Genomic DNA, 228,308 nt, shown 5'->3' on the forward strand with positions numbered 1-228,308 from the left:
AGCCCTCGCCATGCTCGCCGAAGCCGACGCCCGGCGACACCGCCACGCCGGACTTCTCGACCATGAGCGTCGCGAACTGCATGCTGCCGAGGCTCTTGAACTTCTCCGGCAAAGGCGCCCAGGCGAACATCGAGGCCTCAGGCGACGGGATCTCCCAGCCGGCCCGGCCGAACGCCTCGACCAGCGTGTCGCGGCGCTTGCGATAGACGTCGCGCATCTCGCGGATGCAGTCGTCGGGACCGTTCAGGGCAGCCGTGGCCGCGACCTGCACCGGGGTGAACGCGCCGTAGTCGAGATACGATTTCACGCGGGCGAGCGCTGCGATGATGCGCTCGTTGCCGACGGCAAAGCCCATGCGCCAGCCGGCCATCGAATAGGTCTTCGACATCGAGGTGAACTCGACCGCGACATCCATCGCGCCAGGCACCTGCAGCACCGACGGCGGCGGGTTCTTGTCGTCGAAATACACCTCGGCATAAGCGAGATCCGACAGGATCAGGATCTCGTGCTTCTTCGCGAATGCGACGAGGTCGCGATAGAAGTCGAGGCTCGCGACATAGGCAGTCGGGTTGCTCGGATAGCAGACGATCAGCGCGAGCGGCTTCGGAATCGAGTGAATGATCGCACGCTCGGCCGCCTCGAAGAACTGCGGCGTCGGTTCCGACGGCACCGAGCGGATCACGCCGCCCGCCATCAGGAAGCCAAAGGCGTGGATCGGATAGCTCGGATTGGGACAGAGAATGACGTCGCCCGGCGCGGTGATCGCCTGCGCCACGTTGGCAAAGCCTTCCTTGGAGCCGAGCGTCGCCACGATCTGGGTGTCGGGATTGAGCTTCACCCCGAAACGGCGATCGTAATAGGCGGCCTGCGCCCGGCGCAGTCCGACGATGCCGCGCGAGGCCGAATAGCGGTCGGTGCGCGGCTTGCCCAGGGTCTCCTTGAGCTTCTCCAGCACGTGCGGCGGCGCCGGCAGATCCGGATTGCCCATGCCGAGATCGATGATGTCGGCCCCGGCGTTCCGCGCGGCCGCCTTGGCCCGGTTGACCTGCTCGAACACGTAAGGCGGCAGACGGCGGATGCGATAGAAATCTTCCATGGGTCTCTCGGCTCCGGCAACCGGGGGCGGATTCGCCAGCAGAGCTGGCGCTGCGGCGACGCGGGCCATGCATTGAAACCGGTGCTGGATCAGGAGTTTAGCACGGGCTCGCGGCTTGGCTGGCAACGACACGCGGAGGTGTTGATGGCGGTGTTTTATCATGGCCGCCGCGCCACGCCAGACAATTACGCCGCTCAGAGCGGCCGATCTCCCAGCCCTTGGTCACCTGGCCGATCATTTGGGCCTGGTGGTGGTGCCCGCCGAAGCCTGGCGGTCACGCGCCGCGAGCAGCTCCTTTTCGATCTTGGCGCGCTCCTGCGGCGAAATGATCGGCGCATCGCGGTCGCGCGGCACGTCGTTGACGGGCAGATACCCGCCCGGCTCCTTGGGTCGGGCGACCGCATCCGCGTCGAGCGACGGCATGTCCGCGATTGGACTGGAGCACCCGGCAAGCGCGAGCGCGCCGAACACAACGAGCCCCGCAACAAGGGCGCGCCGTCCCGACCTCCAGCCTCGCCCCTGCGTCCCCACGCGCACGTCCCTCGGTCCCCAACTTCCAGTCAACGGTCCCCAGTCCGACCGCGGCGCGGCGCATTTTGCCGCAGTACAACCAATTGTCACTCGAAACGTTACCGGCTTGAACAGGAATTTCATCCAGCTACGTGATCAACATGTCGGAAGCGAGAGATTTTTTCGCAACGCAACAATCAGAAATCGAATTTGTCGCAAACTCGCGGATTATTGATCTCGCGCGGTGACGAGACGGTCCCGACGCGATAGTGTGATTGAGCCATGACCGACGTTCAGAACAGCAGCAATCCAGAAAAAACATTCGATGCGGAAGCGTTCGCGATGAACATCGCGAAAGCCATGGAAAGCAGCGGCAAGGCGCTCTCGGCCTATCTGAAGCCGCGCGAGACAGGCGAAGTTCAGGACCGGCCACCGACCGAATTGACCGAGGTCGTCAAATCCTTCACCGCCGTCGCCGACTACTGGCTGTCGGACAAGGAGCGCGCCAGCGACATCCAGACCAAGATCGCCAAGGGCTATCTCGATTTGTGGGGCTCGGCCTCGCGCCGTCTCGCCGGCGAAGACGCACCCCCGGCCATTTCGCCCTCCCCGCGCGACAAGCGCTTCGCCGATCCGGAATGGAAGTCGAACCAGTTCTTCGATTTCGTGATGCAGGCCTATCTGCTGACGACGCAGTGGGCCCAGGACCTGGTCCACAATGCCGAAGGCCTCGATCCGCACACGCGCAAGAAGGCCGAGTTCTACGTCAACCAGATCACCAATGCGCTGGCGCCCTCGAATTTCGTCCTGACCAATCCGGAGGTGCTGCGGCAGACGGTGACGTCGAGCGGCGACAATCTGGTGCGCGGCATGCAGATGCTCGCAGAGGACATCGAAGCCGGCAAGGGTTCGCTGAAGATCCGCCAGTCCGACCCGGGCAATCTCGAGGTCGGCGTCAACATGGCGACGACGCCGGGCAAGGTGATCTTCCAGAACGAGATGATGCAGCTGATCCAATATGCGCCGTCGACGGAGACCGTGCTGCGCACGCCACTGCTGATCGTGCCGCCCTGGATCAACAAGTTCTACATCCTCGATCTGCGCCCCGAGAAATCCTTCATCAAATGGTGCGTCGATCAGGGCCTCACGGTGTTCGTGGTCTCCTGGGTCAATCCCGACAAAAAGCTCGGGACCAAGACCTGGGATGATTACATGAAGGAAGGCCCGCTCACCGCGATGGACGTCATCGAGAAGGTGACCGGTGAGATGAAGGTGCACACGCTCGGCTATTGCGTCGGCGGCACCATGCTCGCGACCACGCTGGCCTGGCTCGCCGACAAACGCCGCCAGCGCGTGACCTCGGCGACCTTCCTCGCGGCGCAGGTCGACTTCACCCATGCCGGCGATCTGCTGGTGTTCGTCGACGAAACCCAGATCTCGGCGCTGGAGCGCGACATGCAGGCGTCGGGCGTGCTCGAGGGCAGCAAGATGGCGATGGCCTTCAACATGCTGCGCTCGAACGACCTGATCTGGTCCTATGTCATCAACAACTACCTCAAGGGCCAACCGCCGCAGGCGTTCGACCTGCTGCACTGGAACTCGGACGCCACGCGGATGTCGGCGGCGAACCATTCCTACTACCTGCGCAACTGCTACCTCGAGAACCGGCTGACCTCGGGCACCATGGTGCTCGACAATACGCTGCTGGATCTCTCCAAGGTGAAGGTGCCGGTCTACAACCTCGCCACCCGCGAGGACCACATCGCGCCGGCCGACTCCGTGCTGTACGGCTCGCAATTCTTCGGCGGGCCGGTGAAGTACGTGCTGTCGGGCTCCGGCCACATCGCCGGCGTCGTCAACCCGCCCTCCTCCGGCAAGTATCAGTACTGGACCAACGACCAGATCCACGACATCTCGCTGAAGGACTGGATCAAGGGCGCGCAGGAGCACAAGGGCTCCTGGTGGCCGGACTGGCGCGAATGGCTGAGCCAGCTCGATCCGGAAGAGGTTCCCGCGCGCGGCGTCGGCAGCGAGGCCTATCCACCGCTCGAGGATGCGCCGGGCTCCTATGTCCGCGTCCGCGCATAGCGTGATCCGCCGCGATTGACTATAACCGCTCCGTCCCGCCGGGACGAGACGGGAATCAGTTGAGGGGATCTCGATGACGCGCGAACTGTTCTGGCTGACGCTCACGGTCATTCTGACCGGCCTGCTGTGGGTTCCCTACATCCTGAACCGCTGCCAGGTCCGCGGCCTCACGGGCGCGATGGCCAACCCTTCCCGCAACGACAAGCCGCACGCGCCGTGGGCGACCCGGCTGATGTTCGCGCACGACAACGCGGTCGAGAACCTCGTGATCTTCGCGCCGCTGGTGCTGATCCTCAACGCGATCGACTATTCGACCAAATGGACCGTGCTCGCCTGCGCCGTCTATTTCTGGTCGCGCGTCGCCCACGTCATCGTCTACGCGATCGGCCTGCCCGTGTTCCGGACGCTGGCGTTCGTGGTCGGCTTCATCGCCCAGGCCATCCTGGCGCTCGCCATCTTCGGCTGGCTCTAGGCCGATCTGCTAGGGCAGATTGTCCCGCAGAAAAATATCGATGCGGATGCGCTCCTGATCTGGACTGATCGGCTCCCCCGAGCAGTGCGCGAGCAGAATGCGCGCCGCCGAGCGCGCCTCGTGGCCGGGGTCCTGGTTGATGATGGCGTCCAGCGTTCCGCGGACCAGGAACCGCCGCGTGTGCTGGGTCAGCTCATGGGTGATCCAGACCACCTCCCGGGCGCGGCCGGATGCCTCGAGCGCGTCGGCGATGCCACGGTTGCCGGCGCCGCAGCAGTAGATGCCGCGCAGATCCGGATGGCGGGCGAGCAGCGCCGCGGTCAGCTCCCGAGTGCGCTCGCTCTCATCGCGGCCCTCGATGGCCGGAAGCGCGAGCAGGTTCGGGTACTCGCTGGACAGGATCTGGTGAAAGCCGAATTGCCGCTCGGCGTGATCGCGCAGCGACAATGATCCCGCGATCACGGCAACCGTCCCCTCGCGGCCGCCGAGGTAGCGCCCCATCAGCGTGGCCGCCGTCCGTCCCGCGGCAGGGTTGTCGATGCCGACATAGTGCAGGCGGCGCGAGCTCGGGGCATCCGAGACCAGGGTCACCACCGCGACGCCGCGCGCGGTGAGCTCGTCGATCGCGGCGCGCACTCTGGGGTGATCCAGCGCGATGACCGCAACGCCCTGATAGGCCGGCGACAGGTTCTCCAGCGCACCGGCCAGCACGTCAGGATCGAACACGTCGACGTGGAGGATATCGATGAAGCCGCGCTGGCCGGCCAGCCACTCTGCCGTGCGCTGGACCTGCTCGGTCAGGATGGTCATGAAGCTGTTGCCGCCGGTCGGCAGCACGAAGGCAAAGCGGAAGCTCTGCCCGCGCGCGAGCCGTGCCGCTGCGACGTCGGCGCGATAGCCCAGCTTGGCAACAGCGGCCTCCACCCGGGCAACGGTCTTGGCACGCACGCCCTCGCGCCGGTTGATGACGCGGTCGACGGTGGCGAGCGACACGCCCGCCGTCCGCGCGACGTCCTCCAGCGTGGCCCGGACCGGTAACGGGTTCGCGTCAGCCGTCACTCGCGCGCCGCCCATAGCATGCCGCGGGTCATCAACGTCCGGATCTCCGGCACGTCGAGCTCGTAGGCACGGTGGCCGAGCGAGGAATAGAACACCCTGCCCGCGCCGTAACGCTTCTTCCAGACCACCGGCATCACTACCCCCTCGATCCATGGGGCGTGCTCTCCGGTGAAGGTCGTGGTCGCCAACACCTCGTTGGCCGGATCGACATGCATGTAATACTGCTCGGAACGGTGCTCGAAACTTGTCAGGCCCTTCATGATGGGATCGTCCGGCCTGGTCAAGTCGACCCGGTAGTCGATGATGTTGCCGGGATGGGCGACCCATTGCCCGCCGCACAGGAACTGGTAGTCGACCGAATCGCGGAAGGCATCGCACATGCCGCCATGATGGCCGGCGAGCCCGACCCCGCTGCGCACCGCCGCGCAGAGATTGAGCGCTTCCGCCTTCTCGATCTTGGACATCGTGTAGATCGGGATGATTAGCGACAGATCGTGGATCGCAGGATCTGCGAACGCGGCCGTTGTGGTCTCGATCCGCACCTCGAAGCCTTCCGCCTTCAGCCAGCCGCGGATCATCGAGGCGCACAGATCGGGGTCATGTCCTGGCCAGCCGCCCCATACAATCATTGCCTTGCGCATGTCTCTGTCCTCAGTCGATCTGTCCGGTGTCGCGTCCAACAGGCAACATCGCCGGCCGCTCCACGCGGCTCTCGATCCTGACCCGCCGGCCTTCGTTTGCGGAGGTCTGGAACGCCTCCATGACCTCCAGCACGTGGAAGGCGAGCGCACCGCTAGCCCGATGCGGCCGGTCGTTCAGGATCGCGGTCGCCATATCGGCCACGCCGATGGAGCGGAACTCGCCGTCGACGTGACCATGCGTCAACGGCATCGTCTGCCAGTCGCCGCCGGTCTTGGCGACCTGGACCTCTCCACCGAAGCGGTTGGGGTCCGGCACCAGCATGCTACCCTCGGCGCCATAGATCTCGATGGGCGCGTGCCGGTGCTTCGGAACGTCGAAGCTCATCGTGACCGAGACCACCGCCCCGCTCTCGAACTCCAGCGTGCCCGCGACGTGGGTCGCGACCTCGACCGGGATCAGTGTGCCGTTCATCGGTTGGCTGGTGACAAGGCGCTCTGATCGCGGGCGCGCCGTGGAGCCCATGACGCTCGCGACCGGGCCGAGCAGTTGCACGAGATCGGTGATGTAGTACGGGCCCATGTCGAGCATCGGCCCGCCGCCGCGCAGGTAATAGAAGCCCGGCGCCGGATGCCAGCGCTCATGGCCGGGACAGCCGAAGAACGCGCTGCCCGCGACAGGCGTGCCGATCGCGCCGTCGTCGATCAGCTTGCGCGCGGTCTGGTGGCCGCCGCCAAGGAACGTGTCGGGCGCGCAGCCGACCCGCAGATTCTTCTGCGCGGCAAGCTCGATCACCTTGCGGGCTTCCGCGACGTCGATTCCGAGCGGCTTCTCGGAATGCACGTGCTTGCCGGCATTCAGCACGGCGAGACTGACGTCGGTATGGGCGAGCGGCACGGTGAGATTGATGACGATCTCGACGTCATCGCGCTTCAGCAATTGATCGACCCGCATCGCCGGCAGGCCGAAGGCTGCGCCCTGTCGCTCGGCTGCGTCGCTGCGCATGTCGGCGAGCGCCTTGATGTCCAGAACGGGGAAGCGCTCGGCCGCCTTCAGATAGGCGGTGCTGATGTTGCCGCAGCCGATGATGCCGATGCCGACTTTTCTCATTGTGGTCTCCGTGAGGTCCCGTTCATCCCTTGACCGCGCCCGATGTCAGGCCGGCGACGATGTGCTTCTGCGCCAGGAGGAAGAGGATGATCGTCGGCAGGATGGTCAGGGTGATGAAGGCGAGGATCAGGTGCCACTCGGACGAATACTCGCCCTGATAGACCATGATGCCGAGCGGCCATGGATACAGCGCATCGGTGTTGAGCATCACGAGCGGCAGCAGATAGGCGTTCCAGCTGTTGACGAAGGTGATGGTGCCGACCGTCGCCAGGATCGGGCGCGACAATGGCAACGTCACGTAGCGGAAGAATTTGATATAGCTGCAGCCGTCGACCAGCGCGGCCTCGAGCAGCTCGTAGGGGATGTCCTTGAAGAAGCGGCGCAGCAGCAGCACGCTCATGGCGAGGCTGAAGGCGACCTGCGGCAGTGCGACGCCGAAATAGGTGTCGAGCAGCCCGAGATCGCGCACCTTGATGAACAGCGGCAACACCGCGGTCGCCGCCGGAAACAGCAGGCCGAGCGTCAAATAGCTCAGCAGCATCGAGCTGCCGTAGAATCGGACATGGGCAAAGGTGAAGGCCGCCATCGAGGCGACGATAAGAGTCAGGACGACCGTCAACGTCGAGATGATCAGCGAATTGCGCAGCAGCTGCCAGTAGCGCCCGGAGAACAGGATGTCGGCATAGTTCTGCCACTCCCAATGCTGTGGCAGGCCGAACGGGTTGACGCGCAGCTCCCCGAGCGACTTGAAGCCACCGAGCAGCGTCGCAAGCAGCGGCACCAGCACGAAGATGGCGACGATGGCGAGGAACGCTGCCTTGAACAGCACGGCAGGATCGAACGGCGCCCTGGTGGCCTCGGCACTATTCATCGCGCATGAACCATCGTTTGTAGGTGAAGGCAAAGGTCACGCAGATCACGAACAGGATGACGCCGATGGCGCTGCCGTAGCCGACCCGCATGCGGGAGATGCCGTTGTTGTAGAGAAAGCTCACCATCGTATTCGAGGAGTCGGCGGGCCCTCCGCGCGTCAGCGGCATGACCAGGTCGAACAGCTGCAGCGAGCCGACAATGGCGAAGAACACCGAGAGCCGGATCGTCGGATGGAGCAAGGGAATGACGACGTGGCGCAGGCTCTGCGACCGCGTCGCGCCGTCGATCCGGGCGGCCTCGATCAGGCTCTTGTCGATGCTCTGGAGCGCGGCGATGAACAGCATCATGTGGAAGCCGAAATACTTCCAGACGATCACGATCAGCACTGCCAGCATCGCCGTGTCGGTCGAGGCCAGGAGATGCGGCGGGTCGGCGCCAAAGCTGCGCCAGATCGAGGCGACCAGGCCGTAATCGCCGTCATAGACGAAGCTGAAGATCAGCCCGGTCGCGATCTCGGCGAGGATATAGGGCATGAAGAACAGCATCCGCAGCGCCACTGCGCCGCGGAACCGCTCCGCAAGCATCAAGGCCAGCGTCAGCGCAAGCGGTAGCTGGACACAGAGCGAGACCGCGACGATCAGACCATTGTTGCGAAGCGCGAGCCAGAACGCCCGTGTCTCCAGCACGAAACGATAGTTGTCAAAGCCGATCCAATGGGTCGGCCTGCCGAACCCATTCCAGTTGAAGCCCGAGTACCAGGCGGCCTCGCCGATCGGCAGCACCACGAACAGCGTGAACAGCAGCAGCGCCGGCGGCAAGAACAGGATCAGGACGGTGAAGCGGCCGTCCCAGCTCGGGCCACGCACCGCGCGAGACGAGAGCGATGCCGGCGACACATCCATCGCCGGCGAGCCCGCGAATGGCCTTGCCACGTCAGTTGCCCTGCTTCCGCGCCGCCTCGATCGCCTTGGCGGCGTCCTGCGGGCTCATGCTGCCACCCGCGATCTCCGCGGAGACGTCGTTGACGACGCGACCGACCGAGGGGCCGAGGCTCTGGTCATAAAAGTTCTGGTGATAGTTCGACTTCGCCAGATTGGACGCGATCCGCTTCATGAAGGAGTTGTTGAGGCCGGCTTCAGCGCCCTGCACCACCGGGATGATGAAATTCCCTGCCGCCAGCCGTGTCTGCACATCTTTCGAGATGAAGTACTTCAGGAAATCGACCGCTTCCTTCGGCGAGCCCTTGGTGACCAGCCAGCCGGTGATGCCGCCGAGCGTATCCGTCGGCGCCCCCTTGCCGCCTTGCACAACCGGAAAATCGAACCAGCAGATCTTGTCTTCGCTCAAGCCGACCTTGTCGGCGGCGAGCGCCCGCTGGAGATTGTAGACGGAGCTGATCGCGAGCGTCATCGCCGCCTTGCCATCGCCGAAATAACCGACCGCCTGCGGATTCTTGAAGCCAAGAAAGCCGTTCTGGAACGGCTGCAAATCGACGAGCTGCTTGAACAGCTCGCCTGATTTGACGAAGGTGTCGCCGGCAAAGCCGCCATTCTCGCCACGCAGCGCCGCGTCGAATGCCGGCTTACCGCCGATCCGCACCGCAAGATGCGTCCAGTAGAAATGCAGCGGCCATTTGTCGGCGCCGCCGACCACGATCGGGGTCACGCCGGCCGCCTTCAACGTCTTCACGGCGCTCAGCAGATCGTTCCAGCTCTTGATCGCCGTGGGATCGACCTTCGCCTTGGCCATCAGCTCCTTGTTGCAGACGAAGCCGACCTGCGACAGCGAGATCGGCAAGCCGTAGACGTGGCCGCTGTCGGTGAATGCCGCGAGCGCCGCCGGAGTCACGCTGTCGCTGTAGCCTTTCACCTGCTCAGTGATGTCCTCGAGCACGCCAGCCTCGATCTGCGCCTTCAGAACGCCGCCGGCCCAGCTGTAGATGATGTTCGGGCGGTCCTTGGATTGCAGGATAGTCGGCAGCTTGGCCTTGTAGGCCTCGTTCTCGAGGAACTGCATCTCGATCTTGACGCCCGGATGCGACGCCTCATAGGCGCGGGCCACCTCCTCCCAGATCTTCACCTGGGCCGGATTGACCTCGATATGCAGCCATTTCACGGTCGTATCGGCGCTCGCGGCGTTGGCCCAGAGCAGGCATGCGGCAGCGGCGAGTCCCAGCTTCGCGAGCAGTCTCATCAGAAATCCTCCCAACCGTCTTTTTTGTTGCGGTAATCCTGTCCTCATTTTTTGAGGTACGCAACTGAAATTCTGACCGAGCAAACCTCAAACGTGTTCGCATTTGCGAACAGCTTCACGAGCAGACAGAGAGATTGCTAATTGGGCTGAGCAAGAATCGGCGGGCAGCCGCACGCGCCTTTCGCCTGGAAAATGCGGAGCGGACGTCTGCCGCACCGCGAAGGATCTGCTGGAGATCGCCTGACGCTCAGGTGCAGCGCGCCTTGAAATCGGCGGCCACCAGTTTTGCCATCACGTCGTTGAGATGCCCCTGGTCGCGCGTCTCGATCACCAGCTCCAGCAAGGTCGCCTTCGCCGGCAGGTCGGAGAACGTGCGCTGGTGCGACACCTCGATGATGTTGGCGCCTGCGTCCGCCAGCAATGTGGAGACGGCAGCAAGCTGTCCGGGACGATCGACGATGTCGATCGACAGCTGCGTCAGCCGCCCCTCGCGCGCCAGTTCGCGGGTGAGGACCGAGGCGATCAGCCGGGTGTCGATGTTGCCGCCGCTCAGCACAAGCCCGACATTGCATCCGGCAAACTGCGCGGGGTGCGCAAGCACGGCAGCGAGACCGGCCGCGCCGGCGCCTTCGACGACCGTCTTCTCGATCGAGATCAGGGTGGCGAGCGCCCGCTCGATCTGCGGTTCGGTGACGAGCAGGATGTCGTCGACGAGATGGCGGATGATCTCGGTCGTGATCCGGCCCGGCGATTTCACCGCGATGCCCTCGGCGAGCGTGTCGCCGCGCATCGGCAGCTGACTGCCGCGGATGGCGTTGTACATCGACGGATAGAGCTCGGCCTGAACGCCGACGATGCGCAAGCCCGGCTTGATCGCGCGCGCCGCGACTGCCATGCCGGAGATCAGCCCGCCGCCGCCGATCGGCACCACGAGCGTATCGAGCTCGGGGACCACCGCGAGCATCTCCAGCGCCACCGTGCCCTGCCCCGCGATGATCAGCGGATCGTCGTAAGGGTGGATCATGGTCATGCCGTGAGCCGCGCCGTGCTCCCTGGCGAACGCGCCCGCCTCCTCCAAGGTGGCGCCGGAAATCACGACCTCGGCGCCGTGCCGCCTGGTGTTCTCCACCTTCACCATCGGCGTGCCCACCGGCATCACGATGGTCGCGGGAATGCCGAGACGCCGCGCGTTGTAGGCGACGCCCTGCGCGTGGTTGCCGGCCGACATCGCGATCACGCCGCGTTCGCGCTGCTCGGCGGACAGCGCATTCAGCCGGTTCAGCGCGCCGCGCTCCTTGAACGAGGACGTGAACTGCAGGTTCTCGAATTTCAGCCAGATGTTGCATCCGCAGATCTCGCCGAGCGTCCGGCTCTGGTTGCAGGCGGTCGCGAGTACGGCGCCGTGGATGGTCGCCGCGGCGGCTCGCACATCGCTCACGGTGACGGCCAGCGCATTCAGATCGGTGGGGGTCATGGGTCTGCCCATTCCTCAGCGTGCGTCGTTGCACAGCGCGGCCGGCGGAACGCCGGCCGGCGCATGATGTTGCCGATCGTGCCGGGCGCTTCCGCGACCGGATGATCCAGATCGATCTCAGCTGCCGAGATCGGGCAGCCCGAGCATCAGCCGCATGTTCTGCACGGCCGCGCCCGACGCGCCCTTGCCGAGATTGTCGAGCCGCGCCACCAGCACCGCCTGGTGATGCTTGTCGCTGGCGAAGACGTAGAGCTCGAGCTTGTTGGTCTCGTTGAGCGCCTCCGGCTCCAGCCGGCCGCTCTTGGCCGCCGCACCATCAAGCGGCATCACCGAAACGTATTTGCTGCCGGCATAGTGCTTCGCCAGGACGGCCTGCAGGTCTGAGCCAGACGGCTTGCCCGGCAGCGTGTCGAGCTGCAGCGGCACGGAGACCAGCATGCCCTGCCGGTAGTTGCCGACCGAGGGAATGAAGATCGGCCGCCGGGTCAGCCGCGAATAGAGCTGCAGTTCGGGCAGATGCTTGTGCTCGAGGCTGAGGCCGTACAGCTCGAAGTTCGGCGCGGTACCGTTCTCAAAGGCCGCGATCATCGTCTTGCCGCCGCCGGAATAGCCGCTCACCGCGTTCACCGTGACCGGATAGTCCTGCGGCATCAGTCCGGCATCGACCAGCGGCCGCAGCAGCGCGATGCCGCCGGTGGGATAACAGCCGGGATTGGAGACCTTGCGCGCATTCCGGATCTTGTCGGCCTGGTCGGCGGCGAGCTCGGGGAAGCCATAGGCCCAGTCCGGCGCGACCCGATACGCGGTCGACGCGTCCAGCACCTTCGGCGCGGCATTTCCCATGCCGTCGATCAGCGCCACCGTCTCCTTGGCCGCATCATCCGGCAGGCAGAGGATGACGAGATCGACCTCCGCCATCAGCGCCCGCTTGGCCGCTGGATCCTTGCGCTTGTCCTCGGCGATCGTCTTCACGACGATGTCCGGCTGGTGCCGGAGCCGCTCGGCGATTCCCAAGCCGGTCGTGCCCGAGCCGCCGTCGACGAACACGGCGCGCGCCGCAACCCCGGAGGCGGTGTGAGCTTTCGGCAAGTTGCTATCGATCACGGTCATGACACGCTCCTTGAGGGGTGGGTTTCGCCGGCAAAGGCCTGGGGCCGCGCCTGCCGCATGAGAGACGATATCTGTTGCGAGCCGATGTCGGGCCGCTCGCCGAGCCGGGTTGCGACCGCCGCATAGTCGGCTTCGGACTTGTGCTGGTTGAGCTTGAAACTGCCTTCGACCTGGTCGATCGTCATCACGATGCCGATGATCGCCTTGCGCATCGCCTCCAGCCGGCCAGCGCTCATCTTGTCCGAGGTCCACGGCGTTTTCGGCAACAGCCTTTGCTCGAACTTGGCACTGACCGCATCCACCTGCTCTGCGAGCTCCGCCTCCGACAGGATGCGTGCCGGGCCGGTCAGATGCACTGCCTGATAAAGCCAGGTCGGCACCTGATCGGGCGAGACGTACCAGTCGGCCGACACATAGGCATCGGCGCCGTTGACGGCGAGCAGCCACGGCGTCGCGCCGTCGGCGAGCTTCGCCAGCGGATTGCCGCGGGCGACGTGGAAGAACGCCTGCGGCGTGCCGTCGTTGAGCGCCCCGAGATGAAACGGCACGGAGGACGCGATCGGCTTGGTGCCGTCCGACGCGCACACCGTGCCGAAGCCGCGCGCGTCTGCAAAGCCGAGGCTCGCGGCGCGATCGGGCTTGAAGGGTGGTGGCGTGTACATCGGAAACTCCTGCTGGACGAAGGAGCCGCCTGATCAATCGCGCTGCAAGGAGAAAGTCTGCCGCGGGATTCGGATCCGGCGGCAGGGGCTGTGATCTAGACGCAGATCATCGCCCGTACCGCGGGGGTACGACGGCGCATTTCGGCGATCATGTTGGTCGCTGCGTTGATCATGGGGGCAGGCCTATAAGGCCGCCGGGTTCCTGCGTCAAGCTCGCAAGTCGGCCCGGCCCCCGTTTTTGGGGCTGGCATCAGACCGCATGCCACAGCCATTCCATGATGCGCCCGATGATGTCGCCGAACAGCAGCAGCACCGCCGACCACACCAGCGCCGACACGAAGTTGGCGATCTGGAACACCATGTAGGGCATCTCGAAAATGCCCGCCGCCAGCGGCACCGATGCACGCAACGGGCCGAAGAACCGGCCGATGAAGATGCTCGGCACGCCCCAATCGCGCACGAAGGCCTCGCCGCGCGGAAGCATCTCCGGGTAGCGCGACAGTGGCCACATCTGGGCGACACGATCCTTGTAGCGGTAGCCGAACCAATAGGAGAGCCAGTCGCCGAGCGCGGCGCCGATGCCCCCGGCCAGCCATATCGGCCAGAAGCTGATCCCGGTGGCGCCGATCAGGGCGCCGATCGCGACCAGGGCGCCCCAGGCGGGAATCAGGAGTGAGACAAAGGCCAGGGACTCGCCAAAGGCAAGCAGCAGGACGATCGGAGCAGCCCAGGCCTGATGGTCGCGCACGAAGTCGGCAACCGCGCGGCCAAAATCTTCCATCTGCTCGACGCCTTTCTGCTCCGGGGCGCTTAAGTGCTTGAAGGCCTTCGCGGTTCCCTGGCGCAGACTGGTACGCCACCGAACCCGCCCACTTCAAGTCACAACAACCGGCTGAACCGCGTGAACAGCGTCGATCCGGCGATCGGAACCGGCCAAGACGTGGCGGGCCGGTGAACGTCGTTGTTTCCCGGGTCATTGTTTTATGCCGGTCCATGGCATAGTCAGGCCCAACGATTCGTTCCATCTTGCGCACACGCAACATCAGATTCCATGGGTAAGCCGTTGAAATCAGCTGCAAAAGCTAAGGCCAAGGGCGTCACGGACCCGTTGGCGGCGTTCGCCGCCAAGGGCAAGGCTCCGGCCAAGCCAGCCGCCCGCTCGGCGAGTGCCGAGGGCGATTACACTGCCCGTGACATCGAGGTCCTCGAGGGCCTCGAGCCGGTGCGGCGCCGCCCCGGCATGTATATCGGCGGCACCGACGAAAAGGCGCTGCACCACCTGTTCGCCGAGGTCATCGACAACTCGATGGACGAGGCGCTGGCCGGCCACGCCACCTTCATCGAGGTCGAGCTCGATGCGGAGGGTTTCCTGACCGTCACCGACAACGGCCGTGGCATCCCTATCGATCCCCATCCCAAATTTCCGAAGAAGTCGGCGCTCGAAATCATCATGTGCACGCTCCACGCGGGCGGCAAGTTCGATTCCAAGGTCTACGAGACCTCGGGCGGCCTGCACGGCGTCGGCATCTCCGTGGTGAACGCGCTGTCGACCCGGCTCGAGGTCGAGGTCGCCCGCAACCAGAAGCTCTACCGCATGGTGTTCGAACGCGGACATCCCAAGGGCAAGCTCGAGGAGGTCGGCAAGGTCGCCAACCGGCGCGGCACACGGGTGCGTTTCCAACCCGACCCGACCATCTTCGGCGCCAAGGCGACGTTCAAGCCGCAGCGCCTGTTCAAGATGGCGCGCTCGAAAGCCTATCTGTTCGGCGGCGTCGAGATCCGCTGGAAGTGCGATCCGTCGCTGCTGAAGGGCATCGAGGACGTCCAGGCCGAGGCGACGTTCCACTTCCCCGGCGGTCTGAAGGACTACCTGGCCGCAGCGATCCATGCCGACACGCTGGTCCATCCGGATATCTTCGCCGGCAAGTCGGGCCGCACCGGTGGCCATGGCGGCTGCGAATGGGCGGTCGCCTGGACCGCCGATGCCGACGGCTTCCTTTCCTCCTACTGCAACACGATTCCGACGCCGGACGGCGGCACGCACGAATCCGGCATCCGCAGCGCGCTGCTGCGCGGCCTGAAGGACCACGCCGAGCGCGTCGGCCAGGGCAAGCGATCGGCCAACATCACCTCCGAGGACATCATGGCGGGCGCCGCCATCATGCTCTCGGTGTTCGTCCGCGAGCCGGAATTCCAGGGCCAGACCAAGGACCGCCTCGCCACGGCAGAGGCCCAGCGCATCGTCGAGCAGGCCGTCAAGGACCCGTTCGACCACTGGCTGTCCGGCAATCCGGTGCAGGCCAACCGGCTGCTCGACTTCGTCATCGAGCGCGCCGAGGAACGCATCCGCCGCCGGCAGGAGAAGGAGACGGCGCGCAAGACCGCGACCAAGAAGCTGCGCCTGCCCGGCAAGCTCGCCGACTGCACCGACGCCGGCACCGAAGGCTCCGAGCTGTTCATCGTCGAGGGCGATTCGGCCGGCGGCAGCGCCAAGCAGGCGCGCGACCGCAAGAAGCAGGCCGTGCTGCCGCTGCGCGGCAAGATTCTCAACGTCGCCTCGGCGGGCAAGGACAAGCTGACCGCCAACGCCCAGCTCGCCGATCTCGTGATGGCGATCGGCGCCGGCACCGGCACGTCGTATCGCGAAGAGGATCTGCGCTACCAGCGCATCATCATCATGACCGACGCCGACGTCGACGGCGCCCACATCGCCTCGCTGCTGATCACCTTCTTCTACCGGCAGATGCGGCCGCTGATCGACGAGGGGCATCTCTACCTCGCCGTGCCGCCGCTCTACCGGCTCACCCATGGCAGCAAGACGTTCTACGCGCGCGACGATGCCCATCGGGACGAGCTCCTGAAGCGCGAGTTCAATGCCAACGCCAAGGTCGAGATCGGCCGCTTCAAAGGTCTCGGCGAGATGATGCCGGCACAGCTCAAGGAAACCACCATGGATCCGGCCAAGCGCACCCTGCTGCGCGTGGTTCTGCTGGCCGAGGATCGCGACGGCACCGCCGACTCGGTCGAGCGGCTGATGGGGACCAAGGCAGAGGCCCGCTTCGCCTTCATTTCGGAAAAGGCCGAATTCGCCAGCGACGAGCTGCTCGACGTCTAGCTTTTGACCCGATTTCACGCCTCGATTGCAGGTTCCATTCGCTCGCCTGGGCCTGCTTTTCTCTTTCTGTTTCAGTTGTTTACAGAAAGCTAAGGCGTCCCGCACCGCACTTTCCCCTCCGGTGTGGTCAACCGGCAACAGCTTTTGGGCACCAATCGGCTATAGTTCGGGCACATCTGGCGAGGGAATCGCCGCCGCAACCCGGCACCTGCGACATGACGATCTTGGGGAATTGAATATGAAAAAGCTTTTGCTTGCTGCCACTGCGCTGGTTGCGATCACGGGTGCCGCTTCGGCTGCTGATCTGGCGGCTCGCCCCTATGTGAAGGCTCCGATGATGCCGGTGGCGCCGAGCTGGACCGGCTTCTACATCTTCGGTGGTGCCGGCGGCGGCATCTGGGATGCAGACTCGCACACCAACTTCAACGGCGTGCCGGTGACGATCGATCAGCGCGTCGGCGGCGACGGCTGGTTCGGCACCGTCGGCGCCGGCTACGACTGGCAGTTCAATCCGTCCTGGGTCTTCGGCGTGTTCGCCGATGGTCAGTTCGGCAGCATGCGCGGCACCGTGCAGGACCAGATTGCGCCGGCCCTCACTGGCCGCATCAAGATGCAGGATGCCTGGGCCGCGGGCGCTCGCATTGGCTATTTGGTTGCTCCGAATGTCCTGTCATACGTCAATGCCGGTTACTCCGGATCGCATTGGTCGGGCACTGGTCTGACCACCCTCACCGGTGCTGCCTCGGGCTTGCATACCGACTCGTTCAACCGGAACGGCTGGTTCGTCGGCGGCGGCGTCGAGAACAACCTGAACATCTTCGGCATCTCGGCGCCGGGCTGGTTCATGAAGACCGAATATCGCGCGGCCTATTACGACCGCAAGGACATTGCCGTCCGCTTCGATGGCACCAATGCTCTGAGCACGGACTCGGTCAGCTTCAAGCCGTGGGTGCAGACCATCAGCACCTCGCTGGTCTACCGCTTCAACTGGACCGGCCCGGTCGTCAAGTACTGAGCCGAACGCACTCGATCTTTCAATAATTCTGCGAAAAGCCCCGGTTGATCCGGGGCTTTTTGTTTTTGGCTCGGATATTGGCGGCTGGAGCCGCTGGTCATCTGCCGCGCCGGCCGCTAGCCTCCTCGTCACAAAACTTCACAAAAAAGACGGCAGCAGCGTTTCCGATGCTGTGACGCGGTCGATGAGGGAGGAAGTGGCCATGCGGAAATTCCTGATGATCGGCGGCCTGCTTCTGCTCGCCATCGGCCTGCTCTGGGTCGGTCAGGGCACCGGGGTCGTGGCATGGCCGCGGACGAGCTTCATGATCAACCAGCTGCAGTGGGCAGGCTACGGCGTCGGCATGGGTGCGCTCGGCCTGGTGATGATCTGGCAGGGCACCTGCTGATCTCTGACCACAACAATGGAGACACCGCATGGCGGACCGTTTCGACCTGAGGGGCAAGGTTGCGATCGTGACGGGCGGCAACGGCGGAATTGGCCTGGGGATGGCGCGCGGGCTTGCCGATGCCGGCGCTGACATCGCCGTGGTCGGCCGCAACGAAGCCAAGTCGCAGGCGGCAGTTGCCGATCTGGCGGCGCGCGGCGTCAACGCCATCGCTGTCACGGCCGACGTCAGCAACAGGGACGACGTCACCGCCATGGTCGCGCGCGTGACCGGCGAGCTCGGTCGCATCGACATCCTCATCAACAATGCCGGCATGAGCATCCGCAAGCCGCCGCACGTGCTCGAGCTGGAGGAGTGGCAGGAGGTGATCGACACCAATCTCACCAGCGCCTTCCTGTGCTCGAAGGCCGCCTACCCGGCCCTCAAGGCGAACGGCGGCGGCAAGATCATCAACATCGGCTCGATGCTGTCGATCTTCGGCGCCAGCTTCGCGCCGGCTTATGCGGCCAGCAAAGGCGGAATCGTGCAGTACACGCGCGCCTGTGCCTGCGCCTGGGCGCCCGACAACATCCAGGTCAACGCGATATTGCCGGGCTGGATCGACACCGACCTGACGCGCGCGGCGCGCAGCCAGATCGACGGCCTGCACGACCGCGTGCTGGCGCGCACGCCCGCGGCACGGTGGGGTGACATCGACGATTTCGCCGGCATCGCCACGTTTCTGAGCTCATCGGCCTCGGACTTCGTCACCGGCACAGCCATTCCCGTCGACGGCGGCTATTCGATCATGGCGTAGCCGAGGCCTCAGCGACGAAAGCTCTTGATCTCGGAAACGCTGCCGTCACGATAGGTCAACTCCACCGAGACGAACTTCGTCGCCGGCGGCAATTTCAAATAGGGCGTGGCGTTGGATGGAATCGCAATGGGATCGCGCATATCGCAGCCGGGCATGTTCAGGACCTTGTCCGGCACGGCCGTGTCGATACCGATGCGGACCTCGCGGATCGCGCAGCGATACGACATCAGGTGCGTGTAGTAGACTAGGAGACCGTTGAACTCGCGGAACGACAGCCAGCTCGTCGCCGTCATGTCGAGGATCTTGCGCTGGTCACGCACCAGCGCGGCCTCCGGCTCGAAGCGGATCGGGAACGGTCCCTGCATCTCGCCGGATGCATCGACATAGCGGACCTGGATGGTGCCCGCGGGCGCATCCGCCGACAGCTGGATCGAGGGATTGGGCATGCGCTTGCGCGTGCGCGGATCGAGCACGTCCATGAAGCCGGTCTCGCGAAAGTCCCCTGCCTCACCCATGCGCCAGGAAATACCGAGCGTCGGATCGGCGATCGAGAACGTGACGGTCCAGCCGCCATTGTGGCGCGAGAACATCGCGATCGGCGCGTTCAAGCTTTCGCTCGCCGGAGGGATGCGTGGCGCAGAGACGGGAGGCAGCGCCGCGAGCTTCGGCTGCGGCTCGGCCGGCTTGTCGGCCGCGGCCGGGCCCTTCGCCATGCCGTTGAGAAACACATCGTCGACCATCTGGTCGAAATAGACCGGAATCTGCTTGTGCCGCACGGTCTCGGCGAGTTCGCTGACCAGACGGCGGGTGCGCTGTGCGACCTGCACCAGATTGACGCCGGGCTGCGTCAGCTCCTTGGCGAAGGTGCGCGTGAACACCGAGTTCGGATTGGCGTCATCGTTGGAGAGCCGATCGAGCGCGGTCTGGCGCGGACCGGCCGAGAACACCGAGAATACGCCTTCGGGCAACTGCGTCATCGGGGCCAGGCCACCCCCGCCCGCCACCGCGCGGGTGCCCGAGCGCTCGAACGGATTGTTGCGGCAGGCGTCGAACACCAGGATCGAGGTGCGCGCCTTCTTGTTCTGCAGCCGCTCGATGACGCGGTCCGCGAGGATCGAGGCGTCGCGCACCAGCTCCTCCTGCCCTTCGGTCGCCGCCGGCACGTCGGTCGGCAGCAGGAAGTTCTGACCGGCAATCTCGAAGCCGTGGCCGGCATAGAAGAAGAATGCCGTGTCGCCCGGCTCGACGGAATTGTCGAACGCCAGCAGCGTCTGGCTGAACTGCTGGCGACTGAGATTCTCCGCGACCATGACATTGAAGCCGAGCTGCTTCAGCGTGTCGCCCATCGTGCGCGCGTCGTTGACGGCCTTCTGCAGCTTCGGAACGTAGCGGTAGTCGTTGTTGCCGATCACGAGCGCAACGCGCTTCTCGGCATGCGCGGCGGCCGGCGCCAGAACCACCGCCGCCATCGCCAGCCCGCACGCCAGCCACGTCCGCATCGATCTCATCGTCCGTCCCTGCCTTCATTGCGTGGGCTGCCGCCATCGATAGTCGGCGGCACGCCGCCACCGGTTCATCTCCGAGGCGCCCGCGGGCCGCTCCAACTCCCTGCCGAACACACGCCGCAATTCCGTCGACAATTCGACCAGAGCGCTTTCCGCCAGCGGCCGGCCAGAGCTTCGGAGCAGCCGAATACGACAGCTCGACGACAGGTTGCCCGCAAATAATGCAAAAACATTAAGCTTTTTCGGTACTTCGTTCCCCTCTTCCATTGACTTTGCAGGATTCGCCCCTATCTTCCGCAGCAGCGCGGCCGGATCGCATCCGATTCCTGAGAGATTGACCGCGGGTCGGCGTTAGTCAGAAAACCCCCAGCTTCCTTAGAGCATGCCGTTTCGGGGTTGAGCGCGACCACAGCCTTTTACCCCTCGATTCCTAACGGCGGCGTCGAATAGAGGCCCCGTGCCTATCGGCGCGTGACATAGAGGCTCGATGTCTTTTTCCAATCTCGGCTTGTCCGACAAGGTGTTGGCTGCAGTTGCGGCCACCGGTTACACCACCCCCACGCCCATTCAGGAACAAGCGATTCCTCACGTCCTGGCGCGCCGCGATGTGCTCGGCATCGCCCAGACCGGCACCGGCAAGACCGCCGCGTTCGTCCTGCCGATGCTCACGATCCTCGAGAAGGGCCGCGCCCGCGCACGAATGCCGCGCACCCTGATCCTGGAGCCGACCCGCGAGCTGGCCGCCCAGGTCAAGGAGAATTTCGATCGCTATGGCGCCGGGCAGAAGCTCAATGTCGCGCTCCTCATCGGTGGCGTCTCCTTCGGCGACCAGGACACCAAGCTGACCCGCGGGGTCGACGTCCTCATCGCCACGCCGGGCCGCCTCCTCGACCATACCGAGCGCGGCGGATTGCTGCTCACCGGGGTCGAGCTCCTGGTTATCGACGAAGCCGATCGCATGCTCGACATGGGCTTCATCCCGGACATCGAGCGCATCTGCAAGCTCGTCCCCTTCACCCGCCAGACGCTGTTCTTCACAGCAACCATGCCGCCGGAGATCCGGCGCATCACCGAAGCCTTCCTGCACAACCCGCAGAAGGTCGAGGTTTCCAAGCCGGCCACCACCGCCGTCACCGTGACGCAGTTGCAGGTCCCATCCGGACGCGAGGCGCATCAGAAGCGCGAGGTGCTGCGCAGGCTGTTGCGGGACGCCAAGGATCTGAAGAACGCAATCATCTTCTGCAACCGCAAGCGCGACGTCGCCATCGTTCACAAGTCGCTGCAGAAGCATGGCTTCAGCGTCGGCGCCCTGCACGGCGACATGGACCAGTCGGCCCGCACGGCCGCGCTCGATCAATTCCGCAAGGGCGAACTGCCCTTGCTTGTCGCCTCCGACGTCGCCGCACGCGGCCTCGACATTCCGGAAGTCAGCCACGTCTTCAATTTCGACGTGCCGCATCATTCCGACGACTACGTTCACCGCATCGGCCGCACCGGCCGTGCCGGACGGACCGGCACCGCAATCTCGATCGTGGCCCCGGCCGACCAGAAGTCGATGGTCGCCATCGAGAAGCTGATCGGACAGGGCATTCCGACGATCGAGGGCGACTACGAGGTGCAGGAATCCTCGGGCGACGAGGACACGCGTGAGCGCCGTCCGCGTGACGCCGCGCGTCGCGGCAGCCGCGGCAAGGCGCGGGAGCGCGATGCGGCCCCTCGCGAGCGTGATGCAGCCCCGCGCGAGCGTGAGCCGCGGGCGGCAGCGCCGCGCGCCGCACAGGCAAATTCTCCTCGGCCTGCCGCGCCGAGCGCTCGCAAGGAACAGCCTCGTAACGAACAGCCTCGCAATGAAGCGCGGCGGCCGCGGCGCGACCTCGACAACGAGCCCGCTGATCACTCACATCTGCCGGCGTTCCTGCTTCGCCCGGTGAGGGCACCGCTTCCCTGAGCAAGCAAGATTCCGGGCTGTTCCAAATGTGGTCGCCCGGAACGTCGCGTCCGCAAAAAGATCAGCTGCCGCTTCCGTCAGACATGAGACTTAAGTCGACGACAGCGCTGGAGCTATCAGCGAGGCGCACACCCGAGCGAACAGCTCCAGCCCGCTTCAGCAAGTTCCCAGAAGCATCCTATGTAGCTCATTGAACATATGAGGTGCCTTTCCCGTATGCGTGGCTTGGGTGTATCCGGGATACTACGGCCGTATTTACCCCTGGTTCACAAACGTCCTTTAGCTTGGCCGGCATTGTTTATTTCATTGCTGTGACGACGGCGACGCGGGCGATTGGGGAGAACCTGTGGTGGTCAATGCGCTTGACGAACACGAACGCACGATAGGCTTCGCCGAAGTCGCGCTCAGCCAGATCAGAACGCTTCGCCATTCGGCCAATCCGCGCAATTACGAGGTCTGGTACGTCTACGCGACGGGCTACAACGCACCGCTGAACGAGATCATCAACGAGACGCTGTCGCGCAACGGCAAGCTGTCGCAGTCCGATCTCGATCAGCTGTACGACTCCTACCTCGCGCAGCTCAAGACGTCGGATCGCATCGACAAGGTCGGCGCGCGCGTCGTCGGCGAGATCGACGACCTGGTGAACATGCTCACCGATGCTCTCGGCAGAACGGCGAGCTACGATGCGAGCCTCGCGGGCGCCGATCAGCGGCTCGCGTCGGCGACCAGCCGCGAGCAATTGGTGGACATCATCGAGGCGCTCACCGATTCGACCAGGCAGATGCGCGAGACCAACCGGATCCTCGAAGAGCGGTTGACGCTGTCGAAGGACGAGATCAGCGGGCTGCAGCATAGCCTGGAGGTGATCCGGGCCGAGAGCCTGACCGATCCGCTCACCGGCCTCGGCAATCGCAAATATTTCGACCGGATGATCGAAACGACGGTGCAATCGGGGCTCGCGACCCAACAGCCGCTGTCGCTGCTGATGTTCGACATCGACCATTTCAAGTCCTTCAACGATTCCTACGGACATCTCACCGGAGACCAGGTGCTGCGCCTGGTCGGGATGACCCTGAAGCACGCCATCAAGGGGCAGGACATCGCGGCGCGCTACGGCGGCGAGGAATTCGCCGTCGTGCTGCCGAACACCTCGCTGCAGCACGCGCTGACCGTCGCCGATCACATCCGCCGCGCCGTGACGGCGAAGGAGCTGAAGAAGAAGTCGACCGGGGAGATCCTGGGACGTGTGACGATCTCGGTCGGCGTGTCGCTGCTGCGGGCCGGCGACGATACCGATACGCTGATCGAACGCGCCGACGCCTGCCTCTATGCCGCCAAACGCAACGGGCGCAACAAGGTGGTGTGCGAGAACGATCCCGAATACGCGACGACGACGCGAGGTCGGGTGGCCTGACTGGACGGTGCCGGCGTTGCCCCGGCAGCAGCATCAACGCGTCCGCGATGATGGCGTGCGGGATTTCTGTCGGCCCGACGCTGCTGTCGCACTGCGCGTCTTGCGACCTGCCGCGGGCGCTTTGCGGATCGTCTTGGCGACCTTCCGCGTCTTGGCCGGCTTGGCCGTTTTCGCCGCTGGCTTGGTCGCACCGGGCTGCACCCCGCCACGTGCCGGACCCTGCTCGCGCCCGCGGCGAGATGCCGCCCGCTTCCTGGTCTGCTTGCTCAGGGCCGCTCTTTGCGCCGCTGCAAACGCATCTCTGGCCCATATCGCGAACTCGTCGGAGTCGTCGAACAGATGCGCCGGCACTTGCCAATACGAGCGCACCGTCATGGTCCGCGCGCGGGTCTCGTAGGAGAACGGCTTGGATCCGGCCTCCTCGAACCTGGCAAAGCTGGTTTCATCAGCACGGAGATAAAGGCCGCTGCGCAGCGCAAGCGCGAAGTTGATGCCGTCGGCGGAGATGCCGAAGCCGGAGAACATCCGCCGGATCGTGACCGGACCGAAACCGGCGAACAGATCGATCAGGAATTCGCGGTCCATCGCACCAGCTCTCGCCAACGCCCCAGTTGCCCGCCTGGAGTTTTCGGTCGAGAGGGTGGCGCGTGTCAATGTCCGGAACGCGACAGCTCCGGTGCCGCCCTGGCTGAAAGCGGACGATCAGACCTCGGCCGGCTTGAGCTGAACCGACTCGCCGCAGCCGCAGGCGCTGATCTGGTTCGGATTGTTGAACACGAACTGCGCCTGCATCTTGTCGGCCTGATAGTCCATCTCTGTGCCGAGCAGGAACAGCACGGCCTTGGGATCGACCAGGATCTTGACGCCCTTGTCCTCGACGACCTCGTCGGTCGGCCGGATATCATGGGCATATTCGACCGTGTAGGACTGACCGGCGCAGCCGCCATTCTTGACACCGACACGCAATCCGATGATCTCGGACTCGGCGCGATCAGTGAGCTCACGGATGCGCCTGGCCGCCGCATCGGTGAGCCGCATCACCTGCGGACGGGGCCGCGGCTTGGGCTTGGCAACAGGCGCTGTCGAATTCGTCGTGCTGGTCATGGCGTCATCCCGGCGGGGTATGTGATCCGCCCTTACTATTCAAACTTCGTGCCCGCTCGTCTCACCACATGTTCAGGACGAGCCGGGCCTCGTCGCTCATCCGGTCCGGCGTCCATTGCGGCTCCCAGACGATGCTCACATTGACCACGCCGACCCCCGGAACGCTGGCGATCGCGTTTTCCACCATGGTCGGCAACTCGCCGGCCGCCGGGCAGTTCGGCGTCGTCAGCGTCATCAGGACGTCGACGCTGCGATCGTCCTTGATGTCGACCTTGTAGATCAGGCCGAGTTCGTAGATGTCGGCCGGGATCTCCGGATCGAACACCGTCTTCAGCGCCGCGATGATCTCGGTGGAGAGCCGCTCGGTCTCCTCCGGCGGCAGCGCCGAATGGGTTTCGACAGTCTGAGTTTTGACGTCGGCCGTGTCGGTCATGCAAACAATTCCCGCGCCTTGATCAATGCCTGTGCAAGCTGATCGACCTCTTCCCTCGTATTGTACATGCCAAACGAGGCCCTGCAGGTCGCCGTGACGTTGAATCTCTCCAAAAGCGGCATCACGCAGTGCGTGCCCGCGCGCACCGCGACGCCCTGGCGATCGATCACGGTCGCGATGTCGTGCGCGTGCGCGCCCTTCATCTCGAACGAGATGACCGGGCCCTTGCCCTTGGCGGTGCCGATCAGCCGCAGCGAATTGATCTCGCGCAGCCGATCCTGGGCATAGGTGAGCAGGTCGTGCTCGTGCGCGGCGATGCGCTCCTTGCCGACCGAATTGACGTAATCGATCGCGGCGCCCAGCCCGACCGCCTCGACGATCATCGGGGTGCCGGCCTCGAATTTGTGCGGCGGATCGCCATAAGTGACCCAGTCGCGCGCGACCTCGCGGATCATCTCACCGCCGCCATTGTAGGGGCGCATGGCAACGAGGTGGTCGTACTTGGCGTAGAGCACGCCGATGCCGGTCGGCCCGTACAGCTTGTGGCCGGTGAAGACATAGAAGTCGCAATCGATGTCCTGGACATCGATTGCGAGGTGCACGGCGGCCTGGCTGCCGTCGACCAGCACAGGGATGCCGCGCGCATGCGCTGATCGCACGACCTCCTTCACCGGAACCAACGTGCCCAGCATGTTCGACATCTGCGTGATCGCGACCAGCTTGGTCCTGTCCGTCAGCAGCTTCTCGAACTCGTCGATCAGGAAGTTGCCGTCATCGTCGACCGGAGCCCACTTGATCACGGCGCCCTGGCGCTCGCGCAAGAAGTGCCACGGCACGATGTTGGAATGGTGCTCCATGATCGAGAGCACGATCTCGTCGCCTTCACCGATGTTCGGTCCGCCCCAGGAGGATGCGACGAGGTTGATCGCCTCGGTCGCGTTGCGGGTGAAGATGATCTCTTCACTGCGCCGCGCGTTGAGGAAGCGCGTGACACGCTCGCGGCCGCCCTCATAAGCTTCGGTCGCGGCATTGGCGAGATAATGCAGGCCGCGATGCACGTTGGCGTATTCGCTGGTGTAGGCCTGCGTCATGCGGTCGAGCACGGCGCGCGGCTTCTGCGCCGACGCCGCATTGTCGAGATAGACGAGCGGCTTGCCGTAGACCTGCAGCGCCAGCGCCGGAAAATCTTCGCGGATGCGGGCGACGTCGTAGGAGCCGTTTGAGACAGCGGGATGCGTGCTCATGCGCGCGCCTCCATCCAGTCCTGGGCGGCGGCGATGACGCGCTCGCGCAGGCCATCATCCTCGATCGCCTCGATCGCCTCACCGACGAAGGCCTGGATCAGCAGCGCCTGCGCCTGCTTCTCGGGCAGGCCGCGGGCGCGCAGATAGAACAGCAGGCTTTCGTCGAGCGCGCCGGCAGTGGCGCCGTGGCCGCAGGAGACGTCGTCGGCGAAGATCTCGAGCTCCGGCTTGCTGTCGGCCTCGGCCTCGTCGGACAGCAGCAGCGCCCGCGTCATCATCTTGCCGTCGGTCTGCTGCGCGTCGGGGCGCACGATGATCCGGCCCTGGAATACCGAGTGGGCACGATCGTCGAGCACGGCGCGGAAGTTCTCGCGGCTGGTGCAGCCGGGCACCGCGTGGTCGACAACCAGGGTCATGTCGCCATGCTGCTTGTCGCGCAGCAGGTTGACACCGTTGACGATGAGCTCACTCCCCTCGCCGGCGAGCGTGAAGAACGCCTGCAGCCGGCTGATCGCGCCGCCACTGGTCATGTTGAACAGGCTGAGCTTCGACTTGGCACCGACCGTGAACAGCTCGGAGGAGATGTTCACCGCATCAGCGGCGTCGCGCATCAGCCGGACATGAGACAGCGCAGCCTGGTCGCCGACCCAGATCACGGCCGCATCATTCGCCTGATAGGCGGACGCGCCGTCCGCGGCGATGCTGGTCTCCACCAAAGTCGCGCGGGCGCCCTGCCCGATCCGCACATGCGATCGGCTGTAGCGCGCCGCCTTGGGAGCGGTCGCGACGTGAATGAGCTGCAGCGGCGACGACAGCTGCACACCATCGGCCACCGTCACCACGACGCCGTCGGTCGCGAGCGCCGCGTTGAGCGACAGCATCGGGTCGGCCACCGTGGCCAGCAGCAGGTCGCCTCGGAATTCGTTGGACTGCTCGTCCAGCACCGCGCCCAACGTCTTCACCGTGACGCCCGACGGCATTGCCGCGAGGTCCGACAGATCGGCGGCAAATACACCATCGACCAACACGAGCTTGGTCGCACCTTCGATCGCGATTGACGCGATCGCGGCCTTCGCCCGCGCCAAGGCGGCCGCATCTGGCGCGCCCGCGAGCGGCAGCACCTCGCGCACCAGGGCACGCAGGTCGGTGTACTTCCATTCCTCGATGCGCCGGTGCGGCAGGCCCGTGCGCTCGAAAGCCGCGAAGGCTTCGCGCCGGATATCAGCCACCTTGCCGATGCCGGGCAGACGGCCCAAAGCGGCAGAGAGCAAGCTGCTCGCCGCCGGACCGCTGTCGTTCTTGACCAAAGCTACGTTCATCACAGATCCATTCACGCAGCGATCAGGCCGCGTCTTCGAACTGGGCGTAACCGGACGCCTCGAGCTCCAGCGCGAGCTCCTTGCCGCCGCTCTTCACGACGCGGCCCTTCGACATCACGTGAACGACGTCGGGCACGATGTAGTTCAGCAGCCGCTGATAGTGGGTGATCACGATCATCGAGCGCTCCGGCGAGCGCAGCGCGTTGACGCCGTCGGCGGCGATGCGCAGGGCATCGATGTCGAGACCGGAATCCATCTCGTCGAGGATGCAGAGCGACGGCTGGAACAGCGCCATCTGCAGCACCTCGTTGCGCTTCTTCTCGCCGCCGGAAAAGCCGACATTGACGCCGCGCTTGAGCATGTCCTGCGGAATGCTGAGCGATTTCGAGATCTCGCGCACCTTCCTGAGGAAATCCGGCGTCGAATACTCCTCCTCGCCGCGCGCCTTGCGCTGCGCGTTGAGCGCGGTGCGCAGGAACGTCATGGTCGCGACGCCTGGAATCTCGACCGGATACTGGAACGCCAGGAACACGCCCTTGGCGGCGCGCTCGTCCGGCGCCATCGCCAGGAGATCCTCGCCCTTGAACAGGATCTCGCCGCCGGTGACCTCATAGCCCGGCTTGCCGGCGATGACATGGGAGAGCGTCGACTTGCCGGAGCCGTTCGGCCCCATGATGGCGTGCACCTTGCCGGCGTCGATCGAAAGCGTCAGGCCGTGGAGAATCTCGCGCTCCTCGACGCGGACCTGCAGATTGTTGATTTCGAGTAGTGCCATAATCTGTTTCCGCTCAACGCTTGCCCTGGAGCAACCGATCGATCGGGTCCGAGGGCGGATGATGTTGATGTCAGCAAGAGCGGGCCGCGCCGCGGACCCGCTCCCATGTGGTCTTAGCCGACCGATCCTTCGAGGCTGATCGAGATCAGCTTCTGCGCCTCGACCGCGAACTCCATCGGCAGCTGCTGCAGCACGTCCTTGACGAAGCCGTTGACGACGAGGCCGACCGCCTCCTCCTGCGAAAGGCCGCGCTGGACGCAGTAGAACAGCACGTCCTCGGAGATCTTGGACGTCGTCGCCTCGTGCTCGAAAGTGGCCGAGGAATTCTTGGCCTCGATATAGGGCACGGTGTGCGCGCCGCACTTGTCGCCGATCAGCAGCGAATCGCAGGCGGTGAAGTTGCGCGCGTTGGACGCCTTGCGATGCGCCGTCACCAGGCCGCGATAGGTGTTCTGCGAGCGGCCTGCGGCGATGCCCTTGGAGATGATCCGGCTGGTCGTGTTCTTGCCGAGATGGATCATCTTGGTGCCGCTATCGACCTGCTGATAGCCATTCGAGATCGCGATCGAATAGAATTCACCACGGGAATTGTCGCCGCGCAGGATGCAGCTCGGATATTTCCAGGTGATCGCCGATCCCGTCTCGACCTGGGTCCAGGAGATCTTGGAATTGTCGCCGCGGCAGTCGCCACGCTTGGTGACAAAATTATAGATGCCGCCCTTGCCTTCCGAATTGCCCGGATACCAGTTCTGCACCGTCGAGTACTTGATCTCGGCGTCATCGTGCGCGACCAGCTCGACCACGGCCGCGTGCAGCTGGTTCTCGTCGCGCTGCGGCGCGGTGCAGCCCTCGAGATAGGAAACGTAGGCGCCCTTGTCGGCGATGATCAGCGTGCGCTCGAACTGGCCGGTGTTGCGCTCGTTGATGCGGAAGTAGGTCGACAGCTCCATCGGGCAGCGCACGCCCGGCGGCACGTAGACGAACGAACCGTCGGAGAACACCGCCGAATTCAGCGTCGCATAGAAATTGTCCGAGGTCGGCACCACGCTGCCGAGATATTTCTGCACCAGCTCGGGATGCTCGCGGATGGCTTCCGAGATCGGCATGAAGATCACGCCGGCCTTCCTCAGTTCCTCCTTGAACGTGGTCGCGACCGACACCGAATCGAACACGGCATCGACCGCGATCTTGCGCGTCTCGGGGCTGCCAGCGCCGGGCACCGGCTCGACGCCTTCGAGGATCGCAACCTCGCGCAGGGGAATGCCGAGCTTCTCATAGGTCTTCAGGATCTCAGGATCGATCTCGTCGATCGAGGAGAGCTGCTTCTTCGGCTTCGGCGCCGAGTAGTAGTAGAGATCCTGGAAATCGATCTTGGGATAGTCGACGCGCGCCCAGGTCGGCTCGGTCATGGTCAGCCAGCGGCGATAGGCCTCGAGGCGCCATTCGAGCATCCAGGCGGGCTCGTTCTTCTTGCCCGAGATGAAGCGGACGGTGTCTTCGGAAAGCCCCTTCGGAGCCTTCTCGGATTCGATGACAGTCTCGAACCCATAGCGATATTGGTCGACGTCGATCCGCCTGACGCGGTCGACCGTCTCTTGTACGGCTGGCATTCCATCCTCCGCTCGCGGTTTCAAGGACCGCGGTGGACATCTTCTGGAACCGTCTTACGACGTTTCCTCGACGAAATCACGCCCTTAGAATCGCTCAAGCACGGTTTCGTCGCCTCCTTTAAGTAGGGTCAACGACAGCTTTCGCCAAGCCTGGACGCAACGATCGACCTCCGCCTCCGTGGTGGACCAGCCCAGACTGAGGCGCACCGCTCCCTGGGCCGCTGCGGAACTGGCGCCCATCGCTTCCAGCACATGGGACGGCTGGACCTTGCCGGACGAGCACGCCGAGCCGGAAGACACCGCGATCCCTTCGAGATCGAAGCCGATCACGGCCGTCTCGGCCTTGAGCCCCGGTGCGGTGAACAGCGTCGTGTTCGGAAGCCGCGCCGCTTCGGACGAAAATACCGTTACGCCAGCGGTCTGACGAAGGCCCGCTTCCAGCCGGTCGCGCAGCGCCGTGATCCGGGTCAGGTCTACCTCGCGCGAAGCCAGGGCAGCGCCGGCCGCGGCGCCAAATCCGGCAATTCCGGCCACGTTTTCGGTTCCAGCCCGGCGACCGCGCTCCTGGCCACCACCGCGGAGAACCGGAATCGGCTCCTCCACGCCGGCGCCCAGGACCAGAGCGCCGACGCCCTTGGGTCCGCCGATCTTGTGCGCAGAGATGGTCACAAGGTCCGCGCCCATCTGCTTGATATCGAGGGGTATTTTCCCGAATGCCTGGATCGAATCGACGTGCAGCACGCCGCCCGCTTGGTGCACCATCTCGGCGACTTTCGAAACCGGTTGAAGCACCCCGGTCTCGTTGTTGGCGGCCATGACGGACACCAGCGCCGGCGGCCCGCCGGCCAGCAGGGCTTCCAGGCGGCCGAGATCGACCACGCCGGAGGAGTCGACAGGGATCGTCTGCACCGCTGATGGCGCGAACCGGCCGCCGGCCAGCACCGAGGCATGCTCGACCGCAGACACCAGCAGCCGCTCGACCGGGCCGGCCGGCGCGCGCAGGCCTGGGCTCAAGGCGAGCACATTGGCCTCGGTTCCGCCCGAGGTGAACACCACGCGGCGCGCGACGGTGCCGAGCCCCCGGGCGATCACCTCGCGGGCCTCCTCGGTCAGCCGCCGCGCCTTGCGGCCTTCGGCGTGAACCGACGAGGGATTGCCGACCAGATCCATGGCGGCGAGAATCGCCGCGCGCGCTTGCGGTCGCAGCGGGGTCGTCGCATTCCAGTCGAGATAGATCCTGTCGGCCATGGCTCGTTCTTATCAACTCGGGACACGAACGACCATCGCTCGCCCGCGCCATGATGATGCGCGACGGCCAGCGTGATATCGTCGGGCGCGAGATTGAGATAGCGGGTCCGGTGCCATGAACAAGCTTGTCGGCTCGATGCTGCGTCCGAATGATCGTACCTTCTACGCGATCATGGCCGGGCTCTCGCTCGGCATCGGCGTCGTCAACGCCCTTTCCGCCGCCCACGATGCCGTTAGGCGGGGCGCGGCCTATGATCTGGAAAAGCAGTTGCTGTGGGAGATGACGAGCATTGTCGTCCTCATCCTGCTGGCGCCGCTGCTGGTCGCCACCGTTCGTTCCATCCGGCTGGGCCCGGCCGCCATGGCACGTCATATCGCGCTCGCCGTTGCCGCCGTGGTCGCCTTCTCTGCGCTTCACATGATCGGCATGGTGACGCTGCGCAAGCTGCTGATGTGGACCGCGGGCGGCGCGTACGACTTCCAGCTCTCGCTGGCCACCATCGTGTACGAGTTCCGCAAGGACGTCATGACGGCGCTCCTCATCGGTGCCACGCTCTGGCTGTACGACGGCTATCGCGCGAGCGCTGTCCGAGAGCCGACACGGCGATCCGAGCCTCCTGCCACTGCCACGCTCTGGCTGCGCGACGGCCCGAGCCGCATCCGCATCTCGCCGGCCGACATCCTGTGGGTGGCCGCGGCCGGCAACTACGTTGAATATGCCATGGCCGACGGCAGGCGGCATCTCATCCGCGGCACCTTGTCGGCCGTTGAGGTCGAGCTCGCCCGCTTCGCGCTCGTCCGCATCCACCGCGGCCGGCTGGTCAACATGGCCCGGGTCGCCGCGCTTTCGGTCCTGCCAACGGGCGATTTCGGCCTGACCTTCGACAGCGGACAATCCGTGCAGGGCAGCCGCCGCTATCGCAGCGCCGTTGCGCAGCTGGAGCACACGGCGTCGCTGCGCTGAACGGCCGGGCTGCAGACGAAAACGCCAGTATTTTCATCGAATTGCAGGCGCATTCGGATCACGTTCCGCGACCGCTTCGCCCCGCCGCTGTATCGGCGGCCCGGTCTGCATCTCTGCCGCAGCCGCCTTGCCGGGCGTTGAAAATCCTTGCTTTTTGCCCCGCGCTCCATGCTAGAAGGCCAACTTCCAGTCACGCCAGCGCTGCTCCGTCCAAGCGAACGGATGGCGCTCGATCACCACTTCTCCTGCGGAATTCGTCGGCGAGGCGCCAGATGAAGCTCGGACGAAGTCGGTCGACGCTCTGCCAAGGATTCTCTGATGCCTGAAGTCATCTTCAACGGTCCGGCCGGCCGCCTCGAAGGCCGTTACCATCCGGCGAAGCAGAAGAACGCGCCGATCGCGATGATCCTGCATCCGCATCCGCAGTTCCACGGCACGATGAACCATCAGATCGTGTACCAGTGCTACTATGCCTTCGCGCATCGCGGCTTCTCGGTGCTGCGCTTCAATTTCCGCGGCGTCGGCCGCAGCCAGGGCTCGTTCGACCACGGCACCGGCGAGCTGTCCGATGCGGCCTCCGCGCTCGATTGGGCGCAGACCATCAACCCCGAGGCTCGCGCCTGCTGGGTCGCCGGGTTCTCGTTCGGCGCCTGGATCGGCATGCAGCTTTTGATGCGCCGCCCGGAGGTCGAGGGCTTCATCTCGATCGCCCCGCCCGCCAATCTCTACGACTTCTCGTTCCTGGCGCCCTGCCCGTCCTCCGGGCTGATCGTGCATGGCGAGCGCGACGCGGTGGTGCCGCCCAAGGACGTCAACACGCTGGTCGAGAAGCTGAAGACGCAGAAGGGCATCGTGATCGACCAGCAGGTCATCCCCGGCGCCAACCACTTCTTCGACGGCAAGCTCGAGCCGCTGATGGAAACCATCACCGCCTATCTCGACATGCGCCTCGCCAATGTGAGGTGAGGTCGCGTCATCACCCGCGAAAGAAAGCGGATGATCCAGTACGCCGCGGCTTCTCGGCTGATCATCAGCGTCTCGGAATACTGGATCGCCCGGTCAAGCCGGGCGATGGCACTGTGAGCGGCGTGAGTGCTCGGTACGAAAATAACCTCCCTACGCCGCCTGCTTCAACAAATACGCATCGTGCCGCGCGAGGAACGCGCGCAGCATCTGCGGATAGTCGGCGCTGACCGCCGTCCTCACGCTCGGCCGCTGCGCGAGTTGATCGCGCCACGCCCGAACCTTCGGCGTGGACGCAAAGATGCCGAGATCACCGTACGCATCGAACACATCGAAGTAGCGGAAGATCGGCGCGAACACGGCGTCGACCAGGCTGAAACGCGCGCCGGCAAAATACGGCCCCTCGCCCAGCGCATCCTCGACGCGAGCAAACTTCGCCGTCAGCGCCTCGCGCTTGGCGGCGAACAATGCGGCATCCTGCGTCGTCTCCAGGCCCCAGAGATCGCCGAGGATCGCTGAGCCGAACTCCATCCAGGCCCGATGCTGCGCGCGGACCAGCGCGTCCTCGGGATGCAGCCTCACAGCCGGCTGCGTCTCCTCGATGTACTCGCAGATCACGTTGCTCTCGAACAGCGCCACCTCGCCCTGGCCCAAGGGTACCACCAGCACCGGCACCTTGCCGAGCGGCGAGATCTTCAGGAACCAGTCGGGCTTGTTGGCGAGATCGATGTCGATCCGCTCGAATGCGACGCCCTTTTCGTTCAGCGCAATGACGGCGCGTTGCACATAGGGGCAGAGCTTGTGGCTGATCAGCTTCAGGACAGGCGCCATGACATCCTCGGCAGTTTGATGCAGATGCATCAAACTAGATGCATACGCATCGAACTGTCAAGGTTCATGCAATTGCATGAATCAAGGGCGCGCAATGACCCCGCCGGTCATCGGAAACGGCACGCCTGTGGTGGTGGGATAGCTCAGCGGCAGGCCCTTCATGCCGCGTACCGCCAGGAAGCCGAACGCCTGGGCCTCGATCGCGTCCGCCGACCAGCCCAGCGCATCGGCCGATTCGACGCTCGCCGGCGCGACACGCTCGCGCAACATCCGCATCATGGTATGGTTGCGGGCGCCGCCGCCGCAGACGATCCAGCTCGCCGGCGGCTTCGGCAGCAGCGGGATGATGCGGGCAATCGCTGCGGCCGTGAACGCCGTCAGGGTCGCGGCCCCGTCCGCCGGCTTCACATCACCCAGCTTCAGCGCGGCAAAATCGTTGCGGTCGAGAGATTTCGGCGGCGGCAGCGCGAAAAAGGGCATTTCCAGCGCGCTGGTGATCCAGGCCTCGTCCGGGTTGCCCTGCTCCGCCACGCGGCCATCCTGATCGAATGCCTGTCCCGTGGTCCGGTGCATGAAGTCGTCGAGCAGCGCATTACCGGGACCGGTGTCGCAGGCGATCAGCACGTCGTCGCCGTCGATATAGGTGATGTTGGAGACGCCGCCGATATTGACGACGGCGATCGGCCCCGCGCGCGACAGCGATTGCGCCAGGGCGCGGTGATAGACCGGCACGAACGGCGCGCCCTGCCCGCCGAAATCGACGTCGGCAGCGCGGAAATCGTGCATCACCGGGATATGGACGGACTTGGCGAGCGCGGCCGCGTCGCCGATCTGCACGGTCAGGCGGCGTTCGGGGCGGTGCAGCACGGTCTGGCCATGAAAGCCGATGATATCGATGTCCTCGGGCTTGAGCCGGTGCTGCGCCAGGAACGCGGCGACCGCCTCGGCATGCGCCACCGTCACGACGCGCTCGGCGTCGCGCACCCGTCCGGGGCGCGCATCGCGCCGCTCGATCTGCACCGCATCGGCGAGCGCCTCGCGCAGCAGGCTGCGCTCCGCGGCGCTATAGGCCCGGTAGCCCGAGGGACCGAGGCTCTTGATCTGCCGCCCATCGGTCTCGATCAGGGCCACGTCCACCCCGTCGAGCGAGGTGCCACTCATGAGGCCAAGTGCGGTCAGAATCATTGCAGTCGAACCTAAAAACCCTGCCCTGCTTGCCAAGTACGGCCGATTTGAGGTCCCGCCCAGGCCGTGCACATGCTTGTACAAGCCCGGCGCATCTTATAATGCCACAACGCCCGTATCCGTGGCATGTGCCTCCCGCACGTCCCCGCGACAAGCGGTCAATACCGTAAACAAATGCTCAGAGTCGCCGACAATGACTGGCTTCAAGTCTGATTTCCTGAACGTGCTGCAGAGCCGCGGGTTCATTCATCAGTGCTCGGATTTCGAGGGGCTGGATGCCCTCGCCGCCAAGGGCCAGGCGACCGCCTATGTCGGCTACGACTGCACCGCACGCTCGCTGCACATCGGCAACTTCCTGACCATGATGATGCTGTACTGGCTGCAGCAGACCGGGAACAAGCCGATCACCCTGATGGGCGGCGGTACGACGATGGTCGGCGATCCCTCCGGCAAGGACGAGACCCGCGCGATGCGCACGGTCGAGGAGATCGAGGCCAACAAGGCGTCGATCCGCGGCGTGTTTGCCAAGGTGCTGCGCTACGGCGATGGCGCCACCGACGCCATCATGCTCGACAATGCCGAATGGCTGACGCAGCTGAAATGGATCGAGATGCTGCGCGACATCGGCCGGCACTTCTCGGTCAACCGCATGCTGACCATGGACTCGGTCAAGCTGCGGCTCGAGCGCGAGCAGGAGATGAGCTTCATCGAGTTCAACTACATGGTCTGCCAGGCCTACGACTTCGTCGAGCTGGCGCGGCGCACCGGCTGCCGGCTGCAGATGGGGGGCTCCGATCAGTGGGGCAACATCGTCAACGGCGTCGAGCTCGGCCGCCGCATGGGCACCGAGCAGCTGTTCGCGCTGACCACGCCGCTCTTGACCACCGCGTCCGGCGCCAAGATGGGCAAGACCGCGCAGGGCGCGATCTGGCTCAATGCCGACCAGTGCAGCCCGTATGATTTCTGGCAGTACTGGCGCAACACCGAGGACGCCGACGTCGTCAAGTTCCTCAAGCTGTTCACCACGCTGCCGCTGTCCGAAATCGAGAAGCTCGCTGCACTGCAGGGCGCCGAGATCAACGAGGCCAAGAAGGCACTGGCCGATGCGGCCACCACCTTGCTGCATGGCGAAGAGGCGGCGCGCACCGCTGCCGAGACCGCCCGCCGCACCTTCGAGGAAGGCGCCATCGCCGAGAACCTGCCGACGGTCGAGGTGCCGCAGGCCGAGCTCGACGCTGGCTTTGGCGTGCTCAACGCCTTCGTCAAGGCCGGCCTCGTCGGCTCCAACGGCGAGGCGCGGCGGCAGATCAAGGGCGGTGGCCTGCGCGTCAACGACGTTGCGGTCACCGACGAGAAGATGGCGCTGACGCCGGCTGCACTGACCAGCGAGGGCGTGATCAAGCTGTCGCTGGGCAAGAAGCGCCACGTGCTGGTCAAGCCTGCATAGCCGCATTCGTTTTTGCCTGCTTGTCAGGGAAGGCCGAAAGGCGCTCCCTGACGGCATGACGATCAGCGCGCCGCGAGAGCCTGCGCAAGCCGAGGAAACCCCGACAGCTCCACCACGAGTGCGCATGGCGTTCGTGGTGCTGGGTCTCTGCTTTGCGCTGTCGGTGATCGGCCGCGGGCTGGGAGAAAGCTTCACCGTCTTTCTCAAGCCGATCTCCGACAGCTTCGGCTGGGATCGTTCCGAGGTCGTCTCGATCTATTCGCTGACGGCGCTCGCCGGCGGCCTCGCCGCTCCGCTGATCGGGCGGCTGTTCGACCACTCCGGACCACGCGCCGTCTATGCGCTCGGCCTCCTGCTGCTTGGTTCAGCGTTCACGGCCGTCGCGCACGCGCAGGCGCTGTGGCAATTCCAGATCAGCATCGGCCTGTGCGTCGGCATCGGCATCGCGCTGATCGGCAACGTCCCCAACTCGATCCTGCTGGGCCGCTGGTTCGGCAAGAAGCTGCCGACCGCGATGGCGGTGATCTATTCCGCCACCGGCGCCGGCGTGCTGATCCTGCTGCCGGGCTCGCAACTGCTGATCGACGCGATCGGGTGGCGCAGCACATATCAGGCGTTCGGTGCCGCCGCCTTCATTCTGCTGGTGCCGCTGGCGCTGCTGCCCTGGCGGCTGTTTGCCGCCGGCGCGCCCCACATCACCAGGCCCGTCGCCGACGAACTCGCCGACGATGCCTGGACCTTGTCGCGGGCGCTGCGCCATCACGCCTTCTGGGCGTTGTTCTCGACCTTCTTCTTCACCGCCGTTGGCATGTATGCCATCGCACCGCAGGTCGTCGCCTATCTGATCGACACCGGCTTCGCGCCGCTGCAGGCCGCCACCGCCTGGGGCTTCTCGGGCGTGGTGCTGCTGTTCGGCATGCTCGGCGTCTCGGCCCTCGATGGGCTGATCGGCCGACGGCCGTCGGTGCTGTTCTCCTACGCCGTATCGATCGCAGGAATCCTGATGCTGTGGGCGTTGCAATTCTCGCCGAACATCTTCCTGCTCACCGGCTTCGTCGTCTGCTTCGGCAGCATGATCGGCTCGCGCGGACCGCTCCTGTCGGCCACCGCGATGAAGATCTTCCGCGGCAGGCGGCTCGGCACCATCTACGGCACCATCACGATCGGCAGCGGGCTCGGATCCGCGCTGGGATCGTGGAGCGGCGGCGTCATCCACGATCTCACCCACGGCTACGGTGCCGTCATTCTGCTCGCGCTTGTGAGCGTCGTCATCGGCATGATCCCGTTCCTCGTGGTTCCTTCCCTCCGCACGTAGTTGCGGTCGGGCCATCCGCGCACGATGTGCTGGGACGCGCCTGATTGCCGCGTCAGTCCACATAGTGGACTCGGCTCGACAGATCCGCATTCATGATTAGTAAGCAGCTTGATGATAGTTGTTCCGGCAACAACAACGAAGAGGACGCCGTGACACTGCTCAGCCGCATGAAGTTCCGCACCAAGCTTGCAAGCATGGTGATCCTTGCGATCGCAACGGTGATCGCGATCGTGGCCGTCTCCGGTTGGCTCAGCCGCGCGCGCATGCTGGAGGACCGCATCACCCAGATGCATACGGCGGTCGACCTCGTCTACGGCCTCGCGGAGACGCTGCAGACGGAGGTCGCGGCAGGAAAGATGTCGGTGGACGAGGCCAAGAACAAGTTCCGCTATCTTGCGCGTCGGATGACGTTCAACAACGGCCAGGGATATCCGATCGCCTACAACGCGTCCGATTCGGCGCTTCTTCTGAACGCCGCCAACGAGAAGCTGGAAGGCAAGATCCTCGGCACCAAGGACGCCAACGGCGTCATGATCGCCGATGCGCAGATCAAGGCTGCGCAGCAGAAACCCGAAGGCAGCACGACGTCCTATCTCTATCCCCGGCCCGGCCAGACCGAGCCGCTCAGGAAGGTCGTCTTCGTCCGCAGCTTCGCGCCGTGGAACATCGTCATGAGCTACGGGCTCTATGTCGACGACATCGAGGCGGACGTCTATGCACTGCTGATGCGGCTCGCGGGGATCGGCGCGGCGCTGCTCGTGCTGCTCGGCCTCCTGTCCTTCCTGATCTCGCACAACGTGGTCGGCGGGCTGCATCGGCTGAAGGATCGCATGCAGGACATCGCCGGCGGGCGGCTCGAGCAGCCGGTGGCCGAGACCGAGCGTGGCGACGAGATCGGCCGCATGGCCGAGACCCTGGAGGTGCTGCGCAAGACGGCGATCACCGCGCGCATGCTGGAGCAGGAGCAGGCCGCATCCAAGCAGCGCAGCGAAGCGGACAAGCGCGACGCGCTGATTGCGATGGCCGACCGCTTCGATGCCTCCGTCGGCCAGCTCGTCGCCCTGATGGCGTCCGGCGCCGGAGAGCTCGAGGCGACGGCAAAATCGATGACCGGCACGGCAGAGAGCACCAATGCGCGCGCCACCGCCGTCAGCTCCGCGGCGACGGAAGCGAGCTCGCGCGTGCAGACGGTCGCCACCGCCGCGGAGGAGCTGACCTCGTCGATCACCGAGATCAGCCGTCAGGTCGCCCAATCCGCCGAGGTCACCGGACGCGCCGTCGAAAGCGCGCGCCACACCGACGGGATCGTTCGCGCACTGGCCGACGGCGCCAAGCAGATCGAGCACGTTGCCGAGTTGATCTCCAGCATCGCGGGCCAGACCAACCTGCTGGCGCTCAACGCCACGATCGAGGCCGCGCGCGCCGGCGAAGCCGGCCGCGGCTTCGCCGTGGTCGCGGCGGAGGTGAAGAGCCTGGCCAGCCAGACCGCGCAGGCCACGCAGGAGATCGGCGACCGCATCGCCCAGATCCAGAACGCGACCAGGGAAGCGGTCGGCGCGCTCGACGGCATCACCCTGACCATCGAGGAGGTGTCGGCGATCGCCGCGACGATCGGATCGGCGATCGAGGAGCAGGGAACCGCCACGGCGGAGATCGCGCGCAACGTCACCCAGACGGCGCAGGCCACCCGCGAGGTCACCGCCAACATCGGCGGCGTCTCGACGGCGGCCAATGAGACCGGAAGCGCCGCCGGCCACGTGCTGATCGCCGCCGGCAACCTCTCCAAGCAGGCCGAGCAGCTCTCCCGCGAGGTCGACACCTTCCTTGCGGGCGTCAGAGCCGCCTGACCGCTTCGATCCGCCACAATGGCGTCGCCAAACGCTGACGCGGCCAGCAGCGTCAATTGTTCGGCGGCAGCTCCGCCGGCGGGTATTGCTGCCTGCCGGTGTTGAAGTCCATGATCTTGCGCGTGACGCCCGGCAGCATCGCCGAGATCGGATTGATGCGCACCACCGGCTGGCTCGGCGTGCCGACGACCTCGTAGGTCACGCCGAACAGCCCCTCATTGCTGCCGCCGAGGAACAGGCCGACGATCGGGATCTGGTTGAACATGTTGTTCAGCCCGTACAACGGCACGATCGTGCCCGAAGCCCGGACCTGGTTGACGTTGTAGTCGATGCTGCCTTCGATGGTCAGGCCGAGCGTCGGTCCCTTGACCACGCCGTCGCGGATCGAGAGCAGCCCGTTCTGCCGCGTGAACTCCGCGCGCAGCATGGTGAAGGCGATGCCTTGCGAGGCGCCCTGTGCGGCGCCTGAGGCAGCGCGGTCCAGCGCCTGCTCACCCCTGACGGTGAAGTTGCGAACGATCGCCAGGCCCTCCTTGGGGCTGGTGTCGGCCGTCGGCGGCTCCATCGCAAGCTCCAGCTCGCCGCCTGCCATCTTGGAATAGGTGTCGGCGAACCGCAGCAGCGCGCCGGCATCATTGGTCACCAGATAGATCACCTCGCGGCCCTGGCGGCGTGCCCGCGGATCGGCGCTGGGCGCCTCGCGGCCGATGCGCAGGTCGGCCGTCACCGGCGTGTCGCGGCCGACCTTTCCGCTGAGATTGAAGCTCTTGAAGGCACCGCCGCGCCTGGAGAGCTTGACGTCGACGCTGCGCAGCGCCTCGCCGTTGAAGCCGGCGACGGCGCCGAGCTTGACCTCGGCGTCGAAGTCGAGGTTCGAGCGCGCCTTGTTCTTGTCGGCGTCCTTGTTGGTGCCCGAGATCGCCGACTTCAGGAAGCCGCGGCCGTCGAACACGTCGCCACGCATCGACAGCTTCAGCACGCCGTCCTGGCCGCGCTCGGCCTTGAGCTGCGTCTTGTCGCCTTCCGACGGCGAATAGGTCGGAAAGTTGGCGTTCATCAGGTCGCCGTTCTGGTCGACTTCCAGCGAGCCCTTGATGGAGACGCCGCCGCCTTCGATGCTGATGTCCTCGAAGCGTGTTGATTGCTGCTTGGCGACAACGTTGAAGGTAGCCTTCCCCGATTTGCCCGGATTCTTCACCCAGCCCGGCAGCAGGTTGTCGAGCTTGAGCTGGGTCAGATCGGCCTCGACGCCGATGCGGCTGTCGCGATCGCTGGAGCCCGCGATCTTGCCATTGAGCTTGAGCGGCACGTTGCCGGTGATCGCGGTGCCCAGATCCATGCCGAGCCGGGCCCGGCTGGCATCGTCGAGGATCGCCTGCATCTTGATGTCGGCGTCGCCCTCGGTCGGCTTGCGATAGTCGAGCGTGGCCGGCTGGCCGTTGATCTTGACGTCGCCCTTCACCTGATAGCCGGCGGTGTTGGCCACGATCTTGAGCGTGTTGGCCTCGAGCTTCTGGTTCATCACCAGCTTGTCGGCGGCAAAGCCGTTGAGATCGGCCGTGACCGCGTAACTGGTGTCGGCCTTGGTCAGTTCGCCCTTGACCGGCATCGCGAGATTGACGCTGGCCTGGAACGTTCCCTTGGTCTGGTTGGGATCGATCGGCATCGACGACAGATCGTTGAGCCGGTCGGAGGCGAGGATCTCGGCGGCAGCGGCGACCTGACCTTCGACGCGCATGCGTACCCGCGACGGCGACGGCTTCGGCGCCATGTCCGGCACTTCGAACACGACGTCGGAGAAGTTGAGCTTGCGTCCGGCCGGCGTATCCGCGACGCCCTGCCCGATCGTCACCGTCGCGGTGCGGCCGGTGACATGCGCCTTCACGTCGGCATCGCGCACCGACGGCAGGCCGTCGACCGGATGCACGGTGACATTGGTGGCGACGATGTTGACGTCGAGACCATCGTCGGGAATCGGCGGCCCCTTGCGCGGCAGGTTGCGCGTCGGCGAGTTGACCGCGACATCGATCCGCTGCACCGAGCCGCGTTCGATGCGCTCGATGATCCAGGCCCGCACCTCCGGCACGATCAGCGCCGGCCAGATCCGCTTCATCGCCAGCGCGGGCATCGGCGTCGCCGCGAAGCCGAGCTTCAGCCGCGGCTCGCCGGCATATTCGACGCTGCCGGTGCCGGCGACGCCGATCTCGCCGTTGGACACCTCGGCCTGCGTCAGCAGCACGCGCTTGCCCTCGGTGTCGAAGCGGAAGTTGATCGAGATGCGGTTGAAGATCAGCGGCGGCTCGTTTTCGATGGCGCCGAGCAGAATGGTGCCGCCGTTGAGACCCAGCCGCCAGTCGTTTGCGGTGTCGTTCGGCGGCTCGAGATTGGCGTTGAGCGTGACGCGGTTGGCGCCCGAGATCACCTTCAACGGCGCGACCAGCACGCGGCGCCCGGCATCCCATTCCATGCTGATCTCGGCGGAGTCGATCGCCATCGGATAGTCGGGCGTATCGGTGTCGATGATCTTGCCCGCGCCGATGTTGATCTTGCCGCGCAGATAGGTCGGCAGCCCGTCGCGCGCGAGCTCGCCCTTGATCTCGCCGCTCATGGGCAGGTCCGCCATGTAGGTGAGATCCTTGAGGCGCATCGCCAGCAGGATGTTGCTGGTGGAGACCTTGTCAGCCTTGATGTCGACCGTGCGCACGCCGTTGGCCTGCGGCCCGACCAGAATGCGCAGCTGCCACGGCTTGGCGCCCTCTTCGCCGAGGCTCAGCGCCACCCCGCCGCCGGACGGCCGGCGCAGGCTGAGGCTGATGTTCTCGAACGTCCATTTGTTGCCGCGCTGCTGGTCGTCGACGACCAGCACGCCGTTCTTCAACCCGATCTCGTTCAGGTTCTGGCCATCGAGCCCGGTCAGGCTGAGGCTGTCGAGCCAGTCGAGGCCGGCCAGCAGGCCGTTCTGGGGAGCGGCCGGCGCGGCAGTCGCAGGCAAAGTCGAAGTGGTCGGTGCTGACGGCTGCGAGCCGGCCTGCGGTCCCGGCGCATTGGGCGGTGGCGCGGCCTGTCCCGGCCGCGGGAATGTCGGCGGCAGGCCGGCGTCGCGCTTGGAGGCGACGCCCGTCGCCAGCGGCTTGTTGGTCTCACCCGTCGATACGGTGACGGTGCCGTCCGGCGTGATGCGGATCGCGAGCTCGGCGTCGACCAGCTTGAGGCTCTCGGCGCGCAGCTGGCCCATCAGCAGCGCAGCGCCGGACAGCCGCACCTCGGCCTTGGGCGCGCTGGCGACGATGGCGTGATCCTGATCGCGCACGATGATATCGCGGATCCGGACCGCGATCCGGATCCGGCCGGCGCGCTCGATCTGGGTGCCGCCGACCTCGACGGTGTTGCCGTGGCCGATATTGTCCTCGATCGCCGCCGCGAGCCACGGCGTCGCCAGATCGAGGCTGATTGGGCCCGCACCCAGCCGCAGCCACAGGCCGGCGAAGCCGAGCCCCACGAGCAGCATCAGCGATGCCAAGGTGACGACGACCCGCTTGACCATGCGGCCGCCCGGCACACGCGGGCGCGATCCGCCGAATCGACCGGTGCTCTCGCCCGAATCGGACCGCGACAACAGGCGGCGGCCGCGCTGCCCGGCCCTCTCGTCGGGCTCGGCGGCGGCCTCGTACTGGTCGGCCACATCCCAGTCGGCCTCATCCCACTGTTGGCCCTGGGTGTCCGCTTGCAGATGGGGCCGGTGGGGTGATGTCTGTCTTGCCATTGCCTCTCGGTGCCGGCCCCTCGTGTCCGAAATATTTCGTGCCAATCTGGCCTCGGCCAGGTTGGTCGCCGGTGTAGCCCCGCCCGTTCACGCAGCGCGCGTGCTCACTGCCGGCAGGGCCCGATCCCCCAATGATCCCGTCACGCTTCGGCGGGAGCTGTCAACACGCCTGCCGGCGGTACGCCGGCGGCGCGGACGACGCGCGAAATCCCCGTCACCATACCCCACCGCCGTCAGGTTTGCCCACCTGCTCGCGCCAGCGGACCGGCGCCGCTCCACCGCCGGACGAAATTTTTGGTGGAGCGTCTGATCCGGACGGTACGAGAGTCGTCATTGCACTGTGCTCGACTGCGCTGGTGCTCACGCCTGCTGGTAGCCATGATCTTCCCTTCATCGCAAGAGGCGTGATCCCCTGCGCGCCGCGAAGCACGGATGCCAGATCGATCCCGGGACACCGGACAAGAACCGAGATACTTTCATTTTTGAGCCGCCGAAAGCGACGAAAGGAAGGCGTATGTCAAAGGAATCACAAAAGAAATCCTCCAACCCGGCGTCCTACGGGGCGATTGACGGGAACCGGCTTGCCACCGCGGCCAAGAAGGCCACCAAGAAGACGGCCAAACCGACATTGACGAAAGCCGCCAAGACGACCTCCGCCAAGACCGCGACGACCAAAGCCGCGCCCACCAAAACCGGGGCGGCGAAGGCCAAGCCCGCGACGCCGGCTGCGGCCGGAACGGGCCTCGCCGAGGGCGCCAAGGCGCCCGCCTTCAAGCTGCCGCGCGATGGCGGCGGAACCGTCTCGCTGGCCGACTATGCCGGCCGGAAGCTCGTGCTGTTCTTCTATCCCAAGGCCAATACGCCCGGCTGCACCAAGGAGGCGATCGACTTCACCCGCCTGTCGAAGGACTTCGCCGCCGCCGGCGCCGCCGTGCTCGGCGTCTCCGCCGATTCGGTCAAGGCACAGGACAATTTCCGCGACAAGCACGATCTCGCCGTGCCCCTGATCTCGGACGAGACGCACGAGATGCTGGGGGCCTACGGCGCCTGGGGCGAGAAGTCGCTCTATGGCCGCAAGTTCCTCGGCATCATCCGAAGCACCATCCTGATCGGCGCCGACGGCCGCGTCGCCAAAGTGTGGCGCAACGTCAAGGTCGACGGCCACGCCGATGCGGTGCTGGCGGCGACGCGCACGCTCTGAGAATGCGCCTGACGGCGTTGGCGGAAAATTAACCATGCAGAGGTCAAATCGCTCCCGTAAATGACGCCGCTGGAATGACGATCTCCGGCCGGCGCGGGAGTGCCGATGTCGTATCGTTCCGGCCATCACGCCGAATATCCCCAGCACCATCCTCATGATCGCGGGCACGCCCACCACCATCGGCGTGCACCCGTCAGCCATCCGGCGCAGGTCGCGGCCGCATCGCAGAGCGACTACACGCTGGTGCATGCCGGCAAGCAGGTGCGCATCGGCCCCGTGGTGTTCTGGATCGTGGTCGGCACCGTCAGCCTGCTCGGCCTCTGGTCGGCGGCGACCGCGACCTATTTCGCCTTCCGCGACGACGTGCTGACGCGGCTGATCGCGCGCCAGGCCGAGATGCAATACGCCTATGAGGACCGCATCGCCGAGCTGCGCGCCAAGGTCGACCGCGCCACCAGCCGCCAGCTGCTCGACCAGGAACAGTTCGACCAGAAGCTCGACCAGATTCTGAAGCGCCAGACCGCGCTCGAGGGTCGCGCCACCGCGCTGGGTAGCATGCCCGACGTGACCGGCTCGATCCGTCTGCCGGCACGCGGACCCGCGGCAACCGAGTCGGCGTCGTCCGCGCCAAAACCGTCGCCGATCAGCGACACCGTGATCTTCACCGCGCCGCCGGATCGCGAGGCCCGGCTCGAATCGCGCAGCCCCGTGATGGCGAATGCGCAGCCGAACCCATCGACCAAGCTCGCCGGCGTCGACAGCGTGCTGACGCGGCTGACGCGCTCGCTCGACCAGGTCGAGGCGCGGCAGATCGCGATGCTGTCCTCGGCCGAGGAGACGCTGGAATCGAAGCTGCGGCGGATGCGCGGCGTCATCACCGACCTCGGCCTCGACATGGGTCAGATCGAGGCGGCCGCGCCGAAGGGCGGCATGGGCGGCCCGTTCGTGCCGGTCAAGCTCGGCGCCGAATCCGGTCCGTTCGAGCGTCAGCTCTACCGCATCAGCATCACCCGCGCCCAGGTCGAGAAGATGAACCGCGCGCTGTCGCTGGTACCCTATCGCAAGCCGGTCATCGGCGAGGTCGAGTTCACCTCCGGCTTCGGCGTGCGCTCGGATCCGTTCGTCGGCCGCCCCGCGATGCATACCGGTCTCGACTTCCGTGCTGCCACCGGCGATCCGGTTCGCGTGACCGCGAACGGCAAGGTGGTCAATGCCGGCTGGGCCGGCGGCTATGGCCGCATGGTCGAGGTCGATCACGGCAACGGCCTCTCCACCCGCTACGGCCATCTCTCCGAGATCAACGTCAAGATCGGCCAGCAGGTGAAGATCGGCGACATCATCGGCGAGGTCGGCTCGACCGGCCGCTCGACCGGCCCGCATCTGCACTACGAGACCCGCATCGACGGCGAAGCCGTCGACCCGCAGAAATTCTTGCGCGCGGGGATCAGGTTGAGCGCTGGCTGATCAGCCCGCCACCAGCGCATCCAGAAAGCGCGACAGGTCGTCCCACAGTTCGCCCGGCTCCTCGAGTCCGATGCTGAGCCGCACCAATCCTTCCGCGGCATTCCACGGCCGCACCGTGCGGTCGGCGACCACATCCATCGGCGCGATCAGGCTGTGGGTGCCGCCCCAGGAGGCGCCGATCGCGAACAGGCGGACATGGCCGAGCGCCGGATTAATTCGCACCGTGAACTCCGGCTTGATCACCAGGCTGAACACCGTGCTCGCGGCCTTGAAGTCGCGCGCGAAGATCTCGTGGCCGGGACAGGACGGCAGCGCCGGATGCAGCACGCGCGCGACCGCCGGCGCGGCCTGCAGGCGCTCGGCGAACTCGCGCGAGACCCGGCCGGAATGCGCCATGCGCACGCCCATCGTCTCGATGCCGCGCAGCGCCAGCGCCGCCTCGTCCGGCGAGACGCCGATGCCGAGCACGCCGAGCACCTCCTTCAGCGCTTTGCGCAGGCCGAGATCCCCAACCGTGATCGAGCCGAGCAGCAGGTCGGAATGACCGCCGACATATTTGGTCAGCGCCTCCACTGCGAAATCGACGCCATGCGCCAGCGGCTTGAACAGCAGCGGGCTCGCCCAGGTGTTGTCGCAACCGGTGAGCACGCCCCGCGCCCGCGCGGCCCGCGCGATCGCCGGCACGTCCTGCACCTCCATCGTGCCCGAGCCCGGCGACTCCAGCCAGACCAGCTTGGTGCTGGCGTCGATGAGATCGGCGATCCCGGCGCCGATCAGCGGATCATAGACGCGATGCGCGATGCCGCGCGAGGCGAGATAATTGGCGCACAGATGCCGCACCGGCGGATAGACGTGATCGGGGATCAGCACGGTGTCGCCGGGCTTGAGCACGGCGAGCATCGTGATCGCGACCGCGGCCTGTCCGGACGGCACCAGCACCGTGCGCTCGCCGCCATGCAGCGCGGTGATCTGCGCTTCCAGCGTCCGTGTCGTCGGCGTGCCGTGCAGGCCATAGGTGTAGCCGTCGAGGCCGCGCGCGGCGCGCCCGGCAAAGTCCTGCGGATCGTCATAGACGATGGTCGAGGCGCGATAGGTGGGAACGGCCAGCGACGTGAAGCCGTCATGCGACACGGCAGGATGCTGAACGCAGCGGGTGAGATCGTGCATGGACACCTCGTGAGACAATGCGTGCAGCCATCGTAACGCAAATGCGCGAGGTCAGGGGGTCGGTTTCGATAACCGAAACTGGGGAGTGACCGATCCAACTGAGAAGAGGCCCGCCGCTTGGCGAAAGGTCATCTTGGGGCACCGTCATTGCGAGGAGCGAAGCGACGAAGCAATCCAGAGTCGCACTCGCAGCCCTGGATTGCTTCGCTTCGCTCGCAATGACGGCTGATCGACCGCCATAACGGACGCCTATTTCAGCGCCTGTGAGACGCGCCGCAGCGCCTCGTCGAGTTCGGGCAACGCGAGCACGCCAAAGCCGAGACGGAATACCCGCGCCTCGTCGCCGAACCACGATCCCGGACCGACGCGAGTCTCGCGCTCGGCCAGCTCGCGATGAAAGCGCGCCACCGCCGCGTCCTCGAACATCTCGCGCCTGAGCCTGATGCAGCACAGCGCGCCCGCATCCGGCCTGATCCATTCGAGCAGGCGGGCATGGGCGGCAACGAAGCCGGCGGTGCGCGCCAGACCCTCGGCAAGATGACGGCGCCGCTCGCCCATGATCCCGTCGAGATTCCGCAGGATCGATCGCGCGATCGCCTCATCGACGACCGAGTTCGATATCGTGGTGTTGAACTTGCCGAGCACGAGCTGTGCGCGCAGCGCCTCGTCCCGCGTGATCACCCATCCGGTGCGGATGCCCGGCGCGCCATGGCATTTCGAGAACGACGCGCAGCTGATGATGCGCCGATCCAGCGCGACGACGCTCGGACGCGGCTCCGCCTCGCCATGCACGGCCTCGCGATAGGTCTCGTCGACCAGCAGGAACGCATCGGGGCAGATCTCGTCCATCGCCGCGAGCACCTCGCGCAGCTCGGCATCGGACAGCGCCACGCCGGACGGATTCTGCGGCGAGGCCAGGCTGACCAGCCGCGTCCGCGCCGTCAGCAACGAGCGCAGGCGGCCGACATCGAGACGATAGCCGTCATCGAAATGCAGCGGCAGGTCGAGAACGCGCAGGCCCACCGACGCAAGCACGTTGCGCGCGTTGGGAAACGCAGGACGTCCGATCACGACCTCCGCGCCGGGCGCGCTGAGAACGAAGGCCGTCAGGAACAGCGCCTGCATGGCGCCGACGGTGGTGATGACGTCGTCAGCGCCGACACCGTGTCGCGCGGCGATCAGCTCGCGCAGCTCGAGGTGGCCTTCGGTCGGACCATAGCTCAGCACAACATCCGTCAGCGCGTCGCCGAGCCCGTCCGCGAGCAGCTCGTCAAGCCCAAGATCCGGGCCGATGCTCTCGGCGAGATCGTAGCGGACCGGCTGCGAGGTCAAGCTGATGATGTCGTTGTACGGGAAACGGCTGGGCACGTGCGGCATGGCTGAGCTCCGAGTGATGCGCTCAAGCTACCGCCCGGGGGGCTGGGGATGACAGATACAGAGACGCCCGATTGCCACCAGTACAGATTTGCGATTGGATGATCTGTATGGACCAGCGCACCCCGTCTTCGCCGCTCTACGAAGCCCTCGCCGGCCACCTCACGGCGCTGGTCGACGACAACGTCCTGCGTCCGGGCATGCGCGCGCCCTCGGTGCGCGCCTTCGCCGCCCAGCACGGCGTCAGTCTGACCACGGCGGTGCAGGCCTATCGCCTGCTGGAAGATCGCGGCGTGCTCGAAGCCCGGCCGAAATCCGGCTTCTACGTCACGCAGCGGAGCCACCGGCAGCGCGCGCTGCCGACCGCGTCGCAGCCGCCGCAGCGCGCCAACCCGGTGGCCGTCTCCAGTCCCGTCTTCAGCGTGCTCGCCTTTGCCGGCGACCCGACCTATGCGCCGCTGGGCTGCGCCCTCCCGAGCGCCAGCCTGCTCGCCGCCGAGCGGCTCGACCGTCATCTCGCCCGCTGCGCCCGCGTCCATGGCCGCCACTACAACATCTACGCCGATCCGCATGGCGATGCCGAGCTGCGCGCGCAGATCTCCGCGCGCGCACTGCGCCTCGGCCACGCCGTGCCGCCCGATGGCGTCCTCATCACCAACGGCTGCACCGAGGCGCTGAACATCGCCTTGAGCGTCACCACCCGGCCGGGCGACGCGGTCGCGATCGAATCCCCGACCTATTTCGGCCTGCTCCAGGTGCTCGAAGCCCGCGGCCTGCGCGCGCTGGAGCTGCCGACCGATCCGACCCGTGGCGTCGACGTCGCCGCGCTCGACAAGGCGCTCGGCGCGCGCCGCGTCGCCGCCTGCCTGCTCGCCTCGAGCTTCAACAATCCGCTGGGCACGCGCACCGACGATGCCAGCAAGGCCGCCATCATCCGCGTGCTCACGCGCCACGGCGTGCCGCTGATCGAGGACGACATCTACGGCGACATCAGCTTCGGCGACGACCGGCCGCGCCCATTCGCCGCGATCGCCCCGAAGGCCGACATCATCCTGTGCAGCTCGTTCTCGAAGACCATCGCGCCGGGCTATCGCATCGGCTGGCTCGCCTCCAACCGCCGCCACGATCAGATCCTTGCCGCGAAGTTCGCGCTGTCGCTGAGCGGCGCGGCCTTGCCGCAGAAGGCGATGGCGGATTTCCTCGGCTCCGGCGGCTACGACGCCCATCTGCGGCGCATCCGCAAGGTGTTCGCCGCCAACATGGACCGCATGCGCCGCACTGTCGACCGCAGCTTCCCCAAGGAGACGCGGATGACCGACCCCAGAGGCGGCTTCGTGCTCTGGCTGGAGCTGCCCTCGGATTTCAATTCCGACGCACTTTATGACCACGCCATCCGCGAACGCATCTGCTTCGTGCCCGGCAGCCTGTTCACGGCGACATCAGATTATCGCAACTGCCTGCGGCTGAGCTGCAGCCACGACTGGGACGCACGCATCGAGCGCAGCGTCGAACGGCTGGGGGAGCTGGCTCATGAGCCGCTCGCCTAGACACCGTTTCCTGAGAGCCGGCAATTGATGGGCGGTGGAAGTCTGGCCGTCTCCACCCTCGCCATGCTCCGCGAAAGCGGAGCATCCAGTATTCCGCGGCAGAAGATGCGAACCGCGACGTCTCGGCGTACTGGATCGTCCGCCTTCGCGGACGATGACAGCGATGGTTCAACCATGGATCTGCGCGAGCGGTCAGTTCAGCCCCGCCTAGCGCTTGGCCGGCAGCACGAACACTTGGCCGGGATAGATCAGATCGGGCCGGCGGATCTGCTCGCGGTTGGCACGGTAGATGACCGCATAGCGCGTGCCCTCGCCGAGCAGGCGCCGGCTGATGTGCCAAAGACTGTCGCCGCGCGACACGGTGATCGTCCTGGCGCCACCGCCGCGGGCGGGTGATGCCGCCATGTCCTTGAGGTCAGCCGGCGATGCCGCCGCAAGCTGCGTGCGCGCGCCTGGAGCGCTTGCGCTCGCGGGAGCGGCTGCGCTCCCCTGGCCGGCGGCCGCGGGCAGCGAGGCCGTGGTCAGCGTCTCCGGTACGTTCAAAGGCACTTCCGCGCGGGCCTGAACCGTGCCCGACTTGGCATCCACCTCGTCGAGCCGCAACCGGTCCTTGCTGCCCCAGGCGGCGTCCTTGATGGTCGCCGCGAGACGACCGTCAGCACCGGCAATGGCCGAGCTGACCAGGCGATCGTTGAGATAGAGCCGCACCGTCGCGCCGGGCCGGGCCCGTCCACTGACGCGCAGATTTCCGTTCGGCTCGAAGTCCACGGCCTCTATCGCCACGGCCTGAGGCGTCGCCCCCTCAGGCTTCGACAGCACGCGGGTCGGCTGGTCCGGCGCGATCAACGCGACCGTAGGCGGTTGCTTTCGGGCGTCGACCACGACGGCCACGCTCTGCTTGGATGACACCTCGCGGCCGTCGAGCTGCCGTGACCGCAGGGTCAGGTCGAACGCTCCAGCCGGCAAGGGAGGCGGAACCATGGAGAATTGTCCCGATCGATCGGCAACCGTTTGCGCATGCGGCTCGCCGTTGCGCAGCAGTTCGACGGTCGCGCCGGGCGCGGCCCGGCCTGCGACCACGGTCTCCCCCGAGGGCTCCACGCTGACCACGTCGAACGACGGCTCGTCGCTGTCGAGAGCGGCTGGCGCGACCGGCGCCAACAGCGCTGCCAGACCGCTAGCCTGTTGCCGGGCAGTCGCCAGCGCGGCCGCAGCTTGCTTCGCGCCGCCCGGGTCTGCCGGCTCCTGCTCCACCACCGCGCGGCCCGGAGCCGCTGGGGCAGACGCCGCTCGCGGTGCTGCAGCATCCGTCGGGCTTGCGGCCGACAGCTCACGCTTGAAGATCGAAAGGTCGAGATCGATACCAGGCGCCAGCACGATCGCGGCAGCGCCCGTCGCGAGCGCGGCCACGAAACCGCCTGCCCAAAACACACCTCGACTGATTCCGGTGCTCATGCGCAGCTCCGTCCTGTTCGCGGCGAACACGGAGACGACGGCTCCGCCAGCAGGATGCTCGGTTCGCTCTTAGCACCATGTTCGCCGAAACGCCATCATTCGGCTGAACGGGCCCATGCTCGGCATCATCCCTTTAGCCGAATACCCCCACGCCATTTTGCTGTTTCTTTTTTCCAGAAATAATGTATGATCTCCCCATCCCGCCTCGTTGCGAGGGGCGTACGCGTCGTCACGGACGTTGGGGCGGGCTGCGGTGGACGTGGGCTGCGATGCACGACGGGCATGGCCGCTCGCGGACGACGAAGTCGCGTGGTCCTGGCGCCCCGATGCTGGCGCTAAGTTCGTGCCGGTGCCGATAGAGTCACGGCGCGGATGACGGGGGCAAGAAAGCCCGGTCCCCGGGGAGATCGCGTATAAGTTGTTAAAGCCATTGCGCAGGGAATGCCGGCTACGGCTTTGCCTGTGGTACCTGCCGCCTGCATTTTTTTCGCAGGCGGGCCATGGGTGAGGCCTTCACCCGGCATTCCCTGCGCCCTCGTTTCGAGGGCTCGCTGCCCAAAGCTCGGACGCTTATGCGTCACGAGGCATTTCGCATGCGGTATCAATTGCTGGTTGTTTGAGGTGGTGCCCAGCTCCCGCCCCACTGCAATGCACAACGCGTAGTCCTACGGTGCCCATCTTTTACGCAACCTTTAACGGATTGGGGCCTCTTGTTAGTTCCAAGGTTGGCATTCCGACACCGAATACGACTGGGCAGCTGGAGTTCATATCCGTGCGCAAGAATCTACCCGTCACGTCCAACGAATACCCGATCACCGACGAGACGCTGATCGTCTCGCGCACCGATCTCAAGGGCAAGCTGACCTATTTCAACGACCAGTTCGTCGACGCCGCCGGCTTTACGCCGGACGAGCTGATGGGCCAGCCGCACAACATCATCCGTCATCCCGACATGCCGGAGGCCGCATTCGCCAACCTCTGGGACACGCTGAAGCAAGGCAAGCCGTGGGCCGGCGCCGTCAAGAACCGCCGCAAGAACGGTGACTTCTACTGGGTGCAGGCGACCGCGTCGGCGATCCGCGAGAATGGCGAGATCACGGGCTACACCTCCATCCGCACCAAGCTGCCGGCCGAGCAGCGCGCCGAGGCCGAGAAGGTCTACGGGCTGCTGAATCAGAACAAGGCGCAGGGCTACGCGATCAGCGCGGGCGTCATCCGCCGCCGCTCGGTGTTCGACCGCCTGTCGCTGTTCACGGGTACGCTCAGGGCGCGCCTGACGACCTTGGCCGCGGTGCTGGGCGTGTTCATGCTGATCATCGGCGCGGCCGGCCTGCTGTCGACCCGCTCCACCAACGTCGCCATGAAGTCGCTGTACGAGGATCGCACGATTCCACTGGCGCAATTGCTCGAGATCAACGATCGCACCTTGCAGAACATGTCGTCGCAACAGTCCGCGGCGGCGAACGGCAAGGCCGGAAAACCGATCGACGGCATCAGGGCGCTGGTGGACGGAAACAGCGCCAGGATCACCAAGGTGTGGGCCGACTACATGGCGAGCTACCTGACGCCGGAGGAGAAGATCGTCGCCGATGCCTTCGCGATCAGACGCAAGGCCTATCTGGAGGAAGGCATCAGGCCAGGATTGGCTCTGCTCGAGCAGGGCAAGTTCGACGAGGCGAGCCAGCATATCGCCACCAAGGGGCATGATCTGTTCGAGGCCGCCAAGCACGAGCTCGACAAGCTCGTTCAGATCCAGGTGAAGGAAGGCAAGGCGCTCTACGAGGAGGCCGAGAGACAATATCTGGTGGTGCTCGCGATCATTTCTGTGATGATCCTGGCGGGTATCGGAATCGGTGCTACGTTCAGCCTGCAGAGCATCCGCGCGGTGCTGCGGCCGCTCAAGGTGCTCAACGACGCGATGCAGAACATCAGCCAGGGCAAGCTCGACAACCGCATCCCGGTGGAGCGCGACGACGAGCTCGGCGAGGCGCTGCGCAACCTGCAGACCGTGCAGGCGATCGTCCGCTTCAACAGCGAGGAAGTGAAGGCTGTGCAGCACTCGGCCGAGGTCAAGCGCAAGGCCGGAATGAACAAGCTCGCCAGCGAATTCGAAAGCGCGATCGGCGGCATCGTGCAGACGGTATCCTCGGCGTCGTCGCAGCTCGAGACGTCCGCCGGCACGCTGACCTCGAACGCGACGCGCTCGCAGGAGCTCGCCACTACCGTGGCCGCCGCGTCCGAGCAGGCCGCGACGAACGTGCAGTCGGTCGCCTCGGCCACCGAGGAACTGACTTCGTCGGTGACCGAGATCAGCCGCCAGGTGCAGGAATCGGCGCGCATCGCCAACGGCGCCGTCGATCAGGCACGCACCACCAACGACCGCGTCAACGAGCTCTCGAAGGCAGCTGCGAGGATCGGCGACGTGGTCGAGCTGATCAACACCATCGCCGGCCAGACCAACCTGCTGGCGCTGAACGCTACCATCGAGGCGGCGCGCGCCGGCGATGCCGGCCGCGGCTTCGCCGTGGTCGCGTCCGAGGTCAAGGCGCTCGCCGAGCAGACCTCGAAGGCCACCGGTGAGATCGCCCAGCAGATCTCGGGCATCCAGGCGGCGACGCAGGAATCGGTGTCGGCGATCCGGGAGATCAGCACGACGATCGAGCGGCTGTCGGAAATCTCCTCGACCATCGCCGCCGCCGTCGAGCAGCAGGGCGCGGCGACGCAGGAGATCTCGCGCAACATCCAGGAGGCGTCGCGCGGCACCACCGAGGTCAATGCCAACATCGTCGACGTCCAGCGCGGCGCCTCGCAGACCGGCTCTGCCTCGGGCAACGTGCTGTCGGCGGCGCAGTCGCTGTCGCAGGAGAGCGACCGGCTGCGGCAGGAGGTCGACCGATTCCTCGGCAACGTGCGGGCGGCCTGAGCCGCCCCGCGCTCACCGCCCGGTCAGCCGGATCGGGCGGCCCTGACTGATGAAGGCGTAATGGCCGGCGCCGATGCCGCCGACCATCAGCGCCTCGACGACGGGCTCGGCGATCTCACCGGTCGCGGCCCAGTCGATGACGAAATTGGCGCCCGTGCCGCCGCGGGTGTCCTTGATGGGCACGAAGACCTCGACGGTCGCGAACGGCTTCAAGGCGACGGGCTCGCGCAGATGCGCCTCCACCAGCGTGCCGGCCGTATCGTAATAGTTGATGCGCCGGACGATCAGCGGCCGCTGCTCGGAGGCGTTGTGGATGCTCAGCGTCACCGAGAAATCGGCCTGGACCCGGCCCGGGGTCATCGCGACGCTGGAATAGACGGGGACATAGACGGCGCCCGTGACCGTGACGGGCTCCGCCGGAACTGGCGTCAGCGAGCTCGCGAAACCGGCGGTCGCGTCGTCCGCGGCCTGCGCCGGGCCGACCGCAGCAGCTGCGATGAGCAGCAGCGCGAATGCGCCGGTCCGGATGTGACAGATTGCGGGTTTCCTTGCGCGGCGGCACGACATAAGTTGCCGCCTCGGGGGTTGCTTCATGCATGAACTGATCGGCGACATCACGCTCTGCATCCTGTTTGCGTGGGTGCTTGGACTGGCAGCGCATAAATGGCGCCAGCCCTCGATTCTCGCTTATCTGGTCGCGGGCTTCGCCATTGGCCCCTTCGGCACCGGCTGGGTCAAGTCCCAGGAGTCGATTTCCGTGATCTCGGAGCTCGGCCTGATCTTCATGCTGTTCATGATCGGGCTCGAGATCGACCTCAAGAAGATCATCCGCGCCGGCCCGGTGATTCTCATCGCGGGCGGCGTCCAGCTGCTCGGCGGCGCCGCGCTCGGCATCCTGTTCTTCGTCGCGATCGGCATGCGGATGGGCGCCGAAAGCTACGACGCGCTCTATCTCTGCGTCGCCTGCGCGCTGTCCTCGACCGTCATTATCGTCAAGGTGCTGTACGAGAAGCGCGAGCTCGACACCCTGCCCGGCCGCATCACGCTCGGCGTGCTCGTGCTGCAGGATGTGTTCGCGATCCTGTTCCTGGCGGTGCAGCCGAGCCTCGACGACCTCCATGTCAGCGTGATCCTGCTGTCGTTCGCCCGCGCCGGCACGCTGGTCGCGATCGCCCTGCTCCTCAGCCGCTACGTCTTGCCGCCGGTGTTCCATCGCATCGCGCGTACCCCGGAGCTGATCCTGCTCGGCGCGCTGGCCTGGTGCTTCCTGATCGGCGAGATCGCAGAAAGGCTGCACCTGTCACGCGAGATGGGCTCGCTGGTCGCGGGCGTCTCGCTATCGACCTTCCCCTATGCGCTCGACGTCACCGCCAAGGTCACGACGTTGCGCGATTTCTTCATCACGCTGTTCTTCGTCGCGCTCGGCATGACCATCCCGATCCCGACGATGTCCGTTGTCGGGCTGGCGCTGGTGATCGCGCTGTTCACGGTGGCGAGCCGGCTGCTCACCACGTTCACGCCGCTGTACATGATGCGGCAGGGCCTGCGCGCCAGCCTGCTGCCGGCGCTCAACCTGGCCCAGATCAGCGAATTCTCGCTGGTGGTGATCCAGACCGGAGCCGCCGCCGGTCACCTCAAGAACGGCACGTCGAGCGCGGCGTCCTTTGCCTTCGTGCTGCTCGCGGTGCTCTCGACCTTCGTCATCGTCCGCTCCGATCCGATCGCGCGGCGAAGCATCCCGCTGCTCAAGCGGATCGGTCTGCGCGACCTCGATGCAAGCAAGGATGGCGAGGCCGGCCACGAGGGCGGACACGGCGCCGGGCGTCCGATCGTGCTGCTCGGATTCTTCCGCACCGCCAGCGCCCTCCTCAGCGAAATCGAGCGCAGCCAGCCGGCGCTGCTGGAGCAGATCGGCGTGGTCGATTTCAACCCGGTCGTATTCCGAACCTTGTCCGATCGCGGCATCCAGGTGACCTATGGCGACATCAGCAACGTCGACACGCTGATTCATGCGGGGGTCGGCCAGGCCGAACTGATCATCCTGAGCATCCCGGATTCGCTGCTCAAGGGCGCCAATAACGAAAAGCTGGTGCGGCACGTCCGCAGCATCAATGCCACGGCCAAGATCGTCGCCACCGCCGACCTGCTCGCGGACGTCAACGATCTCTACGACGCCGGCGCCGACTATGTGACGGTGCCGCGGCTCAGCGATGCGCAGGTTCTGCTCAACCTGATCCAGGACGCCAGCGCCGGCCTGTTGTCGGAGCGCCGCAACGAGGCCGAGGCCATGCTCGCCGATCGCCGCGAGGTGCTGCCATGAGCCGGGCGCGTATCCATCTCCGACAGACTCTCCGATTCCACTGGACTTGAAGCATGGCAAACACGAACGTTCACGTCGTCGATCACCCGCTGGTCCAGCACAAGCTCTCCTTGATGCGCGAGCGTGACCGCTCGACCAAGGGCTTCCGTGAGCTGTTGAACGAGATCGGCATGCTGCTGGCCTACGAGGTCACGCGCGACCTGCCGCTCGAGCTGGTCGACATCGAAACGCCGATCGCGCCGATGAAGGCGCCGAAGATCGCCGGCAAGAAGCTGACGCTTGCGCCGATCCTGCGCGCCGGCGTCGGCTTCCTCGACGGCATGCTGGCGCTGATGCCGTCCGCGCGCATCGCCCATATCGGCCTGTACCGTGACCCGAAGACGCTGCAGGCCGTCGAGTACTATTTCAAGGCGCCGCAGGACCTGACCGACCGCACGGTGATCCTGATGGACCCGATGCTGGCGACCGGCAATTCGGCCTGCGCGGCGGCCGAACTGCTGAAGGCGCGCGGCGCCCGCGACATCCGCTTCGTCTGCCTGCTGGCGGCACCTGAGGGCATCGCGCAATTCGAGAAGGAGCATCCGGACATTCCGATCTGGACCGCCGCGATCGACGAGAAGCTGAACGACCACGCCTACATCGTGCCCGGTCTGGGCGATGCCGGCGATCGGATGTTCGGCACGAAGTGATCGTGCGCGAGCAGTTCAGCAGGACGGTCGCGGCGAAGGACGAATGACGCTGAAGATGCGACCATCGATCACCAGCAGCGCACTCCCGATCACCAGCGCACCGCCGATCTCCCGCAACGAGATGCTTTCGCCGAGCACCAGCGACCCGAGCAGGATCGTCGTCAACGGGATCAACAACGTCACCAGAGTCACGTTGGTTGCACCGGAGCGGCGCAGGATTTGGAAGAACACGATATAGGCGAAGGCCGTCGACAGCGCCGCAAGCCCGATGACGGCGAGCCAGGTCTGCAGTCCGGGAATTGGAAGACGCCATGGCTGGTCGACGACAGCGGCGATGGCCAGCATCATCACGCTGGAAGCCGAGAGCTGGAAGGTGGCGGTCGCAAGCGGCGGCGAATGGGCGAGATGGCGGCGCACCAGCAGCGCGGCGATACCGTAGCTGAGCGACGCGCCGAGACCGAACAGAAAGCCGTAGCCGCCTCCCGAGCCGTCGAGCCCCGACCCACCTCGCAGGATCACGACGCCGACGAAGCCTACGACCAGACCCGCTGCCCGCCGGGCCGACAGCCTTTCCTCTCCCGCGGCTGCCATCACCACGATCGTGAACAGCGGCGTCGTCGCATTGAGGACGGCGGCAAGGCCGGAGGTGATGAACGTCTGGCCGATCACGATCAGGCAGAACGGCACGACATTGTTGAACAGCGCCACGGCAAAGAACGGTCGCCAGCCGGCAAACCCCTTGGGAAAGCCGAGCCCGCGCAGTCGCAACAGCTGCAGCAGGATCGCGGCCGCCAACACGATGCGCAGCAGCACCAGCGTCAGCGGCGGCAATTCCTTCAAGGCAAGGCCGTTGAAGATGAAAGATCCGCTCCAGAGCAGCGACAGCAGCCCAAGCAGCGACCAATCCCGCGTGTCCATCCTGTCGTTCGGGGATGTCATCACCGCAAACCGCTGTTCAATGTCCGCGTGAACGTTGCAGATGAAGCGGAGCAAGGTCCACCCGCTTTCCGTCGGCGCAGACGTCGCGCTCTACCACGTATCTCTTGGCCGCGAGACCAGCTCGATCATGCGGCCTTCGTCCTCATCCGGCATCGCCGCCTTCGCCCGCGCATAGGCATCGACGGCTGCCTGGGCCATGACGGGACGCTCACCGAGCAGCTCCTCGGCGAGCTGCAGCGCATAGGCTGCATCCTTGTGACGGAGCGCCGCCGTGAAGCTGGCATCGGCAAAGTTGCGCGCGATCATGCGCGGCGCGTGGCGCAGAACCTGCGGGCTCGCCGCGACGCCGCCCTGGATCGCCTCCAGCACGAGCCCCATGTCGAGCCCGGCCTGCTCGGCGATCGCAAGGCCTTCGGCGAGACCTGCGATCTGCATCGCGCCAAGCAGGTTGTTGATCAGCTTGTAGACTGTCCCGGCGCCCACGGGCCCGAAATGGCGAATGGTCGAGCCGATCGGCGCCAGATACGGCCGCGCGCGGTCGAGATCGGCGGCGTCGGCGCCGACCAGCAAGGTCAGCTTGCCGCTCGCGGCCGCGTCGGGCAGCCCGGTCACCGGGCAGTCGAGATAGGTCACGCCGCGCGCATCCAGCTCGCGCGACAGGCGCAGCGCATGGTCGCGCGACACGGTCGAGCATTCGATCGCGATCGTGCCGACCCGCATGGTGGCCGCGGCGCCATCCGGCCCGAGCCACACCGCGCGCGAGGCGTCGTCATCAGCCACCATCGTAACGACCGCATCGGCATCGATTGCCGCATCAGCTGGCGAGGTCGACCAGCGCGCGCCGCGCGCGATCAGATCCTCCGCCTTCGCCCGGCTGCGATTCCAGACTGCGACGGAATAGCCTGCGTCGAGATAACGACCGGCCATGCCATGGCCCATGCGCCCGAGCCCGATGAAGGCAACGCGCGCCACGCTCAATCGACGTCCTCGATCGCAGCGCCTGGCGTCGTGCCGAACGCGCGCTGCGCCAGGGTCGCTGCCATGAACTCGTCGAGATCGCCGTCGAGCACGCCGGCGGTGTCGGACGTCTGCACGCCGGTGCGCAGATCCTTCACCATCTGATACGGCTGCAGCACGTAGGAACGGATCTGGTGACCCCAGCCGATCTCGGTCTTGGCTGCCTGATCGGCTGCCGCCTTCTCCTCGCGCTTCTTGAGCTCGATCTCGTAGAGCCGCGCGCGCAGCATGTCCCAGGCCTGAGCGCGGTTCTTGTGCTGTGAGCGACCGGCCTGACAGACCACGGCAACGCCGGTCGGGATGTGCGTCAGCCGCACCGCCGATTCGGTCTTGTTGACGTGCTGGCCGCCGGCGCCGCCCGACCGCATCGTGTCGACCCGGACATCGGACTCCTTGATGTCGATCTTGATGCTGTCGTCGATGACCGGGAAGATCTGCACCGAAGAGAACGAGGTGTGCCGCCGCGCATTCGAATCGAACGGCGAGATTCGGACCAGGCGATGCACGCCGGCTTCCGTCTTCAGCCAGCCATAGGCGTTATGGCCGGAGATCTGGATGGTCGCGGACTTGATGCCGGCTTCTTCACCCAGCGATTCTTCGAGATACTCGACCTTGAAGCCGTGGGTCTCGGCCCAGCGCGTGTACATGCGCAGCAGCATCTGCGCCCAGTCCTGGCTCTCGGTGCCGCCAGCGCCGGCATGGACCTCGAGATAGGTGTCGAACTTGTCGGCCTCGCCGGACAGCAGCGCCTCGAGCTCGCGCCGCGCGACCTCCCTCTTCAGCTCCTTGAGCGCATTCTCGGCTTCAGTGACGACCCCCGGATCGTTCTCGGCCTCGCCGAGCTCGATCATCTCGATGTTGTCGCTGAGCTCACGCTCGACCTTGCCAATGCCTGTCAGCGAATCCTCCAGCGAGGTCCGCTCCTGCATCAGCCGCTGAGCTTTTTGGGGGTCGTTCCAGAGATTGGGATCTTCGGCGAGCTTGTTCAGCTCAGCGAGCCTTGCCGTCGATGTCTCGACGTCAAAGATGCCTCCTCAGCAGCCCGACCGACTGCTTGATCTCTTCTACGATTTTCTCGATTTCGGCGCGCATGTCGCTCTCTTCAGGCCACGGCTCGAAGCGCCGCAGCATCATCTCTCACAGGGGGATGTAACGGCGCTCGGCGCAAAGCGCAATCGCTCTGCACCGCACCAGCACAGTTTCGCCGGTCTAGTAGAGGCTACCGGTACCCGGACGGATGATGAAGCTGCCCGCATCAGGCTGGCCGCCGCCCTGCGACGGCATCACACGTCCATCGGCGTCGGCGACACCGATGACCGAGTAGTTGTCCGGCGGCGCCGTACCAGGCTTGAACGCCTCCATGATGGTACGGCCGCCGTCGCCCGGGCTCGCCCGCATGCCGGTCTTGGCGTCGACACGCACCAGCTTGATGCCGGCCGGGATCTTGAAGGGCGTGGCCGGCTTGTCGGCCAGCGCGAGCTTCATGAAATCTTTTGCGATCGGCGCGGCCAGATGACCGCCGGTCGCGGCATTACCCTTACCGAGCGGCCGCGGCTTGTCGTAACCCATGTAGATCGCGACGGCGAGGTCCGGCGAGAAGCCGACGAACCATGCGTCCTTGGCCTCGTTGGTGGTGCCGGTCTTGCCGGCGATCGGCTTGCCGACCTCCCTGAGCACGGTTGCCGTACCCGCCTGCACCACACCCTCGAGCATCGAGGTGATCTGATAGGCGGTCATCGAATCCAGCACCTGCTCGCGGCGGTCGACCAGTTGCGGCTCGCTCTGATTCTTCCAGCCGTCCGGCGCGTCGCAGCCGCGGCACTCGCGGGCATCATGCTTGAAGATGGTGTGGCCGTAGCGATCCTGGATCCGGTCGATCAGCGTCGGCTTCACCCGGCGGCCGCCATTGGCCATCATCGAATAGGCCGTGACCATGCGCATGGCCGTGGTTTCACCCGCACCGAGTGCGTAGGACAGGTAATTCGGCAGTTCGTCATAGACTCCGAACCGTTTGGCGTACTCGGAAATCAGCGGCATGCCGACGTCCTGCGCCAGACGCACGGTCACCGTGTTCAGCGACAGGCGCAGCGCGTTGCGCAAGGTCGTGGGCCCGAGATACTTGCCGTTGGTAAAGTTTTCTGGGCGCCAGACCTGGCCACCCTGCCCCTGGTCGATCTCGATCGGTGCGTCGACGACCTGGGTCGACGGCGTATAGCCGTTGTCGAGCGCTGACGAATAGACGATCGGCTTAAATGACGATCCGGGCTGCCGGTAGGCCTGCGTTGCCCGGTTGAACTGGCTCTGGTCGAAGGAGAAGCCGCCGACCATCGCGAGCACACGGCCCGTATTCGGATCCATGGCAACCATCGCGCCGGACACTTCGGGCAGTTGCTCGAGGCGATACTGGCCTTCGACCGGATTGCCTTCCTTGTACAGCGGATCCGCATAGATCACGTCGCCCGGCTGCAGCACCTGGGCGACCGACGTCGGCACCTTGCCACGGCCATTGGCCGTCGCAGCCCGCGCCCATTTCACGCCGTCGAGCGTGATCAGGCCAGTCTGGCGCTCCTTGCTCACGGCGCCGCCGAGCTCGCGCGGCGGCTGGAAGCCGATGCGGGCGGACTGGTCGCTGGTCTCGAGCACCACGGCCATCCGCCACGGTGAGATGTCCGAGAGCGATTTGATGTCCGCGAGCTTCACGCCCCAGTCGCCCGAAGTATCGAGCTTGGAGACAGGCCCGCGATAGCCCTGCTCCTGGTCGTACCTCACGAGTCCGGCGACCATGGCCTTGCGCGCCATGACCTGGATCTTCGGATCGAGCGTCGTCCGGACGGACAGGCCGCCCTCGTAGAGCTTCTTCTCGCCATAACGCTCGAAGATGTCACGGCGCACTTCCTCGGCGAAATATTCACCTGCAAAGATGTGGGCGCCGGTGTTGCGGCTCGCAATCGTCAGCGGGTCCTTGCGCGCCTTGTCGGCGTCGGCCTGCTTGATCCAGCCGTTCTCGAGCAGACGATCGACGACATAGTTGCGGCGCTCGATGGCGCGGTCGCGATTCCGGATCGGATGCAGGCTGCCCGGCATCTTCGGCAGAGCCGCCAGATAGGCGGCCTCGGCCACCGTCAGTTCGTTGACCGACTTGTCGAAATAGACCAGCGACGCCGCGGCGATGCCGTAGGCGCCGGAGCCGAGATAGATCTCGTTGAGATAGAGCTCGAGAATCTTGTCCTTCGAGTAGGTGCGCTCGATGCGCATCGCCAGCAGCGCTTCCTTGATCTTGCGGGCGAACGACACCTCGTTGGTCAGCAGGAAGTTCTTGGCGACCTGCTGCGTGATCGTCGAGGCACCCTGCGGGCGGCGATTCGAGCCGAAGTTCTGGGCGTAGACCACGGCAGCGCGCGCCATGCCGGTGAAGTCGATGCCGCCATGCTCGTAGAAGTTCTTGTCCTCGGCGGCGAGGAAGGCGTTGATGACGAGCTTGGGAACCGCCTGGATCGGCAGGTACAGCCGACGCTCCCGGGCATATTCACCGACCAGCGAGCCGTCGGCCGCGTGCACGCGCGTCATCACCGGCGGCTCATAATCCTGCAGCTGGGAGTAATCAGGCAGGTCCTTGGAAAAATGCCAGATCAGGCCGGCCGCTGCTGCCACACCGACCAGGAACAAGACGGTACCGGCCGCGAACAGGAAGCCCAAAAACCGCACCAGAAAGCGCATCGGCGAATATCCGTTCCAACTCTTGTTTCGTCTCTCGGCTCGGACGCGGCGCACCCGCGGGCGCTACCGCCAAAAATCACACGGTCGGCTGCAATGCCGCGTGACCCATGCCAGAGAAACGCACGGTCAAGCCTATCAGCGGTCAAGCCTATCACAAGTCTGCCGAGAAGGAATCTTCACTGATTCCGGGTGCCTCGCAGCACGTTTATAGGGATGTTGCTGTGGCCAAACTAGGGCTTTGCGCGTACCGGCCCCGGCCTGTCGGGGCCCGCATTGGCGATGCGCTTGGCCAGAAAGGCATCGATCGCCCGCGCCATTGCGTCCGCCGTGCGCGACCGCCATGCGTCGGAGACCAAGTTTCCCATATCGCCCTTATTGGAGACATAGCCGAGTTCGACCAGCACGGATGGCACGTCGGGCGCCTTGAGCACGCGGAAACCGGCCGATTTGAGCGGACGCTTATGCATATGCACCGCCGTCTTCATGTCGTTCATCAGCAGACGGGCGAACCGGTTGGAAAACGTCCGCGTTTCCCGGCGGGCCAGATCGATCAGGATGTCGGCCACGTCAGCCGGCTCCTCCGTCAGATTGACCCCGCCGATCTGGTCGGCGCGGTTCTCGGCCTCGGCCAGCCGTTCCGCCTCGACGTCGGACGCCTTGTCGGACAGCGTGTAGATGGTCGCGCCCTGCGCAGTGCCCTCACCTCGCGGCAGCGCATCGGCGTGGATGGAGACGAACAGCGCCGCCGACTGCTTCTGGGCGATGCGGACCCGGTCTCCGAGCGGGATGAAGGTGTCGTCGTCGCGGGTCATGACCACGCGGAACTTGCCCGACCGCTCCAGCCGGTCGCGCAGCGCCTGGCCGAAGGCGAGCACCAGATTCTTCTCCGGCACCTCCCCGCCCTGTGTGCCGTAGTCGACGCCACCATGACCGGGGTCGATCACGATCACGGGCCGGGTGTCCGGCGGGCCATCCGTCGGAGGGGGGGCGATGGCAACCGTGGTCGGCGGCGGCCGGACTGCCGGCGGCGCAGGGTTTCCTGCGACAGCGACCGACGCCGTCGCCGAACTCGAATCGGCAGGCCTGGCGGCAAGACGACTGTCGCTGCCGATGGCGCGGGCGAAGGTCGCCTCGTCGACCTCCTCCAGTTCGAGCACCAGCCGCGGCGGCTGACCGTTGGCGGCATCAAGCACCGTGGAGTTGGCGATTCGGGCCGGGCCGGTGAGATCGAACACGATGCGGGACCCACCGGGCATCACCATCCCATAGCGGAACGCCTTCACCAAACCCCGGCCGCTGGTCCCGGCTCCGGTGGGCAGATGAAAGCTGACCTGGGGCAGGTCGACGACGACGCGATAGGGTTCGCTGAGCAGGAAGGCTCGAAACGGCACCGTCCGGTCGAGATCGAGCACGAATCGGGTCTGTCGGGAATCGCCGGCGACCCGCGCATCGGTGGCGATCGGGAACCCGGGCCCGACCACAGCAGGCGGCACCTGGCCGACCGGCCCACTCTGGGCGCGGGCCGGAATGACGGCCGCACATAACATTTGCGTGACGCACAGCGACGCGCATCCCAGCAAAGAAAGGTAATTCGCCCGGCCAGCTGCCAAATCGATGCCTCCGCGGGATGGTCTTACCGCAACCAATCCCAGGGGTTAACCGCCAAATTTTGTCATTTTCGTTAAAGGCCACCGATTGTTGCGGTTCCGCGACGCTTCGCTTGCGCGACCTGACCATTCCTCGTATGTACGAAGGGCTGAAGGCTAATCCTTACTGCCGGTTGTGTCGCGTTCAACCTCCCGGTGAAACGCCGGAAGCTTCGTGATCGGGGTGCTCGGTATCGGGTCCTCGATCGTGGCGGAGATTCCAGCGCCTTTCCGACGCTCCACCAAAGCCTGCGCGATCCCGCGCGGCCGCAACGGAGAGCCGGTCACGAGCCGAGTGGCGCCTGTCAGGCGCCTCCTCGCAGAGACCGCCCGGGCACCAGGTCAGACACGGTATAGCCTGATACCGCACCCGTGACAGGGTGGGTATTCGATCCAGGCAAGCGTTTCGGCGCAATCTGGCCTTCGGCAACAGAGCAAGGCGGCACCCGCTGCCGCCCACGTATTCCAGACGGGCCGACGCTTGATGCGCCAGACTGAGTTGCCAACCATGACCAGCGGACGATCCGCGCCGATGCGGGGCCAGACCCCTGCCCGGCCAATCGCCCCGCCGGCATCAGGGTTGGCGCGGCGCGACCAGCTGCGTTTAGGCCTTCCCCTCACCCCCGAATCAGGTGGACCGTCGCGTCATCCGACAGCGCGCCACGCGCTCGCGGCCAATCGCGCCCGTCGCCTCCAAGAGTTCCAATATGCCCAACAAGATGTTGATCGATGCTACCCACCCGGAAGAGACCCGGGTCGTTGTCGTCCGCGGCAACCGCGTCGAGGAATTTGATTTCGAAACGGCCCAACGCAAGCAGCTCCGCGGCAACATCTACCTGGCCAAGGTTACCCGCGTTGAGCCCTCGCTGCAGGCCGCCTTCGTCGAGTATGGCGGCAACCGCCACGGCTTCCTGGCCTTCAGCGAAATCCATCCGGACTATTATCAGATCCCGGTCGCCGACCGGCAGGCTCTGATCGAGGCCGAGGAGCGCGCGCACCGCGAAGCCGAAGAGGAAAGCGAGAACCGCTCCAATCGCCGCCGCAACCGGCACCGCAGTTCGCGACGCCGCGGCAGCGGCGAACGGGTTCAGAGCGAGATCGTCGAGGCCGCCGAGGCAGGCCTCCCTGCCCAGCCCCAAGGGCATGAGGCCGACCACGAGGCGCATGAGCACCACGCCTATGCGCAGGACGATCAGCCGCACGCCGACGCGACCGATCCCAGCGAGGCGCAGGGCTTCTCCGAGGGCCCGGTCAAGGCCCAGGGTCAGGACGCGCCGGGCGAAGCTCACCACGGTGCAGCCGACGAATCGCGCGACCAGGCCGACGAGCCGCATGATGCCGTCGCCGCGCAGGACCGTGTGGCGGCTGCGGAACAGCCCGCCGGCGAAGCCGCGGACACCGCGGTCGCGCAGAACGGCGACGCGACCTCTGCCGAGGCGGCCAGCCCCGCTGTCGCCGCCGAAGAGCACGACGAAGAATATGACCATGCAAGCCATGATCATGACGAGCATGGTCATGACGACCATGACGATCACGATCACGACGAACATGATCACCACGATGACGGCGCGCCCGTAGCCGAGCATGACGGCAACGGCGTCACGATCGTGCCGGGCGACGACAACGGCGCCGAATCCGGGTCCGGCGACCACGAGGACGACGAGGACGACGGCGAAGAGATCGAGGAAGAGCTCGTTGAATCCGTCGGCGGCGATGACGTGCTGGAAGAAGTGCCTGAGCGCACCTTCCGCCCGCGCCGCCAGTACAAGATCCAGGAGGTCATCAAGCGCCGCCAGGTGATGCTGGTGCAGGTCGTGAAGGAGGAGCGTGGCAACAAGGGCGCGGCGCTGACGACCTATCTGTCGCTGGCCGGCCGCTACGCCGTGCTGATGCCGAACACGGCGCGCGGTGGCGGCATCAGCCGCAAGATCACCTCGGCGCAGGACCGCTCGCGGCTGAAGGAAGTGGTGCAGGACCTCGACGTGCCCGAGGGCATGGGCGTCATCCTGCGCACCGCCGGCGCCAACCGCACCAAGCCCGAGATCAAGCGCGACTTCGAATATCTGCTGCGGCTGTGGGAAACGGTCCGCGACATGACCCTGAAGTCGCAGGCCCCGACCCTGGTCTACGAGGAAGGCTCGCTGATCAAGCGCTCGCTGCGCGACCTCTATAACAAGGAGATCGACGAGATCCTGGTGGCCGGCGAAGCCGGCTACCGCGAGGCGCACGACTTCATGAAGATGCTGATGCCGACCAACGTCCGGGCGGTGAAGCAGTATCGCGACGGCCAGCCGCTGTTCTCGCGCATGGGCGTCGAAAGCCAGCTCGACGCGATGTTCTCGCCGACCGTCCAGCTGCGTTCGGGCGGCTATATCGTGCTCAACCAGACCGAGGCGCTGGTCTCGATCGACGTGAACTCCGGCCGCGCTACGCGCGAGCATCACATCGAGGACACCGCGCTCAAGACCAATATGGAGGCCGCCGAGGAAGTGGCGCGCCAGCTCCGGCTGCGCGACCTCGCCGGGCTGATCGTCATCGACTTCATCGACATGGACGAGAAGCGCAACAACCGCTCCGTCGAGCGCAAGCTGTCCGACTGCCTGCGGCAGGATCGCGCGCGCATCCAGGTCGGCCGCATCTCGCATTTCGGTCTGCTGGAGATGTCGCGCCAGCGCATCCGCGCCAGCGTGCTGGAAAGCTCGACCGAGCCGTGCGCGCATTGCGGCGGCACGGGCCACGTGCGCTCGGTATCCTCGGTGGCGCTGCAGCTCTTGCGCAGCCTCGAAGAGACGCTGATGAAGGGCGCGACCCACAACCTCGTGGTCCGCACCCGCACCGAGGTGGCGCTCTACGTGCTCAACCACAAGCGCGGCCATTTGCGCGACCTCGAGAACAGCTTCAAGGTGTCGCTCGCGGTCATCGCCGATCCGACTGTGAGCGGCCAGCAATCCTTCATCATCGATCGCGGCGAGCAGGTGCATACGCTGGAGGCCGCCAAGGCGCTGCTCGCGGCGCAGGCCTCCGCGCCGCCGCTGGTGGCCGAGGAAGTCTTCGACGACGAGGAGACGTTCGACATCGAGACGGAATCCGAGGTCGAGACCGAGGAGACCGAAGGCCTGTCCGAGGATGCGGCCGACGGCAGCGCTGCCGAAGGCGAGCGGGACGGCGCGCGCCGCAAGCGGCGACGGCGCCGGCGCGGCCGCGGCGGCGAGACCCGCGAGGGCACGCTGCCTGAAGGAACGGCCGGACTGCAGCCCGCAGAGCCGGGCCTTGCCGCCGAGCAGTCAGCCGAGGACTCCGACGGCGAAGACGACGAGTCGGAGGAACAGCCTGCGTTCGCCCAAGGCGAGCAGACGGATCAGCCTGGCGGCGAGCGGCGTCCGCGCCGGCGTGGACGCCGCGGCGGTCGCCGTCGGCGCGGTGGCGCGGAAGAAGGTCTCGCCGCGTCAATCGGCGACGAGCTAGCGCCGGCTTCGGCATCGGAGGCAGAAGCCGCCGTGGCCGATTTCGACGGCAATGGCGCTTCCCGCCACGACGAGGAAGAGCCGGCCGAACCCGCGGCGCCGGTCCATGCGGCGGCCGCAGCCGAGGCCGATGAGCCCATCGCTGACGCCTCCGTGCCCGTGCCCCAGGCTGCTCCTCGACAACCCGAAGTGCAGCAGACCGAGGCTCCGAAGACGGAATCCGAGAAGACCCCGCGCCGTTCGACGGTTCGCGAGAAGGTCAGCTTCCTCACCGAGCCCAGGCCCGAGAGCGCGGTTTCGGCCGTCAACGTCGCCGAGAGCAGCGCGCCCGCTCCGGCTGTCGACGTCGCTGCGTCCGAGCCGGTTGCCACCGAGCCGGCGGCCACCGATTCCTCGTCCCCTGCGGCCCCGCGCCGGGCCGGCTGGTGGTCCCGCCGTTTCGGTGGCGGGCAGTAAGCCCCCCGCTTTCCGACGCTTCAATGCAAAGCGCCCGGCCAGATGGCCGGGCGTTTTCATATGACGTTCTTCCATGGCACCGAATGCGCCGACCGGCGCCGACTTCATGACGATGGCGATGACGCCGAACACCGCATGCGCCGTATCGTCGATCACGTCCCGCGGCCGCTGACTGCGCTCGCCGCGCGCCATCAGCGCGAAGCCGAACGGGATCGCGAACAGCTGCACCTGCAGGATGTCGCCGCGCGCCAGCGCGCCGACGCCCTGCCCGCCCTACGCGAGCCAGCGGGCGATCCGGGAGACGGCCTCGCGCATGTCCTCGGCCGAACGCGCATAGGAAAAGCGCACGAAGCTGCGGCCGTGGATCGGATCGAAGTCGACGCCGGGCGTGGCCGCAACATGGGTCTCCTCCAGCATCCGCTTGGCGAAGTCGAAGCTGTCGGAGGTGAAGTCGGACACGTCGGCATAGAGGTAGAACGCGCCGTCGGCGGGCAGAAAGCGGGTCAGGCCGGCCTTCGGGAAACCCTCGATCAGGATGCGGCGGTTCTCCTGATAACCGTGCTTGATAGCCTCCATTTCGGTCCGGCCGTCGAACGCCGCTTCCGCAGCGATCTGCGACAGGGTCGGAACCGAAATCGCGAGGTTCTGCTGCAGACGTTCGATCGGCCGCGCCAGCGCATCCGGCACCACCATCCAGCCGATGCGCCAGCCGGTCATGCAGAAGTACTTCGAGAACGAGTTGATGATCAGAGCCTCGCTCGACAGCTCCGCCGCCGTCACCGCCGGAAACGCGTAGTCCAGACCATGATAGATCTCGTCGGAGATGAAGCGGATGCCGGCGTCGCGTGCGGCTGCGATGACGCCGCCCAGCGCCTCACGCGACATCATGGTGCCGGTCGGATTGGCGGGACTTGCCACCAGCACGCCCTTCAGCGGCGTCTTGCGGTGAACGGCAAGCAGCGCCTCGCCGGTCAGGGCGTGGCGGTTCTCCGCCGTGGTCTCGATCAGCACCGGCTCGCAGCCCAGCGCCGTCAGGATGTGGCGATAGGGCGGATAGCCAGGCACGGTCACGGCCACGCGATCGCCGGGCTCGAACATCGCCAGGAACGCCAGGATGAATCCGGCCGAAGATCCCGTCGTGATCACGATCCGCGCCGGATCGATCTCGCAAGCGTGCGTCTCGCGATAGTGCCGCGCGATTCGCTGTCGCAGCGACAGCAGGCCGAGCGCCGAGGTGTAATCGATGCGTGCCTGATCGAGCGCAGCGTGCGCGGCCGCGATGGCCGCTCGCGGCGCAGGCGCCGCAGGTTGGCCGACCTCCATGTGGATGACATGTCCGCCGCCCGCCTCGATCCGCTCGGCCGCAGCCATCACGTCCATCACCATGAACGGCGGAACATTGCTGCGCGCGGACGGCGCCGTCAGGTTGGCGATCCGCTGTTCCAATGTCGGTATCACTGTCGCATCCACCATCGATATCTGCTATTGACCCCGGCTGTTCGGACCCGCTCCGTGAACCGGTCGAGGTCAACCCATGGGCCTCATTCGCCGCAGATGAGCCGCATTCCGCCGTTTGGTGGGCAATAGCCCGTCTCGAGCCTCGCGCCAATTGCAAAGATCGCCTGATGTCGCTCCGTATCGTGCTTCGCAAGAAACTGTCCGGCGGGCTTGCCGCGGTCGTCGCTGCGGCCGTGACGCTGGCGCCGCTCGCGCCTGCGTCGGCGCAGCAAGGCAAGGGACCGCCGATCCTGCGCGACACCGAGACCGAGGTGCTGCTGCGTGAATATACGCGGCCGATCCTGCGCGTCGCCGGACTCGAAAGGCAGAACATCCAGATGGTCATCATCAACGATGCGTCCTTCAACGCGTTCGTTGCCGACGGCCGCCGCATCTTCGTCAATTACGGCGCGATCCTTCAGTCGGAAAATCCGAACCAGCTGATCGGCGTTCTCGCGCACGAGACCGGCCATCTCGCCGGCGGCCATCTCGCCAAGCTGCGCCAGCAGCTCGCCACCGCCCAGACCCAGATGATCATCGCCACCATTCTCGGCGCCGGCGCCCTCGCCGTCGGCGCGCGCGGCGGCGGCAGCGGCCTCGCCAATGCCGGCGCCGCGACGCTGTCCGCGCCGGGCGAGGTCATCCGCCGCTCGCTGTTGTCGTATCAGCGCCAGCAGGAGGAGAACGCCGACCGTGCGGGGGTGAAATTCCTCACTGCGGCAGCGCAATCGCCGAAGGGCATGTACGAGACGTTCAAGCGCTTCACCAATGAGAGCCTGTTCGCCGCGCGTGGCGCCGACCCCTATCTGCAATCACATCCGATGCCGGCCGATCGCGTCGAGGCGCTCGAGGGCCTTGCGCGCCAGAGCCCCTATTGGGACAAGAAGGACGACCCCGCGCTGCAGCTCCGCCACGACATGGTCCGGGCCAAGATCTCGGCCTTCATGGAACGGCCGGACACGGTGGCACGGCGATATCCCTTGTCGGACACCAGCCTGCCCGCCCGCTACGCCAGGGCAATCTCCACCTACCTGCATGGCGACCTGCGCAGCGCCCTGAGCCAGATCGACGCCCTGATCCAGGTGCAACCCAACAACGCCTATTTCTACGAGGTCCGTGGCCAGGCCCTGCTGGAGGGCGGCCGTCCCACTGAGGCGATCGCCCCGCTGCGCAAGGCGGTGCACCTGTCCAATAACGCCCCGCTCATCGAGATGTTACTTGGTCAGGCCTTGGTGGCATCCGAGAACAAAGCCTACACTGACGAGGCGATCTCGATCCTGCGCGCGGCAGTCGCGCGCGAATCCGAGGCACCGCTCGGCTATTCCCAGCTCGCGATGGCTTATGGCCGCAAGGGCGACTATGCGGAGGCGGATCTCGCCTCGGCGCAGGCCGCCTTCCTGCGTGGCGACAACAAGACGGCGCGCGAGCTTGCCTCGCGTGCGAAAACCCGCTTCGCGGTGGGGTCGCCGGGCTGGGTCAAGGCCGACGACATCGTCACGGCAAAGCCGCTTTCCGGCCAGTAATGTGCCGGACAGCGGGGGTTGGCGCCCGTTGAAGTTTTGAATTACTGCTATCATCCGATCCAGAATATCAAGATACCGATCACGACCATCGACAAGGACCCGATCATTTGACCCAGAGGACCTCCTTCATGCCGTCAGTCCGCACGCTCATTCCCGCGATGTTGCTCGCGCTCTCGCTCTGCGGCGTGCCTCAGCTCGCGTCGGCGGAGAGCTTCTCCGACAGCCAGCGTGGCGAGATCGAGACGATCGTTCGAAACTACCTGATCGCGCATCCCGAGGTGCTCGAAGAGGCGATGGCCGAGCTGCAGAAGCGCCAGACGGCGGCCGAGGCGGCCAAGCACGAGGCCAGCATCAGCAAGAACGCCGAGACGATCTTCAACTCGCCGCGCGGTGTCGTGCTCGGCAACAAGGATGGCGACGTCACCTTCGTCGAGTTCTTCGATTACAATTGCGGCTACTGCAAGCGCGCGATGGCCGACATGATGGACCTGATGAAGAGCGACCCGAAGCTGAAGGTCGTGCTCAAGGAATTTCCGGTGCTGAGCCAGGGCTCCGTCGAGGCCGCGCAGGTCGCGGTTGCCGTTCGGATGCAGGCCCCGCAGAAATATCTCGACTTCCACCAGAAGCTGCTCGGCGGCCGCGGCCAGGCCGACAAGGCCCACGCGCTCGCGGTGGCCAAGGAACTCGGCCTCGACATGGCCCGCGTCGAGAAGGACATGGCAAGCCCCGAGGCCAAGGCGACGATCGAGGAGAACTTCAAGCTCGCCGAGGAGATGGGCATGAACGGCACGCCGAGCTACGTGATCGGCAAGCAGGTCGTGATCGGCGCCGTCGGCGTCGAGGGCCTGCGCGAGAAGATCAGCACGGCCCGCTGCGGCAAGGCGAGCTGCTGAGCATATCTGTCAAAGCGTCTCGCCATCACGAGATCAATCGAAGGCCGGCTGTATCAGCCGGCCTTCTGCTTTTGCCGTGAGCCGGTGAAGAAGCAAGAGACCGGTGGCGCCGCCGCCCTCGCCTATCCCGTCAGCTTCATGCCGAGCCGGGTTCGAAGTGCCTCGCGGATGTGGCCGCGTGCAATCGCCTCGGCCCGATCGGGATCGCGGATCGCGATCGCCTCGATTAGCTCACCATGCTCGGCCGCGGCCGTTGCCTGACGTCCTTCGGCCGCAAACGTTGTGGTTCCCAGCAGCGCTGTCGCCACATGCATGTCCTCGAGGGCGGCATCGAGATAGCGGTTGCGCGCGGCGCGCTGGATCGCACCGTGCATCAGCCGATTCAGCCGCGCGAGCTCGACGGCGTCGCCCTCCCCGCTGACGAAGCGCGCATGAATGTCGCGCAGCGCCGCGATCTCGGCCAGCACGGCATACTGTGCCGCGAGCCGGGCCGCAGCGCCTTCGAGAATCTCCCGCATCGCGTACAGCTCGAGGATTTCATTCTCGTCGAGACTTCGCACGATCAGGCCGCGGCCACCAGCCGGCTGCACCCACCCCTTGGCCACCAGCTTGCCGAAGGCCTCACGGACCGGCGTGCGGCTGACGTTCAGCTTCTGGGCGACCTCGTCCTCACGCAGTCGATCGCCGGAGCGATAGAGGCCGTTCTCCAGCGCATGGCACAGCGCACGAAATACCGCCTCGCCGAGAGAGACGTTGTCACGATCGATGGTGAGCGATGGCGATTCCGAGGACATGGGGTCACTGTCTCACAACCTTGTTCCGAACAACAGTATCTCTTGCATGTGTTCGTATACAATAGTATACGAACACATGCCTCCGCAGCCGGCACTTCAGCACTGTCCATCATCGCTAGGCCGACGGCTGGCATGCCGATGGCGTGGCTGTGCGGACGCACGCCGATCCAGGGCCTGCCGCCTTGCGTTCGCAAGGGCCTGCGATGACTGATCAGAGCGATATCGTCGACTATCCCCTGACCTACGACGTCGTCGTGGCCGGCGGCGGCAACGCGGCCCTCTGCGCCGCCATTGCAGCACGGCGCGCCGGGGCCTCGGTCATCGTGCTGGAGGCCGCCTCGAAGTTCTATCGCGGCGGCAATACGCGCCACACCCGCAACATGCGCTGCGCCCATGACGCGGCGACCGCAACGTTGAGCGGCCCCTACACCGAGGACGAGTTCTGGGACGATCTCCTGCGCGTCACCGAAGGCCAGACCAACGAGCAACTGGCGCGCCTGATGATCCGCGAATCCAAGGACATGCTCGACTGGATCGTCGAACAAGGCGTGCGCTTCCAGCCCTCGCTCGGCGGAACGCTGAGCTTAGGGCGGACCAACTCGTTCTTCCTCGGCGGCGGCCGGGCCATGCTCAATGCTCTGTATCTGACCGCCGAGCGCCTCGGCGTCGACGTGCGCTACGAGGCCGAGGTGGTGGGGCTGCAGATGGACGACGGCCGCTTCCGCGCGGCGATCGTGCAGCACGGCAACGGCAGGATGCGCATCGGCGGCAAGGCGCTGGTGGCGGCCGCAGGCGGCTTCGAATCCAACATCGACAAGCTAGTCGAGGGCTGGGGTGAGATCGCCCGTAACTTCCTGATCCGCGGCACGCCTAACAATCGCGGCGCGGTGCTGGACATGCTGCTCGGCGCCGGCGTCGACAGTATCGGCGACCCGACCCAATGCCATGCGGTGGCGATCGATGCGCGGGCGCCCAAATATGACGGCGGCATCATCACGCGGCTCGACTGCGTCGTGTTCGGCATCGTCGTCAACAACAACGCTGAGCGATTCTACGACGAAGGCGAGGATGTCTGGCCGAAGCGTTACGCCATCTGGGGCCGCCTGGTCGCGACCCAGCCGAACCAGATTGCCTACATCATCTTCGACGCGAAATCGGCGAACCTGTTCATGCCATCGCTCTACCCCGCGATCGAGGCGGCCAGCATCACCGAGCTCGCCGGCAAGCTCGACCTCGATCCCGACAAGCTGACCACCACCGTCGCGCAATTCAACGCATCGGTGCGCGACGGCAGCTTCAATCCCGACATCCTGGACGATTGTCGCACCGAGAACTTGGCGCCGCCCAAATCGCATTGGGCGCGCCGTCTCGATTCAGCGCCCTTCTACGCCTATCCGGTCCGGCCCGGCATCACCTTCACCTACCTCGGCGTGCGCGTCGATCAAGCGGCAAGGATGATGATGAAGGCCGGCGGGCCAGCCGACAACATGTACGCCGCAGGCGAGATCATGGCCGGCAACGTGCTCGGCCGCGGCTATGCCGCGGGCATCGGCATGACGATCGGCAGCGTATTCGGCCGCATCGCGGGCCGGGGAGCAGCGACACATGCAGCGCAGTGAGGCGTTGACCGAGGCGGATCGGCTGATGACGATCTGCAATTCCTGCCGCTATTGCGAGGGCCTCTGCGCCGTGTTTCCGGCCATGGAGATGCGCCGCGCCTTCACCGGCGGCGACCTCAACTATCTCGCCAATCTCTGCCATGCCTGCGGCGCCTGCTACGTCGACTGCCAATTCTCGCCGCCGCACGAATTCGACGTTCGCGTCCCGTCCGTTCTGGCCCGGGTGCGGCACGAGAGCTACGCCGACTATGCCTGGCCGCCCGCGCTGGCGCCGCTGTTCAGGCGCAACGGCCTTGCCATATCGCTCATCGCGGTCATCAGCATGGCCGCGTTCGTCCTCGGCTTCGTGGCCTTCAACGATCCCGCCGCGCTGTTTGCAAGCCGGCACGGCCCGGGATCGTTCTACGCGCTCATGCCTCACAACACGATGGCGCTGTTGTTCGGCGCCGCCTTCCTGTGGGCCATCATCGCCATCATCATGGGCGCTCGGGCCTTCTGGAATGACATCGGCGAACCGAGCTCGACCCTGACGCGCTCACGTCCGCTGCTGCGCGCCGTTCGCGACGCAGGCAGCCTGCGCTATCTCGATGGCGGCGGCGTCGGCTGCTACAACGAGGATGAGCGGCCGCGCGACACCCGGCGGTTCTATCACCATCTGACGTTCTGGGGCTTCGTGCTCTGCTTCGCATCGACCAGCGTCGCGACGCTCTATCACTATCTTCTGCACCGCGAGGCGCCCTATCCGTTGTGGGATCTGCCTGTCGTGCTCGGCACGCTCGGCGGATTAGGCATCGTGGTCGGTCCGCTCGGACTCTACGCCGCCAAGCGCAGGCGTGAGCCGGCGATGATGGACGGCGGCAGCCGCGGCATGGATGTCGCGTTCTTGGCGATGCTCGTCCTCACCGGCGCGACCGGGCTCGCTCTCCTCGTGCTTCGCGAGACCAGCACGATGGGCGTGCTGCTCGTGGTCCATCTCGGTGCGGTGTTCGCGATCTTCGTCACGATGCCCTATGGCAAGTTCGTGCACGGCCTCTATCGATTCTTGGCGCTCCTCCGCTACGCGCGCGAACGTCACGGCGCGTAGCTCCGTGCGAGGTCGCCGTCAACGCACAACTGATCGCCGTCGTCATGCAGCATTCATGACCCTGAGCATCCGTTCATAAAGTTGCGATCTGCGACATTTTTCCGGAACGATCGGAGACGCACGGAACGACTCCTACCTCCTGCCGTTGTCGGCGCGGGCAGTGCCAATACGAGGAGGATAGAGGATGACCAATCGCTTGATGGTATCAGTTGCTGCAATCGCGCTCCTGGCGGGTGCAGGTTTTGCTCATGCGCAGAGCGCCGGCGGTGCGGGCGGGGCAGTTGGACAGTCCGGCGGCATGAACGCGCCCGGCGGCACGATGCATCGCGACAGCGCCTCGCCTGCGGCCGGCGGCGCGTCCGACATGCGCTCCAGCCAGTCGGATCAGAAGTCTGGTGCGACCAAGGGCCAGCGCGCCGAGGAAGGCATGAAGGGTCCGACTGCCAAGGGCGCGACCTCCGAGAGCGACAAGGCGGGCTCCAAGAGCATGAAGGCCGAGAGCCGCGACAGCAAGAGCGGCACCAGCACGAACGCCGAAACCAAGACCGGCAGCGACCGGTCGCAGACCACCACCGGACTGGCCGGCGCCGGCGCCAAGCTCACGACCGAGCAGCGCACCAAGATCACCAGCGTGATCCGCAGCCAGCGCGTCGAGCCGGTGACCAACGTGAACTTCAACATCTCGGTCGGCACCCGGGTGCCGCGCGACGTTCACTTCCACCGGCTCCCGGCCGAAGTCGTGACGATCTATCCGGAATGGCGCGGATATGACTTCATCCTGGTTCGTGAGCAGATCATCGTAATCGATCCTCGCACGCACGAGATCGTCGCAGTTCTCGACGCCTGATCCCGACCAGGCAGGCGATGAGGACATGGGGCGGGCAGCAATGCCCGCCCCATTCTATTGCGCAAATCTATTGCACAAAGAGCACGCAAGGGCGATCACACGCAGCCCGTGTAGCCCGGTGGACAAACCTGGTTAATCAGCGATTTCGCACACTTAAGACGGTTTTTTCGTGTGACGGACCAAGCCTCGAACGGCCGGCCTGGCTGCCGAAAGGCTTCCCCTTGGCGGCTTTGTTACCTATAACGCCGCCCACTGCCGCCACACCGCCGGGATGGGAATGGCCGACGCCGCTCACAACACGATCTATGTCCTCAACGGACCCAACCTCAACCTGTTGGGCACCCGCGAGCCGGAGACCTATGGCCACGCCACCCTCGCCGACGTGGAACGGCTCTGCGTCGAGACGGCTGCCCGCTTCGGCCTGGTGGCGGAGTGCCGGCAGTCCAACCATGAGGGCGTGCTGGTCGACTCCATCCATGAGGCCCGCAGCCGCGGTGTGGTCGGAATCATCCTCAATGCCGGCGCCTACTCTCATACCTCCATTGCCCTGCATGACGCGCTGATGGGGGTGAAGATCCCCACCGTTGAAGTGCACATCAGCAACATCCACGCTCGCGAGAGCTTTCGGCACCATTCTTTCACCGCGAAGGCGGCGTTTGCCTCGATCTGCGGCTTCGGCATCGACGGCTACCGGCTCGCGATCACTGGCCTCGCCGCCAAGATCGGCGCCAAAGCCGATACGCAGACCGACATCTAGCGCAAGCCTGACGTCACAGTCCTCACGCCACCCAACGTTCCGGATCAGATCATGGCGCCCCAGCCCGACGACAAGACCATCGCGAAATCCGAAGACAGCCAGCTCATTCGCGAGCTCGCAGCGCTGCTGGATGAGACCAGCCTGACCGAGATCGAGCTGGAGCGTGCCGGCCTTCGCATCCGCGTTGCCCGCAACGTGACCGTTGCGGCGGCCGTCCATTCGTCCATCGGAGCGGTCGCCGCTGGCGTTCCCCTGGTCGCAGCTGCGACGGCGGCAGCCGCCGGCGCGGACCTGTCCAAACATCCCGGCGTGGTGCCCTCGCCCATGGTCGGCACCGCCTATTGGGCGCCCGAGCCCGGCGCCAAGCCGTTCGTCGAGGTCGGCTCCAAGGTGTCGGTCGGTCAGACCCTGATGATCATCGAGGCGATGAAGACGATGAACCAGATTCCGTCACCGCGCGCCGGGACGGTGACGCAGATCCTGGTCGAGGACGGCCAGCCCGTTGAGTTCGGCGAGCCGCTGGTGATCATTGAATAATTGCGAGTAGCGAATGGCGAATAGCGAATAGCCGTCCGTTCCCTATTCGCTACTCCCTATTCGCTACTCGCCACTCGCGCCCGAGGCACCATGTTCGACAAGATCCTCATCGCCAATCGCGGCGAAATCGCCCTTCGCATCCTCAGGGCCTGCAAGGAGCTCGGCATCTCCACCGTCGCGGTGCATTCCACCGCCGACGCCGATGCCATGCATGTCCGCCTCGCCGACGAAAGCGTGTGCATCGGCCCGCCGCCGTCGAAGGACAGCTATCTCAACATCCCCGCGCTGCTCGCCGCCTGTGAGATCACCGGCGCCGACGCCGTGCATCCCGGCTACGGCTTCCTCTCGGAGAACGCGCGCTTCGCCGAGATCCTCGCCGACCACAACCTGCACTTCATCGGACCCAAGGCGGAACACATCCGCCTGATGGGCGACAAGATCGAGGCCAAGAAGACCGCCAAGCGGCTGGGCATTCCGGTCGTTCCCGGCTCCGACGGTGCGGTGACGCCCGACCAGGACGCGATGGCGATCGCCAAGGAGATCGGCTTTCCGGTGCTGGTCAAGGCGGCCGCCGGCGGCGGCGGCCGCGGCATGAAGGTCGCCCACACCGAGGCGGACCTGCAACTGGCGCTGACCACCGCGGCCAACGAGGCCAAATCCGCGTTCGGCGACGCTTCGGTCTATCTCGAGAAGTATCTGCAGAAGCCCCGCCACATCGAGATCCAGGTGCTCGGCGATGGCCGCGGCGGCGCGATCCATCTCGGCGAGCGCGACTGCTCGCTGCAGCGGCGCCACCAGAAGGTCTGGGAGGAAGGCCCCTCGCCGGTGCTCGACCCGGCCAGCCGCGCCAAGATCGGCGAGACCGTCGCCAAGGCGATGCAGGAGCTGAAATATATCGGCGTCGGCACCGTCGAATTCCTCTATGAGGACGGCGAGTTCTACTTCATCGAGATGAACACCCGCATCCAGGTCGAGCATCCCGTCACCGAGATGATCACCGGCATCGACCTCGTGCTGGAGCAGATCCGCATCGCGGCCGGCGGCGACCTGCCGATGACCCAGGACCAGGTTGTCATCAACGGCCACTCCATCGAGTGCCGCGTCAATGCGGAAAATCCCGTCACCTTCCGGCCATCGCCGGGCAAGATCCTGCAGTACCATCCGCCGGGCGGCCTCGGCGTCCGCATCGATTCGGCGGTCTATCAGGGCTACGTGATCCCGCCCTATTACGACTCGCTGGTCGGCAAGCTGATCGTCCACGGCAAGACCCGGGTCGAGTGCCTGATGCGGCTGCGGCGGGCGCTGGACGAGATGGTCGTCGACGGCATCGAGACCACCCTGCCGCTGTTCCGGGCGTTGGTGCGCGAGCCCGCCATCATCGATGGCGACTACCACATCCACTGGCTCGAGCAGTATCTCGCCGGCCAGAACGCGGACTGAGCAGCACCTGAAGAATCCCGCGGCCCGGCGGGAACTCTTCGGTCTGCACGACGTTCTGCTCTGTCGGCGGTTCCGCTGAGGGGGCAGGTATTTCAATCGGCATGCGAGTGAGCGGTGGCGCCTGAGATCAGACAGAGGCGCACGCTAGGACAAATCCTGCTGTTTTCGGCGGGATTCCTGGTGCTGGTCGTCGTCAGCACGGCCTCGGTGCTGCTGGTCAACAAGGCCCGCAGAGACAGCGCCTGGGTGGTGCACACCATCGAGGCGGAGAACCAGATCAATGCGCTGCTGCTCGAGGTCCGCCGCGCCGAGAGCGGCGCCCGCGCCTACCTGCTGACCCAGGGCCCGGATTTTCTCAGAGATCACGAAGCCGCCGTTGCCGCGATCCCGCCCGTGCTCGACAAGCTTGCGACGCTCCTCGCCGACAACCAGGCTCAGGTGGCGAACCTCGCCAGATTGCGCAGCATCATCGAGACCCGATTGGCGCAATTCGACCGGGAGAAGGCTCTCGTCGCGTCCGGCGATCTTCCCAGTGCGGTGGCCCTGGTGCGCGATGCCGCATCGATCGACAGCAGCACGACCATGCGTACCACCGCCGAGGCGATGCGCACCGAGGAGGAACGCCTGCTGGCGGTGCGAACCACCAATGCCGACGAAAGCCAGCAGCTCGCGACCATCGTCACTGTCGCCGGTTCGGCGCTGGTCGTCCTGCTCGCCGTCATCTCGCTGCTCCTTGTGCGCCGCTCGACCAGCGCCCGCGACGAGGCCGAGGCCAAGCTGCGCGAGAGCAACCTCAACCTCGAAGCCACCGTCGACGAGCGCACCGCCGACCTGCGCGAGGCCAATGAGGAGATCCAGCGCTTCGCCTACATTGTGAGCCACGATCTGCGCTCGCCGCTCGTCAACATCATGGGCTTCACCAGCGAGCTCGACGAGCTGCGCAGCGACATCTTCCGGCGCATCGCGGCGCTCGCGCGCGCGGTGTCCGACGCGCCGCCGCCCGCCGAAGGCACCGAGCCGGAGCTGGAAGGCGCCGACAAGCAGCTCTCGGAGGATTTCTCCGAGGCGCTGGGCTTCATCAAGTCCTCGATCGCAAAAATGGACCGGCTCATCACCGCCATCCTCAATTTGACCCGCGAAGGCCGCCGCGAGTTCGTGCCGGTGCGCATCGACACCCGCGAGCTGATCGAGGGCATCGTCTCGACGCTCGCGCATCAGGCTGCGGAAACCAACACCACCATCCGCGTGGAGCCGCTGCCCGCCATCGTCAGCGACCGCCTTGCGCTGGAGCAGATCTTCTCCAACCTGATCGACAACGCGATCAAATATCTGAAGCCCGGCGTTGCCGGTGACATCGCCATTCGCGCCCGCACCAAGCTCGGTTTCGCCATCTTCGAGATCACGGACAATGGCCGGGGGATTGATCCCAAGGATCACCAACGTATCTTTGATCTGTTCCGCCGCGCCGGGACCCAGGACCGTCCGGGTCAGGGGATTGGATTGGCCCATGTGCGCGCGCTGGTGCGCCGGCTCGGCGGAACCATGTCGGTCGCGTCGGAGCTCGACCAGGGCAGCACGTTCACCATCACGCTCCCGATCAACTGGAACGCCTCAACCCGGAACTCAGACCGATGACCATGCCCGTGACGATCATCATGATCGAGGACGACGAAGGCCACGCCCGCCTGATCGAGCGCAACATCCGCCGCTCGGGAGTCAACAACGAGATCAAGCCGTTCACCAACGGTACAGATGCCGTGAAGTATCTGCTGGGTGCTGACGGCACCGGCCTCGATCACAAGGGGCAAGCATTGCTGATCCTGCTGGACCTGAACCTGCCGGACATGACCGGCATCGACATCCTCAAGATGGTCAAGCAGAACAGCTTCCTGAAGAGCGCGCCCGTGGTCATCCTGACCACGACCGACGACTCGCAGGAGATCAAGCGCTGCTACGAGCTCGGCTGCAACGTCTACATCACCAAGCCGGTCAACTACGAAAGCTTCGCCAACGCCATTCGCCAGCTCGGCCTGTTCTTCTCCGTCATCCAGGTTCCGCCCGCCGCATGAGCTCCGCCGCCCCCACGCTGCTCTACATCGACGACGACGCGGCGCTGGCGCGGCTGGTCGAGCGCGGGCTCAAGCGATTGGGCTTCACGGTGGAACACGCCGCCGACGGCAGCGCGGGCTTGCAGCGGCTGGAGCGCGGCGGGATCGACGTCGTTGCGCTCGACCAGTACATGCCCGGCTTCGACGGGCTCGAGACGCTGGAGCGCATCATGGCGCTGCCCGAACCGCCGCCGGTGGTGTTCGTCACCGCCTCGCAGGATTCCAAGATCGCGGTCACGGCCCTGAAGGCGGGCGCAGCCGACTACCTCGTCAAGGACGTGCAGGGCGAGTTCATTCCGCTGCTGCAGGTCGCGGCCGAAGGCGCGGTGCGGCAGGCACGGCTGCAGAAGGCCCGCGACGAGGCGGAGGCGGAAGTCCGGGCCTCACGCGACCGCTACGCGGCGCTGGCGGCGGAGCGCGAGGTCCTGCTGCGCGAGGTCAATCATCGCGTCGGCAATTCGCTCCAGATCATCGCCTCGCTGCTGCATCTTCAGGCCAACTCCAGCACCCAGGACGACGTCAAGGCCGCGCTCACCAATGCGATGGGCCGCGTCGCCGCCGTGGCGCAGGTGCACCGCCGGCTCTACACGTCTCAGGATCTCAAGAGCGTGCTGCTCAACCAGTATCTGGATTCGCTGCTCGACGACCTGCGCCGCTCGGCCGAGGGCAACCGGATGTCGCGGCTGACCCTGAAGGCGGAGCCGGTCGAGATCGACCCGGATCGCGCGGTCGCGATCGGCATCGTCGTCAACGAGCTGGTCATGAACGCGGTCAAATACGCCTACCCCGATGGGCCGGGCCCGATCCATGTCGAGCTGAAGCTTGCAGGCGAGGACATCGTGCTGTCGATTGCCGACGACGGCGTCGGCCTCAACGCAACCAGCGATCCGCGCTCGACCGGAATGGGCCAGCGCATCGTCAGCGCCATGGCGACCAAGCTCGATGCCACCGTCGGCCCCGATCCGAGCCATGCCGGCACCAAGATCGTGGTCCGCTTCCGCCTCGAAAAAGATGCTCCCAAGCCCGCGGCTGCTGGGGTCGGCTGAGCCGAGGCAGGCGGCACGCGACCATCGCGCACCTGACGTCGGCCTGCTATGCTGATCCCATGAATACGCGCGACTCTGCAGCGTCCGAGATCACGCCCGAGGTGCTGCTGCGTGCCTATGCCTGCGGCATCTTCCCGATGGCCGAAAGCGCCGACGACCCGACCTTGTTCTGGGTCGAGCCGGAGCTGCGCGGCGTCATTCCGCTCGACGGCTTTCGCGTCGCCTCGCGCCTTGCGCGCACGGTCCGATCGGACATCTTCACCGTGACCGTGAACCAGGCCTTCAAGGCGGTGATGGATGGCTGCGCCGAGCCGCAGCCCGGCCGCGAGGACACCTGGATCAACAAGCGTATCCGCGAGCTCTACAGCGGCCTCCACGCGCTCGGCCATTGCCACAGCGTCGAATGCTGGCAGGATGGCGAGCTGGTGGGCGGCCTCTACGGCGTCAGCCTGGGCCGCGCCTTCTTCGGCGAGAGCATGTTTCATCGCACCCGCGACGCCTCGAAGGTCGCGCTGGTGCATCTCGTCGCGCGGCTGATCGCAGGCGGCTTCGAGTTGCTCGACACCCAATACGTCACCGAGCACCTCAAGACCTTCGGCGCCGTCGAGATCCCGCGCCGTCGCTACACCGTGCTGCTCGAAAAGGCCCTGAGGGGACCGGCCGCCAATTTCGCCAGGCTGGCGGTCGATCGGCCGATGCCGGGTACCGAAGCATTGTCGATCATCGCCGCGCGCGGCTGAGACCCGCTATCTGAACACTCCGCCGAACGGTCCGCCCGCCTGGGGCGGCGGCGGCGGTGGCGGCACCTGCTGGGTCTGATATTGCTGCGGCGGCGATGGCGGCCTGGGAGCCGCCTGCCTCTGCTGCGGCGGCCGCTTCTGTGCCGGCTGCGCCGTGGGCGCGGGCTTCTGATCGGGGGCTGCGCTGACCACCGTGGTCTGCGGCTCTTTGCAGTCGACCAGCCAGATATCGTAGATCGGGTGCTCGACGCCGTGCAAGCCGGGGCTGGCCGCGAACATCCAGCCCGAGAAGATGCGCTTCACCTCGCCCTGCAAGGTGATCTCGTCGACCTCCACGAACGCGTCGGTGTTGGCGGCCTCCGTGGCCGGCCTCGTGTAGCAGGCGTCGGTCTTCACCCGGAGCGCGCCGAACTGCACGGTCTCGCCGATGTCCTCGTCGAAATTGATGATGCGGCCGGTGATCTTGTCGAGCCCGGAGAAGCTCGCCTTCTTGTTCACGATCTTCTGCGCCGGCGGCTCGGTCACGACCTCGTCGCCCGGCTGGATGGTGGCCGGCGTCTGCGGCACCGCGCCGTTCGGCGGGATCGCCGCATTCTGGGGGGCGCCGCGTGCCGGTGCCTGCCGCTGACCGGGCGCAGCCTGGCCGGGCGGCGGCACGGCCGCGACCGGGGGATTGTTCTGCGGCAGGATCGTCGTTCCCGGCGGCGGCGCCAGCGGCTGGGATTGGACCGGGCCCGGCAGGGCGGCGCCCTGCCCTGGCGGCGGACGGGTCGGCGCCGGCAGCACCCGACCCTGCGGCAGCTCCGGGACCTCCTCCTCTTCCTCGGGAGGCGGAATCGGCTCGCCACGGCGCGGAATGTTGCCCGGCGGGCGCGGAACGGGATCGGAGAAAATGGTACCGATCTGCGCGCGCGCCGGCACGGACAGCGTGAGGGATGTGGCGGCCAGCAATGCCACGATACCGGTCAGGACGATTGTTCGGTGCATCTCGCGCGGCTTTATCAGGCGAATCGGGGTTCGGGACAATCAAATCGCGTCATGACCCATCCGCCGCTCTCGATCAGCCCTCCCGTTAACATGTCGAATACGGCGGGGGAAGGGCGAGCTGCCAGCGCTCCGCGTGCTGGTCAGCCGGTCCATCCAATGAGATAGTCGTGATCAAGAGCCGGATCGGAACCGGCGTCAAAGGGAAGGAAACCGATGTCTGAATCGATCCGTCTCGACGGCAGGGTGGCCGTCGTTACCGGCGCGGCCGGCGTCATCGGCGCCGCGACCATGCGGCTGCTGGCCGCACGCGGTGCCCGCATCGTCGCGGTGGACCGGCGCGAGGCCGATCTCGCCGCCGCGACGGCCGCCCTGCCCGCAAGCGCCGAGGCGCTCGCCGTGGCCGCCGACGTCACCGACGAGGACCAGGTCGCGGCTTATGTGCGACAAGCGTGCGATCGGTTCGGCACCATCGACGTGTTCTTCAACAACGCCGGCATCGAAGGCGAGATCAAGCCGATCACCGCGTATCCGCTGGAGGCGTTCCGTCGCGTGCTCGACGTCAACGTCGTCGGCGTCTTCCTCGGCCTCAAGCACGTGCTTCCGGTGATGCTGAAGCAGAACCGCGGCTCGATCATCAACACCGCCTCGATCGCCGGCCTGATCGGCTCGCCGCAGATCGCCGTCTACAGCGCCAGCAAGCACGCGGTCATCGGCTTGACCAAGAGCGCGTCCTGGGAGTGCACCGGGACTAATGTGCGTGTGAACTGCATCTGCCCCGGGCTGATCGAGAGCCGCATGCTGAGCGCGATCATCGAAGGGCGCAGCGGCGCCGCGGTTCCGGCCGACAAGGTGGTCGATCGCGTCCCCGCACGCCGACTCGGCCAGGGCGCAGAGGTCGCCTCGATCGTCGCCTTCCTCGCCTCCGACGATGCCAGCTACGTCTCCGGCGCCGCCTACACCGTCGATGGTGGCCGCACCGCCGCTTGACGTCCCCTCAACGCACAGGTCGATTGCAATGCCCGTTCAGCTCGATGCCGATGCCGCCGCCGTCTACAAGGCGTTCCAGGAGGGCGGTCGGCCGGCCTATGAGACGCTGACACCGCAGGAGGCGCGGGACTACTATCTGGCCGCGCGCGTCGTGAGCAATCCCGAGCCGCCCGAGCTTGCGGACGTCAAGGACCTCGCCATCCCTGCCCCGCATGGCGCAATCCCGGCACGGCTCTATCGGCCAAGGGCGGTGCGGCAGACCAACGGTCTTGCGCCGGGATTGGTGTTCTATCACGGCGGCGGCTGGGTGATCGGCAATCTGGATTCGCATGACGTGGTATGCCGCGCGCTGGCGCACGAAGGCGAACTGATCGTGATCTCGGTCGACTACCGCCTCGCGCCCGAGCACAAGTTTCCGGCGGCGGTCGACGACGCCGTCGCGGCCATACGATGGATCGCCGACAATGCCGCCGCGCTCGGCATCGATGCCGCCAGGCTCAGCGTCGGCGGCGATTCCGCTGGCGGCAATCTCGCCGCCGTCGTCGCACTCTCGGCGCGTGACGGCAACGGCCCGAAGCTCTCAGGCCAGGTGCTGATCTATCCGGCCACCGACTTCACGATGAGCCATCCCTCCCACAGCGAGCCCGAGACCAGCGTGCTGCTGACGCATTCGGTCATCCGCTGGTTTCGCGACCATTATCTCAACAGCGTCGCCGACATTCACGATTGGCGGGCCTCGCCGGCGAAGGCGGGAAGCCTGGTGGGGCTACCGCCCGCTTATGTGCTCACCGCCGGCGCCGATCCGCTGCGCGACGAAGGCGACGACTACGCGCGGCGCCTGCGCGAGGCCGGCGTGGCGGTGACCTACCGAACGCATCCCGGCCAGTTCCACGGCTTCTTCACGATGGGCAAGCTGTTGGACCAGGCCAATGTCGCGGCGCGCGACATCGGCGTCTGGCTGAAGCAGCTCGACCGGCCCGGCGGCATCTGAGCGTTGCCGCGCTGAGCTCAGAACGCAACGACCCGCGAGTTCGCGGGTCGTGCTCACATGCGGCCGAAGTCGTCTCGTGTGAGATCGGCTTGCTCGCCTCGAGCAGCAGCTACATCCCGTGCAAGCCGGCCAGGACGACTGGGCAGCTCACATCTCATTCCTCGCAGCAGGAGACTCCCGCATGAAGACCGTGAACCTCGCCGACAAGCTGAGCCAATTCTCAGGCCATTGGGACCCGCACGTGATCGCGGACTACAACGAAAATGACGTGATGGTCGTGAAGTTCATGGGAGAATTCCCGTTCCACAAGCATGACACGACGGATGACTTCTTCCTGGTCCTGGAAGGCGAGATGGAGATGGACATTCAGGGGCAGCCTTCGCGGACGGTGAAGGCCGGCGAGTTGTTCGTCGTCCCCAAAGGGGTCGTCCACCGGCCGCGCGCGGCCAAAGAGGTCAAGGTGCTCCTGATCGAACCCAAAGGCGAACCGAACTCCGGCGACTCCGACCGGGTGCCCGCGCCCAAGCCGCGCATCTGACTCGCCAGAAGACGTCAGAGCTTCGGGACTCCGCGAGCTTGAGATATCATCCAGAGCGGACAGGTGAGCAGGATAAACATGGAGCCAACTCTGGAGATTGCGCTGGCTTGGTTCAAGCCCGAAGAGTGGGACGATATCAGGCGGATCTGTCCAGATCTGCACGACACCTACGAAGAATGGCTGGCCAGCGCTCAGGAGGTCATCGACACGATCGGCAGTCGCCCGGACGAGCGGATCGTGAAAGTGATCCCGACCGCGGTCGAGCTTCGGAAATGGCAACGCGCGACCGGGCGCCAAGTCGATGGCAGGGTTCGCTCACAGCTTGCCGCCAGGGGCGCGCGCAAGATCCGCACCGAGCCCCCACAGCCGGCTCCCGAGCCCCGTTCTGGCTCAGAAGGCGGTCGCTGACGCTTGTCGCTCAGTTCGCTCAGGCGGGCCACGGCAAGTTCTGAGGGCGCAACGGCCGCCCATGCAGCGGACGAAGCGGAACATCGCCGAAATGTCCGCTGTTTTTGCGCTGCAACCGAGATAGTGTCCCCTCGCCCGCAAGGACGGCTTGTGGCCGTCTGGCAGGCCCCTCCTCCGATAGGATCGCCCCGATGTTCGACCGCTTGACCCGCCAGCCCGATGATCCCCTGCTCGCTCTGATCGGCATCTTCAAAGCCGATCCGAGGCCGGACAAGGTCGATCTCGGCGTCGGCGTCTATCGCGACGAGGCCGGCCATTCGCCGATCTTCCGCGCTGTGAAAGCTGCGGAGCGCATCATCTGGGAGAGCCAGGACAGCAAGAGCTATGTGGCGCCGGAAGGCGACCAGCGCTTCCTCGACCTGTTGTGGTCGCTCGTCGGCGGCCCCGCGCCATCGGTCCATGCCGCAGGCGTGCAGACTCCGGGCGGCTCGGGCGCGCTCCGCCTCGCCGCCGATCTGATCCGGCAGGCCGGCACCGGCAAGATCTGGCTCGGCCTGCCGAGCTGGCCCAATCACGCCGGCATCTTCGCCGCGGCGGGGCTCGAGGTCGAGACCTATCCATACTTCGACGTGCCATCGCAGACCCTGCAGCTCGACAGCATGCTCGACGCGCTGCGGCGCGCTCAGCCGGGCGATGCCGTCCTGATCCATGCCTGCTGCCATAACCCGAGCGGCGCTCCCCTCAGCGCCGACGACTGGACGCGGATCACCGCCATGATCACAGCGCGCGGCCTCGTGCCGCTGATCGATTCCGCCTATCAGGGCTTCGGCGCCGGCATCGACGGCGATGCGGCCGGTCTGCGGATGCTGATCGCGGCCGCCCCCGAAGCGCTCGTCGCAGTGTCCTGCTCGAAGTCGTTCGGACTCTATCGTGAGCGCACTGGTGCTCTTTACGCCGTCGCGGCATCGCAGGCGGCGGCCGACACCGCGCGCTCCAATCTCGTCGCGATCGCGCGCACCAGCTATTCGATGCCACCGGACCATGGCTCGGCGATCGTGAAGACCATTCTCGGCAGCCCCGATCTGCGCCGCGACTGGGCCGAGGAGTTGGAGTCGATGCGGCTGCGCCTAGCGACGCTGCGCCGCTCCTTTGCCGAGGCGCTCGGCGGCCGCTGGTCGAACACCGTCGCCATCGGCGTGCAGGAAGGCATGTTCTCGCTGCTGCCACTTACCCCGGCGGAGGTGCTGACCCTGCGTGAGAAGAGCGGCGTCTACATGCCCACCTCGGGCCGCATCAATGTCGCCGGCCTGAAGCTGTCAGACGTGACGCGCGTCGCCGGCCTGTTCAAGTCGCTTTGAGCGAGCGCGGGCGAGGAACGACAGCGTGACCGAGATCGTCCAGGAACGGCACAAGCTCTACGAAGACGCAATGGCCCTGACGCTCGGCACGCTGTTCGTGTCGCTCGGCATGCTCATCTACAGCAAGACGGTGCTGCTGGTCGGCAGCACCGCCGGCCTGTCGTTGCTGCTGAGCTATGTCAGCGGCTACGGCTTCGGCTTGAGCTTCTTCCTGCTCAACCTGCCCTTCTACGTGCTGGCCGTGAAGCGCATGGGCTGGCCGTTCACGATCCGCACCTTCCTGGCGGTCGGGCTTGTGGCGCTGTTCTCGCGCCTGACGACGTCCTGGGTGGAGATTGCGTGGATCGAGCCGATCTATGCCACCATCATCGGCGCCGGCCTGACCGGCACAGGGCTGCTGATGCTGTTCCGCCATCGCACGGGCCTCGGCGGCATCAACATCCTGGCGCTGTATCTGCAGGAGCACTGGAAGATCAGGGCCGGCTACTTCCAGCTCGCGGTCGACGTCCTGATCATGATCGCCGCCTTTTTCGTCATCCCCGTGAACCGGCTGGCGCTGTCGATCATCGGCATCGTGATCGTCAACGTCATCATCGCGATCAACCACAAGCCGGGGCGCTACATGGCGCTGAGCTGAACGGCCGAGCTCCAACCGCAAGGTCGATCTGCGCTCGGATAGCCCCCACCGTGACACGCGCCGGATGCCGCATGGGTGCGCTGCACCTTGCCAGACGGCGCATTCCGTGGGATGAAAGCTCTGGTATGCCAGCAACCGAGGCAATGGGTTACCGCCTCCGTCCGCCCCTGCGGGGCGCCTGACGGACTCTTCGGTGCGGCTGGATCGCCAACAAGAAACGCGAACGCAAAATCTCGAACCGATCTCTGGGGACGACCAAGGTATGGCACGCAACATTCTGATTCTCGGGGCTTCCTACGGCTCCCTCCTCGGCACCAAGCTGCTGATGGCCGGCCACAACGTGACGCTGGTCTGCCGCAAGAAGACCGCCGAGCTGATCAACCGCGACGGCACGGAGGTCCGCATCAAGCTGCGCGACGAGCCGGCGCATCGCTCGATCTTCTCGCGCGACCTGCCGGGCAAGCTCGACGCGGCCACGCCGGATAGCGTCGACCTGTCGCGCTACGACCTGGTTGGTCTTGCGATGCAGGAGCCGCAATACACCAACCACACCATTCGCGTGCTGATGGTGAAGATCGCCGAGGCCGGGCTGCCGTGCCTGTCGATCATGAACATGCCGCCGCTGCCCTATCTCAAGCGCATCCCGGCGCTCGCCAACGTCGACCTCGACGAGGCCTACACCAACCCCGCGGTGTGGGAACGCTTCACGCCCGGGCTGGTCACGCTGTGCTCGCCGGATCCGCAGGCCTTCCGTCCGCCGGAGGAAGCCGCCAACGTGCTGCATGTCGGCCTGCCGACCAACTTCAAGGCCGCCGCCTTCGAGGACGAAAAGCACAATGCGCTGCTGCGTGAGCTGGAGCGCGACATCGACGCGGTCAGGCTCGACGGCCAGGACGTGCCGGTGAAGCTGAAGGTGTTCGACTCGCTGTTCGTGCCGCTGGCGAAGTGGTCGATGCTGCTCACCGGCAACTATCGCTGCATCACGCGCGGCGAGCCGCAGGCGATCCGTGATGCCGTTCATGGCAATCTCGCCCAGTCGAAATCGATCTACGAGCACGTCGATGCCATCGCGCGCAAGCTCGGCGCAGATCCGAGCGACCAGGTGCCGTTCGAAAAATACGCCAAGGCGGCCGAGAGCCTGCTCAAGCCGTCGTCGGCCGCGCGCGCCGTCGCCGCGGGCGCGCCGTTCATCGAGCGCGTCGACCTTCTGGTGAAGCTGATCTCGCAGCAGCTCGGCATGCCCAATGCCGAGATCGACCAGACGGTGCAGACCGTCGACTTCAAGCTCAACGAGAAGATCGTGGTCGGCGGCTCCAGCGCGCAGTGATGAGCAGGCGCCGACATCGTCCGTAACCAGATGTGACTTTGCATGAACGCGCGGCCAACGCATGGTTCGCGCGTTCATTGAATCACAGCGTTCGGAATGAAGATGCCGTCCTTCGGGCCTCTCGCTTTTCCTCTGCAGGCCCTGAGCTGGCTCGGCAATCAGGGCACCCGCGCCATCGTCGCGGTGCTGCTGCTGGCGATCGCCGTGCCGCCGCTCGGCGAGCTGGCGCGACCCTACGTCACGCACGCGATCTTCCTGCTGCTCTGCATCTCGTTCATGCGCGTCGACGTCGCGATGCTAACAGCGCATCTGCGCCGCCCGCTGCTGGTGGTGGCCGCGACGGCCTGGACCACGATCGCCGTGCCGGCGCTGGTCGGCTCGATCGGGCGCATCACGGGCGTCGATGCCACAGCGCCCGACCTGTATCTCGCGCTGATGCTGCAGGGGACGGCCTCGCCGATGATGGCCTCGCCCGCGCTCGCCGCGCTGATGGGGCTCGACGCGACACTCGTTCTCATCACGCTGGTGACCTCGACCGCGCTGGTGCCGCTGACGGCACCGCTGTTCGCCTATGTGTTCCTGGGCGAGACGCTGTCACTGTCTCCGGCCGCGCTCGGGCTGAAGCTCGCCGCCATCCTTGCGGGCGCGCTGGCTGCGGCCGCCGCGATCCGCCTTGCCTTCGGCATCGATACGATCCGCCGCCATCGCGCGCCGATCGACGGCTTCAACGTCCTCATCCTGTTCGTGTTCGCCTCCGCCATCATGGCTCATTTCCTGGCCGACCTGGCCGCGAGCCCGTTCCGCATGCTGGGACTGGCGCTGCTCGCCTTCGCCGTGTTCTTGCTGTTGCTTGGTACCACGATGCTGCTGTTTCGCGGCGCGGGCCGCGAACGCGCCATGGCGCTCGGCATGATGGTGTCGCTGCGCAACATGGGGCTGATGCTGGCGGCGACCGAGGGCGCGATCCCGGGCACCACCTGGCTGTATTTCGCGATGAGCCAGTTCCCGATTCACCTTGCCCCGCAGTTGCTGCGGCCGCTCGCCGAGCGCCTGCGTCCCAAGGCGCTTCCATCTGGCGGGACCGATCACGGCTTGACCAGCCCTGCATCGGAATGAGGCAAAGCAGCAACGGCATGCGGCCGCTTCGGCATGACGCGACGGCCAGCCGCTTACTATCAAGGCCGACATGGTTGTTGCTGGCGTGCAAGGCCGGCGCTACGCTCCGTGCCTGTTGGTGCAGGAGGATTATGTGACCACGTCAGACGATCAGAAAATTTCCGAAGACCGCCGCGATGCGCTGCGCTACGCGCTCGCCATCGGCTCCGGTGCCGCGCTCGCGTCCGCCATGACGACGACGCCCGCCTCGGCGCAAGCGGCCGACAACACGCTCGACCGCGTCCGCGCCAACAAGGTGCTGCGCATCGCCGTGCTGCCGGGCGAGCTGCCCTATTTCAACAAGGACCTCGCCTCCGGCACGTGGTCGGGCTTCTCGATCGAGATGGCCAACGACATCGCCAAGCTGCTCGACGTGAAGCTCGAATATGTCGAGTCGACCTACGGCAATTCGGTGCTCGACCTGCAGGCCGGCAAGATCGATCTCGGCTTCGCGCTGAACCCGACGCCGCAGCGCGCGCTGGTCATCGACTTCTGCGGCACGGTGTTCCCGCATCCGTTCGGCGCCATGCTGAAGAAGGGCATGGAAGCGAAGACCTGGGCCGACATCAACAAGCCGGAAGTGAAGATCGCCGTCGACGTCGGCTCGGCCAACGAGGCGGTGGCGCGCCGTTTTGCGCCGAACGCGACCATCAAGTCGCTGAAGTCGCGCGACGAGGTGATGCTGGAGATGGCCTCGGGCCGCGTCGACGTCGTCGTCAACGCGCTGATCCTGGGCCTCACCGCAATCGCCAAGAACCCCAATCTCGGCACCTACAAGATCCTGCAGTCGCCCTCGGTCGCGATCCCCTCCAGCATGGGCGTGCGCCGCGAGGCCGACAAGCGCTGGCGCGACTTCCTCGCGGTGTGGATCGACTACAACCGCGGCATCGGCCAGATGCGCGAATGGTTCGTCAAGGGCCTGGGGCTGGCCGGCGTCAAGGCCGAGGACGTGCCGGTCGAGGTGAATATCTAAGCGAAGCTACGCTCTCTCCTAGCGTCATTGCGAGGAGCGCAGCGACGAAGCAATCCAGGACCGCGCGTGCCGCCCTGGATTGCTACGCTTCGCTCGCAATGACGGAGGCATTCGATGATGTATCGCCTCACGCCTTGTCGTACGTCATGCCGCGCTCGAAGCGGCGGCCGAGCAGCGTCGCCGGAAACAGGATCGCGAAATAGATCAGCGCGATGATGGTGTAGACCTCGAGCGGCCGGTAGGTGTCGGCGTTGATCAGCGTCGCGTTGTAGACGAGATCCGGCACCGCGATCACCGACACCAGCGAGGTGTTCTTCAACTGCGTCACCGACTGGTTGACATAAGGTGCCAGCATCGGCTTCAGCGCCTGCGGCAGGATCACGAGCCGCATCATCCGCCACGGACGCAAGCCGAGCGCGCGTGCCGCATCCCACTGCCCGCGCGGCACGCTCTCGATGCTGCCGCGCACGATCTCGGCATAGAACGCCCCGGCATAGAGCGACAGCACGGTGACGGCGGCGACATGCGCCGGAATGTTGATGCCGATCACCACCGGGAATGCGTAGTAGAACCAAATGATCTGCACCAGCAGCGGCGTGCAGCGGAACAGCTCGATATAGCCGATCAGCAGCCAGTCGATCACGACCGGACGGCGCAGCCTGACGATGCCGACGACGAGCCCGATCACCGAGCCGAGCAGGATGGTGCCGAGCGTGTACGCCATGGTCCAGCCGAGCCCCACCCAGAACAGATGGCTGTACTTGGCGAGGATGGCGAAATCCCAGGTATAGTTCATCGCAGCTCCGGCGTGACGCGGTCGCGGCCCCTCACAGATACCGGCTCGGAGCAAAGGCGGAGGCGTCGAACGACGGCGTCTCGCCCGCGATCATCGCGGCGATCGCCGCGCCCGTGGCCGGCCCCGTGGTGAAGCCGATGTGCTGATTGCCGAATGCAAGCCACAGGCCGGAATGGCGCGGCGCCGGCCCGATCATCGGCAGCGAGTCCGGCAAGGTCGGCCGCGCGCCGCGCCAGGGCTGGGCCACGGCCTCGCCGAACTCGACCACGCCGCGCGCCAGCGGCACCACCTGTTCGAGCTGGGCGAAATTCGACGGCGCATCTCGATCGGTCAGCTCGACGCCGGAGGTGACGCGCACGCCGTTCTCCATCGGCGTCATCAGGAAGCTGCCTTCGGCGTCGTGGATCGGACGGTGCAGCATGCGCGCCGGATTGGGTGTGAACTCCTGGTGATAGCCGCGCTCGAACGCCATCGGCACGCGGTAGCCGAGCGACCTGAGAATGTCCGACGACCACGGCCCGAGCGCGACCACGACCTGGCGGGCGCGAATCTCGCCGTCGCCGAGCACGACACGCCAGCCGTCACCGTCGGACAGCACCGCCCTGATCTCGGACTGCCGCAGCACGCCGCCCGTGCCCTCGAACATGCGCGCATAGGCCTTGGTGACGTTGCCGGGAGAATCGACCGACGCCGTCTGGCTATGAAGCAGGCCGACCTTGTAGACCGGCAGCAAATTCGGCTCGAGCGCCGAAATGCCCTGGCGGTCGAGCAGCTCGCTCTTGATGCCGTATTCGGCCAGGAACGCCTGCTCGGCCTTGGCGGCTGCGATCGCATCGCTGCGCCACGCCTTGAGCCAGCCAGTCTCGCGGATGCGCTGCGGTTCGCCAGACCGGACGATCCAGTCGCGATGCAGCGTCAGCGAAGCGCCGATCAGGCCATGCAGCGCGGTCGCGCGCGGCTTGACGCGGGACTCCACGGCATTGGCGAGGAAGCGCAGCACCCATTCGAGGTTGCGCAGAGTCCACGATGGATCCCAGCGCACGGCCGCGCTCCGATTGCGGAGATAGGACGGCAGCGCTGAGAACAGCGAGGGCTTGTTGAGCGGAAGGATCGAACCGGAGGAGAGAATGCCGGCATTGCCGTACGATGTCTCCTCGCCCGGCGCCTTGCGGTCGACCAGCACCACCGAGAGCCCGCGCTCCCGGATGGCGTAGGCGGAGGAGACGCCGACGATCCCCGCTCCCAGCACGACCACGTCGGCTGTCTGCTGCACACGCTCCATCGTCTCTCGATCCATCTGCTGCTTACATCAGGGTCAGGCCGCCATCGACCGGCAGCACCGCGCCGGTGACGTGGCCGGCGTCTTTCGACAGCAAGAAGGCGACAGCCGCGGCGATGTCGTCGGGCTCGGCGAGGCGCTGTTGCGGATTGGCAGACGCCGCCGTCTGCCACGCGGCCGGATCGAGCGAGCCGAGCCGTCCCGCATCCTTGCGCGTATAGCCGGGCACGACGACATTCGCCGTGCCGCCGCACGCAGCCAGCTCGATGGCCAGACATTTCACCAGCGCTTCCAGCGCCGCCTTGGCGGCGGCCGAGGCCGGGAAGATGCCGCCCGGCACGAAGCGGTGCGCGACGAAGCTGGAGATCGCGACCACGCGCGCATGGGTGCTCTGCACGAGGTCCGGGAGCGCGGCGCTGGCAAGCTCATGAAAGGCCGCCGGCATCACTGCGAGCGAGCGGTCGAGCCCGTCGCGCGGCAGATCGCGAAAGCTGCGGCGGTCGGCAAAGCCAGCGGCATGCACCACCGCGTCGATCCGGCCGAAACGCGTTCGTGCCGCAGCCGCCAAACCGGTGGCAACGCCCTGCCTGGCCAGGTCACCGCAATGAAACTCGGCTTCGGCGCCGGCCTCCCGGCACGCGGCGGCGACGTCCCGCAGACGCGCGAGACCCGGTTCGTCAGCCCCCTGCCCGTGCAGCATCACGGCCTGCCCCGGCGCGGCCAGGCGGCGCGCCACGGCAGCGCCGATGCCGGCCCCGCTGCCGGTGATGATGGTGACACGCATCGCGCCCTGGTCTGCCCCTCGTTTCGCGGGGCGGACTATAGGTCCCGGACCTGCCGATGCCAACACGCGGACGGACATGCGCCGATGTCCGCCGCGCGGGACTGCCTGTTACCTCAGACGTTCGGAGCCGTCCGAGCGAAGCTGATAAAATCAGTTGCTCAGCATTTGGCGCCGACGCTGCACGTCTTGGTCGACTGGGAGATCGTGCCGCCGGCCGTGCGGCATGCGGCGGCATTGGCGTTCACGCAGGCCACCTTCACCGACGTGCAGCCCGCATGATCGTTCTTCACACATTGCGTCTCGCTATAGGTGCTCAGCACGCTGCCGCCCTTCTTGCAGACGCACATTCCGGTGAGTTCGGCCTTCGCCGCAAAAGCGCTGTCGAGACCGCCGACCGCGGCAGCAACGAATAAAATCAGGTAAAGCAATACGCGCATCGTATCCTCCATGAACAGTGGCAATGCCCTCACTATGAGCGCTTCCTGCATATTGCACAACTTTAAATTGTTTCAATAGCCGACGAGGATCTCTGCCCGCGGCTCCTCGTCCACTGATGCAGGTCAGGTGGTGACGCGTGCCGCGCGCCGCAGGGCCTGCGGCGGCTGACCGAAGGCGCGAATGAAGGCGCGACGCATCCGCTCAGGATCGCGAAAGCCGGTCGCTTCCGCCACCAGCTCGATCGGCTGATGCGAGGCCTGCACCCGATCGCGCGCCACTTCCAGCCGCAGACGCTCGATCGCCTTCGACGGCGTGGTGCCGGTCTCGGCGACGAAGGCGCGGGTGAAATGCCGCGTGCTCATGCCGGCACGCTCGGCGAGATCGTCGACGGTCAGCGGGGCATCGAGGTGCTCCCGCGCCCAGGTGAGCAGATCCGCAAAACGGCCGCTCGGCGCCTTCAGCTCCAGCAGCGAGGAGAACTGCGACTGCCCACCGCTGCGGCGATGATATAGTACGAGCTGCCGTGCCGTCTTCTGCGCGATCTCCTCGCCGTGGTCGTCGGCGACCATGGCAAGCGCGAGATCGATGCCGGCAGTGATCCCAGCCGAGCTCCAGACATTGCCGTCGCGGACATAGATGCTGTCAGGCTCGAGCTTCACATGGGGGTAGGCGCGCAGGAACTGCCGCGTGCGCTGCCAATGCGTCGTCGCGCGCCGCCCGTCCAGCAGGCCCGCTTCGGCCAGCATGAAGGCGCCGGAGCAGATGCTGGCAAGACGAGTGCCGCGCTGCGCGACCTTACGGACGAAGTTCAGCGTGCATGCGTTGCGGCTCGCCGCTTCGACGCCCTCGCCGCCGGCGATCAGCAGCGTGGTCAGCGCCGACACCGGACCGAATTTGCGCGCCAACATCTCGGCCCCCGACGACGACCGCACGGGTCCGGGCGTGGCAGCGACGACCCTGATCGATGGCGCGGCGCGCGCATAGCGCGAAGCGATCTCGAACACCGAGATCGGCCCGGCGGCGTCGAGCAACTGAAAATCGGGATAGATGAGCACGCCGATCATGGTGGATGGCTCCGTGATCTCAAGTCTGAGGTCCCAAGCCTGAGATCCCAAGTCTGAGTGCCCAGGTGTGAAATCCCAAGTCTGTCCGGAAACGAGGGAACTTTGGCATATCAGCCATCCAGCGGACCATGCAGAATGACGGCCGTCAAGCACCAGACCTGCGAGCACCGCCATGGCCCAACCGCTCTCGATCGCTCTCGTCCTGTTTCCACATCTGACCCAGCTCGATCTCACCGGTCCGGTGCAGGTGTTCTCCAGCGTGCCCGGCGCGACGCTACATCTGGCGTGGAAGAGGATCGAGCCCATTCCGACAGACTCGGTTCTCACTCTGATGCCGACCACGACCTTCGCCGACTGTCCGCAGGCGGACGTGATCTGCGTTCCCGGCGGCTTCGGCGTCGACGCCATCCTCGATGACGACGAGGTCATCGGCTTCATCCGCCGCCTGGCCGAAAAGGCCAGGTACGTCACGTCGGTCTGCACAGGCTCGCTCGCGCTCGGCGCCGCCGGCCTGCTGGATGGCTATCGCGCGGCGACCCATTGGAGCGCGCGCGAGTGCCTGCCGCTGTTCGGCGCGACCGTCAGCACCGAGCGCGTCTGCATCGACCGCAACCGGATCACCGGCGGCGGCGTCACGGCCGGCATCGACTTCGCGCTGACCCTGGTGGCGCAGTTGGTCGATCGTCAGACGGCGGAGGCGATCCAGCTCCGGCTCGAATATAATCCGGCGCCCCCTTTCACCGCCGGTTCCCCCGACACGGCACCGCCCGAAGTGGTGTCACGCATGCTGGAGCGGATCGCACCTTCCCGGAAGCGGCGGATTGCGGCGGCGGAGCATGCGGCGGCCGCCCTCAGGACCAACCCGACGTAGCGCAGGCTTGGCAGGCTCCCGAAAGCAAAAAGAGGCCGCCCGGAGCTGGGGACGGCCTCTTCCGATCGGATCATCTTGAACGAAATCGAATCAGCTGCCAGGAGTCCAGGGCTGATAATCACCGGTGGCCTTTGGCCTGCGACCGCTGGCCAAGGTCGAGCCGGCCGGGCGATACGCCAGAGCAGTCCCCGTCAGGTTCGGCTGATGCGGCTTTTCCCACTCGCGCGGCTTGTAGCTGTCCTGAGTCGGCGGCACGTCGACCATGTGATGCATCCAGGCGTGCCATTCGGGCGGAATGCGGCTGGCTTCGGCCAGGCCGTTGTAGATCACCCACCTGCGCTCGAAATGCAGCACCGGATCGATCTTGCCGCCGGCGGTCCGGTAATAGCGGTTGCCTTGTGCATCCTGCCCCACGAGCTCGCCGAACCGCCAGGTCCACAATTGCGTGCCGAAAGTCTGGCCGTTCCACCACGTGAAGAGCTTGAGAAAGAACTGTTTCATGGGCTTGGGGCCGGTTCTGTGAAGGTCCCGGCTCTGATGCCACCCCGCCCGCATCTTGTCCAGTGTTGCACCGCCTCCGCCCGCGACGATGTATCGGTTCGCGGCGGGGAACGACATCCGCGGCCTGCGGTTAGGTCATTTTCCCCTGATGGAGCGATAGCGATGACCAGACTGAAGACATGGAGCACTGCGGCGGCAGTGGCGCTGATTCTGCCGCTGGCGGCAGCGACGACGAGCTCTGCCCAGGGTCCCGGCGGCGGCGGTCGTGGTCCGGGCGGTGGTGGTGCCGCCATCGGCGGTGGCGGGGGCGGTGGCGGTGGCGCGGCTATCGGTGGTGGCGGCGGCGGCGCCGGCGGACGCGGCGGCTTTGCGGCCGGCCCGGGTGGCGGCGGCATGAGCGGCGGCAGCTTCGCCGGACGCGCAGCCGTTGGCGGCGCAGCCCTGGCGGGTCGCGGCCCGGCGGCCGGCGCCAACGTCGCCGTCAACACTGGTGGCGGCCGCGGCAACTGGAGCGGCGGCAATTGGAGTGGCGGCGGCTGGCAGGGCGGTCACCGTGGCGGCTGGCATCGCCGCGGCGGCGGCTTCTGGCCGGGTGTCGGCGTTGGCGTCGGGATCGGATTGGGTAGCAGCTATGCCTACTACAATGATCCGTATTATTACGGGCCCGACTATTACTCCGACTACTCGTACTATGACGACTCCGCGCCTGTCGCCGTCATCGGAACCGAAGGCGTCGACCCGAGCTATTGCGCACGCCGGTACCGCTCGTATGATCCGGCTTCGGGAACCTATCTCGGCTATGACGGTTTTCGCCATCCATGCCCGTAAGAGTCTGACGTAGTAGCTGCGACAATAAGGCGGCGAGGCCATGCTCGCCGCCTTTTTCGCGCCGCATTGTTGTTTGTTCTGTGTCTGAAGCGCCACGTTGCAGGCTGATTTTCGCCCATATTCCAAAATGTGCCCCGCGACATGCAGATGATCCGCCCGTTCCGGTCCAATATCGTTTGAGCTCGTGATTCTGCCCGTACGGGCCGTTTCGCAGGCTGGGTTGATATCTCTCGATGGGCACATGGATTTTCGCGGGACTCGCGCAGTGCAAACGCCGCGGGTGAGCGGCTTGGGCCTGCCACCCGCGGACGCGCCAGGAACTTCGAACAAGGAGGCGCGCCTTGCCGACATATCTTCACTGCTTGGACGCAGCTGCATCGCAACTCGGATGCATGTGGCCGGCCGCGGTGATCCCCGGCCCAGCTGGCGGACATGTCGATGATTGAGAAACGCAGATGACCTATCAGCGCCTCGCATTGGGGCTCGGTCTTGGAACGCTGCTGGCGATCGGCGCTGCGTCCACGGCGCTCGACATCAAGTCGCGCCACGACGCGGCCTGGGTGAATTCCTCGCTCGACATCCTGCAGAAGACCTCCGATCTGCGCCTGCTGCTCCGCGAAGCGGAAGCGACCTCTCGCGGCTACGCGCTCATCGCTGACGATCAGTTCAGGACGGAGTTTGCCGATGTCAGCACGAGAATCCCGGTCGCCATGGCCGAGCTGCGGCGCGCCGTGGCCGACAATCCCGAACCGCTGGAGCTTCTGACCGAGACCGAAGCCCTGATTGCCCGCAGGGTCGAGCTCGCTGCGGAGCTGATCCGGTTGCGCGCCGCCTCGGATCGTGCGGGGCTCGAAGCGCTCAGAAGCCGCGCCGAAGGCCCGGCGACCATGAGCGAGATCACGGCCCATCTCGACCGTTTCGTTGCCGATCAGCGCAAGCTGCTGACGCAGCGTTCGATGACGTCGAAGGCCACCGGATCGCTGCTGCTCACGATCGACCTGTGCGGCCTCGCGCTGCTGCTGATCATCGCCTTCTACCTCATCCGGCGGACGTATCTGCACGATCGTGCGCTGCGCGCGTCCCTGGTCCGCTCCGAAGCCGAGGCCATCTCGCTGGCGGAAAAGGCCGAGCAGCAGCATCTCGACCTGATCGCCGCCCATGAGAGGCTGCGCCATTCCGCCGACATCCTGCAGAGCACGTTCAACAGCATGGCAGAGGGCGTGCTCGTCATCGATGCCGCGGACACCGTGGTATTCTCGAACCCCGCGGTCGAACATCTGCTCGGCTACAGCCCGGGAAAGAATCTGACCGACGTCCGCGCGCACCTCCGCGTCTACGAAAGCGACGGCGTGACGCCGGTCGCCGCGCACGACCTGCCGACGCCGCGAGCCTTGCGGGGCGAGAGCTTCGACCGCCGCGAGCTGATCGTCTACCGGCCCGACCGGGACGAGACGCTGCGGCTGATGATCTCCGGCCGCCCGCTGCGCGACGCCGCCGGCGGCATTACCGGCGCGGCGATGGTCTATCACGACATCACTACGGCGCACGAGACCGAGCGGCTGCTGCAGCAGGCGCAGAAGCTGGATGCAATCGGCAAGCTCACCGGCGGCGTCGCACACGACTTCAACAACATGCTGACGATCATTACCGGCACCATCGAGACGCTGGCCGACGAGGTGAAAGACCGCCCCGCCGCCGCGGCGACCGCCGCGCTGATCGGACAGGCGGCAGACCGCTGCACCGAGCTGATCCGGCATCTGCTCGCCTTCGCCCGCAAGCAGCCGCTGCATCCGCGCGACAGCGACGTCAACAGCACGATCCTCGACATCGCAAAGCTGCTGCGTCCGACGCTTGGCGAGCAGATCGAGATCAACTCGATCCTCGAAGAGGAGACGCTGATCACGCATATCGACTCGGCGCAGCTCGCCAACTCGCTGGTCAACATGGCGATCAACGCCCGCGACGCGATGCCCAATGGCGGCAAGCTGCTGCTGGAATCGCGCCGGGTGGAGCTCGATGAGGCCTATGCCTCAGCCAACGCCGGCGCGACTCCCGGATCCTATGTCATGGTCGCCGTCAGCGACACGGGTACTGGCATGTCGCCGGAGGTCCGCGACCGCGCCTTCGAGCCCTTCTTCACGACGAAGGAAGCCAGCAAGGGCTCCGGCCTCGGCCTCAGCATGGTCTATGGCTTCGTCAAGCAATCCGGCGGCCACATCAAGATCTACAGCGAGGAAGGACGGGGCACCACGATCCGGCTCTACATCCCCACACCCAAGGGACAGGCTGCGAGCCCCGCTCCGCCCGAGCCGCCGCCGCCGCGCGGCGAGGAGACGATCTTCATCGTCGAGGACGATCCACTGGTGCAGGATTTCGTCGTCACGCAGTTGCAGAGCCTCGGCTACAAGACCATCACCGCATCGACCGGAGTCGAGGCGCTGGCCAAGATCCACTCCGGCCAAAGCTTCGATCTCCTCTTCACCGACGTCATCATGCCCGGCGGCGTCAACGGCAAGGAGCTCGCCGAGGAGGCGCTGCGGCAGCGACCCGGCACCAAGGTGCTGTACACGTCCGGCTATACCGACAATGCGATGGTCGAGCACGGCCGCCTCGACCAGGCGGCGCTGCTGCTCACCAAGCCCTATCGCAAGTCGGAGCTCGCCAAGATGGTGCGGCTCGCGCTGGCCGGCGCCGCCGCGGACGCCTTGGCCGATGATGCCTTGGCCGAGAACGCCTTTTCCGAGGAGGCGCCGACGCGCGCTCACTTCTCCTGACTTGACCATCGCGCGGATTGGAACTGCAATCATCACGGAGCTCGGCGCCACAAATTCCGATGGAGACCTACCCCATGCAATTGGCAGGACGCGACGCGCTGCTTACAACTCACGACATTGGCTGACCGAACTATTCGCCATACACGATAGGGCAAGTCATAGTCACGATGCTGCTTGATCGACCGAGCGCATCCCGCGCCATTGGAAGCCACCGATGATCCGCCAGCGCGTGGTCATCAGGCTCGGCCTTGGAACTCTGCTCGCGATCGGCGCCGCGTCGACGGGGCTGGACATCAAGGCGCGCAACGATACCGCCCTGGTCGAGCACACGATGGAGGTGCTGGAGAAATCCTCCGAGCTCCGCGTCCTGCTGCGGCAGGCAGAAGCGGCCTCGCGCGGCTTCGCATTGTCCGGAGCCGACCGGTTCATCACCGAGCTTCGGGAGACGAGCGGACTTATCCCTGCGGCCTGGGCGGACCTGCAGGGGCTCGTCCGGGATAATTCCTCGCAGCGCGAGCGGCTGCGATCGATTGACGGCATCGTGCAGCGGCGCATCCAGCTTGCCGGCGAGCTGATCCGTCGTCACGCGGCGAACGATCGCGACGGCCTGCAGGCGGCGGCGGCGAGCGCAGCCGGTCCGGCGGCGATGACGACGATGAACCAGGCGCTCGACGCCTTCACCGACGACGAGCGCCGGCTGCTGGCGGACCGTGCCACGATCTCGCGACGGACCGGATCCTGGCTGCTGGCGATCGACCTCGCCGGCGTCGGGCTGCTGCTCCTGATGTCGGCCTATCTCGTCCGGCGCGCTCAACTTTCCGACCGGGCGCTGCGCTCGTCCCTCACCCGGTCGCAGGAGACCGCGACCTCGCTGGAAGCCCAGGCCGTGCAGCAGCGCGGCGATCTCGCCGCCGCCTATGACGGGCTGCGCCGCTTCTCCGCCATTCTCACAAACACCTTCAACAGCATGGCCGAGGGCGTCCTCGTCGTCGATCCCGAAGGCACGATCATGCTGTCGAACCAGGCGGTGGGACGTTTCTTGGGAACGAATGTGGGCGAGACCTTCGTCGAGATGCTGGCCGCAAACGAGTTCTACGAGAGCGACGCCGTCACCCGCATCGTCGACGAGGAGCTCCCGATCGCGTGCGCCTTGCGCGGGCTGTCGTTCGACCGCCGCGAGGTCGTGGTCAAGCCGACCGACGGCCGGCCGCAGTTTCGCCTGATGGTCAGCGGGCGGCCGCTGCGCAATTCCGCAGGCGCGATCAGCGGCGCGGCGCTGGTGTATCACGACGTCACCGACGTGCATGAGACCGAGCGCCTGCTGCAGCAGGCGCAGAAGCTCGATGCCATCGGCAAGCTCACCGGCGGCGTCGCGCACGACTTCAACAACATGCTGACGATCATCACCGGGTCGATCGAGGTCCTGATCGACGCGGTGCAGGACCGGCCGGCGGCGGCCGAGTTCGCAGCCCTGATCGGCAGGGCCACCGATCGCTGCACCGAGCTCATCCGGCATCTGCTCGCCTTCGCCCGCAAGCAGCCGCTACGTCCGCGCGACATCGACGTCAACGCCACGGTGGAGGACATCGCCAAGCTGCTGCGGCCGACCCTCGGCGAGCAGGTCGAGATCAGGACCGTTCTTGCCGACGAGGATCTCATCGCTCATGTCGATTCCGCGCAGCTCGCGAACGCGCTGGTCAACATGGCGATCAACGCGCGCGATGCGATGCCCGACGGCGGCAGGCTGCGCCTGGAGACGATGAAGACCGCGCTCGACGAGGCCGACGCAGCCGCCAATCCCGGCATCGTGCCCGGCTCCTACGTCATGGTCGCGGTCAGCGACACCGGCAGCGGCATGCCGCGGGAGGTGAAGGACCGCGCCTTCGAGCCGTTCTTCACCACCAAGGATGCCGGCAAGGGCTCCGGTCTCGGCCTCAGCATGGTCTATGGCTTCGTCAGGCAGTCCGGCGGCCACCTCAAGCTTCAGAGCGAGCAGAACCGCGGCACGACGATCCGGCTCTATCTGCCGGCGGCTCAGGCGGTGCAGCAGATCGAGCCGGAGCACGAGCAGGCGCTGCCGCATGGCCGCGAGACGATCCTGGTGGTCGAGGACGATCCGCTGGTGCGCGACTTCGTGCTCGCCCAGTTGCAGGGCCTCGGCTACACCACCCTCGTCGCCTCGCAGGCCACGGAGGCGCTGGCCATCGCCGCGCAGAGCCAGCCCTTCGACCTGCTGTTCACCGACGTCATCATGCCCGGCGGCATCAGCGGCCGGCAGCTGGCCGAAACCATGATGACGACGCGCCCCGCGCTCCGGGTGCTCTACACCTCCGGCTATACCGACGATGCGATCGCCGAGAACCGGCAGCTTGTGCCGGGCGCGCTGCTGCTGACCAAGCCCTATCGCCGCGCCGAGCTCGCGCAGACGGTGCGGCAGGCGCTGAACGGCAGGCCGGCTGACGCTAGCCGCGGGTCGCCATCGCCACCGCAGCCAGCGTGAAGGCCAACGCGGCCACCTGCCCTGCCCCGAGCGGCTCGCGCAGCGCGATCGCGGAGGCCAAGACACCGATCACCGGCACCGCCATGGTGCCGATCGCCGCGACGGAAGCCGGCAGCCGCGACAGCGCCGCGAACCACGCGACATAGGCGACGCAGAACTGGATCACGGTGGAATAGAACATCAGCGCCCAGTCGAGCTGGTCGAGCTTCGTCCAGTCGGAGTGCTCGACCGCGAATCCGACGATCACGATCGGCACGCAGCCGATGCCGATCTGCCAGGCCGCCGCCGACAGCGGCGGCAGCCTGATCGGGAGCTTCTTGGCCATGACCGTGCCGAGCGCGAAGCCGAACGCGCCGCCGAGCACCATCAGGATGCCCGGCAGCTTGTCGCGGCTGGCGGTGAGCCCGTTGCTGCCCATGATCGAGGCCAGCCCCGCGAAGGCCAGCACCAGCGCGAGCACGCGCAAGAGCGTCGGCCGCTCGCCCAGGATCGGCCACGCCAGCAGCGAGGCCCACACCGGCATGGTGTAGGCGATCAGCGCCGCCTCGCTGGCCGGCAGCCACAGCAGCGCCAGCCCCATCAGCACCATCCAGGCGGTGACGTTGAGCATCCCGGCCAGGATGAGCCGCGGCCAGACCTCGCGCGGCACGTCAAGGCTCTGGCTGCGGATGACGGCCAGCAGCGCCAACAGCAGCGCGCCGACCACCCCGGTGGTGCCGCGCAGGGTCAGGGGCGGCAGCACGCCGACCAGGTGCTTGGTGACCGGCCAGTTGAAGCCCCAGCCAAGCGAGGTGATGGCGAGGAACATCAGCCCGGCGGGCGTGATCCGCCCGCTGGCCACTGGCTTGTCTGTCATGGAATCACCGGCGCCGTCCGTGGGACGATGAGCTTGCCGGCGTTTTTCCGGCCACACCAGGGATTGTGGGGCATGCCTGCCCCGCGAACGCTCCGTAGGCGCCCGTGAGTCCCGCCGATGCAAGCAAAACACGCCGTCCGCACGCGAATAAATCTGCCCCTGTGAACAGCGGGACGAAGCCCTGTGGACAGCGCTCCGGGCAAATTTTTTCGGTTTCGAATCCGCGAGGACTCGCCGATAGTTACGGCCATCACGGTACCGGCACGCGCCCTGGTTTTCCCGTACTTTCCCCCATATTTAGTGTTTGGTTAGGGAACCCCCACTAGTCCTTGACGGGGGAAGCGGAGTCGTCCTAGCTTCCGGCCCGGTTCGGCGCACAGTCAGTTTCGGGTCTGGCCGGCCGCTTCCCAGCAGGGTTCGAGGACAATCACGCTCTTTGGCCAGCCGGCCCGGCGTGCGGGGCCTCGTCTGTCCCAAGCTGGGACGGTGGCAACCGGTGTCCCCTTAAGGGAACCCCACTAGATATGGGGGCTCCCCTGCGGTGATGACGGAGCCGGATGGCGGGCGTGATGCGTTGAGAGCGTGATGCGTTGAGACGTCGGCGCGGGCAGCGGACGGGCTGCACGGGCCGGCGAGGAAAGACGGGGCGAGACGCCGGTCAACGGCGCAAGGCCTTCGCCTTCGAGGCTGAACAGATGCGGACCGGGCAACCGGTTGAACTGCGGCGGCAGACGAATTTTCCGGCAGCGTCCGGGGACTTCCAGCCGTCGCCCTTGGATGCAATGATCCCGGCCGCCAAGCGCGGTCCGGCAAGAACTATTGGGGCTCGCGATGCGGATTGAACGGCGCAACACCACCGAAGGACAGTCGCCCTATGCAGGGATCGACTTCCGCCTGACCACGTCCGAGATCAAGAATCCGGATGGCTCCGTGGTGTTCCGGCTCGAGAATGTCGAGGTGCCCGAGTTCTGGTCGCAGGTCGCCTCCGACGTGCTGGCGCAGAAGTATTTCCGCAAGGCGGGCGTCGCCGCACGCCTGAAGAAGGTCGAGGAAGAGACCGTGCCGTCCTGGCTGTGGCGCTCGGTGCCGGACACCGAGGCGCTGGCCGCTCTCCCTGAGAACGAGCGCTACGGCAGCGAGCGCTCGGCCAAGCAGGTGTTCGACCGCCTGGCCGGCTGCTGGACCTATTGGGGCTGGAAAGGCAGCTACTTCTCGTCGGAGGAGGACGCGGTCGCGTTCTATGACGAGCTGCGCTTCATGCTCGCCAAGCAGATGGTCGCGCCGAACTCGCCGCAATGGTTCAACACCGGCCTCCATTGGGCCTACGGCATCGACGGCCCCGGCCAGGGCCACTATTACGTCGACTACAAGACCGGCAAGCTGACCAAGTCGAAATCGTCCTACGAGCATCCGCAGCCGCACGCCTGCTTCATCCAGGGCGTCGAGGACGACCTCGTCAATGACGGCGGCATCATGGACCTGTGGGTGCGCGAGGCGCGCCTGTTCAAATACGGCTCCGGCACCGGCTCCAACTTCTCGCGGCTGCGCGGCGAAGGCGAGAGGCTGTCGGGCGGCGGCCGCTCGTCCGGCCTGATGAGCTTCCTCAAGATCGGCGACCGCGCCGCCGGCGCGATCAAGTCGGGCGGCACCACCCGCCGCGCCGCCAAGATGGTGGTGGTCGACGCCGACCATCCGGACATCGAGGCCTATATCGACTGGAAGGTGAAGGAGGAGCAGAAGGTCGCCGCGCTGGTCACCGGCTCCAAGATCAACCAGAAGCACCTCAAGGCCGTGATGAAGGCCTGCGTCAATTGCGAGGGCTCCGGCGACGACTGCTTCGATCCCGAGAAGAACCCTGCCCTGCGCCGCGAGATCAAGCTCGCGCGCCGCGCGCTGGTGCCCGACAACTACATCAAGCGGGTCATCCAGTTCGCCAAGCAGGGCTACAAGGACATCGACTTCCCGATCTACGACACGGACTGGGATTCTGAGGCGTATCTGACCGTCTCCGGCCAGAACTCCAACAACTCGGTGTCGCTGAAGGACGACTTCCTGCGCGCGGTCGAGACCGACGGCGACTGGAATCTGATCGGCCGCACCAACAAGAAGGTCGTCAAGACGCTGAAGGCCAGGGACCTCTGGGAGAAGATCGGCCACGCCGCCTGGGCCAGCGCCGATCCCGGCCTGCACTTCAACACCACGATGAACGATTGGCACACCTGCAAGGCGTCCGGCGACATCCGCGCGTCCAATCCGTGCTCGGAATACATGTTCCTGGACGACACGGCGTGCAACCTGGCCTCGGCCAACCTGCTGACCTTCTACAACACGGAAACGAAGCACTTCGACGTCGGCGCCTATGAGCATCTCTGCCGGCTCTGGACGGTCGTGCTCGAGATCTCCGTGCTGATGGCGCAGTTCCCGTCGAAGGCGATTGCCGAGCTGTCCTACGAGTTCCGCACGCTCGGCCTTGGCTACGCCAACATCGGCGGCCTCTTGATGACCATGGGCCTGCCCTACGACAGCAAGGAAGGCCGCGCGCTGTGCGGCGCGCTGTCGGCGATCATGACCGGCATTGCGTACAAGACCTCGGCCGAGATGGCCGGCGAGCTCGGCCCCTTCCCCGGCTACAAGAAGAACGCCGCACACATGCTGCGCGTCATCAAGAACCATCGCCGCGCCGCGCGCGGCGAGGCGACCGGCTATGAGGCGCTCTCGGTCGCGCCCGTGCCGCTCGATCACGCCCACTGCCCGCAGGTCTCGCTGGTCAGCCACGCCATCCAGGCCTGGGACGACGCGCTCGCGCTCGGCGAGACCAACGGCTATCGCAACGCCCAGGTCACCGTGGTCGCCCCCACCGGCACCATCGGCCTGGTGATGGATTGCGACACCACCGGCATCGAGCCTGATTTCGCGCTGGTGAAGTTCAAGAAGCTGGCCGGCGGCGGCTACTTCAAGATCATCAACCGCGCCGTGCCGGCGGCGTTGCGCGTGCTCGGCTATCGCGAGAGCGAGATCGCCGAGATCGAGGCCTATGCGGTCGGCCACGGCTCGCTGTCGAACGCCCCCGGCGTCAACGCCACCACCCTGAGGGCCAAGGGCTTTACCGACGAAGCCATCGCCAAGGTCGAGAAGGCGCTGCCGACCGCGTTCGACATCAAGTTCGTGTTCAACAAGTGGACGCTCGGCGAGGACTTCATCGTCAAGCAGCTCGGCGTCACCACTGATGCGATCGCCGCCCCCACCTTCGACCTGCTCACCGCGATCGGCTTCACCAAGCGCGAGATCGAGGCCGCCAACGTGCACATCTGCGGCGCGATGACGGTCGAGGGCGCCCCGCATCTGAAGGCGGAGCACTACGCGGTGTTCGATTGCGCCAACCCCTGCGGCAAGATCGGCAAGCGCTATCTCTCGGTCGAGAGCCACATCCGCATGATGGCGGCGGCGCAGCCGTTCATCTCGGGTGCGATCTCCAAGACCATCAACATGCCGAACGACGCCACGGTCGAGGACTGCAAGGCGGCGTATCTGCTGTCGTGGAAGCTTGCGCTGAAGGCCAACGCGCTCTACCGCGACGGCTCGAAGCTGTCGCAGCCGCTCAACTCGCAGCTCATCGCCGACGACGAGGACGAGGACGATGCGGTCGAGTCCTTCTACGAGAAGCCGATGGCCGCGCGCGCCACGCAGGTTTCGGAGAAGATCGTCGAGAAGCTGGTCGAGCGCATCGTCGTGATGCGCGAGCGCGAGAAGATGCCGGATCGCCGCAAGGGCTACACCCAGAAGGCGGTCGTCGGCGGCCACAAGGTGTACCTGCGCACCGGCGAGTATGATGACGGCCGCCTCGGCGAGATCTTCATCGACATGCACAAGGAGGGCGCGGCGCTGCGCTCCTTCATCAACAACTTCGCCATCGCGGTGTCGCTGGGTCTTCAATACGGCGTGCCGCTGGAGGAGTATGTCGACGCCTTCACCTTCACCCGCTTCGAGCCGGCCGGCCCGGTGCAGGGCAACGACAGCATCAAATACGCGACGTCGATCCTCGACTACGTGTTCCGCGAGCTCGCCGTCAGCTACATGTCGCGCTTCGACCTCGCCCATGTCGACCCCTCCGAGAGCAACTTTGACGCGCTCGGCCGCGGCGTCGACGAAGGCAAGCCGTCGGAGGACGGGAGCCAGCAGGCCACGAAGTACGTGTCGCGCGGCCTGACCCGCTCCCGCACCGACAATCTCGTCGTGATGCGCGGCGGCTCCTCGTCACCCTCCCCTGCAGGGGGAGGGTCGATCGGAAGCGCAGCTTCCGATCGGGGTGGGGTGACTGTCACCGCCCTCTCCCATGCCCGCGCCGGCGACGCCATCGACGGCGCCGTCGCCCTGAAGCAGGAGCCGCAGCACGACCTCTCGCCGACCGAGAAGCTCGAGGCCCTGCAATGGAGCAAGGCCGGTACGGCGAACACGCAAGTCGCCTCCAAGGCCGAACGCCGCGCCGAAGCCAAGGCCAAGGGCTACGAAGGCGAGATGTGCTCGGAGTGCGGCAACTTCACCCTGGTGCGGAATGGCACCTGTATGAAGTGCGATACGTGCGGAAGCACGACGGGGTGTTCTTAATACAAGGCACCGCCTGCTGCTCAGCGCAGCAGATAACGTATGAATGACAACAAGAGTTTGCGGCGAGCCCTGAGCTTCGCCGCAAGCTGCTAAGACGAACGAAAAGTGAATCAACGTATCCGACTAGCAATATGCAATGGCAAGCAATGGCGAGCGTTACGTCCTTCCCATAACCCGCGGAGATCCAGCCAAGGTACTGGCGGCGACAAATCATTTGTCGGACGGAGCCTTGGTCTTTCGACAGGAGAGCCAATATGGCTACCAATCCTCCCAAGGGTGACGGCCACCGCAACGGTGCCGTTCGCGATCGTTCGCAGGTCTACAATCCCAAGACCGAAAACTGGACCAAACGCGATTCTGACACTGGTCGCTTCATTGACCAGAAGGCTGACGACAAGCCGTTCAAGGGGGTTCGGAAAGAGAAGTGAAACATCTCGCGGGCGACTCGATAAAGCAGCACCATCGGATGGGTTTGGCGAAAGGCTAAGCCCATCCCAGTATCCGGGAATGACTATCTAATCCAGCGAGCATAGGCACTATCATTTCGGTCACTCACGTCCGCTCATATGACGATACGATGCGGTCGCTCTGGCCAAACGACGTATGCGCGGCTGGGAAGTATTCGACGAAGATCTTTCGGTCGATGTACAACTACCTAACTAACCGCGCCTGCATGACGCCGACGCACAGCCTATTCCGTACGAGAACCACCTAGCACAAAGGATTCGACGACAGCAAGGAGTTCTAATGGACGACGAGAACGACGATCGCAAGGTCACACGTCGCTCTAATGACGAGTGTCGGCGAATAGCTGAACGGACGAAGCACTATTACGGCATCGGAAGAACGTGGCCAGTAAATGTTGGCCGCATTCTTCGTTCTGGAAAAATATTGACTCTCCGTGGCGAGAGGCCGCTTGTGTACCGGGTCGTCCCTGATCATGTTCTGGGATCAAAGGATGCAAGAACGGAACTGATCAAAGGCTCTGTAATAATAACCGCAAAACAGTCAGTCGACTCTACCATTATATGGGGTGATCGGCGGACGCGGATGACCATGTCGCATGAGCTTGGTCATGGGGTGATGCATGCCGAAGAAGGCACGGTTGACCATCGCGCGACCGGCGCCACCGGCACAACCACCATTTCCAAGATGAACGCTTCGGAATCGGCCGAACACCAGGCAAAGATCTTCGCTTCAGCATTTCTGATCGACGATCAGCGCGCGGCAGAACTCGCCAATCCAACGGAGATCGCTCTAGAGTTTCTAGTCAGCATCTCAGCTGCAGAAATCTGTTTCGAGCGCCTTCAAGCAAAGCGCGAACGAGAAGCTGCATCTGCAAGGATTATGGAAGGAAGTAAAGCGTTTCAGACTTTGGTGAACAAATCGAAAGAGAGGAACCACTATTTGCAAGCCTTGTGCCCTTCTTGCAGGCGTCAAACGCTACTTCCTCTGGCAACAAAAGTCGGATGCAATGGAGAAGGCTGCGGATACATCGGCGACCACCCAGAAGACAACTAACACGCAATACGATCACGGCGCATCACGGCCGCATTACGCTTGACTTCGACTACCCGTCCTCACGCCCTGAAAACCCAACCGATGAAGGGGCTACGGTGACGCAGTCTTTTTAGGCTGAACGTCGCGGCGCTCGTCGGGAATGCCCTCCACGCAGCCCTTCAGGAATTACGCCGAATAGTCGTCGGAGTTACGGTGACGCTGCACTTTACTCGATCTGTTTGCGCTCGAACGCCCTCACCCACTCCCGCTGATCTTCCGTATCCGGCACGCGCACGCCGCGTGCGGCGGCGATCCGGTCGAAGGCCTCAGCTCCATGAATGCCCAGCCGAATCATTACACACGCTGCGATGACGGCCGAGCGGCCGATACCGGCCCGGCAATGGATCAGGACCGTCTCGCCCTCCGTCAGCCGCGCCGCGAGGCCCTCAGCAAGCGTAGGGCGGATTAGCGGAGCGTAATCCGCCGCTTGACCAGATCGGCGCGTTACGCTTCGCTAACGCGCCCTACGCACCGCGTCCTGGGCTCCACCTCCCTACCCCCCATGCACCTCCACATCTTCTCCGATCTCCACGCCGACATGGCCGACATCAAGATGTCTGCGAGGGGGCGGTGAACGGCTTTGCGCGCCTGCGCGAGATCGTGCCGGAGGACGTGCCGATCGTCATGGTGATGGGTAACCATGAATATTATCACCGCATCTACCCCGAGGAGCTCAAGCTGGCGCGGGCCGAGGCGGCGCGGTTCGGGGTGCATCTCTTGGAGAACGAAGCGGTCGTGATTTCGGGCGTGCGTTTTGCGGGTGCCACGCTGTGGACCGACTATGCGATCTTCGGCGCGGGCTCCGAGGTCCACACCATGGCCGTCTGCCGCGACCGGATGAACGACCATCGCCGCATCACCTGGCGCAAAGAGCCCTGGCTGCGCTTCCGGCCGCAGGAGGCGCTCGGCCTGCACCGACTTCCATGTTCGTGTTTGGCGAGACCGAGGCACTTGAACCCTGCCCGAACATCATACCGCGCCCCCTGTACGATCCCGGGATTTCACGGAGGACCGGAACGATCGCCGTCAAACGGAAGTTTGCTACGAACCCAACAACGAAGGAGGTTCGTTCATGAAGATGGCAATCGTTTTGACGGCGGCTCTGTTCGCCGCTTCGCCGGTGTTCTCCGCAGAGACCGGCGCTAGCTCGCACGGCGCGTCAAAGAATGCTCCCGGTCAACAGATGCAGCATAGCAAAAAGTCGACGGCGCCCGGCGCTTCAGAGTACGCGCCCGGTCACCAGAGCAACACCGCCGCCGGCCCGGGGCATTCGGAGAGCGCTCCCGGCCAGCGCATGACGACCACCGGCTCCAGCACGCATAGGAAGTAATGGGCGCGCGAACGGGATACGATCCCGCTTCCTGGCCCCCCTTTCGCGTGAAGACACAGAAAAGCCGTAAGCCTCTCAGTTCATCTTCCAGACATCCGAGGAGTCCCATGCGCAAAGCGATCTTCATCTTGGCAACATCGATTTCAACCGCACTGATCGTGCCCGCCAGCGCGTTGCCCCGCGCTCCCCTTCAGGTCGATCGCGGCGCATCTGATCTCATCGAGGTGAGAGGCGGTCATGGCCATGGTCATGGTCATGGCTGGGGCCGCGGAGGCGGTCACCGGGCCTTCGGCTGGAGTCGCGGCCGAAAGGTGGGTTGGCGCGGCCATCATTGTCCGCCGGGCCACTGGAAGAAGGGATGGTGCTGATCGGCTGACCACGCCACGCGCGCGGATGAGCGGATCGTGCTCCACCGCCCGGCGACGCTGCGGAGTCGTACCCACCGCGGCCCGGACGGGTGACATTGTTGGCACGCCGACGGCGGCGCTTTGCGCATCCCATCGACTCGTCGCGCTGAGCGATACAGCGCCCTCTCCCCTTGTCGGAGAGGGCATCTCCGTCCCGTCCACGGACTCGGTTGGGTGAGGGGTATCTCTCCGCAAACGACGCGCGTGGAGGCATACCGCTCACCCGACCGAGCTTGCCGACCTTCCTGACACGCCCTCTCCCACAAGGGGAGAGGGCGCATTCATGCGCGCCGCGCGTTTTCTTCCACGCACCGCGATGATCAGCGCGTAGCCCGGATGAGCGAAGCGACATCCGGGTTCATCACTGGCGGCGCATCAGACCCCGGATATCGCTTCGCTCATCCGGGCTACTTAGCGGAAGCACACCGACGTATCGCCCGGCACGACGGAATTACCCGGCATCGGCCGCAGCGGGGTCAGCTTGGGGTTGGCATTCGTCAGCCGCTTCGAATAGGAGCCCAGCGCGGCGTTCATGGTGTTGAGTCGGTCCTGGGCGTCGGTGCGCTGCAGCGGCAGTGTCACGACGCCGGACGCGTAGACCTCGGCGCGGGACCATTGCTGGCCCTGCACGATGCGGCCGACGAGGCGCGACTTCAAATCGGCGGCGCTGTCGCCGGCAGCGCTCTTGGCCCCGACGACGTTCGGCGGCAGCAGGCTGGGGTTGACGATCCAGCCGCGCGGCTTGGCAACGTTGTTGCCGAACAGGATCAGCTCGTCGAGCGTGTTGTTCAGCGCCACATAGTCGCGCAGCGGCAGGCTGGCGTCACCCGTGCCGGTCTCCTGGACGTGGCTCGCCAGATGCGGGCCGGTGGCGCAATAGGTGCCGAACGCGAGCTTCACGCCGGCGGAGCTCATGGCCATGTAGCTGCCGACGTCCGAGCCGCCCGGCGGCGACGGCGCGTCGTCGCCGCAGAAGGTGCCGTGCGAGGAGGCATCCTGCAAGGAGTGCAGATAGAGCCCGATCCGGGCGATCTGCACCGGCACCGGCGGCTTCCTGGGGTCGTCGAACAGCACGCCGGTGGTCCGGCTCTTGTCGTCCAGCCAGGACTTGAGCTGGGTGTAGTCGACGACGCCGTTGCTGTTGTCGAGCACCTTCGGTCCCGAGGTGATGTTGATGGCCGGCCCGATGGCGTAGTTCTCCAGCAGCGGCACGTTGCCGCTGATCGGCACGTTCGCCAGGCATTGCGGGCCGCTGAAGTTCGAGGAGCCGTTCGGCACCGTGTATCCGGCGGTGCACAGCAGGCCCGGGCCGTCGTCGGGCTTCATCGCCCATTGCCGGAGATCGTACAGCGTGCCCTGATAGACGCTGTCGATGGTCACGGGATAGCCGGGCGGCGGATAGTGGAACGGATACACCGCCTGCACGCCGCTGGCGCCGTGCACGTCGGTGCCCTGCCCGTTCGGTGAGAAGTTCAGGAGATAATGATAGAGCGGCCCGTCGGTCGTGTTGTTGGTGCGCTGGAAGCCGTTGAACTTGGCGGTGATGTAGCTGGCGCCCGAATTGGTCGATGTCGCCTGCCCGCCGCACTGGTCGATCGGCGCATATTGCGCGTAGTCGGAATTCTCGTTGTAGGCGGCGATCCAATAGGCGACGTCGGCGCGATAGCCGAGCGCCTGGGCGATGAAATAGGTCGAGTCGGCATGGACCATGCTGCGGCCGGGCGGGATGACGGCGAACTGCACCGCCTCCAGCAGGCAGCCGCGGTTGAGCGCTTCCGCCGGATTGCGGCACGCGCTGGCCGGCGCGAGACAATTCCTCAGACCGCCCTTTACGCGCGGGACGCAGATGTCCTCCAGGAACGCGTGCGCGGTGCGCGGCGTGGTCAGCCCCCAGCCGAGAACCGCCGATCCCACGACGACGGAGAGGGTCGAAAGTGCAATGCCAATGCGCATGGAAACTCCTTGGTCATTCGAAATGCAGCAGGCGGGGAGGTGAATAGATGGCAAAACGCCATCGTCCGGCCGGCCGGAGGTTGAAACGCTGATCTTGTCCGCGATGCGCGCATCACGGATTCGGCGAGCCCAATTTGATCCGATATCAAATAGATAATCAATCTATAGTTGTTGTCGCCATTCGTCTTCGACCGCACTGGCGGAGGCAATGACGGCCCATTCGCCAGAGCCGGTTTCCGGCGCGTAGGGTGGGCAAAGGCGCGCGCACCGCACGACGTTGTTAGGCCCAATATCTCACGCGCCGTGCCCACCGCCCACACCCTCCGGCACCGATGGTGGGCACGCGCCGCCTTGCGGCGGCGCTTTGCCCACCCTACGGTTCGCCGGCCGTTGTTACGAGCGGAGCGACGTGACGCTCAGCGCAAACCGCCGGTGACGTGCAGCGTCTCGCCGGTCACGTAGGACGCATCATCCGACGCAAAGAACGCGACCGCGGCGGCGATCTCCTCGGCCTTGCCGACACGGGCGAGCGGCGTGGTCGTTTCGATCCAGTTGCGCATGTCGCCCTCGTGCAGGCCGGCAGCGACGACGCCCTCGGTCACGATCATGCCGGGATTGATGGTGTTGACGCGGATCTTGCGCGGCGCGAGCTCCTTCGACAGCACCGACGAGATGGCATCGACGGCGGCCTTGGTCGCGGTGTAGACGGCGGTGTTCGGCGGCGTCAGGGTCGACACGCCGGAGGAGATGTTGACGATGCTGCCGCCGGCCGGATTGAAATGCCGCGCAGCCTCCTGCGACACCAGGAGCAGGCCGAGCACGTTGACGTCGAACTGGCTGTGGAAGTGCTCCGGCGTGATGCCGTCGAGCGGCGCGAACGCGTAGACGCCGGCATTGTTGACGAGGATGTCGATCGGGCCCAGCGCCTTGACGGTCTCGGCGACGACGGTCTTGACGTCACCGGGATTGGCGAGATTGCCGTGCACGGCCACCGCCTTGCCGCCCTTGCCGGTGATCGCGGCCACGACGCGGTCGGCGCCCTCGCGGCTGGAGCTGTAGTTGACGGCGACCGCGGCGCCTTCCGCGGCAAGTCTGGCGGCGATCTCCGCGCCGATCCCCTTGGATGCGCCGGTCACCAGCGCCACCTTGCCTTCGAATCTCCTGCTCATCCTGCTCTCCTTGCGCCGCGGCGCTCTGTTCAATAGTTCAGAACTAGTGAACTATTGAACGGGCGCAAGGCCGTCGCTATATGTTTTTTCATGGCGCCATTGTTTCATCCGTCGCGGGAGGACATCACGTTGGCCGGCGTGCTCTCGGCGCTCGCCGACCCGATGCGGCTGCGCATCGTCAAGAGCCTGATGCAGCAGAACGACTGCATGTCCTGCTCGGCGGCGGCGCCCTGCCCCGACATGGCCAAATCGACGCTCTCGAACCATTTCCGGATCCTGCGCGAGGCCGGCCTGATCCAGACCACGAAAAAGGGCGTCGAGCACCGCAACGTCGTGCGCGAGGCCGACCTCAACGCAAGGTTCCCGAAATTGTTGAAGACGATCGTCGGCTACGCGGAGTAGGCGTAGAAACGCAGGGTGGGCAAAGGCGCGCCCCTCACGTTGATATGGGACATGATGTATTCCGCGCCGTGCCCACCGGCCGCACCCGCCCGCCTTGATGGTGGGCACGCGCCGCCCGACGGCGCCGCTTTTCCCACCCTACGGTTGTCACTCATCGTCATTGCGAGCGCAGCGAAGCCATCCAGAGTCCTTGCTGAGCCCAGGATTGCTTAGCTGCGCTCGCGATGACGCAGACAGGAATGGCCCAGTCCTACTTCTCCTCCTCCATCGTCACCGCGACGGCGCCGATGGCCGACAGCCGCACCTTGTCGCCTTCGACGTCGGCGACGAGGCCCTTGTCGATGAAGTGATGATGCCCCTTGTGGCTGCCCTCGCCGCTGTCCTTCTTCGTCAGCTTGATGCGATTGCCTTCGACGTGGTCGACGGTGCCGACATGCACGCCGTCGGCGCCGATGATCTCCATGTGTTCCTTGATGTCCTGCATGATGAAGGGCTCCGTGTCCGATGTGGAAGCATTTTCAACCTGTGGCTCGGGGAAGTGTTCCGGAACGTACCTCCACGCGGACGCTGTCGTAGGGTGGGCAAAGCGACGCCGCGAGGCGGCGCGTGCCCACCATCGGTACCGGCGGATGCGGACGGTGGGCGCGGCGCGCGAAACATGCCGTCAGACAATGTCCAGCCGGGCGCCTTTGCCCACCCGACCGCCTCATCTGCCGTCATCGCGAGCGCAATGACGCCGGGAGAGGCCCGTGCGCGTCACCAGCCAATTCGTGTTTGGTCTCAAGCTGATTTGGCCTGTCCAGTCCTTCGGTGAAAAATAAATCACTTTCGCTTTTTCAAAAATCATGGTTGTCTACGCCCATCCCGGCCCGCCGAGAGGGGCGCATCGCGATCGTCACGAGACGTGGGCCGGAGATGCGGTGGCTGTGAGTGTGCCGCAGCGGGCTTGATGCCCGCCGACGAACGGCACGCTTGCGGACGTGAAGACGCGTGGTCCTGGCGCCCCGATGCTGGCGCCAAGTCCGAGGGGCTGATGATCCCGAGGGCGACGGTGGCTAAAAAGCCGGACACCGAGGAGATCGCGACATAAGCGTGAAAACCATCGCGCGGGGAATGCCGGGATGCCTCGGCTGAACCTGTGGTTCCTGCCGCCTGCATTTCTTTCGCAGGCGGGCCATGGGTGCGGCCAGCGCCCGGCATTCCCCGCGCCCTCTCTGCTTCGGAGGGCAAACCAAGAGCAAGACTCGGGCGCAATCTGCGTCGCGGGATCGTCAGCGCATATCGTGCGCCGAACTCATCCGCTCACGGGGCTGTTTGACAACGTTTCAGCGCATGTCCTGACGACGACGCAAGGCAGCGTCGCCGCCACGATGCAGGCACCGGCTTCAAGCCTTGCGCACGGTCCCGAGGAAGCCCTCGACCGCCACCCGGAAACGATCGGCATCGGTCGACATGCGGCGGACGGAGTCGACCATCGCAGCGCCCGCATTGCCGGTCTGGCGGTTGAGGGCTGCGACCGAGCCGATCGTGTCAGTCACGGCGCGCGTGCCCTGGGCGGCGTGCTGGAAGTTGCGCGAGATCTCGGTGGTCGCGGCGCGCTGCTCTTCGACCGCCGCGGCGATCGCCGTCATCTTCTCGTCGATGCTGGAGATGTTGTGGCTGATGGCGTGGATCGCCTCGACCGACTCGCCGGTGGCGGCCTGGATCTCGGCGATCTGCCGGGTGATGTCGTCGGTCGCGGTCGCCGTCTGCGCCGCGAGATTCTTAACCTCGCCGGCGACGACAGCGAAGCCGCGGCCGGCATCGCCGGCGCGCGCGGCCTCGATGGTCGCGTTGAGCGCCAGCAGGTTGGTCTGCGCGGCGATCGCGGTGATCATCTTGACCACCTCGCCGATGCGGTTGGCGGCGCGGTCGAGCATCTCGACCGTGGCGTTGGTCTGCGCCGCCTTCTCCACCGCCTGGCGCGCATCGGCCGCGGAGGCCTGCACCTGCGCGGCGATCTCGGAGACCGAGGCGGTCAGCTCCTCGGTGGCGGCGGCGATGGTCTCGAGATTGGTGGTCGCGGTCTCCGCAGCGCTGGCGACCGCGGCCGTCTGCTCGGTGGACTCATCGACCAGCTTGCGGACGTCGCCGGCGCTGGAATCGAGCTGGCCGGTCGAGTTGCCCATGCTGACGATGACCGCCTGCACGGTGTCGTCGAAGCTCTTGCAGGCGCTGTCGATCGCCTGCGAGCGCTCCAGCCGGCGGCCCTGGTCGAGCTCGCGCTCGCGCGACAGCTGCTCGGCGGTGGCGGCGCTCTCGCGCAGGCCCTCGAGGGCGGCAGCCATGGCGCCGAACTCGTCGGCATGAGCGAACTGCGGCACCGGCGTCTGGTAGTCGCGCTGGCCGATGCGCTGGATCGCCTGCATCAGGACGCCGACCGGGCGCATCAGGCGGACGCGCACCGCGCGCAGCGCCAGGCCGGCCACCACGAGCGCGGCGATGAAGGCGAGCGACTGTGCGATCAGGCTGCTCAGCGCCGCGGTCTTGATCTCCTCGGCACGGGCGATCGAGCCGTCGAGCGCGGTCATGCCGATCGCGATGATGCCGGCGAACGGGCCCTGGCAGAACGCGTTCCATTCCGGCGCCGGCATCGCCGGCTTGCCGCTGCCGTCAAACCCCTTGGCGAGCTGGTCCATGCGCTGATGCGCGGCCTCGACCTCGGCGCGCGAGGTCTTCACGGCGCCGGCGAGCGCGGTGCTGCCGCCCCCCGCCAGAAGGTCGTCGAGCCCGGACCAGCCGGCCGCGACGGTGCCGCGCCATTGCGCGATCGCGCCCTTCTGGGTGTCGTCGAGCGGCTTGGAGGCATTGATGTTGGGACGCAGCGCCGAGCATTGCAGGCCGTAGCGGTCGCGGACCTGCCAGGCCAGCCGCCGCGCCTGCACCATCTTGGCGATCGCCGGATCGGTCATCCAGGCGCGGTTGGAGACGGCGAGCGAGGCGGCGTTGGCGACGTCCAGCGTCTTGGTCATTGCCTCATACCAGGCCTGCGTACGCGCCAGCACGCGTTCGGCGCGCGGCTTCGCGGCCTCGTCGAACAGCAGCTTGAACTGCGGAACCGTGGCGTCCCAGCTCGACTTCAGCCTCGCCATGAGGTCGTCGCGCTCAGGCATGTCGACGCCGGCGAGCGCTGTGACGATGCCGTCATAGCCCTTGGCCTCGATGCCCTGATATTCGGTGAGCTTGGCGCGCGGATCGTCCTCGCTCAGCAGCACGCTCTGGATGTCGCCGCGGTGGGCACGCATGACGAGGACGTTCTGGAAGATCGCCTTGTCGGCCGCGGTCAGTTGCTCGGTCGCGACGCTCTCGCGATAGCGGCCCGCGGCACCGCTCATCAGGATCGCCGTGGACACCAGGATGCCCGCCGCCAGCACCGACAGCAGCACCATCAGCAGAGTACTCACCGACTTCTTCATCACGCACCGCCCCACACCGGAAAGTGGCAGGATGACGCTCTTGCACAAATTCTTCCTTAACCATGGACCGGCACACCGGCGGCCGAGGTAATCAGTTGCCGAATTCCCCTGCTCCACGACAACAAAAAATGCGCAAGCCGCAACGCGGCAGCCGTTGGCGCGCGCTGCGGCGCGATGCGAAGCGAATCGCAGGGCGTGGTGCGCAGTGGCTGAGCCGGACGGTGGGCGCGGCGCCGCGGTGGATCAAGATCACCTGCGGCGCCTTGGTGCTGCTCGTGACCTTCGCGCTGGTCAATCTGGCCTATCATGTCGTGCGCAAGCCGACCGAGCTGTTCGTGGTGACGGGTCATTCGCTCGACAAGGAGCCGGAGAAGACCTGGCGTCAATATGGCGCGCTGTTCCGTGAGAGCGCGACGCGATCGATCACGCCGCAGCTGCTCGCCGCCTTGGCGCAGACCGAGAGCTCGGGCAATCCGGTGGCGCGCACCTACTGGCGCTGGCGGTTCGCGTGGAATCCGTTTGCGCTCTATCAGCCGGCTTCCAGCGCCGTCGGCCTGTTCCAGATGACCGACGGCGCCTTTGCCGACGCCGCACGGTTCTGCATTCGGGATCACGAGGTGGTCAGCGACGGCTGCGGCTCGCCGAGCCTGTACGTTCGCGCCTGGCCGGCGCACGCGGTGGCGCTCACGGTGATCTCGCTCGACCGCCAAGTCGCCGCCGCGCTCGCACGGCAGCCCTCCGGCAAGCCGACCGCGCAGCAGCGGCAGGATCTCGCGGCCGTCATTCATCTGTGCGGCGCCGGGCCGGCGGCCGGATTCGTGCGCCGCGGCTTCAAGCCGGCGGATGACGAGCGCTGCGGCGACCATTCGGTCGCCGGCTATCTCGGCCGCGTCAATGCGATGAAGAAGCAGTTTCAGAAGCTCTCGGCAGCGGAGCGAAGTTAGCGCATGGCGCCCGCTCGGCAACATCGGCAGCCCGCCCGGTTCCGCGTTAAGCACGTCGGATTTGCGGGTGTGTGCAAGGCGCGCGCGTTAAGACATTGGCAACGAACTGCCGCGCATTTTCTCCCTCCCATTAGTACAGGAGTCACCATGTCAGAGATCGGCATTCCCGGCGCGCGCATCCGGTCCTTCATCGAGCGGATCGAGCACCTCGATGGCGAATTGGCGGAGCTGAACGAGCAGAAGAAGGAAGTGTTCGCCGAGGCCAAGGGCGAAGGCTTCGACGTCAAGATCCTGAAGGAGATCATCAAGCTCAGGAAGCAGGACCAGGACGAGCGGGACGAGCACGAGACGCTGCTCGATACCTACCTCCGGGCGATGGAAGCGGCCGAGACCGCGCCGGCCAGCAAAACCCCCGAGCGCAAGGCGGCGTGACACGCTGCCGACCGACGATGGCGGCGCGCTGCCGATCTGTGCCGCGCGCTGCCCTACCTCGGGATTTTTCTTGCCCGGTTCCGTCCGAGCCTCTAACGCTGCGCTACACTCCTGCCCGCGCCCGAGGATGAGATGACCGACGCAATGACCTGCCCGCAATGCCGCTCCGAGCACGCCTATCAGGACGGCGCGCTATGGGTCTGTCCGGAATGCGGCCATGAATGGAGCGGCGACGCCGCGGTCGCGGCAGCGTCCAGCGACGATGCCAGCATCCGCGACGCCAACGGCAACGTTCTGGCCGACGGTGACAGCGTCATCGTCATCAAGGACCTGAAAGTGAAGGGATCGTCCTCGGTGGTGAAGGGCGGCACCAAGGTGCGCAACATCCGCCTGCAAGAAGCGAGCGACGGCCACAACATCGCCTGCAAGATCGATGGCATCGGCCAGATGAACCTGAAGTCGGAGTTCGTGCGCAAGGCGTAGTTCCGAGTGCTCCCGGAACATTCGCGACGCTATGGCGTTCGGATCAACAACGGGAGGATGGCCATGCTGACGGACGACCAGATCGCGACGCTTTCGGATATCGGCCAGGCGATCGCCTTCTCGCCCGACCGGCACGACGAGCTCGATGGACTGATCCGCGAAGGCTATGTCGCCAAGGACGGCGACATCTACGAGCTGACGGCGAAGGGGCAGAAGATCCTGACCGATCGAGGTGCCGGATTGAACGAGGCCTGACGCCACGGACGACCGAAGGGCCCCGGCATCTGCATCAAGGCGTTGATATCAGCCCGCCAAATAAGACGGGCTTCCGACCGATTCTCGTGTCCTGGGCATCGGATGTTGGTCGCGCAAGTCTACGTGTTCGGCCCCGGCGTTCATCAAGGGACCGGCCGTCCAATGGCCACGAGCGCCGCAGGACTGCGCAGGCGGTGCCTGTTGTTTGGCACGGCAGACCCGGGCCAGCCTCGACCATCAGGCCGAAGGCTCCGCACACAAGCAAATCCGGAATTCATCGGCCCGCCCGCGCGGGTCCGTTGCCGAATGCTGCGTGATCCAAGCAGTGAATCCATCACGCTTCTGTAGCCGTGAAGTGACACCCGTAGCAATCCGTTCCGTAGGAGCACGGCCCAGATTCATAACTTGGCATGAACCCTGCTTTCTCGATCCTGACCGGGTCCCACTCTATGGAGGCAGAATCAACGTGCTCGTCACTCTCGTCGCAATGCTATGCAACGGCCAGCTCTGCATGGAGAAGGTCGTCACCAACAGCGAGATGTCCGGCATCACGATGACATCCTGCGCCGTCAGCGCGCAGATCGGAATCGCAGACTGGATGTCCAAGGGTCCCTATCACGAGTGGCGTCTGCAGAGTTACAAGTGTGTCGCCGGTAAGTACGTGCCGAAGACCAACGCCTGATCCGCTTTGCCCGTCCGGCTGGCGCCCGGCTATCCGGGACCGGCCGGCCGGGCGCAGGACCTCTGCGCTGCTGTCGAATGTTCGACCCCAGCCGCGTCGCATTCGGGACACGCGCAGCAAAGAGAATGCTGCCGTTCGCGTGCCAACGAGCCCGGAATCGGCGATTCGACCCGCAATGACGCTGGCCCGCTTCGTGCAATGCCCCTCGCGACAATGGGGGATGACGTCATGCCGTTCTACAGCTTCCATTGCGCAGCTTGCGCAGAGGATTTCGAGTTGCTGATCGGGATTTCTGAAAGGCCGGTCTGTCCGACCTGTGGCAGTCGCAAGCTGACCCGCCTGCCCTCGCTGCCGGCGCCGCCAGCGCGCAGCCCAGGCCTGATCAAGGCCGCGCGCAGCCAGGCAGCGCGCGAGGGGCATTTCAGCAACTACAGCCGCGCCGAACGGAAGAAGCGCTAACCCGGCAGCGGCGGCCGGCCCTCAGCCTCAGTCCGATGTGATCTGCACCTCGGGCACGTCATCCTCGGGATCGTCGATGTCGAGGCCGTCCTCCTCATCCAGATCGATCCCGGAGAGGCAGATGTCACCGTCATCGATCACGAGCTCGACCGGAGACAGCGTCCGGCCCTGGCAGGGCCCGATGAAGCATTGTCCGGTATCGAGGTCGAACTGCGCGCCATGCTCGCCACAGACGAGGAAATTGCCTTCCTCGTCCATGAACTCGCCAGGATGCTTGTCGAGGCGAGCGCCCTGATGTGGGCAGGCATTCTCGAAGCCGTAGAAATTGTTGCCCTTGCGCGTGACCAGGATCGGCCAGGGCTTGGCGCTGCCATCGGGCTCGCGGCGCTGGAGAACGAAGCCCCGCGCCGCGCCATCGTCCACCTCATAGGTCGCGCAGATCGCAAACAGCGTGCTCATCATCCGCCTCTTTTCGCCTCGCCCGGCGTTTGGCGCATCCGCGACATCGCAGGCGCGCTGAAGAGGCTCGCAGCAAGCAGCATGCCAGCCAGTAGTGCCCGACAGGCAGATCGCGGGCCTCAGGCCGGTGGCATGCCGAGGCGGCCGATGCCGGGAAATTTCAGCGCCGGCCGTCGCCAGCGCCGGCCGGCACGCCACCTTCACAATCCGGACACCACGCCAGCGCTGAAGACTCAGTGCCGGCGGAAACCACCGCCCGGACCGGAACGCCCGCCGCCGCCGCGAGGGCCGCTGACGCCGGCACGCGCAGCACCCATGGCGGGGCCGCCCCCGATATGCGCCAAACCGATTTGCGGCGAAGTCCCGATCATGCGCATGCCGCCCATCTGCGCGCGGGCGCTCTGCGGCGCACCGCCGCTCCGGCTCATCAGAGGCTGCACCATGGGTGGTGTTCCAGCTCGAGCGGGAGCACCAGCCACGGCTGGAGGTGCGGCGGGGCCGGCGGCAGTCGCAGGTGGCACACGACCTTGCATGCCCAGAGGCGGTCCGGATTGTTGGCCTGTGCCGGCGACCGCGCCCGCTCCGGCGCCAGGCTGGATCGTTCCGCCGGGACCACGACCCGGCATCCCCGGGGTCATGCCAGGCGGAGGCGGGTTTTGCGCCATGACCGGCGGATGGCGATGCCAGTAGCGGTTCCAGAACGCGTGCCGATGATACCAGGGCCGTCCGAAATAGAAGCTGCTCCAATAGGTGGTCAGCGTGAAGCCGACAGTCGGCACGTACTCGACATATTCGGGCAGGTAGACGTACTGCTCACGGTACAGATAGGCGAGCGTCCGCGCCGCGACCCAGCCGCGTTCGCCTCCGAAGCTGACATCGCACCACGCGCCGCCTTGAATACAGCCATGGATGGTGATCCGGGCCCCGGCCGGAATACGCTCGACGATGGGAAAACCCGGGCCAGGTCCTGCGCGCATGGCGGCCGCGGTGCGCACCAGGCCCGGCGCAGCCACCGCCAGCGAGGCGGGCGTGGCAATCAACAGCGCAGCAACGAGACACGTTCTGAGTTTCACCACGGACACCCTCCTGTCTGTTTGCCGGAACGAGCTCGGGCGCGAGACTCTCGCGCCCCGCATGCGCGGCTCCGGCATGCACTCGACAGGGATGGTTGCAGACTATCGCGGCAACCTCACGGCGCTCCGTTGTCGGAGAGGAGCTGCGCTGCTCCACCGAGAGCGCGGCGAAATGCTTCGTCGAACGTCACGCCACGGAATTGCCACCGATATTGCTTGCCCGCGCGATCGAGGCGCCATCGCGTGACCCACCCCAGTTCGGCGTCGTCCCAGGTGAGATCGCCGAAGAGCATGACCTCAGCTCCGGGAAACCATGACGCGACGGCCACGGGCTGGACATCGTTCAGCTTGGTCTTCTCAATAGCGGCGTTCGAGATCTCGGCGGCGCTTGGTAGAGCGATCTCGAGCCCACGCTTGACGGCAGCCTCGCGCAATGCGTCGCGCTGCAGATCGGACGTCCGGTCGTCGGATGCAACGAGGAACGTGCGGCCGCCTGCCGTCATCGCCACGATCACGGCAATCGACGGGCGCGGCCCCGGCCACGGCTTGACGTTCAAGCTCGCCAGCAACTGATCGATCCGCGCGCGATCGAATGACACGGTCAGGTCATACGGCCGGTCGCGCGTGCCCTGCTCGTCGTGCTTCGGCTTGCCCGACATCTGATCGTGATAATCGAAGCCGGTGACGAACTCCGCCGCCCGCGCCTCGAGTGGCGCGAGCCTTGCGTCGTTCCTAAGCTGAAATGCACCGGATACCTTGATCAGCACGTCCTCCAGACATGCTGCAAAGGCTGCCCGGCGATTGTCCTCGCCCTGACCGGTCACGACCGTCTGCGCCTGGTACAGGTCGGTCGAGGCCGCATTCGCAACAGTGCAGGCCCCGACCGTCATCATCACCCAGAGCCCGAGACGCCAAGCGCCCAGCCCGCGGAGAACACCGTACTGCTGCATCGCGCCCTCGATCTGGCTATGTCGGCTATTTCTGCCGATCGAGCTTGATGATCGTCGGTGTGGCGGCGTCGGACGTCGAGAACGTCACCCGATCGCCGGCGTGGATGTTCTCGATCATGGCGCTGTCCTTGACCTTGAACTCCTGGTCCGCTCCCGCCGTGTTGGCGCCGACGGTCCCGTTGGGAACGCGCTTGATCGCGATCGTGCCGTTGAGACGGTTGATCCCCGTGACCATGCCCGCCGTGCCCTGCTCCGCTGCGAGAGCGGGCAGAGTCCCCGCAAACAGGGCGACCGTCGCCAGAGTAATGCCAACTGCTCTCATCGCTGTTCTCCTGCCTTGCTTTTCGCGCCAAACAAAACACCACGAAATCTTTGGTTCCCGGAACCTTCAGCTTCGTCGCTGACGACCTTGGGCCGTTTGACGCACCGCAATCAATGTCGCTGCGCCGTGCAGCTTTTTTGTTGCCCCCAAGCACTACGCCTACATACAAGATCCTGATTGTCTCCGCCCTGCGGACGACGCGCGCTCGACCGAGCGCAATCGCGAACCTTCTTCGACCGACACGGCTCGGCCCCCCTCATGTAGTGATTTGCGCGGATTTGTCATCAGACCAGCGCGTGATCAAAGTTTTCCTGCACTCGCAGTATCGACGCCCTGTAACGTCGAATTCATCAATGCGTCAGGATGCACCTTGACAGCGCAGACAGCCGGGAGGACGATCACCCCGTCGTGCATTTCCGGTGGCCGCTCATCATGGTGCCGGTGATGTTCGAACGACAACAACCCGTCTGATTGCAGGGAGGTTCTATGACTCCACCTCCGTACCAGATCCGCTGAGTGCGACGGGACTCGCTTCGGACCATCGCATAGCGGCAAATCACGAACGGCACGCCGGGTCGCGGCTTAGTGGGCTGCATCAGCGAGGCATGGCCCCTTGCCCGCCCGGCGCTGTGCCGTCCATCTGGATCACTTCAGCGCGAGCATGGTAGCTATCATTCGGGAGCGGCGGCTCGAGACCCAACACTCGGGCTGATACTGCGCAACGCGAACATTGGAGCGTGTGATCAGCCGATCGCGTGCAGGGATCAGGTGACCAATGCCAGCCAATATATCGGCTCGCGGCATCGCCGCATTCCCAATGTCCCCGAAACGAAATCCATCATCGGCGGATGCGCGGCGGGCGCAGGCGTCACCCGCCGCCGACGCAATCTACCGCAGCTACTTGCTGTAATCGTAGAAGCCCTTGCCGGTCTTGCGGCCAAGCTGGCCTGCAGCCACCATTTCCTTCAGCAACGGCGCCGGACGATACTTCGGATCGTTGAAGCCGTTGTAGAACACCTCCATCACCGACAGCATCGTGTCGAGACCGATCAGATCCGCCAGCGCCAGCGGACCGATGGGGTGATTGCAGCCGAGCTTCATGCCCTCGTCGATGTCGGCGGCGGTCGCGATGCCTTCCGAATATGCGAAGATCGCCTCGTTGATCATCGGGCACAGGATGCGGTTCACGGCAAAGCCCGGGCTGTTCTTCGCGGTGATCGCAACCTTGCCGATCCGCTTGGCGAATTCGGCGGCGGCCGCATGGGTCGCATCCGAGGTCTGCAGGCCGCGGATCAGTTCGAGCAGCGCCATCATCGGCACCGGATTGAAGAAGTGCATGCCGATGAAGCGATCGGGCCGGTCGGTGGCGGTGGCGAGCTTGGTGATCGAGATGGAAGAGGTGTTGGTCGCGATCAGCGCCTCGGGCTTCAGGCCGGCACAGAGGTCCTTGAGGATCTTGAGCTTCAGCTCCTCGTTCTCCGTCGCTGCCTCGATGACCAGGTCACAGCTCGCCAGCTTCGCTTTGTCGGCAGTGCCGGTGATGAGCGACAACGCCCTGTCCTTGTCGGCGGCCGTCATCTTCTCCTTCTTGACCAGGCGGTCGAGGCTGGAACCCACGGTCGCGAGCCCGCGCGCCACCGCCTGCTCCGAGATGTCGACCATGACGACCGGAACGCCCGCGGCGGCGCAAACCTGCGCGATGCCGTTGCCCATGGTGCCTGCTCCGATGATGCCGACCGTCTGAATCATTGCCGCTTCCTCTCAGTCTCGTATCCGCGGGGACCGCCCCGTCCTGCGCCGTTGCTTAACAGGCTATCGCCCGGCCGGGTAGACCCAACACGACGAGCCAGACCGGGCCGGCTGCCCCACGGCTCGCCGGCGTCGGGAAGCGGACGCGTCACCCGAGGTTCGTCCGCATGCGCAGGAACGGATGCAACTTGCTCTGGTTGGTCTCGTGCTCGGCGAGATGAGCCGCGCCGGGCGCGGCAGCGGACCGCTGAACAGGAACCACTGACCGATACGCAGGCACGGGTGACCGGGCGGTCGACCCGCTGTCGCGTGTCACGCGTGAGCGCCACGCCAAATCCGTCGTCGTCATCGGAACGCCCGGTCAGGCCGACGGTTCTCCACGCAGCAACAGGCCGTGCCCAATCGAGGAGACCCCCGTGGCGACCGCCGAAACCACCCGACCTTCCCTGCAGCCGACGGCGCAGATCGCACGGCGTTCGATCCACCCGATGCTGGTGCCATTCCCTATCGTCTGCTTCATCGGAACGCTCGTCACCGACATCGCCTATTGGCGGACCGCCGAAATCATGTGGGCGGATATCTCCGCCTGGCTGCTGCTGGCCGGACCGATCATGGGCGTGCTGGCCGGCATCGCCGGCCTCATCGACTTCCTCGAATTGGACGCGGAGAAACGGAGGACGACATGGGACTGGCTCAATACGCCATCGTAGCAGTGGACGATCATTGGAGCGTGCTGCACGACGGCAACGCGCACGGCGACTATGCCACCAAGGAAGCAGCGTTCGAATCGGCGGCATCAGCCGCGACGCTTGCCATCAAGCAGGGTCATGAGGTGCACCTCAGCGTTCCGGGTAACGACCCCGATCGATCAAATAACTAATCAGCACGGCATCCTTGTTGTTGGGTCCAAAATGACCTCCAGGGATAGTGAACTGCACGGTAACGTGTGTTAGCGACGTCACAGGCTCGGCGCCGCACACTTCTGTCCAAAAGGAACAGGAGTTTCGCCATGAAGGTCAACCGGAACCGGCGCAAGCAGACAGCGTCGTTCGGCCAGCGGCTGCAGCAGGCTGCAACCGCTGCCCGCGAGGCGGCAGCGCGTCTTCCAGTAGGCCCTGAACGCGACATCATGCTGAAGAAGGCGATGCAGGCCGAGACGGCGGCGCATATCAGCGAGCTGTTGAGTGCGCCCGTGCTGCACGCCGCGGGGCGTTAGGACACTCGCCTCGTCATCTGTCGCGATTGCGAGAGGAACCCGAACGCCGGCACGATGCTTTGCTCTCGAGTTCTTGTCTCGGCGAGAGGACGATGATGGCCCGGGTCGTGGTCGGCACATCGGGATGGCATTACGGGTCCTGGCGCGGCGCCTTCTTTCCGCGGGGCCTTCTGATCAGGCACCAGCTGCCCTACTACGCCAGCCAGTTCGAGACCACCGAGCTGAATGGCGTGTTCTACCGGACGCCGACGGAAGCCGCCGTCCGCGGCTGGCGCGATCAGACCGGCCCCGATTTCGTTTTTGCCTGGAAGGCCTCCAAGTTCATCACGCATTGGAAGCGCCTGTCCGCGCGCTCGGTCAACAGCATTGCGCTGATGGAGAGCCGGCTGTCGCTGCTCGGCGACAAGGCCGGCCCCGTGCTGTTCCAGCTGCCGCCGCATTTCGAAGCGAATCCCGAGCGCCTCGAGTCCTTTCTGCCGCTGCTGCCGAGGCACCGGCGCTACAGTTTCGAATTCCGTCACCCGAGCTGGTACACGCCGGCCATCATGCGCCTGCTGAGGGACGCGAACATCTCGCTCTGCCTGTCGGACCATCACGACGCCCCGGCGCCGTGGAAGCGCACGGCCGATTTCGTCTATGTGCGCGGACACGGCCCCGACGGCCGCTACAAGGACAACTATACCGACGCAACGCTCGCGACCTGGGCCAAACGCATTCGCGCCTGGGCGACGCACGGGATCGACGTCTACGTCTATTTCGACAACGACCAGAAGAGCGCGGCGCCCGCCGACGCTTTGCGGCTGCGCCGGTTGCTCGCGGCGTCCCCTCACCGGACACACGGCGCGGCGCGCGCGAGGTCGACAGAACATCGTGGACATCTCTCGGTTTAGGCCGCAACCAACGAGAGGAACAACCCATGCGACGCACACTCAGCACGCTTGGCTGCCTGGTACTCGCCGGCCCTGCCCTCGCCCAATCAGTCTGCGAAAAGACCGGGGTGAATTCGGCGCTCGGCATTGCGCCGAGCACGGAGGACTTCGTCAAGCAGGTCGCCATCAGCCGGCATTGCTGCGCGACGCCGCGGTCTCCTTCTCGATCAGTCCCGCTGCATTGGTGAAATACGCCTCGACAGACATCGCCTGCGCGACTTTCGGAGGATTGCCGAGTTGATCAATGCTCGATTCGATCGCGTTCGCGATCGACCTCGATCCGGCCTTGCGCGCGATCGATGCTGGAGTACTCGGCCGCAGCCAGCGGGCGCTTGGCGCCGATCGCCGGGGCCCCGAGAATACAGGCAAGCGCCGTGACCGAGAGCATCGACAGCGCAAAGAGCTGACCGACTCGCATGATGCATTTCCAGTTGATTGTTTTGATCAACTTAGGAAGCGGAGCCTGAGGGGGTCTTAAGTCCGCGGACCTGGCGTGGCGCCAGATCGTCGCCACCACGCTTCGATTCCCGTAAATCAACGGGCTTCAACGGTGGTCCTCATCAGCTTTCATGAGAGTTCCACGACAGAGGCGCGAAGGGTTGGTCGGGATCGCGCGATGTTGCTCGTGCTTCGAGCATCGCTTGGGAGCACGGGCATCGCAAGAAGCCGCGGCAATCTCTCCGACTCCGGGCCCCGCCCTGATTCCTCATGCAAGTGTAGAAAGATCCAGCGGCCAACGCGGTACGATGCTAACATAAGTTATTGAAGTCGCACCACATGGAACCCCAATAAACTAACTCGGGGGAACCGCTCTTTGAGTCATCTGGTACGCAAGCTCGAGAATTTCGTCCGCCTCTCTGCGGCCGACCGCCTGATGCTCAACCGCGCTGCGGCTCAGCGGGTAAGGACCTTCGCGCCACGCACCGACATCGCGCGCGAAGGCGAGAAGCCCAAGGACGTGCATCTGATCCTGAACGGCTGGGCCTGCCGCTACAAGCAGCTCGAGGACGGCCGCCGCCAGATCGTCTCGTTCTTCCTGCCTGGCGATATCTGCGATCTCAACATCTTCATTCTGCGCGAGATGGACCATTCGATCGGCACCATTACGCCGGTGTCGATCGCCGATCTGCCGCGCGAGTTCTTCGACGAGATCAGCGCCGGTTATCCGCGCATTGCGACCGCATTCTGGTGGGAGACGCTGGTCAATGCCGCGATCCAGCGCGAATGGACCATGAATCTCGGGCAGCGCACCGCGTCCGAACGCATGGCGCACCTGTTGTGCGAACTGTTCTTCCGGCTGCGCCTGGCGGGTCTCGCCGACGACAGCAGCTGCAGCTTCCCGCTCACCCAGGCCGATCTCGCCGAGGCGACCGGCCTGTCGAAGGTCCACGTCAACCGCACGCTGCAGGAACTGCGCGCCAGCAACCTGATCGTGCTCAAGGGCAAGATGCTGGTACTTCCGGACCTCGAGCGCCTGATGAGCGCAGGCCTGTTCAACGCGAATTACTTGCATTTGGACCGCGAAGGCCGTCAGCTCGACGCGAATGAGTGAGAGGTTCGGAGCGGCGCTTGCGCTATGCTGACCGGCTCGGCACTCTGCCGGGGAAACGGCGATGGTCGAACAGCGCATGGTTGACGGACCCTTCGAGCAGGAGATCGTGCAGCGCCTCGGGCTGATGCCCAACCTGTTCAGGTCGGCGCCGTCAGCGCCTGAGGCGACCCGACAGCTCTGGCAGTTCGCCAAATCCGCCTATCTCGACACCCCGCTGCCGGCCCTGTTCAAGGAGCGGCTCGCCGTCCATCTGTCGCGCCTCAACCATTCGCCTTATTGTCTGACCCGGCATTTCGGTTTTCTGGTCGGATTGGGCAAGCCCGCGGGCGACTCGGCATCCCGCCCCGAGACGATCGATCGGGCGCGTCAACTGCTCGCGCGGCCGCTCGCGGATCCCGTGCGCACCGCGGCGGCGCTGGGCCGGCTTGAGATTCTCCAGCCCCCGCTCGACATCCCGGAGCCGGGCAGCGACGGCGAGGCGGACCTGTTCGAGGCAGCGTCGGTGCTGTTCATGCAAAGTGCTGATTCCGACCGCTCGCGGCGCGCGATCCGACACGCGTTCGGCAACACCAGGTTCGATCTGCTGGCGGCCTTCCTCGCCTATCTGCGCACAGCGCATTTCTGGGCCGATGCTCACCTGCTCACGATCGATTCCGATGTGCTTGCCCTCGCACAGGCCGATCCTGAGCTCGCCGTCTGCCTCGGCTGCAGCGAGCTGCCGGACGCTGGGCCGCCCGCACAGCAGCCGCATTCGAATGGCGGCGATGCCAGCGATCATCGACTGCGCCGCCTCCTCGAGATCGATTCGGTCGGCGTGCTGTTCTTCGATCATGCAGCCGGCACCCTGATCGACGCCAACGAGGCCTTCTTGGCGATGACAGGCTATTCGCGCCAGGAGATCAACAGCGGCGAGCTGACCTGGAAGAGCCTGACCCCCCCGGAATGGATGCGCACTTCGAGCGACCAGATCGAGCTGCTGCGGCAGACCGGCCGGCTCGGTCCCTATGAGAAGCAGTATTTTCGCAAGAACGGCGAACGCGCCTGGATGATGTTCGCCGGCCGTGACCTCGGCGACGGCACCCTCGTCGAGCTCGTGATGAACATCGACGACCGCAAGCGCACCGAGGCCGCGCTGCGCGACAGCGAGGCGCGCTTCCGCCAATTCGGCGAAGCGTCCTCCGACGTGGTGTGGATCCGCGATGCCGAGACCCTGCAATGGGAATATCTCAGCCCCGCATTCGAGACGATCTATGGCGTCCCGCGCACCGCTGTGCTCCGCGGCGACCATCTCGCATCGTGGACCGAGCTCATGCTGCCGGAGGACCGGCCCCGCGCCCTCGAGAGCCTGGAGCGCGCCCGGCGCGGCCAGCGCGACAGCCTGGACGTCCGTATCATCAGGCAGCCGGACGGCGTCACGCGCTGGCTGCGCATCCGTAGTTTTCCCATGGTCGACGAGGTGGGGCAGGTGCAGCGCATCGGCGGCATCACCCAGGACATCACGGCGCTGGTCTCGGCCTCCGAGCACCAGAAGCTGCTGCTCGCCGAGTTGCAGCACCGCGTCCGCAACATGCTCGCCGTGATCCGCTCGATCATCCGCCGCACGGGCGACTCGAGCGACAGTGTCGAGGATTTCGCCAGTCACCTCGAAGGCCGCATCACGGCGCTGTCGCGCATCCAGGCGGTCGTCACGCGCGATCCCCTCGCCGGTTTCGATCTGGCCGAGCTGATCGCCGATGAGCTGCGCGCCGGAGCCGCGCGCGAGGACAGGCAATTCTCGCTGTTGGGCCCCCAGGTGCGGCTGAAGCCGAAGGCGGCCGAGAGCATCGGGCTTGCCATGCACGAGCTCGCGACCAATGCGCTGAAATATGGCGCGCTGACGGTGCCGCGGGGCTTCATCAGGATCGAATGGCGGCTCGACAAGCACGACGCGGTCGACTGGCTGGTCATCGACTGGACCGAGACCGGCATGTCCGGACGCACGCTGAGTGCGCAGCGCCAGGGCTTTGGAACCGTGCTGCTGGAACAGATGCTGCCGTACGAGGTCGGTGCCCGCGTCGTGCGGCGCTTCGAGCCGAGCGGCCTCTGCTGCGAGATCCGGCTGCCCACCGACGACATTCTCAAGCGTTGACGGGCCGATCGAAGCTTCATTTCGCGGCACCGGTCGGCAACAATGGCCGGGATCTCGTCGGCGCGGAGAAACGCCGTCGGCATAGCCTTCGCGGTGCATTCGGGGTATGCTCCGCCTGCGGCCAGAGGTGGAGGTCGCATGGGTCGCGCAACCGCCATGTCTTCGCCTTGGTTTGGGCGGATATGACCAAGTGTCGATGAGATTGGGAATCGGCCGAGCGTCGACGCGACGGAACGATGATGGGACGTTCCTGAGCATGCGGCTCTGGCCAAGATGAATCACCGTGAACATGCAGGTGCGTGGGCACGAGGGACAACCGGTATCCAGGTTCTGTGCTGATGCGGCCGAGAGGCCGAGCGTCCTGTGGCGCCGTCGTCTTCCGACGTTGGTGTCACGAAGCGTAGGTACGATGCAGCGTGAGTACGCGGAGCATTGGTGCACGAGGGCGTTGGTTAGGACGACACATCGGTACAGAGCCGAGCGCCGCCTGCGAGGCGGACGACAACGGAGGACGGAGCGTCAATGCTTGCAACGACGACCAAAGACGGCGATCAGCAGCCTCATGCCATGATCGATCCCGAGATCGTGCTGGCGGCCCGCGCGGATCGCACCGCCGCCGAAGCGGACAGGCGCAGCTCGCAACGGCCTCCGGATGTCCCCTTGCCGAAGATCGACCCTGACTACAGGACGCAGGCGACGAGCGACCTCGCGGTCACCGGAGAGCGCAGCACGTTCGCCACCTGGGCCGTGCGCACCATTCTGGCGGTGCTGTTCGCCGTCGGCAGCGCGGTCGCCGCGGCCGCCTGGCAGAGCTATGGAGACCAAGCCCAGGAGATGATCGCGCATTGGATGCCGCGGATCACGCTGGCATCCAACGCCGACAAGGACGCCGCGGCACAGCCAGCCGCGACCGCGCCCCAGCAGACGGCCGCCGAAGCGCCGGCTGAGGCGCAGGAGCACGCAACGAGCGCGGTTGGCGCGACCGCATCGCAGGAGCAGTTGCTGCAATCGATGGCCCACGACCTCGCTGCCTTGAGCCAGCAGATCGGCGAGCTGAAGACGAGCCTCGCACAGTTGAAGGCCGGGCAGGAGCAGATGGTCCGCGACATGGCGCGGGTCGCCGAGGCCAAGCCCAGCGACAGGCCCGCCGAGCGGTCGAGCGAGCGGACCGCGGAAGCACGGTCGTTCGATCCGCGCGCCATCGAGCAGACGATCCGGCCGCGCCCGGCCCCACGCCCTGCGACCGCGGCCGTGACCCCAGCACTGCCTGGTGCAGCAGCTGTGCACCGGCCGCGCACGCCGCCGCCGGCCGCAGCCGGCATGGCTCCTCCGCCGCCTGCTCCGATGCCGCTGCCGTCGGCGCCGGTCGATCCGGACCAGCCCGTGGTGCGTCCGCCAATGCCTGTGCGCTGAGGGATCCGCACAGGCGCCCGCGCTGGTCCGCGCCGATCGACATGGCGGTGATCGATGTCGTCGATCTACTTGTCGCGACGCGGCTTTCCGAGCTAAGGAACTGCGCCTGACAATGCGCATCACCGAGGGGTTCATGAGCCTGACCGATCCGACCGTCCTGTCCGCCTCCGACCTCGCAGACCGCATCGCGATCCTGCGCGACAACATCCGCCAGATCACCGAGCAGGCCGCTTCGCAATCGGGTGCGGCCGACGAGGAGCGCAACGCCGACCGCCTCGCGCAGCAGAGCGAGGAGCTCGACGTTCTGCTCAAGGAGCAGGAGCGGCGGCTGAACAAATAGCCGGCCGGCCCCTTCGATCATTTCGCGCGTGCTGCACTGCGCTCGTTGTTGCCCGCGCGTCGCCCACAGGCTAGCCTCGCCGAAAACAAGCGGGAGGTAGCCAGAGGATGCGAAACGGTCTGCTTTACACGTCAACCCTTGCGGCATTGACCACTGCGGCATTGCTGGCGGCCCTGACACCGGGCAGCGCCGAGCCACGCCATATGTATACGACCATGGTGCTGGAGGCGTTCGCCACCAAGGTCGAATGTCCCGGCGTCGATGTCGTCTATCAGGATCTGGTCCAGAAGGCGCAGGACATGAAGATGCCTGACGGCACGACCGAGAAGGTGCGCAAGGCGATCGCCTACATGCACACCGGCGGCAAGATGGGCGAGAAGCAGGACGACGATCTGATGGCGGAGGTGGCCGTCGCCACGCAGGCCATCGATATGGATCAGCGCCGCCTCGGCATGACGAACTGGTGCGAGGAGCAGAAGAAGACGCTGGCCGGCTTCATCCGTCCCAAGGGCTGACCCCGGAGCGGCCTGGGGGCTGCCGACGGAGCGGAAAGACCGCACGGCACGTTTGCCGGCCATGGCCGAACGACGCGCCGTTCGTCGGTCTGCGCACCGCCATAGCGGGCACGGCACAGCCCCGCGTCGGGCAGGAACCCGGATGACCGCTGCCGCTTGGCCTTGCAGCTACGCAGCAGACATCCAGCCCGGAGCGAGCCATGCGCATCGAAACCGCTTTCCTGTTCGACCTCGACGGCACGCTCGTCGACAGCGTCTATCAGCATGTGCTCGCCTGGAAGACGGCGCTGGATGCCGAGAACATCGAGCTCTCGGTCTGGCGCATCCACCGCAAGATCGGCATGAGCGGCGGCCTGTTCACCAACCAGCTGCTGCGTGAGACGGGTTTTGCCATCGAGCCCGATCGGATCGAGCGGCTGCGGAAAGCGCATGCCGCGGCCTATCAGAAGCTCGGAGGCCAGGTCCGGCCCCTGCCCGGCGCACGCGAGCTGCTCGGCTTCTTGACCGATGCCGGCATCCCCTGGGCGATCGCGACCAGCGGGAGAATGGAAACGGCGGCCGTCAATCTCGCCGCGCTCGGCGTCGATCCCAAGACCAACGCTGTCGTGACACGCGACGAGGTCCGCTACGCCAAGCCTGATCCCGATCTGTTTCTCGCCGCCGCCGCCCGCCTCGACGCGCCGGTCGAGCGCGCGGTCGTGATCGGCGACAGCATCTGGGACATGCTCGCCGCAACCCGCTGCCGGGCGCTCGGCGTCGGCCTGTTGAGCGGCGGCTATGGTTCGGAGGAACTGCGCCAGTCCGGCGCCATCCGCGTCTACGAGGATCCGGCCGACCTGCTCGGCCACATCGACGAGGTCGGCGGCCGGCGCTAACTCAGCCGGTCAACTCTGCGGGCCCGACAGCGAGATGTCGCGTTCGGCGCGGAACACGTTGGCATAGAGGTTGGCGATCCACTGGCGCCCCGTCGATGTCATGTTGAGATAGCGGATCTCGGTCTGGATGTGCGGGGCGACGCTGTTCCAATAGAACTGCGGATAGCGGTTGACGATATCGGCCGGTGACTCATAGCCGAGCTGCCGGTTGATGCCGACCTCCTCGAACTCGTAATACAGCGCGTTGGCCTTGCGGATGTAGTTGGGGTCGCCGAGCTGTCCGATCAGGTCGGCGGCGCGCACGATCGACTGCTCCTCGTCGAACTGCTGGCCGGCGAGCGGCGGAAAGCGCGTGCCCTCGATGGCGCGGGCGATGCGGTCCTTGTCCAGCGGCGCCATGCCTTCGATGCGGTTGATCACGTACAGCTTCGAGCGGTCGACGTGATACGGCATCAGGCTGGCGTCGGAGGCGCCGCGCGGCAGGCAGATCTTGCGGCCGCCGCGATCGATGACGAAGCCGTCGACGTCGTCTTCCCTGAACAGGCCGCGGACATAACCGATGTCGTGAAGCAGGCAGGCCAGGATGACGTGGACGTAGTCGTCCGCCGTCATATGGCTGTGCAGCGCGCGGCCGCGCAGGATCTCGTGGCCGGCCAGCGTGACCAGCAAGGTGTGCTCGACGTTGTGATACAGCGCATCGCTGTTGCCGATGCATTCCAGCGCGATGCGCGCAGCCGCCGGAAGCATCTCCGTCAACTGGGTATGAGACGATCCGAAACGGCGGCGCATATAGGAGCTGAGGAAACGCTCCAACGCCGCTGCCGCGAGCTCCGGTAAGGTCATCATCGCCGCTGCCCCGCCTCAGACAGCCCAAACACAACGTCAAAAGACATAACGCCCGAAAACACAATCACGATAACGCGGCTCGCGGCACGACTGAGACGTCAGGACGACACGGCTCAGGACGGCCAGCTTCGCACGGACACGCGCGAGATCGGCCCCCCGGAGCGTTCGAGCACCTTGGCCGACGAGCATAGCCCAGGTTGCGGATATCGGCCACACCCGGACGAGCACACACCGGAAAACTGCGGGCCAAGCGACTGAATCTGACGCGATCGAGGTCGATCGCTAACGTCCCCGCACCGGCAGCGGCGGCCGCGGCGGTCGTGTCTCACCGCGATAGGCCGGTCGCCGCGATGGGGAACGGCGGGCCGGCGCGGCCGCCGGCGCATCGACCGACTGCAGATAGGTGCTCAAGGCCGACGCGGAGTCGTCGCTGCTGGTGTAGTGCTTCTGCAGGAACAAATAGAGCGTCAGGCGAAAGCGCCCCTTGGCGAGCCCACGAGCCGAGCGATGACAGGTGGCGCAGCTGTCCGCAAACAGCCGCGCGCCGGATTTGCCGGCATCGAGATCTTCCGCCTGTGCACTGCTGATGACAATCAGCAGCAGCGCGGCCGATCCAATAAACCCCAGCCGCGCCCCGGCGCGCCCGCGCGCGTGGACGCGCTCAGGCGACATCAGCCCGCGGGCTTTCCTCCGCCTGCACACCCAGCGCATCGAGATCGACCAGCGCCGGATCGTCCGGCATCGGCTCGCTCTGCTGCTGTCCGCCGCCATGGACGTGCATCAGCGTCTGCACCCGGCGCGCGTTGAGATAGTCGACGTGCTGATGCGCCAGCGCCAGCGGCAACAGGGCCTTCGGCAGCGCGGTCATGGTGAACGCGGCGACGCGCTTCACCTCCTCACCCTCACGCCAAGTCAGCGGACTCAGCGTGTAGATCATCTGACGGTCGGTCTCGGGCGCAGGCAGTTGCCTCACCTCGGGCGGCGCCAGCAGGGCCACATTGATGTTGCCGGCCCGCGTGCGGCTCGCGGCCGCGCGCAGCTCCCAGCAGATCAGCTCCGCGGCGGACAGCACCTCGCGTCGGATGTCATCGACATCGGACGCGAAGCGGCTGGCCTCGCTCAGCGCCGCACGGCCGCGCGTGACCGCATCGACGAGCGCCGCCGCACCGATCTCGAAGCGAGGAACCGCCTGCTCGATTGCGGTGGCGACGGCCTCGATGTCGTTGGCGGCGCGGTCGCGGTCGCGCTGTGCCACCGCGTCGGCGAAGGCGCGCTCCGCCAGGATGATCTGCTCGTCGCATTCGGCGACCGATGCGCGCAGCGCCTTGGCCTTCTGCTCGACCGCCTGCATCTTCGATTCGGCACGATCGAGCTGCCCGTTGCTGGCGCCGGCCTTGGCGAGCCGCTCCGCGGCGACGCGCTTCTCGTCCAGCGCCGCCTCGGCCACCCGGAGACGATCCGTCAGCCGCCGCCGCGCGGCCTGCTTGTCCTTCAGCGCACGCTCGAAGATCTCGACGGGGCTCAGCTCACGCTTGAAAAAGACCATGGCAATAATCCCTGGACGGCGGGCGCGCCGGCAACGTTGGTCAGCGGCGAATCCACTGCCGAATCATGTTGCCCGATTCTTGCGTGGAAAATGGGTCGGAAACCAGGATGAGATGCGGCACACGTTCCCCTTGACGAAACGTATCCACCGCCGGCTGCAGCCGGGCAGAGTCGAGCGAGGCCGCCGGAACGCGCGGCATATTCTGAAAATTGGGATCCGATGTCAGCTCTGATGGGGACCGCGCATCATCCTCATGGCGTCCGAGATGTGGCGCCATTCGCGGGCCTCCTCGGCCTCGCCACTGGCCTCGCATTGCTGCGCCTTCTGCGCAGCTTGTGCGACAGCCGAGGCGCCGTGCACCTCGAGCATCTGCCGGGCGATCGCGTGGATCTGGACTTCAGACATCATGTCGAGCTCCTGTCGCCGGATCGAATGGTCCGCGACAACTTTCTCTACACCGATGCGTTCCGTGAGCTGGATCACTGCACGTCCGGTTCCACCGGTTCAGACTGCGCCCCGTAATTTACCTTACGTGATCAATCCGATTTCGCGCACGCCGCCGCACTGTTACTTCTGACTGAGATTCGCCGGATGGCGATTTGAGGAGACGGACATGACGCAGGTCTTCTTCCACTGCTCCAATCCCGATGAGTTCCTCGTCGATCGGCGTGGAACCGCGGTCATCGATCTCGCCGAGGCCTGTGATCACGCCGAGCGCGTCATGCATTCGCTGATCTCCTCCGAAAGCGACGAGGATTGGCGCGACTGGGTGCTGCACATTTCCGACGATCTCGGCGAGGAAATCATCGCCATGCCGTTCGCGTCGGTGCTCGGCCCGATGCATTGAACGGAGCTGCGCGCCCTGCCGCGGCGCTGAGACATTGTGTCCGCATTAGGGTTACTGGCTCCCTCACAGGTTCCGCTCCTCGCATTCTTATCGCCACATTTGTCCGCCATTTCGGCGCTGATGCGACGGAGGGGACATCTCATGACCAGACTGCTGGCGACCGCGGCCTTGGCGCTGACACTGACGGCATCGGCGGCGATGGCCGACGAGCACCGCGGCGGCGATGCCGCACTGGGCGCCTTGTCGGGCGCCGTCGTATTCGGACCGGTGGGAGCCGTTGCTGGCGCCGTCGTCGGCTATACCGCAGGTCCTTCGATCGCGCGCTCCTGGGGCTTCCGCCGCTCGCGTGCGGCCCGGTCGCAGCAGGTCCGGCGTCCAGTCAGGGACAGCCAGGCTGCGATGACCGAGCCTCAGCAGCAGCCGCAGGCCGCGCCGCGCAGCGCACCACCGCCTGCACGGACCATTGCTGTCGCTCCGCCGGCGCCGCGCGGCCCGGTGGCGCCGCCGGTGCAGACACTCGAGTAGACGCGCTGGTAAATCAGTAGCCGCGGGCGCGATCGACGACGTTCAGCAACGTCTCTCCGCGCAGCAGACGCCGCGCATTCTCCGCCACCTGCTGCGCGATCACCTGCCAGGAGGCGATCGCCGCCATGTGCGGCGTCACCAGTACGCCAGGCTCGCGCCACAGCGCATGGTCCGCGGGCAATGGCTCATGCTCGAAGACGTCGAGCACGGCGCCGCGCAGATGGCCGCTGCGGAGCAGCGCGACCAGATCCTCCGTCACCAGATGCTCGCCACGGCTGCACAGGATCAGCGCGGCACCCTTGGGTAGCCGGCCCAGACGCCCGGCATTGAGCAGGCCCACGGTCGAGGCCGTCAGCGGCAGCAGCGAGACCAGGATCTCCGTCTCACCCAGGAAGTCGTCGAGCGCATCGGCGCCGCTGTAGGTCCGCACGCCGGCGAGCGCCTTGGGCGAGCGCGACCACGCGCTCACCGCGAAGCCCAGCTCGACCAGACGGATCGCCGCCGCGGAGCCGAGTTCGCCGAGCCCGAGAATGCCGACCCGACGGTCCTTCGCGGCACGCTGCTCGTACCGACGCCACACGCCGTTGCGCGCATTGCTGACCACGCGATCGAAGTCGCGGTGGAAATACAGCGTCCCCCACAGCACGAACTCGGTCATGGCCGCGGAGATATCGGGATCGACGATCCGGCACAGCGGCACATCCGGCACGGTCGGATCGGACAGGATGTTGTCGACGCCCGCCGCGATCGAATGGATCAGCTTCAGCTTCGGCATCGTCGCGAGCGCGCCGGGCTCCGGCTTCCAGCACACCGCAAGCTCGGCATCGCGTGCCGCCGACTCCGGCCATGACGCGACGGTCACGCCCGGCAGCTCGCGCGCGAGCAGCGCCTGCATCGGATCCATCAGTCCGGGACGGCTGAGAAGCGCGACCGTGATCATGCCGGCCGCAGTCCGCACCATTGCGCGACGAACATCGCAATGGACAGCGTGGTCTTGCGCACGCTGTCGAGATCGACACGCTCGTCGAACGCGTGCGGACCGATGCCATAGGGCCCGTAGCACAGCGCCGGGATGCCATAGTCGACCTGATAGTAGCGGGTGTCGTTGACCGCCGTAGAGAGCCGCACGTCGAGCGGCTTCTCGAATACCCGTGCATGTACCTCGGCCAGCGCCGCCTCGGCGGCGCTGCCGGGCTCGCACACCGCAGGATCGGCCTGGAAGCCGCTCCACACCAGCTCGACCGGATTCTCCGACAGGAAGCTGTCTGCGGCCTGCGCCTTCGCGAGACACTGCTCGATGCCGGCCATGGCCTGCGCCGGCGTCTCGCCCGGCAGCACGCCGAGCCGGCAATCGAGGTCGCACCAGGCCGGCGTCGAGCTCGCCCAGTCGCCGCCCTTGATGATGCCGACGTTGAACTTGATCGGATCCTTGACCGCAGCGAACCAGGCGTTCGACTTGGCACGCGCGTTGATCTCTTTCGTGTGCTCCTGGAAGGCGCGGATCAGATGCATCGCCGAGAGGATCGCATTGGTGCCGGTCTCGGCATAGGCGACGTGCACCGGCGTGCCGCGCACGCGCAGCCGGAACCAGATCGCGCCAACCTGCGCGCGGGTCAGCGTGTGGCCGGTCGGCTCCGGGATCAGGCAGGCGTCGGCCGTATAGCCGCGCATCAGAGTCGAGAGCGCGCCGTTGCCCGTGCTCTCCTCCTCGGTCACGGTCTCCAGATGGATGCGCCCGTCCGGCACGAAGCCGGCGGCCTTGATGGCATCGAGCGCGAAGATCATCGCGGAGACACCGGCCTTCATGTCCTGCGCGCCGCGGCCGATCATCCAGCCGTCACGCACGATCGCCTCATAGGGCGGATCGTTCCAGAGATCGGTCGGGCCCTCGGGCACGACGTCGATGTGGCCCTGCAGGATCAGGCTGCGTCCCTTGCCCGCGCCGTCCAGCGTCGCCACCACCTGCTTGGAGCCGTCGAGTGCGATGCTGTCCATCGGCGCCGCCTTGGGATGGCGCATCAGGTCGACGTCTTCAAGGCTGAAGCGGTCGACCTGATAGCCGCGGGTCTCGAACTCGCCGGCCAGCCAGTCCTGCACCGGCGCCTCTTCGCCGCGCAGGCTGCGGAACTGGACGAGTTGCTGCAGGAAGGCGACCTGCTTGGCGAAGTTGGCATCAACAGCGGCGGCGAGCCGCTCCATCACGTCATTCGGCACAGCCGCCGCAGCGTCAGTCACGTCTCAAACCTCCAGCCTTCCCATTCACCTCGGCCGCGCGTCAGGCGGCCAGGCACTTCTCCAGGATCGCGAGCCCTTCGTCCACGATCTCGTCGGACGCGGTCAGCGGCACCAGAATGCGGATGGTGCTCGCGGTGACGCCGCAGGACAACAGGATCAGTCCGTTCTCGTGTGCGACGCGGGTCACGCGCTTGGTCATCTCGGAATCCGGCTCGTCGCTGCCGCGCTGCTTCAGGATATCGAATGCAACCATCGCGCCAGGACCGCGCGGCCCGGAAACCGGAACCAGGTTGTTGGCGCGCGAGAAGCGCTCGATCGCCGCGCGCAATCGGTCGCCGATCGCATTGGCGCGGTCGAGCAGCTTCTCCTGCTCGAACACGTCGAGCACGGCGAGCGCCGCCGCGCAGGCCAGCGGATTGCCGCCGTAGGTGCCGCCGAGGCCGCCCGGCTCCGCGGCGTCCATGATCGCGGCACGTCCGATCACGCCGGACAGCGGCATGCCGCCGGCGAGACTCTTGGCGACGCAGATCAGGTCCGGCTGCACGTCGTAGTGCTCCATCGCGAACATCTTGCCGGTGCGGCCGAAGCCGGTCTGCACCTCGTCTGCGATCAGCACGATGCCATGGGCGTCGCAGATCCGGCGCAGGCCCCGCATCAGCTCCGGCGGCGCCTGGTGGAAACCGCCCTCGCCCTGCACCGGCTCGATGATGATGGCCGCGACCTGCGAGGCGTCGATGTCGGCCTTGAAGATGAAGTTGATGTAGGACAGCGTGTCCTCGACCGACACGCTGCTGCCGGCGATCGGGAACGGCGCGTGCCAGACCCCGGGCAGCGGCGGTCCGAAATGCTTCTTGTACGGCATCACCTTGCCGGTCATGGCGTTGGCGAGCGCGGTGCGGCCGTGGAAGGCGCCGGTGAAGGCGATGATGCCGCTGCGCCCCGTGGCCGCGCGCGCGATCTTGATCGCGTTCTCGGTCGCCTCCGCGCCGGTCGTCAGCAGGATCGACTTGGCCGGCCCCCAAATCGGCGCCAGCGCGTTGAGCCGTTCGCTCAGCCGCACATACGGCTCGTATTGCAGCACCTGGAAGCAGGTGTGGGTGAAGCGGTCGAGCTGCGCGCGGATCGCGGCAACGACATGCGGATGGCAGTGGCCGGTGTTGAGCACCGCGATGCCGCCGGCAAAGTCGACATAGCGCTTGCCCTCGACGTCCCACACCTCGCTGTTGAGGGCGCGGTCGGCAAACAGCGGCGTCGCATAGCTCACGCCCCTGACGACGGCCTCGTGTCGTCGCGCCAGCAGGTCTTCGTTCGCAGCCGAAATTGCAGCCGAAATTACAGCCATGGCTCAACTCCTCGTGGGAAAAATCGAGCAGAAGGCTACGCCGAGAGCCGTCGCGATCAATCAGCTTGTTCCCGATGACAAGTGCCTGCAATGCACCAGACCCAGCGGGATGAGCGCGCGGCTACGCGGCGAGCACCTTCTTCAGCCACGCCCGCAGCGCCACGATCGCGGGCTCGTCCCAGCGCTCCCGGAGCGCGACGAGCTGATAGGCTCCCATGTGGAGTGCCGAGGGGATCACCTCGACCAGCGCACCGCTGCGCAGATCATCGGCGACCAGCACCTCGTTGGCGAGCGCGACGCCCTGGCCGAAGCGGGCGGCTTCGATGGCGAGATGCGCGTGCCACAGCCGCTGCCCGCGCAACGTGACGGGCTCCCGATACCCCGCCAGCTCGAACCATTGCTCCCATTGCGCGGTGGACTCCTCGTGGATCAGCGAGGCCCTGGCGAGACCGGCGAGCGTCGCGATCGCCGGGAATCGCGCCAGATAGGCCGGGCTCGCGACAGGGAATACGCGTGGGCGCACCAGCTCCTCGGCGACCACGCCGCCGCCCCGGTCGATCGCCTCGGCATAGACGATCTCCGCATCCGCTTCGCCGCGCTGCAGGTCGGGGTGCGCCAGCGTCGGCTGCAGATTGATGTCCCAGTTGCGCGGCGGGCCGCTCAGCTCGGGCAGCCGCGCCAGCAGGCGGCGATTGGCGAGGCCTGGAATGCACCAGATGTTCAGGGTCGGACGCGCTGCGGGACGCACCGAAATTGTCGCGCGGGCGATGATGTCGAAGGCCTGGCTGACCTCGGCATGAAACTGGCGCCCGGCCTCGGTCAGCGCGAGGCCCCGCCCCTCGGCACGCACCAGCGCCACGCCCAGGCTGCGTTGCAGATTCTGCAGATGACGCGAGACCACGGTGTGGCTGACGGCGAGCTCGTCGCCTGCGGCGCGCACGCTGCCCTTGCGGCCGACGGCCTCGAAGGCACGCAGCGCGATCAGGGAGGGCAATCGAGGTCTCGTCATGCTCGCACAGTTCTCAGCCTGCGCGATCCCCCTCCCCGCCCTCAAGCGGGAACCGCCACGATCCGTCTGTCGCGCGGCTGATGTCGGAGCACCGGCTGCCTTGGCGGCGTCCGTTGACCGCACGAGGCGCTCCGGGCGGAGCGCCGCATCGCGGTCACGAGGGCGCTTGCGCGCGTCATGCCGCTCTTACCGTCAGCATCGGCGCAACGCCAGCCCAGAGAAAGCCACACTCGCGGGAGCGACCTCCGCGGACGTCTTAACGTGGCAAGCCGCGTCGCAAACGATCCTTAAGCCTGCGGCCATGGCAGCCCGCCATTTGTCAAAAAGTTTCCACAATTCGACTTTGAATCGGCAGTGCTTCGAGCAGGAGAACCCCCAAGATGCGGATCAGCCAAATGATCTCCGTCGGTTCGCTGGCAGCCCTCGTCGCGACGGCCGCCCCCGCACTGGCGAAAAGCTCCCAGACGCCCAAACCGGATGATCAGGCCACATCGTCCCTGCCGTGCCGCGCCTACCAGCAGGCTCCCGACGGGACATGGATGGAGCGGCCCTGTCAGGGCCAGGGCGCAAGCGCGCCGGCGGCGCGTCAGCGCGCGGTCACCAACGGGGCCGGCAGCGCGGAACAACGTTAGCGGACTTGGTTCGCGGACGTGTGGTTAGCGGACTTGGCACGAGAGCCGGAGCGCTTGCGCTCCGGCCTGCGCTGGTGCCGCGCTCAGTAGGGCGGCGCCCTGCGCGCCCGCTGCTCCCTGCCCGCCTCGACCCACCACAACAGATCGTCGGCAAAGCGCGGAAACGCGCGTTCCAGCGTCTGGCCGGAATCGCCGGTCGGCTTGCCGTCGGCAGATAGCGCCTGACCGATCGGGCCGACGGCAAGCGTGCTCGACACCACCACCATCCCCATCTCCGACAACGTGCCGTGCCACGCGGTGGCGGCGCGTGCCCCGGAGAGCCGGCCGGCGGAATAGCTCGCGATCGCCGCCGGACGCCAGAACCATTCCTCGAGAAAGTGGTCGGTGAGGTTCTTCAGTCCCGGCTGCACGCCCCAATTATATTCGCCGGTGACGAACACGAAGCCGTCGGCGGCACGGATATTGGCCGCAAGCTCGGCCATGGCCGCTGGTGCCTGGCCGGGCGGATATTCCTTGTACATGCGGTCGAGCATCGGGAGGCCGACCGCCCTGGCGTCGATCAGCTCGACGTCCTGGTCCCTGGCGCGCAACCCGTCCACGACGAATTGCGCGAGCCGGATGCCCATCCGGTCGGAGCGATAGGAGCCGTAGAGGACGAGGATGCGGAAGCTCATGGCGCGTCAACTCCTGGCCGGACGATCCGCGCCAGACTACCACGCCGCATTGCCATCGAGGTCACTATGGTCACGCCGCGGATCGATCGACCGGCGGCGCGTGGTTGGCGGAAACGAGGCTTGGCACGCTCAGCGCGTCACCGTGGCCGAAGCGGAGCGCTCGGATGGCCGGCCGAACACGCTGCGGCAACCGTCGCTGAGGCTGGCGCGCTGCTTCATCATGCAGGCAATGATGCGGTCGCGATCGGGAATCTCCGACGAGCACAGCCGGAACACGTCGCCGGTGCACAGCCGCCGCTGGTCGTCCTCCGTGAAGGCATGGCCCGCGCGCGGGTTGGCGACCATCGCCAGCGCAAGCCCTGCCATTGCCACATTCCAATTCCGCATCCTGAACAGATGAGTTCGCATCGCCGTCCCCAATTCGCCCGCTGTTTGTCCGGTTCACCCGCTGCTTTCGCTGATGTCGCGAAGCAGTTGCCGCCGCAGAATCAAATGATGACACGTCGCGGCGCGCCTTCAACAAGCGCTCTCGTTCCTGCACCACAATTTTGCGGCCTGTTGCATCTTCGACTCCTTTTGCGCTGCCGGAACCCGTGAGACGCCGCCAAATTGTCATTAGGCGAACGCAATCCGGCCCAGCCGCGCTCACACTCTCACGGCGTAGTGGCGGCGTGCTGATGGTGCTTCGGACCATCACGTGTCCCGAGTTTAGGTGTGGGAGTCAGGTTCATGGCGTACACGATGGTGGCTGAGCGGGAGCAGCAGACAATCCGCAAGCAGCGCGAAAGCGCCCTCATCGTTCTCGCCAACGCACAGGTGATGGAGGCGGAAGGCTGGCAGGTCGTCATCACCGACGAGGACGGCAACAGCCTGCCGCTCGCCGAGTTCGAAGCTGGCATCTCGCAGAAATTCTCGTCCTGGTACAAGGCCAAGCAGCGACCGGTGGTGCCCACCACCATCCCAGCCCCCAACCTGTTCTCGACGCCGGCCAATGACGACGCCGAGCCGGAGGCCATCGTAGCCGCCGAACTCGCCGCCGAGCAGGTCGAGACGGCCGAGGTCCAGGAGGCCGTGGTCCAGGAGATCGCCGAGGACGATTTCGAAACGGCCGAGACCGCCAACGCTCCGACAGCCGAGAAGGCCGAGCGCGAGGAGATCGCGCTCGACGCCGCCGAGATGGCCGACTGATACTGCCGCCGCGCCGCAGCATCAGCGAGAGTCATTCGCCGCCTTCGTAGAACCGCTCCAGCGGCAGCTCGACCTGGGCCTCGCCGATCCATTGACGCGCAATGATGTTGGACGGCCCCGCGCGTGCACCGCGGTATGCGCATGCGATCGGCCAGCGGTGTCGACCGTAGCCACAGCGACCGCCGCATCAAAGATCAAGCCAGCCGCAGACCTTGCGCCACGATCTTGCGTCCTTGGATGGCGCGGCTTCCTTGCGCGATTGGCCTGCGCCGGGCGACTAACAAATACGCTCGCATCGCGGCTCTCGGTCGAACAACGATCATCGCAACGAAGAAACCGGCTGCCCGCCGGGCAAATCAAGCGGCATTTCCATCTGACGGCGTCGCTCCAGAGGCTGAATCGACGAGAAGAGCGATGCGCGCAGAAGCGATTTTCAGCAGGCCCATCAAGCTGATTTGGCCTGTCCAGTCCCATCGTCAGAAATATTCCGCTTTTCCTAAATCGGATTCAGTGCTTTTGTCGTGCCATCTCTCGCTCGCAAGAGGGGCGTATCGCGGTCGTCACGGACGTGGAGCGGGAGGAGCGGTGGACGCGATGGCAGCGCAGCGCATCTTTGCGCCGACGAACGCTGATGTCGCGTACGGTCAAGTCGCGTGGTCCTGGCATCCCGACGCTGATGCCCCCACGGTGGCGCGCCCAAAGCGCGTTGTCGTGCACGGTGACCAGAAAGCCCGGCGCACCGGGGAGCGCGCGAAGCAGCCGTTAAGATCATCGCGCGGGGAATGCCGGTTGCCCGGTTGAACCTGTGGTCACTGCCGCCTGCTTTTTTTCTGCAGGCGGGCCATGGGTTGCGGCCAGCATCCCGGCATTCCCCGCGCCCTCTGCCGTGCGGAGGGCAAGACGAATGGAATCACTCGGACGCAGGATGCGTCGCGAGATCGCGAGATCATGGGTGGATGATGGCGGATGGTGGGAGGCTCTTGTTCGCGAGGCGCCTCGACACACACGTCATCACTCCGGGGCGCGCGGAGCGCGAGTCCGGATCCATATGCCGCAGCAGAACTTATGAAACGAGATGGAGTGACCAGCATGCCTCACATGCCCGCTCTGGATTATGGATGCCGGGCTCGCGCTACGCGCGCCCCGGCATGACGATGGAGCGAGGTCATGGCCCATCCCACGGCTGTCATGCCCCGCGCAGGCGGGGCATCCAGTACGCCGCGGCCTTTCGGTCGATCACTGCCGTCCCGGAATACTGGATCGCCCGGTCGAGCCGGGCGATGACGCCGAGCAGGAATTCTCAGCCAGGAAGGCCGCGCGAGGTCGTTGTCTCAAACGCGTCATCGTCTGCATCACAACAGCTTCGCGCTCACGAACAGCGTGCGCACGGCGTTGGTGGCCTGCACCGTCATGATCGCGTTGTCGGCCGCGGCCTGCAGCGCGGCCATGGCCTGGTCGTGCAGCGACTTGAACTCCATCCACTCGACGGCATTGAGGCTGGTGAGGAACTGATGGGCCTGCCCGACCGTCGAAATCACGACTGGCTTGCCGTTCACCTTGATGTTGAAGGTGGTACGCAGACGCGTTTCCGAGTTTGCGGGATCAATCATGGGGACCTTCCGGAAGATGCGACGGGCGTCACCGCCGAGGTCGCGCCGAGGCCCAGCAACAAAACGTCACTCGGTCTTTTGCGCGGTCCGCGTCGGGGTGCCAGCCTCAAGCCCGACGACGACAACGAGTCGGTTGAACTCGCCGTCATCATACGCCTTCAGGAAGCGATCGTAATTCTTGATCGAGACGCAGCCGTTCGAATCACCCTCCGGACCCAGCATATAGGGGTGGGTCAGCAATCCGCTCCGGCCCAGGGTCGATCCTTCCACCACGTTCATGCGCAGGGCGCGCACGCCGTGAAACGGTTTTTCGCGCGGCTTCAGGTCATAGGTGGCGGGTGGGGTCGCGCCAACCATGCGCTGATTGACGTGCTCTGGGTCGTCGCGCAGGCTGCCCATGCCGGAATGGGCCTCGAGCCCGATGCCGGACGGCAGATACACCATCCTGGCCTTGATGTCGTACACGGCGGTCTTGTCATAGCCGAGCGCGCCGAGATCGATCCCGGAGCGCACGATGCCGCTATCCGGACCGAGCGAGGCGAACTTGGTCGGGCTCGGCAACAGGTCGGACAGCTTCTGCAGGATGGAGCGATCGTCGACGCGTCCGACGGCTTCAGGCGCACTGGCCGAAACCAGGCTGGTCGGCAGGTTGGCGACGGACGGGCGCGGTCGCGGCAGCGGCACGCCCGGTGCAGGCATCGTGACGGTATTGCCCTCCGTCAGCATCGGCCGCCAATCGCTGTTGCTGGGGTCGCGTCCGCCCGAATCGCGCGCTTCCATGCCCTTGACCAGCGCGGCCCGGGCATCGAGCAGTTGGCGGTCGATCGCGCCGCGAAGGGCGAAACGGTCGAGCGCGCGAATCGCGTCTTTTTCCGAATAGGCCGTGGCCGAGGCAGAGGCCGGCGCGAAACGTGTCTCGAAGGTGATGGACGGCGCGCCGGCGGCCGGCAGCGCCGCGGTCGCAAGCGACGTCTCCTCGCTGTGGGCGCCGACCCATGCAGCCGCGCCCGCCGCGATCGCAAGTGCTGCAAGCACGAATGCGATCGCTTCGGAGCGCCCGAAGCGGCCTTGCGACAACAGAACGTCTACGCTTGCTTCACTGGAAGCCATCACGTCCCCGATATACCCCCTTTTTCGGACCACCCGGGAAAGGTGCCCGACCCCAAGGGGTACGATTCGACCCGTCATGACATAGGATGGCAAGAGTGCGGCATAATCTAGACAAACGCCAGCCCGGAGTGCCACGGCGCCCCAGGGGGATCGGGCCCGCCCTGGCGCCGCCATGTCTTCCCAGAACAAGAAATTACCTTTATCATTCAAATATTTGGAGCAGCCAATGAAGGCGGATTGTGATGCTCTCGGCCGATTTGTCGACGCACAGAATTCGATTTATTCGCGTGTGACCGCCGAACTTGCGGCCGGCGCCAAGCAAAGCCACTGGATGTGGTTCGTGTTTCCGCAGGTCGAAGGGCTCGGCCACTCCGCCATGGCCCAGCGCTACGCGATCCGCTCCCGTGCCGAGGCCGAGGCCTATCTGACGCATCCCCTGCTCGGCCCGCGACTGCTCGAATGCACCCGTCTGGTGCTCGCGGTGCAGGGCAAGTCGCTGCGCGACATTCTGGGTGTTCCGGACGATGCCAAATTCCGCTCCTGCATGACGCTGTTCGATTCGATCAGCCCGAACGGGATCTTCGCTCGGGCGCTCGATCGCTATTGCGACGGTGCGCGGGACCCGGCGACGCTCGCGTTTCTGCAGCACCGCACCGCATGAGCACACGGTTACCGCAGACGCGCATCTCGGCCTCATACGGCCGACACGGCAATGAACCAGCTCTGCCGTGCGGCCGGATTTCGGGTGACAAGCCCGAACAGGAAACTTGATCGCGCCAAGATTTGCGGCTCCCATCCGCCGCGTTGTTTGTCCCAAGGAGACACACTCATGAAGAAGTTTTTCCTGATTGCCGCGCTCGCGACCTTCGCCGCCGGATCTGCCTTCGCCCAAGATAGCTGTGAGACCAAGGCCGTGGGCAAGGACGGCAAAGTGCTGGCCGGCGCCGCCAAGACCTCGTTCATGAAGAAGTGCATGGCCGAGACCTGCGAAACCAAGGCGGTCGGCTCCGACGGCAAGAAGCTCTCCGGCGCGGCCAAGACCAGCTTCATGAAGAAGTGCGAGGCCGGCGGCTGACGCGCTGGCGGCTGACGACACTGGCGCCCCGCCATGATGCTTGGCGGGGCAAGCCATGCCGGCGGGGTCCAAGCCGTTCGACATCGAGGTGCTCGCCTCCCCGCGTCGTAGGACCGGCACACTGTTGAACCGAGGGGAACCCGCAGGACACCACTGCATGTCGCCCGCCCTGGCGGGCCCATGCGAGATCATCATGCTCACCGCATCCGCCCTGCTCTGGACCCGTGTCGCCGCCGGCATCTTCGGCTTTCTCGCCCTCAATTCCGGCTACGGACTCTGGCTTCAGCGCAAGAAGACCAGCGGCGGCCGCGACTGGCCGGTCGTCGAGGGGGAGATCGTGGCCTCGGCGGTGTCTGTCGCGGCGACGCATCGGTCCGCAGATGACACCGATGCCAAGCCTGACATCCGCTACCGTTACGAGGTGTTGGGCAAGAGCTACGAAGGTCGCCGCATCCGTTTCGGCAGCCCGAGCCGCGTCACGCGCCTGCAAGCCGACGAGATCGCCGGCAAATATCCGCAAGGCGCGAAGGTTCGCGTTTTTTACGATCCGAAACGCCCCTCGCAATCGGTGCTCGAGCCCACCAATGCCAGCGGCACGGCGGCGCTTGTGGCGCTGTTCGTCGTGCTGTCGGCCGTGACCGCCGTGTTGGTGGCGCATTCGCTCGCCGGCAAGGTGCTCACGACCGAGGCTGGCGTGCCGTTGTTCGCCTTCCTGATGCCGTTCGCCCTGTTCGGCTTCGGAGCCGTCGCACTCGCCTCCTATTGGAAGCTGCGGCAGGAGCGCCTGGCGAGCCGCTCCTGGCCGACTGCGCCGGGGCGCATCACGCGCTCCGGCGTGACGATGGAGATCACACGACGTGAGGACGATCGCGGACGAGAAACGGAAGAGGAGCGTTTCCGGGTCACGATCGAATACAGCTACACGGTGAATGGTCGCTCTTTCCACAGCACGCATTGGAACTGGGGCTGGACCGCGCTGCATTCCGACAGGTCGAGCGCTGAAGCCGTCGCCGCCCAATATCCGGTCAACACCGACGTCACCGTCTACTACGATCCGATACAACCCGAGACGGCCGTGCTCGATCCCACAAACAAGAGCGGCGTCGCGGCGCCGCTCTGGGTCGGCATCTTCCTGATCGCGATCGGCGCGCTGTTCCTGTACGTCTTCACCCACGTCCAGATGAGCTAGTCGGGGATGATGCGAACAAAGCGCAAGCAGAGCACGAGCGACGAGTATGGCCGCGTCGTCAGCTGCGCAGGCCCGGCGCTTCGTGGCCGCTGCGGGCGACATACTCGGTATAGCCGCCGCCATACTGATGGAGACCGTCAGTGGTCAGCTCGAGCACGCGGTTGGAGAGCGCGGCGAGGAAATGGCGGTCGTGCGAGACGAACAGCATGGTGCCCTCGAAGCTCGACAGGGCCGCGATCAGCATCTCCTTGGTCGCCATGTCCAGATGGTTGGTCGGCTCGTCCAGCACCAGGAAGTTCGGCGGATCGTAGAGCATCTTCGCCATCACCAGCCGCGCCTTCTCGCCCCCCGACAGCACCCGACATCTTTTCTCGACGTCGTCGCCGGAGAAGCCGAAGCAGCCGGCCAGCGCCCGCAAAGAGCCTTGACCAGCTTGCGGAAACGAATGCTCGAGCGACTCGAACACGGTTTCGTCGCCGTCCAGCAGGTCCATCGCATGCTGGGCGAAGTAGCCCATCTTGACGCTGCCGCCGATCGCCACCGAGCCGTCATCGGGCTCGGCGGTGCCGGCAACCAGCTTCAGCAAAGTCGACTTGCCGGCGCCGTTGACGCCCATCACGCACCAGCGCTCGCGGCGCCGGATCATGAAGTCCAGCCCGTCGTAGATGCGGCGGCTGCCATAGCTCTTGGACACGTTCTTCAGCGCCACCACATCCTCGCCCGAGCGCGGCGCGGGCAGAAAGTCGAACGCCACGGTCTGGCGCCGCTTCGGCGGCTCGACCCGCTCGATCTTGTCGAGCTTCTTGACCCTGCTCTGCACCTGCGCCGCGTGCGAGGCCCGCGCCTTGAAACGCTCGATGAACTTGATCTCCTTGGCGAGCATCGCCTGCTGGCGCTCATATTGCGCCTGCTGCTGCTTCTCGTTCAGCGCCCGCTGCTGCTCATAGAAGTCGTAGTCGCCGGAATAGGTCGTGAGCTGGCCGGCGTCGATCTCGATCACCTTGTTGATGATCCGGTTGATGAACTCGCGGTCGTGCGAGGTCATCAGCAGCGCGCCCTCGTAGCCCTTGAGGAAATGCTCCAGCCAGATCAGGCTCTCGAGATCGAGATGGTTGGACGGCTCGTCGAGCAGCATCACGTCGGGCCGCATCAGGAGAATGCGCGCCAGCGCGACGCGCATCTTCCAGCCGCCGGACAACAGGCCGACGTCCTTGTCCATCATCTCCTCGGAGAAGCCGAGGCCAGCCAGCGCCTCGCGGGCGCGGCTGTCGAGCGCGTAGCCGTCGAGCTCCTCGAACCGCGCCAGCACCTCGCCATAGCGCGCGATGATGTCGTCCATCTCGTCGGCACGGTCCGGATCGGCCATGCCGGCCTCGAGCTCCTTGAGCTCGGCCGCCACCGACGACACCGGCCCGGCGCCGTCCATGACCTCTGCCACCGCGCTGCGACCGGACATCTCGCCGACATCCTGGTTGAAATAGCCGATCGAGACGCCGCGATCGATCGAGACCTGTCCCTCGTCGGGCTGCTCGCGGCCTGAGATCATCCGGAACAGCGTCGTCTTGCCGGCCCCGTTCGGACCGACCAAGCCGATCTTCTCGCCGCGCTGAAGGGCGGCGGAGGCTTCGATGAAGAGAATCTGGTGGCCGACTTGCTTGGAGACGTTATCGAGGCGGATCATGAGGGCTCAGGCGGTGGACAGGTTGCCGCCGCTCTTAGTCGATGCGCGCCGCCGGTGGAAGGCGCAATTTTGCAGCGCAACTCACGCCTCGAGCGGAGCCGGTCAGCGGCCTTGAGGCCGAAAATCCTGGTTGCCGAACGGCTTGTCGGTCGGAATGCGGATCGCGACGTAGCCCCGATCCATCGACGCGTGGCATGCGTTGCATCCCGACGTCAATTCGGTCACGGCGGAAGCGAAGCGCTTGCCATCCTTGGTAGCGATGGCGTCCGAGATCGACTGGATCGGCTGGCCGAGCGTGGTGACGTTGTCCACCGGCAGGCCCGAATAGAAGACCGCAGCGTCAGTCAGGCTCTGCCTCAACTGGGCAAGCTCATAGGACGCGAGATCCCAATTCTTCGACTGTCCCGCGAACCAGAGCTTCGCGTGTCTGACCTGAATCAGATTCATGATGTCGCCGAGCCGCGGCAGATATTGTTCTGCATTCGACTGCGACTGCGCTGCAGCCAGGGAGATGGCCGAACAGGCGACCAGAACGCCTGAAACCCACTTGCGATAGCTCATTCCACACCCCGCTTCCAAACAAACCGCTGCGGAAAGACATACCGCTGCGATCGAAGCCGGACTTGCGATTGATCAAGGCCGAGGCCGCCTCCGATCGTTCGAGCCCGCCAGACGAATGATCCGCCGAAGCGGCTGCCTCGGCGGATCATCATATCAGCCCCCGGCCCCGGGGTGTTGTGTTCGGCGTCTTAGGCTGCGGCTTTCGCGCCGGTCGGAACCATCGCGATCGTCTTCAGGACCTGAGACGCGATCTGGTAGGGGTCGCCCTGGGAGTTCGGACGGCGGTCTTCCAGATAGCCCTTGTAGGCGTTGTTCACGAAGGAATGCGGCACGCGAATCGAGGCGCCGCGGTCGGCCACACCCCAGCTGAAGGTGTCGATCGAGGCGGTCTCGTGCTTGCCGGTCAGGCGCATGTGGTTGTCCGGACCGTACACCGCGATGTGGTCGGCACGAGCTTCCTTGAAGGCGTCCATCAGCTTCTCGAAATACTCCTTGCCGCCGACTTCGCGCATGTACTTGGTCGAGAAGTTGCAATGCATGCCCGAACCGTTCCAGTCGGTGTCGCCGAGCGGCTTGCAGTGGAACTCGATGTCGATGCCGTACTTTTCGGTCAGGCGCAGCATCAGGTAGCGGGCCATCCACATCTGGTCGGCAGCCGTGCGCGAGCCCTTGCCGAACACCTGGAATTCCCACTGGCCCTTCGCCACCTCGGCGTTGATGCCTTCGTGGTTGATGCCGGCCGCGAGGCAGAGGTCGAGATGCTCTTCGACGATCTTGCGGGCGACGTCGCCGACGTTCTTGAAGCCGACGCCGGTGTAGTACGGGCCCTGCGGGGCCGGATAGCCGTATTCCGGGAAGCCGAGCGGACGGCCGTCCTTATAGAAGAAGTACTCCTGCTCAAAGCCGAACCACGCGTCTGGATCGTCCAGGATGGTGGCGCGGGCGTTCGACGGATGCGGGGTCTTGCCGTCCGGCATCATCACTTCGCACATCACCAGCACACCGTTGGTGCGGGCGGCGTCGGGATACACGGCAACCGGCTTCAACACGCAGTCGGAGCTATGGCCTTCGGCCTGCATCGTCGACGAGCCGTCGAAGCCCCAAAGAGGCAGCTGTTCCAGGGTCGGAAAAGAGGAAAATTCCTTGATCTGTGTCTTGCCGCGCAAATTCGGCACCGGCTTGTAGCCGTCGAGCCAGATGTACTCGAGCTTGTATTTCGTCATTGAGCCTCTCTGTCTTATCGAAAGGTGGGAGCCCAGCAATCGAAGGCTCCCCGCTTACCCGGCCACGATCGGCCAGCGCACTCTTAAGCATGGAACGTGCCAAATCCCGCGACGTCCCGTCGCATGGACGGAGACCAATCGGGGCGGAGCCGGCGGCGGATTTTGCACGCCAGGGGTGCGGCAAAGCAGCGCGACCGGGATTGCACGGAGCGCATGGCGGAGAAAAGAGCCTGTCGAAAACCCGCTTGATTCCTTAGCATTTGCGGCGATGCGCAAGAGAGGCCGAGCAAGCCGTCAGCACCTCCCGGACATTTTCGAAAAGACTTGAGCTCCACTTCGCAACCTTTGGTCCAGCCCAAGTGTTGGTCAGCGGCGCGTTGCTGCGGAGGGAGCACAAGAAAAACTGCCTGCAAAACGCGCAACATGTGATTTCGTTTTGATCATGTTGCATTCCCTCCGGGCAGCACTGATATCGAGACTGGTCACCACAAGAGAACGAGTCGGGCGCAACCTGATGTGTGGCCCGCTGGAAGGAGACTGAGGAATGGACACAAATGTGGACGAGGGATCCGCCAGGATCTACCAATTTCCGCGCGGAGGGCGAGCGGGTCTTGCGCCCCGCCAATCCGGATCATCGCCCGCGCCGCTGATCGCGCCGTCGATCCAGCCGACGATCTACAGCGGCAGCTGGTATCATGACGAGGCGATCCAGGAAGCCAAGCCGGCGTGGGATCGCTGATGTCAGACCGTACCGTGACGCCATCACGCCTTTGCTGAAGGGTCGGACCGACAAGGTTCCGGCCCTTTTTCTTGCGCTGCCGTCTGCATGTCTCTCGCCGCTGCTGACGGTCGCCGGCGGACTCGACCTGCCGGGTCAAACAAGCCGCCGTCGTGACCCGTTTCATGGTCTTCCCTGTCCTGTCGAAGGGCTGTGCCTGCGGCATCGCGTCCGTCGATGAAACGGCGTTTCACATCGAAGCCCGCGTCCCCTAGAACAAGACGATGTCCGCCTATCCACTTCGCCATCTCGGCCTTCACGGCGCCAGCAACTTCAGAGATCTCGGCGGATATCCCAGCAGGGATGGCCAGCACGTGCGATGGCGGCGGCTGTTTCGGTCGAACCATCTCGGACAGCTGACCGAGCCCGACGTCGCGGTCCTGCGGGAGCTCGGCATTCGCGCAGCGTTCGATTTACGCGGTCGCAACGAGCGCGCGGCCGGCCTCTGCACGATCGCAGAGATCACCGTGCACTCCGAGCCGATCGAGCCGAGTGTCGTGCCGGCGCTGCGGGCCCTGGCGACAAGAGGACAGCTCACGACCGACCATGCCTTGGAGCTGATGCGCGAGTCCTACCGCAACTACATCCGCAACTACACGCCGCGCTTCCGCGCGCTGTTCCAGCATGTTCTCAATGAGGACGTCCCGTTGGTGATCCATTGCACGGCCGGCAAGGACCGCACCGGCGTGGCCTGCGCGCTGGTCCTACACGCGCTCGACGTTGCGGATGACGTCATCCTGGAAGATTACCTGCTCACGAACCAGCTCTATCGTCGCGAGACCGCGGCTCACCCAGATCTTCCCGCTGATGTCGTCCAGACGATCGGGATGGTCCAGGCGTCGTTCCTCGCAGCTGCGTTCGACGCCATGCGTGATGACTTCGGCGACGTCGACACCTACCTGCGCGACGGTCTCGGCATCGACGACGCAGCGCGGAAGACGTTACAGGAGCGCTATCTCACGCCGTAAGTCGGTGTGGCGCGAATACGCTTGAGCCCGATCAGGCCGCTTCGATATCGGCTGTCTCGGCGGCTTCCATCGCGTCGAGATCGGCAATCACCTCCTCGAATGCGGAAATCGCCTGCTGAACCGCCGCGATCTGCATCAATTCCCAACCGGTCACCGGACCTGCCCGGTTCTGCAGGGCGACCACCAGATCCCGCCGCTGCTCCTTCAGTTGCACCAGCGGTAAACCATGGTCCGGCAGATGTCTCATCATGTCAAAGCTCCAACGCCCCTCAAGCGGCATAGCGACAGGCTAGCGGGCTGCGCTGGCAATCCACTTACGAAAGTCCGGCAAATTTTATCGATCAGGCCAGCGCAACCGGCGCCGTCAGGATGGCGCTGGCCAAAACGTCGCTGATCTTCGCGGTGGCGGCTTCGCTCACATGCAAGCGGTCACCGTGCCCGTCGTCGAGCGCCGACAACGGAATCTGGCCGGCCTCATACCAGCTCTTCATCAAATTCCAGCGCCCGAAGAGGTTGACGTTGGCCGCAGACGTGACCTTCTCGATCCGTCGCTGAATGTCCTCGGCACGCGCCAGCCTGTTCGGCACCGTCACGATCGCAGCCGTGTATTGCAGGTCGATCACGATGACGTCGATGGCCAGCGCCGCCAGCCATCGAACGCCGACGCGCAGCGCTGCCTCGACGTCATCGGGACTGTAGACCTCGGGTCTGTAGGCGGCGTTGGTGCCGACCTGCCAGATGACGAGCGAGGGCTGCTCCGCAATCACGTCGCATTCGAAGCGCGAGAGCTGGTCCGGGGATTCCTGTCCGCCCACACCTCGATTGAGGACGTCGATCATGCAGCCGAAATTGGCCTTGCGCAGCGACTGCTCGATCCGGGCCGGGAAAGCGATAATTCCGTTGGTGCCCGCGGTGGAAGATGAGCCCAGCGCCACGATCCGGGTCTTGCGCTGCGCATCCAGACTCTGTCTGAAACGTCTGATCGGACGAGAAAAACTGGTGGGGACGTTAGGAAATTCGAGAGAGCCTGTCGCGGTCATGGTCACCTCTGACGAACCACGCCTTCTGATTGCAATTCCATGCCCCGGCCGCCCGGCCATTGCAACTCATCGGCAGGATCATAGTATAGCAAGCGGCGCTGTGGGGCGCGTCAACGGAGACCAGGGACGGAATGAACGGGGCAGTGATTGTCATAACGGGTGCGCAAGGGGCGCTCGGGCGCAGCGTGGCCGATCTCGCGCTCGCACGGGGCGCACATGTGGCCGGGATCGACCATGCCCAGGCCGAAATCCCGGCGAGTGACGACCGCATCGAGCTCGGAGGCGTCGATCTCTCCGACCCCGAGCAGGCAAAGGTCGCGATCGACTCCGTCGCCGCCCACTTCGGCACTCTGGATGCGCTGATCAACATCGCCGGCGCGTTCGCGTTCGAGACGACCGCCGATGGCGACGATTCCGTCTGGGAGACGATGCATGCGCGAAACCTGATGACCGCGCTGCACGCATCGCGCGCGGCTATACCGCATCTCGTCCGCTCCAGCACGGGCCGCATCGTCAACATCGGCGCCATGGGCGCGCTCCAGGCCAGTGCCGGCATGGGCCCCTATGCGGCCTCCAAGTCGGGAGTGCATCGCCTGACGGAAGCGCTCGCGGCCGAATGGAAGGGCAAGATCACCGTCAACGCCGTCCTGCCGTCGACGATCGATACGCCGGCCAACCGCGCCAGCATGCCCAAGGCCGATTTCGACAAATGGGTGACGCCGCAGGAACTCGCAGAGGTCATTCTGTTTCTAGCCAGCGACGCCGCGAGCGGTGTGACCGGCGCACTGATACCGGTTATCGGCCGGGTGTAGCGAAGCCAGCCGGCCACCCCGACTTGGCGCTGACATCACGGGACTCGGCGGGCTAGACTCGCGCGCGCTCTGAGTCGCACACATCGGACGGCCCCTTGGAAACCGCGCTCTACCTTCCCGTCAAACGCTTCCTCGAAAACCTCGGCTTCTCGGTCAAAGGGGAAGTCGGCGGCTGTGACGTGGTGGCGCTCAAGGGCGACGACCCGCCGGTGGTGGTCGTCTGCGAGCTGAAGCAGGTCTTCAACTTGGAACTGCTGCTGCAGGCGGTCGACCGGGCCGGTGCCTGCGACGAGGTCTGGATCGCGGCGAAGCTGTCAGCACGCGGCAAGGGCCGCGAGAGCGACGCACGCTATCGCAATCTGTGCCGCCGGCTCGGCTTCGGCATGCTGACCGTGACCTCAGCCGGAGACATCGAAGTGCTGGTGCAGCCGCCCACCACCGCGCCGCGCAAGAATCCCAAGAAGCGTTCGCGTCTTGTGATCGAGCATCAGCGGCGCAAGGGCGACCCCGTCGCGGGCGGCTCGACCCGCGCACCCATCATGACGGCCTATCGGCAGCAGGCGCTGGCCTGCGCTTCGGCGCTGTCGGACGGGCCGAGACGCGTCCGCGACCTCCGCGCGGACATTCCGGATGCGCCGAAGATCTTGCAGCGTAACGTCTATGGCTGGTTCGACCGCGCCGAGCGCGGCGTCTATGTCCTCACGAAAGCCGGGCTCGCGGCCTTGCACCGCTGGCCCCAGGATATCCACATGACGCAGGCAGCGTTGCCCGATCGCGACATGGTGAACGCATAGCTGGGCTGCCTCGCGGAATATATATTGCAATGCAACAATCCTGCTTCTAGGTATCCGGGACGATTCACGAGGCCCCCATGAGCGAAGATTGGAACACCAAGTACGGTCCGCGTCGCGTCAGGCGTGATCCCCCGACTCTGGAGGAGGCGATCTTCGCTGCGTCAGGGATCACCGACGACGTCCAGGCCCAGGCCGAGATCGCGTCGGCGCTGATGGGTCTGCCGCTCGAGCAGGTGCTCCCCGAGGTCAAGAAGGCAGTCCGCGTTGCCGCGCGCACCAACACGCGCGTCATCACGGCCGATCAGGGCACGCAGCAGCGTGCCGTCGTGGTCGAGCGCCGTACCGTGCGCCGCTTCAATTTCGACAAGCGCACCGGCACCTGAACGCCGCCCTCCGGGGCGCATCGGCCAATGCAATCAAACGAAAAGGCGCGGCAGCGGTGATCGCTGTCGCGCCTTTGTCGTCGCAGCAACGGCTCGGCTCAGGCGGCGCGCTTGTCGCCGTACATCCGGGTCACGAGCTTCCAGCAGGCGCGATTGAGGGTGAAGAACGCCCGCGCTGCCGCGATCGGTGCTTCGATCACGAGCTTCGCCAGCTCATCCTGGGGCTGCTCGGTCAGATCGATCGTGCCGGTCGATTCGCCGTGACGGAACGCCAGATGCGCACCGAACTTGGCTGCCAGCGCCCGCATCGCATGGTTCTGCGATCCGGTCGTCACGCGAAGCTTGCGATAGCCCTTCCACCGCGCCTCCGAGATCACGCGCTGGAATAGCAGGCTGCCGACCCCACGGCGACGCACGCAAGCCTCCACGCTGAACGCAATCTCCGGAAGCCCGTCCTCGGACTGCTCCGGCGGATGCAACTCGGCGGCGCCGCGCACCAGGCCGTTTTCCATGTAGGCGACGACGATCGTGCCGTCGGCCGCACAGCGGGCCGCGTAGCGCTCGATGAAACTGTCATCGAGGAAGCCGTTGAATCGATCGTGCCGGCTTTCCGCATCGAGCCGCAACAGATGATCGCGCAGCAACGGCAGTTCCTCGTGCTGGCTGAGCGTCCGCACATAGCCGAAGCCCGGCCGGGGACGAAAAGTATCTACCTGTGACACTGCCTGAGACTCCTCTCGAGAGCCCTCGCACAGACGTCTTTCCCTAGACAGGAGCTATATTGTGCATCGCAACATTCATTTCAAGCCCCATGCTCTACGGAGAGAACATGCGGCCATGCAAGGATGGCGTGAGTTAACGATTCGTTTGTGTACGAATCATCACAGCACGAGCTGAGTCTGGGTCACGATCGCGACCAGACGCCCGTCCTCGGTTTCCACCCGGGTCTGCCATACCTGGGTGCGGCGGCCGCGATGCACGGGCGTGGCGGTTGCCGTCACCACAGTCCCCTCCTTGGCGCCGCCGATGAAGTTGGTCTTGCTCTCGATCGTCGTGGTGCCCTTGGCATCCTGCGGCAGGTTGATCACGGTCGCGGCCGCGCCGACCGAATCCGCAAGCGCCATGACCGCGCCGCCATGGATGGTGTGATGCAGGGTGCAGAGATCCGGCCGCACCTGCATCTGCGCCACGACGCGATCGGCACTGGCCTCGGTGAAGGTGACACCCTTCAGGTCCGCGAACGGCATCTTCATCGCATTGATCTTGTCGAGTGGCGTCATGCCTTCCCTCCCCCGTTTGATCGGACGACCCGTCTCCGCGAGTCGAGCGCCGCATCTGGATGCGCCGGGCTTCGAACCCGAAGCAATGACCTGAAAGGTCATTGCTTCAGTCCGATCGTACCGCCGCTCAGGCCTTCTCGACCCCGCACCACTCCGCGATGAACAACGCCATGGTCTTGGTGGCCCGGCGCAGCGAGTCGAGCTCGACATATTCGTTGAAGCCGTGCATCGCGGCGCCGGTCGCGCCGAAGCAGAGACTGGGGATGTTGTAGTTGAGCCCGTAGAAGCGGGTATCCGTGAGCGCCGTGAAGACGAGATCCTGGACCTCGCCGCCGTACACGGCGGTGAAGGCCTTGCCGAACGCCGCCTCCGGCTCAGCCGAATTGGTCAACTCGTAGCCCTCGGACAGAAAGCCAGACCACTCGACCACTGGCGGGTTGTTGGAGAGAAAGCGGTGATCGCGCGAAGCCGCGGCGACGCAGGCGAGGATCTCGTTCTGGCAGTCCTTGACCGACCAGCCCGGCAGGATGGCGATGCGGCAATCGACGTCGCACCAGGCCGGCACGCTCGAGGCCCAGTCGCCGCCTTTGATGATGCCCGGATTGAAGTTGATCGGATGATTGAGCGTCTTGAAATGACGGTCGCTCTTGGCGCGCTTGTTCCAGTCCGCCTCGAGCTTCTCCAACGCATGGATCAGATGATAGCTCGCCTGGATCGCATTGGCGCCGACGCCGGCCTCGAACACATGCGCCGGGAAGCCGCGCACCTTCAGGCGGAACCAGATCACGCCCACCTGCGAACGCACCATCTTGCCGCTGGTCGGCTCCGGGATGAAGCAGGCATCCGCGCGGTAGCCGCGCTGCAGGGTCGACAGCGCGCCGACGCCGGTGCTCTCCTCCTCGATGACGGATTGGATGTGAATGCGCGCCGTCGGCTTGAAGCCGGCAGCCTTGATGGCATCGAGCGCATAGAGCGCGCCGATGGTGCCGGACTTCATATCGCAGGCGCCGCGGCCATACATCCGGCCGTCGCGGATCACCGGCGAGAACGGCGGCGTCTCCCACATGTCGAGCGGACCGGCCGGCACCACGTCGCAATGCCCCTGCAGGATCAGCGACCGCCCGGCCGACGTCGCCGGCCGGTAGGTTCCGACCACGCTGCGTGCTCTCGAGAAATCGTGCTCGATCGGGCCGTAGCCGCGCATCTCCTTGAGATCGTCCAGATCGATGTGCCAGTCGTCGACCTCGTAGCCGCGCGAGCGCAGGAGATCGCTGAACATGTCCTGGCACGGCCCTTCGGCGCCGCGGGTCGAGGGGATGGCGACGAAGTCGCTCGTGGTCGCAAGCTGCCGGTCGAAGTCGGCATCGACGGCGTCGACGATGCGCTGCGTAATGTCCTGGGTGATCATGCCTGTCGAGGTTCCAATTGCCGATGACTGCAGCAAATCACAATCTCATGCAGAGTTGCACCGGATTCGCCGCTGCTTTCAGAATCGCAAGGCCGCCCGTACATTCGCGCATACGAAAATGACCGCAACATACTTTGGAATTTGGCATGTCGGATCACCGCAATATCCTTTATTTCCTCCTCGGCATTCTCAGCGCGGCGATCATCGTGCTCGGCTACAATTTCTATCAGGCCAAGAAGCAGCCGGAGGGTGTCCAGATCAATATCGGGCCCAACGGCCTGAAGATCGAAGGAAAGTGATGCGTTCTCAAATCTCCTCGTTCGCGAATGTCGCAGCCCGCCCTCTCGGCGTCCTCGGTCTCTTGCTTTTGGTTGCCGCACCCGCGCAGGCGCAATATGTCGGGCGCGAGCAGGACGTCACCGATCTCCGGCTTGGCCAGCGCGTGCTGGTCGATGACGGCACCTGCCCCGCCGGCCAGGTGAAGGAGGTCTCCGGGTCCAAGATGGCCGAAACCGGTATTGTCCGCACCACGAAATGCGTGCCGCGCTTCGGGCCGAAGAAGAAGTAGCTGATCTCGTTTGATGCGGCTCTCGCCGCCGACCTCCGGCGCGTGACCTTCCGCACAGTCCCGTAGCCGCGCATCGACGATGCTCCTGCCCGTGGACAAGCGGGGACGCAGCATGTCGATGTCAGCGGTGCAGGATCACGGCTTCTTCGAACCGGCCGACCGGCCGCAGCCGGTCAAGGCCGATTTCAGCCGCTACGCTCTGCTCGGCTATCTCTCGGTGGCGCTGGTGTTCGGCGGCTTCGGCGTATGGGCCGCCTACGCCCCCCTCGATCGCGCGGCGATCGCACCGGGCACCGTGTCCGTCTCCGGCGATCACAAGGTGGTTCAGCACCGTGAAGGCGGAATCATCCGGGACATCCTGGCCAAGGAGACTCACGCCGTGCATCGCGGCGACCTGCTGTTCCGGTTGCAGCCGACCGAGGCCCAGGCCAACACGGATCTCCTGCGCAAGCAGATGGATGCTGCACTCGCCGAGGAAGCGCGCCTGCTCGCCGAGCGCGGCAATGCGCGGATGATCACGTTTCCCGACGCGCTGCTCAACCGCCAGAACGTGCCGGAGGCGGCGCTTGCCATCGCCGACCAGCAGCGGCTGTTCATCGAGCGCCGCAATGGCCTGATCAGCCAGATCAACATCCTCAATTCCCAGATCGCCCAGCAGCAGCAGGAGCTCGCCGGCCGCGACCGCCAGCGCGCCGCGCTCTCCGCGCAGCTCGCAAGCTTCGAGACGCAGATGAACAATGTGCGCCCGGCGGTCGCCGCAGGCTACTATCCGCGCAACAAGTTCCTCGAACTGGAACGCGAGCGCGCCCGCGTCGAAGGCGATCTCGGCCAGGCGCAGGCCGACGTGGCGCGGCTGACGCAGACGGCGGCGCAGACGCGCCTGCAGATCGATCAGACGCTGCAGAAATATCTGACCGAAGTCGGCCAGCAGCTCGACGGCACCCGTGCCAAGCTGTCGGACCTGCGCGAGAAGCTCGTCATCGCCGAGGACGTGCTGCGCCGGGTCGACATCCGCGCCGAGCGCGACGGCATCGTCATGAACATGAAAGTCCACACCGTGGGCGCCGTCGTGAAGCCCGGCGATACGCTCGCCGAGATCGTCCCGGTCGGCGAAGGCGTCGACGTGATGGCGCACGTCTCGCCGCGCGACATCGAGAGCGTCGCCATCGGCCAGAGGGCCGAGGTGCGCTTCTCCAATTTCTCCTCGCGCACGACACCGACGATCTTCGGCAAGGTCTCGAGCGTCTCGGCGGATGCGATGTCGGACGAGGCGAACAAGCAGAGCTACTACTCGGCGCGGGTCGTGATCGACTATTCGACCATCCCGCCCGAGATCGCCGAGAAGATTCTGCCGGGCATGCAGGCCGACGTCATCATCTCCACGGGAGAGCGCACCGTGCTCGAATATCTGGTCGGGCCGCTGCTCAACACGCTCGCCAAGACGTTCCGTGAGAAATGAGCCGAGAGCACCCCCTAGGCCGACGGCACCGGTGGCGCGCCCGCGACGACAGCAAGGTCGCGGGCACGCCGCACGCCGATGGCGTCCAGCTCGCTGCCCTGCTCCGGATCGGCAAGCCTCTCACGTATCGCTCCATCCAGATCAGCAAGGCCGGCAGCTGTCGCTACGCCCCCGGACATCGCGAGCTGCCAACCTCTGGTCTCCGCCAATTCAGCCAGACGCGCCGGCCACTCCGTCCCGAGCCCGAGCACAGCCACCTGCGATGTGCGTCCAAGGGTCAGTTGCCCGACGACGATGTCGCCAACGTGAGCACCAATCGCGAGCTCGACGACCCGGCCGATCTCGGCAGCGATCTTTTCGTTGACACGGTCCATGACCACGTCCATGGCGCCGATCGCCTGCAGCGCATCGCGGCAGCCTTGTTCTGCCCCCTGCTCCTCACCGAAGACGGCGAGCACGCCATTGCCGAGGAAGCGATCGATGCGCCCGGAATGGGCTTCGATCGCCCTGCCAATGGCGCCGAAGATCTCGTTCATCATGAACCCGAGGTCGGAGGGCAGCCGGTCGCGCGCAATGGTGGCAACCGGACGGACGCGGACGTGGACCAGGCATACCGCACGGCGCTCGGCGGGAAGGTGGTCGACGAGCGGCGCCCTCTCCGCTTGATCGCCGCCGAGGAGACGCGTGATCGTCAGCGGCGCCGCCGGACGAATCTGGCAGGCCAACCGCACATTCGCCGGAGCCGCCAAGTCGGCAAGCATGACGCGCTCCGCGTGGCCGGGCGGTGCCAGCGTCTCCGCACCTTCATCAATCCGGACGCTGCAAAGACCGCAGCGGGCACGGCCGCAGCAGTCGGACCGCTGCGAGAGCTCGTTGCTGCCGATGATCTCCAGCAGCGTCGGACCGACCGCGGCCCGCACCGTCGCGCCGCCCGTGAACGCAATGACGATCTTCGGCGCCGCGAGCGACGCGACGTGACGGAACACGATGATCGTCACGCCTGCAACGAGCAGCGCGACGATCGCGATCTGCGCCGAAATTTGCAGCAAGGCGATCCACCTCCCGTCGAGTTCGCTCGGCCAATGGGTGACCTGGCGCATCTGCTCGGCCATGCCGGGATTGCCGAGCAACGCGGCGACGGCGCGCCCGGACACCACGAAACCCATCAGCGCCGCCATCGGCACCGCGACGGCGAGGACAAACAGCAGCGGCTGGACGAGGCGGTACCAGCTCCGGAATTTCAGCCAGTGATGCAGGCCGACGCAGCCGTGGATCCAGACTAGCAGCAGCAGAGCGGTCTGAATCCAGGCTGCCTTGGGCCACATCAACGCCAGCGCATAGAGGTAGCCATCCTGAAGGCCGAACAGCGCATGAGCGATGTGGGTCTCGATGACGTGCGGCAGCAACAGCAGCGGGATCGCAAATCCCGTGGCGATCTGAACAAACTCCCAGGAGGACAGCCGCCACGTGCCGCGCTGAACCGTCTTGACGAAAGCAAGCACGGCATGCGCGAGCAATGCCGCCGCCAGCACGATCATCCCCGGCCACGATCGGGTGACGACCAGCCGCCATTCCTGCACCTCGTCCATCGCCTCGAGGCTGAACAGACCCACCGCATGGTTGAGAAAATGCGTCGCGGCGAACGCAAACAGGACGAGGCCCGACACGAGCCGGATGTTCTGGGACGTTACGGCAGGCATGAGGTCACTGTGATTCAGGCAAGCTGCGAAATCTGAGCACGGCTGATCCATCCGGTAGCGGCTGCAACCGGCCAACTCAAGCGCTGGCAGATCAGCCTCGAGCTATGTGAGGTCAATCACGGTCGACGACGGGCGCCCCAGGCGAAGTTCTCCAGCACCATCGCAAGGGGATCCGACATGACGAGCACCACCCGAAGCCCGCTGGGAACCGCGCTCCGCGCCTGCTTTCCCGCGCTCACCGCGACCTTCGTGCTCAGCCTCTTCATCAATGCGAGCATGCTCGCCTCACCCCTCTATTCCATGCAGGTCTACGACCGCGTCCTCACCAGCCGCAATCTCGGCACGCTGGTCATGCTGACGCTCATCGTCGGTGTTTTCCTGGTGCTGTATGGCGTCCTCGAATTCGCCCGTTCCGGCGTTCTGGCCCGGGCCGGCGTGCAGTTCGAAGGCACGCTGCGCCACCCGCTGTTCGAGACGATGATGAAGGCGGAGCTGTCGCCGCGGCATCGCTTCGGCCAGCAGATCATCCGTGACGCCGAGACCATCCGCGACTGCATCTCCAGCGGCACCGCCGCCATCGCCTGCGATCTGCCGTGGACGCCGGTGTTCGTCGCGCTGTGCTTTCTGCAGCATGCCTATCTCGGCATCCTCTCGCTGCTCGGCGCGATCGTGCTGTTCTCGCTGGCGCTGCTCACCGAATTCTACACGCGCGCCAGCGTCGAGCGCACCAACGCGCTGGCCAACGAGGCCTCGCGTTTCGTCGCGGCGGCGCTGCGAAACGGCGAGGTCGTGCGCGGCCTCGGCATGGGCGACATCGTCATGGACCGCTGGAGTTGCCGTCAGTCAGCGATGGTCGAAGCCCACAGCACCCTCGTCGAGCGTGGCGCGGCGATGCATTCCGTCACCAAGTTCGCGCGCATGGCGGTGCAGACCTCGCTGCTGTGCATCGGCGCCTGGCTCGCGATCGAGCAGCAGATCTCGCCCGGCGCGATGATGGCGACCTCCATCATCATGGGCCGCGCCCTGGCCCCGGTCGAGCAGGTCGTTGGCCAGTGGAAGCGCATCATCGCATTCCGCTCCGCCTATCGCAGGCTGGAGGAGCTGTTCCAGGCCTTGCCGGTCACGGCTGCACCGACGGCGCTGCCGACGCCGCGCGGCGAGATCGACGTCGAGAACGCCGTGGTGTGGCCGCCGGCGGCTGGCCGCCCCTCGGTCAAGGGCGTCAGCTTTTCGCTCAAGGCCGGCGAGAGCCTCGCGATCGTCGGCGCCTCCGCCAGCGGCAAGTCGAGCATGGCGCGCGCCATGGCCGGGGTCTGGCCGCTGCGCGAAGGCGTGATCCGTATCGACGGTGCCGCCTACAGCCAGTGGGACCCAAACCGGCTTGGCAAGCATATCGGCTACCTGCCACAGGACATCGAACTGTTCTCAGGCACCGTCGCCGACAACATCGCCCGGCTCGCGAAGGTGGATGAGGCCGCCGTCGTCGCTGCCGCCAAGGCCGCCGGCGCGCATGAGGTCATCCTGCGCCTGCCCAACGGCTACGACACGCCGATCGGCGAAGGCGGCGTGGCGTTGTCCGGCGGCATGCGCCAGCGCGTCGGCCTGGCCCGCGCGCTATACGGCGATCCGCGGCTCTTGATCCTCGACGAGCCGAACTCGAACCTCGACGAGGACGGCGAGCGGGCGCTGGCGCAGGCCATGGCCCAGGCGAAGGCCGCCGGCCGAACCGTGATCGTCGTCACGCACCGTCCGCAGCTTCTGGCGCATGTTGACCGCATCATGGTGATGGCCTTCGGCAAGACGCTGGCATGCGGCCCGCGCGACGAGGTGATCGCCAAGATGCGCGGCCAGCGTGTCGTCGTCGCCCACGACCGGGCGACGGCCAGCGCCGCGGCCTGAACGGACCCCAATGCAGATCGCACACCGCAAGGAGCCAGCCATGATCAAGTTCACATCGCACGCACGGACACTCCAGCTGGCGCTCGCGACCGCCGTCCTGCTGCCGATGTCGGCTTCAGCGGAGACACCGATGACCGCGCGTCAGATGCTGGCCCACGCGCAAACCCAAGCTCTCAACGTCCCCGGCGACATCAAGCAGCCGGCGCCGGACAGCAGTGAAAGGATCGTCAGCGAGTCCGCCGCCTCGGGCGGTGCTTCCATCGCAGCCCCGCTTCCGGTAATCGAGCCGCCGACGCCGATCTCGGCGCCAGCATCGACGCTCACCGCATTGGCCGTGCCCGTCCCGGCACCTGAGGGGGCTTTGTTGCAATCGCGTACCAACTCACTCACGGCCGCCGCGCCCGCTGCCGAAACAGCCAAAGCGTCGAATCCAGTGCTCGCAACTCCGCCCGTGGCGGCCACCACTGAAACACGCCCTGTGGCACCGGCCGCGACGCCGCCCGCCACGGCCGCAGCTTCACCGGCCGTCGTCCCCGCAGTCGCTCCTGCTGCCGCGCCGACCCAGCCCGGTCTGACGGCCACGGCGCCCACGCAGACGACGCGGACGAAAGCGGCGACCTTGCCATCCGCCGAAAAGACTGCACTTGCGCGGCATCAGCCGACGAGTGCCGATGCGTCAGCGGCCCGCCCTGCTCCCAAGCCGCGTGCGAGATCGTCGAGGCACAGCGACGACGACGCCATCAGCACGCGGATCTCGCGCATCATGCGCCGGCCGGAGGTGCAGTCATTGATGTCGCAGTATGGCCTGGACTGACAACCAGCACCGCCGGACGATGGACGCCGATCGACGTCAGGTCCGGCGGCTGATCAGTTGGCCGGATCGAACATGCACTGCAGGGCAGGCTTCGCGATCTTGGTGAACGTAGGACCGATCTCGGCCTGCTTCGGCGCGGGCACCCAATCGGTCTCGATGGTCGGCACGCCGGTCTCACTGATGCCGCGCAGCAGCGCCTCTCGCAAGTCGGCATCCTCCACCATCGCGGCCGCATGATCATGCAGGCAGGAGCAGACAGCTTCAGGATGCGCCCACCGGTCAAGCATATGAGGCGCACATTGCCGTACGAACTCGCTGCGCAGATCGGACAATCGGGTCGTTATCCGCGCCTCGACGGAGGACCAGAAGAGGCACGACAGCACGGCAAGCGTTGCAGCACCCAGTCGAAAACGCATGGTGGACCGCTGGTATTTGTTTTTCGTCATGTCATCCACGCGGGCCCGGACGACACGATTCGCATGTCGCTGACGCCAGCATCGGTTTCATATCCGCTTCACGTTTCAAGCGGCCTGCGGCACAGGCCCAAAATGGTTTCATGGCCCCGCCGCTTCGTTTCATCGCGACCGACCCGACGACACAAAATACAATCAAAACGAGAGTGATCTAAAACCCCAAGCAGAAGAATGTTTCACTTGCCTTGGGCGAGCCAGCGCCCTCCGGGGCAGCCGTCAATTCTGCCGATGGCGAGCTTCTTAACGACCTTACGTTAACTGTGGCCGGCAGGGAGAACCTCCCAGCTCACCACGGCAACCCAGCAGCGCGCGGCGCGTTGGGAGACGACGTTGCTCCCTCAGGGTCACCATGGACAAGCGCTCGCACACACCCAAACCGAAGGTATCACGCCGCAGCTCCCTGGCTGCACCGATGGCGCAGCAGCGAACCGAGAGCTACGCCGGCTCGACGCCACAGAGCCTGGTGCGGCTGATCGGCTGCCACGATCCTGCCAAGCACAAGTTGCCCGGCAAGGCTTTCGGCAGCCGATCGTCTCGTGGCAGGTCCCTTATTGAATGAAATCGCCGCACTTCTGGACGACGCCGTCGTCGGCTTTGCCCCAAGGCATGACCGGAACAGAGGAGGTCGAGTTCTTCGGCGATCCCTCGATCAGCTTGTCTGAGTAAACCATGTAGACGAGCACGTTGCGCTTGGCGTCGCAGCCGCGAACGATCTGCATCTTCTTGAAGAACAGCGACCGTCGCTGCCGGAACATGTCGTCGGCCTGTTCGAGCTTGCGTTTGAACCTGATCGGGCCGATCTGCCGGCATGCGAGCGAGATGTCGGAGACCTCCTCGGCCAGGCCCAGCCAACCGGCATAGCCGCCCTTCTGCGGCACCGTGAAGTGGCAGGCGACGCCCTCTACCTCTGGATCATCAACGCCATAGGTCGCGAGCTTGTCATTCGGGCTGAGCAGTTTGAACACGGTCGACCGACGGAAGATCAGATCCGGCTCGTCTGCGGCGTATGCTGAGATCACAGGCGAGGACAATCCGATAAGCAGTAGGCAAACGAGGGTTTTCAGCCACAGATCAAACCGTTTGGTGGCTCTGAACGACATGTCGGTCTCCGTTATACCGCCGATGCTCGGCATACCGCCCATGTAGGGACACAAATGCCTGCAAGGAAGGCGCTCCAGCCCCTGACCTTCCACTACCCGTTTAACGGGATGTGAGGCTTTTCTGCTACGATTGGAACGAAATCACGCAGGGCAGAAGCCCAAGCTGGTGAACGCAGACTCCGTCTGCGACACTAAAGACCAGATGGTTCTTGAGGATTTGCCGGAATGCTCTGCGTTCGTGCAGCCGCCAGGGGGCGGTTCTATTGTGCAGCAATCGTTTCAGTCCCGCTTGCCATAGCAGTGACCTCACAGGCTGGCGCAGCGTCTTATTACTACTGGAACGACGCGCAGCCCATCGCCATTGCTCCGACCGTACGCCCGGCCGCTCCGCGCAAGCCCAAGGCGCGCCACCTTGAGATGCTGACCAAGACCGAGAAGGAGGCTGCCAAGCCGCAAGCGCCGCTCACGATCGCGGTGTCGATCAACAAGCAGCAGCTGAAGGTCTACGACGCAAACGGCCTGTTCGCGGAAGCACCCGTCTCGACCGGCATGAAGGGGCATTCCACGCCGATGGGCGTGTTCAGCGTCATTCAGAAGCAGAGATACCATCGCTCCAACATCTACAGCGGCGCCCCGATGCCGTTCATGCAGCGCATCACCTGGTCCGGCGTCGCGCTCCACGCGGGCGTGCTGCCGGGCTACCCGGCGTCGCATGGCTGCATCCGCATGCCGGCAAGCTTTGCAACCCGCATCTATGGCTGGACGCGGATGGGATCCCGGGTCCTGGTCACGCCGAGCGAGGTGGCTCCTGCGAGTTTCTCGCATCCGATGCTCGCTGCACTAAAGGCGCCGCAGCCGAGCGCATCGGTGCAACCCGATGCGACTGCGCCCGCAGCGATCAAGTCGGACAAGGGCACCGCCATCACCACCGCGATTACAGTCGCGACGACGGATCTGCGCGCCACGATCGGTCATGCCGAGAATCCGCGCTCCGGCGAAGGATCGCCAACCGCGTCGGGCCAGGTGCGGACCGCCGATGCCACCAACGCCAATGGGCTACCACCGAAGATCTCGGACGCTTCGCCAAGCGCCGAACCACCGCGTTCACCCGCGGCGGAGGTTCGGAGCGATGCTGCCGATCTGAAGCCCAGTGTCGCCGAGACCATGATTGAGCACGCGACCGCCGAAGCAGAGGCCAAGCCAGGCGCTCCGGCCGCGGCCAGGATCGAGCAGCAGGACGAGGCCAAGTCTGCCCCCAGCGACGTCGCTCCGGCGGGTCAGCCCACGACTGCTGCGCAGGTGGCCGCTCCGGCTATCGAGAAGCCGGCTGAGGCGTCGGCGAATGCCGAAGCCACCGGTTCAACCGAACTCAAGCCTGCTGAGTCCAAGTCGGCAGAGTCCAAGCCTGCCGACGCCCCGATCGCGGACCAGCCTGCGTCGCCGCCTCCAGTGGCGGCAGAGGCACCGGCGAAGCCAGTCGACCCCAACGATCTCGCCAAGGATCAGTCGCGTGTTGCCGCACCGGACAAGCCGATTGCGCCCAAGCCCGAATTGAAGCGCAACAGCCAGATCGCGATCTTCATCAGCCGCAAGGATTCGAAGCTGTACGTGCGGCAGAACTTCGCTCCGGTGTTCAACACCCCCGTCACCATCGCACCGGGCGACAAGCCGCTCGGCACCCACGTGTTCACCGCGACGGCTGACAAGGCCGATCCGGCGACGATGCGCTGGTCGGTCGTCTCGCTGCCCTCCTCGGCGCGGAGCGCCGCGGCGACCGATGTCGCGGCCAAGGCGGCCCGGCGCGGTAAGAGGTCCGCGGGCGCCGATGCCGAGCTGAAACAGGTCGTTCCGCTGAGCAGCGCAGCCGAGGCGCTCGATCGCATCACCATTCCCGCCGACGTCATGGCGTGGCTCGGCGAAGCCCTGTCGACCGGAAGTTCGCTGATCGTCTCCGATCAAGGCATCAACCAGGGCGAAACCGGCGAGGGCACGGAGTTCATCCTTTCGCTGCGCTGACGACCGACGACGTCCCTCTTTCCGCCCCACGGCAGGGGTATCCCGTGCCGGAACGCAGTCTGATCCAGCGCCACGTCGCGGCCGTTCAAGCAGCGGCCGGTCGAGCGCGGGCACATTCATGCTGACGGGGCTGGCTCTGCTCAGGGAGATTCACAATGATCGATCGCAGGATGGTTGTTCTCGGCATCGGCGCCTCGTTGTCGGGCGCGACGCTCACGTCGCAGGCCGCTCATGCCGACAATGCGGTGAGCAAGATGACCGCCTATCGCTTCTCCTTCCCCGCGCTGGCCGGTGAGCCGATCCGGCTCGCCGATTTCGCGGGCAAGCCGGTGCTGGTGGTCAACACGGCCTCCCAGTGCGGCTATACCCCGCAATACACCGGCCTGCAGAAGCTGTGGGGCGAGTTCCATGAGCGTGGGCTGGCGATCATCGCGGTCCCCTCCAACGACTTCAACCAGGAGCCCGGGATCGCGGGCGACATCGCCGAGCTGGCCAACAAGGAATATGGCGTCACCTTCCCGATGACCGCAAAAGCGGTGGTCACCGGTTCCAACGCCCACCCATTCTACCGCTGGGCCGCCGAGGCGCGGCCCAAGGAGACGCCGCGCTGGAACTTTCACAAATATCTGATCGGCCGTGACGGCTACATCGCCGACGTTTTCGCCTCCTCGGTCGAGCCGACGGATACGCGGGTCAAGACCGCGGTCGCCCGGCTGCTGGCGGACGGCTGAGCAACACTCGGCAGGAATGCGGCGGAAGCCGGCAACTTCCCCCGTGTTTTTGCCACGTTTCCTTTTGGCGCCCATCCGGCAGCTGGGCTAGTATCCCCAACCGGATAACGGAGCGACTCTCGACGCTGGCGCTCCCGTTGCAACAACCCCGAGGAAACACGATGCGGATTGCAGCAGGATTGGTGTTCGCGAGTTCTTTGGCGGCTTCGCTGTTGACGTCTGGCGCGGCCTGGTCGCAGGCACAGCGCACGGCGGCGGCGCCGACCCCGGCTGCTGCTGCTCCCGCACCGGCCCCTGTTCCCGCCGTGGCCGCCCAGACGCAGCCGCCGCGCGCACCCTGCATGAACCCCGAGGCGCTCGGCGTCGGCCGCACCGTCGAGATCGACACGACAGGCGGTCCGGGATTCGGCTTCGAGCACTTCAAGGACCTCGACTTCCTCAAGGATCATGAAGTGGTCCTGACGTTCGACGACGGCCCATGGCCGGAGAACACGCCCAGCGTGCTCAAGGCGCTCGCCGACCAGTGCACCACCGGCATCTTCTTCATCATCGGCAAGCATGCGACCTATTATCCGGAGATCCTGAAGCAGGTTTACAATGCCGGCCACACGGTCGGCACGCACACCTGGTCGCACGCGGCGCTGACGAACAAGAAGCTGACCGAGGATCAACGCAAGGAAGAGATCGAGCTCGGCATCAGCGCCGTGAAATGGGCGCTCGGCGGCAATTCGCCGGCGCCGTTCTTCCGCTTCCCGGCATTGCAGCATCCGCCGGAGATCGTGACCTATCTCGGCACCCGCAACATCGGCATCTTCTCCTGCGATCTCGACTCGTTCGACTTCAAGGCGCGCAATGCGCAGGCGGTGATCGACGTCACCTTCAAGAAGCTCGACAAGCTCGGCAAGGGCATCATCCTGATGCACGACTTCCACAAGCACACCGCCGAGGCCCTGCCCGAGCTGCTGCGCCGCCTGAAGGCCGGCGGCTACAAGGTGGTCGCGATGCGCGCCAAGGCGCCGGTGCAGTCGCTGCCGCAGTATGACGAGCAGCTCAGCAAGGTCGCGAAGCTGCCGACGGTGAGCCAACGGCCGGTCTCGAGCGTTGTGACGACAGTGTCCGAATGAGACAGGATTCCTTTCGTCAGTGACCAAGCTTCGTCTCGAAGGTTACGTGATCGTGTCGGCCGACGGGATGTTGGCCGACGCGAGCAATGCGATGCCGCCCGCCCTGAAATTTCCCGGCGACGCCGCATTCTTTTCCCAGGCCCTCGATGGCGCCGATCTGATCGTCCACGGCCGCAACTCCTATGAGGACCAGCCGAATTCGCCGAAGCGCCGGCGCATCGTCGTGACCGGCAAGGTCGCGGGGCTGGCGCCGGATCCGGAAAAGCCGCTCTCCACCCTTTGGAATCCGGCGGGTGCCTCGTTCGAAGCCGCCTGTGAAGCCGCGGGCGTCAGCTCTGGCACGGTGGCGGTGATCGGCGGCCCCGTCGTGTTCGAGATGTTCATGGACCGCTACGAGACCTTCTTCCTGTCGCTCGCGCCCCACGTCTCCCTGCCCGGCGGCGTGCCGTGCTTTCCCGGCATCGGTCCCGACCGTTCGCCGCAGCAGGTGCTGACGGCCCACGGCTACACGCCCGCCAATCAGCTGATGCTCGATCCCGCCCACGACGTCAGCGTGACCGCCTGGAAACGCACCGCTTGAGGCTCCCCTCTAGATGTCTCCATACGCGCTCTGCTCCGGTGCCTTCGGGCCCTTGCCGTAGCCGAAGATCATGAACAGCGCGCCGATGATCGACAGGTTCTTCAGCGCGTCGATCAGGGTCTTGGCGTTGTCGGGCGGGGCCTGGTTCCAGAAGTCATGGAAGTAGAAGATGGTCGCGCCGACGAACACGATCATCAGAGCCGCGAAGAAACGCCCGAGAAAGTTGAGCGCGATCATCACGCCGGCGAGCACCTCGAACGCGCCGGCCGCGATCGCCAGGATCTGCGGCATCGGCATCCTGGCAGCGGCCTCGAGCTGCGCCGCATAGGGCGCGAGCATCGTGGGAATCGTGACCTTGGCGGCGATGAGATCGGCGGTGGCGGGAATGCCGAACAGCTTGGTCGCGCCCGTGTAGATGAAGATCACGGCGAACAGAACGCGCCCGAATGTAATGAAACCCGGCATTCTCGCCCTCACGGATCAACTTCAAACGATGTGTCGCCGGCCCACCGGGCCGGATATGTGACGTCGCGAACGCTTTTCAACAATAAAGGCGGGCGGAATACGACCGAAACCGGACGAATTCCGCCACACTTCGATCACGCCAACAACGTCACGCAAACAGCGTCGGCTGCGCCCTCCCCGCCCGTTCCTGGGCTTCGACCGCGGCCACCGCCGTCATATTGAGAATGCCGCGCGCCGTCACCGACGGCGTCAGGATGTGCGCCGGGCGCGCCGGGCCGATCAGGATCGGCCCCACCGGGACCGCATCCGCCAGCACCTTGATCATTTGATAGGCGACGTTGGCGGCGTCGAGATTCGGCATGATCAGGACATTGGCCGAGCCTTCGAGATCCGAATGCGGCAGGATCGCCTTGCGCGCAGTCGCCGACAGCGCGGTGTCGCCCTGCATCTCGCCGTCGGCCTCGAGGTCGGGACGATGCTGCTTCAGCAATGCCGTCGCCTGCCGCATCTTGCGCGAGGACTCGGTGTCGTAGCCACCGAAATCGGAATGCGAGACGAAGGCAATCTTCGGCTTGATGTTGAATCGCGTGACGTGGTTGGCCGCGAGCGACGCCATCTCGGCGAGCTCTTCGGCCGTGGGATCCGGCCGCACCTGGGTATCGCCGATGAAATAGGCGCCCTTGCTGGTGATGGTGAGCGCCAGCGCCGCGTAGTCGCTGACCCCCGGCATGAAGCCGATGATCTCACGGACGTGGCGCAGATGGCTCATGTAGCGCCCTTCGACGCCGCAGATCATCGCATCCGCCTCGCCCCTGACGACGGCGAGCGCCGCGATCACGGTGGCGTTGGTGCGCACCACCGTGCGCGCCGCATCCGGCGTCACGCCGCGCCGTCCCGCGACCTCGATGTAGCTCTGCACATAGGAGCGGTAGCGCGGATCGTCCTCGGGGTTGACGAGGTCGAAATCACGCCCGGCCTTGATCGACAGGCCGAAGCGCTTGATGCGGGCCTCGACCACGCTGGGACGACCGACCAGGATCGGCCGCGCCAGCTTCTCCTCCAGCACGACCTGGGTGGCGCGCAGCACACGCTCGTCCTCGCCCTCGGCATAGATCACGCGGACCGGCTGCGTCTTCGCCTTGGCGAACACCGGCTTCATGACCAGGCCAGAGCGGAACGCAAAACGTTCCAGCAGCGCAGTGTACTCGTCGAAATTGGTGATCGGCCGCGTCGCGACGCCGGACTCCATCGCCGCCTTCGCCACCGCCGGCGCAATGCGCAGGATCAGGCGCGGATCGAATGGCGAGGGGATCAGCGAGCCCGGACCAAAACCCTGCGTCTCGCCGGTGTCGAAGCCGCGGCTGACCGCGTCCGACGGCGGGTCCTGGGCAAGCTGCGCGATCGCGTCGACCGCCGCCTGCTTCATCGCCTCGTTGATGGCGGTGGCGCCGACGTCGAGCGCGCCGCGGAAGATGAACGGAAAGCAGAGAACGTTGTTGACTTGGTTCGGGAAGTCCGAACGCCCGGTGCAGATCATCGCGTCCGGCCGCGCCGCGCGCGCCTCCTCCGGCATGATCTCCGGGTTGGGATTGGCCAGCGCCATGATCAGCGGCTTCTCGGCCATCTGCTTGAGCAGCTCCGGCTTTAGCACGCCGCCGGCCGAGAGACCAAGGAAGATGTCGGCGCCGCCGATCACCTCGGCCAAGGTCCGCTTGTCGGTCTTCTGCGCATAGACCGCCTTCCACGGGTCCATCAGCGTGTTGCGGCCCTCATGGACGACGCCGTCGATGTCGCAGACCCAGATGTTCTTGCGCTGCGCACCCATCGAGACCAGCAGATTGAGGCAGGCGATCGCGGCGGCGCCGGCGCCCGACGTCACGATCTTGACCTCGGAGAGCTGCTTGCCGGCCAGCGACAGCGCATTCTTGATCGCGGCGCCGACGATGATCGCGGTGCCGTGCTGGTCGTCATGGAAGACCGGGATCTTCATGCGCTCCTTGAGCCGCGCCTCGATCTCGAAGCACTCCGGTCCCTTGATGTCCTCGAGGTTGATGCCGCCGAAGGTCGGCTCCAGTGCCGCGACCGTCTCGACCACCCGATCAATCGTGTCGGCCGCGATCTCGATGTCGAACACGTCGATGCCGGCGAATTTCTTGAACAGGACCGCCTTGCCCTCCATCACCGGCTTGGACGCCAGCGGGCCAATATTGCCGAGGCCGAGCACGGCGGTACCGTTGGAGACGACGGCGACCAGGTTGGCGCGCGCAGTCAGCGTGGCGGCCTCGGCCGGGCTGTTGGCGATCTCGGTGCAGGCGGCGGCAACGCCCGGCGAATAGGCCAGCGCCAGGTCGCGCTGGTTGGCGAGCGGCTTGGTAGCCTGGATCTCCAGCTTGCCCGGCCGTGGCAGCCGGTGATAGGCCAGGGCTGCGGAACGAAGATCTTCAGAATAGGACGACGACATACGTGCTCCAGCGTTTCCGACCCGGATTTTTGGTCTCTTGAGTCTCGGTCAGACGTCGGTTTTTCCGGCCGGTGGAAGTGCATGTGATGCACGTTGGGCGGCTTTCATGCAACATCCGAAACCATGTTCGCCGGCATCCCGGGCCAGCGATTCCCCAGTTCGCAGAAGCACATCCCTACTCCATCGATTTCATTGAGACCATCATCACTTGCTGCCTAAGCCTTGGGCGGAGCACATCAAATGACCCGTATCCTGATCGGAATTCTCACGGCTGCCGCGCTGGCCGTCGCCGGCTTCGTCGGCGTGCCCTGGTACGCCCAGAGCCGCGCCGAGCGCGAGGTCGAGGCCAGCTTTGCCCAGATCCGGCAGAGCGGCGCCACGGCGACCCATGGCAAGGTCGCCTTCGACCTCTGGAGCCGCAAGTTGACCATCGCCGACGTCAAGCTCGAATCGGCCGCCCAGCCGCCGGCCAGCGTCACGCTCGGCACCATCACCGCGACCGGGCTGAGCCAGCCTGATTCCGAGCATGTCACGGCCGCCAGCATCGAGATAAGCGACATCGCCATGGCCGGCCAGATCCCCGGCCCGTCGCCGCTCCGGCTGAGCTACAAGCTGCCGCAACTGCTGGTGAAGGATTATGCCGGCCCGGCGCGGTTCGCCGCGCTCCCGGCCGGCGCCGGCATGCTCGAGACCTCCCGCGCGCTCGCCCAACAGCTCGCTACCATCAGCGCCACCTCGGCCACGGTGCCGCGGGTCACCGGCACGATGGAAGGCGGCCCCTCGGTCGGGCCGACCGAGTTCGGCTATTCCGGGCTGGTGGTGGACGACATCAAGGGCGGCCGCATCGGCAACTACAAGATCCAGGAGGTCACCTTCAGCACCGCGGCGCAACCGCCGAACGGCAAGGTCGAGACGGTGCGCGGCCGCATGCTCGACGTCGTGACCAAGGACATCGACGTCAACGCCATCGTCGCTCTGCTCGCGCCCGAGTCCGCCACCGACGATCGTGTCGTCCGCCTGAGCGGCGTCGCCGGGGCAGGCCTCTACGAGATCACGTCCGATCTCGGCATGCGCATGCACATCGACAGCCTCACGATGGACCAGTTCGGCGTGCGGCCGTCGCGCATCCAACTGCCGGCGCTGGTCGCCGCCTTGACGCCGACCTCGCCGCGAACGAGCGCCATGACGCCGGACCTCATCGACAAGGTGGCCAGCATCTATGACGGCGTCCTGTTCAAGAACGTCGAGGTCAAAGGCCTGGCGGTCGAGACGCCCGACGGCCCGGTCAAGGTCGCGCTGACGCGGTTCGACCTCGACGACGGCAAGGGCGACGTCGCGTTCGAGGGCTTCGACGGCCGGACCCCGAACGGACCGGTCAAGCTCGGCCGCTTCGCCGTGAAGCGCTTCGACATGGGCGGCCTGCTGCGCCACACCGCCAAATTCGCCGTACCGGGAGCCAAGCCCGGTCCGGCCGAAGCCCTGGCGCTGTTCAAGCTGATCGGCGGCATCGAGCTGAAGGCGCTGACGACGTCCTACAAGGCGAGCACCAAGCCGGTCCAGATCGACAATTTCAGCCTCGACTGGGGCCAGTTCGTCGGTCCCATCCCGACCCAGGCGCACCTGGTCGCCAAGATGGCCGGACCGCTCGATGCGTCCAATCCGGCCTTGCTGCCGCTGCTGGTCGCCGGCATCGACACCGCCGCCTTCGACGCCGATCTCGGCCTCGGCTGGACCGAGAGCTCGGGCGCGTTCGCGCTTCAACCGTTCAAGCTCGAGGTCAGCAACCTCATCGCAGCCTCGGCCAGCATGTCGCTGTCGCAGGTGCCGCGCGACGTGTTCACCATCGACCTGCAGCAGGCGACGACGGCCGCGGCGCAGATCGAGGCCAGCGGGCTGGAATTGACCCTGCGCGATCTCGGCGCGGTCGACGTGCTCGTCGCCAATTATGCGCGCGGTCATGCGATCACGCGGGACGCCGCGCGCAAGGCGCTGGTCGACAGCATCAAGGCGATCGGCGCGCAGGTCGCGGCCGACAACGTCGATGTCGCCGGTGCCGTCGATGCCATCAGCCGCTTCGTCGAGCGGCCGCACCAGACCTTCACGCTGAAGCTCTCGCCGCGCGCCAAGGTCCCGGCCCTGCAGCTCGCCCAGCTCATCGCCATCGACCCGCCGAGCGCGCTGGCGCAGTTCAAGATCGAGGCGCAGACCGCGCCGTAACTTGAGCCGTGACGTGGAAGGAGGAGCGAGTACCCGCCTCTCTCCTCCGTCATTCCGGGGCGCGCGCAGCGCGAGCTCGGAGTCCATAGTCACGACTCTGCGCGAGGATCGAGACGCCTGAACGCACGACATTCTTCACCAACTACTGTTCGGGAGTATGGATTCCGGGCTCGCGCTGCGCGCGCCCCGGAATGACGACGGAGGGATTCCGCATGGGCTGACATCGGCGCCGACGGTGAGGACCGCGCGGGACCCATGACGTCCGCTCTAACCATGTCGCCGATTCATGCGCATGAACTCAACCCGCGCCTCCACGATCTCGCGGCTTTCTCCACCCGAGTTCGTCCGGTCGTTCGGCCCTCTCTCATTCGAAGAGGGCGCAGGGAATGCCGGGTGAAGGCCTCACCCATGGCCCGCCTGCGAAAAAAATGCAGGCGGCAGGTACCACAGGTGCTGCCGATCATCCGGCATTCCCTGCGCGGTGGGCTTTTCGGCTGCTTCGCGCTCTCCCCGGGGACCGGCTTGTTTGCCCCCGTCATTCGCGCAATGCCGGAAGGCATCGGCGCGAGCTTGACACCAGCATCGGGGTGTCAGGACCACGCGACTTGACCGCCCGCAACCCGCCGTTCGTCCGCGCGCTCACACGCGTTGCGACAGACTGCGGCCACCGCCTCCCCGCCTCACGTCTCGTGACGACCGCGAACCGTCCCTCTTCATCGAGGCGGGATGGCCGGAAATGTGAAGGTGATTTGCCCGACGGTGCAAGCCCCGATGCTGCGACAAACTAACACGACGGGCAATTGGCGCATGACGGAGATGCGAAGAGTGCCCGTCGGGCAGAGTGCAACGTAGCTACTGCGATCATGTGAGAACCGTGAGAGATGTCGACGCGTATCGCAAGATGTAGGGCCTATGGGCCGGCCTCCCCACCGGATGCCGTGATCCAAAGAACGCAACATAACAATCGTAGCCGCCGATCTCTTCCTCCAGCCAACAGTGCACGACGACGCCATATTCAGGGACACCATCCTCGACACCATCGTAACGGACCGCCGTTCCCGGCAACAGATATCCGTCAGGAGTAGATTGATTGCTGGACATGCGAACTTGTTCTTCCTCAATGCTGTCGTCCAGGCGAACCCGGCCGGGCTTGCACCAAACGGGCTCCATACTCACGGGATTTGGTTGGAGGGCGCGCACTCGTCGCTCAAAACGTTTTCTCACAATAACCTGCTGCGGTTGGGTCCCGGGTCGGCGCCGTACCGCGCTGTCGCGCGGCACGGCTTGCCCGGGACGACAGCGGAGGCGGGCCGCTATAGCTTTCTCTCGAAACACGCCGCCCTGAGTCCGCTTTGCTACGTCCGAAGGATTGCCCTACACATCTCCCCTCACCCAACAAAGAAATCCGATGCCCGACGTCCCGACCTTCCTTTTTTTCCTTTCCGCCGCGCTGGTCGTCGCGCTGACGCCAGGGCCGGGCATCTTCTACATCGTGGCGCGCACGCTGGCCGGCGGGCAGAGCGAGGGGCTGGCGTCCAGCGTGGGGCTCGGGCTCGGTGGCCTCGTGCACGTGTTCGCCGGTGGACTCGGGCTATCGGCGCTGATGATGGCGAGCGCGGAAGCGTTCACCGCACTGAAGATCGCCGGTGCTTTCTATCTCATCTGGCTCGGCATCAAGACCTGGCGTGAGGCCTGGGGCGCAGAACCGACCGAAGTAACGACGACCGGCAGCCGGCGCGCGTTTCGCGAGGGCATCATCGTCGAGGCGCTGAACCCGAAGACGGCGGCGTTCTTCCTCGCCTTCATCCCGCAATTCCTCGACCCCGCAGGGCATATCGGCGCGCAGTTCGTCGTGCTCGGGCTGATCTCCGTGGCGCTCAACACCAGCGTCGACCTGGTCGTGACGGTCTGGGCCGCCAAGGCGCGGCATCGTCTCGTCAGCCGGCCGAGCCTCGTGATGCGGATGCGGCAGGCGTCCGGCGCCGTCATGTGCGGCCTCGGTGGCGCGCTGTTGCTGGCGCGGCGCACGAGCTGACGACCAGGCTGGCATTGGCGCCAAGTCACGTTGGGCGCCAAGTCACGTTGCATACACGTTGCCGCGGCGTGCCGGCGTGGCCGTGCCCGCGCACACGAGCCGACGCCGCTTTGCGGCCACCCCTGCCGGGCTAGTCGCGATAGCGGCAGAGCTCGTCGCCATTCTCGTATTCGTAGCAGATCTTGACGCGCCGGTAGGGCCGATCCCCCTCGGAGCTGCGCGCGCGACGATCCATGTCGTCATCATCGCGCTGCATTCGCGCGTTTCGGCCCGTGGTGCGATGATCCATGTCCTGATCCATCATCCGGCCCATGCGGTGCTGGCGCATCCGATCCATGTCCATGCGATCCATGCCCATGCGGTCGTCGTCGCGCTGCTGTGCCGTCCAGTCGCGGTTCACCCGCGTGTCTTCGGCACTCTGGCGCTCGCGTTCACGAGCCCGGTCCGACTGCTGGGGCGTACGTTCCGGCTGCACCGGAACGGCCTGGGTTTGGCCGGTTCCCGCCGTGCTGTCGGCCTGCTGAGCGGACGCTCCCGCGGAGAGGAGACAAGAGGATATCAATAGGACGGTCGCTGCTGTCGGAACGCGCATGGTTCATCCTCCAAGAGAAGGCTGTCTAACCGTGCGGGTCAGCGTTGGTTCGAACGACACCTGCTCTTTCGATGCTGCGCCGCAAAGCAAATGACAGCCGGACGCAGAAGCGAGCTGAAGTGCTGAGCCAGGGCGGTCGCCGGTTGCTCTCTGGCGTCAGCCCGAGATCAGGTCGTGGTTGATTCCACGCCGGCGCCAATATCGCGCGCGCAGCCGCGGTGCGATCTGCCACGAGACAATGGCTGACAGCACCACGCTCAGGGCAATCATGACCGGCATTGCGAGCATCGCGTGATTGCCGAGCGGCGTGAGAAGAATCGTCAGAACTCCCGCACCGAACAGCACGGCCTGAACCATCATGAAGACCATCGCCGAAATCTGTGTTCGCATGGACATTGCGGTCGCTCACGGTTGTTGCGCCTGCAAGTCAATGAAGTATCCGTCGAACAGTTCCGGCTCACCATGGTCTCGAGGTCGGATCCGTGTCGCCCGGCCGGCCGCAAGCCGGCCGGGGGGACGTCGTTTGCACTGCGGCGCTGACGGGGGACGACAAGCTCGGCTGCGTCGTGCCGCCCCCGCCCGTCATTCCAGCTCGATCGCCTGGTAGGTGCCGGTCTCGTCGAGCGCGGTGCCCCAGATCTTGTGCGAGGCCTGGTGCTCGGCGCGTCCGAAGGAGAGCTTGCTGCCGAGCCCGAGGTCGATGCTCTGCATCGACTCCAGCGTGTCGACCAGTCGTTCGGTCTCGAGCGGCGTTGTCTGCTTCAGCGCCTGGATCAGGATGCTCGCCGAGATGAAGCCCTCGAGCGAGGTGTAGTCCGGCGCCTCGCCGGGGAAGTACTTTTCCAGCGCGGTCTTGTAGTCGAGCACCAGGCTCGAAAAGCCGGCGACCGATGGAACGCCCTGCGTGACGATGACGCCGTTGGTATATTTCGAGCCGAGCAGCTTCAGCTCGGCGGCGAGCGACGACGATCCGACCGCCGAGATGTTGGCGTAGATCAGCCCCGGAACCGCCTCGTGGGTCTTCTCGATGAATTTCGCCGCCGCGCGGTCGGTCGCGATCATGATCACGGCCTTGATCGGTGGCTTGGTCTGCGCCTTCAGCTTTCCGACGGCCTCGTCGACGTCGAGCGAGCCGCGCGGGAAGCCATAGCGGATGATCGGATCGGTGATGCCGAGCGCGCGGAATGCCTTGGCGACGCCGTTGGCGCCGTCGTCGCCATAGGCGTCGTTCTGCGCGAATACGGCGATCTGCTTCGCCGGGATGCGCTTGACCTTCATCAGGTAGCGCACGATCGCCGCGGTCTCTTCCGCATAGCTCGCACGATAGTTGAAGACGTAGCGGTCGGGCGGATCGCGGCGGACGACGGCGGAGCCGCTGTAGGGCGCGAAGAACAGCGCGCGGCGCTCCAGCGCGTAGGGGATCGCCACCGCGTTGTTGGCGGTGCCCATGTTGCCGATATAGCCGAACACCTGGTCCTTCTCGTAGAGCTGCGTCATCGCACCCAGCGTCCGCGTGGGATCATAGCCGTCGTCGGCCGCGATCAGCCGCAGCTTGCGGCCGTTGATCCCGCCGGCGTCGTTGGCGCGATTGAAGGCGGTCTCGATGCCGAGCTTCATCTGGCGCGCGGACTCCTTGCGGACTCCGGAGAACGGGATGACGGTGCCGAACCGGATCTCGGTGTCGCTGACGCCGTGCGGAAGCGGAGGCGGCAGGTTGGCCGTGGGCTGCGTCGACGCGGCTGCGGTCGAGGGCGCCAGCGCGAAGGACAGCGACGGAGCCGCCGACTGCTGCTGGCTGAGCGACCGCTCCAGCTCCGCCAATTGGCGTTCTGCGGTCTGACAGCTCACCTGCGAGGACGCGACCCGGCCGCGGCCCTCGGCGATGTAGCTGTTGAAGGTGCGAATGAGCCCATCGCGCTCGCCGCCGTTCGAAGAGCCCTGGCGGATCACTTCGCTGAACTGATCGATGATGGTCTGGACGCGCCCCTGGGCGATCTCGCGGCACGTCGCGGCCTGGCCGACGACCGGACCGACGCGGGCGGCGAGATCACGAACGACATCGGGGGAAATGGGAGCAGCGGAGGCGGCAGGGACGAAGAAGCAGGTTCCGAGAAGGAGCGCACACCAGCGAACGGTCATTTTGAACTATCCGTCTTCTTGTGATTGGTTGGCTAAGTTCACACCATGAGTCAGACAGGCTTCCTATTAAGGACAGGTTGCATGACACCGCAATATCCATTCGGCCGATCGCGGTCGCCTGGAACTCATAGCGGGGCGCACTGCTCGATCGTGTTTCGCGCCGTGTCGCGCAACCCGCCGAACTAACAGGCGGCACGAACGATTAGTTCTCAGAATCAACAGTTTGCCGCGGGGCATGGCGACCGGCTTCACCGGCCGGTCAAAGAGCTCAGCGCGATGCGCGAGGCGTCTCCGGAGCCGCCTGGACGCCATCGGGATGCCCGGACGAAGTTGTTCGCAGTCTTAACCAGCATTAACGCGAGACCATCAAATGCCGGGCGACGCCTTCAAGGCTGGGTCATCTTGCGCCGCAGTCTCGAGTCACCGGCGACGACATGCCGCAGCTCAGCATCCGATAACGACGAGGTGAGACTGAATTGACGGGAGAAGCGTCCTGACCCGCCGGCCCATCGCTGGCTCGCTGCCGATTTTGGCGATAGCAGCAGATCGCAGCTCATAGCGGTGGGAAGAGGTTCGTGATGCCATGGAAGAATACGACGATGGAGTTCGGTGCGATCGCCAAGCTCTTCCACTGGACCGGCGCCGCGGCCTTCATCGCGGCCTATGCCGTCGTGTACTATGTCATCTGGTTCATGGATGACACTTCCCCGGACGCCTTGCCCGTGCTCAACGTCCATTGGGTGCTGGGCATGATCGTCGGCCTGTCCGTCCTGCCTCGCCTGCTGTGGCGGCTCGTCAACGTTCAGCCCGATCAGCCGCATGCATCACATGCCGAGGCGTGGCTCGCGCACGCCGCGCATTGGGGATTGTACGTGCTGCTGATCCTGATGCCGCTGACCGGCTATATCGGCACCGATGCCGCCACCGACTTCGGAGCGTTCGCGCTGCCGAACTTCCGTGAGACGGCGCTATTCGGCTGGATCGAGACGCGCTGGGGGATCACCTGGGAGGCGTTCGAGCCGCCGGTCGACGCAATCCACCATGTCGTCGGCAAATGGATCGCGTGGATCGTGGTGGCCCTGCACGTCGCGGCCGCGCTGTTTCATCACGTCGTCCGCCGCGACGGCGTCCTGACACGGATGCTGCCGGGCCGTTCGGCCGCGTGAACGATGCGCGACCCGTGACGACCGCTCTGCGATCCCCACACGATCGTCATTGCGAGGAGCCGCAGGCGACGAAGCAATCCAGAGTCCTCGTGCCACCCCGGATTGCTTCGCTGCGCTCGCAATGACGAAGATTCGAGCATCAACCTCAGTCCGCCGAACTACTTGTTCGGCAGGTTGGTCTTGATGTGCAGCTCGCGCAGCTGCTTCGTGCTGGCTTCCGACGGCGCGCCCATCAGCAGGTCCATGGCCTGCTGGTTCATCGGGAACAGCGAGATCTCGCGCAGGTTGGTGGTGCCGCAGAGCAGCATCACGATGCGGTCGACACCGGCGGCCATGCCGCCATGCGGCGGGGCGCCATACTGGAAGGCGCGGTACATGCCGCCGAAGCGGTCGACCACCTCCTGCTCGCCGTAACCTGCGATCTCGAACGCCTTCACCATCGCCGCCGGCTTGTGGTTGCGGATGCCGCCGGAGGCGATCTCGTAGCCGTTGCAGGTGATGTCGTACTGGAACGCCTTGATGGTCAGCGGGTCCTGCGTCTGCAGCGCCTCGAGGCCGCCCTGCGGCATGGAGAACGGGTTGTGCGAGAAGTCGACCTTCTTGTCGTCCTCATTGTACTCGTACATCGGGAAGTCGACGATCCAGGCCAGCTTGAACTGATCCTTGTCGGCGAGGTTCAGCTCGTCCGAGACCTTGTTGCGGGCGAGGCCTGCGAACTTCCAGAACTTGTCGGGATCGCCGGCGACGAAGAAGGCAGCGTCGCCCTCCTTGGTGCCGAGCTGGCTGCGGATCGCAGCCGTGCGCTCCGGACCGATGTTGTTCGCCAGGGGACCTGCGCCCTCGCCGCCCTCGCGCCACATGATGTAGCCGAGGCCGGGCTGGCCCTCGCCCTGCGCCCACGAGTTCATGCGGTCGCAGAAGGCGCGGCTGCCGCCGGATGGCGCCGGGATCGCCCAGACCTGGTTCTTGGGGTCCTCGAGCATGCGCGCGAACACCTTGAAGCCGGAGCCGCGGAAGTGCTCGGAAACGTCGGCCATCTCGATCGGGTTGCGCAGATCAGGCTTGTCGGAGCCGTATTTGCGGATCGCCTCGGCGAACGGGATGCGCGGCCAACCCTTGGTCACCGGCTTGCCCTTGGCGAAGTCCTCGAACACCCCGGTGATGACCGGCTCCATCGCCGCGAACACATCCTCCTGCTCGACGAAGCTCATCTCGACGTCGAGCTGGTAGAACTCGCCCGGCAGGCGGTCGGCGCGCGGATCCTCGTCGCGGAAGCACGGCGCGATCTGGAAGTAGCGATCGAAGCCCGACATCATCAGCAGCTGCTTGTACTGCTGCGGCGCCTGCGGCAGTGCGTAGAACTTGCCGGGATGGATGCGCGACGGCACCAGGAAGTCGCGCGCGCCCTCCGGCGACGACGCGGTCAGGATCGGCGTCTGGAATTCGAAGAAGCCCTGCTCCTTCATGCGCCGGCGCATCGAATCGATGATCGCGCCCCGCGTCATGATGTTCTGGTGCAGCTTCTCGCGACGCAGGTCGAGGAAGCGGTATTTCAGCCGGATGTCCTCGGGGTACTCCTGCTCGCCGAACACCGGCAGCGGCAGCTCGTCCGCGGGGCCGAGCACCTCGATGTCGGACACGTAGAGCTCGATCTTGCCGGTCGGCAGATCATCATTGTCGGTGCTCTTGTTGTCGGCGCCGGCCGGGCGGCGGCGCACCTTGCCCTCCATGCGCACGACCCATTCCGAGCGCAGCTTCTCGGCCAGGCTGAACGCCGGCGAGTCCGGATCGACCACGCATTGGGTGATGCCGTAATGGTCGCGCAGGTCGACGAACAGGACGCCGCCATGGTCGCGGATGCGATGGCACCAGCCGGACAGCCGGACCGTCTCTCCGATGTTGCTCTCGCGGAGCGCGCCGCAGGTGTGGGTCCGGTAGCGATGCATGGTCGTCCTGAATGGTCGTCGTGAGGAGAAGGAATCGGCGCAGCCCTTAAAGGCGCGCTCCGAATGCGCGCAGGGTTTAGCCGAGCCGCCCCGGCGCGGCAACCGCAGGAACGGCTCCTTTTCCGCCTCGCAGCGGGGAAAAGGCCGCCTCGCTCGAGCCACCGATGCAACCAGGCGCGCTGCCGCCGAATTGAGCTGGTGCTGAAACGCTCATCTGGCGGCCGTTTGGGCTCGAAAAGCGGCCTCCTCGCGCCTATCTTGGAAGGTATGACCGTGCATTTCCCCTTCCAGAACTCCTACGCCACGCTGCCGGACAATTTCTTTGCCCGGGTGGCGCCGACCCCCGTCGCAGCGCCTCGTCTCATCAAGCTGAACCGGCCTCTCGCCGCGGAGCTCGGGCTGAACCCGGCCGAGCTGGAGACGCCGGAGGGCGCCGAGATCCTGGCCGGCAAGACCGTGCCCGAGGGGGCCGAGCCGATCGCGATGGCCTATGCCGGCCACCAGTTCGGGCATTTCGTGCCGCAGCTCGGCGACGGCCGGGCGATCCTGCTTGGCGAGGTGGTCGACCGCAACGGCGTCCGCCGCGACATCCAGCTCAAGGGCTCCGGGCCGACCCCGTTCTCGCGCCGCGGCGATGGCCGTGCCGCGCTGGGGCCGGTGCTGCGCGAATACATCGTCAGCGAGGCGATGGCGGCGCTCGGCATCCCGACCACCCGGTCGCTGGCGGCGGTCGTCACCGGCGAGCAGGTCTATCGCGGCACGGCGCTGCCCGGCGCGGTGCTCACACGGGTCGCCACCAGCCACATCCGGGTCGGCACGTTCCAGTATTTCGCCGCGCGCCAGGACACCGACGCCGTGCGCCGGCTCGCCGACCACGTCATCAGCCGGCATTATCCGGACCTCGCCGGAACCGAGCGGCCCTACCACGCTCTGCTCGACGCCGTGATCACGCGGCAGGCGCGGCTGATCGCGGACTGGCTGCTAATCGGCTTCATCCACGGTGTCATGAACACCGACAACACTTCGGTGTCCGGCGAGACCATCGATTACGGCCCCTGCGCCTTCATGGACGGCTACGACCCGAAGCAGGTGTTCTCCTCGATCGACGAGTTCGGCCGCTACGCCTTCGCCAACCAGCCGCGCATCGCGATGTGGAACCTGACCCGGCTCGCCGAATGCCTGCTGCCGCTGTTCGGCGACGACAAGGACCAGGCGATCAAGGAGGCCGAAGCCGCGCTCGACGGCTTTGCCGCCCAGTTCACCGACGCGCACCAGGCGGGGCTGCGCCGCAAGCTCGGCCTGTTCATGCAACGCGAGGGCGACCAGCCGCTGGCGCAGGCATTGTTCGATGCGATGGCGGCGGCCCGAGCCGATTTCACGCTGACGTTCCGCCGTCTCAGCGACGCCGCCGGCAGCGGCGATCTCAGCGAGGTCCGCGCCCTGTTCGAGGATCCCACGGACTTCGACGAATGGGCTCAGCGCTGGCGCCGGCGCCTCGCGGAGGAACCGCAGACGGCGGCGGAGCGGGGCGAGGCCATGCGCAAGGTCAATCCGGCCTTCATCCCGCGCAACCACCGCATCGAGGCGGTCATCACCGCGGCGGTCGAGAACGACGACTACGCGCCGTTCGAGGAGCTTCATGCGGTGCTGGCCCGGCCGTACGACGACCAGCCGGACCAGGCCGCCTATGCCGAGCCGCCGCAGCCCCAGGAACGCGTGCTGCAGACGTTCTGCGGCACGTAAACGGCAAGCTCCCTGCCTTAACCTCGCGTCCACCATGGCCGGCGTCACGCCCGGGTCCTTAAGAAACGATCAACGCAGCCCCGACAAGTTGAAGCAACAAGTCGGGAGGTCGCGCACGTGGACGCGCTGGTGTTCGAATTCATGGGTCTGGCGATGATCGCCTTGTGCCTGATCGTGCTCGCCGTGCCCTCGGCGCGGCGGCCGTCGGGCCGCGTCCGGCATCACTGAGGCCACCCCGGACCGCCCATCGTCAACCATAGAGCGATCAGCTGACACCGGAGCGCTTGCGTTCCGGGCGGTTTGGGCCGACAAGCGAAGACGAATTTCGTTCCTTCCCCTTTGCCGACACCCTTGACTTGTCAGCGTTTTCGGACGACGGCGTAAGTGCCTCGTCATGGATCGTTCATGGACTTGATCACCACCACCGCGGACCTCGCGGCCGCCTGCGCCCGCCTCGCCCAGCACCCGGTCGTCACCGTCGATACCGAGTTCCTGCGGGAGACCACCTACTACCCCCTGCTCTGCGTCGTGCAGATGGCGAGCCCGGACGAGGCCGTGGTGATCGACGCCCTTGCCGAGGGCATCGATCTCAAAGCCTTCTTCGAGCTGATGGCGAACGAGAAGGTCCTGAAGGTCTTCCACGCCGCCCGCCAGGACATCGAGATCATCTGGCACCGCGCCGGCATCGTGCCGCACCCGATCTTCGACACCCAGGTCGCCGCGATGGTGCTGGGATACGGTGACAGCATCGCCTACGACCAGCTGGTCGAGCGCATCACCGGCCACCGCCCCGACAAGACCCACCGCTTCACCGACTGGTCGCGGCGGCCGCTGACCAAGGAGCAGGCGCATTACGCCGAGGCCGATGTCACCCATCTGCGCGACGTGTTTGCCGCGCTCGATGCCGACCTGAAGAAGCGCGGGCGGAGCGACTGGGTCAGCGAGGAGATGGAGATCCTGACCTCGCCGAAGACTTACGACTTCCATCCCGAGCGCGCCTGGGAGCGGCTGAAGACGCGGGTCCGCAAGCCGAAGGAGCTCGCGGTGCTGATCGAGGTCGCGGCCTGGCGCGAGCAGGAGGCGCAGAGCCGCGACGTGCCGCGCAGCCGCGTGATGAAGGACGACGCGGTCGGCGACATCGCCACCCATGCCCCGACAACGATCGAGAAGCTCGGCAATCTGCGCTCGCTGCCCAAGGGCTTCGAGCGCTCAAGATGGGGCTCCGACATCGTCGCCGCCGTGCAGCGCGGGCTGGCGCGCGATCTCGCCGCCCTGCCCAAGCTGGAAAAGCCGCGCAACAACTCCAATGGCGCTGCGATCGTCGAGTTGCTCAAGGTCCTTCTGCGCATGACCTCGGAGCGCCATGCCGTGGCGAGCAAGGTCATCGCCACCGTCGACGATCTCGAGCAGATCGCCGCCGACGACAATGCCGACGTTGCTGCGCTGCAGGGCTGGCGCCGCGAGCTGTTCGGCGAGGCCGCGCTGGCGCTGAAGCACGGCAAGCTCGCGCTCGCCATCGAGAAGGGCCGCGTCGTCCGGGTCGACCGGCCCTGACGGGCATCGCAGCGGCTATGGCCGGCTACGTCTTCCGGAGTTTGCCCAGTTGATTGCAGCAGGCGGCACGGCCGCCCATAATGCTGCCCATCATTCGGCGCTGGTCTGCCCCCTCAACTCCGCCTCGATTGTCTGAGACACCTCAACCAGAGCCATCGAAAGAATGTAGGCGCTGGTCGGCAGATTGAGCTGGCGCGCTTTCGCGATGGCCGCCTGGAGGCTGCTCGCCAGCTCTTTGAGCTCTTCCTCTCGGGTCATGTCGTGGTCTCGGTCCTGGAGCTGCCGCGTGAGCAAAGACGATTGCGAACCGCCGGAACAGAAGCTGCTGCGGCTGCTCAGCGAGAATCCGGTCGACCTGCACGTCGTCGAGGCCCTTCGCCTCGTCGTCGCGTTCAACAAGATCAGCGATCCGGCCGATCGCCGTATGATTATCGATCTGGCCGAACGACTCGCCTCAGGATGATACCGCCAATATCCGCCGCGGTCACACCGCGAGCCGGCCGCCGGCGCCGATAAGCTCGGCACTGTCGAGGACGCCGGCAAAATTGCCAATCACCTTGGTTACAACCAGCTTGTACAACGCAGCGTCGCCGGCACAAGCCTGCCGGCATGCGACGGCGTCTCCGATCACCTGATAGCGGTGGCTGCGGTGAAAACCGTCCACCACCGTCGAGAGGATCGTCTCGTCCAGCGAGAAGCCGAGCAGCACGCAGCGCATGCTGCGCATGTTCGCCATGTACTCGGCGAACCGAGCCGAGCTATAGGCCGACGGCAGTGGATGCTCGAACGCAAGCTCCCCTGGGGTCGGCTTGAAGTCCGGAAGCCAGTTCGTCAGGTTGGAGGCCGGATTGAACCAGGCCGCCTGTGCGATCCGCTTGAGATGGACGACCGGCCAAAGGTTGTCGCGCCAGAGCGCGATCAACTGCCGGCACCGCGCCGTGACGACATCGCCATCGGCGATCAGATGCCTGCGTCCCTCGGCGAGATATTCGCATTGCAGATCGGCGCAGACGAGAACCGGCGGATCCACCTCGGTGGCACCGAACAGATCTCGGCTCGACATCACTGTCTCGCTGCGGCGAAGTCGCGCAAGGGCGAGGACGCCGGCCGGCCGGCCGAGAGATCGAGCACGCCCGGCCGGTCCCAGTCCCCTTCCGGACGAATGATCATGTAGGGATCGCTGTCGAGCGTGATCGCGTCGTCGCACGGCTCAAGGTCCAGCACCATCTCAGTGTATGAGAAATCCGAGAAGGTGAGCTTGCGATTATGGCCGAGCGGCTTGGCGCCGAAATGCGCCCAGAAATCGACGAGACGATCCTGCGCGTGGCCATAGGCCTTCTTGAAGCCCTTGCGCCTGCAATAGTCGAGCGCCTCGCGAACCAGCTTGAACGACAGTCGCGAGCGCCTGTACTGATGGCGCACCGCGAGCCGCTCGACCTTGGCGAAGTCGCCGAAGAAGCGCACGCGCACGCATCCAGCCGGCTCGTTGCCGACGAAACCGAGGAAGTGGGCTGCAACCAGATCGTTGCCGTCGAACTCCTCTTCCATCGGACAATCCTGCTCGGTCAGGTAGACCGCCGAGCGGATCGCCGTGACGAGCATGAGGTCATTCGGATCACGCGCGATGCGCACCGTGATCGCGCGCGGATTTGTCTTTGCCGCCCTGGCCGAACTAATGCTTTGCATCCGCAATGCTCCCTTGTCCGAAACTCGTGATCGACTGGATCGAAGGCGCGATCATCTCGGGCAGCCGGTTCCACGGCCGCTGATACCACCAGAGATCGGGCTGAAAGCTTGGAACCGGCGTGAAGCCGAGTGCGCCGAGAAACGCGCGCCCTTCCGGACTCGACGGTTGTGCGTAGTAGTCGGCGGCGCGAAATCTCGCGCCTCGCAGCGCCTGCGCGACGTTGCCGAGGCCGATTGCTCCTCGCCCTTGCGCCACGAGCGCCCAGACATAGATGGCAGCTACGTCTTCGTCCGGTCGCGCCAGAAATCTGCGCGGCGGATCATTCAAATTGAACTCATCCAGGAGCAACGCATCGAGGCCTGAGCAGTTGAGATAGAGGAAGGCGATGCCGCCGAGCAAGTTCCTGCCGCGGTAGAGCGCGAAGATCGAGTCCGGATCGTGCCGCAAGAACTCCGCAAGTTCGTGTTCCGAGGCACGAACGCCCGGTATTTCCCGGCGTGCGAGCGCCGCGAGCTCGCCGAGCCGATCGAGCGTGACCGCCTGAGCCGTGACCCGATCCGTCCGCGGCAGCGCGTCGAGCTGATGTCGCAGCGTGAATTCTGTGCTTCCGCGGTGCAGGTTCTGCATCTATGTTTCCAGCTTGGCTTTGATAACGTCATCATACTTGTCGGGGCTGGAGTGTATGCGGCAACATTTGCATCGGGGTGCTGCATCCACGCAGCACAGGAAGTCTGACGAAACGCTTAACCCTTCATGGGAGGATTTGAGAGCATTTCTGCTTTGTACGCGTCACCGCAGCTTCCGAAACGCGGCGGATGTTCTCGGACTGACCGGCACAACCCTGATGCGCAAGATCGACCGGCTCGAGGACGAGCTCGGATTCAAGCTCTTCATCCGTGATCAATCCGGCCTGTCGCTCAGCGACGAGGGACGATCGTTGCTGTTCGACGTCGAGCAGATGGAGCGGCTGAGCTTCAACATCTTCCGGCGCGCCTCGCTGTCGACCGACACTCAGGGATCGGTGCGCGTCGCCGTGACCGAAGGCCCCGGCAATTTCTGGATCCTGCCGCGACTGATCGATTTCCAGAAGACCTATCGCAGGATCACGGTCGATCTGAGCTGCGCGATGCAGCAGGCCGACGTGTCGCGGCTGGAGGCTGACATCTCGATTCAGTTCGAACGGCCGACCAACCCCGACGTGATCGTTGTGAAGCTCGGCCGTCTGCACATCTACGGCTTCGTGTCGGAAGCCTATCGCGACGCGCATGGATTGCCGACATCGCTGGCGGATCTCAAGAACCACCGCATCATCAAGCAGCACGGCGTGCAGCTCGACGAGACGGGCTATGCGCGCATCCTCGGCTTGGAGTCGCTCGAGGGCATCGTCGGCATCTCCACCAATTCCAGCGTTGCCGTGCTCTACGCGGTCGAGCGCGGCGCCGGCATCGGCTTCCTGCCGACATCGGCGGTCGCGCTCGGGGCGCCGCTCGTTCCGGTCGATCTCGGCATCAACTACCACATGGATCTGTGGCTGACCTATCACAAGGAGTTTCGCAACTCCGACCGGCACAAGGTCGTCATCGACTGGCTGAAGCGCATCTTCGATCCGAAGGTCCATGCCTGCTTCCGGGACGAGTTCATCCATCCGCTGGAGCTCGTGCCTCTGATGGCGTCCGCGCGGGATGTCGTCGGCTTCGGCGGCTACGTCGCGCCGAAACCGGTCTGACGACTTACCACTTCAACTCGACGCCGAGCGTCCCCTGATGCGACTGCAGCGCCGAACGCAGCTTCGCATCGTAGTTCAGATAGAGGCGTGACGTTCGGTTCAGGGATAGCGACAGTGCCGCGCCGGCGTCGGCGCCGTAACGGCCCTCGCCAAGGCCCTGCAGCGTGATGCTCTGCGGACCGAGGCTCACGGTCACCGCGCCGAGATTCTGGCTGAAATTGTCGACGAGCTTGCCATAGGCCGAGACGTCGAGGACCCTGCCGTCGACGATGAAGTAGCGGCCGAATTCGGCGCCGACGAGAACGCGGGCGCGCTCCAGCGACGTGCCGCTGACCGACAGCGGATCGAGCCCGCCCGATTCCTGGAATGCCGCGGTCGTGGCGCGGGTGTATTCGAAGGCGAGCTTCGGAACGATCCGGCTCTCACCGATGCTCCAGTAGTAGTCGAGCTCGCTCAGCACGCCCGTGATGTGGGCGCCGTAGACCGACGTCGCCGCACCGAGGCTGGTGTCGCGCCGCGCATTGATCCCGCCGAAGCCATGGACGATCGCGATCGCCCAGGTCCAGGGTCCCCGGTCGACCGAGGCGTTGAACCCGAACTGTGTGAGATCGAGCGTCGCCGATTGCAGCGCCAGCGGCACATCGACCCTGGTCCGGCTCTGGTCAACGGATAGTCCGACGTTCACGCCCGGCGCGAGGCGCATGCCGATACCGGCGACACCGCCCCAAGTCGTCCTCTTGTCGCCAACGAAGTCGCCTTGCGCATTGCTGCGGACCGTCACGCCATACGTCTCGCCCCAAGTCCGGAACCGAGGCTGTTCCGAAGCCTCCGGCGCACCACCGCCCCCCGGATTGCTCCGCTGCAGCCGGGTGACGCCCTGCGTGGCCTGGGTGCCGAGCCGTTCGAGGAAGCTCGAGCCGAGATCGAGCACGGTTTGGCCGGACGAGCGTTCGGAGCTGATCGCGCCCGGTGCAGGACTGGGCAGTGGGCTCGGCGTTGGTGTCGGGCTAGCGGCTATGCTCGGCAGGCTGGCCTGCGCGGCGCACGGCGAAGACGCGACGGCCATACCGAAGGCGACGATGGCCAGCAGCGCCGCCCCGGGTACACGGGTGCACTGTCGCCTGCCCCGCTTGGCCTGAGATGCCCCGCGCATCGATGCCCCGTTCGCCGCCCGCTCGAATTCGCCTCAATATTGCCGCGTCGATTTGTCCGCAGTTCCCGATTACGGTCAATGAGATTGACCATGCCGCGGCTGCACCGCAAGGATTTGTGGTTCCAGCGCCACAAGCCATGCAGTGCAGCAGCAGCCGGTGACGTGACGTCGCGACGCGTTCTCATCGGTCCGCCAAACTTGATATCGGCGGAAAATCGTGTTGCAATCTTCAGTACAATCGGATTGGCCGTTCGACTGTGCGTTTCGCGACTTCGGAAATTGAGCAGATCCCCGGAAGCCCGTTTGTGGCGTGGCACGCGTGAGCGTGGCCGCGTCTTTTTTTCGTCTAGACGAGGAGACAGCGATGCCGACCTACAAGGGCAGCGTGAAGTGGTTCAACCCGACCAAGGGATATGGCTTCATCAAACCGGCTGGCGGAGACAAGGACGTGTTCGTCCATATCTCGGCCGTGGAGCGTGCTGGACTGACCACGCTCAACGAGAACCAGACGATCGAATATGATCTGGTGGAGAGCCGCGGCAAGACGTCGGCAGAGAACCTGAAGCTCTCGTGAGCATCGTCCCGGCGGAGGGCGCCACAGCGCGCGTTCGAAAGCCAACTCACGAGTTCCGCGTCACGCTCGCTTGCCGCGGATGATCAGACTTCGTCAGCCTTGATGTGCCCCGGCCCCGCCGGGGATTTTTTTCGTCCGGCGACAGCTAACGGACGACGGGCCAGATCAGCGCGTGATCGGCCTGCACCACGGACGACGTCCGGCAGAGATCGCCTTCGAGCCGCACCAGGCCCTTGGCCAGCAGCTTCAGCGCCTCGGGATAGATGCGATGCTCGACGCCGAGAATGCGCGTCGACAGCGTGTCCGGCGTATCGTCGTCCCGGACCACGACCGCGCCCTGCATCACGATCGGACCTGCATCCGTCTCCGGAATGACGAAATGCACGGTGGCGCCTGACAGCTTGACGCCGGCACGCAGCGCCTGGCCGTGCGGATCGAGGCCGGGGAATGATGGCAGCAGCGACGGATGAATGTTGAGCATCCTTCCGTACCAGCGCTGCACGAACTCCGCCGTGAACAGGCGCATGAAACCGGCCAGGCAGATGATCTCGATGCCGCGTGCATCGAGCGCCTGCTGCAATCTGGCTTCGAACCCCGCGCGGTCCTTGCCGAACGGCTTGCTCTCGATAATTTCGATCGCGACGCCGTTCTCCTGCGCTTTCTGCAGTCCGGCCGCATCGGCTCGGTTGGAGATCACGATGGCGACCTCGGCCGGAAAATCCGGCTGCGCCGCCGCGTGGATCAGCGCGGCCATGTTCGACCCACGGCCCGAGATCAGGATGGCGACGCGGCGCTTCATCGGCTCACTCGTCTCACAGGGCCAGATCGAGGGCGCCGGTGTAAATCACGCGCTCATCGCCCGCGGCGGCAACGACCTCGCCGAGCCGGGCAACGTGCTCACCATTGGCGGTGAACACCTCGATGACGGCATCGACGGCCTCGGCCTTGACGATCGCGATCATGCCGATCCCGCAATTGAAGGTGCGCAAGAGCTCGCGCTCGGCAATGCCGCCCTGCTCCGCCAGCCATTTGAAGACCGGCAGCACCGGCAGGCCCGTCAGATCAATCGAGACGCCGAGATGCTTCGGCAGCACGCGCGGAATATTGTCGGTGAAGCCGCCGCCCGTGATGTGCGCAAGCCCCTTGACCGCACCGGTCTCGCGGATGGCGCGAAGGCACGACTTCACATAGAGCCGGGTCGGCGTCAGCAGCGCCGCGCCGAGAGTCAGGACCGGCGCGAACGGTGCCGGCGCATCGAAGCCGAGGCCGGACTGGGCGACGATCTTGCGCACCAGGGAGTAGCCGTTGGAATGCACGCCGGATGAAGCGAGGCCGAGGACCACGTCGCCGGCCGCGATGTCCGGCGACGGCAGCAGCGTGCCGCGCTCGGCGGCGCCGACCGCGAAACCGGCAAGATCGTAGTCGCCGTCCTTGTAGAGGCCCGGCATTTCCGCGGTCTCACCGCCGATCAGCGCGCAGCCGGATTCCCGGCAACCTTCGGCGACGCCGGCGACGATCGAGGCCGTCGCCTCCGGGTCGAGCTTGCCGCAGGCAAAATAGTCGAGGAAGAACAGCGGCTCGGCGCCCTGCACGACGAGATCGTTGACCGACATGGCGACCAGGTCGATGCCGATACCGCCATGCAGCCCGGTCTCGATCGCGATCTTCACCTTGGTGCCGACGCCGTCGGTCGCGGCGACCAGCACCGGATCCTTGAATCCGGCGGCCTTGAGGTCGAACAGGCCGCCAAAGCCACCGATCTCGGCATCCGCGCCGGCGCGGGCGGTTGCGCGCACCATGGGCTTGATCAGATCGACCAGACGGTTTCCGGCATCGATATCGACGCCCGAATCTGCATAAGTGAGCCCGTTCTTGCGCTCGGTCATGGTAAAAACCCCTAATCTGGCCGCTGGTTACGTCGGAATCCGGCCGCGCGCAATGGCTCGCAAGGGGCTCGTCCCCATACTATCTAGGAACCGTACCGGTTCGCCCTGTTTCGGAATCGGGTTGTCTTTTGATCGTTGTCGTCGGGACCCGCTGCGTGACCATTCCCCACAGTATCCCCAATCTGATCACGCTCGGTCGAATCCTGCTGGTTCCGATCGTCGTCTGGGCCATTGCGGCCGGCGAGATGGAGATCGCGTTTCTGGTCTTCGTGGTCGCGGGGGTGAGCGACGCCGTGGACGGCTTCCTGGCCAAGCGCTTCAACCTGCGGTCCGAACTGGGAGCCCTGCTCGATCCCCTCGCCGACAAGGCGCTGCTGGTCTCGATCTTCGTCACGCTTGGCATCTGGGGCGCGATCCCGCGCTGGATCGTCATCCTGGTGGTCTCGCGCGACATCATGATCGTCTCGGCGGTGATCGTGTCCTGGCTGTTCGACCGGCCGGTCGCGATGAAGCCATTGATGGTGTCCAAGCTGAACACGGTCGCCCAGGTGGGATTCGCAGCGCTCGTGCTGGCCTCGCTCAGCTTCGGCTTCGAGCCCAAGCCCTACGATGTGGTGCTGATGGCGCTGGTCACGGTCTTTACCCTCGTGTCGGTCGGGCTGTATCTCGTCGACTGGGTGCGCCACATGAGCACCATCGAGGTCCGGTGATCCTCCGCTGAGGGCCCGTCCTGACCTCACGCACCCCACGATACGGAGCAATTCGACCTTGGCCGCCCATATCCCCCCTCGTCAGCTGGCCTTCGCACTGCCGCATGCGGAGAGCCTGACGCGGGACAATTTCTTCGAAGGTCCAGGCAACGCGGCCGGGCTCGCTCTGGTCGACGCCTGGCCGGAATGGCCGGCGCGGACCATGTTCCTGGTCGGCCCCGACGGCTCCGGCAAGAGCCACCTCGCCGCGATCTGGGCCGAGCAGGCTGGAGCCCGATCCCTGTCCGCGCATGCCCTCGAGGCGAGCGCGGTCCCTGGGGCGCTCGCCACCGGCGCGCTGGTGCTGGAGGACCTGACGGCAACCGATCTCGACGAGCGGGCGCTGTTTCACCTGCTGAACCTGGCCCGCCAGGACGAGGCCTTCGTGCTGATCACGGCGCGCGAGGCCCCGGCGGCCCTGCCCATCGCCCTGGCCGATCTGAGGTCGCGGTTGCGCGCCGTCCCGGTCGTCACGCTGCTGCCGCCCGACGACCAGCTGTTCCGCGCCCTGATCGTCAAGCTGGCCGCGGACCGGCAACTGGCGATCGACGAGACCGTGGTCAGCTATCTCGCAAGCCACATCGAGCGCTCCTATGCGGCGGCACGCCAGACCATCGCGCTGCTGGATAACGAGTCCCTGCGGCTCGGACGGCCGGTCACCCGGGCGCTGGCGGCGGAGCTGCTCCGCCCGCTGTGACCGGCGGCCATCTTGACGGCGGTGGGTGACGGAACCTCAATGGTGCCGGCAACGTCATCCCCTGGTTACCCAGATTGGGCTACGGTCGACCATTCGCGACTGGATGGATATGGATCGAATTCCGATGGATACCGAGCAAGTTACTGAAATTTCAGAGAAAGAACCGGTCGCGGCGCCGTCCTTCGAGATTGCCTCGAGCCCCGAGCGATTCATCAACCGGGAACTGTCCTGGCTTCACTTCAACCGCCGCGTTCTGGAGGAATCGGTCAATCCGCGACATCCCGCCCTGGAGCGGGTGCGCTTCCTGTCGATTTCCGCCAACAACCTTGATGAATTCTTCATGGTCCGCGTCGCCGGCATCCGCGCCCAGGTCCGCGAGGGCATCGCCGAGCGCAGCCCGGATGGGCTGACCCCCACCGAGCAGTTGAAGCTGATCAACGAGACCGTCTCACAGCTCGCGATCGACCAGCAGGCGATCTGGCGCGACCTGCGCAAGTTTCTCGGCGAGCTCGGCATCGTGCTGGTCGACGGCCAGGACGTCACCAAGAGCGAGCGCGCCTGGATCGAGGACCACTTCCTCGCCAACATCTTCCCGCTGCTGACGCCACTGGCGATCGATCCGGCGCATCCGTTCCCGTTCATCCCGAGCCTCGGCTTCACGGTGGCGCTGCAGCTGATCCGCTCCGCCGACGGGCGTCCGATGAACGCCCTCATCCGAATGCCCGGCAAGATCGACCGCTTCATCCGCTTCCCCGGCTCCAAGGATGGCGTGATCCGCCTGATCACCCTCGAGCAGGCGACCGGCCTGTTCATCGGCCGGCTGTTTCCGGGCTACACCGTGAAGGGCCAGGGCGCCTTCCGGATCATCCGCGACAGCGAGATCGAGATCGAGGAAGAGGCCGAAGACCTGGTGCGGCTGTTCGAAACCGCGCTGAAGCGGCGCCGTCGCGGCTCGGTGATCCGGCTCGAGATCGAGGCCAACATGCCGGAGGAGCTACGCCGCTTCGTGCAGAATGCGCTCTCGACCACCGATGACGAGGTGTTCCTGGTCGACGGCGTGCTGGCGATGAACGAGCTGTCGCAACTGACGCGGGTCGACCGGCCCGACCTCGAATTCGTGCCCTATGTGCCGCGCCATCCTGAGCGTGTCCGCGACCATGGCGGCGACATCTTCGCCGCCATCCGGCAGAAGGACCTGATCGTCCATCACCCTTACGAGTCGTTCGACGTCGTCGTGCAGTTCCTGCAGCAGGCGGCGCGCGACCCGGACGTCGTCGCGATCAAGCAGACGCTGTACCGCACCTCCAACAACTCGCCGATCGTGCGCACGCTGGTGGAAGCTGCCGAAGCCGGCAAGTCGGTGACGGCGCTGGTCGAGCTCAAGGCGCGTTTCGACGAGGAGGCCAACATCCGCTGGGCCCGCGATCTGGAGCGCGCCGGCGTGCAGGTGGTCTACGGCTTCCTGGAGCTGAAGACGCATGCCAAGCTGTCGATGGTCGTACGCCGCGAGGGCGGCAGCCTCACGACCTATGTCCACACCGGCACCGGCAACTATCACCCGGTGACGGCGCGCATCTACACCGACCTGTCCTACTTCACCTCCGACCCGGTGATCGGCCGCGACGTGACGCGGGTGTTCAACTACATCACCGGCTATGCCGAGCCGATCGACATCGAGAAGATGGCGGTGTCGCCGCTCACGCTTCGCAAGCGCATGATCGAGCACATCCACGGCGAGACCAGCTTCGCCCGCCAGGGCAAGCCCGCCGTGATCTGGATGAAGATGAACTCGCTGGTCGATCCCGACATCATCGACGCGCTGTATGAGGCCTCGCAGGCCGGCGTGTCGATCGAGCTGATCGTGCGCGGCATCTGCTGCCTGCGTCCCGGCCTCCCCGGACTGTCGGAGAACATTCGCGTCAAATCGGTGATCGGCCGCTTCCTCGAGCATGGCCGCATCTACTGCTTTGGTATGGGTCAGGGCCTGCCGAGCGCCAAGGCCGCCGTCTACATCTCCTCGGCCGACATGATGCCGCGCAATCTCGACCGCCGCGTCGAGGTGCTGTGCCCGCTTCAGAACCCTACCGTGCATCAGCAGGTTCTGGAACAGATCATGGTCGCGAACCTCAAGGACACCGAGCAGAGCTGGCAATTGTTGCCGGATGGGTCGTCAACGCGTATGAAGGCCGCGAAGGGCGAGGAGCCGTTCAACCTGCACAATTACTTCATGACGAATCCGAGTCTGTCCGGCCGTGGAAAGTCGCTCAAGGAATCATCGCCGCGCCGGCTCACGCGCCGGAATGAACGCTCTCCTTCATAGGGGCTGTCTGCACCGGGGCCTTCTGCGCCGGGACATGCCGTGGTGAAGCGGCCCGGCACGAGGGCCGCGAGCGTCGGTGTCATCGACATCGGCTCGAACTCGGTCCGTCTCGTCGTCTACCAGGCGATGGAACGCAGTCTCGTCACCGTGTTCAACGAGAAGGCGCTGTGCGGGCTCGGTCGCGAGGTCCAAACCACCGGCCTGCTCGCGGCCGATGCCGTCGACAAGGCGCTGACCGCGCTGAAGCGCTTCCGCGCGTTGTGCAAGGTGCAGCGGGTGGGGCAAGTTCATGCCATCGCGACCGCCGCCTGCCGCGATGCTTCGAACGGCGCTGATTTCATCGCCAAGGCCGAGAAGATCTGCGGCGCCCCGATCCAGATCCTCACCGGCCCCGAAGAGGCGCGCTATTCGGCGCTCGGCGTCATCTCCGGCATCCACAAGCCCGACGGCATCGTCGGCGACCTCGGCGGCGGCTCACTTGAGCTGATCGACGTGCGCGGGCACCAGGTCCGCAGCGGCGTCACCCTGCCGCTCGGCAGCCTGGCGCTGCAGGATCTCGCCGAGAAATCGCTGAAGAAGGCGGAGCGGATCGCGCGCGAGGCGCTGACCGACCTGCCGCAACTGCTTGCCGGCCAGAACCGCACCTTCTACGCGGTCGGCGGCACCTGGCGCGCGCTGGCGCGCATCCACATCATCCAGAGCGGCTATCCGCTCGGGGTGATGCACGGCTATGCGATTCCGGCGGCCGATGCGCTGGCCTTCGTGCGCCGGCTGCGCCGTCTCGTCGCCGCCGACATGCTGGCCGACATCGAAGCGATCGCCGAGGCGCGGCGCCCGCTGCTCGCCTATGCCGCGCTGGTGCTCGAGCACATCATCCGCGTCGCCAGGCCGACGACGGTCGTGTTCTCGACCTTCGGCGTGCGCGAGGGCTTGCTCTACTCCAAGCTTCCCGACGCCGAGCGCGCCAAGGACGGGCTGCTCTGCGCGGCGCAGGGCCTCAACGAGCTGTTGTCGCGCTCGGCCCAGCATGCCCGCGAGCTGATCGACTGGACCGACCGCCTGTTCCGCGTGATGCACATGCGCGAGACCGAGGACGAGCGCCGGCTGCGGCACGCCGCCTGCCTGCTGTCCGACATCGGCTGGCGCATGCATCCGGACCATCGCGGCGAGCAGACCTACGGCATCGTTCTGAACGGCAATTTCGGCTCGATCAACCACGAGGGCCGCATCTTCGTCGCGCTGTCGGTGTTCTTCCGCTACGAGGGCCTGCGCGACGAGGCGGCGGCGCCTGCCCTCACCGAGCAGCTGAGCCCGGCCCAGATCGATCGTGCGCGCCTGCTCGGCACCGCGTTTCGGGTCGCGCATCTGATCTCGGCGGCGCGGCCCGGCGTGCTGCCCGCAACGCATTTCCGCACCCAGGATCGCAAGCTGATGCTGGTGTTCGAGCACCAGATGGTCGACCTCGTCGCCGACCGTGTCGGCGGACGCTTCAAGCAGCTCGCGCGTCTCGTCGGCCGCTCCGGCTCGATCGTGCGCAGCTAGATCCGGATCAGGGCCGCCGAGCGCCGACCGAAATTGCGATCATCCGCTGGGCGATGATGCCGTAGACCTTGCGCCAGGCCTGCTCCACCTCATCATTCCAATGCGGACCAAGCCCCTTGGCGAGGCTCCACAGCAGCGCCTCCCCGACCACCGGATAGTACTCCGGCTTGACGCCGTAGCGCGCATGGTTGCGGCCGAGGATGTCGGTGCTCGACAGAAGTCCGGTCATCTGATCGAGGCTGCCGACGAGCACCGCGAGCGTCGCGATGAAATCGCGCTTCAACACGTCCATGTCGGCTGGAAACATCGCGCGGCATTCCGGCAAAAGCTCGAACACGCGATCATAGAACGTCGTCGTCATCTGTGTAGCACTGGCAAATACCAAGTCGAACGACGACTTGACGTGCGCAATCTCATCTGCAGTCAACATGCGCAAGTCCAATTCGAAACAATTCCAATCAGGGCCCGATCAGTGGAGCTCGACGTAGTGGTGTCGCGGCGACGCGAACGGGTTCATTATAAGAAGCAGACGACCACGCCCTGCGGTACTTGTCAAAGGCGCGGCACCGTGCCGCAGCACTGTGGATTGGCTTGTGATCCTGCCGCGACGATTGCTGACCGACTCAGCGATCGGAGACGGCAACGGCAACAAACACGACGGCCATCGTGCTTCTCACAGGCCATCGGAGACGCCGACACGCCGGCCGCCGACCGGCGCCAAGGCCGACTGATCCGTTGGATCGCGCAGACGGCCGCCGATGCGAATGGCGGCCGTCCGCGTCAACCGACGCCTGGCTCACACCGCGAGGTTCATCCAGACGGACTTCGGCTCCGTGAAGTTGTCCAGCGCGGCCGTGCCGTGCTCGCGGCCCAGTCCGGAGTCACGATCGCCACCCCAAGGCAGCCGCACATCAGTGTAGCCATAGGTGTTGATCCACACGGTGCCGGCGCGCAGGCACTTAGCGAAGCGATGGACGCGCCCCATGTCGCGGCTCCAGACGCCCGCGGCCAGGCTGTAAGCCGTGCCGTTCGCCATCCGCAGCGCCTCGGCCTCGTCCCTGAACTTGATCACGCTGACCACGGGTCCGAAGATCTCCTCCTGCGAGATCCGCATGTCGTGCGTGACGCCAGCGAAGACGGCGGGGCTGACGAAATAGCCGCGGGCGGCCGCGCGCTGGCCGCCGGTGACGAGCGTGGCGCCTTCGTTGCGTCCGATGTCGACATAGTCGAGGATCGTCTTCATCTGCCGTTCGGAGATGACCGGTCCGAGCGAGGTTGCGCGATCGAGCGGATCGCCGATCCGCAGCGCCCGTGCGCGCTCGGTCAGGCGCTCGACCACCTCGTCATACACGCGCTCGTGCACGAGCACCCGCGATCCGGCCGAGCACACCTGCCCGGTGTTGAAGAAGATGCCGCTGGCCGCAGCCTTCGCGGCGGCCTCGATGTTCGCATCGTCGAAGATGATGTTGGCCGACTTGCCGCCGAGCTCGAGCGAGACGCGTTTGAAGTTGCCGGCCGCCGCCTTCATGATACCGCGGCCGACGCCGGGCGAGCCAGTGAACGTGACCTTGTCGACATCGGGGTGGTTGACCAGCGCCTCGCCGACGGTGCGCCCGGGGCCGGTCACGATGTTGAGAACACCGGGCGGCAGTCCGGCTTCGAGCGCGAGCTCCCCGATCCGCAGCGCCGACAGCGACGTCAGCTCGGCGGGCTTCATCACGACGGTGCAACCGCAGGCCAGCGCCGGCGCGAGCTTCCACATCCCGATCATCAGCGGGAAATTCCACGGCACGATTGCCGCGACCACGCCGACCGGCTCGCGCATCGTATAGGTCAGCGCATCATCGCGCGTAGAGACGACTTCACCGCTGATCTTGTCGGCCCATCCGGCGTAATAAGTGAGCGTATCGATAGCGGCGGGAAGATCCTGGCGCTGGATCGCCGACACGGGCTTGCCGGCATCGAGGCTTTCGAGCTCGATGATCTCGTCGGCATGGTCGCGCAACAGCTGCGTCCATTTCAGCAGGATCGCGCCGCGCTCCGCCGCACGCATCGTTCGCCACGGCCCTTCGAAGGCCTTGCGGGCCGCGGCGACCGCGAGATCGACATCCTCGGCATTGCCCTCGGCGACCGTCGCAATCGCCTGCTCGGTCGCAGGATTGAGCGACGTGAAGGTGCGTCCCGAAACCGAGGGAACATGCCGGCCGCCGATCAGGAGCTGGAACGGCTTCGTCAGATAAGATGTCGTCCTCGAGCCGCGCTCGTAATCATATGCAATCGACATCATATTTCCTCCGTTTGTTGTATACCAATGAAGGTAAGAACAAATATCTGTTCGTAAATATGATATCTGTTGCCTATGGCCGGCGGTCATATGAAGCCGACTTCACAAGCGGGCCCTGATGTTGCGGATCGCGATCGAACCTGTCTGGCGTTTCTACAAGGACGACGGCCCGCAGAGCATCGTCGTGATGCTCCGCGTGCTCAGTGAAATCAGGAGGACGGGTAAGATCACCAGCGCGGCCAGCGACGCGCATCTGTCCTATCGTCACGTCTGGAATCTGATCGAGCAGTGGTCTGAATTCTTCGGCGTGCCGCTGGTCGAGACCCAGCGCGGCAAGGGATCGAAGCTCACTACGTTCGGAGATAAGCTGGTGTGGGCCGGCGAGCGCATGCACGCCCGCCTCGGCCCGCAGCTCGACAATCTGGCGCAGGAGCTGGTGACCGAGATCAAGCCGTTCCTGCAGCCGCATCCCGGCGTGATCCGCGTTCACGCCAGCCACGGCTTTGCCGTCGCCAAGCTGCGCGAGCTGTTGGATCGCGAGCCAGGCGTCGGGGTCGATGTCCGCTATGTCAGCAGCCAGCATTCGCTGGCGTCGCTGGCGCAAGGCGAATGCGACCTGTCGGGACTGCATCTGCCGCGCGGCGAGCTGCGTGCCCAGAACATCCGGGCCTGCAGGGATTGGCTTGATCCCAAGCAGGACTGCGTCATCAGCTTCGTGACCCGTGAAATGGGGCTGATGGTCAAGCGCGGCAATCCGCTGTCCATCCGTTCATTGGCCGATCTTGCCGACGGCAGGGCGCGCTTCGTCAATCGCGATCATGATTCCGGCACCCGCCTGTTGTTCGATCAGTTGCTCGCGTCACAAGGCATCGACGAAGCGCGCATTAATGGCGCGCAGCAGATCGAGTTCACCCATGCAGCCGTCGCCGCCTATGTCGCGAGCGGCATGGCCGACGTCTGCTTCGGCGTCGAGGCCGCCGCGCGGCAGTTCGGACTCGACTTCATCCGTATCCTCACCGAGGACTATTTCTTCGCCTGCCATAAATCGTTTCTGGAAACCGACCCGATGCGGCGGGTGCTCGAGGTGATGAAGGGCGACGAATTCCATCGCGCCGTCGCTGCCCTGCCCGGCTACCAGCCAGCCGCCACGGGATCGGTCCACACCGTTCGCGAATTCCTCGATCGGCTGGATGCGGAGTCCTGACGCCGCCCGGTCGGACGCGACGCGTCCTGACGATCAGCTACGGCAGATCGACGCCGCGCGCCGGCACCAGCTCGCTCTCGGCCTGGCGCTGCAGCGCGCGGCCGCGCCAGATCGAGCCGGCGATCAGCACCACACCGGCGCCGATCAGCGACATCAGCGTCTCCATGACATCGACGTGGCTCGCGAGATTGGTCTTGCCGGCGAACAGCGCCGAGGTCGCCTCGATGTTGATGACCACGGTGCCGTCGAGGAGATGGTGCAGCATCGGCTCGATCGCGGGATCGGTCGCGATCACCTCGCCGGCCACCCAGCCGAGCAACATCGCGCCGAGCCAGACCAGCAGCGGGACCCGATCGAGCACGAGCATGATCAGCGCGGCGCCCGCGATGATCAGCGGGATGCTCATGGCGAGGCCGATGATCAGCAGGGACGCCTGGCCGTTCGCGGCCGCAGCCACCGCGATCACGTTGTCGAGGCTCATCACGAGGTCGGCAAGCGCGACGATGCGGACCGCATGCCACAGCGTCGTGCCGGCTGCGATCTCGTCGTTCTCGTCCTCGGGCACCAGCAGCTTGGCGGCGATCACGATCAGCGCCAGCCCGCCGATCAGCTTCAGGTACGGCAGCGCCATCAGGGTGGCGACGATGCCGGTAAAGGCGATGCGCAGTGCGACGGCAATGCCGGAGCCGGCCACCATGCCCCAGACGCGATGCTTGCCGTGCAGGCCGCGGCAGGCGAGCGCGATGACCAGCGCATTGTCGCCCGACAACAGCACGTTGATCCAGACGATCTTGCCGAGCGCGAGCCAGAAGCCCGGGCTCTGCAGGTCGGCCTCGAATTGAGCGAGCAAATGGCCGAAAGTGGCGGGATCAGCGAGTTGCGACAGCCAGTTCACGGCCAAGCCTTTCAGATCGGTTCAACGAAGATTGAGCACGTCGGCATGCGGCGGAGCGAGGCTCCGCCGCAGCGATCATGGCTCAGCCGACGATCTCGTTGCCGGCGAAGAACTGCGCGATCTCGACCGCAGCCGTCTCGGCGGCATCCGAGCCATGCACCGAGTTCTCGCCGATCGACTTCGCATGCGATTTGCGGATGGTGCCGTCGGCGGCCTTCGACGGATCGGTCGCGCCCATCACGTCGCGGTACTTCAGGATGGCTCCTTCGCCTTCGAGGACCTGGACGACGACCGGGCCGGAGATCATGAAATCGACCAGCTCGCCGAAGAACGGCCGCGCCTTGTGCACGGCATAGAATGTCTCGGCCTGGTCGCGGGTCATGCGGATCCGCTTCTGAGCCACGATGCGCAGGCCGGCCTTCTCGATCAGCGCATTGATCGCGCCGGTGAGGTTACGCTCGGTCGCGTCGGGCTTGATAATCGAAAAGGTGCGCTCAATCGCCATGATGTCGTCCTTGGAGGTGCGGGATTTGGGTGGGTTGCGGGCTTATATCGACGCGATTGGTCGACGGCAAGCGACCGGGACCCAGCCCGGAGGCGCAACGCCTTACGACAATTTCACGTTTCTGAACATAGCCTGAAGGGTTCGTGCGACCATCATTCAGCTCTCATGTCTTAACGTGTTCGGTATCGGGCGAGGACGAGCCAGCAGCGTTCCGGTGGCCGCCCTCTCCCAGCCTCATCCGTCGGACAATTTCGGCGCCACCAACGCTGTCATCCAGGAGACGATCATGTTGCGCAAACTCTCCCTCATCGCGGCGGCCGCCGTTGCCCTCGGCGCAGCCGCCCTCGCCCCGACCGCCGCCTCGGCTCACTGGCACGGTGGCTGGCATGGCGGTGGTTGGCACGGCGGCGGCTGGCATGGCGGTTGGCACCGTCCGTTCTACGGTCCCCGCTTCTTCGTCGGCGGCCCGGCCTACAGCTACGGCTATGGAGGCTGCTATGTGCGCCGCGTGGTTCCGACCCCGTGGGGACCGCGCTGGCGCCTGATCAACCGCTGCTATTGATACGAGCCTCGGCGCGGCACCCGCCCCCCGCCGCACCGAACTCGCATCGCCCCGGCGTCTCCCCCACGCCGGGGCTTTTTTTGTGCAGTTTCAACCTCATTTCGGGGTATTCCGGTCAGGAGCCGGAAACAAATCGAGCGGCCACGACTTGTTACGGCATCGTCCTGCAACTGCTCGTGGAATTCCGTCATGTCTGGCCGCACCGCCAATTTCAGCGAGGCTCTCGATCGCAAGACCAGCCGATCGATCTGCGAGGCCGTCGGCGAGCGCCTGCAACGCAGCCTGCCGCCGGACGGCTCTCACCTGCCGGCCTCCCTTGCCGACCTGATGAACGAGTTGCGCAAGCGCGACGAGGCCGGGACGAGCCTATCCGGCCGCTGAGACCGCGACAAAGCGGTTGCCTTTGGCCGCGCGCGCGGTGACAAGGCGCGCATGCTTTCCATCACCGACATCTCCATCCGCCTCGCCGGACGGCTTCTCATCGACCAGAGCTCGGTGCAGATTCCGCCGGGCGCGCGCGTCGGGCTGGTCGGCCGCAACGGCACCGGCAAGTCCACCCTGTTCAAAGCGATCCGCGGCGAACTGTCGCTGGAGACCGGCAGCATCAGCGTGCCGCCGCGGTGGCGCATCGGCAGCCTGGCCCAGGAAGCCCCGAGCGGGCCCGAAAGCCTGATCGAGGTGGTTCTCCGGGCCGACCTCGAGCGGCACGCGCTGCTGCACGAGGCCGAGACCGCCCATGACGCAGACCGTATCGCCGAGATCCAGACCCGCCTCGTCGACATCGACGCGCATTCCGCCCCGGCGCGCGCGGCCGCGATTCTCAGCGGCCTCGGATTTTCCGCCGCGGATCAGGCGCGAGCCTGCGCCGAATTCTCCGGCGGCTGGCGCATGCGGGTCGCCCTCGCGGCCACGCTGTTCGCCGCACCCGACCTGCTCCTGCTGGACGAGCCGACCAACTATCTCGACCTCGAGGGCACGCTGTGGCTCGAGGATCATCTGGCGCACTATCCGCGCACGGTGATCGTGATCAGCCATGACCGCGATCTGCTGGAAACCTCCGTCGACCAGATCCTGCATCTCGACCGTTGCAAGCTCACGCTGTACCGCGGCAGCTACTCCTCCTACGAGGAACAGCGCGCCACCCGCGAGATGCTCGATGCCAAGGCGGTCAAGCGCCAGGAAGCGGAGCGCGCGCGGCTGCAGGCCTTCGTCGAGCGCTTCAAGGCCAAGGCCTCGAAGGCGCGCCAGGCGCAGTCCCGCGTCAAGATGCTGGAGCGGATGAAGCCGATCACCGCGCTCGTCACCCAGGACGTGCACGAGATCACGTTCCCCGCACCGGAGCGACTGTTGTCGCCGCCGATCATCGCGGTCGACAACGCCTCGGTCGGCTACGACCCCGCGCAACCGGTGCTCAACCGCGTCACCTTACGCATCGACAATGACGACCGCGTCGCATTGCTCGGCGCCAACGGCAATGGCAAGTCCACGCTGGTGAAGCTGCTGGCCAGCCGGCTCGCGCCGTTCTCCGGCAAGGTCACGCGCGCCGACAAGCTGTCGATCGCCTATTTCGCCCAGCACCAGCTCGATGAGCTGGACGAGACCGGATCGCCGTATAGTCACGTGCGCAAGCTGATGGGTGACGCGCCGGAGTCGAAAGTACGCGCGCGCGCCGGCGCGATCGGGTTTTCCGGCAAGGCCGCCGACACGCTGGTGAAGAGCCTGTCGGGCGGCGAGAAGGCGCGGCTGCTGCTCGGGCTCGCGACCTTCTTCGGCCCCAACATGATCATCCTGGACGAGCCGACCAACCATCTCGACATCGACAGCCGCGCCGCGCTCGCCGAAGCGATCAACGAATTTCCCGGCGCCGTGATCATGGTCTCGCACGACCGCTATCTGATCGAGGCCTGCGCCGACCGCCTCTGGGTCGTCGCCGACCGCACGGTGAAGACCTACGATGGCGATCTCGATGACTACCGGCGCATGGTCCTGTCGTCACGCAGCGGCGCCGGCACACGAGAGACCGAACGTCCGCAGGTGACCGAGAAAGCGGAGCGGCCGCGCGTCGACAACAGACGGAGCGGGCTGAAGCAGAAGATCACGGCGGTCGAAGCCGAGATCGCCCGCATCACCGGGATCATCGCCAAGATCGACGGCGCGCTGTCGCTGCCCGACATCTTCACACGCGACCCGAAACAGGCGGCGCAATTGTCGAAGGCACGGGCCAATGCCGCCGACGCGCTGGCGCGCGCCGAGGAGCAATGGCTGGAAGCGAGCACGTTGTATGACGAGGCAACCGGCTGATCGAGCAATCCGCGACGAACCAATGTTCGTCCGACGAACTACTCTCTCGGCAACTTCAGCGCACACTCAGGTCGCGCGCTTCTTCGCCTTCGGCTTGACCGTCTTCGGCGCGGGTCCCGGATCGGGCGCTCGCTCGACCGAGGTCAGGCGGCCGGAGCTGAACGTGTAGACGCCGGAGCGCGCGCCGCGCAGCCAGGTCACCGTGGCCACGCGCTCACCGCCATTGCTCGAGATGTTGACGTTGTCGGGTGCACCGATGCCGCGCACCACGTCGCATTCGGTATGGCCGAGTGCGACGGTGCCGCCGACGGCCGGCGTTGCGGCGGCGGGATCATTCGCCAGCGCGTTCGCGCCCGCAGCACCGGCCGCAGGCGCCATGCCCGGGCACGCGCCTTCGGCGCTCACAAGGTCCTCAGCCGTGACCGGCTTATCCGGCGTCAGCGGCGGCGCGTCGATCGAGATGTTCCTGATGAACAGGCGCTGCGGCCGGTTGAACCACTCGGCGTCCTTGGACAGGAAATCGGGCGTGCTCGAGCATCCGGCGACGACCGGGGCAAGCACAAGGAACGCCAGAGCGCGCGTCAGCTGTTTGTTGTGGTCTCGCACGATGAACCTTGCTGAATTGCAACCTGTGGACACTCTAACGTGTTGTCCCAACATCACTTTGCGGCACGTTCGTGACTTTGCCAACGCTCTGCCGGTAAATCGGCAGTTTATCATGAATCGCGCCGCGCTGCCATCATTGGCGCTTCACGGACTTCCGCATCATTGCCGGCGCTGCCAACGCCCCCGCTCATCCGCCTGCCAGTAGGTGACCTCGAATCCTCGCGATTTGCAATCGGTCCACGCCGATCTCGCAGCCGCGAGCGCGTCCGCATCATCGCCGTTGAATACGAGCACCATGCGCTCGTAGCTGTGCGAGTCCGATGGCAGCGGCGCGTTGTCCACCAGGAAACGGACGTTTGCGCCGTTGGGATTGCTCTCTTCCACCGCGAGCACGATCGGCTGGTCGGCCACATCGGCCACCCGCCAGGTGGCATGCGGCAGAAACGAATCGTCGCGATAGGTCCACAGATGCGCATCGAGCGCATCCGCGCGCTCCTCCGACGTCGACTGCACCACTACGCGCCAACCGCGCTCGAGCGACTTCTCGAGCAGCGGCGGCAGCACGCCTTCAATGGTCATGTTCTGCAGATGGTAGAACAGGACTTCTGTCATCGTCCCGCGTCACGCCTTGGCGCCGGACTTGGCTTCAGCCTTGGCGTCGGATTTGGATTCGTAGGAATCCCACACCAGCCGGTCGAGCAGCCGGACGCCATAGCCCGATCCCCAGCTCTGGTTGATCTCCGATTTCGGCGCGCCCATCGCGGTGCCGGCGATGTCGAGATGCGCCCACGGCGTGTCGTTGACGAAGCGCTGCAGGAATTGCGCAGCAGTGATCGAGCCGCCATGGCGTCCACCGGTATTCTTCATGTCCGCGAACTGCGAATCGATCAGCTTGTCGTATTCGTGGCCGAGCGGCATGCGCCAGACCTTCTCACCCGTCTCCTGCCCCGCCTTGAACAGCTTGTCGGCGAGATCATCATTGTTGGTGAAGAGGCCGGCATGATCGGTGCCGAGCGCGACCATGATCGCGCCGGTCAAGGTTGCCAGGTCGATCATGAACTTCGGCTTGAACTTGGTCGCGACGTACCAGAGCACGTCGGCGAGCACGAGCCGGCCCTCGGCATCGGTATTGATGATCTCGATGGTCTGGCCGGACATCGAGGTGACGATGTCGCCCGGACGCTGGGCGTTGCCGTCCGGCATGTTCTCGACCAGGCCGATGGCACCGATCACGTTGGCCTTGGCCTTGCGTGCGGCGAGTGCATGCATCAGGCCGACCACGCAAGCCGCACCGCCCATGTCGCCCTTCATGTCCTCCATCGAGCCGGCCGGCTTGATCGAGATGCCGCCGGTGTCGAAGCACACGCCCTTGCCGATGAAGGCGACCGGCTGCTCGCCGCGCTTGCCGCCATTATAGTGCATCACGACGGTGCGGCTCGGCCGTGCCGAGCCCTGGCCGACGCCGAGCAGCGCGCCCATGCCGAGCTTCTTCATCGCAGGCACGTCGAGGATCTCGACGGTGACGCCGAGCTTGCGCAAGGCGGCGGCGCGCTTGGCGAACTCCTCAGGATAGAGCACGTTCGGCGGCTCGTTGACGAGATCGCGCGCCAGTATCACCCCGTCAGTGACGTGGGACCGCGGCGCGAACGCCTTCTTGGCCGCCGCGGCATCCGCTACGGCGATCGAGACATTGGCGCTGACGGCGCCCTCCTCGTCTTTCTTCTTGGTCTTGTAGCGATCGAACCGATAGGCCCGCAGCCGGATCCCGGTGGCCAGCGAGCTGACCTGATCCGGCAACAGCGGGCCCGAAGGCAACTCGGCCAGCACCGCCACCGCTTCAGTTCCGGCGTTCAGCTTTCCGGCTAAAGTGCCGCCGTATTTAAGAAAATCCTTGTCCTTGAGGTCTGAACCCTTGCCGGTGCCAATGACGATCAAGCGCTGAATCTTGATTCCCTCAGGAGCCAGCAGGTCCAGCACCGCGCCATCCTTGCCCTTGAACCGGGCTGCCCCGGCCGCGCGCTTGATCAGGTCCGAGGCTCCCCCGAGCGCCTTCTCGGTCGCGACTCCAAGTCGCAGGGTGTCATCGCAGAACGCCACCACGATGCCGCGCGGGGCGGTCGATAGCGGGACGAAGCCGACCTTGACGGCGTCGGACATCAAGCAATCCTCCAAATTTCGACGTGATGAGCCGCCACGTCCGGCCGAAAACCTCAAGGACCAGACGCGGATGGCGGCAGTTCGGAACCCAACTTGGCAGCAGTATGACCTGCCCGGGCGGCAGCTGCCAAGCGCCGCGTGGCGGGCCAGTCACAATCATGAAATTTTGACCGTATTTTCGGGGCGCCACGCCACAGCCATTTTGTCGACGGATCAACGAGATGGTAATGATATTCACTGCTCTTGGAACGTCACGGCGACAGCGGCCTTGGGGGACCCGTTTCAAGGGGGGCTGCAGCGCTCGTTCCGGGACTGCTGATTGGGGATCGAGCGCAGACGATGGGGTCCATCGACAGGTACATCTTTCGCACGACGCTGGCGTCGTTCGCGTTGGTCCTGGTCAGCCTCACCGGCGTGATCTGGATTACGCAGGCGTTGCGCGGCATCGACCTGATGACCAGCCAGGGCCAGACGATCCTGACCTTCCTCGGCATCACCGGGCTCGTGATTCCCTCCCTGCTCGGCGTCATCGCGCCGATCGCGCTGATGATCGCGGTCTCGCACACGCTGAACAAACTCGCGACCGATTCGGAGATCATCGTCATGAACGCGGCCGGCATGTCGCCGATCCGGCTGTTCGTGCCGTTCGCCTATGCCACCTGCGCGGTGGCCGTGCTGGTGACAGTGATCGCCGCCTTCTTCGCCCCCGACGGCCTGCGTCGGATCAAGCAGTGGGATGCCGAGATCACCGCCGACGTGCTCGCCAACATCCTGCAGCCCGGGCGGTTCGCGCAGCTCGACCAGAACCTGACCATCCGGATCCGCGAGCGCCAACCCGGCGGCGAGCTGTCCGGCATCCTGATCGACGACCGCCGCGACCCCAAGGAGCGAATCACGATCATCGCCGAGAAGGGCACCGTCGTGAAGAATGCCGACGGCTCGTTCCTGGTGCTCGAGGACGGCAATCTGGAACGCTTCGAGCTCGGCAAGCGCGAGCCGGCGATGGTCGCGTTCGCCCGCTACGCCTTCGACATGTCGAAGTTTTCGAATCAGGGCCGCGACGTCACGCTCGGCATCCGCGAGCGCTATCTCTGGGAGCTGATGGCCCCCGCCGAGAACGATCCGATCTACAAGCAGATCCCGGGACAATTCCGGCAGGAATTGCACGACCGCTTCCTGGCGCCGATCTATCCGTTCGCCTTCGCGGCCCTCACCTTCGCATTCCTGGGCGCGCCGCGGACGACACGCCAGAGCCGCAACTTCTCGTTCGGCAGCGCCATCCTCGCCGTGTTCGGCGTCCGCATGGCGGGCTTCGCCTGCTCGGTCATGACCGTGAAGACGCCGATGGCGGCGCTGGTGCAGTACCTCATGCTGTTCGGCGTGCTCGGCCTCAGCATCTGGATCATCATCGGCGGCGTGGTGGTTGAGCCGCCGGCGCGGCTGATGGAAGCCATCAACCGCTCGAACGCGCGGATCGCGCGGCTGTTCGGAAGGCCGGCCACCGCATGAGCATGGTCACCAACACGCTCGGGCGCTATTTCGCCGGCCGTTTCCTGGTCTCGGCGGTCGGCGTGTTCGCGAGCATCTTCATCCTGCTCGTGCTCGTCGACTACATCGAGATGGTGCGCAAGACCTCCGGGCTCGCCTCCGCCTCGGCGCTGATGGTGGCGGAAACGTCGCTGTTCCGGGTGCCGCAATTGCTCGAGAAGATGATGCCGTTCTGCGTCCTGATCGGCGCCATGACCTGCTATCTCGCGCTGTCGCGCCGGCTCGAACTCGTGGTGGCGCGCGCAGCCGGGGTCTCCGCCTGGCAGTTCATCGCGCCGGCGCTGGCAAGCGCCATCGTGCTCGGGCTGATGGCCACGACCCTCTACAACCCGATGTCGGCCAATCTGCGCGAGCTCTCCAAGCGCATGGAGGCCGAGCTGTTCGGCGCGGCCCCCGGCGGCGGCGTGCAGGATGCGGCCGGCTTCTGGCTCAACCAGATCAACCCGGACGGCTCCGTGATCATCAATGCCGCCCGCAGCGAGCAGCAGGGCGTCCGCCTGACCGGACTGACCCTGTTCCGTTTTGATACGGACAAGCACTTCAAGGAGCGAATCGAAGCCCGCGAGGCGACCCTCGAAGAAGGCCGGTGGGTCTTCCGCTCGGTGCGCCGATTCTCCCTCGATGCGCCCCCTGTCGACGAACCGACGTTCATTCTTCCGACCAGCCTGACGCCGGCGCAGGTCCGAAACAGCTTCTCCACCCCCGAAACTGTGTCGTTTTGGCAACTGCCGACATACATCCGTTCGTCGGAGAGCTCAGGCTTCGCGACCGCGGGGTACCGACTGCAGTATCATAAGCTGATCGCGCAGCCGTTTTTGCTGGCTGCGATGGTCATGCTGGCTGCGTCCGTGTCGCTCAGGTTCTTCCGAATGGGTGGCGTACAGAAAATGGTTTTGAGTGGCGTGGGCGCCGGGTTTCTGCTCTACGTTCTGTCGAAAGTAACTGAAGATTTGAGCAAGGCTGAGTTGATGAATCCGATCGCTGCGGCGTGGTTGCCGGTGTTCGTCGGCGGCCTCACCGGTTTCATGGCTTTGCTCTACCAGGAGGACGGCTAGTGTCGTTCGTTGCCGTCCGTCAGACAGCGCTCGCCGCGCTTCGGCAGCATGCCGTTGCGCGCCGCGGTTGCGTGCGCGTGCGTCGCGCCGGGTCTGGCGTGCTTGGATTCGTTTTGGCCTGCGGGCTCGGCCTGATGGTTGCGGCTGCGACCGGGGTCGTGGCGCCGAGTCCTGCCGCCGCGCAGGGCTTCACCTACAACCCGCGTCCACCCAAGGCGCCGCCGCCGCGCGTCGCCAACGACAACCAGATGCTGGTGCAGGCGACCGAGGTCGACTACGACTACAACAACTCGCGCGTGTCGGCGGTCGGCAACGTGCAGCTGTTCTACAATGGCACCTCGGTCGAGGCCGACCGGGTGATCTACGACCAGAAGACCAAGCGCCTGCATGCGGAAGGCAACATCCGCATGACCGACGCCGACGGCAAGATCACCTACGCCAACAGCCTCGATCTGTCCGACGATTATCGCGACGGCTTCGTCGATTCGCTGCGCGTCGAGACCGAGGACCAGACGCGGATGGCGGCGACCCGCGCCGACCGCTCCAAGGGGAATTACACCGTCTTCGAGAACGGCGTGTACACCGCCTGCGCGCCTTGCAAGGACGATCCGAAGAAGCCGCCGCTGTGGCAGGTCAAGGGTGCGCGCATCATCCACGACCAGACCGAGAAGATGCTGTATTTCGAGAACGCCCAGCTCGAGTTCTTCGGCGTTCCCCTGGCCTACATCCCCTACTTCTCGACGCCCGATCCGACCGTGAAGCGCAAGAGCGGCTTCCTGATGCCCGGCGTCACCCAGACCGGCGGCTACGGCTTCGGCGTCGACATCCCCTATTACTGGGCGATCGCGCCGGATTACGACGCGACCTTCACGCCGCGCATCACCTCCAAGCAGGGCGTGCTGCTGCAGACCGAGTTCCGCCAGCGCCTCAGCAATGGCGGCTATCAGGTGCGCCTGTACGGGATCGATCAGCTCGACCCCCAAGCCTTCGCCGGCCAGCCCGGCAACCGCCAATTCCGCGGCGGCGTCGACACCAAGGGCCAGTTCGCGCTCAACGACAAATGGGTCTGGGGCTGGGACGGCATCCTGCTGTCCGACTACATGTTCCTGTCGGATTACCGGCTGGCGCAGTACCGCGACCCGTTCAACTCGTTCATGAGCCTCCCGACCGAAGCGATCTCGCAGCTGTATTTGACCGGCGTCGGCAGCCGCAGTTTCTTCGACGTCCGGGCGATCCACTATCTGAGCTTCTCAGGCAACCAGCAGACCGTGCCGGTGGTCTATCCGGTGCTGGATTACTCGAACGTGCTGAACTACCCCGTGTTCGGCGGCGAGTTCAGCTACAAGACCAATTTCGTCAATCTGAGCCGCCAGACGGCGGTGTTCGACCCGATCACGACCACGGCCAACACCAATGGCCTGTGCGCCATCAATTCCGCCGATCCGGCGACGCGCGCGCGATGCCTGCTGCGCGCCACGCCCGGCACCTACACCCGCCTGACTGCGCAGGCGGAGTGGCGGCGGTCGTTCACCGATCCCTACGGCCAGATCTGGACGCCGTTCGCGATCCTGCGCGCGGATGCGATCAACGCCAACGTCTCGAACCAGCCGGGCGTGGGCAACTTCCTGCAGACCGGCGACACCCAGGCGCTGCGGCTGATGCCGACGGTCGGCCTGGAATATCGCTACCCGTTCATCAACGTTCAGCCGTGGGGCACGACGACGATCGAGCCGATCGCGCAAGTGATCATCCGTCCCAACGAGACCTATGCCGGCCGGCTGCCGAACGAGGACGCCCAGAGCATGGTGTTCGACGCCAGCAACCTGTTCAGCGTCGACAAGTTCTCCGGCTACGACCGCGTCGAAGGCGGCGGCCGCGCCAATGTCGGCGTCCAGGCGACGACGCAGTTCGACCGCGGCGGCACCATCAACGTGCTGTTCGGCCAGTCCTACCATTTGTTCGGGATGAACTCGTTCGCGGTGCAGGATGCCAACAACACCGCCATCGGCTCCGGCCTGGACAAGAACGTCTCGGACTACGTGGCGCGTGTCGATTACTCGCCGAACCGCACCTACACGTTCAGCATGCGCAGCCGGTTTGACCAGCAGACCCTGAACATCCAGCGCTTCGAGGCGGAAGCCAAGGCGAACTTCGACCGCTGGTCGGTGGCCCTGACCTACGGCAACTATGCCGCCGATCCGGCGCTCGGCTATCTCGACCGGCGTGAGGGCATCCTCGGCAGCGGCTCGGTCAAGGTGGCGCCGAACTGGGTCGTCACGGGTGCAGCGCGCTGGGATCTGGCAGCCAACAAGATCAACCAGTATGTGATCGGCGCCGGCTATGTGGATGATTGTTTCGTGCTGGCCGCCAACTATGTAACGTCGTATAACTATACGGCAGGCACCACTCCCCCCGTTCTGAGCCATGCCTATATGCTCCAGATCGGACTCCGGACGCTGGCCAATTCCTCGTCCACGGGAACCGGGGCTGGGGGCCTTCAGTAGCGCGCGCCAGTCTCCGACGGGCCGCTCCGTGGGGTTCGAAAGTCCCTCGTCGGGAGCCGTGGCGCGGTTTCCAGTTGGATCAATAGCGACAGCGAAGCTTGGTCATGACGATCGCGTTCTCTCCTCGCCTTCGGGCCCTGGCCATCTGCACTCTTGCCGCACTCGTCTGCGGCATCGGAACGATGTCAGCTCGCGCCCAGAGCATCGTCGTCATGGTCAATGGCGATCCCATCACCGACTATGACATCGAGCAGCGCACCAAGCTGAACTTCCTGAGCACTCGCAAGCATCAGTCCCGCCAGGAGATCATCGACGAGCTGATCGACGACAAGGTGAAGATCAAGGAGGGCAAGAAGTACGGCGTCGAGCCGACTGCCTCCGACGTCGACCAGTCGTTTGCCGGCATGGGCTCTCGCATGCGGCTCAACCCGGAACAGTTGACCAAATCGCTGGAGAGCCAGGGCGTGCGGCCGGAGACGCTGAAGGCCCGCATCAAGGCCGAGATCGTCTGGAGCAGCCTGGTGCGCGGCCGCTACAAGGAGCGGCTGCTCGTCTCCGACAAGGACGTCGCCGCGGCTGTCGCCGCCGCCGGCGGCGACGGCGATCAGCAGGGCCAAGCGTTCGAGTACAAGATGCAGCCGATCGTGTTGATCGTGTCGAACTCCTCGAACCAGGGCTTGATGGAAGCACGTCACAAGGAGGCGGAGGCGCTGCGCTCACGGGTGCAGACCTGCGCCGAAGCCAACAACATCTTCAAGACGACGGCGAACGCGGTCATCAAGGAGATCGTCGTCAAGACGTCCGCCGACATTCCGCCGAATCTGCGCAAGCTGCTCGACGACACGCCGATCGGCCACCTGACTCCGCCGGAAGCGACACGGCAGGGCATTCAGATGGTGGCGCTCTGCTCGCGGACTCCGACCACGATCGACACGCCGAAGAAGCGCGAGATCAAGGAGCAGATGTATACCAAGAAATACGAGGCCACCTCCAAGGCCTATCTGCAGGAAGTCCGCAAGGCGGCGATGATCGAATATCGCTGATGACGAAGCCGCTCGCGCTGACCCTGGGGGAACCGGCAGGCATCGGCCCCGACATCACCCTGCAAGCGTGGCTGCGCCGCACCGAGCTCGGACTCCCCGCCTTCTACGTGCGCGGTGATCCGGCCTTCCTGGCTCAGCGCGCCAAGCTGCTCGACCTCCCCGTCACTGTGGACGAGGTTCGTCCCGAACAAGCGGCGCAGGCGTTTGCGACCGCGCTGCCCGTGGTCTCCACCGGGCACGCCGTGACGGCCCTGCCGGGCCGCCCGGACATGACGAGTGCCGAGGCGGCCATCGGCTCGATCCGGGAGGCCGTGGCCGACGTGAGGGCCGGACGCGCCAGCGCCGTCGTGACCAACCCGATCGCCAAGGCCGTCCTCTACCGCGCCGGCTTCTCGCATCCCGGCCATACCGAATTTCTCGCCGAGCTCGCCGCCGATGGTGGAGCCACGCCACAGCCGGTCATGATGCTGTGGTCGCCTGTTCTCGCCGTGGTGCCGGTGACGATCCACGTCGCGTTGCGCGATGCGATCGAACAGCTGACGAGCCCGCTGATCACGTCGACGACGCGAATCGTCGCGGCGAGCCTGCGTCGCTATTTCGGCGTGGCGCGGCCCCGCATCGCCATGTCGGGACTCAATCCGCATGCGGGCGAGGACGGCACGCTCGGCGGCGAGGAGGACACGATCATCGCGCCGGCGATCGCGACGTTGCGCAACGCCGGGCTCGACGTGAAGGGACCGCTGCCGGCAGACACGATGTTTCATGAAGCTGCGCGCAAGACCTATGACTGCGCCATCTGCATGTACCACGATCAGGCACTGATCCCGATCAAGACTCTGGCGTTCGACGAGGGCGTCAACGTGACGCTCGGCCTGCCCTTCATCCGCACCTCGCCCGACCACGGCACGGCCTTCGACATTGCCGGCAAGGGCACCGCCAATCCGGCGAGCCTGATCGCGGCGCTCGAGCTCGCGGCGCGCATGGCCAGCCAGTCGTCATGAGCGCGATCGACGACCTCCCGCCGCTGCGCGAGGTCATTCGCGAACATCAGCTGTCGGCGCGCAAGGCGCTCGGTCAGAACTTCCTGCTCGATCTCAATCTCACCGCCCGGATCGCGCGCGCCGCAGGTCCCCTGGAGGACGCCACCGTGGTGGAGATCGGCCCGGGCCCGGGAGGCCTGACGCGGGCCCTGCTCGCGCTCGGCGCCCGCCACGTGATCGCGGTCGAGCACGACGAGCGCGCGATCCCGGCGCTGCAGGCGATCGCCGACCGTTACCCCGGCCGGCTCGAAATCGTCTGCACCGACGCCCGCACCTTCGACGTCCGGCCCTATCTCGGCAGCACCAAGGCGAAGATCGTCGCCAACCTGCCGTACAACATCGCCACGCATCTTTTGATCGGCTGGCTTTCCGTAGAGCCGTGGCCGCCCTGGTACGACATGATGGTGCTGATGTTTCAGCGCGAGGTCGCCGAGCGCATCGTCGCGCGCGAGAACGAGGACGCCTATGGCCGGCTCGGCGTGCTCGCCAACTGGCGCTGCGAGACCAAGATCCTGTTCGACATCTCGCCGTCCGCCTTCGTGCCGCCGCCGAAGGTCACCTCGTCGGTGGTGCGGCTGGTGCCGCGCCTTTCGCCCGAACCGTGCGACCGCCGCGCGCTCGAACAGGTTGCCGCAGCCGCCTTCGGCCAGCGCCGCAAGATGCTGCGGCAGAGCCTGAAGTCGCTGCCGGCGGATCCCGTGCGGCTCGCGGCCGCCGCAGGCGTCGATCCCACCCGCCGCGCCGAGACCATTCCGGTGTCGGGCTTTGTTGCCATGGCCCGCGAATTGACCAATAGTCGCAACGATAACAAGTCCTAATCAACAAGCATTTCAGGGAGTTTCATCATGGCGTTGATGCGCCGTCAGTCGCTCGTCAAGTTCGACGCACCGCTGTGCGAAACCATCGTCGAGACGCCGAAGCCGCAAGGCCGGGAAGTTCTGGTTCGCATCGAGCGCTGCGGCCTGTGCCACTCCGACCTGCATATCCAGGACGGCTATGCCGATCTCGGCGGCGGCAAGCGCCTGGACACCACGCGCGGCATGACCCTGCCCTTCACGCTCGGACACGAGATTGCCGGAGTCGTCGACGAGGTCGGACCCGACGTGCCGAAGGAGCTGATCGGCGCGCGCCGCGCAGTGTTTCCGTGGATCGGCTGCGGCCAGTGCCGCGACTGCGTCAATGGCGACGAGAATTTGTGCGCCAAGCAGCGCTTCCTCGGCGTCTCGATCGACGGCGGCTTCGCCACGCACGTGCTGGTGCCCGACGCGAAATATCTGCTGGAGTATGATCCGCTGCCGGTCAATCAGGCCGCGACCCTGATGTGCTCCGGCGTGACTGCCTATGGCGCGCTCAAGCGCCTCGTGGATAGGCCGCGCCAGCGCAATCTGCTGCTGATCGGGCTCGGCGGCGTCGGCATGATGGGCCTTTCGTTCGCGCAGGCGATGTTCAAGCAACCGATCTCGGTGGCGGATCTCTCCGCCGCCGCGCGCGAGACGGCGCTGCAGAATGGCGCCACGATGGCCTACGATCCCGCTGAGCCGGATGTCGTCAAGCGCATCCTCAAGGAGACCGAGGGCGGCTTCGACGAGGTCGTCGATTTCGCCGGCAACGAGAAGTCGATGGCCTTTGCGGTGTCCGTCGTCGCACGCGGCGGCAAGATCGTCGTCTCCGGACTGATGGGCGGCCAGTTCACCCTGCCGATGGTTCAATGGGTGTACAAGCGCATGACCATCGAGGGCTTCATGGTCGGCACGCTGACTGAGGCGCACGAGTTGATGGCGCTCGCGCGCGCCGGCAAGATCAAGCCGCCGCCGATGCGCGAGGAGCCGATGGCTGACGTACAGAAGTGGATCGATGCACTGCGCGCCGGCCATGTGGTCGGACGTGTGGTGCTGACGAACTGATCCGTCGCCTGTTGCGACATCGGACGCGGCGGCGGTGCTGCACCGCTGCCGCTGCTGCCAATCATTTGTCCACAAACGCAGAGGTTGTCGGTGTGACGCCCTTGATCCTTGAGGGTGAAAAACCAGGTCCATCTTCACCGATGTGACCGATTTGGCGCGATAGCGCGGCCAAAATCGCGGCGCGATGCAAACCCTCTTGTGGGAAAAAAGCCGCACTCGGACACGAAAGGATCGAGACAGAATTAATCCGGAATTGCGGCTCATTGCCACCCAACTTGTCTCCGAGAACGCGCCGTTGCGTAAGCGTATCCGGAGTCTTCAATGGCAAGCCGAACGGCAGGAGTTGCATTTGCCATTGCTGCCGGAATCGCTGGCACCGTCGTGCTCGTGCTGCCGCGCGTCGTCTTCGCGGCGGAGGAATGTCTGACCGAGCCGACGGGAGAGAAGTCCGACGCGCAACGCTGGTACTATCGTTTCGATCGTGGCACCAATCGACGTTGCTGGTATCTGAAAGACGCCAACGGCACCCCCCGTGACGCCGCGGCACCGATACGGACGACGCAGCAGCCGGCTCCCTGGGACTTCGCCCAGCCCGCTCCACCCAAACTGACGCCAAGACGCACCGATGGCCCGGTCGTTCGCACCAGCGATGCCCTCGCAGAAGCGCCGCAGCCGCGGCTGCGTACCGATCTCGCCGTGCGAGGCACGCCGAAGCCGCAGACCCTCGCCACACGGACGACGCTGACGGCGTCGGACGCCAGCCTGCCGCGCAGCCTCGATAGCTCGCCCTGGCCCTCTGCCCCGCCGCAACAGGCTGACCCGATTGCGGCCGATGCGCCGCCGCCGGCGATGGCCGACGACGGCAATGTGGAGCCGGACGCGAATGCGGCGCCGGCTGCCGACGGGCCGATCATCGCACCCAAGCCGAGCAAGCCCGAAGCGCCCATCCACGTGCTCATGCTCGTGGTCATCGGCGCACTCGCGATTTCAGGACTGCTGGCGAGCGCGCTCTATCGGCTCAGCCGGATGGGACGGCGGCAACGGCGCAACGGCAGCTGGCACGCGGACGCAGTACGGATGCGCCGTAGTCGCATCAAACCACGGTCCAAGGCGCCGCAGGGCGGGATGCGTGCGAACCGCGGCAGCATGCCGGCGGCACCCTCCCATCCAGGCGGCAGCCGCGGCTCTCAGCCGGCTTCGGTGCTCGACCTCGCCAGCGCGCGGCTGTCCGCTTCAACGGACCAGATCGACCCCCGTGCACAGCGACCGGCGCCGTCTCCCCAGCATCAGGATCACCCGGCCGTGGCCGCACGCCGACGCGACCGGGACGCGGCTGCGGAGATGCAACGGTCGCAGTCCACCGACGCAGTGTGGCAGGCGGTCGATGAGCTGGTGGATCGCGCAGCGGTGCGCCGGGCTGAGCCTTCCGGGGCACAGGCCGCTGCAGCCAACGTGCAGCCATCGCCGGTTGCCGCAATTGCTCCATCGCCTGCTGCTCCGGCGCAAGCACAACTGACGGCTGCCCAGATGGCCGCGGCGCAGGCCACTGCCACCAAGATTGCAGCAGCCCAGGCGAGTGCCGCAGCCGCCTCGCAACGCTCGCCGACCTATGCGGCGCCGACCGCACCCGCCGAGCCCTGGCCGGCTGCGCAGCGAGTTGAACCCGCGAATCCCATCCGCGTCCAGGCGGCCGCACCGATGCCGCCACCTGCCCCGCCACCGACGCAGGCTGGCACGAGCGCCGCCCCACCCGCCCCTGTCGACGTCAGCGAAATCGTGTCGGCGCTGCGCAAGGCCCGCAGCAGCGAAGCCGCGTCCCCCTCTGCCGGCGCCCCGGTCGACGCCGCCAAGGTGATTGCCGCGCTGCTGGTATCGCGCGCGGCCAAGCGGCGTACCACGCAACCCGGCGAGGCTGGCGATGCTCCGGCTGCAGCGGTCCTCGCTGAGACGGCTCCGCCAGCGCGTGAGGACGCGGCACCCCAGTCCACGCCGGCGTCGCAACACCTGACGGATCGTCTGCGTGGCGGCCAGCCGGCCGCTCAGCCCGTTCCCGCGATACCCGATCAACCCACGCGCGCGCCGTCGACGGCACCAGCCGATCCAGCGGCCGCACTGATCGAGACGCTTCGCGCGCATGCGGCACGACAACCGGCCCCTCAGCCTGACGATGACATCGCCATGGCCGGACCCGCGATGATGTCGGAGGCTCCTGCCGCCGAAGACGATGAGCTCGACGATCCCGCGGCGGCGCTGATCAACCTTCTGCAGTCGCGCTTTTCATTGCCCGAAGACGAGCTGGAGGCAGAGCCGCAGCAGGAGGAGCACGAGGAGTTCTCCGTCGAGGCTCAGCAGAACGTCGCGCACATGCATGATGATCCCGCGGCCCGACTGATGAGTCTCCTGGAATCGCGGTCGTCGATCCCCGCCGCGCTCCCCATCGACAGACCGCAGGCGCAGCGGGCGCAGCAGCAGCGCCCCCTGTTCGTGCCGACGCCGTTCGAGGACCCGGCGACCCCGCCGCTCGACTTCATTCCGCGGCCGCCGGCGCTGCGGCCGCGGCCGCGCAACATTCAGCAGGATGAGTCGCTCGACGGCATCCAGGACATCCTGGCGCGTCTCGGCCGACGGGCGTGACAGGCGCCTCAGCTTTCGAGCTGGCGCTGCAACTCGCGGACGAAGGTCGTCAATCCGGTCCGGCGCTCGCGCTTCAGGCGCTCTGCCTTGAGGATCGACTGCACCTCGGCAAACGCATCGTCGACGTTGCGGTTGATGACGATATAGTCGTACTCTGCCCAATGGCTCATCTCGTGACTGGCGCGGCTCATGCGCCCGCGTATGACCTCATCGGAGTCCTGCGCACGCGTATGCAGCCGCTTCTCGAGATCGGCGGCGGACGGCGGCAGGATGAACACGCTGACGACGTCCTGCCGCGCCTTCTCGCGCAGTTGCTGCGTGCCCTGCCAGTCGATGTCGAACAGCACATCCTGGCCGCCGGAGAGCGCCGCTTCGACCGGCGCGCGTGGCGTGCCATAGCGGTTGTCGAACACGGTCGCCCATTCGAGCAGCTCGTTGCGCTTGGCCATGTCCTCGAAGCGCGCCCGGTCGACGAAGTGATAGTCGCGGCCGTCGATCTCACCGGGGCGCATCGGACGCGTCGTCGCCGATACCGACATCCGCAAGCCCGGCATGCGCTCGATCAGCAGGCGCGACAGCGTCGTCTTGCCCGCCCCCGAAGGCGATGACAGCACGAACATCAGGCCGCGCCGCTCGACCCCATCGAAGCTTCCGTCGTGAGCCACCATGGATCACTCCAGATTCTGAACCTGTTCGCGGAACT

General features: G+C 65.7%; 210 protein-coding genes and 2 pseudogenes (2 of these 212 running past the window's edge). 112 read left to right on the forward strand and 100 right to left on the reverse strand.

The genetic code is table 11. From position 1 onward, the window contains the following. Both QX132_RS00610 and QX132_RS33005 read right to left on the reverse strand, forming a co-directional pair. Window positions 1–1,096, reverse strand: partial view of an LL-diaminopimelate aminotransferase gene (locus tag QX132_RS00610; RefSeq protein WP_315737828.1) — the 5' portion only. It extends 125 nt beyond the left edge of the window; only the first 1,096 of its 1,221 coding nucleotides appear in the window; its start codon is at window positions 1,094–1,096; its stop codon lies off the left edge, out of view. A 234-nt stretch (window positions 1,097–1,330) separates the two neighbouring features. Continuing rightward, complete coding sequence (locus QX132_RS33005) at window positions 1,331–1,519, reverse strand: hypothetical protein (protein WP_409997747.1); 189 nt, start codon at window positions 1,517–1,519, stop codon at window positions 1,331–1,333. 369 nt (window positions 1,520–1,888) lie between these two features. On the opposite strand from QX132_RS33005, the gene QX132_RS00620 reads away from it, so the two are divergent. Both QX132_RS00620 and QX132_RS00625 read left to right on the forward strand, forming a co-directional pair. After that, window positions 1,889–3,694 carry a class I poly(R)-hydroxyalkanoic acid synthase gene (locus tag QX132_RS00620; protein ID WP_316159841.1) on the forward strand — a complete coding sequence of 602 codons (1,806 nt, stop codon included), beginning with the start codon at window positions 1,889–1,891 and terminating at the stop codon, window positions 3,692–3,694. Between the two features lie 73 nt (window positions 3,695–3,767). Next, on the forward strand, window positions 3,768–4,166 hold the full coding sequence (locus QX132_RS00625) for an MAPEG family protein (protein WP_315737826.1): 399 nt from the start codon (window positions 3,768–3,770) through the stop codon (window positions 4,164–4,166). A 9-nt stretch (window positions 4,167–4,175) separates the two neighbouring features. On the opposite strand, the gene QX132_RS00630 is transcribed toward QX132_RS00625, so the two are convergent. The 10 genes from QX132_RS00630 to QX132_RS00675 all read right to left on the reverse strand — a co-directional run bounded on the left by QX132_RS00630 (window position 4,176) and on the right by QX132_RS00675 (window position 14,067). Beyond that, window positions 4,176–5,225, reverse strand: a complete 1,050-nt coding sequence (locus tag QX132_RS00630) for a LacI family DNA-binding transcriptional regulator (protein ID WP_315811095.1) — start codon at window positions 5,223–5,225, stop codon at window positions 4,176–4,178. Next, complete coding sequence (locus QX132_RS00635) at window positions 5,222–5,866, reverse strand: ThuA domain-containing protein (protein ID WP_315712128.1); 645 nt, start codon at window positions 5,864–5,866, stop codon at window positions 5,222–5,224. Before QX132_RS00635 ends, QX132_RS00630 begins: the two co-directional genes overlap by 4 nt. A 10-nt stretch (window positions 5,867–5,876) precedes the next feature. After that, window positions 5,877–6,974 carry a Gfo/Idh/MocA family oxidoreductase gene (locus QX132_RS00640; protein WP_316159842.1) on the reverse strand — a complete coding sequence of 366 codons (1,098 nt, stop codon included), beginning with the start codon at window positions 6,972–6,974 and terminating at the stop codon, window positions 5,877–5,879. Window positions 6,975–6,996: 22 nt separating this feature from the next. Then, complete coding sequence (locus QX132_RS00645) at window positions 6,997–7,845, reverse strand: carbohydrate ABC transporter permease (RefSeq protein WP_315798550.1); 849 nt, start codon at window positions 7,843–7,845, stop codon at window positions 6,997–6,999. Further along, window positions 7,838–8,779, reverse strand: a complete 942-nt coding sequence (locus QX132_RS00650; protein WP_315780625.1) for a sugar ABC transporter permease — start codon at window positions 8,777–8,779, stop codon at window positions 7,838–7,840. The genes QX132_RS00645 and QX132_RS00650 overlap by 8 nt, the downstream gene beginning before the upstream one ends. 1 nt (window position 8,780) lies before the next feature. Beyond that, window positions 8,781–10,040, reverse strand: a complete 1,260-nt coding sequence (locus QX132_RS00655) for an extracellular solute-binding protein (RefSeq protein WP_316159843.1) — start codon at window positions 10,038–10,040, stop codon at window positions 8,781–8,783. 247 nt (window positions 10,041–10,287) lie between these two features. After that, window positions 10,288–11,514: a threonine ammonia-lyase gene (locus QX132_RS00660; protein ID WP_315798548.1), complete on the reverse strand. Its 1,227-nt coding sequence runs from the start codon at window positions 11,512–11,514 to the stop codon at window positions 10,288–10,290. A gap of 117 nt (window positions 11,515–11,631) precedes the next feature. Beyond that, complete coding sequence (gene argC, locus QX132_RS00665) at window positions 11,632–12,624, reverse strand: N-acetyl-gamma-glutamyl-phosphate reductase (protein ID WP_316159844.1); 993 nt, start codon at window positions 12,622–12,624, stop codon at window positions 11,632–11,634. Beyond that, window positions 12,621–13,286 (reverse strand): FMN-binding negative transcriptional regulator, encoded by a 666-nt coding sequence (locus tag QX132_RS00670; protein WP_315755576.1) that lies wholly within the window; start codon window positions 13,284–13,286, stop codon window positions 12,621–12,623. Before QX132_RS00670 ends, argC begins: the two co-directional genes overlap by 4 nt. Before the next feature lie 250 nt (window positions 13,287–13,536). After that, on the reverse strand, window positions 13,537–14,067 hold the full coding sequence (locus QX132_RS00675; RefSeq protein ID WP_315737817.1) for a DedA family protein: 531 nt from the start codon (window positions 14,065–14,067) through the stop codon (window positions 13,537–13,539). 270 nt (window positions 14,068–14,337) lie between these two features. Here QX132_RS00675 and parE point away from each other — a divergent pair, with 270 nt between their 5' ends. The 4 genes from parE to QX132_RS00695 all read left to right on the forward strand — a co-directional run bounded on the left by parE (window position 14,338) and on the right by QX132_RS00695 (window position 18,600). Further along, window positions 14,338–16,401 carry a DNA topoisomerase IV subunit B gene (gene parE / locus QX132_RS00680; RefSeq protein WP_315712143.1) on the forward strand — a complete coding sequence of 688 codons (2,064 nt, stop codon included), beginning with the start codon at window positions 14,338–14,340 and terminating at the stop codon, window positions 16,399–16,401. A 238-nt stretch (window positions 16,402–16,639) separates the two neighbouring features. After that, window positions 16,640–17,416: an outer membrane beta-barrel protein gene (locus QX132_RS00685; protein WP_315751666.1), complete on the forward strand. Its 777-nt coding sequence runs from the start codon at window positions 16,640–16,642 to the stop codon at window positions 17,414–17,416. Window positions 17,417–17,618: 202 nt separating this feature from the next. After that, window positions 17,619–17,804 (forward strand): hypothetical protein, encoded by a 186-nt coding sequence (locus QX132_RS00690; protein WP_315712631.1) that lies wholly within the window; start codon window positions 17,619–17,621, stop codon window positions 17,802–17,804. A gap of 28 nt (window positions 17,805–17,832) precedes the next feature. Continuing rightward, window positions 17,833–18,600 (forward strand): glucose 1-dehydrogenase, encoded by a 768-nt coding sequence (locus QX132_RS00695; protein ID WP_315772204.1) that lies wholly within the window; start codon window positions 17,833–17,835, stop codon window positions 18,598–18,600. An 8-nt stretch (window positions 18,601–18,608) separates the two neighbouring features. On the opposite strand, the gene QX132_RS00700 is transcribed toward QX132_RS00695, so the two are convergent. Further along, entirely contained in the window at window positions 18,609–20,108 is a 1,500-nt protein-coding gene (locus tag QX132_RS00700; RefSeq protein ID WP_410052839.1) for a caspase domain-containing protein, read from the reverse strand. A 484-nt stretch (window positions 20,109–20,592) separates the two neighbouring features. On the opposite strand from QX132_RS00700, the gene QX132_RS00705 reads away from it, so the two are divergent. Continuing rightward, a complete protein-coding gene (locus tag QX132_RS00705; RefSeq protein ID WP_315755582.1) occupies window positions 20,593–22,053 on the forward strand; it encodes a DEAD/DEAH box helicase in 1,461 nt (486 codons plus the stop codon). Window positions 22,054–22,402: 349 nt separating this feature from the next. Beyond that, window positions 22,403–23,470 carry a diguanylate cyclase gene (locus tag QX132_RS00710; protein WP_315737811.1) on the forward strand — a complete coding sequence of 356 codons (1,068 nt, stop codon included), beginning with the start codon at window positions 22,403–22,405 and terminating at the stop codon, window positions 23,468–23,470. Between the two features lie 33 nt (window positions 23,471–23,503). Here the strand turns inward: QX132_RS00710 and QX132_RS00715 are convergent, their stop codons facing one another. The 8 genes from QX132_RS00715 to QX132_RS00750 form a co-directional block, all read right to left on the reverse strand. Beyond that, complete coding sequence (locus QX132_RS00715) at window positions 23,504–24,055, reverse strand: TfoX/Sxy family protein (RefSeq protein ID WP_315737810.1); 552 nt, start codon at window positions 24,053–24,055, stop codon at window positions 23,504–23,506. A gap of 117 nt (window positions 24,056–24,172) precedes the next feature. Beyond that, window positions 24,173–24,574: an iron-sulfur cluster assembly accessory protein gene (locus QX132_RS00720; RefSeq protein WP_315737809.1), complete on the reverse strand. Its 402-nt coding sequence runs from the start codon at window positions 24,572–24,574 to the stop codon at window positions 24,173–24,175. 61 nt (window positions 24,575–24,635) lie between these two features. Beyond that, window positions 24,636–25,007 carry an SUF system Fe-S cluster assembly protein gene (locus tag QX132_RS00725; RefSeq protein WP_315737808.1) on the reverse strand — a complete coding sequence of 124 codons (372 nt, stop codon included), beginning with the start codon at window positions 25,005–25,007 and terminating at the stop codon, window positions 24,636–24,638. Continuing rightward, window positions 25,004–26,251, reverse strand: a complete 1,248-nt coding sequence (locus QX132_RS00730; RefSeq protein ID WP_315755584.1) for a cysteine desulfurase — start codon at window positions 26,249–26,251, stop codon at window positions 25,004–25,006. The genes QX132_RS00725 and QX132_RS00730 overlap by 4 nt, the downstream gene beginning before the upstream one ends. Next, window positions 26,248–27,570: a Fe-S cluster assembly protein SufD gene (gene sufD / locus QX132_RS00735; RefSeq protein ID WP_316159846.1), complete on the reverse strand. Its 1,323-nt coding sequence runs from the start codon at window positions 27,568–27,570 to the stop codon at window positions 26,248–26,250. The genes QX132_RS00730 and sufD overlap by 4 nt, the downstream gene beginning before the upstream one ends. Window positions 27,571–27,592: 22 nt before the next feature. After that, window positions 27,593–28,345, reverse strand: a complete 753-nt coding sequence (gene sufC / locus QX132_RS00740) for a Fe-S cluster assembly ATPase SufC (RefSeq protein ID WP_315712154.1) — start codon at window positions 28,343–28,345, stop codon at window positions 27,593–27,595. A 113-nt stretch (window positions 28,346–28,458) separates the two neighbouring features. Then, window positions 28,459–29,955, reverse strand: coding sequence for a Fe-S cluster assembly protein SufB (gene sufB, locus QX132_RS00745; RefSeq protein WP_315737805.1), 1,497 nt, complete (start codon window positions 29,953–29,955; stop codon window positions 28,459–28,461). Window positions 29,956–30,039: 84 nt separating this feature from the next. Then, on the reverse strand, window positions 30,040–31,203 hold the full coding sequence (locus QX132_RS00750; protein WP_315774657.1) for a cysteine desulfurase family protein: 1,164 nt from the start codon (window positions 31,201–31,203) through the stop codon (window positions 30,040–30,042). 172 nt (window positions 31,204–31,375) lie between these two features. On the opposite strand from QX132_RS00750, the gene QX132_RS00755 reads away from it, so the two are divergent. Further along, a complete protein-coding gene (locus QX132_RS00755) occupies window positions 31,376–32,167 on the forward strand; it encodes a LytTR family DNA-binding domain-containing protein (RefSeq protein ID WP_316159847.1) in 792 nt (263 codons plus the stop codon). A 318-nt stretch (window positions 32,168–32,485) separates the two neighbouring features. Continuing rightward, on the forward strand, window positions 32,486–33,133 hold the full coding sequence (locus QX132_RS00760; RefSeq protein WP_008971476.1) for an alpha/beta hydrolase: 648 nt from the start codon (window positions 32,486–32,488) through the stop codon (window positions 33,131–33,133). Window positions 33,134–33,283: 150 nt separating this feature from the next. On the opposite strand, the gene QX132_RS00765 is transcribed toward QX132_RS00760, so the two are convergent. Together QX132_RS00765 and QX132_RS00770 are read right to left on the reverse strand one after the other, a co-directional pair. Further along, window positions 33,284–33,961: a glutathione S-transferase family protein gene (locus QX132_RS00765; protein ID WP_316159848.1), complete on the reverse strand. Its 678-nt coding sequence runs from the start codon at window positions 33,959–33,961 to the stop codon at window positions 33,284–33,286. Window positions 33,962–34,042: 81 nt separating this feature from the next. Beyond that, on the reverse strand, window positions 34,043–35,146 hold the full coding sequence (locus QX132_RS00770) for an anhydro-N-acetylmuramic acid kinase (protein ID WP_315737801.1): 1,104 nt from the start codon (window positions 35,144–35,146) through the stop codon (window positions 34,043–34,045). Between the two features lie 193 nt (window positions 35,147–35,339). Here QX132_RS00770 and tyrS point away from each other — a divergent pair, with 193 nt between their 5' ends. The 3 genes from tyrS to QX132_RS00785 all read left to right on the forward strand — a co-directional run bounded on the left by tyrS (window position 35,340) and on the right by QX132_RS00785 (window position 39,755). Beyond that, a complete protein-coding gene (gene tyrS / locus QX132_RS00775; RefSeq protein ID WP_316159849.1) occupies window positions 35,340–36,593 on the forward strand; it encodes a tyrosine--tRNA ligase in 1,254 nt (417 codons plus the stop codon). A 55-nt stretch (window positions 36,594–36,648) separates the two neighbouring features. Then, window positions 36,649–37,908 (forward strand): MFS transporter, encoded by a 1,260-nt coding sequence (locus QX132_RS00780; RefSeq protein ID WP_316159850.1) that lies wholly within the window; start codon window positions 36,649–36,651, stop codon window positions 37,906–37,908. Window positions 37,909–38,057: 149 nt separating this feature from the next. After that, on the forward strand, window positions 38,058–39,755 hold the full coding sequence (locus QX132_RS00785) for a methyl-accepting chemotaxis protein (protein WP_315737798.1): 1,698 nt from the start codon (window positions 38,058–38,060) through the stop codon (window positions 39,753–39,755). 52 nt (window positions 39,756–39,807) lie between these two features. Here the strand turns inward: QX132_RS00785 and QX132_RS00790 are convergent, their stop codons facing one another. Next, complete coding sequence (locus tag QX132_RS00790; protein ID WP_316159851.1) at window positions 39,808–43,518, reverse strand: DUF3971 domain-containing protein; 3,711 nt, start codon at window positions 43,516–43,518, stop codon at window positions 39,808–39,810. A 514-nt stretch (window positions 43,519–44,032) separates the two neighbouring features. On the opposite strand from QX132_RS00790, the gene QX132_RS00795 reads away from it, so the two are divergent. Continuing rightward, complete coding sequence (locus QX132_RS00795) at window positions 44,033–44,719, forward strand: peroxiredoxin (protein WP_316159852.1); 687 nt, start codon at window positions 44,033–44,035, stop codon at window positions 44,717–44,719. A gap of 105 nt (window positions 44,720–44,824) precedes the next feature. Continuing rightward, entirely contained in the window at window positions 44,825–46,183 is a 1,359-nt protein-coding gene (locus QX132_RS00800; protein ID WP_316159853.1) for a peptidoglycan DD-metalloendopeptidase family protein, read from the forward strand. Here QX132_RS00800 and QX132_RS00805 read toward each other — a convergent pair whose 3' ends face one another. Both QX132_RS00805 and QX132_RS00810 read right to left on the reverse strand, forming a co-directional pair. Beyond that, a complete protein-coding gene (locus QX132_RS00805; protein ID WP_316159854.1) occupies window positions 46,184–47,350 on the reverse strand; it encodes a trans-sulfuration enzyme family protein in 1,167 nt (388 codons plus the stop codon). A gap of 249 nt (window positions 47,351–47,599) precedes the next feature. Then, a complete protein-coding gene (locus QX132_RS00810) occupies window positions 47,600–48,727 on the reverse strand; it encodes a pyridoxal phosphate-dependent aminotransferase (protein ID WP_315780599.1) in 1,128 nt (375 codons plus the stop codon). 107 nt (window positions 48,728–48,834) lie between these two features. On the opposite strand from QX132_RS00810, the gene QX132_RS00815 reads away from it, so the two are divergent. Then, window positions 48,835–50,271: a PLP-dependent aminotransferase family protein gene (locus QX132_RS00815; protein WP_316159855.1), complete on the forward strand. Its 1,437-nt coding sequence runs from the start codon at window positions 48,835–48,837 to the stop codon at window positions 50,269–50,271. Window positions 50,272–50,478: 207 nt separating this feature from the next. On the opposite strand, the gene QX132_RS00820 is transcribed toward QX132_RS00815, so the two are convergent. Further along, the gene (locus tag QX132_RS00820; protein ID WP_316159996.1) at window positions 50,479–51,726 is read right to left on the reverse strand and encodes a LysM peptidoglycan-binding domain-containing protein; all 1,248 of its coding nucleotides are present in this window, start codon (window positions 51,724–51,726) and stop codon (window positions 50,479–50,481) included. A 772-nt stretch (window positions 51,727–52,498) separates the two neighbouring features. On the opposite strand from QX132_RS00820, the gene QX132_RS00825 reads away from it, so the two are divergent. After that, complete coding sequence (locus tag QX132_RS00825) at window positions 52,499–54,649, forward strand: methyl-accepting chemotaxis protein (protein ID WP_316159856.1); 2,151 nt, start codon at window positions 52,499–52,501, stop codon at window positions 54,647–54,649. A 12-nt stretch (window positions 54,650–54,661) separates the two neighbouring features. Here the strand turns inward: QX132_RS00825 and QX132_RS00830 are convergent, their stop codons facing one another. Then, window positions 54,662–55,216 carry a DUF3124 domain-containing protein gene (locus tag QX132_RS00830; protein WP_316159857.1) on the reverse strand — a complete coding sequence of 185 codons (555 nt, stop codon included), beginning with the start codon at window positions 55,214–55,216 and terminating at the stop codon, window positions 54,662–54,664. 25 nt (window positions 55,217–55,241) lie between these two features. Between QX132_RS00830 and QX132_RS00835 the strand changes: the two genes are divergently transcribed. Together QX132_RS00835 and upp are read left to right on the forward strand one after the other, a co-directional pair. Further along, window positions 55,242–56,969 carry a cation:proton antiporter gene (locus QX132_RS00835; protein WP_316159858.1) on the forward strand — a complete coding sequence of 576 codons (1,728 nt, stop codon included), beginning with the start codon at window positions 55,242–55,244 and terminating at the stop codon, window positions 56,967–56,969. Window positions 56,970–57,022: 53 nt separating this feature from the next. Further along, on the forward strand, window positions 57,023–57,658 hold the full coding sequence (gene upp / locus QX132_RS00840; RefSeq protein WP_315737785.1) for a uracil phosphoribosyltransferase: 636 nt from the start codon (window positions 57,023–57,025) through the stop codon (window positions 57,656–57,658). A 15-nt stretch (window positions 57,659–57,673) separates the two neighbouring features. Here upp and QX132_RS00845 read toward each other — a convergent pair whose 3' ends face one another. The 5 genes from QX132_RS00845 to QX132_RS00865 form a co-directional block, all read right to left on the reverse strand. After that, window positions 57,674–58,576 (reverse strand): DMT family transporter, encoded by a 903-nt coding sequence (locus tag QX132_RS00845; protein ID WP_410052840.1) that lies wholly within the window; start codon window positions 58,574–58,576, stop codon window positions 57,674–57,676. Window positions 58,577–58,687: 111 nt separating this feature from the next. Beyond that, a complete protein-coding gene (locus tag QX132_RS00850; protein ID WP_316159860.1) occupies window positions 58,688–59,569 on the reverse strand; it encodes an NAD(P)-dependent oxidoreductase in 882 nt (293 codons plus the stop codon). A gap of 2 nt (window positions 59,570–59,571) precedes the next feature. Beyond that, window positions 59,572–60,706, reverse strand: a protein-coding gene (gene prfB, locus QX132_RS00855) for a peptide chain release factor 2 (RefSeq protein ID WP_316159861.1) whose coding sequence is annotated in 2 segments (ribosomal slippage) — window positions 59,572–60,636 and window positions 60,638–60,706 — 1,134 coding nt in all. Because the reading frame shifts where the segments join, the coding sequence is not laid out codon by codon here. A gap of 117 nt (window positions 60,707–60,823) precedes the next feature. Beyond that, the gene (locus tag QX132_RS00860; protein ID WP_315737782.1) at window positions 60,824–63,331 is read right to left on the reverse strand and encodes a penicillin-binding protein 1A; all 2,508 of its coding nucleotides are present in this window, start codon (window positions 63,329–63,331) and stop codon (window positions 60,824–60,826) included. Between the two features lie 230 nt (window positions 63,332–63,561). Beyond that, on the reverse strand, window positions 63,562–64,878 hold the full coding sequence (locus QX132_RS00865) for an N-acetylmuramoyl-L-alanine amidase (RefSeq protein WP_316159862.1): 1,317 nt from the start codon (window positions 64,876–64,878) through the stop codon (window positions 63,562–63,564). Window positions 64,879–65,684: 806 nt separating this feature from the next. Here QX132_RS00865 and QX132_RS00875 point away from each other — a divergent pair. Beyond that, window positions 65,685–68,897 carry an Rne/Rng family ribonuclease gene (locus QX132_RS00875; protein WP_410052841.1) on the forward strand — a complete coding sequence of 1,071 codons (3,213 nt, stop codon included), beginning with the start codon at window positions 65,685–65,687 and terminating at the stop codon, window positions 68,895–68,897. A 72-nt stretch (window positions 68,898–68,969) separates the two neighbouring features. Here the strand turns inward: QX132_RS00875 and QX132_RS00880 are convergent. After that, a pseudogene (locus tag QX132_RS00880) lies at window positions 68,970–69,158 on the reverse strand (cation:dicarboxylate symporter family transporter); the annotation flags it as partial. A 12-nt stretch (window positions 69,159–69,170) separates the two neighbouring features. Continuing rightward, entirely contained in the window at window positions 69,171–70,370 is a 1,200-nt protein-coding gene (locus QX132_RS00885; protein WP_315755614.1) for a pyridoxal phosphate-dependent aminotransferase, read from the reverse strand. 152 nt (window positions 70,371–70,522) lie between these two features. Between QX132_RS00885 and QX132_RS00890 the strand changes: the two genes are divergently transcribed. Together QX132_RS00890 and QX132_RS00895 are read left to right on the forward strand one after the other, a co-directional pair. Beyond that, complete coding sequence (locus QX132_RS00890) at window positions 70,523–71,917, forward strand: M48 family metalloprotease (protein ID WP_315737779.1); 1,395 nt, start codon at window positions 70,523–70,525, stop codon at window positions 71,915–71,917. A gap of 128 nt (window positions 71,918–72,045) precedes the next feature. After that, complete coding sequence (locus tag QX132_RS00895; RefSeq protein ID WP_315772229.1) at window positions 72,046–72,810, forward strand: DsbA family protein; 765 nt, start codon at window positions 72,046–72,048, stop codon at window positions 72,808–72,810. Between the two features lie 122 nt (window positions 72,811–72,932). Here QX132_RS00895 and QX132_RS00900 read toward each other — a convergent pair whose 3' ends face one another. After that, on the reverse strand, window positions 72,933–73,604 hold the full coding sequence (locus QX132_RS00900; protein ID WP_316159865.1) for a GntR family transcriptional regulator: 672 nt from the start codon (window positions 73,602–73,604) through the stop codon (window positions 72,933–72,935). A gap of 203 nt (window positions 73,605–73,807) precedes the next feature. Between QX132_RS00900 and tcuA the strand changes: the two genes are divergently transcribed. The 10 genes from tcuA (at window position 73,808) to aat (ending at window position 83,782) form a co-directional block, all read left to right on the forward strand. Beyond that, window positions 73,808–75,223, forward strand: coding sequence for an FAD-dependent tricarballylate dehydrogenase TcuA (gene tcuA, locus QX132_RS00905; protein ID WP_316159866.1), 1,416 nt, complete (start codon window positions 73,808–73,810; stop codon window positions 75,221–75,223). Continuing rightward, window positions 75,210–76,307, forward strand: coding sequence for a tricarballylate utilization 4Fe-4S protein TcuB (gene tcuB / locus QX132_RS00910; protein WP_316159867.1), 1,098 nt, complete (start codon window positions 75,210–75,212; stop codon window positions 76,305–76,307). The genes tcuA and tcuB overlap by 14 nt, the downstream gene beginning before the upstream one ends. A 184-nt stretch (window positions 76,308–76,491) precedes the next feature. After that, window positions 76,492–77,154, forward strand: coding sequence for a DUF1236 domain-containing protein (locus QX132_RS00915; RefSeq protein ID WP_315780587.1), 663 nt, complete (start codon window positions 76,492–76,494; stop codon window positions 77,152–77,154). A 277-nt stretch (window positions 77,155–77,431) separates the two neighbouring features. Further along, window positions 77,432–77,911, forward strand: a complete 480-nt coding sequence (gene aroQ, locus QX132_RS00920) for a type II 3-dehydroquinate dehydratase (RefSeq protein ID WP_315755619.1) — start codon at window positions 77,432–77,434, stop codon at window positions 77,909–77,911. Between the two features lie 51 nt (window positions 77,912–77,962). After that, window positions 77,963–78,448: an acetyl-CoA carboxylase biotin carboxyl carrier protein gene (accB, locus tag QX132_RS00925; protein ID WP_315737772.1), complete on the forward strand. Its 486-nt coding sequence runs from the start codon at window positions 77,963–77,965 to the stop codon at window positions 78,446–78,448. 90 nt (window positions 78,449–78,538) lie between these two features. Continuing rightward, window positions 78,539–79,888 carry an acetyl-CoA carboxylase biotin carboxylase subunit gene (accC, locus tag QX132_RS00930; RefSeq protein ID WP_315737771.1) on the forward strand — a complete coding sequence of 450 codons (1,350 nt, stop codon included), beginning with the start codon at window positions 78,539–78,541 and terminating at the stop codon, window positions 79,886–79,888. Window positions 79,889–80,002: 114 nt separating this feature from the next. Continuing rightward, on the forward strand, window positions 80,003–81,523 hold the full coding sequence (locus QX132_RS00935; RefSeq protein ID WP_316159868.1) for a sensor histidine kinase: 1,521 nt from the start codon (window positions 80,003–80,005) through the stop codon (window positions 81,521–81,523). Then, a complete protein-coding gene (locus QX132_RS00940; RefSeq protein WP_315737769.1) occupies window positions 81,520–81,957 on the forward strand; it encodes a response regulator in 438 nt (145 codons plus the stop codon). Before QX132_RS00935 ends, QX132_RS00940 begins: the two co-directional genes overlap by 4 nt. After that, entirely contained in the window at window positions 81,954–83,042 is a 1,089-nt protein-coding gene (locus QX132_RS00945; protein WP_316159869.1) for a sensor histidine kinase, read from the forward strand. Before QX132_RS00940 ends, QX132_RS00945 begins: the two co-directional genes overlap by 4 nt. Window positions 83,043–83,101: 59 nt before the next feature. Continuing rightward, window positions 83,102–83,782: a leucyl/phenylalanyl-tRNA--protein transferase gene (aat, locus tag QX132_RS00950; RefSeq protein WP_316159870.1), complete on the forward strand. Its 681-nt coding sequence runs from the start codon at window positions 83,102–83,104 to the stop codon at window positions 83,780–83,782. Between the two features lie 6 nt (window positions 83,783–83,788). Here the strand turns inward: aat and QX132_RS00955 are convergent, their stop codons facing one another. After that, entirely contained in the window at window positions 83,789–84,769 is a 981-nt protein-coding gene (locus QX132_RS00955) for a DUF2155 domain-containing protein (protein WP_316159871.1), read from the reverse strand. Between the two features lie 213 nt (window positions 84,770–84,982). Here QX132_RS00955 and QX132_RS00960 point away from each other — a divergent pair, with 213 nt between their 5' ends. From QX132_RS00960 to QX132_RS01000, 9 genes are all read left to right on the forward strand, one after another. Further along, window positions 84,983–85,756 carry an SDR family oxidoreductase gene (locus tag QX132_RS00960; protein ID WP_316159872.1) on the forward strand — a complete coding sequence of 258 codons (774 nt, stop codon included), beginning with the start codon at window positions 84,983–84,985 and terminating at the stop codon, window positions 85,754–85,756. Window positions 85,757–85,784: 28 nt separating this feature from the next. Further along, complete coding sequence (locus QX132_RS00965; RefSeq protein ID WP_315737765.1) at window positions 85,785–86,747, forward strand: alpha/beta hydrolase; 963 nt, start codon at window positions 85,785–85,787, stop codon at window positions 86,745–86,747. 181 nt (window positions 86,748–86,928) lie between these two features. Continuing rightward, window positions 86,929–87,285 (forward strand): cupin domain-containing protein, encoded by a 357-nt coding sequence (locus tag QX132_RS00970; RefSeq protein ID WP_316159873.1) that lies wholly within the window; start codon window positions 86,929–86,931, stop codon window positions 87,283–87,285. Window positions 87,286–87,363: 78 nt separating this feature from the next. Further along, window positions 87,364–87,693, forward strand: a complete 330-nt coding sequence (locus QX132_RS00975; RefSeq protein ID WP_316159874.1) for a hypothetical protein — start codon at window positions 87,364–87,366, stop codon at window positions 87,691–87,693. Window positions 87,694–87,884: 191 nt separating this feature from the next. Next, window positions 87,885–89,051 (forward strand): amino acid aminotransferase, encoded by a 1,167-nt coding sequence (locus QX132_RS00980; protein ID WP_315737762.1) that lies wholly within the window; start codon window positions 87,885–87,887, stop codon window positions 89,049–89,051. 25 nt (window positions 89,052–89,076) lie between these two features. Then, entirely contained in the window at window positions 89,077–89,688 is a 612-nt protein-coding gene (locus tag QX132_RS00985) for a YitT family protein (RefSeq protein ID WP_315780583.1), read from the forward strand. Between the two features lie 262 nt (window positions 89,689–89,950). Then, on the forward strand, window positions 89,951–91,015 hold the full coding sequence (locus QX132_RS00990; protein WP_315737760.1) for a ketopantoate reductase family protein: 1,065 nt from the start codon (window positions 89,951–89,953) through the stop codon (window positions 91,013–91,015). Between the two features lie 102 nt (window positions 91,016–91,117). Continuing rightward, on the forward strand, window positions 91,118–92,131 hold the full coding sequence (locus tag QX132_RS00995) for a Na+-dependent transporter (RefSeq protein WP_316159997.1): 1,014 nt from the start codon (window positions 91,118–91,120) through the stop codon (window positions 92,129–92,131). 133 nt (window positions 92,132–92,264) lie between these two features. Continuing rightward, window positions 92,265–93,143, forward strand: a complete 879-nt coding sequence (locus tag QX132_RS01000; protein WP_315737759.1) for a transporter substrate-binding domain-containing protein — start codon at window positions 92,265–92,267, stop codon at window positions 93,141–93,143. A 127-nt stretch (window positions 93,144–93,270) separates the two neighbouring features. Here the strand turns inward: QX132_RS01000 and QX132_RS01005 are convergent, their stop codons facing one another. The 5 genes from QX132_RS01005 to QX132_RS01025 form a co-directional block, all read right to left on the reverse strand. Further along, window positions 93,271–93,939 carry an amino acid ABC transporter permease gene (locus QX132_RS01005; RefSeq protein WP_315755635.1) on the reverse strand — a complete coding sequence of 223 codons (669 nt, stop codon included), beginning with the start codon at window positions 93,937–93,939 and terminating at the stop codon, window positions 93,271–93,273. 31 nt (window positions 93,940–93,970) lie between these two features. Then, window positions 93,971–95,221 (reverse strand): FAD-dependent oxidoreductase, encoded by a 1,251-nt coding sequence (locus QX132_RS01010; RefSeq protein WP_316159875.1) that lies wholly within the window; start codon window positions 95,219–95,221, stop codon window positions 93,971–93,973. Between the two features lie 22 nt (window positions 95,222–95,243). Next, window positions 95,244–96,002: an SDR family NAD(P)-dependent oxidoreductase gene (locus tag QX132_RS01015; RefSeq protein ID WP_315798515.1), complete on the reverse strand. Its 759-nt coding sequence runs from the start codon at window positions 96,000–96,002 to the stop codon at window positions 95,244–95,246. A 158-nt stretch (window positions 96,003–96,160) separates the two neighbouring features. Continuing rightward, a complete protein-coding gene (locus QX132_RS01020; protein ID WP_315798514.1) occupies window positions 96,161–96,490 on the reverse strand; it encodes a hypothetical protein in 330 nt (109 codons plus the stop codon). A gap of 72 nt (window positions 96,491–96,562) precedes the next feature. Continuing rightward, window positions 96,563–97,504 (reverse strand): GlxA family transcriptional regulator, encoded by a 942-nt coding sequence (locus QX132_RS01025; protein ID WP_315737754.1) that lies wholly within the window; start codon window positions 97,502–97,504, stop codon window positions 96,563–96,565. Window positions 97,505–97,676: 172 nt separating this feature from the next. Between QX132_RS01025 and QX132_RS01030 the strand changes: the two genes are divergently transcribed. Beyond that, on the forward strand, window positions 97,677–98,375 hold the full coding sequence (locus QX132_RS01030) for a DJ-1/PfpI family protein (RefSeq protein ID WP_315737753.1): 699 nt from the start codon (window positions 97,677–97,679) through the stop codon (window positions 98,373–98,375). A 90-nt stretch (window positions 98,376–98,465) separates the two neighbouring features. On the opposite strand, the gene QX132_RS01035 is transcribed toward QX132_RS01030, so the two are convergent. Further along, window positions 98,466–98,876 (reverse strand): NADH:ubiquinone oxidoreductase subunit NDUFA12, encoded by a 411-nt coding sequence (locus tag QX132_RS01035; protein WP_315738307.1) that lies wholly within the window; start codon window positions 98,874–98,876, stop codon window positions 98,466–98,468. 162 nt (window positions 98,877–99,038) lie between these two features. Here QX132_RS01035 and QX132_RS01040 point away from each other — a divergent pair, with 162 nt between their 5' ends. The 3 genes from QX132_RS01040 (at window position 99,039) to QX132_RS01050 (ending at window position 104,978) form a co-directional block, all read left to right on the forward strand. Continuing rightward, window positions 99,039–99,704 (forward strand): BA14K family protein, encoded by a 666-nt coding sequence (locus QX132_RS01040; RefSeq protein ID WP_316159876.1) that lies wholly within the window; start codon window positions 99,039–99,041, stop codon window positions 99,702–99,704. Between the two features lie 455 nt (window positions 99,705–100,159). Next, the gene (locus QX132_RS01045; RefSeq protein ID WP_316159877.1) at window positions 100,160–102,478 is read left to right on the forward strand and encodes a CHASE3 domain-containing protein; all 2,319 of its coding nucleotides are present in this window, start codon (window positions 100,160–100,162) and stop codon (window positions 102,476–102,478) included. A gap of 214 nt (window positions 102,479–102,692) precedes the next feature. Then, window positions 102,693–104,978 (forward strand): CHASE3 domain-containing protein, encoded by a 2,286-nt coding sequence (locus QX132_RS01050; RefSeq protein ID WP_316159878.1) that lies wholly within the window; start codon window positions 102,693–102,695, stop codon window positions 104,976–104,978. Here the strand turns inward: QX132_RS01050 and QX132_RS01055 are convergent. Continuing rightward, on the reverse strand, window positions 104,941–105,834 hold the full coding sequence (locus QX132_RS01055) for a DMT family transporter (protein ID WP_315737749.1): 894 nt from the start codon (window positions 105,832–105,834) through the stop codon (window positions 104,941–104,943). The two genes, QX132_RS01050 and QX132_RS01055, sit on opposite strands and share 38 nt — an antisense overlap. Window positions 105,835–106,665: 831 nt before the next feature. Here QX132_RS01055 and QX132_RS01060 point away from each other — a divergent pair. From QX132_RS01060 to QX132_RS01070, 3 genes are all read left to right on the forward strand, one after another. Further along, window positions 106,666–110,439, forward strand: a complete 3,774-nt coding sequence (locus QX132_RS01060) for a vitamin B12-dependent ribonucleotide reductase (protein ID WP_316159879.1) — start codon at window positions 106,666–106,668, stop codon at window positions 110,437–110,439. A gap of 254 nt (window positions 110,440–110,693) precedes the next feature. Continuing rightward, window positions 110,694–110,867 (forward strand): hypothetical protein, encoded by a 174-nt coding sequence (locus tag QX132_RS01065; protein WP_315780564.1) that lies wholly within the window; start codon window positions 110,694–110,696, stop codon window positions 110,865–110,867. 319 nt (window positions 110,868–111,186) lie between these two features. Next, complete coding sequence (locus QX132_RS01070; protein ID WP_315780562.1) at window positions 111,187–111,960, forward strand: ImmA/IrrE family metallo-endopeptidase; 774 nt, start codon at window positions 111,187–111,189, stop codon at window positions 111,958–111,960. A gap of 205 nt (window positions 111,961–112,165) precedes the next feature. On the opposite strand, the gene QX132_RS33010 is transcribed toward QX132_RS01070, so the two are convergent. Next, window positions 112,166–112,405 carry a dual specificity protein phosphatase family protein gene (locus tag QX132_RS33010; protein WP_409999090.1) on the reverse strand — a complete coding sequence of 80 codons (240 nt, stop codon included), beginning with the start codon at window positions 112,403–112,405 and terminating at the stop codon, window positions 112,166–112,168. A 164-nt stretch (window positions 112,406–112,569) separates the two neighbouring features. Here QX132_RS33010 and QX132_RS01080 point away from each other — a divergent pair, with 164 nt between their 5' ends. Then, complete coding sequence (locus QX132_RS01080) at window positions 112,570–113,145, forward strand: hypothetical protein (RefSeq protein ID WP_316159880.1); 576 nt, start codon at window positions 112,570–112,572, stop codon at window positions 113,143–113,145. A 1,002-nt stretch (window positions 113,146–114,147) separates the two neighbouring features. Here QX132_RS01080 and QX132_RS01085 read toward each other — a convergent pair. Both QX132_RS01085 and QX132_RS01090 read right to left on the reverse strand, forming a co-directional pair. Beyond that, a complete protein-coding gene (locus QX132_RS01085) occupies window positions 114,148–115,689 on the reverse strand; it encodes a hypothetical protein (protein ID WP_316159881.1) in 1,542 nt (513 codons plus the stop codon). 416 nt (window positions 115,690–116,105) lie between these two features. After that, on the reverse strand, window positions 116,106–116,858 hold the full coding sequence (locus QX132_RS01090) for a glucose 1-dehydrogenase (protein WP_315737742.1): 753 nt from the start codon (window positions 116,856–116,858) through the stop codon (window positions 116,106–116,108). A gap of 90 nt (window positions 116,859–116,948) precedes the next feature. Between QX132_RS01090 and QX132_RS01095 the strand changes: the two genes are divergently transcribed. Continuing rightward, on the forward strand, window positions 116,949–117,260 hold the full coding sequence (locus QX132_RS01095; RefSeq protein ID WP_315737741.1) for a helix-turn-helix domain-containing protein: 312 nt from the start codon (window positions 116,949–116,951) through the stop codon (window positions 117,258–117,260). A gap of 250 nt (window positions 117,261–117,510) precedes the next feature. Here the strand turns inward: QX132_RS01095 and QX132_RS01100 are convergent, their stop codons facing one another. Then, the gene (locus QX132_RS01100; RefSeq protein WP_315798501.1) at window positions 117,511–117,744 is read right to left on the reverse strand and encodes a DUF2171 domain-containing protein; all 234 of its coding nucleotides are present in this window, start codon (window positions 117,742–117,744) and stop codon (window positions 117,511–117,513) included. 901 nt (window positions 117,745–118,645) lie between these two features. Next, entirely contained in the window at window positions 118,646–120,715 is a 2,070-nt protein-coding gene (locus QX132_RS01105) for a methyl-accepting chemotaxis protein (protein ID WP_316159882.1), read from the reverse strand. 128 nt (window positions 120,716–120,843) lie between these two features. On the opposite strand from QX132_RS01105, the gene QX132_RS01110 reads away from it, so the two are divergent. From QX132_RS01110 to QX132_RS01135, 6 genes are all read left to right on the forward strand, one after another. Continuing rightward, on the forward strand, window positions 120,844–121,659 hold the full coding sequence (locus QX132_RS01110) for a transglycosylase SLT domain-containing protein (protein ID WP_410052058.1): 816 nt from the start codon (window positions 120,844–120,846) through the stop codon (window positions 121,657–121,659). Window positions 121,660–121,806: 147 nt separating this feature from the next. After that, window positions 121,807–122,091, forward strand: a complete 285-nt coding sequence (locus tag QX132_RS01115; protein ID WP_315780548.1) for a DUF2312 domain-containing protein — start codon at window positions 121,807–121,809, stop codon at window positions 122,089–122,091. Window positions 122,092–122,223: 132 nt separating this feature from the next. Beyond that, window positions 122,224–122,574 (forward strand): zinc ribbon domain-containing protein YjdM, encoded by a 351-nt coding sequence (locus QX132_RS01120; RefSeq protein WP_315741159.1) that lies wholly within the window; start codon window positions 122,224–122,226, stop codon window positions 122,572–122,574. Between the two features lie 63 nt (window positions 122,575–122,637). Beyond that, window positions 122,638–122,829 carry a hypothetical protein gene (locus QX132_RS01125; RefSeq protein ID WP_315741158.1) on the forward strand — a complete coding sequence of 64 codons (192 nt, stop codon included), beginning with the start codon at window positions 122,638–122,640 and terminating at the stop codon, window positions 122,827–122,829. A 466-nt stretch (window positions 122,830–123,295) separates the two neighbouring features. Then, window positions 123,296–123,511 (forward strand): hypothetical protein, encoded by a 216-nt coding sequence (locus QX132_RS01130; protein WP_315741157.1) that lies wholly within the window; start codon window positions 123,296–123,298, stop codon window positions 123,509–123,511. Window positions 123,512–123,739: 228 nt separating this feature from the next. Continuing rightward, window positions 123,740–123,970, forward strand: coding sequence for a zinc ribbon domain-containing protein (locus QX132_RS01135; protein ID WP_315755665.1), 231 nt, complete (start codon window positions 123,740–123,742; stop codon window positions 123,968–123,970). A gap of 27 nt (window positions 123,971–123,997) precedes the next feature. Here the strand turns inward: QX132_RS01135 and QX132_RS01140 are convergent, their stop codons facing one another. The 5 genes from QX132_RS01140 to QX132_RS01160 form a co-directional block, all read right to left on the reverse strand. Continuing rightward, entirely contained in the window at window positions 123,998–124,432 is a 435-nt protein-coding gene (locus QX132_RS01140) for a Rieske (2Fe-2S) protein (protein ID WP_315712272.1), read from the reverse strand. Between the two features lie 230 nt (window positions 124,433–124,662). Beyond that, window positions 124,663–125,505 carry an SH3 domain-containing protein gene (locus tag QX132_RS01145; RefSeq protein WP_316159883.1) on the reverse strand — a complete coding sequence of 281 codons (843 nt, stop codon included), beginning with the start codon at window positions 125,503–125,505 and terminating at the stop codon, window positions 124,663–124,665. 113 nt (window positions 125,506–125,618) lie between these two features. After that, the gene (locus tag QX132_RS01150) at window positions 125,619–126,452 is read right to left on the reverse strand and encodes a DUF2066 domain-containing protein (RefSeq protein ID WP_316159884.1); all 834 of its coding nucleotides are present in this window, start codon (window positions 126,450–126,452) and stop codon (window positions 125,619–125,621) included. A 25-nt stretch (window positions 126,453–126,477) separates the two neighbouring features. Further along, entirely contained in the window at window positions 126,478–126,774 is a 297-nt protein-coding gene (locus QX132_RS01155; RefSeq protein WP_316159885.1) for a copper-binding protein, read from the reverse strand. A gap of 897 nt (window positions 126,775–127,671) precedes the next feature. Continuing rightward, window positions 127,672–128,523 carry a 3-hydroxybutyryl-CoA dehydrogenase gene (locus tag QX132_RS01160; protein WP_315741150.1) on the reverse strand — a complete coding sequence of 284 codons (852 nt, stop codon included), beginning with the start codon at window positions 128,521–128,523 and terminating at the stop codon, window positions 127,672–127,674. A 488-nt stretch (window positions 128,524–129,011) separates the two neighbouring features. Between QX132_RS01160 and QX132_RS01165 the strand changes: the two genes are divergently transcribed. From QX132_RS01165 to QX132_RS01185, 5 genes and pseudogenes are all read left to right on the forward strand, one after another. After that, the gene (locus QX132_RS01165) at window positions 129,012–129,233 is read left to right on the forward strand and encodes a DUF2231 domain-containing protein (RefSeq protein ID WP_410052061.1); all 222 of its coding nucleotides are present in this window, start codon (window positions 129,012–129,014) and stop codon (window positions 129,231–129,233) included. Then, window positions 129,206–129,403 carry a hypothetical protein gene (locus tag QX132_RS01170; protein WP_315755672.1) on the forward strand — a complete coding sequence of 66 codons (198 nt, stop codon included), beginning with the start codon at window positions 129,206–129,208 and terminating at the stop codon, window positions 129,401–129,403. The genes QX132_RS01165 and QX132_RS01170 overlap by 28 nt, the downstream gene beginning before the upstream one ends. A gap of 129 nt (window positions 129,404–129,532) precedes the next feature. Continuing rightward, window positions 129,533–129,739, forward strand: a complete 207-nt coding sequence (locus tag QX132_RS01175; RefSeq protein WP_316159886.1) for a hypothetical protein — start codon at window positions 129,533–129,535, stop codon at window positions 129,737–129,739. Window positions 129,740–129,834: 95 nt separating this feature from the next. Then, the gene (locus QX132_RS01180) at window positions 129,835–130,629 is read left to right on the forward strand and encodes a DUF72 domain-containing protein (RefSeq protein WP_316159999.1); all 795 of its coding nucleotides are present in this window, start codon (window positions 129,835–129,837) and stop codon (window positions 130,627–130,629) included. A gap of 26 nt (window positions 130,630–130,655) precedes the next feature. Continuing rightward, window positions 130,656–130,799 (forward strand): annotated as a pseudogene (locus QX132_RS01185) (DUF305 domain-containing protein); the annotation flags it as partial. 110 nt (window positions 130,800–130,909) lie between these two features. On the opposite strand, the gene QX132_RS01190 reads toward QX132_RS01185, so the two are convergent. Then, a complete protein-coding gene (locus tag QX132_RS01190) occupies window positions 130,910–131,086 on the reverse strand; it encodes a hypothetical protein (protein ID WP_316159887.1) in 177 nt (58 codons plus the stop codon). Window positions 131,087–131,482: 396 nt separating this feature from the next. On the opposite strand from QX132_RS01190, the gene QX132_RS01195 reads away from it, so the two are divergent. The 6 genes from QX132_RS01195 to QX132_RS01220 all read left to right on the forward strand — a co-directional run bounded on the left by QX132_RS01195 (window position 131,483) and on the right by QX132_RS01220 (window position 137,491). Continuing rightward, on the forward strand, window positions 131,483–132,220 hold the full coding sequence (locus QX132_RS01195) for a Crp/Fnr family transcriptional regulator (protein ID WP_315712288.1): 738 nt from the start codon (window positions 131,483–131,485) through the stop codon (window positions 132,218–132,220). A gap of 61 nt (window positions 132,221–132,281) precedes the next feature. Further along, a complete protein-coding gene (locus tag QX132_RS01200) occupies window positions 132,282–134,348 on the forward strand; it encodes a PAS domain S-box protein (RefSeq protein WP_315741147.1) in 2,067 nt (688 codons plus the stop codon). Window positions 134,349–134,870: 522 nt separating this feature from the next. Beyond that, window positions 134,871–135,761 (forward strand): hypothetical protein, encoded by an 891-nt coding sequence (locus QX132_RS01205; RefSeq protein ID WP_315780539.1) that lies wholly within the window; start codon window positions 134,871–134,873, stop codon window positions 135,759–135,761. A gap of 133 nt (window positions 135,762–135,894) precedes the next feature. Beyond that, the gene (locus QX132_RS01210) at window positions 135,895–136,101 is read left to right on the forward strand and encodes a hypothetical protein (protein WP_315712292.1); all 207 of its coding nucleotides are present in this window, start codon (window positions 135,895–135,897) and stop codon (window positions 136,099–136,101) included. Window positions 136,102–136,208: 107 nt separating this feature from the next. Further along, window positions 136,209–136,616, forward strand: coding sequence for a hypothetical protein (locus tag QX132_RS01215; RefSeq protein WP_315741145.1), 408 nt, complete (start codon window positions 136,209–136,211; stop codon window positions 136,614–136,616). Window positions 136,617–136,816: 200 nt separating this feature from the next. After that, window positions 136,817–137,491, forward strand: coding sequence for an HAD family hydrolase (locus QX132_RS01220; RefSeq protein WP_316159888.1), 675 nt, complete (start codon window positions 136,817–136,819; stop codon window positions 137,489–137,491). Between the two features lie 9 nt (window positions 137,492–137,500). On the opposite strand, the gene QX132_RS01225 is transcribed toward QX132_RS01220, so the two are convergent. From QX132_RS01225 to QX132_RS01240, 4 genes are all read right to left on the reverse strand, one after another. Next, window positions 137,501–138,337: an HD domain-containing protein gene (locus QX132_RS01225; RefSeq protein ID WP_315741143.1), complete on the reverse strand. Its 837-nt coding sequence runs from the start codon at window positions 138,335–138,337 to the stop codon at window positions 137,501–137,503. Window positions 138,338–138,619: 282 nt separating this feature from the next. Next, window positions 138,620–139,009 (reverse strand): cytochrome C, encoded by a 390-nt coding sequence (locus QX132_RS01230; RefSeq protein WP_316159889.1) that lies wholly within the window; start codon window positions 139,007–139,009, stop codon window positions 138,620–138,622. Next, window positions 138,999–139,883, reverse strand: coding sequence for a hypothetical protein (locus QX132_RS01235; RefSeq protein ID WP_315741141.1), 885 nt, complete (start codon window positions 139,881–139,883; stop codon window positions 138,999–139,001). The genes QX132_RS01230 and QX132_RS01235 overlap by 11 nt, the downstream gene beginning before the upstream one ends. Window positions 139,884–140,105: 222 nt before the next feature. Beyond that, entirely contained in the window at window positions 140,106–140,288 is a 183-nt protein-coding gene (locus QX132_RS01240) for a hypothetical protein (protein ID WP_315775288.1), read from the reverse strand. Between the two features lie 208 nt (window positions 140,289–140,496). Here QX132_RS01240 and QX132_RS01245 point away from each other — a divergent pair, with 208 nt between their 5' ends. Next, window positions 140,497–140,730, forward strand: a complete 234-nt coding sequence (locus QX132_RS01245) for a DUF6894 family protein (RefSeq protein WP_315741140.1) — start codon at window positions 140,497–140,499, stop codon at window positions 140,728–140,730. Between the two features lie 141 nt (window positions 140,731–140,871). Next, entirely contained in the window at window positions 140,872–141,255 is a 384-nt protein-coding gene (locus QX132_RS01250) for a hypothetical protein (protein ID WP_315741139.1), read from the forward strand. A 13-nt stretch (window positions 141,256–141,268) separates the two neighbouring features. On the opposite strand, the gene QX132_RS01255 is transcribed toward QX132_RS01250, so the two are convergent. The 4 genes from QX132_RS01255 to QX132_RS01270 all read right to left on the reverse strand — a co-directional run bounded on the left by QX132_RS01255 (window position 141,269) and on the right by QX132_RS01270 (window position 145,841). After that, window positions 141,269–142,195 (reverse strand): glyoxylate/hydroxypyruvate reductase A, encoded by a 927-nt coding sequence (locus QX132_RS01255; protein WP_316160000.1) that lies wholly within the window; start codon window positions 142,193–142,195, stop codon window positions 141,269–141,271. After that, window positions 142,192–143,490 carry an ArgE/DapE family deacylase gene (locus tag QX132_RS01260; protein WP_316159890.1) on the reverse strand — a complete coding sequence of 433 codons (1,299 nt, stop codon included), beginning with the start codon at window positions 143,488–143,490 and terminating at the stop codon, window positions 142,192–142,194. The genes QX132_RS01255 and QX132_RS01260 overlap by 4 nt, the downstream gene beginning before the upstream one ends. A 40-nt stretch (window positions 143,491–143,530) precedes the next feature. Continuing rightward, window positions 143,531–144,832: a 4-aminobutyrate--2-oxoglutarate transaminase gene (gene gabT, locus QX132_RS01265; protein WP_316159891.1), complete on the reverse strand. Its 1,302-nt coding sequence runs from the start codon at window positions 144,830–144,832 to the stop codon at window positions 143,531–143,533. A gap of 121 nt (window positions 144,833–144,953) precedes the next feature. Further along, window positions 144,954–145,841: a LysR substrate-binding domain-containing protein gene (locus QX132_RS01270; RefSeq protein ID WP_315774587.1), complete on the reverse strand. Its 888-nt coding sequence runs from the start codon at window positions 145,839–145,841 to the stop codon at window positions 144,954–144,956. A 380-nt stretch (window positions 145,842–146,221) separates the two neighbouring features. Between QX132_RS01270 and QX132_RS01275 the strand changes: the two genes are divergently transcribed. Further along, a complete protein-coding gene (locus tag QX132_RS01275; RefSeq protein ID WP_316159892.1) occupies window positions 146,222–146,473 on the forward strand; it encodes a hypothetical protein in 252 nt (83 codons plus the stop codon). Window positions 146,474–146,556: 83 nt separating this feature from the next. On the opposite strand, the gene QX132_RS01280 is transcribed toward QX132_RS01275, so the two are convergent. After that, window positions 146,557–147,147: an NAD(P)H-dependent oxidoreductase gene (locus QX132_RS01280; protein WP_316159893.1), complete on the reverse strand. Its 591-nt coding sequence runs from the start codon at window positions 147,145–147,147 to the stop codon at window positions 146,557–146,559. Between the two features lie 129 nt (window positions 147,148–147,276). Beyond that, a complete protein-coding gene (locus QX132_RS01285; RefSeq protein ID WP_316159894.1) occupies window positions 147,277–147,513 on the reverse strand; it encodes a hypothetical protein in 237 nt (78 codons plus the stop codon). A gap of 363 nt (window positions 147,514–147,876) precedes the next feature. Between QX132_RS01285 and QX132_RS01290 the strand changes: the two genes are divergently transcribed. Then, the gene (locus tag QX132_RS01290; protein ID WP_316159895.1) at window positions 147,877–148,335 is read left to right on the forward strand and encodes a hypothetical protein; all 459 of its coding nucleotides are present in this window, start codon (window positions 147,877–147,879) and stop codon (window positions 148,333–148,335) included. Window positions 148,336–149,687: 1,352 nt separating this feature from the next. On the opposite strand, the gene QX132_RS01295 is transcribed toward QX132_RS01290, so the two are convergent. Both QX132_RS01295 and QX132_RS01300 read right to left on the reverse strand, forming a co-directional pair. Continuing rightward, window positions 149,688–149,945 carry a hypothetical protein gene (locus QX132_RS01295; RefSeq protein ID WP_315712312.1) on the reverse strand — a complete coding sequence of 86 codons (258 nt, stop codon included), beginning with the start codon at window positions 149,943–149,945 and terminating at the stop codon, window positions 149,688–149,690. Window positions 149,946–150,011: 66 nt separating this feature from the next. Further along, a complete protein-coding gene (locus tag QX132_RS01300) occupies window positions 150,012–151,055 on the reverse strand; it encodes a DUF2778 domain-containing protein (protein ID WP_315798838.1) in 1,044 nt (347 codons plus the stop codon). A gap of 226 nt (window positions 151,056–151,281) precedes the next feature. Here QX132_RS01300 and QX132_RS01305 point away from each other — a divergent pair, with 226 nt between their 5' ends. From QX132_RS01305 to QX132_RS01315, 3 genes are all read left to right on the forward strand, one after another. Continuing rightward, on the forward strand, window positions 151,282–151,716 hold the full coding sequence (locus QX132_RS01305; protein WP_315741132.1) for a DUF1810 domain-containing protein: 435 nt from the start codon (window positions 151,282–151,284) through the stop codon (window positions 151,714–151,716). A 168-nt stretch (window positions 151,717–151,884) separates the two neighbouring features. After that, window positions 151,885–152,130, forward strand: a complete 246-nt coding sequence (locus QX132_RS01310; protein WP_315741131.1) for a hypothetical protein — start codon at window positions 151,885–151,887, stop codon at window positions 152,128–152,130. 193 nt (window positions 152,131–152,323) lie between these two features. Next, complete coding sequence (locus QX132_RS01315; protein WP_316159896.1) at window positions 152,324–153,319, forward strand: DUF3592 domain-containing protein; 996 nt, start codon at window positions 152,324–152,326, stop codon at window positions 153,317–153,319. 58 nt (window positions 153,320–153,377) lie between these two features. Here QX132_RS01315 and QX132_RS01320 read toward each other — a convergent pair whose 3' ends face one another. The 3 genes from QX132_RS01320 to QX132_RS01330 all read right to left on the reverse strand — a co-directional run bounded on the left by QX132_RS01320 (window position 153,378) and on the right by QX132_RS01330 (window position 156,784). Continuing rightward, window positions 153,378–155,000 carry an ABC-F family ATP-binding cassette domain-containing protein gene (locus tag QX132_RS01320; RefSeq protein ID WP_316159897.1) on the reverse strand — a complete coding sequence of 541 codons (1,623 nt, stop codon included), beginning with the start codon at window positions 154,998–155,000 and terminating at the stop codon, window positions 153,378–153,380. A 102-nt stretch (window positions 155,001–155,102) separates the two neighbouring features. Continuing rightward, window positions 155,103–155,561 (reverse strand): hypothetical protein, encoded by a 459-nt coding sequence (locus QX132_RS01325; protein ID WP_315780638.1) that lies wholly within the window; start codon window positions 155,559–155,561, stop codon window positions 155,103–155,105. Window positions 155,562–155,749: 188 nt separating this feature from the next. Continuing rightward, window positions 155,750–156,784: a glutamine synthetase beta-grasp domain-containing protein gene (locus QX132_RS01330; protein WP_315712320.1), complete on the reverse strand. Its 1,035-nt coding sequence runs from the start codon at window positions 156,782–156,784 to the stop codon at window positions 155,750–155,752. 544 nt (window positions 156,785–157,328) lie between these two features. On the opposite strand from QX132_RS01330, the gene QX132_RS01335 reads away from it, so the two are divergent. Both QX132_RS01335 and QX132_RS01340 read left to right on the forward strand, forming a co-directional pair. Further along, complete coding sequence (locus QX132_RS01335) at window positions 157,329–157,523, forward strand: DUF2735 domain-containing protein (protein WP_315741128.1); 195 nt, start codon at window positions 157,329–157,331, stop codon at window positions 157,521–157,523. A 263-nt stretch (window positions 157,524–157,786) separates the two neighbouring features. Continuing rightward, window positions 157,787–158,530 carry a tyrosine-protein phosphatase gene (locus QX132_RS01340; protein WP_316159898.1) on the forward strand — a complete coding sequence of 248 codons (744 nt, stop codon included), beginning with the start codon at window positions 157,787–157,789 and terminating at the stop codon, window positions 158,528–158,530. A 31-nt stretch (window positions 158,531–158,561) separates the two neighbouring features. Here the strand turns inward: QX132_RS01340 and QX132_RS01345 are convergent, their stop codons facing one another. Next, window positions 158,562–158,780: a hypothetical protein gene (locus QX132_RS01345; protein ID WP_012044361.1), complete on the reverse strand. Its 219-nt coding sequence runs from the start codon at window positions 158,778–158,780 to the stop codon at window positions 158,562–158,564. Between the two features lie 91 nt (window positions 158,781–158,871). Then, on the reverse strand, window positions 158,872–159,570 hold the full coding sequence (locus QX132_RS01350) for an SGNH/GDSL hydrolase family protein (RefSeq protein ID WP_316160001.1): 699 nt from the start codon (window positions 159,568–159,570) through the stop codon (window positions 158,872–158,874). Window positions 159,571–159,701: 131 nt separating this feature from the next. Between QX132_RS01350 and QX132_RS01355 the strand changes: the two genes are divergently transcribed. From QX132_RS01355 to QX132_RS01365, 3 genes are all read left to right on the forward strand, one after another. After that, window positions 159,702–160,382, forward strand: a complete 681-nt coding sequence (locus tag QX132_RS01355) for an SDR family oxidoreductase (RefSeq protein WP_315755694.1) — start codon at window positions 159,702–159,704, stop codon at window positions 160,380–160,382. A 95-nt stretch (window positions 160,383–160,477) separates the two neighbouring features. Next, complete coding sequence (locus QX132_RS01360; RefSeq protein ID WP_315774580.1) at window positions 160,478–161,176, forward strand: DUF2161 domain-containing phosphodiesterase; 699 nt, start codon at window positions 160,478–160,480, stop codon at window positions 161,174–161,176. Window positions 161,177–161,253: 77 nt separating this feature from the next. Beyond that, the gene (locus QX132_RS01365; RefSeq protein ID WP_172109527.1) at window positions 161,254–161,559 is read left to right on the forward strand and encodes a hypothetical protein; all 306 of its coding nucleotides are present in this window, start codon (window positions 161,254–161,256) and stop codon (window positions 161,557–161,559) included. Window positions 161,560–161,657: 98 nt separating this feature from the next. Here the strand turns inward: QX132_RS01365 and QX132_RS01370 are convergent, their stop codons facing one another. The 3 genes from QX132_RS01370 to QX132_RS01380 form a co-directional block, all read right to left on the reverse strand. Next, window positions 161,658–162,314 (reverse strand): N-acetyltransferase family protein, encoded by a 657-nt coding sequence (locus QX132_RS01370; RefSeq protein ID WP_409998061.1) that lies wholly within the window; start codon window positions 162,312–162,314, stop codon window positions 161,658–161,660. Between the two features lie 126 nt (window positions 162,315–162,440). After that, the gene (locus QX132_RS01375) at window positions 162,441–162,839 is read right to left on the reverse strand and encodes a PaaI family thioesterase (RefSeq protein WP_315741123.1); all 399 of its coding nucleotides are present in this window, start codon (window positions 162,837–162,839) and stop codon (window positions 162,441–162,443) included. 127 nt (window positions 162,840–162,966) lie between these two features. Next, a complete protein-coding gene (locus QX132_RS01380) occupies window positions 162,967–164,247 on the reverse strand; it encodes an ArgE/DapE family deacylase (RefSeq protein WP_315741122.1) in 1,281 nt (426 codons plus the stop codon). 146 nt (window positions 164,248–164,393) lie between these two features. Here QX132_RS01380 and QX132_RS01385 point away from each other — a divergent pair, with 146 nt between their 5' ends. From QX132_RS01385 to QX132_RS01395, 3 genes are all read left to right on the forward strand, one after another. Beyond that, window positions 164,394–164,546, forward strand: coding sequence for a hypothetical protein (locus tag QX132_RS01385; RefSeq protein WP_315712328.1), 153 nt, complete (start codon window positions 164,394–164,396; stop codon window positions 164,544–164,546). Further along, window positions 164,546–164,815 carry a DUF6719 family protein gene (locus tag QX132_RS01390; RefSeq protein WP_315772245.1) on the forward strand — a complete coding sequence of 90 codons (270 nt, stop codon included), beginning with the start codon at window positions 164,546–164,548 and terminating at the stop codon, window positions 164,813–164,815. Before QX132_RS01385 ends, QX132_RS01390 begins: the two co-directional genes overlap by 1 nt. A gap of 112 nt (window positions 164,816–164,927) precedes the next feature. Beyond that, window positions 164,928–166,274 carry an HlyD family type I secretion periplasmic adaptor subunit gene (locus QX132_RS01395; RefSeq protein WP_315774578.1) on the forward strand — a complete coding sequence of 449 codons (1,347 nt, stop codon included), beginning with the start codon at window positions 164,928–164,930 and terminating at the stop codon, window positions 166,272–166,274. 14 nt (window positions 166,275–166,288) lie between these two features. On the opposite strand, the gene QX132_RS01400 is transcribed toward QX132_RS01395, so the two are convergent. Beyond that, window positions 166,289–167,974, reverse strand: a complete 1,686-nt coding sequence (locus tag QX132_RS01400) for an adenylate/guanylate cyclase domain-containing protein (RefSeq protein ID WP_316159899.1) — start codon at window positions 167,972–167,974, stop codon at window positions 166,289–166,291. Window positions 167,975–168,151: 177 nt separating this feature from the next. Here QX132_RS01400 and QX132_RS01405 point away from each other — a divergent pair, with 177 nt between their 5' ends. Beyond that, the gene (locus QX132_RS01405; protein ID WP_315772247.1) at window positions 168,152–169,873 is read left to right on the forward strand and encodes a type I secretion system permease/ATPase; all 1,722 of its coding nucleotides are present in this window, start codon (window positions 168,152–168,154) and stop codon (window positions 169,871–169,873) included. Between the two features lie 40 nt (window positions 169,874–169,913). After that, a complete protein-coding gene (locus tag QX132_RS01410; protein ID WP_315772249.1) occupies window positions 169,914–170,687 on the forward strand; it encodes a hypothetical protein in 774 nt (257 codons plus the stop codon). Between the two features lie 53 nt (window positions 170,688–170,740). On the opposite strand, the gene QX132_RS01415 is transcribed toward QX132_RS01410, so the two are convergent. Both QX132_RS01415 and QX132_RS01420 read right to left on the reverse strand, forming a co-directional pair. Then, the gene (locus tag QX132_RS01415) at window positions 170,741–171,103 is read right to left on the reverse strand and encodes a hypothetical protein (protein ID WP_315772260.1); all 363 of its coding nucleotides are present in this window, start codon (window positions 171,101–171,103) and stop codon (window positions 170,741–170,743) included. Between the two features lie 605 nt (window positions 171,104–171,708). Continuing rightward, window positions 171,709–172,260 carry a CreA family protein gene (locus tag QX132_RS01420; RefSeq protein ID WP_315780505.1) on the reverse strand — a complete coding sequence of 184 codons (552 nt, stop codon included), beginning with the start codon at window positions 172,258–172,260 and terminating at the stop codon, window positions 171,709–171,711. A 225-nt stretch (window positions 172,261–172,485) separates the two neighbouring features. Between QX132_RS01420 and QX132_RS01425 the strand changes: the two genes are divergently transcribed. The 4 genes from QX132_RS01425 (at window position 172,486) to QX132_RS01440 (ending at window position 176,711) form a co-directional block, all read left to right on the forward strand. Next, window positions 172,486–174,276, forward strand: a complete 1,791-nt coding sequence (locus QX132_RS01425) for a L,D-transpeptidase (RefSeq protein WP_316159900.1) — start codon at window positions 172,486–172,488, stop codon at window positions 174,274–174,276. Window positions 174,277–174,431: 155 nt separating this feature from the next. Continuing rightward, window positions 174,432–175,007, forward strand: coding sequence for a glutathione peroxidase (locus QX132_RS01430; protein ID WP_316159901.1), 576 nt, complete (start codon window positions 174,432–174,434; stop codon window positions 175,005–175,007). A 161-nt stretch (window positions 175,008–175,168) separates the two neighbouring features. Continuing rightward, window positions 175,169–176,131, forward strand: a complete 963-nt coding sequence (locus QX132_RS01435) for a polysaccharide deacetylase family protein (RefSeq protein ID WP_315798822.1) — start codon at window positions 175,169–175,171, stop codon at window positions 176,129–176,131. A gap of 19 nt (window positions 176,132–176,150) precedes the next feature. Then, window positions 176,151–176,711 (forward strand): dihydrofolate reductase, encoded by a 561-nt coding sequence (locus QX132_RS01440; RefSeq protein WP_315774571.1) that lies wholly within the window; start codon window positions 176,151–176,153, stop codon window positions 176,709–176,711. 9 nt (window positions 176,712–176,720) lie between these two features. Here the strand turns inward: QX132_RS01440 and QX132_RS01445 are convergent, their stop codons facing one another. Together QX132_RS01445 and QX132_RS01450 are read right to left on the reverse strand one after the other, a co-directional pair. Then, entirely contained in the window at window positions 176,721–177,176 is a 456-nt protein-coding gene (locus QX132_RS01445) for a DoxX family protein (RefSeq protein WP_315774570.1), read from the reverse strand. Window positions 177,177–177,324: 148 nt separating this feature from the next. Next, on the reverse strand, window positions 177,325–179,637 hold the full coding sequence (locus tag QX132_RS01450) for an NADP-dependent malic enzyme (protein WP_315741109.1): 2,313 nt from the start codon (window positions 179,635–179,637) through the stop codon (window positions 177,325–177,327). A 240-nt stretch (window positions 179,638–179,877) separates the two neighbouring features. Between QX132_RS01450 and QX132_RS01455 the strand changes: the two genes are divergently transcribed. Then, window positions 179,878–181,854 (forward strand): hypothetical protein, encoded by a 1,977-nt coding sequence (locus QX132_RS01455; RefSeq protein WP_316159902.1) that lies wholly within the window; start codon window positions 179,878–179,880, stop codon window positions 181,852–181,854. A gap of 1,408 nt (window positions 181,855–183,262) precedes the next feature. Continuing rightward, window positions 183,263–183,889 carry a LysE family translocator gene (locus QX132_RS01460; protein ID WP_316159903.1) on the forward strand — a complete coding sequence of 209 codons (627 nt, stop codon included), beginning with the start codon at window positions 183,263–183,265 and terminating at the stop codon, window positions 183,887–183,889. 130 nt (window positions 183,890–184,019) lie between these two features. On the opposite strand, the gene QX132_RS01465 is transcribed toward QX132_RS01460, so the two are convergent. The 3 genes from QX132_RS01465 to QX132_RS01475 all read right to left on the reverse strand — a co-directional run bounded on the left by QX132_RS01465 (window position 184,020) and on the right by QX132_RS01475 (window position 186,620). Continuing rightward, the gene (locus tag QX132_RS01465; RefSeq protein ID WP_316159904.1) at window positions 184,020–184,289 is read right to left on the reverse strand and encodes a hypothetical protein; all 270 of its coding nucleotides are present in this window, start codon (window positions 184,287–184,289) and stop codon (window positions 184,020–184,022) included. A gap of 348 nt (window positions 184,290–184,637) precedes the next feature. Continuing rightward, window positions 184,638–184,877 carry a hypothetical protein gene (locus QX132_RS01470; protein ID WP_316159905.1) on the reverse strand — a complete coding sequence of 80 codons (240 nt, stop codon included), beginning with the start codon at window positions 184,875–184,877 and terminating at the stop codon, window positions 184,638–184,640. Between the two features lie 186 nt (window positions 184,878–185,063). Then, window positions 185,064–186,620 carry an ABC transporter substrate-binding protein gene (locus QX132_RS01475; protein ID WP_316159906.1) on the reverse strand — a complete coding sequence of 519 codons (1,557 nt, stop codon included), beginning with the start codon at window positions 186,618–186,620 and terminating at the stop codon, window positions 185,064–185,066. Window positions 186,621–187,198: 578 nt separating this feature from the next. Between QX132_RS01475 and QX132_RS01480 the strand changes: the two genes are divergently transcribed. Beyond that, on the forward strand, window positions 187,199–187,786 hold the full coding sequence (locus QX132_RS01480) for a cytochrome b (protein WP_315798815.1): 588 nt from the start codon (window positions 187,199–187,201) through the stop codon (window positions 187,784–187,786). A 158-nt stretch (window positions 187,787–187,944) separates the two neighbouring features. Here the strand turns inward: QX132_RS01480 and aspS are convergent, their stop codons facing one another. Beyond that, window positions 187,945–189,732, reverse strand: coding sequence for an aspartate--tRNA ligase (aspS, locus tag QX132_RS01485; RefSeq protein WP_315780486.1), 1,788 nt, complete (start codon window positions 189,730–189,732; stop codon window positions 187,945–187,947). Window positions 189,733–189,999: 267 nt separating this feature from the next. Here aspS and QX132_RS01490 point away from each other — a divergent pair, with 267 nt between their 5' ends. Continuing rightward, window positions 190,000–191,475: a protein adenylyltransferase SelO gene (locus tag QX132_RS01490; RefSeq protein WP_316159907.1), complete on the forward strand. Its 1,476-nt coding sequence runs from the start codon at window positions 190,000–190,002 to the stop codon at window positions 191,473–191,475. Between the two features lie 405 nt (window positions 191,476–191,880). Continuing rightward, window positions 191,881–193,029, forward strand: a complete 1,149-nt coding sequence (gene rnd, locus QX132_RS01495; RefSeq protein WP_316159908.1) for a ribonuclease D — start codon at window positions 191,881–191,883, stop codon at window positions 193,027–193,029. Between the two features lie 90 nt (window positions 193,030–193,119). Here the strand turns inward: rnd and QX132_RS01500 are convergent, their stop codons facing one another. After that, window positions 193,120–193,287 (reverse strand): hypothetical protein, encoded by a 168-nt coding sequence (locus QX132_RS01500; protein ID WP_315739433.1) that lies wholly within the window; start codon window positions 193,285–193,287, stop codon window positions 193,120–193,122. 28 nt (window positions 193,288–193,315) lie between these two features. Here QX132_RS01500 and QX132_RS01505 point away from each other — a divergent pair, with 28 nt between their 5' ends. After that, a complete protein-coding gene (locus tag QX132_RS01505; RefSeq protein ID WP_315739432.1) occupies window positions 193,316–193,492 on the forward strand; it encodes a hypothetical protein in 177 nt (58 codons plus the stop codon). Between the two features lie 21 nt (window positions 193,493–193,513). Here QX132_RS01505 and QX132_RS01510 read toward each other — a convergent pair whose 3' ends face one another. The 3 genes from QX132_RS01510 to QX132_RS01520 are packed head-to-tail and all read right to left on the reverse strand — an operon-like array spanning window position 193,514 to window position 195,343. After that, window positions 193,514–194,092: an isochorismatase family protein gene (locus QX132_RS01510; RefSeq protein WP_315739431.1), complete on the reverse strand. Its 579-nt coding sequence runs from the start codon at window positions 194,090–194,092 to the stop codon at window positions 193,514–193,516. Beyond that, window positions 194,092–194,715, reverse strand: coding sequence for a GNAT family N-acetyltransferase (locus QX132_RS01515; protein WP_315739430.1), 624 nt, complete (start codon window positions 194,713–194,715; stop codon window positions 194,092–194,094). Before QX132_RS01515 ends, QX132_RS01510 begins: the two co-directional genes overlap by 1 nt. Further along, the gene (locus tag QX132_RS01520; protein ID WP_315755723.1) at window positions 194,702–195,343 is read right to left on the reverse strand and encodes a hypothetical protein; all 642 of its coding nucleotides are present in this window, start codon (window positions 195,341–195,343) and stop codon (window positions 194,702–194,704) included. The genes QX132_RS01515 and QX132_RS01520 overlap by 14 nt, the downstream gene beginning before the upstream one ends. Window positions 195,344–195,398: 55 nt before the next feature. Here QX132_RS01520 and QX132_RS01525 point away from each other — a divergent pair, with 55 nt between their 5' ends. Next, window positions 195,399–196,442, forward strand: a complete 1,044-nt coding sequence (locus QX132_RS01525) for a LysR family transcriptional regulator (RefSeq protein ID WP_315739428.1) — start codon at window positions 195,399–195,401, stop codon at window positions 196,440–196,442. A 4-nt stretch (window positions 196,443–196,446) separates the two neighbouring features. On the opposite strand, the gene QX132_RS01530 is transcribed toward QX132_RS01525, so the two are convergent. Beyond that, on the reverse strand, window positions 196,447–197,595 hold the full coding sequence (locus QX132_RS01530; protein ID WP_316159909.1) for an autotransporter outer membrane beta-barrel domain-containing protein: 1,149 nt from the start codon (window positions 197,593–197,595) through the stop codon (window positions 196,447–196,449). 364 nt (window positions 197,596–197,959) lie between these two features. Between QX132_RS01530 and QX132_RS01535 the strand changes: the two genes are divergently transcribed. After that, window positions 197,960–198,169, forward strand: a complete 210-nt coding sequence (locus QX132_RS01535) for a cold-shock protein (RefSeq protein ID WP_315712366.1) — start codon at window positions 197,960–197,962, stop codon at window positions 198,167–198,169. Between the two features lie 145 nt (window positions 198,170–198,314). Here the strand turns inward: QX132_RS01535 and purN are convergent, their stop codons facing one another. After that, on the reverse strand, window positions 198,315–198,968 hold the full coding sequence (purN, locus tag QX132_RS01540; protein ID WP_315739426.1) for a phosphoribosylglycinamide formyltransferase: 654 nt from the start codon (window positions 198,966–198,968) through the stop codon (window positions 198,315–198,317). A gap of 13 nt (window positions 198,969–198,981) precedes the next feature. Continuing rightward, window positions 198,982–200,055 carry a phosphoribosylformylglycinamidine cyclo-ligase gene (gene purM / locus QX132_RS01545; protein WP_315755726.1) on the reverse strand — a complete coding sequence of 358 codons (1,074 nt, stop codon included), beginning with the start codon at window positions 200,053–200,055 and terminating at the stop codon, window positions 198,982–198,984. A gap of 155 nt (window positions 200,056–200,210) precedes the next feature. Between purM and QX132_RS01550 the strand changes: the two genes are divergently transcribed. The 4 genes from QX132_RS01550 (at window position 200,211) to ppx (ending at window position 205,363) form a co-directional block, all read left to right on the forward strand. Then, window positions 200,211–200,765: a CDP-alcohol phosphatidyltransferase family protein gene (locus tag QX132_RS01550; RefSeq protein WP_315739423.1), complete on the forward strand. Its 555-nt coding sequence runs from the start codon at window positions 200,211–200,213 to the stop codon at window positions 200,763–200,765. 58 nt (window positions 200,766–200,823) lie between these two features. Continuing rightward, window positions 200,824–201,501, forward strand: coding sequence for a DnaA ATPase domain-containing protein (locus QX132_RS01555; RefSeq protein ID WP_316159910.1), 678 nt, complete (start codon window positions 200,824–200,826; stop codon window positions 201,499–201,501). Between the two features lie 124 nt (window positions 201,502–201,625). Next, entirely contained in the window at window positions 201,626–203,821 is a 2,196-nt protein-coding gene (locus QX132_RS01560) for an RNA degradosome polyphosphate kinase (RefSeq protein ID WP_316159911.1), read from the forward strand. A 42-nt stretch (window positions 203,822–203,863) separates the two neighbouring features. Further along, a complete protein-coding gene (gene ppx, locus QX132_RS01565) occupies window positions 203,864–205,363 on the forward strand; it encodes an exopolyphosphatase (RefSeq protein ID WP_315739460.1) in 1,500 nt (499 codons plus the stop codon). A gap of 7 nt (window positions 205,364–205,370) precedes the next feature. Here the strand turns inward: ppx and QX132_RS01570 are convergent, their stop codons facing one another. Both QX132_RS01570 and QX132_RS01575 read right to left on the reverse strand, forming a co-directional pair. Then, a complete protein-coding gene (locus QX132_RS01570) occupies window positions 205,371–205,793 on the reverse strand; it encodes a globin family protein (RefSeq protein ID WP_316159912.1) in 423 nt (140 codons plus the stop codon). A 366-nt stretch (window positions 205,794–206,159) separates the two neighbouring features. Further along, window positions 206,160–207,647 (reverse strand): aldehyde dehydrogenase family protein, encoded by a 1,488-nt coding sequence (locus tag QX132_RS01575; protein WP_316159913.1) that lies wholly within the window; start codon window positions 207,645–207,647, stop codon window positions 206,160–206,162. A 118-nt stretch (window positions 207,648–207,765) separates the two neighbouring features. On the opposite strand from QX132_RS01575, the gene QX132_RS01580 reads away from it, so the two are divergent. Then, window positions 207,766–208,851: a substrate-binding domain-containing protein gene (locus QX132_RS01580; protein ID WP_315739417.1), complete on the forward strand. Its 1,086-nt coding sequence runs from the start codon at window positions 207,766–207,768 to the stop codon at window positions 208,849–208,851. A 37-nt stretch (window positions 208,852–208,888) separates the two neighbouring features. Here QX132_RS01580 and QX132_RS01585 read toward each other — a convergent pair whose 3' ends face one another. Then, on the reverse strand, window positions 208,889–209,746 hold the full coding sequence (locus tag QX132_RS01585) for a TerC family protein (protein ID WP_315780470.1): 858 nt from the start codon (window positions 209,744–209,746) through the stop codon (window positions 208,889–208,891). 82 nt (window positions 209,747–209,828) lie between these two features. Beyond that, window positions 209,829–210,251 (reverse strand): nucleoside-diphosphate kinase, encoded by a 423-nt coding sequence (gene ndk, locus QX132_RS01590; protein WP_315739416.1) that lies wholly within the window; start codon window positions 210,249–210,251, stop codon window positions 209,829–209,831. A 286-nt stretch (window positions 210,252–210,537) separates the two neighbouring features. Here ndk and QX132_RS01595 point away from each other — a divergent pair, with 286 nt between their 5' ends. The 3 genes from QX132_RS01595 to QX132_RS01605 all read left to right on the forward strand — a co-directional run bounded on the left by QX132_RS01595 (window position 210,538) and on the right by QX132_RS01605 (window position 213,114). Further along, on the forward strand, window positions 210,538–210,813 hold the full coding sequence (locus tag QX132_RS01595) for a sulfur globule protein precursor (RefSeq protein WP_315739457.1): 276 nt from the start codon (window positions 210,538–210,540) through the stop codon (window positions 210,811–210,813). Between the two features lie 189 nt (window positions 210,814–211,002). After that, complete coding sequence (locus tag QX132_RS01600) at window positions 211,003–211,194, forward strand: hypothetical protein (protein WP_315739415.1); 192 nt, start codon at window positions 211,003–211,005, stop codon at window positions 211,192–211,194. 51 nt (window positions 211,195–211,245) lie between these two features. Next, window positions 211,246–213,114 carry an ABC-F family ATP-binding cassette domain-containing protein gene (locus tag QX132_RS01605; protein WP_316159914.1) on the forward strand — a complete coding sequence of 623 codons (1,869 nt, stop codon included), beginning with the start codon at window positions 211,246–211,248 and terminating at the stop codon, window positions 213,112–213,114. A 66-nt stretch (window positions 213,115–213,180) separates the two neighbouring features. Here the strand turns inward: QX132_RS01605 and QX132_RS01610 are convergent, their stop codons facing one another. The 3 genes from QX132_RS01610 to QX132_RS01620 all read right to left on the reverse strand — a co-directional run bounded on the left by QX132_RS01610 (window position 213,181) and on the right by QX132_RS01620 (window position 215,877). Then, the gene (locus QX132_RS01610; RefSeq protein ID WP_315739456.1) at window positions 213,181–213,675 is read right to left on the reverse strand and encodes a hypothetical protein; all 495 of its coding nucleotides are present in this window, start codon (window positions 213,673–213,675) and stop codon (window positions 213,181–213,183) included. A gap of 204 nt (window positions 213,676–213,879) precedes the next feature. Then, window positions 213,880–214,332: a DNA polymerase III subunit chi gene (locus tag QX132_RS01615; RefSeq protein ID WP_315739413.1), complete on the reverse strand. Its 453-nt coding sequence runs from the start codon at window positions 214,330–214,332 to the stop codon at window positions 213,880–213,882. 9 nt (window positions 214,333–214,341) lie between these two features. Next, entirely contained in the window at window positions 214,342–215,877 is a 1,536-nt protein-coding gene (locus tag QX132_RS01620; protein WP_316159915.1) for a leucyl aminopeptidase, read from the reverse strand. A gap of 339 nt (window positions 215,878–216,216) precedes the next feature. Between QX132_RS01620 and lptF the strand changes: the two genes are divergently transcribed. From lptF to QX132_RS01660, 8 genes are all read left to right on the forward strand, one after another. Further along, window positions 216,217–217,386 carry an LPS export ABC transporter permease LptF gene (gene lptF, locus QX132_RS01625; RefSeq protein ID WP_315749956.1) on the forward strand — a complete coding sequence of 390 codons (1,170 nt, stop codon included), beginning with the start codon at window positions 216,217–216,219 and terminating at the stop codon, window positions 217,384–217,386. Further along, complete coding sequence (gene lptG / locus QX132_RS01630) at window positions 217,383–218,480, forward strand: LPS export ABC transporter permease LptG (protein WP_315739410.1); 1,098 nt, start codon at window positions 217,383–217,385, stop codon at window positions 218,478–218,480. The genes lptF and lptG overlap by 4 nt, the downstream gene beginning before the upstream one ends. Next, window positions 218,480–220,984 (forward strand): LPS-assembly protein LptD, encoded by a 2,505-nt coding sequence (locus QX132_RS01635; RefSeq protein ID WP_316159916.1) that lies wholly within the window; start codon window positions 218,480–218,482, stop codon window positions 220,982–220,984. The genes lptG and QX132_RS01635 overlap by 1 nt, the downstream gene beginning before the upstream one ends. Window positions 220,985–221,088: 104 nt before the next feature. Then, window positions 221,089–222,027 carry a SurA N-terminal domain-containing protein gene (locus QX132_RS01640; protein WP_315739408.1) on the forward strand — a complete coding sequence of 313 codons (939 nt, stop codon included), beginning with the start codon at window positions 221,089–221,091 and terminating at the stop codon, window positions 222,025–222,027. After that, the gene (gene pdxA, locus QX132_RS01645; protein WP_315777488.1) at window positions 222,027–223,028 is read left to right on the forward strand and encodes a 4-hydroxythreonine-4-phosphate dehydrogenase PdxA; all 1,002 of its coding nucleotides are present in this window, start codon (window positions 222,027–222,029) and stop codon (window positions 223,026–223,028) included. The genes QX132_RS01640 and pdxA overlap by 1 nt, the downstream gene beginning before the upstream one ends. After that, complete coding sequence (gene rsmA, locus QX132_RS01650; protein WP_316159917.1) at window positions 223,025–223,885, forward strand: 16S rRNA (adenine(1518)-N(6)/adenine(1519)-N(6))-dimethyltransferase RsmA; 861 nt, start codon at window positions 223,025–223,027, stop codon at window positions 223,883–223,885. Before pdxA ends, rsmA begins: the two co-directional genes overlap by 4 nt. Before the next feature lie 27 nt (window positions 223,886–223,912). Next, window positions 223,913–224,971: an alcohol dehydrogenase gene (locus tag QX132_RS01655; protein WP_316159918.1), complete on the forward strand. Its 1,059-nt coding sequence runs from the start codon at window positions 223,913–223,915 to the stop codon at window positions 224,969–224,971. A 381-nt stretch (window positions 224,972–225,352) separates the two neighbouring features. Further along, the gene (locus QX132_RS01660) at window positions 225,353–227,605 is read left to right on the forward strand and encodes a hypothetical protein (protein WP_316159919.1); all 2,253 of its coding nucleotides are present in this window, start codon (window positions 225,353–225,355) and stop codon (window positions 227,603–227,605) included. A gap of 8 nt (window positions 227,606–227,613) precedes the next feature. Here the strand turns inward: QX132_RS01660 and gmk are convergent, their stop codons facing one another. Continuing rightward, window positions 227,614–228,273, reverse strand: a complete 660-nt coding sequence (gmk, locus tag QX132_RS01665; RefSeq protein ID WP_315755742.1) for a guanylate kinase — start codon at window positions 228,271–228,273, stop codon at window positions 227,614–227,616. A 3-nt stretch (window positions 228,274–228,276) separates the two neighbouring features. Further along, window positions 228,277–228,308, reverse strand: the 3' end of a protein-coding gene (locus QX132_RS01670; RefSeq protein ID WP_315755823.1) for a YicC/YloC family endoribonuclease. The gene runs 856 nt beyond the window's last position; 32 of the gene's 888 nt are visible here — the last part of the coding sequence; its start codon lies off the right edge, out of view; its stop codon occupies window positions 228,277–228,279.

It is taken from the genome of Bradyrhizobium sp. SZCCHNRI20481 (genome assembly GCF_032485055.1).
GTDB lineage: Bacteria > Pseudomonadota > Alphaproteobacteria > Rhizobiales > Xanthobacteraceae > Bradyrhizobium.

Coding starts and splice junctions, on each gene's coding strand:
- QX132_RS33005 (WP_409997747.1), bottom strand. CDS start 1,519: ATGCCGTCGCTCGACGCGGATGCGGTCGCCCGACCCAAGGAGCCGGGC.
- QX132_RS00620 (WP_316159841.1), top strand. CDS start 1,889: ATGACCGACGTTCAGAACAGCAGCAATCCAGAAAAAACATTCGATGCG.
- QX132_RS00625 (WP_315737826.1), top strand. CDS start 3,768: ATGACGCGCGAACTGTTCTGGCTGACGCTCACGGTCATTCTGACCGGC.
- QX132_RS00635 (WP_315712128.1), bottom strand. CDS start 5,866: ATGCGCAAGGCAATGATTGTATGGGGCGGCTGGCCAGGACATGACCCC.
- QX132_RS00640 (WP_316159842.1), bottom strand. CDS start 6,974: ATGAGAAAAGTCGGCATCGGCATCATCGGCTGCGGCAACATCAGCACC.
- QX132_RS00645 (WP_315798550.1), bottom strand. CDS start 7,845: ATGAATAGTGCCGAGGCCACCAGGGCGCCGTTCGATCCTGCCGTGCTG.
- QX132_RS00655 (WP_316159843.1), bottom strand. CDS start 10,040: ATGAGACTGCTCGCGAAGCTGGGACTCGCCGCTGCCGCATGCCTGCTC.
- QX132_RS00660 (WP_315798548.1), bottom strand. CDS start 11,514: ATGACCCCCACCGATCTGAATGCGCTGGCCGTCACCGTGAGCGATGTG.
- argC (WP_316159844.1), bottom strand. CDS start 12,624: ATGACCGTGATCGATAGCAACTTGCCGAAAGCTCACACCGCCTCCGGG.
- QX132_RS00670 (WP_315755576.1), bottom strand. CDS start 13,286: ATGTACACGCCACCACCCTTCAAGCCCGATCGCGCCGCGAGCCTCGGC.
- QX132_RS00675 (WP_315737817.1), bottom strand. CDS start 14,067: ATGGAAGATTTTGGCCGCGCGGTTGCCGACTTCGTGCGCGACCATCAG.
- parE (WP_315712143.1), top strand. CDS start 14,338: ATGGGTAAGCCGTTGAAATCAGCTGCAAAAGCTAAGGCCAAGGGCGTC.
- QX132_RS00685 (WP_315751666.1), top strand. CDS start 16,640: ATGAAAAAGCTTTTGCTTGCTGCCACTGCGCTGGTTGCGATCACGGGT.
- QX132_RS00690 (WP_315712631.1), top strand. CDS start 17,619: ATGCGGAAATTCCTGATGATCGGCGGCCTGCTTCTGCTCGCCATCGGC.
- QX132_RS00695 (WP_315772204.1), top strand. CDS start 17,833: ATGGCGGACCGTTTCGACCTGAGGGGCAAGGTTGCGATCGTGACGGGC.
- QX132_RS00700 (WP_410052839.1), bottom strand. CDS start 20,108: ATGAGATCGATGCGGACGTGGCTGGCGTGCGGGCTGGCGATGGCGGCG.
- QX132_RS00705 (WP_315755582.1), top strand. CDS start 20,593: ATGTCTTTTTCCAATCTCGGCTTGTCCGACAAGGTGTTGGCTGCAGTT.
- QX132_RS00715 (WP_315737810.1), bottom strand. CDS start 24,055: ATGGACCGCGAATTCCTGATCGATCTGTTCGCCGGTTTCGGTCCGGTC.
- QX132_RS00720 (WP_315737809.1), bottom strand. CDS start 24,574: ATGACCAGCACGACGAATTCGACAGCGCCTGTTGCCAAGCCCAAGCCG.
- QX132_RS00725 (WP_315737808.1), bottom strand. CDS start 25,007: ATGACCGACACGGCCGACGTCAAAACTCAGACTGTCGAAACCCATTCG.
- QX132_RS00730 (WP_315755584.1), bottom strand. CDS start 26,251: ATGAGCACGCATCCCGCTGTCTCAAACGGCTCCTACGACGTCGCCCGC.
- sufD (WP_316159846.1), bottom strand. CDS start 27,570: ATGAACGTAGCTTTGGTCAAGAACGACAGCGGTCCGGCGGCGAGCAGC.
- sufC (WP_315712154.1), bottom strand. CDS start 28,345: ATGGCACTACTCGAAATCAACAATCTGCAGGTCCGCGTCGAGGAGCGC.
- sufB (WP_315737805.1), bottom strand. CDS start 29,955: ATGCCAGCCGTACAAGAGACGGTCGACCGCGTCAGGCGGATCGACGTC.
- QX132_RS00750 (WP_315774657.1), bottom strand. CDS start 31,203: ATGGCCGACAGGATCTATCTCGACTGGAATGCGACGACCCCGCTGCGA.
- QX132_RS00755 (WP_316159847.1), top strand. CDS start 31,376: ATGGCCGGGCTCTCGCTCGGCATCGGCGTCGTCAACGCCCTTTCCGCC.
- QX132_RS00760 (WP_008971476.1), top strand. CDS start 32,486: ATGCCTGAAGTCATCTTCAACGGTCCGGCCGGCCGCCTCGAAGGCCGT.
- QX132_RS00765 (WP_316159848.1), bottom strand. CDS start 33,961: ATGGCGCCTGTCCTGAAGCTGATCAGCCACAAGCTCTGCCCCTATGTG.
- QX132_RS00770 (WP_315737801.1), bottom strand. CDS start 35,146: ATGATTCTGACCGCACTTGGCCTCATGAGTGGCACCTCGCTCGACGGG.
- tyrS (WP_316159849.1), top strand. CDS start 35,340: ATGACTGGCTTCAAGTCTGATTTCCTGAACGTGCTGCAGAGCCGCGGG.
- QX132_RS00780 (WP_316159850.1), top strand. CDS start 36,649: ATGACGATCAGCGCGCCGCGAGAGCCTGCGCAAGCCGAGGAAACCCCG.
- QX132_RS00790 (WP_316159851.1), bottom strand. CDS start 43,518: ATGGCAAGACAGACATCACCCCACCGGCCCCATCTGCAAGCGGACACC.
- QX132_RS00795 (WP_316159852.1), top strand. CDS start 44,033: ATGTCAAAGGAATCACAAAAGAAATCCTCCAACCCGGCGTCCTACGGG.
- QX132_RS00800 (WP_316159853.1), top strand. CDS start 44,825: ATGTCGTATCGTTCCGGCCATCACGCCGAATATCCCCAGCACCATCCT.
- QX132_RS00805 (WP_316159854.1), bottom strand. CDS start 47,350: ATGCACGATCTCACCCGCTGCGTTCAGCATCCTGCCGTGTCGCATGAC.
- QX132_RS00810 (WP_315780599.1), bottom strand. CDS start 48,727: ATGCCGCACGTGCCCAGCCGTTTCCCGTACAACGACATCATCAGCTTG.
- QX132_RS00815 (WP_316159855.1), top strand. CDS start 48,835: ATGGACCAGCGCACCCCGTCTTCGCCGCTCTACGAAGCCCTCGCCGGC.
- QX132_RS00820 (WP_316159996.1), bottom strand. CDS start 51,726: ATGAGCACCGGAATCAGTCGAGGTGTGTTTTGGGCAGGCGGTTTCGTG.
- QX132_RS00830 (WP_316159857.1), bottom strand. CDS start 55,216: ATGTCGTGCCGCCGCGCAAGGAAACCCGCAATCTGTCACATCCGGACC.
- QX132_RS00835 (WP_316159858.1), top strand. CDS start 55,242: ATGCATGAACTGATCGGCGACATCACGCTCTGCATCCTGTTTGCGTGG.
- upp (WP_315737785.1), top strand. CDS start 57,023: ATGGCAAACACGAACGTTCACGTCGTCGATCACCCGCTGGTCCAGCAC.
- QX132_RS00845 (WP_410052840.1), bottom strand. CDS start 58,576: ATGGACACGCGGGATTGGTCGCTGCTTGGGCTGCTGTCGCTGCTCTGG.
- QX132_RS00860 (WP_315737782.1), bottom strand. CDS start 63,331: ATGCGCTTTCTGGTGCGGTTTTTGGGCTTCCTGTTCGCGGCCGGTACC.
- QX132_RS00865 (WP_316159862.1), bottom strand. CDS start 64,878: ATGTTATGTGCGGCCGTCATTCCGGCCCGCGCCCAGAGTGGGCCGGTC.
- QX132_RS00875 (WP_410052841.1), top strand. CDS start 65,685: ATGCCCAACAAGATGTTGATCGATGCTACCCACCCGGAAGAGACCCGG.
- QX132_RS00885 (WP_315755614.1), bottom strand. CDS start 70,370: ATGGTGGATGCGACAGTGATACCGACATTGGAACAGCGGATCGCCAAC.
- QX132_RS00890 (WP_315737779.1), top strand. CDS start 70,523: ATGTCGCTCCGTATCGTGCTTCGCAAGAAACTGTCCGGCGGGCTTGCC.
- QX132_RS00895 (WP_315772229.1), top strand. CDS start 72,046: ATGCCGTCAGTCCGCACGCTCATTCCCGCGATGTTGCTCGCGCTCTCG.
- QX132_RS00900 (WP_316159865.1), bottom strand. CDS start 73,604: ATGTCCTCGGAATCGCCATCGCTCACCATCGATCGTGACAACGTCTCT.
- tcuA (WP_316159866.1), top strand. CDS start 73,808: ATGACTGATCAGAGCGATATCGTCGACTATCCCCTGACCTACGACGTC.
- tcuB (WP_316159867.1), top strand. CDS start 75,210: ATGCAGCGCAGTGAGGCGTTGACCGAGGCGGATCGGCTGATGACGATC.
- QX132_RS00915 (WP_315780587.1), top strand. CDS start 76,492: ATGACCAATCGCTTGATGGTATCAGTTGCTGCAATCGCGCTCCTGGCG.
- aroQ (WP_315755619.1), top strand. CDS start 77,432: ATGGCCGACGCCGCTCACAACACGATCTATGTCCTCAACGGACCCAAC.
- accB (WP_315737772.1), top strand. CDS start 77,963: ATGGCGCCCCAGCCCGACGACAAGACCATCGCGAAATCCGAAGACAGC.
- accC (WP_315737771.1), top strand. CDS start 78,539: ATGTTCGACAAGATCCTCATCGCCAATCGCGGCGAAATCGCCCTTCGC.
- QX132_RS00940 (WP_315737769.1), top strand. CDS start 81,520: ATGACCATGCCCGTGACGATCATCATGATCGAGGACGACGAAGGCCAC.
- QX132_RS00945 (WP_316159869.1), top strand. CDS start 81,954: ATGAGCTCCGCCGCCCCCACGCTGCTCTACATCGACGACGACGCGGCG.
- aat (WP_316159870.1), top strand. CDS start 83,102: ATGAATACGCGCGACTCTGCAGCGTCCGAGATCACGCCCGAGGTGCTG.
- QX132_RS00955 (WP_316159871.1), bottom strand. CDS start 84,769: ATGCACCGAACAATCGTCCTGACCGGTATCGTGGCATTGCTGGCCGCC.
- QX132_RS00960 (WP_316159872.1), top strand. CDS start 84,983: ATGTCTGAATCGATCCGTCTCGACGGCAGGGTGGCCGTCGTTACCGGC.
- QX132_RS00965 (WP_315737765.1), top strand. CDS start 85,785: ATGCCCGTTCAGCTCGATGCCGATGCCGCCGCCGTCTACAAGGCGTTC.
- QX132_RS00970 (WP_316159873.1), top strand. CDS start 86,929: ATGAAGACCGTGAACCTCGCCGACAAGCTGAGCCAATTCTCAGGCCAT.
- QX132_RS00975 (WP_316159874.1), top strand. CDS start 87,364: ATGGAGCCAACTCTGGAGATTGCGCTGGCTTGGTTCAAGCCCGAAGAG.
- QX132_RS00980 (WP_315737762.1), top strand. CDS start 87,885: ATGTTCGACCGCTTGACCCGCCAGCCCGATGATCCCCTGCTCGCTCTG.
- QX132_RS00990 (WP_315737760.1), top strand. CDS start 89,951: ATGGCACGCAACATTCTGATTCTCGGGGCTTCCTACGGCTCCCTCCTC.
- QX132_RS00995 (WP_316159997.1), top strand. CDS start 91,118: ATGCCGTCCTTCGGGCCTCTCGCTTTTCCTCTGCAGGCCCTGAGCTGG.
- QX132_RS01005 (WP_315755635.1), bottom strand. CDS start 93,939: ATGAACTATACCTGGGATTTCGCCATCCTCGCCAAGTACAGCCATCTG.
- QX132_RS01010 (WP_316159875.1), bottom strand. CDS start 95,221: ATGGAGCGTGTGCAGCAGACAGCCGACGTGGTCGTGCTGGGAGCGGGG.
- QX132_RS01015 (WP_315798515.1), bottom strand. CDS start 96,002: ATGCGTGTCACCATCATCACCGGCAGCGGGGCCGGCATCGGCGCTGCC.
- QX132_RS01020 (WP_315798514.1), bottom strand. CDS start 96,490: ATGCAGGAAGCGCTCATAGTGAGGGCATTGCCACTGTTCATGGAGGAT.
- QX132_RS01025 (WP_315737754.1), bottom strand. CDS start 97,504: ATGATCGGCGTGCTCATCTATCCCGATTTTCAGTTGCTCGACGCCGCC.
- QX132_RS01030 (WP_315737753.1), top strand. CDS start 97,677: ATGGCCCAACCGCTCTCGATCGCTCTCGTCCTGTTTCCACATCTGACC.
- QX132_RS01035 (WP_315738307.1), bottom strand. CDS start 98,876: ATGAAACAGTTCTTTCTCAAGCTCTTCACGTGGTGGAACGGCCAGACT.
- QX132_RS01040 (WP_316159876.1), top strand. CDS start 99,039: ATGACCAGACTGAAGACATGGAGCACTGCGGCGGCAGTGGCGCTGATT.
- QX132_RS01045 (WP_316159877.1), top strand. CDS start 100,160: ATGACCTATCAGCGCCTCGCATTGGGGCTCGGTCTTGGAACGCTGCTG.
- QX132_RS01050 (WP_316159878.1), top strand. CDS start 102,693: ATGATCCGCCAGCGCGTGGTCATCAGGCTCGGCCTTGGAACTCTGCTC.
- QX132_RS01055 (WP_315737749.1), bottom strand. CDS start 105,834: ATGACAGACAAGCCAGTGGCCAGCGGGCGGATCACGCCCGCCGGGCTG.
- QX132_RS01060 (WP_316159879.1), top strand. CDS start 106,666: ATGCGGATTGAACGGCGCAACACCACCGAAGGACAGTCGCCCTATGCA.
- QX132_RS01065 (WP_315780564.1), top strand. CDS start 110,694: ATGGCTACCAATCCTCCCAAGGGTGACGGCCACCGCAACGGTGCCGTT.
- QX132_RS01070 (WP_315780562.1), top strand. CDS start 111,187: ATGGACGACGAGAACGACGATCGCAAGGTCACACGTCGCTCTAATGAC.
- QX132_RS01085 (WP_316159881.1), bottom strand. CDS start 115,689: ATGCGCATTGGCATTGCACTTTCGACCCTCTCCGTCGTCGTGGGATCG.
- QX132_RS01090 (WP_315737742.1), bottom strand. CDS start 116,858: ATGAGCAGGAGATTCGAAGGCAAGGTGGCGCTGGTGACCGGCGCATCC.
- QX132_RS01095 (WP_315737741.1), top strand. CDS start 116,949: ATGGCGCCATTGTTTCATCCGTCGCGGGAGGACATCACGTTGGCCGGC.
- QX132_RS01100 (WP_315798501.1), bottom strand. CDS start 117,744: ATGCAGGACATCAAGGAACACATGGAGATCATCGGCGCCGACGGCGTG.
- QX132_RS01105 (WP_316159882.1), bottom strand. CDS start 120,715: ATGAAGAAGTCGGTGAGTACTCTGCTGATGGTGCTGCTGTCGGTGCTG.
- QX132_RS01110 (WP_410052058.1), top strand. CDS start 120,844: ATGCGCAAGCCGCAACGCGGCAGCCGTTGGCGCGCGCTGCGGCGCGAT.
- QX132_RS01115 (WP_315780548.1), top strand. CDS start 121,807: ATGTCAGAGATCGGCATTCCCGGCGCGCGCATCCGGTCCTTCATCGAG.
- QX132_RS01120 (WP_315741159.1), top strand. CDS start 122,224: ATGACCGACGCAATGACCTGCCCGCAATGCCGCTCCGAGCACGCCTAT.
- QX132_RS01125 (WP_315741158.1), top strand. CDS start 122,638: ATGCTGACGGACGACCAGATCGCGACGCTTTCGGATATCGGCCAGGCG.
- QX132_RS01135 (WP_315755665.1), top strand. CDS start 123,740: ATGCCGTTCTACAGCTTCCATTGCGCAGCTTGCGCAGAGGATTTCGAG.
- QX132_RS01140 (WP_315712272.1), bottom strand. CDS start 124,432: ATGATGAGCACGCTGTTTGCGATCTGCGCGACCTATGAGGTGGACGAT.
- QX132_RS01150 (WP_316159884.1), bottom strand. CDS start 126,452: ATGCAGCAGTACGGTGTTCTCCGCGGGCTGGGCGCTTGGCGTCTCGGG.
- QX132_RS01155 (WP_316159885.1), bottom strand. CDS start 126,774: ATGAGAGCAGTTGGCATTACTCTGGCGACGGTCGCCCTGTTTGCGGGG.
- QX132_RS01160 (WP_315741150.1), bottom strand. CDS start 128,523: ATGATTCAGACGGTCGGCATCATCGGAGCAGGCACCATGGGCAACGGC.
- QX132_RS01165 (WP_410052061.1), top strand. CDS start 129,012: ATGCTGGTGCCATTCCCTATCGTCTGCTTCATCGGAACGCTCGTCACC.
- QX132_RS01170 (WP_315755672.1), top strand. CDS start 129,206: ATGGGACTGGCTCAATACGCCATCGTAGCAGTGGACGATCATTGGAGC.
- QX132_RS01175 (WP_316159886.1), top strand. CDS start 129,533: ATGAAGGTCAACCGGAACCGGCGCAAGCAGACAGCGTCGTTCGGCCAG.
- QX132_RS01180 (WP_316159999.1), top strand. CDS start 129,835: ATGGCCCGGGTCGTGGTCGGCACATCGGGATGGCATTACGGGTCCTGG.
- QX132_RS01190 (WP_316159887.1), bottom strand. CDS start 131,086: ATGCGAGTCGGTCAGCTCTTTGCGCTGTCGATGCTCTCGGTCACGGCG.
- QX132_RS01200 (WP_315741147.1), top strand. CDS start 132,282: ATGGTCGAACAGCGCATGGTTGACGGACCCTTCGAGCAGGAGATCGTG.
- QX132_RS01205 (WP_315780539.1), top strand. CDS start 134,871: ATGCTTGCAACGACGACCAAAGACGGCGATCAGCAGCCTCATGCCATG.
- QX132_RS01210 (WP_315712292.1), top strand. CDS start 135,895: ATGAGCCTGACCGATCCGACCGTCCTGTCCGCCTCCGACCTCGCAGAC.
- QX132_RS01215 (WP_315741145.1), top strand. CDS start 136,209: ATGCGAAACGGTCTGCTTTACACGTCAACCCTTGCGGCATTGACCACT.
- QX132_RS01220 (WP_316159888.1), top strand. CDS start 136,817: ATGCGCATCGAAACCGCTTTCCTGTTCGACCTCGACGGCACGCTCGTC.
- QX132_RS01225 (WP_315741143.1), bottom strand. CDS start 138,337: ATGATGACCTTACCGGAGCTCGCGGCAGCGGCGTTGGAGCGTTTCCTC.
- QX132_RS01230 (WP_316159889.1), bottom strand. CDS start 139,009: ATGTCGCCTGAGCGCGTCCACGCGCGCGGGCGCGCCGGGGCGCGGCTG.
- QX132_RS01235 (WP_315741141.1), bottom strand. CDS start 139,883: ATGGTCTTTTTCAAGCGTGAGCTGAGCCCCGTCGAGATCTTCGAGCGT.
- QX132_RS01240 (WP_315775288.1), bottom strand. CDS start 140,288: ATGTCTGAAGTCCAGATCCACGCGATCGCCCGGCAGATGCTCGAGGTG.
- QX132_RS01245 (WP_315741140.1), top strand. CDS start 140,497: ATGACGCAGGTCTTCTTCCACTGCTCCAATCCCGATGAGTTCCTCGTC.
- QX132_RS01250 (WP_315741139.1), top strand. CDS start 140,872: ATGACCAGACTGCTGGCGACCGCGGCCTTGGCGCTGACACTGACGGCA.
- QX132_RS01255 (WP_316160000.1), bottom strand. CDS start 142,195: ATGATCACGGTCGCGCTTCTCAGCCGTCCCGGACTGATGGATCCGATG.
- gabT (WP_316159891.1), bottom strand. CDS start 144,832: ATGGCTGTAATTTCGGCTGCAATTTCGGCTGCGAACGAAGACCTGCTG.
- QX132_RS01270 (WP_315774587.1), bottom strand. CDS start 145,841: ATGACGAGACCTCGATTGCCCTCCCTGATCGCGCTGCGTGCCTTCGAG.
- QX132_RS01275 (WP_316159892.1), top strand. CDS start 146,222: ATGCGGATCAGCCAAATGATCTCCGTCGGTTCGCTGGCAGCCCTCGTC.
- QX132_RS01280 (WP_316159893.1), bottom strand. CDS start 147,147: ATGAGCTTCCGCATCCTCGTCCTCTACGGCTCCTATCGCTCCGACCGG.
- QX132_RS01285 (WP_316159894.1), bottom strand. CDS start 147,513: ATGGCAGGGCTTGCGCTGGCGATGGTCGCCAACCCGCGCGCGGGCCAT.
- QX132_RS01290 (WP_316159895.1), top strand. CDS start 147,877: ATGGCGTACACGATGGTGGCTGAGCGGGAGCAGCAGACAATCCGCAAG.
- QX132_RS01295 (WP_315712312.1), bottom strand. CDS start 149,945: ATGATTGATCCCGCAAACTCGGAAACGCGTCTGCGTACCACCTTCAAC.
- QX132_RS01300 (WP_315798838.1), bottom strand. CDS start 151,055: ATGGCTTCCAGTGAAGCAAGCGTAGACGTTCTGTTGTCGCAAGGCCGC.
- QX132_RS01305 (WP_315741132.1), top strand. CDS start 151,282: ATGAAGGCGGATTGTGATGCTCTCGGCCGATTTGTCGACGCACAGAAT.
- QX132_RS01310 (WP_315741131.1), top strand. CDS start 151,885: ATGAAGAAGTTTTTCCTGATTGCCGCGCTCGCGACCTTCGCCGCCGGA.
- QX132_RS01315 (WP_316159896.1), top strand. CDS start 152,324: ATGCTCACCGCATCCGCCCTGCTCTGGACCCGTGTCGCCGCCGGCATC.
- QX132_RS01320 (WP_316159897.1), bottom strand. CDS start 155,000: ATGATCCGCCTCGATAACGTCTCCAAGCAAGTCGGCCACCAGATTCTC.
- QX132_RS01325 (WP_315780638.1), bottom strand. CDS start 155,561: ATGAGCTATCGCAAGTGGGTTTCAGGCGTTCTGGTCGCCTGTTCGGCC.
- QX132_RS01330 (WP_315712320.1), bottom strand. CDS start 156,784: ATGACGAAATACAAGCTCGAGTACATCTGGCTCGACGGCTACAAGCCG.
- QX132_RS01335 (WP_315741128.1), top strand. CDS start 157,329: ATGGACACAAATGTGGACGAGGGATCCGCCAGGATCTACCAATTTCCG.
- QX132_RS01340 (WP_316159898.1), top strand. CDS start 157,787: ATGTCCGCCTATCCACTTCGCCATCTCGGCCTTCACGGCGCCAGCAAC.
- QX132_RS01345 (WP_012044361.1), bottom strand. CDS start 158,780: ATGATGAGACATCTGCCGGACCATGGTTTACCGCTGGTGCAACTGAAG.
- QX132_RS01350 (WP_316160001.1), bottom strand. CDS start 159,570: ATGACCGCGACAGGCTCTCTCGAATTTCCTAACGTCCCCACCAGTTTT.
- QX132_RS01355 (WP_315755694.1), top strand. CDS start 159,702: ATGAACGGGGCAGTGATTGTCATAACGGGTGCGCAAGGGGCGCTCGGG.
- QX132_RS01365 (WP_172109527.1), top strand. CDS start 161,254: ATGAGCGAAGATTGGAACACCAAGTACGGTCCGCGTCGCGTCAGGCGT.
- QX132_RS01375 (WP_315741123.1), bottom strand. CDS start 162,839: ATGACGCCACTCGACAAGATCAATGCGATGAAGATGCCGTTCGCGGAC.
- QX132_RS01380 (WP_315741122.1), bottom strand. CDS start 164,247: ATGATCACCCAGGACATTACGCAGCGCATCGTCGACGCCGTCGATGCC.
- QX132_RS01385 (WP_315712328.1), top strand. CDS start 164,394: ATGTCGGATCACCGCAATATCCTTTATTTCCTCCTCGGCATTCTCAGC.
- QX132_RS01390 (WP_315772245.1), top strand. CDS start 164,546: ATGCGTTCTCAAATCTCCTCGTTCGCGAATGTCGCAGCCCGCCCTCTC.
- QX132_RS01395 (WP_315774578.1), top strand. CDS start 164,928: ATGTCGATGTCAGCGGTGCAGGATCACGGCTTCTTCGAACCGGCCGAC.
- QX132_RS01400 (WP_316159899.1), bottom strand. CDS start 167,974: ATGCCTGCCGTAACGTCCCAGAACATCCGGCTCGTGTCGGGCCTCGTC.
- QX132_RS01405 (WP_315772247.1), top strand. CDS start 168,152: ATGACGAGCACCACCCGAAGCCCGCTGGGAACCGCGCTCCGCGCCTGC.
- QX132_RS01410 (WP_315772249.1), top strand. CDS start 169,914: ATGATCAAGTTCACATCGCACGCACGGACACTCCAGCTGGCGCTCGCG.
- QX132_RS01415 (WP_315772260.1), bottom strand. CDS start 171,103: ATGCGTTTTCGACTGGGTGCTGCAACGCTTGCCGTGCTGTCGTGCCTC.
- QX132_RS01420 (WP_315780505.1), bottom strand. CDS start 172,260: ATGTCGTTCAGAGCCACCAAACGGTTTGATCTGTGGCTGAAAACCCTC.
- QX132_RS01425 (WP_316159900.1), top strand. CDS start 172,486: ATGCTCTGCGTTCGTGCAGCCGCCAGGGGGCGGTTCTATTGTGCAGCA.
- QX132_RS01430 (WP_316159901.1), top strand. CDS start 174,432: ATGATCGATCGCAGGATGGTTGTTCTCGGCATCGGCGCCTCGTTGTCG.
- QX132_RS01435 (WP_315798822.1), top strand. CDS start 175,169: ATGCGGATTGCAGCAGGATTGGTGTTCGCGAGTTCTTTGGCGGCTTCG.
- QX132_RS01445 (WP_315774570.1), bottom strand. CDS start 177,176: ATGCCGGGTTTCATTACATTCGGGCGCGTTCTGTTCGCCGTGATCTTC.
- QX132_RS01450 (WP_315741109.1), bottom strand. CDS start 179,637: ATGTCGTCGTCCTATTCTGAAGATCTTCGTTCCGCAGCCCTGGCCTAT.
- QX132_RS01455 (WP_316159902.1), top strand. CDS start 179,878: ATGACCCGTATCCTGATCGGAATTCTCACGGCTGCCGCGCTGGCCGTC.
- QX132_RS01460 (WP_316159903.1), top strand. CDS start 183,263: ATGCCCGACGTCCCGACCTTCCTTTTTTTCCTTTCCGCCGCGCTGGTC.
- QX132_RS01470 (WP_316159905.1), bottom strand. CDS start 184,877: ATGTCCATGCGAACACAGATTTCGGCGATGGTCTTCATGATGGTTCAG.
- QX132_RS01475 (WP_316159906.1), bottom strand. CDS start 186,620: ATGACCGTTCGCTGGTGTGCGCTCCTTCTCGGAACCTGCTTCTTCGTC.
- QX132_RS01480 (WP_315798815.1), top strand. CDS start 187,199: ATGCCATGGAAGAATACGACGATGGAGTTCGGTGCGATCGCCAAGCTC.
- aspS (WP_315780486.1), bottom strand. CDS start 189,732: ATGCATCGCTACCGGACCCACACCTGCGGCGCGCTCCGCGAGAGCAAC.
- QX132_RS01490 (WP_316159907.1), top strand. CDS start 190,000: ATGACCGTGCATTTCCCCTTCCAGAACTCCTACGCCACGCTGCCGGAC.
- rnd (WP_316159908.1), top strand. CDS start 191,881: ATGGACTTGATCACCACCACCGCGGACCTCGCGGCCGCCTGCGCCCGC.
- QX132_RS01500 (WP_315739433.1), bottom strand. CDS start 193,287: ATGACCCGAGAGGAAGAGCTCAAAGAGCTGGCGAGCAGCCTCCAGGCG.
- QX132_RS01510 (WP_315739431.1), bottom strand. CDS start 194,092: ATGTCGAGCCGAGATCTGTTCGGTGCCACCGAGGTGGATCCGCCGGTT.
- QX132_RS01515 (WP_315739430.1), bottom strand. CDS start 194,715: ATGCAAAGCATTAGTTCGGCCAGGGCGGCAAAGACAAATCCGCGCGCG.
- QX132_RS01520 (WP_315755723.1), bottom strand. CDS start 195,343: ATGCAGAACCTGCACCGCGGAAGCACAGAATTCACGCTGCGACATCAG.
- QX132_RS01525 (WP_315739428.1), top strand. CDS start 195,399: ATGCGGCAACATTTGCATCGGGGTGCTGCATCCACGCAGCACAGGAAG.
- QX132_RS01530 (WP_316159909.1), bottom strand. CDS start 197,595: ATGCGCGGGGCATCTCAGGCCAAGCGGGGCAGGCGACAGTGCACCCGT.
- QX132_RS01535 (WP_315712366.1), top strand. CDS start 197,960: ATGCCGACCTACAAGGGCAGCGTGAAGTGGTTCAACCCGACCAAGGGA.
- purN (WP_315739426.1), bottom strand. CDS start 198,968: ATGAAGCGCCGCGTCGCCATCCTGATCTCGGGCCGTGGGTCGAACATG.
- purM (WP_315755726.1), bottom strand. CDS start 200,055: ATGACCGAGCGCAAGAACGGGCTCACTTATGCAGATTCGGGCGTCGAT.
- QX132_RS01560 (WP_316159911.1), top strand. CDS start 201,626: ATGGATACCGAGCAAGTTACTGAAATTTCAGAGAAAGAACCGGTCGCG.
- QX132_RS01570 (WP_316159912.1), bottom strand. CDS start 205,793: ATGTTGACTGCAGATGAGATTGCGCACGTCAAGTCGTCGTTCGACTTG.
- QX132_RS01575 (WP_316159913.1), bottom strand. CDS start 207,647: ATGTCGATTGCATATGATTACGAGCGCGGCTCGAGGACGACATCTTAT.
- QX132_RS01580 (WP_315739417.1), top strand. CDS start 207,766: ATGTTGCGGATCGCGATCGAACCTGTCTGGCGTTTCTACAAGGACGAC.
- ndk (WP_315739416.1), bottom strand. CDS start 210,251: ATGGCGATTGAGCGCACCTTTTCGATTATCAAGCCCGACGCGACCGAG.
- QX132_RS01595 (WP_315739457.1), top strand. CDS start 210,538: ATGTTGCGCAAACTCTCCCTCATCGCGGCGGCCGCCGTTGCCCTCGGC.
- QX132_RS01600 (WP_315739415.1), top strand. CDS start 211,003: ATGTCTGGCCGCACCGCCAATTTCAGCGAGGCTCTCGATCGCAAGACC.
- QX132_RS01605 (WP_316159914.1), top strand. CDS start 211,246: ATGCTTTCCATCACCGACATCTCCATCCGCCTCGCCGGACGGCTTCTC.
- QX132_RS01615 (WP_315739413.1), bottom strand. CDS start 214,332: ATGACAGAAGTCCTGTTCTACCATCTGCAGAACATGACCATTGAAGGC.
- QX132_RS01620 (WP_316159915.1), bottom strand. CDS start 215,877: ATGTCCGACGCCGTCAAGGTCGGCTTCGTCCCGCTATCGACCGCCCCG.
- lptF (WP_315749956.1), top strand. CDS start 216,217: ATGGGGTCCATCGACAGGTACATCTTTCGCACGACGCTGGCGTCGTTC.
- lptG (WP_315739410.1), top strand. CDS start 217,383: ATGAGCATGGTCACCAACACGCTCGGGCGCTATTTCGCCGGCCGTTTC.
- QX132_RS01640 (WP_315739408.1), top strand. CDS start 221,089: ATGACGATCGCGTTCTCTCCTCGCCTTCGGGCCCTGGCCATCTGCACT.
- pdxA (WP_315777488.1), top strand. CDS start 222,027: ATGACGAAGCCGCTCGCGCTGACCCTGGGGGAACCGGCAGGCATCGGC.
- rsmA (WP_316159917.1), top strand. CDS start 223,025: ATGAGCGCGATCGACGACCTCCCGCCGCTGCGCGAGGTCATTCGCGAA.
- QX132_RS01655 (WP_316159918.1), top strand. CDS start 223,913: ATGGCGTTGATGCGCCGTCAGTCGCTCGTCAAGTTCGACGCACCGCTG.
- gmk (WP_315755742.1), bottom strand. CDS start 228,273: ATGGTGGCTCACGACGGAAGCTTCGATGGGGTCGAGCGGCGCGGCCTG.